Genomic DNA, 163,837 nt, shown 5'->3' with positions numbered 1-163,837 from the left:
TATTTGGGCGTAACTCTCCAAGGTCTCGAACATTCGGTCGCAAACACTGGAAAGGCCAATGATGAATATGGTCGAAGGGTATGAAAAGCGTCATTTGATCTTGCTGGGGCATCGACTCGGCCGTTGCGGCGTGCGCGATTCACTCCGCGGCGCGGACGGTGGCGGTTGACAACGCGCTGGCTCTGCGCCAGCTGCGCTGGCGATGCCGGCTCTGTGCTGGCGGTGCTGGCGGTGCTGGCGGTGCTGGCGTGCTGGCGTGCTGGCGGGCTGGCGGTGCTGGCGTGCTGGCGTGCCAGGGCTCGCGAAGGTCTCGGGAAACGGACTCGAACTGGCGGCGCCGAAGGACTTTCGGTATCGATGAAGGATGATGCCGGCGCCACCCGCTGCGTGACTGACGTATTGCTTTATGTGAAAACGAACCGGACGCCGAGGCTCTGAGCAGGGCGGATGGGGTCGGTCTGACTAATCTGAAACGAGTGGTTTGCCGGGCTGAAGGCCTGGCGATCAAGCCATCGGCGGCGTAGAAAGAAGGCGCGGGACCTGACGCCGAAGACCAGGATTCCGGGTTGAGCGGCAACGGGACTCGTGCACGGCCACCGGGAACCCACGCGCGATCAGCCACGGCAGGCACGTTGCGGCGGGACCTCAGCCGAAAGGCTTCAGGACTGCCGACAACGACCCAGGTGCACGCTTGATAGCCCGGTCCGGACGCGCAGCAGCCGGCGCCCCATGCGGGACGCCGGCTCTAACTTTGCCCAAGGCCGACCCACCCAAATCGCAGACGCCGCGAAGCAGGCTGCGGCGCAGGGCGCGGGGCAGGGCGCGGGGAGCAGAGCGGCTGGGGGTCTTGGGGCGGGACAGCCCGGTCGGGCGTGAGGAGAGTGGGGGTGCACTCAGCCGGGCGGAACCTCGGGGGCTCTGCCCGTGGCGTACGGGGGAAAGGGTTATGCGGGGTTTTGCGCGGCCTGGTGGCGCAGCCGGAGCTCGTGGTAGACGGCTCGGAACAGCGTCGGGCGTGAGTGGAAGTCGATGCCCTGGGCCCACAGCTCGGTGTTGACCGTCCGGCCGTCGCGACGCTCGAGCAAGACCGTCATGCCGCTCTCGATCTCCCACGGGCCCAGGCGGTGGGTGGCCTTGTGCAGGCGGACGTGGGCGACGTCCGGCCAGCGCATCGTGCGGGAGCGCAGCAGACCGTACAGACGCACGCCGTGGTCGGCGACGTAGGTGCCCATCTGCAGGATGCGGTACGCGCCGACCACCCAGAGAGCGGCCAGCCCGCAGGCGACGAGTGTGACGCCGTGGCCGGTCAGGCCGAACTGGCGGACCGTGGCCCAGGCCAGCATCGCCAGCGCCAAGGCCTCCCACGCGATCACCAGCCAGCGGCCGGTGCCGGGCTCGTAGAGCCGCTCCCAGGTCTCGTTCACCTGATGAAGTATTCCAGCGGCACCCGTGCTCGGGCGTGTCTTAGTCGGAGGAGTGACCGATCATACGACCGTGAGTATTTCGTCGCCGATCGTAGTGATCTGGTCCGCAGCCTCCGTGACGGCCGCCGCATAGTGACGCAGCCACGACCGTACGCCGTCGGGAGTGCCGGTCGCGTAGGCGTTCGCGGACCCCACATACTCCGGTTCGCGCAGCCGGTGCCCCACCTCGACGCCGACCAGCCCGCGCGGGTCGAAGCCGCGCCCGATCAACGTGAGCCGAGCCGCGGCACGCGCCACCAGGCCGGCCGGCCCCTCGAACGGGCGCAGCGTGATCAGCTCGGCGTGCACGATCGCGGCCAGCAGCAACGGTGGCGTCGTCTCGTTGCCGGCCACCAGCGCGGACAGCGCGTCGATCCGATCCGCCCCGCCGGTCAGCCGGCCCAGGTCACCGGCCGGGACCGTGCCCCGGGCGGCCAGCACATGCAGCTTGGCGAGCACCTGACGAGGAGCGCGCGGCCAGAGATCGACCAGACCGCCGACCCCCTCGGCGACCCGCAACGCGCCCTGCACAACCGGGTCGGTGATCGTTCCGCCTCGGACCTCGTCCAGCTCGTAGACGTGCCCCTCCAGCGCCGCGCTGGCGACGGCGGCGCGCAGGCTCACCTCGGCGGCCACCTGACCACCGTTGCGGCGCAGGGCTCGGTGGCGCATCGCGGCGTCGACCCGGTCACGCGCCTCCGCCAAGGCCGGGGCGACGTCGGCAAGATCGAGCAGCGGGGCTAGAGGGTCCATCAGACAACGGTACGGGATGCGTGAAGTGGCTCGTTACTGGCAAGATTCGCGCAGGGACGAACAGCCTTCGGTCATTAAGCGCGCCCGCCGGACCATCGGGCGCCCGGTGTTCCGCAAGCCTCGCCCACGTGCACCGCCTTCACTAATGTGCAATTGAGAAAAGCCCGGGTCAGCATAGGAGGAGCCGCCCTCATGAGTGAGACTTTGGAGAACCTGTCCTCGGAGACCCGGAAGTTCCCACCCCCGGAGGCGCTGGCGGCCGAGGCCAACGTGACGGCCGACGCGTACGCGCAGGCCGACGCCGATCGGCTGGCCTTCTGGGCGGTTCAGGCCGAGCGGCTGTCCTGGGCGAAGAAGTGGGATCAGGTCCTCGACTGGACGAACCCGCCGTTCGCGAAGTGGTTCCTGGGCGGCGAGCTGAACATCGCTTACAACTGTGTGGACCGCCATGTCGAGGCGGGCATCGGCGATCGCGTCGCCATCCACTGGGAGGGCGAGCCCGGCGACACCCGCACGATCACGTACGCGGAGCTGCTCAAGCTGGTGAGCCAAGCGGCCAACACGCTCACCGAGCTGGGCGTCGGCGCGGGTGACCGGGTGGCGATCTACCTGCCGATGATCCCGGAGGCCGCGGTCGCGATGCTGGCCTGCGCGCGGATCGGCGCGACACACAGCGTCGTCTTCGGCGGGTTCTCGGTGGACGCGCTCGCCACCCGCATCCAGGACGCCGACGCCAAACTGGTGATCACGGCCGATGGCGGCTATCGCCGGGGCAAGCCCTCCGCGCTCAAGCCCACTGTGGACGAGGCCGTCGCGCAATGCCCGAGCATCGAGCACGTCCTGGTCGTACGGCGTACGGGGCAAGATGTTGTGTGGGGTGAAAAGGATCTGTGGTGGCACGAGACGGTCGAGCAGGCCAGCCCGGAGCACACCGCGCAGCCGTTCGACAGTGAGCACCCGCTGTTCATCCTCTACACCTCGGGCACCACCGGAAAGCCGAAGGGCATCCTGCACACCACCGGCGGATACCTGACGCAGAGCTCGTACACGCACTGGTCGGTGTTCGACCTGAAGCCGGAGACGGACGTCTACTGGTGCACGGCCGACATCGGCTGGGTCACCGGCCACTCGTACATCGTGTACGGACCGCTGTCGAACGGCGCGACCCAGGTGATGTACGAGGGCACGCCGGACACCCCGGACCGCGGTCGCTTCTGGCAGCTCGTCGACAAGTACAAGGTGTCGATCCTCTACACCGCGCCCACCCTCATCCGCACGATGATGAAGTGGGGCGACGACATCCCGGCCGGCTACGACCTGTCCTCGCTGCGCGTTCTCGGCAGCGTCGGCGAGCCGATCAACCCGGAGGCCTGGATGTGGTACCGGGAGAACATCGGCCACAACCGCACGCCGATCGTCGACACCTGGTGGCAGACCGAGACGGGGTCCATGATGATCTCGCCGCTGCCTGGGGTGACCGCGACGAAGCCCGGTTCGGCCATGACTCCGCTGCCCGGCGTCACCGCCGACGTGGTCGACGACCAGGCGCGATCGGTGCCCGACGGCGGCGGCGGCTTCCTGGTGCTGCGCGAACCGTGGCCGTCGATGCTGCGCACGATCTGGGGTGACGACAAGCGGTTCATCGACACCTACTGGTCGCGTTTCGGGGCCGGCGCCGGCCAGGGTGACGACTGGATCTACTTCGCCGGCGACGGCGCCAAGCGCGACGAGGACGGCGCGTTGTGGCTGCTGGGCCGGGTCGACGACGTCATGCTGATCTCCGGCCACAACATCTCCACCACCGAGGTCGAGTCGGCGCTGGTGTCGCACCCGTCGGTGGCCGAGTCGGCGGTGGTGGGCGCGACCGACGCGACGACCGGGCAGGCGATCGTGGCGTTCGTGATCCCGCGCGGCAACGTGGACACCTCCGGCGACAAGGGCGAGCAGCTCAACGTCGACCTGCGCAACCACGTCGCCAAGGTGCTCGGCCCGATCGCCAAGCCCCGGCAGATCATGCTGGTGGCGGAGCTGCCGAAGACGCGTTCCGGAAAGATCATGCGGCGTCTGCTGAAGGACGTGGCGGAGAACCGGTCGCTCGGCGACGTCACCACGCTGCAGGACTCGGCCGTGATGGACCTGATCGCGGAAGGCATGAAGAGCGCCAAGTCGGAAGACTGAGACTCATCGAGGACAAAGGCCGGCCGACGCCGGCCTTTGTCCTTTTTGTCCACGGTCGATGTTATGCCAGGGTCATAACACGTAACCATCATCTATCAATTGTCTGAGTGATCACCGAACATCGTTAGTTGTGCATACGTTTATCTCCGGCCTCGATCCGAGGCTGTTTACGCCGGGGGCGTACCCCCTCCCCCGGCCGCATAAGCGGAGGTAACACGTGGTGCGCAAGGTGGTCGTGGGACTGCTCGGCGCCGCGATGGTCACCAGTGTCGGGGCGATGCTCCCGACCGTGGCCTCGGCGGCCCCACCGGCAGATCCGCAGCCGGCGGCGAAGTCCGGTAGCAGCAAGGCTCCGATCGACGATCTGCCCAACCCCCTCGAGGACAAGCGTCGTGCCCTGCGCACGCAGGCCGTGTCCGATGTGGTGAGTGGCAAGTCCAAGCCGGAAACCCGTAACGGGAGCAAGGTCGTCAAGGTCGGCAAGGACCGGTCAAAAGGCAAGAGCAAGGACCAGTACGTCGAATTGTCGCGGGAACGCACCGACCGGATCTTCGTGATCCTGGCCGAGTTCGGCAACCAGCGCTCGCCGCAGTACCCCGACGTCGACTCGGATCCGGACACTCCCGGCCCGACGACGTTCGACGGACCGCTGCACAACGCGATCCCGCAGCCGGACCGCAAGAAGGACAACTCCACGGTGTGGCAGGCGGACTACAACGCCGACCACTACCGTCAGCTGTACTTCGGCACGGGCAAGAACACCGAGTCGCTGAAGACCTACATGGAGAGCCAGTCGTCCGGCCGGTACACGGTCAACGGCGAGGTCACCGACTGGGTCAAGGTGCCCTACAACGAGGCCCGCTACGGCCGCGACACGTGCGGCAGCAACGTCTGCAGCAACACGTGGGCGCTGGTCCGCGACGCCGCCAACCAGTGGGTGGCCGACCAGAAGGCGGCCGGGCGCACCGACGCGCAGGTCGCCGAGGACATGAAGTCGTTCGACCAGTACGACCGGTACGACTTCGACGGTGACGGCAACTTCAACGAGCCGGACGGCTACATCGACCACTTCCAGATCGTGCACGCCGGCGGCGACCAGGCCGACGGCGACCCGCAGCAGGGTGAGGACGCGATCTGGAGCCACCGGTGGTACGCCTACCCGACCGACCAGGGTGTCACCGGCCCGTCCGGGAACCTGCTCGGCGGCACCCAGATCGGCAACACCGGCATCTGGGTCGGCGACTACACGATCCAGCCGGAGAACGGTGGCCTCAGCGTCTTCACGCACGAGTACACCCACGACCTCGGCCTGCCGGACGACTATGACACCACCGGCCTGGGCGACAACAGCAACGAGTACTGGACGCTGATGGCGCAGAGCCGGCTGAACGCGGCCGGTGAGGCGCTCGGCACCCGGCCCGGCGACATGGGCGCGTGGAACAAGCTCCAGCTCGGCTGGCTGAACTACAGCACGGTCAAGGCCGGCCAGAAGAAGGTCGTCAACCTGGGCCCGGAGGAGTTCAACACCAAGAAGCCGCAGGCCGTGGTGGTGCAATTGCCGGACAAGACGGTGACCACCTCGCTGGGCGCGCCGTTCGCCGGGACCAAGCAGTTCTTCTCCGGCAACGCCGACGATCTCGACAACTCGCTGTCGCACGACATCGACCTCACCGGGAAGACCAGCGCGAGCGTCACGCTCAAGGGCCGCTACAACATCGAACAGGACTTCGACTACCTGTACTTCGAGGCCTCGACCGACAACGGCGCCACCTGGAAGCGGCTCGACGGCACGCTCAACGGCGCGCCGATGCCCAAGGACGCCAGCGGCGCGTCGGCCCTGACCGGCTCGTCCGGCGGGAACTGGGCGGACGTCGCGATTCCGCTGAACGCGTACGCCGGTCAGAAGATCGCGTTCCGGCTGCACTACCTGACCGACGGCGGTGTCTCCGAGGGCGGCTTCTTCGGCGACGAGCTCACGATCACGGCGGACGGCGCGACCGTGCTGGCCGATGGCGCCGAGGGCACCTCGACCTGGGTTGCCAAGGGCTTCTCGATCGTCGGGGCCAACGTCACGAAGGATTACCCGAACTACTACATCGCGGGTAACCGCAGCTACACGTCGTACGACAAGTACCTGGAGACCGGGCCGTACAACTTCGGCTGGGCCACCACCAAGCCGGACTTCGTGGAGCACTACAACTACCAGACCGGCCTGCTGATCTCGTACTGGGACACCTCGCAGGCCGACAACAACACGAACGTGCACCCGGGTAGCGGCCGTAACCTCTACGTCGACGCCCACCCGAAGCCGTTCAAGGACGGTAACGGGGTGCCGTTCCGGGCCCGGATCCAGGTGTACGACGCGCCGTTCGGCCTCAAGCTGACCGACGGCATGCTCCTGCACGTGAACGGCAAGGCCTCGCCGGTGTGGCCGCAGCTGCCCAACCCGGTATTCAACGACAAGGCCAAGTACTTCTACGACGAGCTGCCCAACCAGGGTGTCAAGCTGCCCGCCGTGGGCGTCAAGATCGGGGTGCTCAGCCAGAACGGGACGTCGATGACCGTCGCCGTCTCCTGACCCTTCCCCTTCTCGGAACCGATCAGGCGCCTCGTGCGTCTGATCGGTTCCGGCCTTTCTGGGGGTCTCATGACTACAAAACGGGCGCTCTTTCTGGTGATGGTCGCGGGGTTGACGGCATGCGCCGCCCCGGCGCCCGCACAGGACGCCACCCCGCAGCCGACCATTTCGGTCGAACCGGACCGGCCGCCGCTCGACCCCACGGATCGGATCAAGGACACTTCGTGGGTCGTGGGCACGGTGACCGCGGACAGTTCCGGTCCCTGCTACCACCTGACGACCGACGACGGTACGCGGTATGCCCTGCACTCCACCGACGGAACGAAACTGGTCAAAGGCGTGCGGATGAGGATCCGGACGGAACACGCGAAAGTGCCCGCCGACTGCGGTGCCGGCAAGCTCGTTGAGATGGTCGCCGCCGAGCCGTTGCGCTGATCACTCGCGGCTTGATCAACAGCACGGCCTAGTCTGGATGCCATGGGTGGTGAGGTGGACGAGTCGCGCGTGCTCGACGATGGTCCCTGGACACATCGTTTCGTCGGCGCCAACGGCAGCCGCTTCCACGTCGTCGAGGCCGGCACCGGCCCGCTGGTGCTCTTCCTGCACGGCTTTCCCGAGTTCTGGTGGGCGTGGCACGACATACTGCCCCGGGTCGCGGACGCGGGCTTCCGAGCGGTCGCGATCGACCTGCGCGGGTACGGCGCGAGCGACAAGCCCCCGCGAGGCTACGACGGTTATACGATGGCGGCCGACGTCACCGGCCTGATCCGGGCCCTCGGCGAGCGCAACGCGATGGTCGTCGGTGCCGGCGCCGGCGGCATGATCGGGTGGGCCGCCGCGGCCTTCCACCCCAAACTGGTCAGCCGCCTGGTGGTGCTGGGCGCGGCGCATCCGTTGCGGTTGCGGGCTGCCCTGTTCGCCGATCCCCGCGGCCAGTTGTCCGCGTCGGCGACGATCCTACGCTTCCAGGTGCCGCGCTTCGAGCACGTCCTCACCCGCGACGACGCGGCCATGGTCGGCGAGCTGATGTCACGCTGGACCGGTCCGCAGTGGAGAGACACGCCCGAGTTCGCCGACTATGTGGCGCGCTGCCGCGAGGCCATCCAGATCCCGCAAGCGTCGTTCTGCGCGCTCGAGGCGTACCGCTGGGTGTTCCGCAGTGCTCTTCGGCTGCAGGGTTACCGTTTCGTCAAGCTGATGCAGAAGCCGCTGATCACGCCGACGCTGCAACTGCACGGCGAACTGGACACGGCGACGCTGCCCCGGACGGCTCAGGGCTCCGGACGCTACGTGGTCGCGCCGTACGAGTGGCGGCTCATCCCGGACGCCGGCCACTTCCTGCACCACGAGGCGACCGACGTGGTGACCGGCGAGATCCTGCGCTGGCTGAAGACGCCTTCTTAGATCCGTTGCTCGTAGAGGTCGCGGACCTCGTTGGCGGGCGCCCACGCCTGGTAGACGCCGAAGTCGAACTCTTCCAGGCCCAGCTGCCGGGCGACCGGCGCGCGGCCACCCGTGTACTCGAGGCGCAGCCACGCCTCGGACTCGGCGAGCACCAGGAACGGCGCCCCACGCCAGGTGCACGTGGTGCGGACGTAGACCATCTCGTCGTACTCGGCGGGAGTCAGCACCCGCACGAAGCGACCGGGCTTGGTCTCCTCGAAGCCGTCCGCCGGCTGATCCAGGTAGATCCGGACGTTGTCGCCGTCGGGGACCGCGTCGTACTCGTGCCCGCGCCAGGTCACCACGTAACCGTCACGCATCGTTACTCACCCACCCGGCGCCAGGTCGGGCCGTCGTTGTCGAAGATGGCGACCATCCGCTCGGAGCCGTCCGCGTCGATGCGCCAGAGCTGCGAGCCGTGCGGCAGCCGCACGCTGTCCACCTTGAACTCGGCGATCACATCGCGCCCCTCGCCCGGGGCGAAGCCGTTGCCGCGGAACGGCGCGCGCTCGATCACCCAGCCGTCCATCGCGCGCAACGCCTGCTCGTTCTGCCCACCGTACGGGATTCGGTACAGGCTCGGCCGGTAGGCCGGCCAGCGCAGCACGTACGCCTCCTTGGCGTCATGCTGGTGCGGCGAGGTGTCGTAGCTGAGCCCCAGCGCCGCGAACAGCTCGGCCGGCGTGCGAAGGTGTTCAACCTCGGTCGCCCGATGCACGAAACCGGCGACCCGGTCGTAGCCGCGTTCCAGGTAGAAGTCGACCTGGTCGGGCGGCAGCGTCTTCTGCATGACGGTGGCGTGCTGAGCGTCGTCGCTGGCCGGCTTCGGTGCCGGGACCGGTATGCCCGGCTCGGCCTGACCCTCGATGGGGTCGGCGCCCAGGCCGGCCTCGGCGGCCCAGCTCGCGAGCGCGATGACCTGCGGCCCGGGGTATTTCGCGCCGACCGGGCTGCCCGGGTTGACCGCGAACGACCAGGACGGGTCCGGCCAGTTGCGGATCAGCTCGTAGAACCGGACGCCCACCGTGCGGGTCGGCTCGGTGTAATGCTCGCCGAGCCGGTCCTTGCTGGTGAAGACGATGAGGAACTGCTCGCCGTCCATCTGGTCGGTGCGGAAGGCGAAGCCGGACTCACCGGGCGAACTGCCCGGGCGGGAGTGGTGCGCGACCGGGACGAGCACGGTCGCCAGCAGCAGGGTCGACAGGAAACCGTCGGTGCTGCCGCCGTGGGCCGCCTCGAAGAGCTCGCGCTCGACGTCGTTGGCCGGAGAGAAGGACGGCACCGGAACGGCGCGCCGGACCTCCAGCGGGGGCTGCGCACCGAGCCGGGCCGGGCGGTCGCTGCCCGCAGCACCGATCGCCGGTGGGCGGTCGGTGCCCGGGCCGCCCGGGACGACCGGCGGACGCGACACCGGGGCGGCCGGCGGGGCCTCGGCACGGCTGGCACCGCCCGTCTGGAACGCCGGGAACGACGAGGTGAGCGCCGACTGCTCGGACGCGGTGGCGGCCTGGCGGCGCGGCAGTGGCGAACCGAAGCCGGGGCCCTGTTGCACGGACGGCGCTGCCGGGCTGCGCTGGGCGGCCGCGGCCTGCGGCGACGCCGGGCCCTGCGGGAAGCCCGCGGCGACACCACCGGTACGGCGTGGGAGTTCCGGCTCCTGCTGAGCGTCGGCCCATCCCGGATCGAACGCCGGCTCGTCCGGCTCCTGCGGCGTGATGTGCTCGGGGACCGGCGGGGTCTGCGCCATGGGCGTGCGCACCGGGAGCGGACCCGTGGGGTTCTGCAGCGTTGCCCGCAGGTCGCCGGACGCGGTCGGCAAAGACGGCGGGCCCGGCACGGACGGGGTGCCCGGCATCGCCGGGGCCGCCGGCATCGCGGGCGGGCGGTATGCGGGTGGCACCTGCTCCGGGGGCGCGGACGTCGGGGACGCCGAGGCCGGGGAGCGGGCGGGCAGGCCGCTGGGCATGACGCCACCGGGCGTGCGGACCGGCAGCCCACCGGGGCCGATCTGCGGGGTCTGGCCACCACCGGGCGGCGACGACGCGGGCGCGGCCGGCGGCGACGAGGCCGGGGCCGGGGCGGGCGGCGCCGAGGCGGGCGCGGCGGCCCGCTGCACCGGGTAGGCGGCGGTGGGCGCCTGATGCGGATAGGTCGGGGGCGGGCCGGCCGGCGGCTGATGCCCGTAGGAAACCGGCGGAGCCGACGAAACGGGCCGGGCCGACGAAACGGGCGCGGCCGGCGGCTGCGCGGCCGGCATCTGCTGACCCCCATAAGGCGGGGGCGGCATCTGCTGCCCACCGTACGGCGGGGCCGACCGCGACTGCTGCCCACCGTAAGGCGGAGGCGACTCCGGCTGCTGCCCACCATAGGGCGCGACCGATGCCGCCTGCTGCCCACCGTAGGGTGCGGCCGACGCGGGTCGTTGAGCGCCGTAAGGCGGCGGCGACGACGGCTGCTGCTGCGCGCCGTAGGGCGGTGCCGACGCGGGCTGCGGTCCGGCCTGCGGCGACTGACCGACGGGCGGGGCGCTCACCGGGTACTGCGGGTATCCCCCGCCCCTGGTCGGGAGCGTCGTCTCCTGGCCGGTCGGGCCGCCGGGCACCGAGTCTTTCTGGGCCGCGGCCGCGTTGGCCGCCACCGCCGCGGCGTGCAGATCCTGAATCTTCGACGGCGAACCGCTCTGGTTGCGCCCCGGCCCGCGGGTCGGCAGCCTCAGGTCGCCACGCGACAGTTGCGCCACGAACCAGGCCGGAAGGTATCCCTCGATCGGCAGACCCGGGTTGACGGCCAGCCACCACTCGAGGTTGGGCCAGGAGTTCGCGAGCTCCGCGTACGGCACGCGGCGGGCCGAGCCCGTGTAGTCGGCCAGGCAGGCCTGCAGCGCAGCCGACGAGGTGAAGGCGAGCACATGCGTTCGCCCGCCGGTGCTCCACGTGCCCCAGCCGAGCGGCGCCAGACCGGCTAGCGCGTCGGCCGAGACCGGCAACAGCAGGTCAACACCGGACAGAATGCGGAAGTAGGACTCCTGATCGTCGGTGCGCAACGCATCGCGCATCGCCACCTCGGCGTCCGTAGCCGGCTCCCACTCGGACACGTCCACCTCTCCCCACCGCGCGACGAGGCCATCTCAACGCGTACAACCTACAAGGTCAGGCGGCGATCACAATGGGCGGCGGCACCCGGACTCATATGCCGGTTGAACGGCACCGTCGGCATAGGCCCGGAAGTAGTCCGGGACACCCGCAGCGGTCGCTTGTTGCGATCAATCAAACACCGATCGTAGCCGTACGGCCTTCACGAACCAGTACGCTATCGGGCGACTAAAAGCCTTGCAAGAACGGACCAAACGGAAACGGCCGTCCCAGTCGCGTACGACTGATCCGGCCGTTGACCGTCGTCACTGGAAGCGCGAGGTCGCCTGCTTCTCGGTGGCGATGTAGTCCTGGGTCGACTGATCGACGGCGGATTTGATGTTCTGCAGGATGTTCGTGAGGTCCTGGGACGCCGCGCGCCACTTCGCCTGACGAGCCGCGTACGCCTGCTGGGCCTCGCCCTCCCACGTCGCGACCAGCGGTGCCGCGTCCTGTTCGAGCTGGTCGAGCTGCGAATGCAGGGTGCTGACCGCCTTCTGGATGTCGGCGCCGGCCTGCTGAAGGGCGCCGAAGTTGACGAGCAGCATTCCGTCGTTAGCCATGTTCCCCTCCCCCGTCAGAGCGGCAGCGTGAAGGTGCCGCCGGCATTGGAGACCCGGCTGGCAGACTCGGTGTCGGTCGTGTCGTAGCCGATGCCGGACTGCCGAATCGAGCCGGCGGTCTCCGACAGCGCCTGGTTCAGCTTGCGCAGGTCCGCGGCGTACTGCTGCTTGACCTGCTCGAACGCGGTCGCGCCGAGGCCCTTCCACGTGGTGCTGAGCACGGACAGCTCGGACATGAGCGTGCTCAACATGTTCTGCAGCGAGTCGTTGACCTGTTCGAACTTCGCGGCGGTACTCGCCATCACCGCGGATTCGGCCTGCGTCTGGGCCACCCCGGACGTCACCCCGCTCTCTCGTCGGTCCGCCGCGCGTCAAGATCCCTTGTGGACGGGTCACGGTTGCGACCCTCAACGCATCGACGTCGGCCATCACGCTAGCCCCCGTGAACAAGGTTCGGTGATCAGCCGATTACTGATATGGACGTCGCTGACCGTAGCGGGTGGCCACAACCCTGGCAAAGTCCTAGATCGTCGCCTGTGGATAACTCGACGGGCGTTCACGCTCTACGATGGGCCGCGCACGGGGAAGGAGGTGGTGCGTGGTGACGGTGCAAGTGGCCGGTGAGCCGTTACTCAAGGTCAACAATCGGCCGATCCGCGATGGACGGATCACCGGTCAGGTGGTCGCTACCCAGGTCGCCGTGGTGGCCCTTCTGATCGGCGCGCTCAACGGTCCGGTGGCCCTTCTGGCGGGCCTCGTCGTCGCCGTCGCCCTCCTGGTGCCGGCCTGGCTGCGCGTGCGTGGCCGATGGGTCTTCGAGTGGCTCGGCGTCGCGATGCGCTACGGCGGCCGGCGGCACACCGCGGTCGCGTCCGGCCTGCTCGGCTTCGTCGCGCCGGGTGCCGAGGTCCGCCCGGCCGAACTGGCCGGCGAACCGGCCGCGGCGATCACCGACGGCGCGGGCCTGACCGCGGTCCTCGAGCTGGGCGACCCGACCGCCCTGCTCGCCGAGGAGTCGCCCGAGCTGCCGTCGCCCGCGGTATTGCTGCCCGCGCCCGCGACCGAGCTGCCACCGGTGCTGATCCAGCTGCTGCTCACCGGTGCCCCGGCCCCGGCGGTGCGCACCGGCGCGGGCTTGGCGGCCAGTTCGTATCGCCAGCTCACCGACGGCCGGCTGCTCGGGCACGGCCGGGCGCTGCTCACCGTGCGGGTGCTGCGGGCCGAGGGCTGGTCCGATGAGGAGCTGTACCGATCGCTGTCCGGCCTGGTCCGCAAGCTGGCGCGCCGGCTGTCCGCGGTCCCGGCGCGCCCGCTCGGTGCGGCGGCCGCGGCGCGCGCGATCGCCGAGGCCGGCCACGACGACGGGGCCGCGGGGTGCGTGGAGTCCTGGCCCGGCCTGCGTGTCGGCGGCCTGGTCCAGGCGACGTATCGACTGCGTCGCGCGGCCGACCTGCGGGTGGTGATGCCTCGGTTGCTCGCCCTGCCCGCGTCGGCGACGACGGTGTCGCTGACCGCCGGTCCGCATTCGGCGCAGGGGCCCGCCCCGATCGACATCACGGTCCGGCTGGCCGCGCCCGACCCGGCCACGCTGGCGGCCGCCGACGTGGCGCTCCGCAAGCTGGTCGCGGTGCGACGACTCGACGGCGAGCACCTGTCCGGCCTCGCCGCGACACTGCCGTTGAGCGGCAACCGGGCGAGCCAGGCCGCCGACCTGCCGGACGGCCCGCTCCCGCCGCTCGCTCCGGCCGGGCTGATGCTCGGCGTCAACCGGCACGGCCAACCGGTGATCGCCCGCCTGTTCCGGCCCGAGCAGACCCGCGCGCTGGTGGTCGGCGGTGCGCGGTGCGCCCAATTGCTCACACTGCGGGCGATGGCGCTCGGCGCTCGCGTGGTGGTGCAGACCGCGCGCCCCCAGGCGTGGGAGCAGTTCGTGCGTGGCGCCGCCGCGCACGGCGAGTCGATCACGATGCTCCCGCCCGGGCGGCCGCTCGAAACGGCGCCGCCGGGCACGGCAATGCGAGGGACGGCGCTTCCGGGGACGGCGCTTCCGGGGACGGCGCTGCATCCGCTGCTGGTGGTGGTCGACGTCGGCTCGGTCGGCGCGGATAAAAGCGCCGACGCCGGCTGGCAGGCCACGCTCGTCGTCCGCGACGAGTTCGCGGCCGCCGACGTCGACGCCGCCGCGCACGCCGACCTGCTCGTTCTCCAGCAGCTGCGGGCCGAGGAGGCGACTCTGCTCGACGGTGCGCTCGGACTGGGCGAGGTCGCTGGGTGGATGACCCGCATCCGGCCGGACATGGTCGGCGTGGTCCATCGCCGGGCGGTTCGCTGGGCGGTTCTGGCGCAGACCCCGATCGAGACGCAACTTCTGGGAAATCCCGGCCGGTAAAGATCGCCTTAGTGGCATGACCATGGCACTATCCCTGGCCATGGGCATCATCATTCGGCTGTTGATCACCGCGTTCTCGCTATGGATCGCGACCATCTTGATCGACGGCATCGAATTGACGACCGACTCGAACGCGAGCAAGGTGTTAACCCTGATCGTGGTCGCGGCGATCTTCGGCATCATCAACGCCGTGCTCCGGCCGATCATCAAGGTCGTCGGCTGCGGCCTCTACATCCTCACGCTGGGCCTGATCGCGCTCGTCGTGAACGGCGCGCTCTTCCTGCTCACCAGCTGGATCGCCGACCAGTTCGACCTGCCGTTCCACGTGGCGAATTTCTGGCCGAGCGCGGTGCTGGGCGCCCTGATCGTCTCGGTCGTCAGCTGGCTGCTGAACATGCTGGTCCCGGACGGCGGCGGGGACGACTGACCGGCGGACCGTGAGCTGAGCCATATGCAACGACCGATCGGCCACGTACGCCTTACGGTGTGCCTATGGGCGATGAGAGGCGTGGATATCTGTACGGCCTCACGGCGTACGTGATCTGGGGTTTCTTCCCGATCTACTTCAAACTTCTCCAACCGTCCACGCCGCTGGAAATCCTCGCGCACCGGGTCATCTGGTCCGTCGTCTTCATCAGCCTGCTGCTCGCCGTGATGCGTAACTGGCGGTTCCTGGCCCGGATCCTGCGCAACCCGCGACTGCTCAGCAAGATCGTTCTGGCCGCGCTGCTCATCGCGGTCAATTGGGGCACCTATATCTACGGCGTCAACTCGTCGCGCGTGCTGGAAACGGCGCTGGGCTACTTCATCACGCCGCTCGTGGTGGTGCTGCTGGGCGTGACGGTCCAGGGCGAACGCCTGCGCCGCTGGCAGTGGGCGGCGGTCGGCGTCGGTGCGCTCGCGGTGGTTGTGCTGACCGTGGACTACGGCCGGCTGCCCTACATCGCGCTGGCGCTGGCCGTGAGCTTCGGGTCGTACAGCCTGGTGAAGAAGCGTCTCGGGTTGCCGCCCGCCGAGGGGCTCTTCGTGGAGTCCTCGGTGCTGGCGTTGCCCGCTCTCGCGTACGTGGTCTGGCTGACGGCGGCCGGACACGCGCATTTCGGGCACGTCTCGGCCGGGCACACGTTCCTGATGATCTTCTCGGGACTGGCCACGGCCGTACCGCTGATGCTCTTCGCCGCGTCGGCCAACCGGGTGCCGATGGTCGGCATCGGCATTCTTCAGTACGTGGCGCCGATCCTGCAGCTCGCGTGCGGCCTGCTGATCTACCACGAGCCGATGCCGCCCGCGCGGCTGGCCGGATTCGCCCTGGTCTGGGTCGCCCTGATCATGTTTACCGCGGATGCGCTGCGCCGACGGACGGCGGCTGAACCGACGGCCGCCACCGTCGAACCAGCCGCCGCCCTGCCATCCCGCTGACCTGGAATCAGAAGATCAGGGGACGTCGTAGGCGAGCAGCGCCTTGCCGTCGTACCGCACCAGTTCCAGCCGGTCGAGGCTCCCGCCGGCGAAGTGGGTGACGGCCTTCATCGGGAACTCGGTGCCGGGCGCCGCCTGCCAGGACCCGAGCTGTTCCTGCTGGTCGTCCGGTCCGTACGCGATCAGGCGGAACGTCCACGGCCGAGGCGCCGATTCGCTGTACGTACACACCAATTCCACGCGTGTGCCGCCGGTCGCGCTGGTCAGACGGAGGTTGGCGGTGATCGGCGAGACGCCGTCGACGGGAGTCATCGCCATCGCCGGACCGGGCGGCGGTGTCGTCGGCTCGGCACTATCTCGGGTCCATGCGAAGCCCCCGATCGCGATCAGAGCGACCAGCACCACCGCCCCGACGCTGCTCAGCAGCCGCACCCGCCAGCCGTTGCGACGCGGCGCCGGCGACAACCGGGACGACGCCGGCGACAACCGGGACGACGCCGGCGACAACCGGGACGACGCCGGCGACAACCGGGACGGCGCCGGCGACAACCCGGGCGGCGGCGCCAACGGCTCGACCAGCTTGGCGAACTCCCGGGCATCCAGCCGGGAGAGCAGATCCGGCAGGGCCGACATGTCGGCGACCGCCTCGCGACAGAACGAGCAGGTCGCGAGGTGACGCTCGTACGCCGCGCGCTCCGCGGGGGAGAGGGCGCCCAACACGTACGCTCCGTCGTCGTGCTCATGCTCGCAGTGCACCCGGTCACCACCCTCCGCTGATCCCGCGCTTGCACACTGTCTTACGCAAGGGGGACCTGGTGGGTTCAACACCACGTCAGGCCGTAGCGGACTCTCCCGCGGAGAGGGCCTCGGCCACCGTACGGGCGGCGGAGGTCAGCTTGGCCCGCACGATTCGCGCGGAGGTGAGCATCTCGGCGGCCGGCAACGCGCACGCCAGCACCAGCCGGCGCTCGATGTCGCGGTCCGGCACGACGAGCACGGCGGCACACGCCAGCCCCTGCCGGAACTGGCCCATCTCCAGCTGCATCCCGCGACGCTCGCCCGCGGCCAGGTCGGCCTCGAGCGCCTCGGGTGTGCTCAGCGTGGCCGGCGTGAACTGCTTCATCCCGTAGTCGCGCAGGTATCGGGCACGTTGGTCGGGGGTCAGCGTGGCGAGCAGCGCCTTGCCGAGCGCGGTGGCGTGCCCGCCCTCGTCGAAGCCCGGCGCCATGTCCTCGATGAACGGCGAGCGTGGCCCCTCGGCGGACGCGGTCACCGCGATCCGGCCGCCGACGAAGCGGCCCAAGTAGTGGCTGTATCCGCTGTCCAGCGCGGCACGGCGCAACGCCTCCCCGACCGGGGGCGGTCCCCGGAACGCGGAGACCAGCTCCCGATAACGATCGGCGATCTCCAGCCCGACGATGTACGTGCCGTCCTCTCGGCGGATCACGTAGCCCTCGTAGGCCAGAGTGCGCACAAGGTGGTAGGTCGTCGCGACGGTCAACTCGCACCGTCGCGCTATCTGCTTCACGGTGAGTCCGCGCGGGGCCCGACCGACCGATTCGAGTACGCGCAAAGCGCGGGACACGCTCCGGATCAGATCGGACGGCTCCGCCAGGGGGTCGCGCACAGCTACCTCCGACGCCAGGGACTTACACCATATGAATAATCTTCCTCCGACGGAATGCCAAAACCGTGTTGATCACGATCGATTTACACGAGGCGTGTGGTCATTCGCACTCAACGCGCATGGATGCATTCTGCGGGCATAGTCTGAGATGGATGGCTTCGCGTGTGATATCCCTGGCGTCTCCGCGGGTCAGTCCGTGGCGCGCCGCGGTCGGAGCGCTGACCACCACCGTCGCCGTGTCGATCCCGGTTTTCCTGGTCGGCGGCCTGGCGGTGCAAATTAGTGACGAACTCGGCTTCTCCCCCGCCGGCCTGGGCCTGGCGGTCTCGGCCTACTTCGGCGTCAGCGCGATCGCGTCGGTCCCGGCCGGCGTGCTCGTCGAGCGGTACGGCGCGGTCCGCGTCTCCCGCGCCGGAATCGGGCTGGCGGCCGCCTCACTCATCGGCGTCGCCGCCTTCGCCACTGCACTGTGGAGTCTCATCGCGATCCTCGCTCTCGGTGCCGGCGCCAACGCGATGGGCCAGCTCGCCAGCAACACCAGCCTCTCGCGGCACGTCCCGGCCCGGCGGCAGGGTTTCTCCTTCGGCGTCAAGCAAGCCGCGATTCCCGTCAGTACGCTGCTGGCGGGCGCCGCGGTCCCGACGGTGGCCCTGACCCTCGGCTGGCGATGGGCGTTCGTCCTGGCCGGTCTCCTGGCCGCCACGGCGGTGCTGGCGGTGCCGGCCGATCCGGAGACGTCGCGCTCCGAGCGTTCACGTGACGCGAAGCAGGCCACCGCGGCGCTGCTCGTCATCGGACTGGCCGGGACGCTGGCCGCCGGGTCCGCCAACGCGCTCGGCACCTTCCTGGTCGACTCGGCCGTGGCCCGGGGCATCGCACCCGGACCGGCCGGCCTCGCGCTGACGCTGGGCAGCGCGGTCTGCGTGGCCGCCCGGCTCGCCGGCGGCTGGCAGGCGGACCGGCACCCGGGCCGGCAGATCGCGGTGATCTCCGGCATGCTGGCCTGCGGCGCGGCCGGTCTCGCGCTGCTGGCCGTCCCCGGCTCGGTGCCGCTGGTGATCGGGGTGGTGATGGGTTTCGGACTCGGCTGGTCATGGCCGGGCCTGGTGAACTTCGCGGTGGTGCGATTACATCCGCAGGCGCCGGCCGCAGCGACGTCGATCACACAGACCGGGATTTACGCCGGCGGGTGCGTCGGCCCGCTCGGCCTGGGCGCGCTGGCGACCGCGACCGGCTATCCCACCATGTGGCTGGTGGCCGCCGTGGCGATGGTCGCGGCCGGCGCGCTCATGCTGTTGGGCAGCCAGATGTTGCGTCACCACACAATCTGACGTCCAAGACCCCTGGCACCCAGACGCGGACTCGGTGTGGCATCGTGAAAGCGTGGTGAGCACGGGTGATTTGACGCTGACAGCGCTCGGCCTGGACATCGACCCCGCCGTCGATGCCTCGGTGACGGCGCTGCTGGCCGCCGTGGAGGAGGCGCTGCGGACGAATGTCGCCAGCGCCGACCCCTTGGTGGCCGAGGCCGCGCGCCATCTCGCCGATGCGGGGGGCAAGCGATTCCGGCCGATCCTGGTCGCATTGGGCGCGCAGTTCGGGGATCCCGAACTGCCGGAGATCATCGCGGCGGCGAACGTGGTGGAGCTGACGCATCTCGCGACGCTCTACCACGACGATGTGATGGACGAGGCGCTGGTCCGGCGGGGTTCGCCGAGCGCGAACTCGCGCTGGGGAAACTCGGTGGCGATCCTCGTCGGTGACTATCTGTTCGCGCGAGCCGCCGACATCGCGGCCTCGCTCGGGCCCGAGGCGGTGCACCTGCAGGCGCGCACGTTCGCGCGGCTGGTGCACGGGCAGATCGCCGAGACGGCCGGCCCGCGCGGCACCGATCCGATCGAGCACTACCTGCACGTCATCATGGAGAAGACGGGTTCGCTGATCGCCACGTCGGCGCACTTCGGCGGGTTGTTCTCGGGTGCCGAGGCCAAGGACGTCCAGGCGCTCGCCGCGTACGGGGAAACGATTGGCATCGCCTTCCAGCTCTCCGACGACCTGCTCGACATCTCGTCCGAATCGGTCGAGTCCGGCAAAACGCCGGGCACCGACCTGCGTGAGGGCGTGCCGACGCTGCCGGTGCTGTACGCGCTGGACGGCGACGACACCGACCCCCGGCTGCGCGAGCTGCTGTCGGCCGGGCCGCTCACCGACGACGAGCTGCACGCCGAGGCGCTGACGCTGCTGCGTGAGTCGGCCGCCATGAAGCGCGCGCGGGAGACCGTCCGGATGTATGCGGAGCAGGCCCGCGCGGAGCTCGCGCCGCTGCCCGACGGCGAGGCGAAGCGGGCCATGGACGCGCTATGCGATTTCATCGCCGACCGAACAAGCTGACTTATGGAAAAGGCCCCGGGCATTTCGCCCGGGGCCTTTCTTTTTGTGCCGCGCTAGCGGACGAAGGTCGACGCGTCCCGGGTCAGGTCGATCAGCGGTGCCGGGACAACGCCCAGCGCCAGGGTCGCGACCACGCCGATGGTCAGCGCGGCCGACGTCATGAAGCCGGGGATGGACACCGTCGGCGTCGACTCACCGGGCTGCGACAGCCACATCAGCACGACCACCCGCAGGTACGGGAACGCGATCAGCATGCTGCTGATCACGCCGAAGATGACCAGCCAGGTCTGACCGCCCTCGACGGCCGCCCCGAACACCGCGAACTTGGCGGTGAAGCCGCTGGTCAGCGGGATGCCGGCGAAGGCCAGCATGACGAACGTGAAGGCACCGGCGAACAGCGGGCTCTTGCGGCCCAGACCGGCCCACCGGGAGAGGTGGGTCGCCTCCCCGTCCGCGTCGCGGACCAGGGTGACGATGCCGAACGCGGCGAGAACCGAGAAGCCGTACGCCACGAGGTAGAACATCGTGCCGCTGAGCCCGTCCGAGTTGAGCGCCAGAACGCCCACCATCACGTAGCCGGCGTTCGCGATCGACGAGTAGGCGAGCAGGCGCTTCATGTCGGTCTGGGTGACCGCCAGGATGCCGCCGACCAGCATCGTCAGCACCGCGACCGCGCCGAGCACCGGCTGGAAGTCCCAGCGGACGCCCTCGAACGCCACGTACAGGATGCGCAGCAGCGCGCCGAACGCGGCGACCTTGGTGCAGGCCGCCATCAGCGCCGTGATCGGCGTGGGAGCGCCCTGGTAGACGTCCGGGGTCCAGACGTGGAACGGGGCCAGCGCGCTCTTGAAGAGCAGGCCGATCGCGATCAACGCCAGGCCGCCGTAGAGCAGCACCTGGCTGCGCTGCGGGTCGGCCACCGCGGCGTGCACGGCGTTCAGGCTGATGCTGCCGGAGAAGCCGTAGATCAGCGCGATGCCGAACAGGAAGAACGCCGAGGCGTACGAGCCCAGCAGGAAGTATTTGAGCGCGGCCTCCTGGCTGAGCAGGCGGCGGCGCCGGGCGAGCGCGCACAGCAGGTACAGCGGCAGCGAGAACACCTCGAGCGCGACGAACATGGTCAGCAGATCGTTCGCGGACACGAACAGCAGCATGCCGCCGAGCGCGAACAGCGTGAGCGGGTAGACCTCGGTGGCGCCGGGCTGGTCGCCCGCCTGGCGCAGGTCGCGCTCCGAGCCGACGGTGACCGCGGCCTGGGAGACGAACGCGCCGCCCTTCTCGATCGACCGCTCGCCGATCAGCATCAGCGAGACGGCGCCGAGCACCAGCAGCGAACCCTGGAGGAAGAGCGCCGGCCCGTCCACCGCGACCGCGCCACCGATGGTGATCTTCCGGGTGTCGTAGTTCACGAGCACCATGACGAACGCCGCGATGAGCGCGAGGAACGACAGTCCGAGCTGGATGCGGTGCCGCGACTGGCGGGGCGTGAGCGCCTCCACCAGGACGCCGGCACAGGCCGCCCCGAAAAGGATCAACATAGGCGCGAGCGCGCTGTAGTCGATCGCGGGTAGTTGCAGGTCTGGCATGGCTAGCGCGCCGCCCTTCCGTTCGCGACCGCCGTCGGACCCGGATCGGTCGTGCCGACGTCCTGCATGGTCGCCTGGACTGCCGGGTTGATCACATCGGTGACCGGCTTCGGGTAGAAGCCGAGCAGGAGGAGCAGGAGGATCAGCGGGGCCACCACGACCTTCTCCCGCAGGGTGATGTCCTTCTTCATAGCCGGCACCGCTTCGAGCGCCGGGTTCACCGTGCCCTGAGTGGTGCGCTGGAACATCCACAGCACGTACGCGGCGGCCAGGATGATGCCCGCCGTGGCGATGACCGCGTAGACCTTGTGGACCGTAAACGTTCCGATCAGGACCAGGAACTCGCTGATGAACGGCGCCGTTCCGGGCAGGGCCAGCGAGGCCAGGCCGGCGAAGAACAGGATTCCGGCCATCACCGGCATCGTCTTGCCCGCACCGCCGAAGTCGCTCACCAGGTTCGAGCCGCGCCGGGCCACGAACATGCCGACCACGATGAACAGCAGGCCGGTCGCCAGCCCGTGGTTGACCATGTAGAGCACCGAGCCGGTTCCGGCCTGGCTGGTGAAGGCGAAGATGCCGATGGCGATGAAGCCGAAGTGCGCGATCGACGTGTACGAGACGAGCCGCTTCAGGTCGTTCTGCCCGACCGCCAGCAGTGCCGCGTACAGGATGCCGATGACCCCGAGGACCAGGGCCGCCGGGGCGAACCAGCGCGACGCCTCCGGGAAGAGCACCAGGCAGTAGCGCAGGATGCCGAACGTGCCGACCTTGTCCATCACGCCGACGAGCAGCGCGGCAGCACCCGCCGGGGCGGCACCACCGGCGTCCGGCAGCCAGGTGTGGAACGGGAAGAACGGCGCCTTGATCGCGAAGGCGACGAAGAAGCCGAGGAACAGCCAGCGCGCCGTGCCCTGGTTGATCGCCTGCGCCGAGTCCATCAGGTGCGCGAAGTCGAACGTGTGCCCGGCCAGCGCCCACAGCCCGATCACCGAGGCCAGCATGAACAGGCCGCCGACCAGGCTGTAGAGGAAGAACTTCACCGCGGCGTATTGGCGGCGCTGGCCACCGAACGAGCCGATGATGAAGTACATCGGGATGAGCATGACCTCGAAGAACACGTAGAACAGGAAGACGTCGGCGGCCGCGAAGACGCCGATCATCGTGAACTCGAAGGCCAGCAGCAGCGCGAAGTACGTCGGCGCGGACCGCTTGCTCTGATCCACGTCGTGCCAGGACGCCAGGATCACCACGGGCATCAGGATCGCGATCAGCATCAGCATGACCAGCGCGATGCCGTCGGCCGCGAAGGTGAAGCGAGCGTCCCAGGACGGGATCCACGCGTACGACTCGTGGAACTGGAAGCGAGCGCCACCGGTCTTGAACGCGACCCACATGACGATGGTGAGCGCGAGCACCACCAGCGACCAGACAAACGCGACGATCTTGGCTAGCTCGGACCGCCGTTTAGGAATCGCTGCCACGACGACCGCGCCCACCAGCGGGAGCAGCGTCAGGATTCCCAGGAAGGGAAAGTCGTTCACTGAATCCACCCCAGCTGGATCGCGAGGAAGGCGCCGACCACGATCACGGCGCCGGTGAGCATCGAGAGGGCGTACGAGCGGACGAATCCGGTCTGCAGGCGCCGCAGGCGGCCGGAGCTGCCACCGACGCCGGCCGCGACGCCGTTGACCAGCCCGTCGATGCCCTTGTTGTCGAGGTAGACCAGCGCCCGGGTGAGGTAGATGCCGGGGCGCTCGAACACCCCCTCGTTGAAGGCGTCCGTGTAGAGGTTCTTGCGGGCGGCCGTGACGACCGCGCCGGCCGGCTGCGGCTCGAGGGCCGTGCCCTTGCGGAACAGCGCGATGGCGATCAGCGCGCCGACGACCGCGAAGACAACCCCGAGCGTGCTGATCAGCCAGGCGGCCATGACCGGGTCGTGCTCGACGCCCTCGCCGGTGACCGGCCGCAGCCAGTCCTGGAAGCCGCCGTAGTGCAGAAGTCCACCGGCCACGATCGAGCCGATCGCCAGCAGCACCAGCGGGATGTACATGACCGGTGGCGACTCGTGCGGATGCTTGATGTCGTCGGTGTAGCGCTCCGGCCCGTGGAACGTCAGCACGAACAGCCGCGTCATGTAGAAGGCGGTCAGACCGGCGCCGATCAGCGCGGCCCAGCCGAACAGCCACGAGGTCCAGTCGCCGCGCTCGAAGGCCGCCTCGATGATCGGGTCCTTGGAGAAGAAGCCGGACAGCGGCGGGATGCCGATGATCGCGAGCCAGCCCATCATGAAGGTGAGCCAGGTCCACTTCATGTATTTGCGCAGGCCGCCGAATCTCCGGATGTCCACCTGATCATGCATGCCGTGCATGACCGAGCCGGCGCCGAGGAACATGTTGGCCTTGAAGAAGCCGTGCGCGAGCAGGTGGATGATCGCCAGCGCGTACGCCCCGCCGCCGAGCCCGACGCCGAGGAACATGTACCCGATCTGGCTGACCGTCGACCAGGCCAGCACCCGCTTGATGTCGTCCTTCGCGGCGCCGATGATGCAGCCCATCAGCAGCGTGACCGCACCGACGCTGACCACGATCAGCTGCAGCGTGTGGTTGGCCGAGAAGATGGCGTTCGAGCGGGCGATCAGGTAGACGCCCGCGGTCACCATGGTCGCGGCGTGGATGAGGGCGGAGACCGGGGTCGGGCCCTCCATCGCGTCCGGCAACCAGGCCTGCAGCGGGAACTGACCGGACTTACCGGCGGCGCCCAGCAGCAGCAGGATGCCCATGATCAGGACAGTCGTGCTGGAGAGCGAACTCACGCCATTGAAGACGTCCGAATACTGCGTGCTGCCGAGCGTGGCGAACATCAGGAAGATGCCGACGGCCAGGCCGGCGTCGCCGACCCGGTTCATCAGGAACGCCTTCTTGCCGGCGGTCGCCGCGGATGGACGGTTGTACCAGAACGAGATAAGCAGGTAAGAGGCGAGTCCCACGCCCTCCCACCCGAAGTACAGCATCACGTAGTTGTTGCCGAGTACCAGCAGCAACATCGCGGCGACGAAGAGGTTGAAGTAACCGAAGAACTTCCGGCGCCCCGGGTCGTGCTGCATGTACCCGACCGCGTACAGGTGGATCAGCGAACCGACGCCCGTGATCAGTAGCACGAAGACGCCGGACAGCGGGTCGAACAGCAGGCCGAAGTCGACATGCAGCCCACCGACGGTGATGAAGTCCCACAGGCTCTGCTGGGCCGAGCGCGCGCCCGCGTCCAGTCCGCGCAGGCTGAAGAAGAAGATCAACCCGAGCACGAACGAGGCGGCCACCGCGAAGACACCGAGCCAGTGTCCCCACTTGTCGGCCCGCTTGCCGGAGAGCAGCAGGATCGCGGCGCTGGCGAGCGGAATGGCCACCAACAGCCAGATCCCGCTCAGCGCCCCCGTCGCGTGGGCATACTCCACTGTCTGTTCCACGTGAAGGCCCCTTTAGTACTTGAGGAGGTTCGCGTCGTCGACGCTCGCCGAGCGCCGAGTCCGGAAGATCGACATGATGATCGCCAGGCCCACCACGACCTCGGCGGCCGCCACGACCATCACGAAGAACGCGACGATCTGGCCGTCCAGGCTGCCGTTGATGCGGCTGAACGTGATGAACGCCAGGTTCGCGGCATTGAGCATGAGCTCGATGCACATGAACAGGACGATCGCGTTGCGGCGGATCAGCACACCGGCGGCGCCGATGGTGAACAGGATCGCCGAAAGCACGAGGTAGTAGTCGGGAGTCATTTCTCTGTTCCCTTCGGTGCCGCTTCCCGCTCGGTCAGCTCACGGACCGGAAGGATCGGCGAGATGCTCCGATCGGAGCCGTTGCCGTCCGGCAGCTTGGCCGGCGCCGCGACCGACATCGTGTTCGCGTAGACGCCGGGACCGGACTTGGCACCCGGGTACGCCCCGGGGCGGAAGCGCAGCTTCATGCGCGTGATCTGGTCGATGATCTCGCTCTTGGCCCGCTCCACGTGCGCCAGCACCATCGCGCCGACCGCCGCCGTGATGAGCAGCGCCGACGTGACCTCGAACGCGAACACGTATCGGGTGAACAGCAGCGCGGCCAGGCCCTGGACGTTGCCGTTCGCGTTCGCCGCCTGCAACCCCACCGCGGGGATGTCGGTCAGCGCGCGGGCCACGCCGGTGCCGACCAGCAGGGCGAAGCCGATGCCCAGAACGATCGCGGCGACCCGCTGTCCGCGTAGCGTCTCGATCAAGGAATCGGACGCGTCCCGGCCGACCAGCATGATCACGAAGAGGAACAGCATCATGATCGCGCCGGTGTAGACGATGATCTGCACCGCGCCGAGGAACGGCGCCGAGTTCACCACGTAGATGAAGCCCAGGCACAGCATCGTCAGGACCAGCCACAGCGCGGAGTGAATCGCGTTGCGGGCCAGGACCATACCGAGCGCACCGATCACCGCGATCGACCCGAGGATCCAGAAGGCGAAGGCCTCACCGGTGGAGACGTGGCTCATTGGACCGCCTCCTTGGCCGCTTCCCCGGTCCCGTCGGTGGCCTCGTTGGTCGACCAGGGTGCCCGCTCGGCGCCGGCCGAGGTGCCCGGGTTGCTGAGCGCGCCGACGTAGTAGTCCTTGTCGGTGTCGCCCAGGCGCATCGCGTGCGGCGGCTGCTCCATGCCCGGCAGCAGCGGCGCCAGCAGCTCCTTCTTGGTGAAGATCAGGTCCTGCCGGCTGTCGCGGGCCAGCTCGTACTCGTTGCTCATGGTCAGCGAACGGGTCGGGCAGGCCTCGATACACAGGCCGCAGAAGATGCAGCGCGCGTAGTTGATTTGGTAGATCTTCGCGTACCGCTCGCCCGGGGAGTAGCGCTCCTCGTCGGTGTTGTCGCCACCCTCGACGTAGATCGCGTCCGCCGGGCAGGCCCAGGCGCACAGCTCACAGCCGATGCACTTCTCCAGGCCGTCCGGGTGACGGTTCAGGATGTGCCGGCCGTGATAGCGCGGCGCCGGGGTCGGCGGCGAGAACGGATAGTCGGTAGTGACGACCTTGCGGAACATGTGCGCGAAGGTCACACCGAAGCCCTTGAAGGATCCCGTGAACGTGCCCACGTCACACCTCCTTGGTTTCGGATTCGCCGCCGACCGTGGCGGGGGCGCGTTCGGCCACCGCTCGGCGGGCCCGCGGGCTCGGGGGTACCTGAAGATCCATCGGCGGAACCGGGAAACTGCCCGGCGGCCGCGCTGCTAGCTGCTCCTCGATGGAGAGCTCTCGTGGTTTGCGAGCGCTCGGCCAGAGCATCGCGACCAGCAGGACGACCACCACGATGCCGGCGATCGTGAGCCACCTGGTCGTGTCCGAGAGGTGGTTGTTGGCGACCTTCACATAGCTGAGGAAGAGGATCCACACCAGGTTGACCGGGATGAGGACCTTCCACCCGAAGCGCATGAACTGGTCGTACTTGATCCGAGGCAGCGTAGCCCGCAGCCAGATGAACCCGAACAGCAGGATCAGCACCTTGGCGAAGAACCAGATCATCGAGAACCAGCCGGAGTTCGCGCCGTGCCAGAACGCCGTGATCGGCCAGGGCGCTCGCCACCCGCCGAGGAACAGCGTGGTACAGAACGCCGACACCGTGATCATGTTGATGTACTCGGCGAGGTAGAACAGCGCGAACTTGAACGACGAGTACTCGGTCTGGAAGCCGCCGACCAGCTCGGACTCCGCCTCGGGCAGGTCGAACGGCGCCCGGTTGGTCTCGCCGACCGCCGAGATGATGTAGATGACGAAGCTCGGCAGCAGCAGCACCGCGTACCAGCTCGGCGTCGTCGGGTGCCATCCGAAGATCGAGATCGAGCTCTCGTTGCCCTGCGCCTGCGCCGCGACGATCTGCGAGGTGCTCATGGTGCCGGCCGTCATGAAGACCGCGACGATCGACAGACCCATGGCGACCTCGTACGAGATCATCTGCGCGCTCGACCGCAGACCGCCCAGCAGCGGGTACGTCGAGCCGGAGGCCCAACCGGCCAGCACCACGCCGTACACGCTCATCGAGGAGCAGGCGAGCAGCACCAGCACGGAGACCGGGACGTCGGTGAGCTGCAGCGCGGTCTTGTGACCGAACATGCTGACCACGCCGCCGAACGGGATCACGGCGAAGGCGGTGAACGCCGTCGTCGCCGAGATCACCGGCGCGATGAAGTAGACGATCTTGTCGGCCGTCTTCGGGATGATCTCTTCCTTGAACGGCAGCTTCATGCCGTCCGTGAGGCTCTGCAGCCACCCCTTCGGACCAACCTGGTTGGGGCCGGGCCGGACCGCCATGCGGGCCACGACCTTGCGCTCATAGTTGATCGTGAAGAGGGTCAGCAGCAGCAGGATGACGAAGACCCCGAACAGCTTGATCAGGGTGACCCACCAGACCGTGTCTTCAAAGGTCTGGAGCGTCGGATCCTGGGCGTGTGCCGCCAGGATCGTCAACGGCGGATTCATACGGTTGCCCCCTCGGCGAGGATCGGGCCCGGAATTCCGGCGGTGAGCCGGACGATCGCGCCCGAGGTGACGCCGAGGCTGCGACGCAGCGTCGAGCCCGGCGAGTTGGTGGGAACCCACACCGTCTGCGGGGGCAGGTCGGTGATCGCGGCCGGGAGGGAGATCCCGCCTCGGTCCGTGCTGACCGTAACCACATCGCCCTCGGCCACGCCGAGAGTCTCGGCAACGTCCTTGCCGATCCGCACCTGCGGGAGGCGGGCGGTGCCCTTGAGCACGTCGTCGCCGTCCAGCAGCGAGCCCTGGTCGATCAGGTGGTGCCAGGTCGCCAGGACCGCCTCACCCGCGCCGGGCTTGGCGGGCGCGCCCGCCGCGACCATCGGGGCCACCGGGCGGGCCGAGTTGCTCGCCGGCATCGAACCCAGCTCGCGGCGGATCGCCATCACGTCGCCGGTCCCGAGGGTTACCTCCATCAGAGCGGCGACCGCCTCGAGCACCCGGCCGTCGGTCATCGACGTGCTCGGCAGGACCGTCTCGAAGGACCGCAGCCGGCCCTCCCAGTCCATGTAGGTGCCGGCCTTCTCCTGCGCCGGGGCGATCGGCAGGACCACGTCGGCGCGCCGGGTCACGGTGGTGGGCCGCATCTCCAGGCTGACCACGAAGTCCGCCGCGTCCAGCGCCTGCTCGGCCAGCCTCGGGTCGGACAGGTCGTTGGTGTCGACGCCACCGACCAGCAGGCCACCGAGCCGGCCCGCGGCCGCCGCGGCGATGATGCCGTCGGTGTCGCGGCCGGGCACGCTGGGCAGCGCGCCGGTCTCGACGCCCCAGCTCAGCGAGAGCTCCGCGCGGGCCGCCGGGTCGTTGACCGGACGGCCGCCGGGGAGCAGGTTGGGCAGCAGGCCGGCGTCGACCGCGCCGCGGTCGCCGGCCCGGCGCGGGATCCACGCGAGGCGGGCGCCGGTGCGCTCGGCGAGCGCGGCCGCCGCGGACAGACCGCCGGGCACGGTGGCCAGGCGCTCGCCGACCAGCAGCAGCGAGCCGGGCGCGCTGAGCGCCGCGGCCACCGCGGGGTCGTCGGCCAGCAGCCGGGCCTCGTCGCCGGGGACCGCCTGGACCAGCGTGGCGCCGATCTTGCTCAGGCCCCGGGACAGATACGGCGCGATGGCCGTGACCTGCAGCTTCTTCTTGTTGTGGCCCTTGCGCAGACGCAGGAAGAGAATCGGGCTCTCCTCCTCCGGCTCGAACGACACGATGACCGCGGACGACGCGTTCTCGACGTCCTCGTAGGTCACGTCGGTGACACCCGCGACCGAGGCGGCCAGGAAGTCGGCCTCCTCGCTGCTCAGCGGGCGGGACCGGAAGTCGATGTCGTTGGTGCCGAGAGCGACCCGGGCGAACTTCGCGTACGCGTACGCGTCCTCCACCGTGAGCCGGCCGCCGGTCAGCACGCCGACGCCCTTGCCCTTGGCGCCCTGCAGGCCGGTCGCGGCGGCGAGAAGCGCCTCGCTCCAGGAGGCCTCGCGCAGCTCACCGGTGGCGGCGTCGCGGACCAGCGGGTTCATGATCCGGTCGTTCGCGGTCGCGTACCGGAAGCCCCAGCGGCCCTTGTCGCAGTTCCACTCCTCGTTCACCGCGGCGTCGTCGCCGGCCAGGCGCCGCAGCACCTTGCCGCGGCGGTGGTCGGCCCGCATCGAGCAGCCGGACGCGCAGTGCTCGCACGCGGTCGGCGAGGAGACCAGGTCGAACGGGCGGGCGCGGAAGCGGTACTGCTCGCCGGTCAGCGCGCCGACCGGGCAGATCTGGATGGTGTTGCCGGAGAAGTACGAGTCGAAGGCGACGTCGCCCTCGCCCTCGCCGACCTGGCCGTCACCGGTGCCGGCGCCGCCGAAGAAGTCGTCGCGGTAGACGTTGATCTGCTCGCCGGAGGAGCGGTCCATCAGGTCGATGAACTTGTCGCCGGCGATCTCCTCGGAGAACCGGGTGCAGCGCTGGCAGAGGATGCAGCGCTCGCGGTCCAGCAGCACCTGGCTGGAGATGTGGATCGGCTTCTCGTACTCGCGCTTGTGCTCGTGGAACCGCGAGTCGACCCGGCCGTTGGACATCGCCTGGTTCTGCAGCGGGCACTCGCCGCCCTTGTCGCAGGTCGGGCAGTCCAGCGGATGGTTGGCCAGCAGCAGCTCCATCACGCCGTGCTGCGCCTTGTCGGCGACCGGCGAGGTGAGCTGGGTCTTGACCACCATGCCCTCGGCGACCGCCTGGGTGCACGAGGCGACCGGCTTGCGCTGTCCCTCGATCTCGACCAGACACTGCCGACAGGCGCCCGCCGGGTCCAGCAGCGGGTGGTCGCAGAAGCGCGGGATGGCGATACCCATCCGCTCGGCGACCCGGATGACCAGCTCGCCCTTCTCCGCGGTGACCTCGATGCCGTCGATGGTGAGCGTGACGGTGTCGGTCTTCTTCGCAAGGTCGGTCATATCAGTGCGCTCCAACCAGGGCCTTGCTGGACAGCCGCGGGGCGGTCCGGCCCTCGATGTAGTCCAGGTAGTCCTGGCGGAAGTAGTTCAGCGTCGACATGACCGGAGTCGCGGCGCCGTCGCCCAGACCGCAGAACGACCGGCCGAAGATGTTGTCGGCGGTGTCCATCAGGGTGTCCAGGTCCTGGTAGGTGCCCTCGCCGGAGAGGATCCGGCGGTACGTGCGGGTCATCCAGTAGTTGCCCTCGCGGCAGGGGGTGCATTTGCCGCACGACTCGTGGTGGTAGAACTCCAGCCACCGCCAGGTCGCGTAGACCGGACAGTCCTGGTCGCTGAAGATCTGCATGGCCGTGGTGCCCAGCAGGGACCCGGCCGCCGCGACGCCCTCGAAGTCCATCGGGGTGTCGATGTGCTCGGCGGTCAGCAGCGGCGTCGACGAGCCGCCCGGCGTCCAGAACTTCAGCTGGTGGCCGGGCTTCATGCCGCCGGCCAGCTCGATCAGCTCCCGCAGCGTGATGCCCAGCCCGCACTCGTACTGGCCGGGATTCGCGATCCGGCCGGACAGCGAGTAGATCATCGGGCCGGACGACTTCTCCGTGCCCATGCTCTTCCACCAGTCGGCGCCGCCCAGCACGATGTACGGCACGCTGGCGATGGTGCCCACGTTGTTCACCACGGTCGGGCTCGCGTACAGGCCGGCGATGGCCGGGAAGGGCGGGCGCAGCCGGGGCTGGCCGCGGAAGCCCTCCAGCGAGTCCAGCAGCGCGGTCTCCTCGCCACAGATGTACGCGCCGGCGCCGCTGTGGACCACCAGGTCCAGGTCGAAGCCGGAGCCCATGATGTTGCGCCCGAGGAAACCCTTGCGGTACGCCTCGTCGACCGCGGCCCGGAGCCGGCGGGCGGCGTGCACCGCCTCGCCGCGGATGTAGATGAAGGCCTGGTTCGCCCGGATCGCGTACGAGGCGATGATCGCGCCCTCGATCAGCGAGTGCGGGTCGTAGGTCATCAGCGGCAGGTCCTTGCAGGTGCCCGGCTCGCCCTCGTCGGCGTTGATCACCAGGTAGTGCGGCTTGCCGTCGCCCTGCGGGATGAACCCCCACTTGAGACCCGTCGGGAAGCCCGCACCGCCGCGACCGCGCAGACCCGAGTCCTTGACCAGCTGGATCAGGTCGTCGGGGTGCACGTCGAGCGCCTTGCGCAGGGCCGCGTAGCCGTCGAGTCGTTGGTAGACGTCGATCTTGTAGGCATCCGGCGAGAGCCAGCGCTTCGTCAGGACGGGAGTGAGCTTCTGGAGAACCTCGGAGCTGGGCTGCGTCACTTCTTCACCTCGTTACCGGTGTTGCCACCCTCGCGCGCCGGCTTCGTCTTGGCGATCGGCGTGTCCGGGTTGAAATTCGCGACGGCGACGCCGTGCTGCTGGGCCAGCGTCACACCACGCAGGGTGGGCGTGCCGGCCGGGCCGTCGGCGAGTGCGCCGTCCCGCTCGTCGCTGAAACCGGCGAGCTGGTGCTGCATCTCCTTGAGCGAGCCGAGGCGCGCGCCGCGGCTGGGCGCCGGGCGCTCGCCGTTGCGCAGCTTCTCCACCAGCGCGATCGCGGACTCGGGCGTCGCCTCGTCGATGGCGAAGTCGTAGTTGACCGTCACCACCGGTGCGTAGTCGCAGGCGGCCAGGCACTCGGCGTGCTCGAACGTGATCTTGCCGTCGGCGGTGGTCTCGTCGTGGCCGACGCCGAGGTGCTCGGAGAGCTCGTCGTAGACCCGCTGACCGCCCATCATGTTGCACAGCGTGTTGGTGCAGACACTCACCAGGTAGTCGCCGGTGGGCCGCCGCTTGTACATCGTGTAGAACGTGGCGACCGCGCCGACCTGGGCCTTGTTGATGCCCAGCACGTCGGCGCAGAACGCGACGCCGCTCGGGCTGACGTGGCCCTCCTGGGTCTGCACGAGGTGCAGCAGGGGAAGCAGCGCCGAGCGCTCGCGACCGGCGGGGTAGCGAGCGATGATCTCGAGCGCGGGGGCTAGCAGCTTCTCTACCAGCGGTGCTGCCGCTTCGGAGAAGTCGATATTTGTGTCGGTCATTTAGCGGTCACACCCACCCATCACGGGGTCCAGAGACGCGCCCCCGGCGATCACGTCGGCCAGCAGGGCGCCTTCGGCCATCGCGGGGATGGCCTGCAGGTTCACGAAGCTCGGGTCCCGCATGTGCACGCGGTAAGGATGGGTGCCACCGTCCGAGACGGCGTGGACCCCGAGCTCGCCGCGCGGGTGCTCGATACCGACGTAGACCTGGCCCGGCGGAACCCGGAAGCCCTCGGTCACGAGCTTGAAGTGGTGGATCAGCGACTCCATCGACTGACCCATGATCTTCGCGACGTGCTCGAGCGAGTTGCCCATGCCGTCCAGCCCGACCGCGAGCTGCGCGGGCCAGGCGATCTTCTTGTCCGAGACGAAGATCGGGCCGGGCCGGAGCTTGTCCAGAGCCTGCTCAACGATCTTGAGCGACTCCCGGATCTCGGCGATCCGGACCAGGTAGCGGCCCCAGACGTCCGAGGTGGTGGCGGTCGGCACGTCGAACTCGTAGTTCTCGTAGCCCGAGTACGGCATGGTCTTGCGCAGGTCCCAGGCCAGGCCCGCGGCGCGCAGCACCGGGCCGGTGACACCCAGCGCCAGGCAGCCGGTGACGTCGAGGACACCGACGCCCTGGGTCCGCTGGTGCCAGATCACCTGGCCGTTGAGCATGGCCTCGTACTCTTTGAGCTTCTTCGGCATGTAGACGAGGAAGTCGCGGATCTTCTTGATGGCCGAGTCGGGGATGTCCTGGGCGACGCCGCCGGGACGGAAGTACGCGTGGTTCATCCGCAGGCCGGAGGTCTCCTCGAAGACGTCGAGGATGTACTCACGCTCGCGGAAGCCGTACAGCATCATCGAGATCGCGCCCAGCTCCAGGCCCGTGGTGCCGAGCCAGACCAGGTGCGACGAGATCCGGTTGAGCTCCATGAAGAGCACCCGGATCGTCTTCGCCCGCTCGGTGATCTCGTCCTCGATGCCGAGCAGCTTCTCCACCGCGAGGACGTAACCGGCCTCGTTGAACAGCGGCGCCAGGTAGTCGGCCCGGGTCACGAACGTGGTGCCCTGCGTCCAGTTGCGGTACTCGAGGTTCTTCTCGATACCGGTGTGCAGGTACCCGATGACGGGGCGGACCTCGGTGACCTTCTCGCCCTCGAGCTCGAGCACGAGCCGGAGCACGCCGTGCGTCGACGGGTGCTGCGGACCCAGGTTGACAACGATCTTCTCGTTGCTCAGCGGGTCGATGTTATTGGTGATCGTGTCCCAGTCGCCGCCGGTGACGGTGAAGACGCGACCCTCGGTGGTCTCTCGTTCGGTTGCGTAACCCGGTGAAGTCACTGGTAGACCCTCCGCTGGTCAGGTGGCGGAATTTCGGCACCCTTGTACTCGACGGGCACGCCGCCGAGCGGATAGTCCTTGCGCTGGGGGTGGCCCTCCCAGTCGTCCGGCATGAGAATCCGGGTCAGGTTGGGGTGGCCGGTGAAGATGACCCCGTACATGTCGTACGTCTCCCGCTCGTGCCAGTCGGCGGTGGGGTAGACGCTCGTGACGCTCGGCACGGTGACGCCGTCCGCGACCGCGACCTCGAGCCGCACCCGGCGGCGGTAGGTCATCGAGGTCAGCTCGTAGACCACGTGGAACCGGCGCGGGTCGCTGTTCAGGTAGTCCACGGCCGACAGCGAGGAGCACAGCTCGAAGCGCAGCGACTCGTCGTCGCGCATGATCTGCGCGACCTCGGCGATCCGCTCGGCCTTGATGTGCAGCGTCAGCTGGCCACGGTCCACCACGACCTTCTCGATCGCGTCGGCGAATCCCGGGTACGCCTCCTCGAGCGCATCGGTGACCTCGTCGAAGTACCCGCCGTACGGCTTGGGGGTGCTCACCACCTCGGGCGCGCGCCGCACCAGGCCGCCGAAGCCGGACACGTCACCGGAGCCGGTGATGCCGAACATGCCCTTACGGGGGTTCGGCGGCACCTGGGCCGGGGCGTCGATGTCGGCCCCGACCGGCTCGGCGTTGACCGGCACGCCGCCGGTCGACTGTTCCGGGTTAGTCGGTTCGATGCTCACTTGCCCTCCCGCATGTGCGGCTGCAGCTTCATCCAGTTCTCGATGCGCAGCTGCTCCTCGCGGCCCTCGATGACCGCCTGCGTCCACTCGGCCCGGCGGGCCTTGTCCACGCGGTACGAGGAGGGCATCGCGCCCGGCGCGACGATCGGCATCTGGCCGGCGGCCTTGCGGGCCTCGAGCATCTTCTTGCCGTTCGGGCCCAGCGGTGCCGCCATGACCTTCTCGCGCATCTTGAGGATGGCGTCGATCAGCATCTCCGGCCGCGGCGGGCAGCCCGGCAGGTAGATGTCGACCGGGACGATGTGGTCCACACCCTGCACGATCGCGTAGTTGTTGAACATGCCGCCGGACGAAGCGCAAACACCCATGGAAATCACCGAACGCGGCTCGGGCATCTGGTCGTAGATCTGCCGCACGACCGGGGCCATCTTCTGGCTGACCCGGCCCGCGACGATCATCAGGTCCGCCTGCCGGGGCGAGGCGCGGAAGACCTCCATGCCCCATCGGCCCAGGTCGTAGTGCGGGCCGCCGGCGGCCATCATCTCGATGGCACAGCAGGCCAGCCCGAAGGTCGCACCCCAGAAGGACGACTTACGAGCCCAGTTGGACAGTTTCTCGACGGACGTCAGCAGGATGCCGGCGGGGAGCTTCTCTTCGATTCCCATGAAACATCAGTCCCAGTTGAGGCCGCCGCGCCGCCACACGTACGTGTAGGCGATGAAGACGGAGACGATGAAAAGAACCATCTCGACGAACCCGAAGACGCCGAGTGACCCGAAGGACACCGCCCACGGGTAGAGGAAGATGGTCTCGATGTCGAAGACGATGAAGAGCATCGCGGTCAGGTAGAACTTCACCGGGAAACGGCCGCCACCGATCGGCTGCGGGGCGGGTTCGATGCCGCACTCGTACGCATCGAGTTTGGCGCGGTTGTATCGGTGCGGGCCGACGATCGGCGCGATCGACACCGAGAACAACGCGAACAGCAACCCGAGGATCAGCAACCCGACGATCGGGACGTAGGGGTTGATCGTCATGTCGTCTCCTGCTCGACTTCTTGGTTTGTGGCCTGGCCTCGGACTTCCGCCGGGTAGGTGCTCAGCGGGTTCACACTATTAATCCGATTCGGCCTTGCGTCGACCGGGGTCACCCTGCTAGTCATACCGCCGGTGCCACCTTGGTCAGACCGTTGATGATGCGGTCCATGGCGTCGCCGCCACGGGGGTCCGTGAGGTTGGCCAGAAGCTTCAGCACGAACCGCATCAGCGTCGGATGCGGCAGCCCGTGCTTCGTGGCGATCCGCATGATCTGCGGATTTCCGATCAACTTCACGAATACCCCGCCGATCCGGTAGTAGCCGCCGAAACGCCGGCTCAACTCGGTCGGGTAGGCGCCCAGGGCCAGCTCGCGGTCGGGGCCGGCGGGCCGGGCGAGCGCCTGTACGGCAACCTCCGCGGCCAGCTCGCCGGACTCCATCGCGTACGCGATGCCCTCGCCGTTCATCGGGTTGACCATGCCGCCGGAGTCACCGACGAGCATCATGCCCCGCGTGTAGTGCGGTACCCGGTTGAAGCCCATCGGGAGCGCGGCGCCCAGGATCGGCCCGTCCGCGTTGGTCTCGTCGCGCATGCCCCAGTCGGCCGGCGTGGTGGCCAGCCAGTCGGTGAGCAGCGTGCGGTAGTTCGTCTTGCCGAAGGCGCTGGACGAGTTGAGGATGCCGAGGCCCACATTGACCAGCCCGTCACCGACCGGCCACAACCAGCCGTAGCCGGGGAGCAGCCGGTCCGGGTCCTTGGCGCTGCGCAGCTCCAGCCAGGACTCCAGGTAGTCGTCGTCGGCGCGGGCCGCGGAGCGGTAGTAGCGCCGGACCGCGACACCGATCGGCCGGTCGTCCCGCTTGGCCAGGCCCATCGCGAGCGGCAGCTTGCCGGAGACGCCGTCGGCCGCGATGACCAGGGCCGCGCGGTATTCGACCGGCTCCTTACCGGGGCCGACCCGCGCGGTGACGCCGATCGCGTTGCCGTCGGCGTCCAGCACCGGGCCGGTCACGTTCACGCCGGTACGCAGCAACGCGCCCGCCTCGACCGCGCGCTGAGCGAGCAGGTCGTCGAAGTCCAGCCGGGTGCGGGCGAGGCCGTAGTTGGGGAAACTCGCCAGGTCGGGCCAGTCCAGCTCGAGCCGGACGCCGCCACCGATCACCCGGAGCCCCCGGTTGTGCAGCCAGCCGGCCTTCTCCGAGGTGTCCACACCCATCCGGACCAGCTGCCGGACCGCCCGTGGGGTCAGCCCGTCACCGCACACCTTCTCGCGCGGGAACTGGGTCTTCTCCAGCAGCAGCACCCGAACACCGTGCCGCGCCAGGTGATAGGCCGCGGCCGATCCACCCGGCCCCGCGCCGACGACGATCACATCGGCTTCGTCGGCGATGGGCCCGGTCTCTGTTGGGTTGTCCACGGCGCACCTCCGTCTCGCGCACGCTCGTGAAACTGTTCACAAGCCCGCCCAGATCGGAGTCTAAGACGGCCATCGAAACCCGTTCGGGTTAGGGAACCCTAACTGGTTCGCGCCGGTACCGATCCGTTCTCTGACAACGCCCGCTCGGCCACCTCGCGGGCATCTCCGTCCAGGTATTCCCGAAACGTACCGCCCATCGCCCGGTCAAGCGCGACGATCAGCTCATCTACCAGGTCTTGGGCCAACTCCGGGTCTTCTGCCGCAACCAACCGGATCCTCGTGGCGAGCTCCATGCTGCGACGTTCCCCGGCTTCCTGATCGTCGATTGCGATGTCGATATCAGTGTCCTCAAGCTGCCCGAAGGTCGTCATGTGGTGAGCAAAACAGGAGATCCCTCGCACATGCGGCGTTTTGCCCGATTTATCCCCTGGTAGCGCGATGGAGGGCGACGATTCCACCCGTCAGGTTGCGCCAGCCGACCCGCGCCCACGGCCCCGCCCCGGTGATCAGCGCGGCCAGTCCGTGCTGGTCGGGCCAGGCGCGGATGGATTCGGCGAGATAGACGTACGCGTCGGGGTTGCTGGACACGCCGCGCGCCACGGCGGGCAGCGACCGCATCAGGTACTGCAGGTAAACCGTGCGAAATGCCACATTTACCGGGTGGCTGAACTCACAAACAACTAAACGGCCGCCCGGCCTGGTCACCCGGCCGAACTCGCGCAGCGCACCCTCGACGTCCACCACGTTCCGCAGGGCGAACGAGATGGTCACCGCGTCGAAGGTCGCGTCCGCGAACGGCAGTCGCAACGCGTCGCCGGCCAGTAACGGAACGTCCGGCCGGACTCGCCGGCCGGCGCTCAGCATCCCGATCGACAGGTCGGCCCCGACCGCGAACGCGCCGGAGCGGCCCAGCTCTTCGGTGGAGACCCCGGTGCCGGCGCCGACGTCCAGCACCCGCTCGCCCGGGCGCAGCGCGAGGGCGGCCCGGGTAGCCCGCCGCCAGCCCCGGTCCTGTCCGAAGGAGAGGACCGTGTTCGTCAAGTCATACCGCTCGGCCACACCGTCGAACATCTCGGCGACCTCATGCGGCTGCTTGCCCAGATCTGCGCGCGTCACACGAACCACTCTGCCATTGCGGAAACCAAACGGGCGAGATGGTCACCCATCTCGCCCGCTCTTTGTGCGTTATATAAACGACCGCAATCGGTCGGGTCCGCGACCGTCCCCGGAGGCTTGCGCCCCGGTTCCGCTCCAGGAAGTTCTCAGGCCTTACGAATGGCAACGTAACCAGCCACGACGGGGTGGTACAGAGGTTCACGCCGCTCGTTACGAAGGAGCAACCGGCCCTCGTCGGTTCAGCGCCCCGCACCTGCCCGAACGGTTGAGTTTGTTACTTGGCCGAGACCAACGGCAAGGACTTGGCGCCGCCGCCGGGCATCGCGATGGACGAGTAGTGCGAGACGACGCGCTCGTCGGTCGGGTCGTCGGCCGGGGTGCGGTGCACGGCCAGGTGCCGGTAGACCGTGTCGCGCTGGGCCGGGATCCGGTCCGCGGTCCGCATCATCCAGATGAGCTCGTGCAGGTTGGAGCGGTGCCGGGCGCCGGCCGAGGAGATCACGTTCTCCTCCAGCATGATCGAGCCGAGGTCGTCGACGCCCATGTGCAGCGCGAGCTGACCGACGTCCTTGCCGGTGGTCAGCCAGGACGCCTGCAGGTGGGCGACGTTGTCGAAGAACAGCCGGGACACCGCGATGAACCGCAGATACTCCAGAGTGGTGGCCTGCGTGCGGCCCTTCAGGTGGTTGTTCTCCGGCTGGTACGTCCACGGGATGAAGGACCGGAAGCCGCCCACCTCGTGGCCGGACTCGACGGCGTCGTCGGCGTACCCGTTGGCGACCGCGAGGTCCTGCACGTCGCGGATCATCCGGATGTGCTCGATGCGCTCGGCGTTCGTCTCGCCGGTGCCCATCATCATGGTCGCCGTCGAGGACAGGCCGTTGCGGTGCGCGACCGCCATGACCTCGAGCCAGCGGGCGCCGGTCTCCTTGAGCGGGGCGATCGCCTTACGCGGGCGGTCGGGCAGCATCTCCGCGCCGGCCCCGGCGATCGAGTCGAGCCCGGCGGCCTTGATCCGCAGGACCGCCTCCTCGATCGAGACGTCGGAGACCTTCGCCATGTGCAGGATCTCGCTCGGCCCGATCGAGTGAATGACCAGGTCGGGATACGTCTGCTTGACCGTGGAGAAGAGCTCCTCGTAATACTCGACGCCGTAGTCCGGGTGGTGGCCGCCCTGCAGCATCACCTGGGTGGCACCGAGGTCGATCGCCTCGCCGCACCGGCGCAGGATCTCCTCCATCGGGTGCGACCAGCCCTCGGAGTGCTTCGGCGCGCGATAGAAGGCGCAGAACTTGCACGCCGTCACGCAGACGTTCGTGTAGTTGATGTTGCGATCGATCAGGTAGGTGGCGATGCCGTCCGGATAGCGCCGTCGCCGGACCGCGTCCGCCGCCTCGCCGAGCCCGTGCAAGGGCGCCTCGGTGTAGAGAAGGAGGGCTTCCTCGGGCGTGATCCGCCCGCCGTCGGCTCCGCGCGCCAGAATGCTGTCGATCTCAGTGTTCGCCGCCACGCCGATCAGCCTACGTCCCGGCGACATCCACCGTCAGCGGTGAGGGTCACCGGCGATCTTCCTGAACATGGCTACTCTCGATGCGTCTTAACTGGGGGTGAGTGTGCTCGTCGTACACGGTGGCTGGTTGCCGGGCGCGGACCGGCCGGGGTCGCTCGCGCTCTGGGCCGAGCAGCCGTCCTTGCCACTCACCACCAGGTCACGGGCCCATCCGTTCGCGGGAACGACCGCGGAACTGCTCGCGGCGCTGCCCGGCATCGAGGCCACCCCGGCGACGCTCGATCTCCACCTGCCCGGCACCGCGCGTGGCCCGCTGCCGTCCCCCGATACGGGGATCGAAACGTCGCGCCGCTCGGTCAAGCTCACCACCTGGACCGTTCCGGCCCTGCTCGTGCCCGCCGGCGAGGCGCTCGCGACGCTGGGCGCGCTGGCCGAGCCGGACGGCTGGATCGCCGCCGCCTCGGTGCGCTACCTCGCGGTCCTCGCCGGGCACGCGTGCGACCTGGCCAAACGCGGCCGGATGCTGCCGCAGCTGGTCAGCGAGGACGGCGTCCCGGCCGCTCGCTGGCGCCCGGTGCTGACCGGTGCGGACGCCGCGACCTACCGCGACTTCGCCGCCGCCATGCCCCCGGTCGTGCGGGCCATCGGCGGAGATGTCTCGCGCACGCTGCACGACGCCCTCGACGCCCTGGTCGACGCGGCCGCCCGCACGGTGATGCCGGAACGCATCCTGCTCGGGCACCGCGCCGGACCGAAGGCGCCGCTGCCGGACAGGTGGATCACGGCGCTCACCGCGGATGACCCGGCACTGCCCGGCGCGCGGCCGGACGAGGTGCGTGAGCTGGGTCAGGCGCTCGGCGACTGGATGCGCGCGGCGTACGAGGCGAACGGGCCCAACCGGGTCAGTTTCCGCCTGACCGAGCCGCCACCGGACGCGGACGCCTGGGGGCTCGAGTTCGCCCTGCAATCGGCCGAGGACCCGTCGCTGTACCTGCCGGCCGGCGACGTCTGGGCGGGCGGCCGGTTCCCCGGGTTGCCGGCGCGACCGGACGAGACGCTGCTGGCCGGGCTGGGCCGCGCGGTCCGGCTGTTCCCGCTGCTGCACGTGGCCCTGCGCGACCAGCAACCCGCGGCGATGGATCTCGACACCGGGGAGGCGCACGAGTTCCTGCGGCAGGCGGCCCCGCTGCTGCAGGCGGCCGGTTTCGGGGTGCAGCTGCCCGCCTGGGCCGGCCGCAAGAGCGTCGGCCTGAAGCTCACCAGCAGATCGCGTAAAGGGGCGTCCCGGGCGGTCGGCAGCTCCGGCTTCGGCTTGGAGCAACTTGTCGACTTCCGTCTCGACCTGGTGATCGGTGACGGCGTGGTGACGCCCGAGGAACTGGCCGAGCTGGCCCGGCTCAAGGTGCCGCTGGTACGGGTACGCGGCCAGTGGGTCGAGCTGGACGACCGGCAGCTCCGCGCGGCCCTCAAGGCGGTCGACCGGCGCCGAACGGGCGAGTTGACCGCGGGCGACGTGTTACAGCAGGTCGTGGACGGCGGCGAGGAGGATCTGCCGATCGTCGAGGTGGACGCCGACGGCATGCTCGGCGATCTGCTCTCCGGTCAGGCCGCCGAACGGCTCGCGCCGGTGCCGACACCCGCGACCTTCCACGGGCTGCTCCGGCCGTACCAGGAACGCGGCTTGTCCTGGCTGCACTTCCTCGCGCGGCTCGGGCTGGGCGGCATCCTCGCCGACGACATGGGCCTGGGTAAGACGGCGCAGACCCTGTCGTTGCTGCTGGCCGAGCGAGCCGGTGCCGAGCCGGTCGCGCCGACGCTGCTGGTCTGCCCGATGTCGCTGGTCAGCAACTGGTTCAAGGAGGCCGGCCGGTTCGCGCCGAGCCTGCGGGTCTATGTCCACCACGGCGGCACCCGCAAGCGCGACGACGAGTTCCGGACGGCGGTCGCCGAGGCCGATCTGGTCGTGACCACGTACGGCACCGCCACCCGCGACCTGGAAACGCTGCGTGACATCGCCTGGGGCCGGGTCGTCTGCGACGAGGCGCAGGCCATCAAGAACAGCGGCACCCGGCAGTCGCAGGCGGTGCGCACCCTGCCGGCGCGCACCCGGCTGGCCCTGACCGGTACGCCCGTGGAGAACCACCTGGCCGAGCTCTGGTCCATCATGGACTTCTGCAACCCGGGCCTGCTCGGGCCGGCGAAACGGTTCCGCCGCCGGTTCCAGGAGCCGATCGAGGTCCGCCAGGACGAGGACGCGGCGGCCGCCCTGAAACGCGCGACCGGCCCGTTCGTGCTGCGCCGCCTCAAGACCGACAAGACGATCATCTCGGACCTGCCGGAGAAGAACGAGATGAAGGTCTGGTGCACGCTCACGCCCGAGCAGGGCACGCTCTACCAGGCGGTGGTCGAGGACATGATGTCCGAGATCGAGGGCAGCGAGGGCATCCAGCGCCGCGGCAACGTGCTCGCCGCGATGACCAAGCTCAAGCAGGTCTGCAATCACCCCGCGCACCTGCTCAAGGACGGTTCGCGCCTGCCCGCCCGGTCCGGCAAGCTGGCCCGCCTCGAGGAACTGGCCGAGGAGATCATCGAGGACGGCGACAAAGCCTTGATCTTCACCCAGTACGCCGAATGGGGCTCGCTGCTGCAGCCCTACCTCGAAGCGCGCGTCGACCGGCCGGTCCTGTGGCTCCACGGTGGACTGTCCAAGGCGAGGCGCGACGAGATGGTCGAGCGGTTCCAGAACGACGACGAGCCGATGCTGTTCCTGCTCTCGCTGAAGGCCGCGGGCACCGGTCTCAACCTGACCGCCGCGAACCACGTCGTCCACTTCGACCGGTGGTGGAACCCGGCCGTCGAAGACCAGGCCACCGACCGTGCCTATCGCATCGGGCAGTCCCGCGACGTGCAGGTCCGGAAATTCATCTGCACCGGCACGCTGGAGGAGAAGATCGACGCGATGATCGAGCGGAAGAAGGCCCTCGCCGCGTCGGTCGTCGGCACCGGCGAGGACTGGATCACCGACCTGAACACCGATCAGCTGCGCGAGCTGTTCTCCCTCGACCCCTCGGCGGTGCGTTGAGATGCCTTTCGACAGGAGTGGCACGTTCTTCGAGACGACCAAGGCGATCGAGGTCGACGGCGGCATCGCGGTCCGGGCCAAACGCGGCAACATCGGTGCGCAGTGGTGGTCGCGCCGCTTCGTCGACGTGCTCGAGCAGGTCTGCGACCCCGGCCGCCTGACGCGCGGCCGCGCCTACGCCCGCAAAGGCCAGGTCCTCGGCTTCTCCCTCTCGCCGGGCCGGGTCACGGCCCAGGTGCAAGGTTCCCGACCCGAGCCGTACGCCGTGACGATCGTGATCGACGCGTTCGACGAGGCACAGTGGACGTCGCTGACGGAGGCCCTGGGCGCGCGGGCGCTGTACCGGGCGGCGCTGCTGGCCGGCGAGATGCCGCAGGAGATCGTCGAGCTGTTCGACGAGCAGGGGCTGCCGCTCTTCCCCGGCAGCCTGGACATTCGCTGTACGTGCCCGGACTGGGGTGTCCCGTGCAAGCACGGCTCCGCGGTGCTCTATGTGCTGGCCGAGGCCTTCGACGACGACCCGTTCCTGGTGCTGGCCTGGCGCGGCCGGGCCCGGGAGGCGCTGCTGGACGCGCTGCGCGGCACCCCCGAGCCGCTCCCCGAGGTCGACCCGCTCGCCGTTGACGAGAGCCCGCTGGAGTCCCGGCTCGCCGACTATTACTCCCCCGGCATCAGCCTGAGCCGCCTGCGCGAGCGCCCGTCCCGGGTGACGACGCCACCCGAGTTGCTGCTGCGGGCACTCGACGCGCCGCCGGTCAAGGTGCGGCACATCCCGTTGACCGATCTGCTCCGATCCGCCTACCGGGACCTGGCCGATCACGAGGAGTAGGCGCGCGTAAGGTTCGAAAACATGAGCGACATGCGTTACCGCCGTCTGGGCAGAAGCGGCTTAGTGGTGTCCGTCGTCGGCATCGGCACCAACGACTTCGGCCGCAAGCTTGACCAGGGCGGAGTGAATGAGGTCGTGGACGCGGCCATCGACACCGGGATCACGTTGTTCGACACCGCCGACACGTACGGCGAGCCGCACGGCCGGTCCGAGGAACTGCTGGGCAACGCGCTGAAGGGCCGCCGCGAGGATGTGATCGTCGCGACGAAGGTCGGCTGGCCGGCGGGCCGGCTGAACGGCAACGACTTCGACGCGCGCGGCTCCCGCCGGTACATCACGCGCGCCGTGGAGTCGTCGTTACGCCGCCTGCAGACCGACTACATCGACCTTTACCAGTTCCACCGGCCCGACCCGGCGACTCCGATCGAGGAGACCCTGGCCGTGCTCGACGACCTGGTGCGCGCCGGCAAGGTGCGATACCTGGGCAACTCGAACTTCTCCGGCTGGCAGATCGCGGACGCCGACTGGACCGCCCGGACGGCGAACATGACGCCGTTCGTGAGCGCGCAGAACCACTACAGCCTGCTCTTCCGCGGCGCGGAGGAGGAAGTGCTGCCGGCGTGCGAGCGCTTCGGCCTGGGTCAGCTGCCGTTCCGCCCGCTCACGTCCGGCCTGCTCAGCGGCAAGTATCAGCGCGGCGAGCGCCCGGCCGCGCAGGACCGGATGTCCCGCCCGCAGTACACGCATTGGCTGGACAACGCCGACTGGGACACGATCGACCGGCTCACGGCGTTCGGCGAGCAGCGCGGCCACAGCCTGCTCGACGTGGCGATCGCCGGCCTGGCGTCCCGCCCCGCGGTGAGCAGCGTGATCGCGGGCGCCACCACGAAGGCCCAGGTCCAGGTCAACGCGGCCGCCGCCGCCTGGGAGTTCACCGCCGACGACTCGGCCGCCCTGGACGCGGCGCTCAACGGCTGACCGCGGGGCCCGCAACGGGGTAGCGGAAGGCGGCCGCTGCCCCGTCGCGTACGGGAGGAAGGGTTTAGACCTCGGCGAACAGCGGACCGTCCGCCGGGAGCGCGGGCACCTCGCCGCGGGCCGCTGCCCGGCGGGCGAACTCGCGCAACCCCTCGATCTGGCGGTCGCCCAGCGAGAAGTCGAGGACCCGGAAGTAGTTGGCCAGGGTCGGTGCGTCGAAGCTCTCCCAGCGCGCCGCCGCGGCCGCCGCCTCGTCGAGCTCGGTCAGGCAGAGATCGCGGGAGCGCTGGAACGCGTCGTGCACGTCCTTGACCGCTCCCGGGTGGTTCGCCGCGAAGTCCTTCCGGACCGCCCACACCGCGAACACCATCGGTAGACCGGTCCACTCCTTCCACGCCTCCCCGAGGTCGATGACCTGCAGGCCGCTGGTCGGCTCGTCGTGCATGGCCCGCAGCGCCGGGTCGCCGATCAGCACGCCGGCGTCGGCCTCCAGCAGCATCTGGTTGAGCTCGGGCGGGCACCGGAAGTAGGAGGGTTCGGCACCGTATTTTTCGGCAAGCAACATCTGGGCCAGAAGGACGCCGGTGCGCGAAGTTGAACCGAGTGCCACCGGGCGGCCGTCAAGCTCGTTGAGCGGACGAGTCGAGATTAAGTTGACCGAGAGGACCGGGCCGTCGCTGCCGACCGCGAGGTTCGGCAGCAGAAGTAGCTCGTCCGCGTGGCGTAGGTATTCGACGAGGCTGATCGGGCCGATATCAAGCTTGCCGGCGACCAGATCGTTGTTGAGTTTGTCCGGCGTGTCCTTGTACAGATCGACGTCGAGCAGAGCGCCGGAGCGCATCAGGCCCCAGTAGATCGGCAAACAGTTGAGGAACTGGATGTGCCCTACACGGGGCCGGATGTTGTCGCTCATGCTCCGACGCTATCCCCCACCAAGGTCCTCTCGTCGACCGGCGGACGCGAGAGTGTTTCATTTCGCAGACGCACGAGGGGGATGCAGGCGGCCGCGGCGATCAGCCCGGCGGCGCCCAGGGCAGCGATGAGGATGCGCGGGTCGACCACCTCGACGAGCGGGCCGGCGAGCAGAAGCCCGAACAGGCTGCCACCCTGCACCGCGGCACCGAAGACGGCGAACGCGCGTCCGTGCGCGACGGCGGGAGCGCGACTCGCGATGATCACCGTGATGAATACGCTGACGCCGCCGTTGCAGATGCCCCCGGCGACCCAGAGCGGAAGCATCCACCCGGCCCCGGGCACGGCCGCCGCGAGCAACACCGCCGTGCACGCCCCGGCGGCGAGCGCCAGCAGGCCCGGCACGGTGATCCGCTCGCGCCGCAGACGTCCGAAGCCGATGCTGCCGAGCACCATGCCGGCCATCCACGCGGCCGAGACCAGCCCGTACAGCGTGGTGGAGGCGTGCAGCGTGTCCCGGATGAAGAACACGTCGACCACGTTGATCGCGCCGACGCCGGCGACGACCGCGGTGATCGCCACGACCGCGGCGAACAGCGTGCGGCCGTCGCGCAGACGCCACGCGATCGGCGTCGCGCCCGCTTGGGCGGTGGCGCCGCGACGACGGGTCTTCACGCACAGGCCCGCGACGACCAGCGCCAGATAGCTCGCGGCGTCCACCAGCAGCGGCAGCCGCGCCCCGGTCTGCCCCACCAGAAGGCCGGCGAGCGCGGGCGCGACCAGCATGCCGATCATCCCGGCGGTCTGCACCAGGCCACTCGCCTTGGGCAGATCGTCCTGGCTGGCCATGCTCGGCAGCAGCGCGGACGTCGTCGGCTGGGTGAGCGCCAGCCCGCTCGCCAGCGCCGCGACCAGCGCGATGATCAGCACCGGGTTGCCGGTGAACGCGAGCCACGCGCAGATCGCGGCCTGCGCCAGGCCGGTGAGAACCAGGATCGTGCGGCTGTCAACCCGGTCGGCCAGCCGGCCGCCGATCGGGGCCAGCAGGGCCAGCGGCAGGCTCGCCGCGATCAGCAACCCGGAGACCGCCAGGCCGCCATGCCCCCGCTGCTGGAGCACGAGCGCCAGGGTCGTCGCCGCGAGGAAGTCACCTAGGACCGAGATGCCGCGCGCCCCCGCGATGAGGGAGACGTCGGCCCAGCGCGTCGTGCCAGATGTGAAGGACACACTTCGAAGTTATTCCTTCACATCTTCGGATGCAAGCCCCTCTATGCGTCCGGGAAGACCAGGTAGTGCATCAGCACCCGGCGGGCCCCCTCCGGCGCGCCGGCCTCGCGTTCACGTGCGCGATACGGTTCCAGAACGGCCATGACCTGCTTGTTCACCTCGGCGAGCTCCTCCGCGGTCAGCAACAGGTGCATGCGCGACAGCAGGCTCGCCTCGCGCCACGCCTCGGGTTCGTCGCCTTCGCGGGCCGCCCAGTCATGCATCTTCTGAAAATCATTGGTGAGGTACGCGTCCGCGAGTGTCCGCTCGGCCTCCTTCGCACCGGGCTGATCCGGTTCGGCCCGGAACCGCATGTTGCGGGCGGCGGCGCGCCAGACTCGCTCGCGCCCGTCGCCGCGGCTGGCCGCCTGCTCGACGAGCCCGTACTTGGCGAGTTCCCGCAGGTGGTAGCTGGTCGCACTGGGCGAGAGCCCGACCCGGCCGGCGCACTCGGTCGCGGTCACGCCCGCATCGTTGTTGTGGAGATAGTCCATGATCTCGATTCGAGCGGGGTGGGCCAGCGCACGCATGACCTGCGGATCGCTGACCCGAACCCCGGGCGACGAGAAAGGCCCGTCCGTCATGACTGGGCCTCCGAACGGCCGTCGGGAGGTGGGGCTGAGCGCCGCTCGCTGCAGTCGGTCATGAACCCATTGTTCAGCCCGGCCGCAGCCATGTCCTCACGCCACCTTGAGCTGCTCGTCCCCGAAATCGGCGATCAGCTTGAGCGTGCCGCCGAGAGCGGCGACATATCGTGCGAGTACGTCCTGGGTCGACACATCACCCGCCTCGATCTGCGAGACCCGGGCGACCGAGATCCCCATTCGCCTCGCGACCTGCTCCTGCGTCATCTCCCGTCGACGGCGGAGCTCGGCGAGCCGCCAGCCGCGCGCGTGGTCTAGCATCTCCCCGACACCGGCGTCGAACGCGTCCGCACCGCCTGCGCTCTCCACGGCCCGATCGAGGTGGTCGGTGTCCCGCCAGCGCTTAGTCCCGCTCATCTGCCACGTCCCCCAGCCGCTCTTTCAAGTAGAGCGCGTACAACTCCTCGGCTTCTGGAATCGCCTGCCTGTACCAACGGTTCCATTGGCCCGACTTGTCGCCCGCGACCAATAACACCGCGGATCGCCACGGATCGAAGACGAAGAGAATCCGTACCTCGGTCCGACCGGCGGAGGGTGGTCGCAGCTCCTTCATGTTGGAGAGCTGCGAGGCCGTGATGCTGTCAACAAGCGGCCTGCCTTCGCCCGGTCCGTTTCGTTCCAGAATGAGTATGGCTTGGTTTACCAGACTGTGGGTGCTGCGGTCAGCGCCGTAAAGCGCGTCCAGGAACTTTTCGACCTGCTCGGTCATCAAGATTTCCCACTCCATCACCCACCTCCAGGTTAAGAATATTCTTAAGTTGCTCGAGTGTCGAGAGGTGGTAATTCGGTGGGGTGGGGGGCTGGTGGGGCGTAACGTGGAGGGCTCGCTTGACGGCCGTGGTGAGCATGCACCGCAGCGGACGTCCCCGCGCCGAGGGCCGCCCAGCGCCCGACGGAAACGCGGAGCAGCCGTTTCGAGCCCGCGAGGATGACCCGTGCCCGCACCAGATCTCGACCGCGAACTGGCCGACGAACGCCACCACCTCAGCGAGTCCCGCGCCGCCCTCGCCCGGATGCGCGGCCGCGCCGAGGCTCTCTTCTCGTCCGGCTCCGAGGTGGCCGGCGACTCGTTCGCCGCCGAGTCGCTCGGACGGCAACTGTCCAAGCGGGTGGCCGAGCTCGCCGACGACCCGACGACGCCGCTGTTCTTCGGGCGGCTCGACATCGACGAAAGCGCCTACCACGTGGGCCGCCGGCACGTCACCGATGACGCCGGCGAGCCCATGGTGCTGGACTGGCGGGCGCCGCTGAGCCGCAGTTTCTACCGGGCCAGCGTGCGCGATCCGCAGGGCGTGGCCACCCGCCGCCGGTTCGGGTTCGTCCGGGGTGAGCTGACCAGCTTCGAGGACGAGCACCTGGACCGTGGCGAAGAGCTCGGCACCAAGAGCCGGATCCTGACCGCCGAGATCGAGCGGCCGCGCGTCGGCCCGATGCGGGACATCGTCGCCACCATCCAGCCGGAGCAGGACGAGCTGGTCCGCGCCGACCTGGAGGACTCGATCTGCGTGCAGGGCGCGCCCGGCACCGGTAAGACCGCGGTCGGCCTGCACCGGGCGGCCTTCCTGCTCTATCTGCACCGCGAGCGGCTGCGCCGGTCCGGCGTGCTGATCGTCGGGCCGAACACGGCCTTCCTGTCCTACATCTCCGCGGTGCTGCCCGCCCTCGGCGAGATCGAGGTGCAGCAGAGCACCGTCGACGAGCTGATCGCCCGGGTGCCGGTCCGGGCCACCGACGACGAGAAAGCCATCCTGGTCAAGCACGACGTGCGGATGGCCGAGGTGTTGCGCAAGGCGCTCTGGGACCGGCTGGTCAAGCCCACCGAGCCGATCATGGTGTCGGACGGCTCGTACCGGTGGCGCATCGATCCGGAACCGCTGCGCCGGATCGTGGACGAGGCCCGGCGCGAGAACCTGCCGTACGAGGTGGGCCGCGAGCGGGTCCGCGCCCGGGTGGTCGGCCTGCTGCAACGCCAGTCCGAGTACCGCACCGGCAACTCGCCGACCGATGCCTGGCTGCGCCGGATGAGCAAGGTGGCGCCGGTGACCTCGTTCCTCGACACGTGCTGGCCCGCGGTCACGGCGACGGCGCTGGTGGTGGACGTGCTGGTCGATCCGTCCGCGGCGGACGGGATCCTGACCGAGGACGAACGCGAGGCGATCCGCTGGCCGAAGCCGCCGCGCACGGTCAAGGCGGCGAAGTTCAGCGCCGCCGACCTGGTGCTGATCGACGAGGCGACCGGGCTGCTGCAGCGCGAGACGAGCTTCGGGCACGTGGTGGTCGACGAGGCGCAGGACATCTCACAGATGCAGGCGCGGGCCATCGCGCGGCGCAGCGAGCACGGCTCGATCACGCTGCTTGGTGACCTGGCGCAGGGCACGGCGCCGTGGGCCGCCTCGGATTGGCGGGTCACGCTCGCGCATCTGGGCAAGCCGGACGCTGCCGTCGTGCCGCTGACCGTCGGTTTCCGCGTACCGGAGGCCGTGCTGGCTCTGGCCAATCGCCTGCTGCCGGCGTTGGCGGTGGATGTACCGGAGGCGGTTTCGCTGCGTCGCGACGGTGACCTGGTGATCACCGAGGTGGGCGAACCGTCCGATCTGGACGCCGAGACGCTGGTCGAGGTCACCGCGGCGCTCGGGCACGAGGGCTCGGTCGCGGTGATCGCGGCGGACACCGCGGTGGACCGGCTGCGCGCGCATCTCGCGGCGGCCGGCATCGACAACGCGGTGCCGGACGACATCGACACCGACGCGCGCGTCACGGTGGTGCCGGCCACGCTGGTCAAGGGCTTGGAGTACGACCACGTGGTGGTGCACGAGCCGGCCGACATCGTCGCGGCGGAGGCACGCGGCTTGAACCGGCTGTACGTGGTGCTGACGCGCGCCGTCTCGCGGCTCACGGTCGTACACGCGAAACCGCTGCCGGACGCGATCGCATGAGCTGTCAACTTTATGGCACAAACCTCTTTGACTTTATGCCGTAAAGTTCTTTGCATGGCACTCACCGACGATGACTTACCCCTCGGCGACCCGGCGGAGTCGCTCGCTCTGATCCAGCGCGAGCGGGCAAATCTCGTCCGCGACATCACCCCCGACCCACGGCTGATGCTCTGGCCGTGGGGCTTCGCCTGGCTGATCGGCTTCGGCGCGCTGTTCCTGCGCTACGGGCCGAACGGCCACGTCACCGTCGACCTGCCGAGCTTCGTGCCGCTCAACCTGTTGCTGCTCCTGATCATCGCGGCCGGCGTCGTGACCGGCGTGGTGGGCACCCGGCACGCGCGCATCCTGAGCGGCCCGACCTCACGGCAGGGGTTGTATTACGGCCTGACCTGGGCGATCTCGTTCGCCTGCATGGTGACACTGTTCAGCCTGTTCGCCGACGACCTGCCGGAGGAGAGGTCGAGCCTGCTCTGGGCGGGCGGCATGGTGGCGCTGGCCGGCGCGCTGCACATGGCCGGCGGTGCACTGTGGAACAACCGCGACCTGTTCTACCTGGGCGCCTGGACCAGCGTGATCAACCTGGTCGGCATCGTGATCGGGCCGGGCTGGCACTCGTTGATCGTCGCGGTCCTCGGCGGCGGCGCCCTGCTGCTCACCGGCCTCATCGGCTGGCTGCGGCTGCGATGAGCGACGGCATCGACCCGCAGGTCACCGAGCTTGACCCGGTCATTCACGCTCAAGCGAGGCTTCGCGTGGTGTCCGCCCTGTCCGTCCTGCGGGAGGACGACCGGGTCACCTTCCCGAGGCTGCAGGACTCCCTTCGCATGACCGCCGGCAACCTCTCGGTGCATCTGCGCAAGCTCGAGGACGCCGGCTACGTCGAGGTCACCAAGACCCATCACGGCCGCACCCCCACCACGCTGGTCCGGCTCACCCGCCGCGGCCGGCTCGCCTTCGACGAGTACACCGCCGCCCTTCGTGCCCTGCTCAACCCCTTGGAGGAGTCATGATCCTGGCCCGCACGGTCGAGGTGACCCGCCGCTACGGCGACACCCTGGCCCTCGACCGCGTCTCGCTCGACGTCACGGCCGGTGAGCTGGTCGGCCTGCTCGGTCCGAACGGCGCCGGCAAGAGCACCCTGGTCAACCTGCTCATCGGCATCCGAAGACCGACCTCCGGGGTGGTCGAGCTGTGCGGCGGCGATCCTCGCCTGCCGGCCTCGCGCCGATTACTCGGGGTAACTCCACAAGAAACCGGTCTGCCCGCCTCGCTGCGCGTCGGTGAGGTCGTCGATTTCGTACGAGCGCACTATGCCGACCCGATGACGCGAGACGAGCTGCTGGACCGCTTCGGCCTGACCGATCTCGTACGCCGGCAGACCGGTGGACTCTCCGGCGGGCAGAAACGGCGAGTGGCCGTCGCGCTGGCGTTCCTCGGCAAGCCGCGCATCGTGTTCCTGGACGAGCCGACCACGGGACTGGACGTCGAGGCGCGGCGGTCCCTGTGGGAGGGCATCCGGTCGTTCCACACCGACGGCGGGACGGTGGTGCTGACCAGCCACTACCTGGAGGAGGTCGAGGCCTTGGCCCAGCGGGTGGTGGTGATCGGGGGCGGCCGGGTGCTCGCCGACGACACCGTGCCGGCGATCCGTGGCCTGGTCGCCATCCGCCGGGTCAGTCTCACCTCCGACGCGTCGTTGCCTCAGCTGGACGGTGTGATCAACGTCGAGCGGGACGGCGACCGGCTGCACCTCATCACACCGGACTCCGACCAGCTCGTCCGCGACCTGGTCCGGCACGACGTCGCGTTCACCGACCTGGAGGTGCGTCCCACCTCGCTGGAGGAGGCCTTCCTCACCCTCACCGAAGCGCCGGCCATGGAGACAGCCCGATGACCTCGCTCACCCTGACCCACGCCAAGTTCCAGATCCTCGAGACCTTCCGCATTCCGATCGCCGTCATCGGCAGCTCGTTCTGGCCGGCCGCGTCGATGCTCGCATTCGTGGTCCCGTTCGCCGGCGACGATCCGCAGGGCGCCACCTACGCCACCGCTTCGATGATTACCTTCGCGGTGATGAGCACAAACCTTTTCCAGTACGGCATAGGAGTCTCCGAAGACCGCGTGCAGCCCTGGGATCCGTACGTGCGTACGCTGCCGGTCGGTGCTTTTCCGCGGTTTGCCGGGCGCATCATTTCGGGCCTGTGCCTGATGGTGTTCGCGCTGCTTCCGGTGGTGCTGATCGCGGCATTCCTGACCGCCGCCACGGTGACGCCACTCGAATTCCTGGCCGCGGCCGGGGTGACCGCGTTGATCGCGGTGCCGTTCATCCTGATGGGACTCTCGATCGGCTATTCGCTCCCGTCGAAGGCGGCGATCGTGGTCGCCCAGGTGCTGTTCTTCCCGCTGGCCTTCGCGGGCGGGCTGATGACCGCGCCGGGCGGCGCCCCGGGATTCGTCGAGGATCTCGCGCCCTACCTCCCCACCGGCGGCGCGGTGCGACTGATGTGGGCCGCCGTCGGCGACTACCCCGTGAGCCTCGGCTCGGTGGCTTCGCTGATCGCGTGGACCGTCGTGCTCGCGGCAGTCGCGGCATGGGCCTATCGACGCGATGAGGGTCGTCGTTTCAGCTAGAACTTCGACACTTAAGCCTGTCCAAAGACGCGCGGTGCGACGATGCGCCGATGACCGCATCGGGTGCGCCCACGTGGGTGGACCTCGGGACCGCTGATCTCGAGGACGCGCGGCGCTTCTACACCACGCTGTTCGGCTGGACGGCGGAGATCTCCGGCGACGAGTACGGCGGGTACACGACGTTCCTGCTCAACGGGAATCCGGTCGCCGGGGCCGGTCCGCTCTACGGCGAGGGCCAGCCGACGGCGTGGAGCACGTACATCGGCACCGACAACGCGGACGACGTGGCTGCCCGGGTGGTGGCCGCGGGCGGTCAGGTGCTGGTGCCACCGTTCGACGTGACGGACCAGGGCCGGATGGCCGCGTTTCTGGACCGTACGGGCGCGCCGTTCAGCGTGTGGCAGCCGGGCACGATGCGCGGTGCCACGGTGTTCGATGTGCCGGGCGCGCTCACCTGGAACGAGCTGAACACGCGGGACCTGCAGGGTTCGATGGCGTTCTACGGCTCGGTGTTCGGCTGGGGATTTCGCAACAGCACGATGGACGGGCTGCCGTACGTGGTGGCGAAGGTCGCCGAGACACCGGTCTGCGGCATCCAGCCGATGATCGGCGACGAGTGGCCGGACGACATGAGCCCACATTGGATGGTCTATTTCGCGGTCCACGACTGCGACATCTCCGCCGGCACGGCGCTGCAACTGGGCGGTCACGTCCTGCAGCCGCCGACCAGCCTGCAGGTCGGGCGATACGCCGTACTGGAGGATCCGCAGGGCGGTTATTTCGCGATTCTCGCGGGCCATTCAAGGTGAGTGGCGGCGCGTATCCGCGCCGCCACTCATCGGCCACCACAGCCGAAATCAGATAGTGGTCGTCTCCAACGGGTCTCCCTTCACAAAAGTGGCGCCCGTGTGACTACCCGGGCGGCTGCCGCCCAGCTTATTGCGCATGTGGACGGTAAGCAGCCCATGGTTGAACGTAGTCTTGGCCCGTGTGGGATCAGCGCCACAAATATAGTTCCACGAGATTTTATTGCCGCGCCGAGCAATCAATTCGCGCAGGCAATTGGCGCACGGCAATCCGTGTTGTTCGTCGCCTTACTTGCCTGCGTCGCCCTGCTTGCCCGCGTCGACAGCGGCACCCTGCTTGTCGGCCTCGGGCTCGGCGTCGCGTTCCTCGGCGTCGGCCTCGGCATTGGCCTTCGCCTTGGGCTCGACGTCCGCTTTGTCCGCGTCAACCTCTAGCGCGTCGACCTCGAGCGCGTCGCGTTCGACCAGCTCGGGCTCGGCGACGGGGTCGGCCGCCCGGTCGCCGGTCGCGGCCGCCTGCTCGTCGCCGGCCAGGGCCGCGCGCAGGCGCTCCTTCTCCGCCGTGCGGCGGGAAGCGGCACCGGCCAGTTGCTCGCCCATCTTGTTGCGCCAGTCGGCCAGCAGGAAGTACGACAGCACCGCGGAGATCACCAGCGCCAGCATCGCCTTGACGAAGATGTTGAGCGGGATCGGCACGATGATCATCAGCAGGAGCAGCACGACGAACAGGCCGAGCCGGCCGAGCGTGTACTTGACGGCGGGACTCATCTTCTCTTCTCTCCTAGCCCGCCCGGTGGCCGAGCCACCGCAGGCCGTAGAACCAGACCAGGCAGTAGACGATCGTGCAGGTGGCGGCGCCGAGCATGCCGCTGAACAACGACGGGAAGCCGAACTGGCCGGACACGAAACCGGCGACGCTCAGTCCCAGCGCGACCCCGAAGCCGGCGGCCAGGGCGGCGGCGATGATGCGGTGCCCGCCCCAGCCCGCGGCCCGGAACTCCTCAGTGAACAGCCAGACCGGCAGGATGATCGCGATCCATCCGCTGGCGTCCCCGAAGTCCGAGATGTGCACGAGCGACAGCACGGCCTGGAAGACGAGCAGCACGACGCCACCCACCACCAGGCCGGCGAGGGCGGTGCCGAGAAGATCGCCGACGGTGGCCAGGCGTCCGTTCGCGTCGCGGCGCGGGCGTCGCGCACTCTTCGTGTCGGTCATGACAGTCCGAGAGTACGCCCAGGCACCGCGTCCCTTATGCCCAGACCTGCTGCGGCTCGGCCCGGCGGTCGGCCTGGGCCTGCGGCTTCGGGTATTCCCGGACCACCTCGTACTTCGTGTTGCGCTCGACCGGCTGGAAACCGGCGTCCCAGATCAGGTTGAGCAGGTCCTCACGATGCATGGTGGTGGGCGTCCCGTACGAGTCGGCGTCGTGGGTGATCTTGTATTCCACCACCGAGCCGTCCAGGTCGTCGGCGCCGAAGTTCAGCGAGAGCTGGGCCACCGACAGGCCGTGCATGACCCAGAAGCACTTGACGTGCGGCACGTTGTCGAGCATCAGGCGGGAGACGGCGAACGTCTTCAGCGACTCGGCCGGCGCCGCCATCGTGGTGCGCTCCTGCAGCCGGTTGCGGACCTTGCCGTCCTGCGAGTCGACGAAGTCGTGCTGGTACCGCAGCGGGATGAACACCGCGAAACCACCGGTCTCGTCCTGCAGCTCGCGCAGCCGCATGACGTGGTCGACCCGGTGCCGCCGCTCCTCGATGTGGCCGTACAGCATCGTGGCCGGTGTCTTCATGCCCTTCTGGTGGGCCAGCCGGTGGATGCGCGACCAGTCTTCCCAGTGGGTGTTGTGGTCGACGATGTGCTGCCGGACCTCCCAGTCGAAGATCTCGGCACCGCCGCCGGTCAGCGACTCGAGACCGGCGTCCATCAGCTCGTCGAGGATCTCGTCGGCGGGCAACCCGCTGATCTTCTCGAACCACTGCACCTCGGTCGCCGTGAAGCACTTGAGCTTGACGTCCGGCAACGCGGCCTTCAGCTCGCGCAGGACCTTCGGGTAATACCGCCAGGGCAGCGACGGGTGCAGGCCGTTGACGATGTGCAGCTCGGTGAGCTGCTCGTCCTCCATCTCCTTGGCCTTGGCGACGGCCTCGTCGATGCGCATGGTGTACGCATCCTTCTCGCCCGGTTTGCGCTGGAACGAGCAATATGCACAGCTGGCCGAACAGACGTTGGTGAGATTCAGATGCCGGTTGACGTTGAACATCACCCGATCACCGTTCATCTCGGTGCGCTTGTGGTGCGCGAGGCGCCCGAGCCAGGCGAGGTCATCGCTGTCGTACAGCGCCTCACCGTCCTCGCGAGTCAGCCGCTCACCGGCATAGACCTTCTGCTCCAGCTCGCGCTTCAGTCCGGCATCCATGGGCGCCCCTCTCCGTTCCTCGGGGTCGAGGGTACGACCACCCACCGACAAGATCACCCGGCCGGGTCGGCCGAGCGGCCGGGGTCACGATGATCGTTCGCACGATTCCCAGCGTTCTTTCACCTCCGATCAATCGACAGTCTCCGAGCGTTGCGGTAAGCATTTAGGGGGACGGCAAGCGGCGATACGTCCGACGTCAGAGACCGGGGAGTTCATGGCAACCGCACGATTCGCAGCTCGGCAGTCGCGCTCGGCGCGCCCTTGGTGGCGCCCGGTCGTCCTCACGGCCGCTGCCGCCGCGATCGCCGCACTGTTCACGCCGATGCCCGCGTTCGCCGGCGCCCCGGTCGCGCCGCGGTTAGCGCCGGCCCCGCCGGTGCCCGCCGTGCAGTCGGTGCCGGACACCGGCTCCCGGCCGATCGTCGCCGGCACGTTCGTGATGCCGGGCCAGCAGTCGCCGACCCCGGGCACACCGACGCCGACCCCGACGACCACCACGTCGTCCAGTCCCGTCGTGCAGAAAGCCGAGAAGGGCCGCGCCGAGATCGCCACCCTCGGCGATCAGCTGATCGCGCTCGGGCAAGAACGCGATCTTGCGAAGACCCAGAGCGAGGCCGCCCAGGCGAAACACGCCAAGACGCAGGAGACGCTGCGACAGGCACAGTCCGCCGCCAGCGATGCCGCGGCCGCCGCGATCCGCGAGGCCGCCGCGATGCCGCCGGGCTCCTTCGACCCCGGCCTGATGGGCCTCGACGACCTGGCCCGCATCCAGCGTGGCGACGACTCGGGTCAGGGCGCCGCCGCCCAGCAGCTCGCGAACGCTCAGCTCGACGAGCAGGTCGCCCTCGACGAGGCCTCGCTGGCCGAGAAGAAGTACGACGATCTCGTCACGCAGTACGACAAGCTCAACGCCGACATCGGCAAGAAGGAAGCCGCTCAGCAGGCCTACGAGAAGGCGCACGCCCCCGAGCTGAACGCCGCGCAGGCCGTCGAGAACGCGACCGACAACTCGCTCGCCAACAAGTATCTGTCCGGCTCGGAGGCCGGCCGCAGCGCCGATCCGCGCGCGGCCCAGGCCCTGCAGTACGCATTGCGCCAGATCGGCAAGCCGTACGAGTGGTCCGAGGAGGGCCCGGGTTCGTTCGACTGCTCCGGCCTGATGTGGGCGGCTTACCGCAGCGTCGGCGTCTACGACCTGCCCCGCGTCTCCCGCGACCAGTACTGGGCGACGCGCGACAAGGTCGTCGACCGCTACTCGCTGCTCCCCGGCGACTTGATCTTCTTCAGCTACAGCAACAGCTGGGAAGGCATTCACCACGTCGCCATGTACGCCGGCAACGGCATGATGGTCGAGGCCCCGCGCACCGGCTTGGATGTCCGGTTGACCAAGGTCCGCTGGTCGCAGATGTTCCAGGCGACCCGGGTTCTCGGCTCGGTCGAGGGCGTCACCCAAGGACCAGACCTCAGCCACATCACGCCGGACGACAGCAACACGGCCGGCGGCGGCTCCACGACGAGCCCGTCCACCAGGCCGCCGACGAGCCCGTCATCCAAGCCGCCGACCAGCCCGACGTCGAAGCCGCCCACGACGCCGACCTCGAAGCCCCCGACGAGCCCGTCCTCGAGGCCGCCGACCACGCCGACCTCGAAGCCGCCGACGTCGGATCCGACCACCAAGCCGCCGACGTCGGACCCCACCACCAAGCCGCCGGCCACCGAGGACCCGACGACCACGCCGACGCCCGACCCGACCACCGAGAGCCCGTCCGACGGCGGCTCGAGCTCGGGCGGCTCGGACCCGAGTTCGAGCTCGGCCGAGGCGACCGAGCACGCGACCTCGTCCGCCGCGTCGGAGGACAAGGAGTCGTCCGCTACGCCGTCCGGGTCCAAGTGACATCCTCCGGGCGGATAGGGTAAAACCGCCTTTCCGGTGGTCAGCGCCTGGTAGCGGGCGCAAACGGGTTGATGCCGGGTGTGCTCACGAGCGCGGATATGGCACGGTTAAGGGCAGCGCCCGGCGTCCGAGCCAGCGGCACCCGGCGGTCTGGAGGACGGATGGACGAGCGGCAGTCGACACCTAGCAGCGACGAAACGAAGCCGGCTGCAGCGGGGTCCGCCGCAAACGAGGACCAGGAGGGGTACGCCCCGCCGCCGCCCCCGGCTCCGGGAGCGCTCTGGGCCTCGTCGTCGCCGTCGGCCGCCCCGGTCAGTGGCCCCAGCGGCCGCGCGTCGGTGTCTGCGCCTCCCGAGCAGGACGACTGGTTCAGCAAGCCGCCCACTTCGAAGGCGTCCGGCTCCGCGTCCGTCCCGGTGTCCTCGGCGCCCGCTTCCGGCTCGGCCTCCGCCGCGCCGACCTCCGCGCCACCTTCGACCAGGGCATCCGCACCCGTTTCTGCCGCACCGGCCTCCACGCCGCCCTCAGCCAGGGCATCAGCCTCCGCGCCCGTCTCCGCCGCACCCGCCTCCACGCCACCCTCAGCCAGGGCATCAGCCTCGGCACCGGTTTCTGCCGCACCGGCGTCCGCGCCGCCCTCAGCCAGGGCGTCAGCCTCCGCGCCCGTCTCTGCCGCACCGTCCGTTTACGGCGCGCCGAGCTCCGCGCCGGCGTCCGGGGAGGGGCGCGTCACCGGGTCGGCCAAGCCGGTCAGCCCGGGCGCTCCGAAGTCGACTCCCACGTCCGCGCCGACGTCCGGCCCCGGACGGGTGACCGGGTCGGCGAGGCCGGTCAGCCCGGCCGCCGGGCGGGTGCCGGAGATGGTCGACGGCTCGTCCCGCAAGCTTTCCGCCGAGCCCGCGGCCGGCGCCGCCCGCGCCAGCGTGCCCCCGAACGGGGCCGGCCGGGGCGAGCCGATCAAGGCCACCGAGCCTCGGCCGGAGCCGTCCGAGCCCGAGCCTGGAAAGCCGGAACCTGATAAGCCCGAGCCGGGCCGTCCCGAGCCGGGCCGTCCCGAGCCCGGCCGCCCTGAGCCCACCCGCCCCGACGAGCCGCGGCCGGTTCCCGTGCCGGCGCCGCCGCGCCCCGAGCCGGGCAAGCCGGAACCGGGCACGCCCGAGCCGATCCGGCCGCCGGACCCGTTCCCGGTGCCGCCGTCGCCGAGCCCGGTCCCGGGCCCCCGGCCGGGCCCGTTCCAGCCGCCCACCCCGACACCCACGCCCGGACCGGCTCCGACGCCGCCGGGCCCCGGGCCGGTGCCCAATCCGGGCCCGCCCGGTCCCGTGCCGCCGGGCCCAGGTCCGTCGCCGGTCCCGCCCGGTCCGGGCCCCTCACCCGTTCCGCCCGGCCCGGGTCCGTTCCCGGTGCCGCCCGGTCCGGGTCCCAGCCCGGTGCCCAACCCGCCGGGGCCGAGCCCCGTCCCGGGCCCGCCGCAGCCGATCTTCCCGCCGCCCCCGTCGATCCCGGCGGCCGACCCGACAATGCCCATCGCGACCGGAGGTTCGGTGCCGGACCAGACTCAGCCCATCCGAGTGCAGAACCAGACGCGTGGCCGCGTGGTGACCGGCGGTGGCGCGCTGTCGGACGGCGGCAACGGCCTACCGGCGTACACGAAACCGCCGGTGACCGGCTCACGCACCCCGACCACCTCGTTCGGGGTCGGCGGTTCGGCTTCGAGCGGCTCGACGTTCGGTGCGACCTCGACCGCACGTCAGGCCGGCGTCGAGGATGATCCGAACGCCACGATCGCCGTCCCGCAGCAGCGCAATGTGCCGGGGGGCACGGTTTACGGCACCGGCGGGTACGACGTGATCGACATGACAGTGCCGGTTTCCACCAACGCGGCAGTGGAGAATTCGGGTTCGCTCACCGGCCACATCCTGGCGCAGGGCTGGGGTGACGAGATCGTCGACCGGCGCCGCAGCAATATGAAGGTCGCCATCGCGATGCTGGTGGTTCTGGGCCTGCTGGTCACCGTGAGCCTGGTATTCCTGCTCACCGCGGGCAGCGCCTTCACCGACATGATCTCCGGCATGTTCAGCTGAGTTTGTCGAAGTCCACCTCAGCCCCTAAGCTTGCGCAGTTGCGGCCGGGGGTGAGGGTGCCCACTGGCAGCGCGGAATGCGGTCGGCGCTCTCAACGTTGAGCCGTACACTTATGACAGTTACTGACGCGGCGTGCCTTCAAGAAGCACGCCACGGGCGTTCTTGCGGGCATTTCAGCGGTCGGCTCTCGGTAGCCGCGGCGCGCCTTTCGCGAGCATGCGCCCCCGTAGAGAGGTTCTCTTGACCACTTTCGCTGATCCCAGCACGTTTCCGTCCGTCTTCGAAACCCCTGATTCATCCGAAAGCACTCCCGCGGTGGAGGAAAGCGCTCCCGCAGCCGAGGAAACCCCTGCCAAGGTGGCCAGCTTCGCCGACCTGGGCGTGCCCGCCGAGTTGATCCGCGTCCTCAACCGTGAGGGCATCACCACCCCGTTCGAGATCCAGGCGGCGACCATGCCGGACGCGCTGGCCGGCCGGGACGTCCTGGGCCGCGGCCAGACCGGCTCCGGCAAGACGCTGGCGTTCGGCCTGCCGCTGCTGGCTCGCGTCGCGCAGGGCGGCCGCGCCCGCCCGCACTACCCGAAGGCGCTCATCCTGGTTCCCACGCGGGAGCTGGCGATGCAGGTGGCCGACTCGTTAATGCCGTTGGGCCGCGCGGTCGGTGTCTTCCTGAAGACCGCGGTCGGCGGCGTGCCGTACGACCGGCAGATGGACGCGCTGCGGCGCGGCGTCGAGGTGATGGTCGCCACCCCGGGCCGGCTCGCCGACCTGATCGAGCGGGGCGCCTGCAAGCTCGACGACATCGAGATCACCGTGCTGGACGAGGCCGATCAGATGGCCGACATGGGCTTCCTGCCCGAGGTCACCGAGCTGCTCGCGAAGACGCCGAACGGCGCCCAGCGGCTGCTCTTCTCGGCCACTCTGGACGGCGACGTCGATACCCTCGTCAAGCGCTTCATGCACGACCCGGTGACGCACTCGACCGCCCCGGCCGAGGCCAGCGTGTCCACGATGGATCACTACCTGCTGCTGATCCCGCCGCAGGAGAAGTTCCCGATCACGTCGTGGATCGCCAACCGGGAGGGCAAAACCATCGTCTTCGCCCGCACCCAGATGGGCGTCGACCGGCTGGCCGAGCAGCTGGCCGCGGTCGGTGTCCGGGCCGGCGCGCTGCACGGCGGCAAGACCCAGCGGGTCCGCACCCGCACCTTGGCCGAGTTCAAGGAGGGTCGCTCCAACGTTCTGGTGGCGACCGACGTGGCCGCGCGCGGCATTCACGTCGACGGCATCTCGCTCGTGGTGCACGTGGACCCGCCGAAGGACCCGAAGGACTACCTGCACCGGGCCGGTCGTACGGCTCGGGCCGGCGAGTCCGGCGCGGTGGTCACCCTGGTGCTGCCGAAGCAGCGTCGCAGCACGCAGCAGATGATGGCCAAGGCCGGCGTCCGGCCGGGCGAGGTCCGCGTACGCCTCGGCGACCCCAAGCTGTCCGAGGTCACCGGCGCCCGCGAGCCGAGCGGCGTGCCCGTGATCGAGGAGCCGGAGCCGCGTCGCGAGCCCCGGCGCGGTGGCGGCCGCTTCGGCGACCGTTCCCGTGGTTCGTGGGGTGACCGTCCGCGTGGCCCGCGCGGTGACCGTGGCGATCGCGGTGACCGTGGTGGTGACCGCCCGCAGCGTCCGTTCGAGGACGGTGCGCAGCGTTCCTTCGGGGACCGTCCGGCCGGTGACCGCGCCGAGCGTGGCGGTTTCGGCGACCGTCCGCGGGGCGACCGCAACTTCCCGCCCCGCAACGGTGAGCGCGCCGGTGGCTTCCGCCGCGACAACCAGCGCAACGACCGTCGCGACGGCACCCGGTTCAGCCCGCGTTCGGCCCGCACGTACTGATCCGAATCGGTCGTTAACGAAGGGCTCCGACACGCTACCCGCGTGCCGGGGCCCTTCGTGTGCGGTAGAAAGGGGCAATGCGGCCACTGCCCACCTCGGTGTTCTGGAAGCGCAAGGACACCCCAGGTTCCGAGCACGCCCTCGTCGACACCTCCGCGGGCCTCTACGCCCGGGGCACCGCTCTCGCGGTCGATCCGATCCCGTACACGTGTCATTACGAGCTGCAGACCGAGCCGTCCTGGGCGACCGCCCATCTCGACGTCAGCGCCGAGGGTGCGGGCTGGTCACGGAGCGTGCGGCTGGAGCTGGCGGCCGGACGCTGGCGCGCCACCACCGCCGAGCAGGGTGATCTCGACGCCGTGTTGTCGGCCGCCGGGCATGCCGGGGCCGCCTTGCCGGGCATCGAGGATCCCGATCTGCTGTACGGGGCGTTCGACGTGGACCTGGGCGGCTCGCCGCTGACGAACACGTTGCCGATCCGCCGGCTGAGCCTGCTGAAGGCCGAGGCCGGGGTGGCGCACCGGCTGAACGTGGCATGGGTCCTGCTGCCCAGCCTGGAGGTGGTGCAGGCGGACCAGATCTACACGCCGCTGGGCGACGGCCGGGTCCGCTACGCCAGCGAGACCTTCAGCGCCGACCTGGCCGTGGACGACGACGGCTTCGTGATCGACTATCCGGGCCTGGCCGAACGCGTCTCCTGACCGCGCAAATCAGCCCAGACCGGGCTGCGGCCGGTTCTCCCACTTCGTGGACAGCGCGATGGCCGTACGCGTGGAAGCAACCCCCGGGGTCCGATTGATTCGCACTATGAGTTGTTCCAGCTCCGCGATGGTTCCGACACGCACGATTAGCTGGTAAGACTCGACACCGGCCATGAAATAGCAGCTCTCGACCTCGGGCATGGCCCGCACAGCGGCCAGAACGTCGTCGGTGTCCGCGCCGGAGTCTTCGATGATTCCGATGAGCGCGGTAACACCGAGACCTAACGCTTCGTGGTCGACGTCGGCACGATAACCACGGATCGTGCCGGCTGCCTCAAGCTTTCCGACCCGCTCGTGCACGGCCGGGGCGGAGAGCCCGACCTTGCGCGCAAGCTCCGCATACGACGAGCGCGCATTCTCCCGTAGCAGGTCGATCAGCTGGAGGTCGATGGAGTCCATGGTGAGACCCTAATCGGGTGGCAGTTTGCTACTCACGTCCCCTAGCTGCATCTCGGCGGCAGGATAACGATCACTGTCGCAAATAGGGCTATTTCCGCATTCCAGGGACTCGGTTCCGGGGCAATGCTCTAATGGCTGTACGTCCCGATCGAGCACGCCGACACTCACCGTGATCACGGCCGCTCCAACAGACCGACGCGAGGAGGGGGTTGTGGACACTGGAGATCGTCTGCTGACACCGGGCGAGGTGGCCGCGTTATTCCGCGTCGACCCCAAGACGGTCACGCGATGGGCCGCCGCCGGACGCATCGGCAGTATCCGTACTCCGGGTGGCCACCGCCGATTCCGGGAATCCGAAGTACGCGCCTTGCTCGAAGGCGACGTCGTCGAGGAAATGCGCGAGGACGACGCCGCCAACCGGCCACGCAACCAAGGTCCGAGCAACCCGGGCATGGGTTACGGCCCGCCTAACGGGTTGCGCTGAGCGTTCAGCTCGCCCTGCCAGCGGATCAGCAACGTGTGCGGGACGCTCAGCGCGTCCAGCACCTTGCCGGCCACGAAGTCGACCAGTTGTTGCGCGGTCGCCTGAGCTCCGGCGCCGTAGAAGCCCGGGCTGGCCGGTAGCACCACCGCGCCCGCGTCGTGCAGCGCGATCAGGTGCTCGAGATGGCTGCGGGTAACCGGCGTCTCCCGGGGCACGACGACCGTGCGGCGCCGCTCCTTGAGGCTGACCTCGGCGGCCCGCTGCAGCAGGTCCTTGGACAGTCCGATGGCGATCCCGGCGCAGGCCGCCGTGCTCGCCGGGACCACCACCATGCCCTTCGCCTGGTACGAGCCGCTGCTCGGGCCGGCGGCCAGGTCGCCGACCGGCCAGTAGGTCAGGTCGCCGAGGTCGCGGGCCAGCCACGTGGCGACGTCGTCCTTCCAGTGCGCGTCCCGGATGGTCGCGCCGGTCTCGTCCAGCAGCGTGAGCCGGGCCGCCCGGGAGACGATCAGGTCGACCGACTCCCCCGCGTCCAGCAGCGCGGACAGCACGGCCCTGGCGTAGGGCGTGCCGGACGCCCCGGAAACACCGATGACCCACGGTTCACGCATGCAACAAGTGTGCCCTCTCGGCACCGCCGTGGGAGACCGGACTCCGGCAAGGCCTCCGATACGGGGAAGGACGAGGATCGAATTCGGTCGCCCGGGTTTACAAGAGGGCCAGGTCGAGCACCGTGAAGAGGAACAGCGCGATGCCGACGAAACCATTCGCCGTGAAGAACGCCCGGTTGACCTTGGACAGATCGGTCGGTGTGACGACCACGTGCTGGTAGGCGAACGCGATCGCGGTGATCAGCAGGCCCACCCACCACAGCCAGCTCAGGCCGACGAGCTGCCCGAACCACACAAACAGCGCGAAGGTCACCACGTGGGTCGCGGTCGAGATCCACAGCGCGGCCGGGATGCCGAAGCGGGCCGGCGTCGAGTGCACGCCGATCTTGCGGTCGATCTCCACGTCCTGGCAGGCGTAGATGATGTCGAAGCCGCCGATCCACAGGCCGACCGCGGCGCCGAGCACCCAGGCCGGGCCGGAGCCGTGGAACGTGCCGGTGATCGCCAGCCACGCCCCGACCGGCGCCACGAACTGGGCCAGCGCCAGCACGTAATGCGGGAAGCTGGTGAACCTCTTGGCGTACGGGTAGATCACCAGCGGGATCACGGCGAGCGGGAAGAGCGCCAGGCACAGCCAGTTCAGCAGGCCCGCGGCGACGGCCATGACGACCAGCGAAAGCAGCGCGCCGGTCCACGCCGTACGCAGGCTCACCGCGCCGGTGACCAGCTCCCGGCCCTGAGTCCGCGGGTTCAGCGCGTCGATCTTGCGGTCCAGGATGCGGTTGGCGGCCATCGCGAACGTGCGGCCGGACACCATCGCCACCGTGATCAACAGCAGGTCGATCCAGTGGATGCCGGTGTCCAGGCGGTCCAGGGCCACCAGCGCCGACAGGTACGCGAAGGGCAGCGCGAACACCGAATGCTCGATCTTGACGAGATCGAGGAACGACTTGACCCTGCCCGGCTTCTCCGGAACCGCGACGACCGCTGCTGTCATATTCCGTATTCCTTCCAGCGCTTGTCCACGAGCGCCACCACCTCGGCCGACATGGTCATCTCGTCCGGCCAGCCTCGGGTGTAGCCCTCCGACGGCAGCTTACGGGTGGCGTCGATGCCTGCTTTCCCGCCCCAGAACTGCTGATACGAAGCGTGGTCGAGATGGTCGACCGGACCCTGGGTGAGCAGCAGGTCACGGTCGTAGTCGACGTTGCCGAAGGCACGGAAGGCGACCTCACCGTAGTTGTGCACGTCACAGTCCTCGTCGACCACGACGATCAGCTTGGTGAGCGACATCAGGTGCGCGCCCCAGATCGCGTTCATGATCTTCTGAGCATGCTTCGGGTACCGCTTGCGGATCGAGACGATCACGCAGTTGTGGAAGACGCCGGCCTCCGGCATGTCGTAGTCGACGATGTCCGGGATCAGCATCCGCAGCAGCGGCAGGAAGATCCGCTCGGTGGCCTTGCCCAGGCCGTGGTCTTCCTGCGGAGGCTTGGACGTGATGATCGAGTGGTAGACGGGCTGTTTGCGCATCGTCATGGCCTCGACGTGCAGCACCGGGAACGGCTCGACCGGCGTGTAGAAGCCGGTGTGGTCGCCGAACGGGCCCTCGGGATGCCGCTCACCCGGCTCGAGATAGCCCTCCAGCACGATCTGGGCCTGGGCCGGCACCTGCAGCGGGACGGTCACGCAGTCGACCATCTCGACCCGCTCGCCGCGCAGGAAGCCGGCGAACAGGTATTCGTCGATGTCGCCGGGCAGCGGGGCGCTCGCCGCGTACGACACGACGGGGTCGCAGCCGATCGCGATGGCCACCGGCAGGCGTTCGCCGCGGCGCTCGGCGACCGCGTGGTGGGCCGTCGAGTCCTTGTGGATCTGCCAGTGCATGCCCAGCGTGTTGCGCGAGTGCTGCTGCAGGCGGTACAGCCCCAGGTTGCGCTTGCCGGTCTCGGGGTGCTTGGTGTGGGTCAGCCCGAAATTGTGGAAGATGCCGCCGTCCTCCGGCCAGACCTGCAGGCCGGGCAGCCGGTTCAGATCGACCTCGTCGCCGCGGAGCACGACCTCCTGCACCGGGGCGGACTTCACCTTCTTCGGCGGGACGGACTTGAGCTGCAGCACCTTGCCGATGCCCTCGCGGATGCCGGACCAGCCCACCGGGAGCTCGGGTTTGACCAGCGCGCCGATGCGCTCGCCGATCTCGTCCAGCGACTCGACGCCGAGGGCCATCGCCATCCGTTTCTCGGTGGCGAACAGGTTGATCGCGACCGGCATCTCGCCGCGCGTGGGCCGCTCGAACAGCAGGGCCGGGCCGCCCGCGCGAACCGTACGGGTGACCACCTCGCTGATCTCCAGCGTCGGATCGACCGGCACGGTGACCCGGCGCAGCTCGCCGGCCGCCTCGAGCGCGGCGAGGAAGCTCTGCAGATCTTCGAACGGGAATCCACGAGGCGCCATGGCCAACAGTCTTCCGCACCGGTACGACAGTTCCGAGGGCGGGCGATCACCGTCACTCCGGATGTCCGATTCGCGTTGAGTGGGCGATTGTTGGCTTACTGTCCGGAGCGAGGTGCGTGGTGCGAAAGGTGGCGCTGTTCAGCGCTCTGGCCGGGTTGGCCGCGCTGCTGGCGGGCACGGCCCCGGCGATCTCGGCCCCGGCCCGGCAGAAGCAACTGCCCGTCTGCCCCGCCGGCGGCGGCCCCTCGACCAAGGCCCCGACCGGCCGCGCGAGCTACCAGGCGGCCAACGCCTGCCGGGCATCCGGACGCATCCTCGAGTCGGGCGTCCGCCTGACCCGGCCCGGCGAGGCGTCCTTCACCCCGGCCGGCTACCACCACCTGGGCGCGAACACCGGCGGCGAGTGGTCCGGCGTCTCCGGCCGGATCTCGGTGGTGAACGGCTCGGTGCGGGCCGGCACGTACGACTTCGTGGCCGCCCGCTTCATGGTCAAGCGCAACCTGGGCAAGGGCAACATCGCCTGGCTGGAGGCGGGCTGGGCGGAGACCGGCTGGGCCACCCCCGGCCGGCAGCACATCTACACCTTCAACACCAACACCAAAAGCTGGCAGTTCTACGACCAGTACGCCGTACGGCCGGGTGATCGGGTGTGGCTGGACCTGCACAGCGAGGCAGACAGCGTGTGGACGGCGTGGCTGTGGTGGAACAACCGCTGGAACCTGCTGACCGCCCAGAAGCTGCCCATCGGCGGCAACGCGGTGGTCGAGCAGTACGTCGAGGTCCACGTGGACTCGGGACGGCCCGGCCGGGTCGACGTCCCGGCGGTGACCGTGGACAACGTGCAGTTGCGCCCGCCCGGCGGTGGGGCGTCCCGCTACTGGCGCGAGGACGTCCCGACGCTCACCGGTGACGACCCGATGCGCCAGCAGCGCCGGGGCGGGTTCTGCCTGGACTGGGTGAACCGCTACGACACGTGGAAGGCCGGCGACTGCTCGGACGGCGCGCTGAGTCACCCGGCCCCGCCGGTGGAGCCGACCCCGACCGGCGACGCCGAGGTGGTGGCCCCGAGTCCCAGTCCCAGCGCGTCCGCGACGACCTCGTTGCTGAGCGGGCTGCTGGGCTGATTACATCCCGCCCGCGTTGGCGTACGAGTGCAGGCCGCCGAAGAACAGGTTGACGCCGAACAGATTCATCAGCATCGTGCCGAAGCCCAGGATCGCGAGCCACGTCGCCACGTTGCGCTTGACGCTCGGCGTCGAGCGGGCGTGCAGGTAGGCCGCGTAGACGACCCAGGAGATGAACGCCCAGACCTCCTTCGGGTCCCAGTTCCAGTACCGGCCCCAGGACGCCTCGGCCCAGATCGGACCGGCGATCAACGCGCCGAAGGTGAACAGCGGGAACGCGAACGCGTGCAGCCGGAAGGTCAGCCGCTCCAGCGTGGCCGCGGAGCCGACGTGCCTGCCCAACGAGTACGGGAAGCTGCGCTTGCCCTCGTCCCAGCCGTTGCGGACGAGGAACATCGCGGCCGGCACGGCACCGATCAGGAAGATGCCGGAGGCCAGGATGATCGTCGAGACGTGGATGTAGAACCAGTACGAGTTCAAAGCCGGCACGAGCGGGCCCACCGGCGTGTACGCCACCATGCCGTCCAGGCCGAGCAGCAGCACCAGGCCGAGCGTCGCGAACAGGCCCAGATGCCGGACGGCGGGCCGGCGCAGCACCACGGCCATCCAGATCACCGAGGCCACGAAGGTCGCCGCGAGGATGTACTCGTACATGTTGCCCCACGGCGGGCGGCCCGCCGCGATGCTGCGGGTGAGCAGCGCGCCGAAGTGCAGGAGGAGCCCGACACCGTTGATGGCCACCGCGAGCCGGGCAATAATATTGCCCCATTTGTCTTCTTTGACCCGCGTGTCATCCGGAGGCGGCGGCAGCTCGGCGTCGACCGTGTCCGAAACCGGAGCTCCGGCGCCGACGAGCTGCTTTTTCACCGCCGGCCGCGCGGCAGCGCGCCCGACGTGGCTGCGCTTGCCGAACGCGTACTCCCCGGCGTAGCAGACCATCGCGAGCAGATAGGCGACGACGGTCAATGCCATCAGGTGGTTGGACAACTCCGCCATCAGGGTTTCCCTTCCTCGGCGGCCTTCACCAGTGCGTTGAACTCATCCCCGAAACCGGGATAGTCGGTGCGTGGCAGTCCACCGGCCACCAACAAGTTACCGCCGGTCTCATCGCCCGAACCTGGCAGGGCACGGAACCAGACGCGGCGTCGATGCAGGCCCAGCGACAACATCAACCCGAGCAATCCGGTGACCGCGCCGATCAGGACCAGCCGCTGCGCCGGGTCGTACCGGATGGCCAGCGTGGCGAACGGCCTGGTGCCGAGAAACTCCAGCTTGGTGCCGTCGTCCAGGGTCCAGGTCTGGCCCGGTTTGAGCTCGTGCGGCTGCGCACCGCTCACATTCTTCAGTGCCCCGCTCGCGATCTCGCTCTGATCGAGGGAGTAGACCGAGCCGGGAATGCCGACGTCGAGACCGAGATCACCACGGTACGCGGTGAGGAACAAAGCGGGCGCGTTCTCGCCCGGATACACCGAGGTCGCGCCGCCGGTCGAGCTGGCCGTCGGAAGGTATCGGCCCTCGAAGCCGATCTGCAGGTCCGGGTTCCGCTTGTTCGTCTTGGGATCGATGTTGACGTCCGGGAACTGAGCCGCGCCCTCGCTGGTCGCCATCACGTCGATCGGCAGGAAGGGCACGACCTTGGTCTGCGAGACGCCGTACCGGTCGGTGTAGCGCAGGATCGGCGCGAACCCGTGCCCGAGCAGGTGTACGTTCGCGTGCTTCAGTCGCAGCGGGTGGTTGACCGTGAAGTTGCGGGTCTGGGCCTTCCCGTTGTCCTGGGTGACCGAAACCGTGGCGTTGAACGTCTTCGCCTGGCCGTTGCTCTGGTAGGTCGCCTGGAACGAGTTCAGGTTCAGGCAGAAGTCGGGCAGATCGGAGGGCTGCACCCGGGACCCGAGCGAGGAGTCGTCGTACTGCGTGACGGAGTTGCAGAAGCCCTGGTCCTGGCCGCCGACCAGGATCCGGTTGCCGTGCCACCCGTACCAGTGCCCGAAACCGACCCCGACCAGCACCACCATCATGGAGATGTGGAACAGCAGGTTGCCGGCCTCCTTGAGGTACCCCTTCTCGCCGGAGACCGTCCAGCCGCCGTCCTCGCGCTCCCGGACCACCGTCCGGAAGCGGTGCCGCCGCATGATCCGCGCGATGTCGGCCGCCGTCGTCTGCGTCTCCGGCAGCTCGGCGTGCTGGGGCAGGCGCTCGAAGCGCCTCGGCGCGTCCGGCGGGGTCATCAGCAGCGAGCGAACGAGGTCGCGCAGCCGCGGCACCACGCACCCGATCAGCGAGGCGAACAGGCACAGGTAGATCGCGGCGAACCAGGGCGAGCCGTAGACGCCGAAAATGCCGAGCCGATCCAGCCAGGGCGCGAGATCCGGATGCGCGGTGTAGTACTGGCTGACCTTCTCCGGATCCACCGGGCGCTGCGGGAACACCGAGCCCGGGATGGCCGCGACGGCGAGCAGGAAGAGCAGCACCAACGCCGTACGCATGGAGGTCAGTTGCCGCCAGGAGTTACGCAGGAGCGCCAGCACCGGATTGGTACGCCGGGGCGGCGGTGCCGCGGCCGGGGCCGGGCGCTCCTCGACAATCGTCATAGCAGCGTCCCCGCGTCGAAGTTGAAGCTCACCTTCAGCCAGATGATGAAGTGGTCCCAGCCGCCGGTGATCAGCGCGATGCCGACCAGGATCAGCAGCACCCCGCCGATCCGGGTGACCCAGCGGCTGTTACGGCGGATCGCCCGGAACACACCGAGCAGCTTGCGGAAGAACAGGCCGAAGACGACGAACGGAATTCCCAGACCGAGGCTGTACGCGAGAGCGAGCACCACGGCACGATCGGTCTGCCCGCTGGCGATCGCCAGTCCGTTGATGGCGCCCAGGGTGGGGCCCACGCAGGGCACCCAGGAGAGCGCGAAGATCGCCCCGAACACGGGCGCCCCGAGCAGGCCGGCCGCGGGCAGTTTGTGGATCCGGATCTCCCGCTGCAGGCCCGGGATCAGCCCGAGGTAGCCCAGGCCGAGCACGACGATCAGCACGCCGATGACGACCTGCAGCATGCCCTGATGTCGGAGCAACCCGAACCCGAGGTTGGCGACCAGCGTGGTGAGCAGCGTGAAGACGACCGCGAAGCCGAGCACGAACAACGACGTACCGGCCAGCACTCGGCCTTTTGTCTGAATTGTCCGAGTTGGTGCCGCAACGGCTACTCCGCCGCCACCACCACCGTCCGCTGGACGAGGAGTCGGCGAGGCGTCCAGGTCCGAGCCGGCCAGCCCGGTCACGTACGACAGATAGCCCGGCACCAGCGGAAGCACACAGGGCGACAGGATGCTGACGATGCCCGCGATCGCCGCCACGGCGACGGCCAGCACCAGCGGGCCTGTGCCGACGATCGACGCGAAGTTCTGACCCATCAGTTCTTCTCCGATGCGATCTTCTCCACCAGGGGCTCGAGCTGGGTGAAGGTGGTCGCCTGCCGGATCGCCATCGCTATCCGGCCCTCCCGGTCGATGATCAACGTGGCCGGCGTGCTGGTCTGCGTCACGTCGAACTGCAGCGAGACCTTGCCGTCGAAGTCGTAGATGCTCGGATATGTCACACGGCCGCGCTCGAACTGGATCGCCGAGTCCCGGTCGTCACGCAGGTTGACTCCGAGGAACGTTACGCCCTGCGCCTTGGTCGCCTGGTAGGTCTTCTCCAGGTCGTCCGCCTCGGCCCGGCACGGCGGGCACCACGAGCCCCAGAAGTTGACCACCAGGACCTTGCCGCGGTCCTGCGCGGTGGAGTAATTGGCGCCGTCCAGCAGCTGGCCGGAGACATCGTCGATCTTCGTACGCTGGTCCGCCGAGCACTCCACGACGCCGGCGGTCGTGGTGCATTTGTCCGCCCAGTTCGTCCCGCCGCACCCGGCCAGCACGCCGGTCATGACCACGGCGGCGGCCGTCAGGGCGGCGAGTCGGCGCACGTCAGGCTCCCTTGGCGGTCTTTGCCGATGCGGACATGGCCACCAGGTGGGCGGCCGGCTCGGAGTAGTCGATCCCGACGACCTTCGAATCCTCGAAGCGGAACGAGGTGAGACTCGCCAGCCCGCACTGCCGCCGGCGCGGGTCGTGCCAGAGCCGCTTCTTCTCCACGTACCGGCGCAGCGTCCAGATCGGCAGCTGATGCGAGACGCAGACGGCCTCGTGTCCCTCGGCGGCGACCCGGGCGGCCTGGACCGCGGCGAACATCCGCTGCGCGATCGCCAGATACGCTTCGCCCCAGGACGGGGTGATCGGGTCGCGCAGCACCCACCAGTGCCGGGGGTTGGTCAGCGCGCCGTCGCCGACCCCGACCTTCTTGCCCTCGAAGTAGTTCGCGCTCTCGATCAGCCGGATGTCGGTGGCGGTCTCGAGGTCGAACTCGGCCGCGATCGGGGCGGCCGTCTCCTGCGCGCGTTCCAGCGGGCTGGCCACCACGTACGTCACGTCGCGGTCCTTGAGGGCCTCGGCCGCCGCCTTGGCCATCTGCTTGCCCAGCTCGGAGAGATGGAAGTCGGGCAGACGGCCATAGAGGACCTTGTTCGGGTTGAAGACCTCGCCGTGCCGTAACACGTGCACCGTCGTCTTGACCGGCTCGCTCAAGCTGAGCCTCCCGCTGCTCGTGCCGCGTGCGGCAAGGCCGCGGCGATCTGCTCCAGCGCCGCGTCGTCCAGCGCGGTCGACACGAACCATGACTCGAACGCGCTGGGCGGCAGGTAGACGCCGCGCGCGAGCATGGTGTGGAAGAAGGCCCGGAAGGCCTCGATGTCCTGGGTCCGGGCCGAGTCGTAGTCGACGACCTCGGCGTCGGTGAAGAAGATCGAGAACATGTTGCCCGCATAGGACAGCCGGTGCGGGACGCCGGCCGCGGTCAGCGCCTCAGCGGCGAGCGCGCCGACGGTCGCGGACAGGTCGTCGAGCCGCTTGTAGACGGCGTCGTCGGCGAGCCGCAGCGAGGCCAGGCCCGCCGCGGTGGCCAGCGGGTTACCGGAGAGCGTGCCGGCCTGGTAGACCGGGCCGGCCGGGGCGAGCCGCGCCATGATCTCGCGGCGTCCGCCGAACGCGGCGGCGGGCAGCCCGCCGCCCATCACCTTGCCGAAGGTGATCAGGTCGGCGTCGGCCGGGTCGAGACCCATCCAGCCGCCCGCGGACACCCGGAAGCCGGTCATCACCTCGTCCACGATGAGCAACGCGCCGTTCGCGTGCGCGATCTCGGCGAGCCGCTGGTTGAAGCCCTCGCGCGGGGCGATCACGCCCATGTTCCCGGCGGCGGCCTCGGTGATGATCGCGGCGATCTCGGCGCCGTCGGCGGCGAAGGTCGCCTCGAGGGCGGCGACGTCGTTGTACGGCAGGACGATGGTCTCGGACGCGGCCGCGCCGGTCACACCGGGCGAGTCGGGCAGGCCGAACGTCGCGACCCCGGACCCGGCCGCGGCCAGCAGCGCGTCCACGTGCCCGTGATAGCAGCCGGCGAACTTCACGATCTTGGCGCGGCCGGTGAACCCGCGGGCCAGCCGGATCGCCGACATGGTGGCCTCGGTGCCGGAGTTGACCAGCCGGACCTCGTCCACCGGCGTACGGCGCACGATCTCCTCGGCGAGGTCGACCTCGCCGGCCGTCGGCGTGCCGAAGCTGGTGCCCCGGGCGGCCGCGGACTGCACGGCCGCGACGATCTCGGGGTGGGCGTGGCCGTGGATCAGCGGACCCCACGACGAGACGAGGTCGACATACCGTCGGCCGTCCGCGTCGGTCAGCCAGGCGCCCGTGCCCTGCGCCATGAATCGGGGCGTGCCACCGACCGCTCGGAACGCACGCACGGGTGAATTGACCCCGCCGGGCACAACAGCCGAGGCGCGGTCGAACAGGGCCTGGGAAGCCGGGGCGTCCTCCGGGTACGGAAAGCCCTCGGCACGGTATGAGGTGGTCACAGCGGCTCCCATTGTGTCAGCGAGGTGGGACGTGAATGTCGAGAGGGTTGTTCACGTCGTCGGACGGTGTCCGGAACCACCCACCGCGAACGCGCCCAACGGGCCATTCCGGTGTTCGGGCGATAGGCTGAGCGGGTGGAGAGGCCGGAGCTGTCGATCGAGGTTCAGCGCGCCCCCGACGAGGTCATCGTCCACCTCGCCGGCGAGATCGACGTGCTCACCGTGACCCGGCTTTCATCGATCGTCAACGACACCCTGGCGGATCCGCCGCCGCGCATCGTGCTGGACATGGCGGGTGTCACCTTCTGCGACTCGCAGGGCCTGGGCACGCTCGTGGTGCTCAGCCGCAAGGCGCAGCACGCACGCTCGGTGCTGGCGCTGACCAACGTCGGCGAGTTCCTGATGCGGGTGCTCGACATCACCGGCCTGCGCAGCGCCCTCATGATCAGCACCGCCTCCTGACACTTGCCTTGACGTCGGCGTCAAGGCCTAGCGTCGGTCCACGACGAGGAGGCGCAGGAGTCGCCCCATCGAGAAACTTCATTCGTGGCGATGTTGACGGCAGCTATTCACTCAATGCATAGTTGCCGGCATGTCCACCGCACACGTCCTGCTCGGGCTACTCGCCGCGGGGCCGCGACACGGCTACGACCTGAAGCGGGCGCACGACGAGCAGCTACCGCGGGCCAAGCCGCTCGCGTTCGGGCAGGTCTACGCGACGCTCGGCCGGCTGGAGCGCGACGGTTTCGTGGTCGCGTCCAGCCCGGAACGTGACGGCGGCCCGGACCGGACGTCGTATGTGATCACTGAGGCCGGCCGCGCGCACCTCGCGGCGTGGCTGTCCTCGGTGGAGCCGCCGGCGGCCCATGTGACCGGCGAGATCTTCAGCAAGGTCGTCGTGGCGCTTCTCGCCGCCGACGACACGACCGCGCACGACTACCTGATCGCCCAGCGCGCCGCGCACATGCGGCGGATGCGTGAGCTGACCGCCGCCAAGACCGGCCCGAACGCCACCACCGCCGAGCTGATCGCGGTCGACTACGCCATCGGGCACCTCGACGCCGACCTGCAATGGCTGCAGACCACCCTGCGCCGGGTGGCCGGGCCGGACAAGGAGTGACGGCATGGAACCCCTACTCAACGGCACCGGAATCACGCGGAGTTTCGGCCCGACACCGGCCCTGCGGGGCGTCGACATCGACGTGGCCGAAGGCGAGATCGTCGCGGTCACCGGCCCGAGCGGCTGCGGCAAGTCCACCCTGTTGCACTGCCTCGCCGGCATTCTGCGCGCCGACAGCGGCACGGTGACGTACCGCGACCAGAACCTGGGTCTGCTGTCCGAGGCCGCCCGCTCGCGCCTGCGCCGCACCGAGTTCGGCGTGCTGTTCCAGTTCGGCCAGCTGGTGCCCGAGCTCACCGCGGTGGAGAACGCCGCGCTGCCACTGCTTCTCGCCGGTTCGGGGCGGCGAGAAGCACGGACGGTCGCGCTCGGCTGGCTCGACCGGCTCGGCGTCGCCGACCTCGCCGACCAGCGGCCCGGTGCCATGTCCGGCGGCCAGCAGCAGCGCTGCGCGACCGCCCGGGCGCTGGTCACCGGGCCGCGGGTGCTGTTCGCCGACGAGCCCACCGGCTCGCTCGACGCGCTCACCGGAGAACAGGTTCTCGGCGAGATCGTCCAGGTGGCGCGTGCGCAGAACACCGCGGTCGTCCTGGTCACCCACGAGGCCAAGGTGGCCGCCTATGCCGATCGCGAGGTCACCCTGCGCGACGGGGTCGTCGACGCGACCGGTCTCGGCTTGGGCATGCGGGCATGAGCCCCGGCACGCTGGCCCGGCTCGCGGTGGCCGGCAACCGCACCGACGTGCTTCGGCTGGTGCTCACCGCGGGCAGCACCGGGGTCGCGACGGTGGCCCTGCTCGCGGCGGCGACGGTCATCTCCGTCCAGGGGTACGCCGATCGGTACACGAGCGCGCTGCTGGCCGAGCCCGGGCTCCGGCCCGGCGTGTCGATCGCGCTCGTCCTCGTGTCGTTGCCGGTGCTGGCCCTCGCCGGGCAGTGCATCCGGCTCGGCGCTCCGGCCCGCGACCGCCGGCTGGCCGCGATGCGGCTCGCCGGCGCGACACCCGGCGAGTCGGTGCTCATCGCGACCGCGGAGACCGCGGTGGCGGGCTTCGTGGGGTCGTCGACGGGCCTGGTGGCGTACGCGCTGGGAAGGCAGTTGATCGCCGCGCGCGATCACTTCGGCCGGCTGCGGCTGCCCACCGACGTCCTGCCGCCGATACCGGTCATCGTGCTGGTGGTGCTCGCGATCCCGCTGCTGGCGGCGGTGATCGGGGCGGTGCTGATGCGGCGGGTGATCGTGACACCGCTCGGCGTCGTGCGCCGCACCCGCTCGCGCGGACCGCGTCCGTGGCCGGGGCTGCTGATCGCGGTCGGGCTGGTGCTCTTCGGGCTGCCGCTGAACTGGCCGGACGGCTGGCATCGCCCGGACTGGCACCTGCCGGCTCGGCTGTCCTACGGGGTGCTCGGCCTCGGCGTGGTCCTGGTGATGGCCGGCGTGGTGCTCGGCACCGGCTGGATCTCACACACCGTTGGGCGGCTGTTGCGGCGATACGGGCGGATGCCGTCGACACTGCTCGCCGGGCAGCGACTGATCACCGACCCGTGGCACGGCAGCCGGACACTCGCCGCACTGCTCGTCGCGGTGGTGGCGGGCGGGGCCACGCTGGGCTTCCGGGAGGCGCTCGCCACCGACATCCGCGCCCAGCGCTCCGGCGGCTCCGGTCTCGGCGCCGAACCGGAGTTCTACTTCAACGCGTACCGGCTGGTCCTGATCGTGGTGGGTCTGAGCGCGGTGGTCGCGGCGGCCGGGATGCTGGTGGCACTCGCCGAGAGCATCGTGGCCGGCCGCCGGTCGTACGCGGCTCTGACCGCAAGCGGTGTGCCGCGCCGGACGCTCGCCGCCTCGGTGCTCTGGCAGACGCTGACGCCGCTGGTCCCGGCCCTGCTGCTGGCGGTCGGGTCGGGCGTCGCGCTGGCACGGCTCTTCGACACCCACCCGCCTGCGCCGGTGCCGGTCCCGTTCCAGAGCCTCGGCCTGCTGGGTGCCGGAGCGCTGCTGGCGGTCGTCCTCGCGGCCGGCGCCGGACTGCTCGTACTGCGGTCCAGCACCGACCTCGAGGAGCTGCGCGTCTAGCCCTTGGCGATACCCAGCACGTCCAGGATCCAGGCCAGCACGAAGGCCTCCTCGCGCCACGCGTCATAGCGGCCGCTCGGGCCGCCGTGACCCGCGCCCATCTCGGTCTTGAGCAGGTACTCGCCCGCCGGGGCGACGGCCCGCAGCCGGGCGATCCACTTGGCCGGCTCGTGGTAGAGCACCCTCGTGTCGTTCAGGCCGGCCATCGCCAGGATCTTCGGGTACGCCACCGCCGCGACGTTCTCGTACGGGCTGTACGACTTCATGTACGCGTACACGTCGGGCGACTCGATCGGGTTGCCCCACTCCTCCCACTCCGTGACGGTCAGCGGGAGCGTCGGGTCCAGCATGGAGTTCAGCGGATCGACGAACGGCACCTCGGCCACGATCCCCGCGAACTGCTCCGGCGCGAGGTTGGCGATCGCGCCCATCAGCAGGCCACCGGCCGACCCGCCGCGGGCGACCAGCCGGCCGGGCGTGGTCCAGCCGTGCTTGACCAGGGTCTCGGCGGCCGCCACGAAGTCGGTGAACGTGTTTTTCTTGGCCAGGATCTTGCCGTTCTCATACCACCGCCGGCCCATCTCGCCGCCGCCACGCACGTGCGCGATGGCGTACACGACGCCGCGGTCGAGCAGCGACAGCCGCGGGATCGAGAAGTACGGGTCGATGCTGCTCTCGTACGACCCGTAGCCGTACAGCAGGGCGGGAGCGGTGCCGTCGCGCTGGACGCCCTTGCGCACCACGATCGAGACCGGCACCTCGGTGCCGTCCGGCGCGAGCGCCCACTCGCGGAACTGGTCGTAGTCGTCCGGGTGGTAGCCGCCCAGCACCGGGCGTTGTTTGCGCAGCGTCATGGCCCGGGTGACCAGATCGACGTCGTAGATCGAATCCGGCGTGACCATCGACGTGTACGCGATCCGGACCGTCGACGTGTCGTACTCCGGGTTGCCGGCCAGGCCGACGCTGTAGAGCGGCTCGGGGAACTCCATCTCGTACGACACGGTGCTGCCGTCGCCCATCACGCGCAGCCCGGTGAGCCCGTTGCGCCGCTGCGAGATGACCAGGTGCCGGGTGAACGCGTCGACCGACTCCAGCCGGGTGCCCGGCTCGTGCGCGATGAGCTCGACCCAGTCGCCCGGACTGTCCACCGACGTGTACGCCAGGGCGAAGTCCTCGGCGTCGCGGTTGTGCAGGATCAGGAACCGGTGGCCGTGGTGCTCGATCGAATACTCCACGCCGGGGACGCGGGCGGCGATGAGCATCGGCTCGGCCAGCGGGTCGTCGGAGGCGATGACGCGTACCTCGGAAGTGATCTTGCTCTGGGCGTCGATGACCACGAACTTCTCGCTGCGGGTCAGGTCGACGCCCACCCAGAAGCGCTCGTCGGGCTCCTCGAAGATCAGCACGTCGGCATCCGGCTTGCCGACCTCGTGCCGCCACACCTGGTACGGCCGCCAGGCCTCGTCGACCTTCAGATAGAACAGCACGCTGCCGTCCGCCGACCAGGCGCTGCCGTAGAAGACGTCGGGGATCTCGTCGGCCAGCGTCTCGCCGGTGCGCAGATCCTTGACCCGCAGCGTGAAGCGCTCGTCGCCGGAGAAATCCGTCGAGTAGGCCAGCAGGTTTCCGCCCGGGCTGACGTCGAACGTGCCGAGCTGGAAGAACTCCTTGCCCTCGGCCAGCACGTTGCCGTCGAGCAGCACCTCCTCGCCGGCCTGCGGCTGCTCCTCGGGCTTGGGCGGGTCGGTCTCGCCCGCCCGGACCGGCAGGCGGCAGGAGATACCGTACTGCTTGCCCTCGACCGTCCGCGTGTAATACCAGAACCCGCCCTTGCGGCTGGGCACGGTCAGGTCGGTTTCCTGGGTGCGGCTCTTGATCTCCTGGAAGAGTGTCTCGCGGAGCCCGGCCAGATGCTCGGTCGCGCGGTCCGTCCAGGAGTTCTCGGCTTCCAGGTAGGCGACCGTCTGCTCGTCCGCACGATCGGCGAGCCAGAAGTATTCGTCGGTGACGGTGTCGCCGTGGAAAGAGCGCTCGTGTGGGACCCGCCGCACGGACGGGGGGCTGTCGGGCTTGTCGGTCGTCACCAGCAATACGTTACCGGTCGGTCCCTGCTCGTCGACTTCTTTGCCCCACGTTGGACCCGTCTCATTCGAACAGGTGTACGATATGCCAGAGTGGACGATCTTCGTTGGGGGCAACAGCTTTATCAACGGCGGTAACAAGGAGCGGAACTTTGAGTGCGCCGAGTGACCACGTGCTGAACGCTCTTGTGGACATCTGCGGGCCCGACTACGCACGTCTCGGCCGATCGGTCGACACGGTCGCCGGTCACCGGGTCCCGTTCGTCGCGGTGCCGGCCACCACCACGATGGCCGCCGAGGTGCTGCGCCTCGCCCGGGAGCACGGCCTCATGACGCTCACCCGCGGCTCCGGCAGCAAGATCGACTGGGGCGCGCCGCGCAACGGGATCGACCTGCTGATCGACACGGGCCGCCTGTCCGGCCTGTGGAATCACCAGATCGAGGCGGCCACGGCCGAGATCGGCACCGGTACGCCCGTGCGGGCGCTCCAGTCCGCGCTGGCCCTGCACGGTCAGCGGCTCGCGGCCGACCCGCCGTCACGCACCGCCACGGTCGGCGGCATGCTGGCGGTCAACGAGGCCGGTCCGCTGCGCCACCGCTTCGGCACCCCCGCCGAGCACGTGCTCAAGGTGACCTACGTCGATCGCGCCGGCGTCGTGTCCGAGTCCGACGGCGAGGACGGCCGCCCCGGTCTCGCCGAGATCGACGGCGTGATCACCTCCGCCGTCGTGCGACTGGAGCCGCTGCCCGGGGCACGCCGCTGGGTCACCGTGGCGGTTCCCACGCCGCTGCAGATCATCAAGCTGAGCGAGACCGCGCGCGAGGTCGAGCCGAGCGCCCTCGAGATCGACCTCCCGGCCGACGGCTTGTCCGGCACGCTGGTCGCGCTGCTCGAGGGGCCGAACGAGACCGACGTGGTGGAGCGCTCCGACCGGCTGGCCGAGGCGTGGGGCGCGAGCGCGGGGGTCGCGCCGATCGCCCCGCCGTGGTGGGGCCGCTACCCGTTCGACCGCACCGAGGTGGCGCTGCGCCTCGCGGTGTCAGCAAGCGACCTGCCGGCGGCGCTGTACGCGTTAGGCGACGCGACCGGCGGCGCCGTGCCCGCGCGCGGCTCCGCCGGGGTGGCCAGCGTGTTCGCGGTGCTGCCGGGCTCACTCGGCCCGGAGCGGGCGGCGCGGATCGTGGAGAGCGTCCGGCATGTCTTGATGGCCCGCAACGGGCGGGTCGTGGTGGTGTCGGCGCCGGCCGAGACGGCCCGACGCATCGAGATGGCGGCCTATCGAGACCTGTTCTAGGCGTTGGGCAGGTTTGGGGCGGGCGCGGTCGGGCGCGGGCGCGGTCGGGCCCAGGCGCGGTCGAGCGCAGGCGCGGTCGAGCGCGGGCGCGGGCGCGGTCAAGCCCAGGCGCGGTCGGGCGCGGGCGCGAGTCCAGCGCGGGCGCGAGTCCAGCGCGGGCGCGAGCTAGTCGATTAAGTCCTAACCGCAGTTCGTGATGCTAGGCGATGAGTGACCTGGTCACGGCTAGGCTGATGGCGCCGTTGCACCCAGAGCTGACACGCTGTGGGAGTGATTCCGCGAGATAGGTGGTTATGGGCGTTTTACGACTTGCAACGGCGTGCGCCGCTGCTTGAGCGCGATCCTGGTAGCTGCGGTTGCGCGCTGCCGACCTGATAAGCGGTCGAGGGCCGCCGGCCAACCTTGCTGCCGCCACGCTGCTGGCGCCACCCCGCTGCCGCCACCTTGCCGCCGCCACCTTGCCGCCGCCACCTTGCCGCCGCCGACCTGGCTGCGGCTGCGGCTGCGGCTGCGGCTGCGGCTGCGGCTGCGGCTGCGGCTGCGGCTGCGGCTGCGAAGATCGTCCTGGATGCGCGGCGATCGCTCGCGGCCGGAGCGTCCACTATGTGGGATATCGCGCCCGCATCATGGACTTTGGTGGACCTTGGATAGTTGCGCCCACATACGGGCCATAACTCTCCAAGGTTCACATCTGGCCGGAAAAGGCTGCTGGGCGAAAGACTCATTACCGGACAAAAACTCTCTCCACAATGGAGCTTTGTCCCGCATTGTGGAAGCCGGGTCCAGGACCTGGGCGCGGATCTCAGCAGGCGGCCAACCATCCCACGGAATGGAAGCGCCGTGCGGCCGTGCGGCCGTGCGCGGCTCCTCAGTGGCCAGGCCGATCCGACCGATGCCTGGAAATATCGGATATGCGAGGAGCCGCGGTCGGCTGCGTGCCCCGCAACCACGCGATAGGCGCCGACCACGCGATAGACGCCGACTGCGTGAGCGGCGCCGACTGCACGCGACGGACACGGTTTCGCGACCGCCGCACTCCGGAACGACCCAGCACCGGACAACCGGCAGCGAGATCGCTGATCGCCTTCGGCCACCGACTCGGCTTAGGACTTACTCGTCTAGGCGCGGGCTGCGCGGCGGGCCAGGCACGTGCAGCGCGGCGAGTTAAGCGCGGGCAGCGCGGCGGGCTAAGCGCGGGCTGCGCCGGCCGGCTCGCGGACTGCGGCGCGGCCGGCGGCGGGCTCGCTGCCGACGGCGTACGTCAGGTAGGCGAAGCGGCCGACCTGGGCCACGCCGGTCAGGGCCAGCTGGCGGGCGGTGAGGTGGCGCGGCAGCAGCTGGGCGCCCTGGCCGAGCACGACCGGCGCGATGCCCAGGATGATCTCGTCGAGCAGGCCGCGGTCGGCGAACTGGCCGACCAGGTGGCCGCCGCCGGCCAGCCAGACGTTCTTGCCCTTCGCGGCCACCAGCATCGCCTCGGCCACGCGCTGCACGTCGCCGCTGACCATGAAGATGTTGGCGTCCGGCACGAGCGGCAGCTCGCGGTTGGTGAAGACCCAGCACGGCACGTCGCCGTACAGGTCGTGCCAGTTCTGCGGACGGTTCATCACGTCGTCGTTCTGCAGCACCCACTGGTAGGTGGTCGAGCCCATGGCGAACGCACCGACGCCGGCGAAGAAGCCGCCGAACGGGTTCTCGTAGCCGCCGTCGACATCGAAGAGCCACTCCAGCGAGTTGTTCTCATCGGCGATGTATCCGTCGATGCTCGTCGCCGTGTAGTACTGAGTTTTCGCCATGACCTTCACCATGCCACGACGAAGGGGGCGAAAGGGGCAAATCCGCAGACACTGCGGGCCGGCCCTCAGGCGTCGTTGCGCAGGACCAGGATCGCGATGTCGTCCCGGGGCTCCTCGACCGAGAAGTTGATCGTGGTGGAGCGCAACCGGGCCGCGATCACGTCGGCCGGATAGCCCGCCAGCGGCCCGGCCGCCTCGCGCAGCCGCGCCGTCCCGAACAACTCGCGCCCGCGGCGACGCTCGGTCACCCCGTCGGTGTAGAAGATCAGCGAGTCGCCGGCCGTCAGCCGTACCTCGGCCTCGGGCGACGAGATCGTCTCCAGCAGGCCCAGCGCGGTGCCGCCCTCGCCCACGAACGACGTCTTGCCGTCCGAGCGCACCAGCACCGCCCGGTCGTGCCCGGCCAGGTGCAGGCACACCGACAGCGTGCCGTCGGACTCGCGGGACACCGAGGCCATCGCCAGCGTGCAATACCGCCCGCCGCCGCGCTGGACCAGCGTGCGGTTGACCCGGCAGAGGATCTCGGACATCGGCTTGCCGTCGTCGACCAGGATGCGGATCACGTCCCGGACCAGGCCGGTCACGGTCGCCGCCTGCACGCCCTTGCCGGAGACGTCGCCGACCACCACCACCCAGCGGTCGGTGCCGGCCGGGACCACGTCGTAGAAATCGCCGCCGACCTCGGAACCCGTCGGCACGTACTCGGCGGCGAACCCGACCCCCTCCACGTGCGGCAATGCCGGCGGCAGGAGAGAGGCTTGCAGCGTACGGGCAACTTTGTATCGTTCGTCGTGGATTCTGGCGTTGTCGATGGCGAGCGCGGCGCGGCGGGCCACGTCCTCCAGCACCGCGACCTCGTCGGCGTCGTGCCGGTGCGTCAGGTGCCGGCCGACCGCCAGCGTGCCCAGCCTGGTCCCGCGCGCGACCAGCGGCACCGCGAAGCCCTCGAACGGCCCGCCGAACATCACCAGGCTCTCCAGCCGGGACGCCTCCTCCAGCCGGGCCAGGATCGAGTCGGGCGCGGTCTCGGCCAGCGCCGCGTGCAGCTCGGGCACCGCCGACTCGTCCGCGTGCGAGGCCGCCGCGAGCTGCAGCCGCCCCCACGCGTCGGTCGTGTGCACCGCGCTCCACTGACCCAGCCGGGGGACCACGAGCTGCGGGATCAGCGCCATCGTCAGGTTCACGTCGAGCGACTGGGCGAGCAGCTCACTCGCCTCGGCCAGGAAGGTCAGCCAGGTCTGCCGGCGCAGGTCGGTGCGGCGCAGCCGGTCGTTCTCCAGGTGCAGCGAGAACCGCTCGGCCACGATCGCGGCCAGCGGCTGCGCATAGCCCACCGGCGAGGCGTCCAATTCCAATTCCCCCGAGTACGGCCGTTGGACGCTCAGCGGCACACGGACCGTCGCGGCGTCGTCCCGGGGAGCGCGGCCGTAGCGCGCGACCTGCTGGCGCCCGCCGCCGTCGCCGCGGTCGAGGCGCACCACGCCGCCCGCCGCCCCGGTCAGCCGGGCGAGCCGGGAGAGCAGATCGGTGGCGAAGTCGGCCAGTCCCTCGTCGGTCTGACGTTCCGGGTTGATCTGCAGCAGCGCGGTCAGCGCGCCGACGCTGGGCGTGCCCGCGTCGTCCGGCACGTTCGCGGCCGGGACCAGCGCGGTTGTCTTGGGCGCGCCGAGCCGCTCCAGCCGGAACCAGACGCCCTTGCCACTACCCTCGTGAACAGTTCCCCAACGGCTGGCGAAATGATCGACAAGAAGCAGCCCGCGACCGCGTTCGGCCACCTCACCGATGTCGACGCTCTCGTTGCGGGGGCCCACGGCGAGCTGCTCGACCGGCCCCGGAGCAAAGTCGGTGACGGTGACGGTGAGACCGCTGTGGTCGGCTCGGACCTCGATGTCCAGTTCGGTGTTGGCGTGCACCACCGCGTTCGTGGAGAGCTCCGTGGTCAGCAGTAAAGCCTCGTTGAGCAGGGAATCCAGGCCCGCTTCCTCGAGCACCGACCGGACCAGGGCACGCGCGGCTGCCGGCGTCCGCCGATCATTCGGCAGGCGTACGCGGCGGACCAGCCCCTTCGCCGGGCTGTCGCCTAGAGCTCCGGCCTCCACTGACACGCATGCATCCTCCCCTGCCGGTGGGTGTATGCACAAAGTCGTCCCTCGCTTTGACCCGGTCGGGCGAGAGAGGATGAAGGGCCCCAGCCAGTCGGACAGCGAGTGAGGACAGCATGACCGCGGCCAAGCAAGCCAGCGTCGGCATGCCCGACGAGACCGCCCTGCTCGGCGAGCTAGCCGAAGCGTTGCGGCGGGTGCGACGGGGCGATCTGAAGGTGCGCCTGCCACGTCGCAGCGGCGTGGCCGGCGAGGTCGCCGACGCGTTCAACGAGGTCGTCTCGCTCCAGGAGCGGCAGAACCTCGATGTCCGCCGGATCAGCCGCATCGTCGGTCGTGACGGCCGCCTCACCGAGCGTCTGGACGACGAGGGCCTGGACGGCGCCTGGGCGGACAGCGTCCGGTCGGTGAACTCGTTGATCGACGACCTGGGCCGCCCGACGACCGAGATCTCCCGGGTCATTCTCGCCGTCGCGGACGGCGACCTGTCGCAGCACATGGCACTCGAGATGGACGGGCGACCCCTGCGGGGTGAATTCCTGCGCATCGGCCGCACGGTGAACACGATGGTCGACCAGTTGTCGTCGTTCGCCGACGAGGTCACCCGGGTGGCCCGCGAGGTGGGCACCGAGGGCGAGCTGGGCGGCCAGGCGGACGTGCGCGGCGTGGCCGGCACGTGGAAGGACCTGACCGACTCGGTCAACCTGATGGCCTCGAACCTGACCCACCAGGTGCGGTCGATCTCGCAGGTGGCGGGCGCGATGGCACGCGGCGACCTGTCGCAGAAGATCACCGTGTCGGCGCGCGGCGAGGTGGCCGAGCTGGCCGACACGATGAACGGGCTGACCGACACCCTCCGGCTGTTTGCCGAGCAGGTGACCCGGGTGGCCCGCGAGGTCGGCACCGAGGGCAAGCTCGGCGGCCAGGCGCAGGTGCCGAACGTGGCCGGCACCTGGAAGGACCTCACCGACTCGGTCAACTCGATGGCCTCGAACCTGACCAGCCAGGTGCGCAACATCGCCCAGGTCTCCACCGCTGTCGCGAAGGGCGACCTGTCGCAGAAGATCACGGTGGCCGCGCAGGGCGAGATCCTGGAGCTCAAGGACACCGTGAACACCATGGTCGACCAGCTCTCGTCGTTCGCCGACGAGGTCACCCGGGTGGCCCGCGAGGTCGGCACCGAGGGCCGGCTGGGCGGTCAGGCGCAGGTGCGCGGCGTGTCCGGGACGTGGCGCGAACTCACCGAGAACGTGAACCAGCTCGCCGCGAACCTGACCGGCCAGGTCCGCAACATCGCCCAGGTCTCCACCGCTGTCGCGAAGGGCGACCTGTCGCAGAAGATCACGGTCGACGCCCGCGGCGAGATCGCCGAGCTGAAGAACACCGTGAACACCATGGTCGACCAGCTTTCCAGCTTTGCCGACGAGGTGACGCGCGTGGCCCGCGAGGTGGGCTCGGAGGGCAAGCTCGGCGGCCAGGCCCAGGTCAAGGGCGTCTCTGGCACGTGGCGAGACCTGACCGACAACGTCAACTCGATGGCGTCGAACCTGACCAGCCAGGTGCGCAACATCGCGAGCGTCACCACCGCGGTCGCGAAGGGCGACCTGTCCCAGAAGATCACGGTCGACGCCCGCGGCGAGATCCTCGAGCTCAAGTCCACCGTCAACACCATGGTCGACCAGCTCTCGTCGTTCGCCGACGAGGTCACCCGCGTGGCCCGCGAGGTCGGCACCGAGGGCAAGCTCGGCGGCCAGGCCCAGGTGCGCGGCGTGGCCGGCACGTGGCGCGACCTCACCGACAACGTCAACTACATGGCCTCCAACCTGACCGCCCAGGTGCGCAACATCGCCCAGGTCTCCACCGCGGTCGCGAAGGGCGACCTGTCCCAGAAGATCACCGTGGACGCGCAGGGCGAGATCCTGGAACTGAAGAACACCGTGAACACGATGGTCGACCAGTTGTCGTCGTTCGCCGACGAGGTCACCCGGGTGGCCCGCGAGGTGGGCTCGGAGGGCAAGCTCGGCGGCCAGGCCCAGGTGCGCGGCGTCGCCGGCACGTGGCGCGACCTCACCGACAACGTCAACTACATGGCCTCCAACCTGACCGCCCAGGTGCGCAACATCGCCTCCGTCACCACCGCGGTCGCGAAGGGCGACCTGTCCCAGAAGATCACGGTCGACGCCCGCGGCGAGATCCTGGAGCTCAAGGACACCGTCAACACGATGGTCGACCAGCTGTCGTCGTTCGCGACCGAGGTCACCCGGGTCGGCCGGGAGGTCGGCATCGAGGGCAAGCTCGGCGGCCAGGCCCAGGTCAAGGGCGTCTCCGGGACGTGGCAGGACCTGACCGACAACGTGAACCAGCTCGCCTCGACGCTGACCACCCAGTTGCGCGCGATCGCCGAGGTGTCCACCGCGGTGACCCGCGGTGACCTGACGCAGAGCGTCGCGGTCGAGGCGCAGGGCGAGGTCGCCGAGCTCAAGGACAACATCAACCAGATGATCGTGACGCTCCGCGAGACCACCAAGGCCAACGCGGAGCAGGGCTGGCTCGACTCGAACCTGGCCCGCATCGGCGGCCTGCTGCAGGGCCAGCGCGATCTCGGCGAGGTCTGCCGCATGATCATGACCGAGGTGACGCCGCTGGTGGACGCGCAGCTCGGCGCGTTCTTCCTGGTCGACAACGAGCAGGCGGTGATGCGGCTGCGGCTGGCCGCGTCCTACGGCTACGTGGCGCGCAACCATGAGGTGACCTTCGGGCCCGGTGAGGGGCTGGTCGGGCAGGCCGCGGTCTCGCGCCGCACGATCCGGGTGCGGGCCACCCACGACGGCATCCTGACGATGCGGTCCGGGCTCATGTCGATGCCGCCGAACGACCTGGTGGTGCTGCCGGTGCTGTTCGAGGGCGAGATGCTCGGCGTGATCGAGTTCGCGTCGGTCGCCGCGTTCTCGGGGCTGCACCTCACCTTCCTGGAGCGCCTGGTGGCCACGATCGGGGTCGCTTTGAACACCATTCAGGCCAACCGGCGTACGGAGGAATTGCTCTCGCAGTCGCAGCGGCTCGCCCGCGAGATGCAGGATCAGTCGGCGGAGCTGCAGCGCACCAACGCCGAGCTGGAGGACAAGGCGCAGCTGCTCGGCGAGCAGAAGGCCAACATCGAGATGAAGAACCGGGAGATCGAGCTGGCCCGGCGCGGTCTCGAGGACAAGGCGCAGCAGCTGTCGCGGGCCAGCGCGTACAAGTCCGAGTTCCTCGCGAACATGAGCCACGAGCTGCGGACGCCGCTGAACTCGCTGTTGCTGCTGGCGCGTCTGCTGGCGGACAACACCGACGCGAACCTGAGCGAGAAGCAGATCGAGTTCGCGCGGACCATCCACAGTGCCGGGTCCGACCTGCTGTCGCTGATCGACGACATCCTGGACCTCGCCAAGATCGAGGCCGGCCGGATGGACGTCGAGCCGGACCAGGTCGACTTCGACGGCGTGCGCAGCTATGTCGAGCAGGCGTTCACCCCGCAGGCCGAGGAGAAGGGCCTGCAGTTCCGGGTCGACGTCGAGCACGACCTGCCGGAGTCGCTCGTCACCGACCCGCAGCGGCTGCAGCAGATCCTGCGCAACCTGTTGTCCAACGCGGTCAAGTTCACCGACTCCGGATCGGTGACGCTGACCATCTTCGCGGCGCCCCGGCAGACCGACTTCGACGTGCCGTCGCTCGCCGCGGCCGGCCAGGTGGTCGGCTTCTCGGTCAGCGACACCGGCATCGGCATCTCGGACGAGAAACTGGCGATCATCTTCGAGCCGTTCCAGCAGGCCGACGGCACCACCACCCGCAAGTACGGCGGGACCGGCCTGGGGCTGTCCATCAGCCGCGACCTGGCGGCGCTGCTCGGCGGCACGATCGTCGTGTCGTCGCGGCCCGGTCAGGGGTCCACGTTCACGCTCTACATGCCCGACTCGCTCAACCCCGAGGCGATCCCGACGCTGAACCTTCAGTCGGTGCCGCCGACGACGGTGGTCGTGCAACCGGTGCCCGCGCCGATCGACGTGCCGCTCATGGAACTGCCGATGATCTCGCAGCCGCCGGAGCTGGAGGGCCACGTGGTGACCCCGGCGAGCCGCCAGCTCGACGGCGCCACGGTGCTGATCGTGGACGACGACGTGCGCAACGTCTTCGCGTTGACCAGCGCCCTCGAGATGCACGGGCTGAACGTCCTGTACTCGGACAACGGGGTGGACGGCGTGCGTAAGCTGGCCGAGCACCCGGAGGTCGACATCGTGCTGATGGACGCGATGATGCCGGACCAGGACGGGTACGAGACGACCCGCGGAATCCGTCGCAATCAGCGCTTCCAGGATCTACCGGTAGTGTTTCTTACCGCGAAGGCCATGCCCGGCGACCGTGAATCGGCCCTCGCGGCGGGCGCCAGCGACTACATCACCAAGCCCGTCGATCTGGATGAGCTGATCGAGCTGATGGCTCGCTGGGTGAACGCCGACAAGACGACCGAACCGGAGCGCGGCTGATCGAGCCGCGCCGAGAGACAGGGAGCCGGTGTGGCGGAACGCGCCAAAGCACTGCTGGTCGACGACCGGAAGGACAATCTGCTCGCGCTGGAGGCGATCCTCCAGGGCCTGCCGGTGACCCCGGTCGCCGTGGAATCCGGTGAGGCGGCCCTCAAACAGCTGCTCACCGACGATTTCGCGGTGATCCTGCTGGACGCGCAGATGCCCAACATGGACGGGTTCGAGACGGCCAGCCATATCAAGCGCCGCGAGCGCACCCGGCACGTCCCGATCCTGTTCCTGACCGCCGCCGACCGCGACGCGCAGCTGGCCCTGCGGGGTTACGCGGTCGGCGCGGTCGACTATCTGACGAAGCCGTTCGACCCGTGGGTGTTGCGGGCGAAGGTGTCCATCTTCGTCGAGCTGTGGATGAAATCGCAGCAGCTCAAGGCCCAGGCCGACGCGACCCGTGAGCGGGACGCCCAGTGGCAGCGCCTCACCGAGACGGTCGACGAGGCGGCCCGGGTGCTGCGGGCCGGTGGCGACGACGCGGCCGCGCAGGCATTGTCCTTACTGGAGAAGGCGCGCTGGGGCGGCTGAGCGCCGCCGTCAGCGCACCAGGGTGGGCATCGCCTCGGTCAGCATCGCGCGCCAGCCGGGCAGCGGGGACACGCCGGTGCCGGACCACCGGTCGTGCGCCAGGACGCTGTACGACGGGCGGCGCGCCGGGCGGACGAAGCGGTCGCTCGTGGTCGGGCGTACCCGGGCCGGATCCCAGCCGGCCTCCTCGAAGACCGCGCGGGCCAGGCCGAACCACGTGGTGGAGCCGGCCGCCGTGCCGTGGTATGCCCCGGACGGTGCGTCGGATCGTGCCAGCGCGACCAGCTGACCCGCCAGGGCGTACGACCAGGTGGGTGGGCCTTGCTGGTCCTCCACCACGTCGAGGGTGTCCCGCTCGGCGCCCAGACGCAGCATCGTACGGACGAAATTGGGGCCGTGTTCGCCGTAGAGCCAGGCGGTGCGGACCACGTACCCGCCGTGGCTCAGGACCGCCTGTTCGCCGACCGCCTTGCCCCGGCCGTAGGCGTTGAGCGGGGCCGGCTCGGTGTCCTCGGCGATCGGCGTGGTCGCGGTCCCGTCGAAGACGTAGTCGGTGGAGACGTGGATGAGCCGCTTGCCGGCGGCCTCGGCCAGCGCACCGACGGCGTGCCCGTTGATCGCCGTCGCCTCGCGCTCGGCCTCTTCGGCGCCGTCGACATCCGTCCAGGCGGCCGCGTTCAGCACCACGTCGACGCCCTCGACCGCGCGGCGGACCGCGTCGGCGTCGGTGATGTCCAGGTCATGCCGGGTCGCGGCGACCACGTCCGTCTCGCCCCGCTCGGCCAGCACCCGTTGCAGGTCGCGGCCCAGCATCCCGCCGGCGCCGGTGACGAGCCAGCGCATCAGAGCGCGCTCCGCGCCTTGAGCGGCTCCCACCATGCACGGTTCTCGCGGTACCAGGCGACCGTGGCGGCCAGGCCGTCCTCGAGCGTCACCTGCGGTGCGTACCCCAGCTCTTCGGCGATTTTGGTGATGTCGAGTGAGTAGCGGCGGTCGTGGCCCTTGCGGTCGGTCACCGGGCGCACCATGTCCCAGCCCTTGCCGCACGCCTCGAGGAGTTGTCCGGTCAGCTCGCGGTTCGACAGCTCGGTGCCGCCGCCGATGTTGTAGACCTCGCCGGCCCGGCCCTTCTCGAGAACCAGTTGAATGCCGCGGCAGTGGTCGGACACGTGCAGCCAGTCGCGGATGTTCCCACCGTCGCCGTACAGCGGGACCTGCGCGCCGTCCAGCAGGTTCGTCACGAACAGCGGGATGACCTTCTCCGGGAACTGGTACTCGCCGTAGTTGTTCGAGCACCGGGTGACCACGACGTCCATGCCGTGGGTGCGGTGGGCGGCCAACGCCAGCATGTCGGAGGAGGCCTTCGACGCGGCGTACGGCGAGTTCGGCTGCAGCGGCCAGGTCTCGGTCCACGAGCCGTGCTCGATCGAGCCGTACACCTCGTCGGTGGAAACGTGCACGAACCGGCCGACTCCGGCGGTGCGTGCCTCGTCCAGCAGGATCTGCGTGCCGAGCACGTTGGTGGCGACGAACGGGATCGCGCTGTCGATGGAACGGTCCACATGGGACTCGGCCGCGAAATGGACGATCGCGTCATGTCCCGGCAGCAGCTCGCGAAGCAGGGCAGAGTCGGAAATGTCGCCCTGAATGAATTTAAGTCGGGGATGCGATGCCGGGAGGTTGGCTCGATTGCCCGAATAGGACAATATGTCCAACACCGTCACATCGGCTTGTTCCTCGGCCAAAACGGCCCGCACATAGGCCGAACCGATGAATCCGGCGCCGCCGGTCACAAAAATCCGCACGGCTGGGGAGTGTAACGTGACCGACCGGCCCGGATGGTCCTCGATGCCTCCGACCGGTAGCCTGCGCGGGTGCGCGGAATCCTGCTCGCCGGTGGCACCGGCTCACGCCTCTGGCCGATCACCATGGCGATGTCGAAACAGCTCATGCCGATCTTCGACAAGCCGATGATCTATTACCCCCTCACCACGCTGGTGTCCGCCGGGATCCGCGAGATCCTGGTGATCACCACCCCCGAGGATCAGCCACACTTCCAGCGTCTGCTGGGCGACGGCGGCCAGATGGGTCTTTCGCTCTCGTACGCCACGCAGCCACGGCCCGAGGGCATCGCGCAGGCGTTCCAGATCGGCGCGGACTTCATCGGCGGCGAGGCGGTCGCGTTGATCCTGGGCGACAACATCTTCCACGGCGTCGGGCTCGGCCGGCAGCTCGCGCAATACAGCCGGCCGGACGGGGGACGCGTCTTCGCGTACCCGGTCGCCGATCCGGAGCGGTACGGCGTCGTCGAGTTCGACGAGAGCGGGAGGGCGCTGTCCATCGAGGAAAAGCCGTCGAAGCCCAAGTCCACGTACGTCGTACCGGGGCTGTACTTCTACAACGCCGACGTGGTCGAGATCGCCGGCAAGCTCGCCCCGAGCGACCGCGGCGAGCTCGAGATCACCGCGGTCAACGAGGAATACCTGCGTCAGGGCCGGCTCGATGTCAGCGTCCTCGACCGGGGCACGGCCTGGCTCGACACCGGCACCTTCCAGTCGATGGTGCAGGCGTCGGAGTACGTCCGGGTCATCGAGGAACGGCAGGGCTTCAAAATCGGCTGCGTCGAGGAGGCCGCCTGGCGGCTCGGCTTCATCACCGACCACGACCTCCGCGAGCTGGCGCAGCCCCTTCTCAAGAGCGGGTACGGCGACTACCTCATGCGCCTGCTGGAGACCGGCCGGTACGGTGGTGCGCTGTGAAGATTCGACCGCTCGCCATCGAGGGCGCCTTCGAGGTAACGCCGGTCCAGTTCGGCGACGCGCGGGGCCACTTCATGGAGTGGTACCGCTTCGACGCGCTGACCGCGGCCGTCGGCCATCCGCTCGACCTCGCCCAGGCAAACCTCTCCACCTCGGCCCAGGACGTCGTCCGCGGCATCCACTTCGCCGACGTGCCGCCCGGGCAGGCCAAATACGTGACCTGTGTGGCCGGCGCGGTGCTGGACGTCGTCGTCGACATCCGGGTGGGCTCCCCCACGTTCGGGTCGTGGGAGGCGGTACGGCTCGACGACGAGGACCGCCGGGCGCTCTACATCGCCGAGGGCCTGGGCCACGCGTTCTGCGCGTTGACCCCGTCCGCGACCGTCACCTACCTGTGCTCGAGCACGTACAACCCCGGCCGCGAGCACGGCATCAACCCGCTCGACGCGGACCTCGGTATCGCCTGGCCCGCCGCCGTGCCGCTGCTGTCCACGAAGGACGCCGACGCTCCCGGCCTCGCCGAGGCGCAAGCCGCCGGCCTGCTGCCGAGCTACGACGAGTGCTCCGCGTACATCGCCTCCCGTCAGCAGGCCGGATAGCTCAGATCCACCGGCGCACCACGCGCCACCACGTACCGATCAGGCCGTTGACCAGGCCGGCGAGGGCCGGCACCGGGATGACCGCCGCGTCGATCTCGGTGGTGAGCCGGGACATCCACAGCCGATCGGGTGTCACGCGCTCGGCCTGCAGTTCCCTGCGGCGCCGGGCGACGTGGCCCCGGTTTGTCCACAGCCAGCGCCAGCCGCGAACCTTGGCGCCCAACCAGCCCTGCTTGAGGGCCAGCAGGATCATCCCCGCCTCCAGGAAGGCGAACGGCACGGCCAGCAGCACGAGGGCGCGGGTGCTCCAGAGCGTGCCCACCACCATGAGCCGGTTGCGCTCCAGCAGGTACATCTTGAAGTCATGCCGCGAGAATTCGTAGCGGTGCACGGCGACGGCGTCGGGCACGTACAGGACGCGAAGCCCCCGGCGCCACGTGCGTAGCGACAATTCGGCGTCCTCTTGATATGCGAAGTACTCCTGGTCGAACCCGCCGAGCGCATCCCAGTGCTGCTTCGGGATGACGACGCACGCACCGGACCCGCCCGCCGTCTCCATCGGCTCGGTGAGGGTCTCCGGCTCGCCCATCCGCCCCGACCACGACAATCCCAGCACGTGGATCGGATTGGCGCCGGCGTTGAGCAGAGCGGGGTTGTCCGCCAGCCGGATGCTCGCCGCGGCGATCCCGACGTCCGGCCGCGACGCCTCCTCGACCAGACGGGCAATCGTCGTCGGCTCCACCACCGCGTCACCGTTGACCAACGCCACGTAGTCGCCGGTGGCGGCCGCGGCTCCCAGGTTGCACCCTCCGGCGAAGCCGGTGTTGGTCCCCGGGCGCAGCACGGTGACGCCGTCAAGCCGCTCGAGGACGTCCACGTCGTCGGTCGTGCACCCGTTGTCGACGAGCACGACGTCGACGATCACCTTCTCCGAGGAAAGCAGTGCTTCGACCGAGCGCTGTAGCCAGGGCTCGCTCTTGTAGGCGAGCACTACTGCGCTAACCCGCACATCCCGCTCAGGGGCGCTGGACATCGCTGAACTCCGGGGTTTGACGAGGAACGGCTGATACGCGCCGCAGCGCGCGGAACAGAACGACACCGAGAACGCCGACCGTCGTCCCAGCGCTGACCAGCTGGGCGACCACCGCGTCGGTCACGGCGGAGAAAGGCAACGTGAAGGCGGCCGCGAAAGTCGCCGCCCCGACCGTCCAGCCGACCGCGACCCAGCGATGGTGGCGCAGGGCCAGAAGCGCAGGCTGCGCGATCTGAATCGCCATGCTCCCGACGGTGCCGACCATCAACGCGAAGATCAGCCCGTTGGAGCCGTCGAAAGCCGGCCCGAACGCGAGCTTGCCGAGCCAATGACCGAGAACGGCCGCGACCAGCAGTGCGAGGACGCCAGCGGCCAGGACCAGCAGGAGCGCCTGCTTGATGGCCCGTCGTAGCGGGGCCACGTCGCCGTCCATCTCGGCCCGCGCGGCGGCTCGAGCGAAGGACGGCAGCACGAGGGGTTGAGCGCCTTGGAAAACAAACAGCGGTATCCGCGCGAGCACGACCGCGGACGCGAACGTCGCGATCACTCCGGCGCTGCCGGGGTCGTTGGTCAGGATCGCGCTGACGACGACGGGTGCGCCGTTCGCGATCGCCATCGACAGGGCCATCGACACGGTGAGCAGGCCGACGCCACGAGCAAGCTTGCCCATCGGCTGTTTCACGACGGGCCGGCCCTTGAACGGCTCCAGCTCGGCGGCGAACCAGCGTGCCGTCACCAGCACCGCCATCAGCGGGGCCGCGCAGAACAGGAGACCGTAGGCGCCGGCCCCGTCATGTGACGAGGTGGCAACCACGCCGGCGAGCGCGAGCGCGGCCAGAACCAGGCAGACGGCCAGCCGGAAGACGCCCTCCACACCGATCGAGGTCGCGTACCTCCCGAACACCCGCTTGCCGCCGAAGACGCCGCGGGTGATCGACACGGTCGCGTAGGAGCCGCTCGCTACGAGTAGCCCGACCAGCAGCAGGCCGTAACCACGCAGGACGCCCGGCAGCAACACCGGCGCCAGCGCGAGCAGGACCACGACGACCGCGGCGAACAGCAGGCCGGAAATCAGCGCGAGCTGCCGGACGACGGGCCGCACGTCCTCTCCCCGGACGAGCCCGACCGACACGTTGCGGCTGGTTTCCTGTTCCAGGGCGCTGAACAACCCGGGCCCGATGATGTTCGCGATGAGGTAGACGGAGGTGAGAGCGGAGTACGCCGACTGGTCGAAGAGCCGGCTCGCGACGGCGAGGAAGAGGTACCCGGCACCCCCCACCAGCAGGTAGCCGATCCCCACCGAGGTGGCGCCACCGACCATGGGCCGGGAGCGCAGCGAGGGCTTGGGGCTCTGGCGCACCGTCACTTCGTGTCCCGCCGCCACACCGCCCAGAATCCCTTCTTGCTGCCACCGACGAAGTGGAAGCCGTACTTGGTGCCGTCGAAGTCCCGGTCCGCGCCCAGGCCCCAACAACCGATCACGACGTTGATGTCGGCCGGCGGCTCTTGGATCCCGGCCTTGTAGATGGAGAGATCGACCTCGGACCACGACACATCGTGATAGAAGCTGTAGTACGCGGGGTTGGGTAGCCGCGGAGCGAACGCGACGCGGTCGCCGGGACCCACACCGAGGCTGGCGAGGCTCTTCGCCGGGGTGGCCACCGCGCCGAGCGGGATCAGGATGTGCTTTCGCATCACCACCATGGTCACGCCGTTCGCCAGCACGATGACCGCCAGCAGCGAGATCGCCAGCTTGCGCGTCCGGGCGCCGACGAGGAGCACCAGGAGCCCGACCACCCCGATGGCGACGCCGACCAGCGGACGCATCCGGGTCCAGCCGGCCGTGATGGTCATCAGGTCCGGGCCGCCGAAGGCGCCGTACGCCAGATGGGTTCCGTGCCGGTTGGCATAGGACAACCGCAACGCGATCAACCCGCCGCCGACGGCCAGTACGAGCACCGGCAGCACGGCGTGCTTCAGGCTGGTACGGAGTTTGGCGTTCAGCAGCACGGCGAAGCCGAACACCAACCAGAACGGTACGAACATCTGCACGTACCGTGAGTAGATCGCGTCCGCGTTGGCGCTGGTCAGGCCCGCCAGGATCGCGGCCGCCCCGAGGGCCACGCCGACCGTGCTGAACAGGGCCAGCCCGGCCGTCCAGCGGAACGCGGCATCACGTGTCGGACGCCACATCTCGCGGGCGCTGACCGCCCAGCCGATCCCGGCCAGCCCGGCACTGACCACACACAGGTACCAGAGGCTGGTGCCGGTCGAGGTGAGCAGCACCTGGAGCCGGTGACCGCTGGTCAGCACTCCCGCGGTGGTGTCGGTGCCGATGCTGCCGATCAGGTGGACCTTGCCGCCGAGCAGGGTGATGACCAGCTGGTTGAAGGCGATCAACGCGATCAGCGGCACCGCCGACAGGGCCGCCATACGGGCGGTGACCCGGCGCCGGATGACCAGCAACACCAGGAACGCGAGGAAGAGCAGGACGAGGAGCGTGCCACGGATGTGCACCAGATAGATCAGTCCGGTGACCACGCCGGCGCTGACGGCCGCCCACTTGCGGCCGGGAGATCCGACCCACCAATGGATCGCGAGCAGCCAGCCGAGCACCAAGGGCGCCAGCACCGAGTCGGTCATCCCGATCAGGGACCAGAAAACCGCTGCCGGCAGGGTGCCCGCGGCGAACGCGACGGCGACCGCCGGCCACTTCTCCATGCGGAACATACGGCGGGCGAGCAGGTACGCCAGTGGCAGCGTAGCCGCGTTCACGATGGCGTTGAGAACCTGAACAATCCGGTACGACTCGGTGAAAGTCAGGCCGAACGCAAAAGCGGGCGAAACGAACAGCGGGTATCCGATGCGGCGGAACAGCGTGTTTTCCGAGCTGAACCCGCCCGGCCCGCCGGCGATGGCCCGCGCCGCGTTCATGTAGCTGTCTTCGTCGGTGTGCGCGACCGGATGTGTGACAGGGTGTCCCAGCCACACCCGCCACAGGACACCGGCCAGCCAGCCCAGCGCCAGCACGGCGACCAGGACCCACCACTTTGAACCGCGACCCGCTGCCACCGGTGCCTCTTCGGCCGGTGCCTCCGACCGGGCAGGCGACGTCACATCAGTCATGTCGGTTTTGTTTCCCTCTGCCGGAGCGCCGTCGGCCGCGTCGCCCGCGCGAATGATCGGCGACAACGTAACAGCTAACCCCGAGAGGACGCAGTCCGCTCGACCGTCTGCGGCTTCGACCGGTCCCGTAACTCAATGGTCTTGTGCGGTTCCCTTAGAATACGGCCGCGCTTCCCCTTGATCGCTAACCGTCTAGCTCCCGTATGGTCGGCACTCCTGAGCTACCGCTCGCCCGCCCACGGGGGCATTGAGGGAAAACCATGAGGCTTGTATTCGTGACGGCCGCTACCGGGGTCGTCATGTTCGCTGTTATCTTCGAGCTGCTCCGCCGGCGCCAGATGCGCGAGAAATACGGCGCGTTGTGGCTGGTCGTTGCGATCGGCATGCTTCCGCTCGCGCTGGTTCCGACGCTGCTCGACAGGTTCACCTCCCTGCTGGGCATCGCGTCCGGCCTGAGCCTGGTCCTCTTCCTCGCCGTTGTCTTCCTGGTCCTGGTCGCCGTGCATCTCTCCTGGGAATGCAGTCGGCTGGAGGAGGAGACCCGCGACCTCTCCGAAGAGATTTCGCTGCTTCGTAGCGATGTGGATGCTTTGCGGGAAAAGATCGATTTGGACGGATCGCGCGAGAAGGCGGCGACACGATGACCGCGACGGCCGAACGTGTGCTCACTATCATGCCCGCCTGGAACGAATCCGCGTCGATCACCAATGTGATCAAGGAAATCCAGCAGCAGGTTCCGGCCACCGACATCCTCGTCGTCGACGACTGCTCCGACGACGACACGGTCTCGGTGGCCCGGGCCGCCGGCGCGAAGGTTCTCCGGCTGCCCTACAACCTCGGTGTCGGCGGCGCCCGCCGGCTCGGCTATCGGTACGCCCTGGAAAACGACTACGACATCGCCGTCCAGATGGACGCCGACGGCCAGCACGATCCCCGCTACATCCACGACATGATGGCCGCGCTCAGTGAATCCGACCTGGTCATCGGCGCCCGGTTCGCCGGTGAGGGCCAATACAAGGTGCGCGGTCCGCGGCAGTGGGCGATGCGACTGCTTTCCTACGCTCTGTCCGCGATCGCCGGGACGAAACTGACCGACACCACCTCCGGCTACCGCGCCTGCAACCGGCAGCTCATCGCGTTCTACTCACGCCGCTACCCGGTGGAGTATCTCGGTGACACGGTCGACACGATCGTTCAGGCAAAACGGGCCGGCTTCGCGATCCGCCAGATTCCGGTCGCGATGCGACCCCGCCAGGGCGGCACGCCGAGCAACTCGCCGGGCAAGGCGTTGATCTATCTGCTGCGTTCCGGCCTCGCGCTGCTGCTGGCGCTGGTGCGCCGCTGAGCGCAGGCTCAGGACCGGCGGATGGCGACCACCGCGACGTCGTCCGCCTGCTGGCCGGTGCCGCCGAGCTGAACGAGCAGGCGGCGGCAGAACGCGTTCAGGTCGGCGTCGATGCTGCGGGCGGCGGCCGCGAGCGCGGTCAGACCGACGTCGATGTCGGTGTCGCGGCGCTCGACCAGCCCGTCGGTGTAGAGGACCAGCGTGCCGCCCGGCGGGAGCACGAACTCGAGGTCGTCCGGGCGGGACGCGTTGATGCCGAGCAACGGACCGCGGGTCTCGACGTAGCGCACGCCGTCGGCCGTGTGCAGCAGCGGCGGCAGGTGACCGGCGCTGGCCATCCGCACCGCGCCGGTGGCCGGGTCGAGCGTGAACAGGCAGACCGTCGCCGAGTCGGCCGGCAGCACGGTACGCATGAACCGGTTGACGAGCTGCAGCACGGCGCCCGGCGGATGACCTTCGACCGCGTACGCGCGTACGGCGTGCCTGATCTCGGCCATCACCGTGGCGGCGTGCAGCGAGTGGCCCGCGACGTCGCCGATCGCCACCAGCAACCGGCCGTCGAGCATGGTGAGTTCGTAGAAGTCGCCGCCCACCTCGGTCTGCGCGGCGGCCGGCTCGTAGCGTACGGCCAGGTCCAGACCCGGCACGCTGGGTAGCCGGGACTGCAGCAGGCTGCGCTGCAGGGTGACCGCGATCCGGTGCTCCTCGTCGTAGGAGCGCTGCGCCTCCACCGCGGCCGCGACCGCCTGGGAAAGCTGGCGCAGCACCGGAAAACCCGGGGTCTGCGAGCTGCTCGGCGCGGCCACGTAGACGGGCGGACGGTCGATGCGCAGCCGGGCAGCGGCGACGGCCACCGATTCGCCGTCCGGCCATTCGATCAGGTCCCAATCGGCGGGTTGATCGGTGCGGACCAGCGAACCCACCGCGACGTCACTTTCGGCAACCGACCAGGTACGCATCCCGCCCGGCGACACGGCGGCTCGGCTTTCGCCCTCGGCGCTCTCCGCGAGCACGACCACCGGAGCGCCGAAGATGCTCTCCGCCCCGGCCACCGCGGCCCGCAGCAACTCGTCCAGAGTGGACGCGGTGTTGATGGCGAGCGTGGTCTCGGCGAGGCGGACCATCCGGGCGGCGAGCAGTTCGGCACGCCGCCGCGCCGAGTAGTACCGCAGTACGGCCTGGGCGGTCGCCACCAGCTCGTCCGGTTCGATCGGCTCGACCAGGTACGCGTCGGCACCACGGTTCAGGCCCTGGGTCCGATCGGCGACGTCGACCGCGTGCGCGGACACGTGGATGACGGGGAGAGCCCCGTACGCGGGATCGCTCTTGATTTTCTCGCCGACCTCGAAACCGCTCATGTCCGGCAGCTTGACGTCGAGCACGACCAGATCGATGCCGGCGCCGGGCAGCATCCGCAACGCCTCGGCGCCGGTCTCGGCCTGCAACACCCGGAAGCCGGCCCGGCTCAGCCAGCTCACCAGCAGATACCGCTTGGGCGCGCTGTCGTCGACGACGAGGACGGTGGTCTGGCTCATGGCGCCGGCACCGTCATCGGAAGACGGAGCGTGAACCTGCTGCCGCGGCCGGGCTCCGACTCGAGCCGCAGCGCCCCGCCGAGGATGCCGGCCAGCCGCCGCGCGTAGGGCAGCCCGAGGCCGGTGCCCCGTCCGCTCAGCGCGCTGCTGCCGGGCACTTGGTAGAACTCCTCGAAGATACGTTCGTGCTGCTCGGGCGGGATGCCGGTGCCGGTGTCCGCGACCACGAACTCGGCGTCGCCGTCCACCCGGCGCACGCTGAGCCGCACCGATCCGGCCGCGGTGAACTTGAGCGCGTTGGTCAGCAGGTTGCGCAGCACCCGGCCGAGCAGCGTCTCGTCCGAGCGCAGCGACGCCACCGCCGGGTCGTCGATGCGGAAGTCCACCTCCGGACGGGTCGCCAGCGGGCGCAGCGTGCCGCGCAACTGCCCGAACATCGCCCTGAGATCGACGTCCGTCCACCTCGGCTCCACCCGGCCGGCCTCCGCCTTGGCCAGGTCCAGCAGATCATTGACCAGCGTCAACAGGTCGGTGGCGGAGCCCCGGATGAGGTCGACCTGGCGGTGCTGCTCCTCGGTGAGGCTGTCCGAGGCCTCGTCGGTGAGCAGCCGGCCCAGCCCGATGATCGCGGTGACCGGGGCGCGCAGCTCGTGGCTGACGTTGGCCAGGAACCGGCTCTTCGCCTCGCTGGCCCCGCGTAGCTGCAGCGAGCGCTCGTCCAGCTCGGCGTAGAGCGCGACCACGCCGCGGTTCGTCTCCTCCAGTTCGTCGGACAACTGGTGGTAGAGCGCCATCACGCCGCGGTTGGTCTCCTCCAGCTCGGCGTTCAGCCGGGCCAGGTCGTCACGTTGCGCGCGGACCTCGTCGAGGGCCGCGATCAGCTGCTCGTTTTGGACATGCAGCTCGTCCAGCGGAGTGCCCGGAACATGGTTGGCCAGCCGGGCGCGAATGTCGTCCATGCGTTGCGGGGTCAGCGGCGGCGCACTCGCCGGGATTCGCCGAGCCATGCGTACGACAGTGCCGTTTCCGGCATCACCGACCTCCAACGTGTCCACGAGACGACCCACCTGGGCGAGTTGTGTACCCAGTTCGGCCGCGCGGCTCCCACCGGAATTCTCCACAGTCACCCTCAGGGTGGTGGTTACCCCGTCGACGTCCGCGACGAACACCACGTCCGCGGTGGAGCCGTCGGCGAGCAGCACCCGGCCCACCTCGCTGAGGGCGGTGGCCAGCCGGGTCTGGTCCTGCTGTTCCATGCCGACCGCGCGGGCCACCTCGCGGCCCAGCTGGCGCACCGCGAAGACGTCCTGCGCGACGCGCAGCCGCTGCCGCATCAGCGGCTTCACCGGAGCCCGCCGACCAGCACGCCGGCGTCGTCGTGGCGGGTCCCCGCGTCGCGCAGCACGGTCGCGGCGATGACCAGGGGTGAATGGCCGAGCACGCCGGGATATGCTGCCGGATCCCACCGGTCCACCACACCGTCGCTGTGCAGCAGCACAACCGCCTCCGGTGGCAGCGGGTAGTCGTACTGGCGGATCTGGCGCCGCTGGTGTCCGGCGATGCCGGGGAGCGAGACCATGCCACGCCGATTGCTGGGGGCCAGCACGGTGCCGGAGATGTTGCCGAGCCCGGCGTAGCGCACCACGCCGGCGGATCCGTCCAGTTCGGCGACGGCGAGCGCGGCGCCGCGCGTGTGCGACAGCCGCCGGTGCAGGGTCTCCACCACGGCGGCCGGGGGTGCCAGCGGAGTCTCGGCGAACGCGCGTACCGCCTCGGCCGACGCCGCCGCGGCCAGACCGCCGTGGCCCAGACCGTCCACCATGAGAAGCTGCCGCCGGCCGTCGATCTCCTTGACCCCGTACGCGTCGCCGCTGACCGTTTCGCCGGTGAGCGGACGCGTGAGCCCGGCCGCCCAGGTAGCGGGCGCTTCGCCGGGCCAGACCCGCGCGGCCAGCACGGTTCCCTTACCGGGCACCGAGTGCAGGTCGTACCACCCGGCCTGGCGCACGATCGCGCCCAGACCGATACCCAGCGTGCCCGTCGTCGAGTGGCCGTCGCCGACCGAGTGGGCCAGGTCGGCCATGCCCGGACCGCGGTCGATCGCGATGATCTCGACACCGGCCTCGTCCAGCGTGCGCACCGGACGCACCAGCAGCACGCCCTCCCGGGCATGCTTCGCGAGGTTGCCGGCCGCCTCGGCCACCACGATCGACAGGGCGGAGGCGCGGCGTTCCGGCAGGACCAGCTCTTCCGCGAGACGTTCCGCGGCGCGACGTGCGGCGGACGCGCTCGCCGCCTCCTCCATCCGGAACCAGGCCCCCGTGTCGAGGAGTCCCGGCGGGATCATCGGCACCACTTGGTCACGGTGATGCTGGTACCCCGGCCGGGCGCGGTGTCGATCTCGAACTCGTCGACGAGCCGGCGCGCGCCGCTCAGCCCGAGGCCGAGCCCGGACCCGGTGGTGTATCCGTCGGTGAACGCCAGCTCCAGGTCGGCGATGCCCGGCCCCCGATCGGCGAAGACGATCCGGATGCCGTGCCGGACGTCGTTCGCGACCCGGACGACCTCGACCGTTCCGCCGCCGCCGTAGACCAGCGTGTTGCGGGCCAGTTCGCTGGCGGCGGTGACGAGCTTGGTCTGGTCGACCAGCGACAGCTTGGCCCCCACCGCGGTCGTACGGACAAGCTGCCGCACTCGGACGACGTCCTGGTCGGAACGGACCTCGATCACATCGGCCTCGTCGCTCACGGCTCGATGACCACGTCTTCCTGGTCCGGCTCGCCAAGGTGCTCGCGGTCCAGCAGTTCGATGCCCAGCTCGACGTTGAGCGCGGTCCGGATGCCCGGCAACTGCAGACCCAGCTCGACCAGCGTGATCGCCACCGCGGGGCGCATGCCCACCACCACGGTCTCGGCGTCCAGCACCCGGGAGATGGACGCGATGGTGGCCAGCGTGCGGCCGACGAACGAGTCGACGATGTCGAGGGCGCTGATGTCGATGACCACGCCGTGCGTCCCGGTGGCGACGATCCGGTCCGCCAGATCTTCCTGGAGCTGCAGGGCGACCTGGTCCTCCATGTCGATCTGGATAGAGACCAGCAGGATCTCGCCGATCTTGAGAATCGGGACGCGATCCACGGTCAGCGCCCGTTCGACTTGCTCAACACGTAGCGCAGCGCGTCGGCCAGCGAAGCCTTGGTCGCGATGTCGCCGAACTCGATGCCCAGCGCCACGATCGTCTGGGCGATCTGCGGCCGGATACCGGAGATGATGCAGTCGGCGCCCATCAACCGGGCCGCCACCACCGTTTTGAGGATGTGCTGGGCGACCTGGGTGTCGACGGCCGGTACCCCGGTGATGTCGATGATCGCGTACGGCGAGCTGGTGTCGACCAGGGTCTGCAGCAGGCGTTCCATCACGACCTGGGCGCGGGCCGAGTCGAGCGTGCCGACCAGCGGGACCGCGACCACGCCCTCCCACAGCTTGACCACCGGAGTGGACAGCTCCAGAAGCTGCTCGGCCTGGTCGGCGATCAGGCTCTCGCGGACCCGTACGTAACTGTCGAAGGTGAAGAGAGCGGCGTCGTCCACGAAAGAGGTGAAGGCCACGTAGTCGCGCAGGATGGCGTCACCACCGACCCGGTCCAGGATGCCGAACACCGCGTCCTTGAGCGCGAAGACGCTGACCGCCGTCTCGGTGGCCGAGAAGCCCTGCCGCGCGCGGCTGCTGGACAGCTCGCTGAGCTGGGCCCGCAACTCGGCGGACTGCTCGTCGGTGAGGAGCCGGCCGCCGCCGGAGAGCGCCGCGTGCAGGCCCTTGCCCAGCTCACCATGCTGACGCTCGAGCTCGGCGTGGCTCAGCCGGCCGCGCAGGGTGGCGGCCACCCGGTCGGTCCAGGAGGCGACCAACTCGTCCCGGTTCTCCTCGAGCAGGGTGGCGAAGCGACTCGCCTCGTCCGCGCTCAACGCCATCGCTGCCTCCCGACACTTGACACGCGCGGACTGTATCACCGGGAAGGCTGATAGTTGCTATGGGCCAACTAAAAGCGGGGGCCTCCGGTTCTGCGCATCGGGGCCCTCGTGGAGTACCGTTCTGCAATAACTGGAGGTCCTGAATGTCCCTGACGGTACACACGGAACAGCGCGCCGACATGGTCGTGGTGTCGGTCGCGGGCGAGCTCGACATGGCCACCGCGCCCCAGCTTCAGGACCAGATCAGTGATCTGCTGGAGAAGGGACGCACCAGGCTGGTCTTCGACCTGGCCGAGGTCTCGTTCTGCGACTCCACCGGGCTTTCGGTCTTCGTCCGCGCGAAGAACAGCACCGACGACGCCGGGGGCACGGTCCGGCTGGCCGCGCCGCAGCGTGGCGTGCTGCGGATCCTCGAGGTCAGCGGCCTGGTCGAGGTCCTGCGGACGTATCCGACGGTCGACGAGGCCGTCACCGCGCAGGAACACGCGCTCGACTAACCCGCCAAGGGTGCTCTTTTGGGGATCAACCGGTCGGCGTAGTTTGTCGCCGACCGGTGGTGACGCCTGCCGCCGGGATCATCCCCCTCGGCGTCCGCAGGAGTGTTCGTGAGCAAAATGGTCCAAGGCTTCAAAGACTTCATCATGCGCGGCAACGTCGTCGATCTTGCCGTCGGCATCGTGGTCGGCGCGGCGTTCACCGGTGTGGTGACCGGCTTCACCGACGGGTTCATCAAGCCGCTCATCCAGCTCATGGGCGGCAACACCTCGGTGCACGCGGGGACGTTCGACGTGCACGGGGCGAAGTTCGACTACGCGACGTTCTTCAACGCGATCATCACCTTCCTGATCACCGCCGCCGTTCTGTACTTCCTGGTCGTCTACCCGCTCAACGCGCTCGCCGAGCGCCGCCGCCGGGGCGAGGAGCCGCCGCCGAAGACGCCGAGCGAAGAGGTCGCGCTGCTCACCGAGATCCGCGACGCCCTCGTCCGCGGTCAGTCGCCGACGCCCACCCAGGCTCAGATGTTCGACCAGCGCTACGGACGGCACCAGGAACCGCCGCGATAAAACACACCGCGCCCCACCGGCGCCGTTCGAACAATTGTTCGATACGCTGCCGGTATGGAGCAACGTAAGCACTGGTGGAACGGCAAATGGGGCCGCGTCGCCCGGAAGGATGTTTACCTCCGGGTGAGCGGCGACCAGTGGTATGTCGAGCAGCGCGCGGGCGGTGCTGACGGCGTCTCACACTTCTTCGAGTACGAGAGCGAAGAGGCGGCGCTGGACACCGTGCGCGCGTTGCTGGCCGGCCCGGACGAGTGGCGTGAGCTGTCCGTGCGCCCTCGCCCGTGAGCGTTTTGCCGTTTTTGTCCCGCTGCGCGGCGGACCGCTTGGCGCACTACGCCGGCGTGTCGCTCTACGCGGCGTGTCGCTCTACGTGGCGTGTCGCTCTACGCGGCGTGTCGCTCTACGCGGCGTGTCGCTCTACGCGCGCTACGCGGCGTGTCGCTTGTCGTGTTCCGCGGTCATCGGGCCGCGGGGCACCAGGCGCAACCCGGGCCGGAGAGCCGGCGCCGCCTCCCCGGACGCCTCGTCGGCGAACCGTGCACGCCAGCCCGACCCGCCGCGGGCCCGGGCGCCCGGCGGCGACGCGAGCCGGTCCGGCATCCGGGACAAACCGACGATCAGCAGGTATCCCACGAGGACGAAGCAGTGGCTGACCAGCCGGGTCGAGTCGACGCGGCCGCCGGTGAGGTCGTTGACCGAGAGGAGCAGCAGCATCCCGACGAACGCGGTCAGCATCGGCACCAGCCCGGCCGGTTTGCTGCGGCGGAGCGCGATGAACAGATAGCCCGCGCCCAGCGCCACGTTCCAGGCGGCCGACTCGTGCCAGAGATGCCCCGGCGTCGCGTCCACGCCGGTGTGCACATGGGCGCCGGAGACCCCGCCGCCGATCTGCCCCAGGCCGAGGATGAGCTGCACCGCGCCGACCAGCCCGAGCGCCAGGTACAGCAGGGCGGGTAGCGACAGCCGCAAGCGCTGCCGCACCCGGGCGCGCGGGGCCGGCTCGGGCAGCGCGGCCAGGATCTTCGCGCTGAGATCGGGCGCGCTCGGCACACTGATCCGGGTCAGCCGGTTGACCGTGGCGGCCTGATCGAGCCACGCCCGGCACCCGGCACACTCGGCCAGGTGGGCGTCCACCGCTTCGCGGCCGGCCGGGTCGTCCTCGCCGTCCAGCTGCGCTGACAGCATCTCGCGCCATCGCTCACAAGACATGTACCGATAGTCGCGCGAGGAGCCCATAGAGTTCCCGGGGCGCGACGCGTCCGGCGGTTTCACAGCTGCGGGACGCCGCCGCTGCCGCCCATCAGGCGCTTACGCTCCCGGAACGCCCGCAGATTCGCCGTGTTTCCGCAGGTGCTGACGTCGTGCCAGACGCCGCTGTTGTTACGCGACGTGTCGAAGAAGGCGGCCCGGCACTCCGCGTTGTGACACAGCTTCAGCCGCGGCCAGACGCCCGCCTGCTGGGCGAGCAGCGCCTCGGCCCACAGCGCGGAGGCCAGCCAGCGCACGCCCCGCCCGGTCGGCACCATGCGCACCCAGCCGTCCGAGTCGGGGACCAGGCTCACCGGCACGTCGGCCGGCGGGAGCGCGCCGTTGAGCTCGGGTTTGCCGGCCGTGAGGATCACGTTCTCGAAGGTGTTGCGGAGCCGGCGCATCGCCCGCAGATCGGTGGAGGAAATCAGCAGCGTCGGCGACGGGAGGCCGGAAACCCGTGACCAGGTGGCCAGCGCCTCGGTCAACCATCGCTGAGCGTCATCGGCCGAGAGCAGGAGATCGCCACCGTACGCCATGGGCGCCCGCGTGTTCAGCAGCTCCTGAAGGAGCGCCAGCCCTGCGGGGGCTTCCCGGACGCCGTGCCGGGCGCTGGCCATCCATGACATAACTGAAGCCTACTTGACTCTTTTCCATGGCCACGTCCACCTCTCGTTCGATCCGCGGATGGAGATCGGCTCGCCGCCGTCGTTCGGTTCGCTTGTGACAGTGGGCCACAATGCGTACCTACACTCATAGACAGTGATCGACCTGGGCGGTGGTCGACTCTGCGGCGGGGAGGCGAGGATGCGACGAGCCGGGGCGCTGGCGGTGGCGGCCGCGATGGCGTTGACACTCGCGACAGGGTGCGATTCGGGCGGATCGTCGCAAACTGGTGCACAGCCCACGGGCGTACCAGAAAATGGCACGCAACCCCCAGGCACGCAGCCCACCGGCACGCCGCCCGCGGGTGCGCAGCCCACCGGCGTACCGGAGACGTCGCCAGCGCAACCATCGCCCAGCTCGACGCCGCCGACCAGCTCGACCCCGGCGCAGCCGGATAAGAAACCGGCGCCTCCGAAGCTGAAGTCGGGTGCCAAGGGCGCCGAGGTGGTCGCCCTGCAGGAACGCCTGACCGAGCTCGGCTACTGGAACGGCAAGGCGGACGGCAACTTCGGCTCGACCACCCAGCAGGCGGTCTTCGCGTTACAGAAAGCGGCCGGCATCGGCCGCGACGGCACCGTCGGCCCCAAGACCCGAAAGGCCTTGGACCAGGGGGTACGCCCGAAGGCGCGCTCGACCGACGGCCACGTGATCGAGATCAGCCTGAAACGGCAGTTACTCATGGTGGTCGACGACGGGAAGGTCAAGCAGATCTTCAACACCTCGACCGGGTCCAACGAGCACTACCAATACCAGGGCGAAACGTATTTGGCGGACACCCCGTCCGGGCGCTTCAAGGTCGGCCGGCAGATCGACGGCTGGCGGCACGGACCGCTCGGACCGCTGTGGCGGCCGAAATACTTCAACGGCGGCATCGCGGTGCATGGCGCGCCGAGCGTTCCGGCCTACCCGGCCTCGCACGGCTGCGCCCGCGTCTCCATCTCGGCGATGAACTGGATCTGGTCAAACAACGCGATCCCACTGAAAACGCGCGTCTGGGTTTATTAGCCGTCGATCCGGGTGATGTTCCGGATCTTGTTGGAGGCGTCCAGGGCCGCCACCTTGTACGCCTCGGCCAGCGTCGGATAGTTGAAGACCGCGTCCACCAGGTACTCCACCGTCCCGCCGCACCCGATCACCGCCTGCCCGATGTGGACGATCTCGGTGGCCCCGGTGCCGAAGACGTGCACGCCGAGCAACCGGCCGTCCTCGGGGGCGACGAGGAGCTTGAGCATCCCGTACGAGTCGCCGACGATCTGCCCGCGCGCCAGCTCGCGATACCGCGCGATGCCCACCTCGAACGGCGTGGAACTGTCGGTGAGCTGCTCCTCGGTCTTCCCGACGAAGCTGATCTCCGGAATCGTGTAGATGCCGATCGGCTGCAGCTCGTGCATCTGGCGCACGGTCTCGCCGCAGGCGTGGTGGGCGGCCAGCCGGCCCTGTTCCATCGAGGTGGACGCGAGCGCCGGGAAGCCGATCACGTCACCCACCGCGTAGATGTTGTCCACCGCGGTCTGGAAGTTCGCGTCGACCTCGATCCGGCCGCGGCGGTCCGCGCTGAGCCCGGCGGCCTCCAGATCGAGGTCGTCGGTCTGGCCCTGGCGGCCGGCCGAATACATGACCGTGTCGGCGACGATCTTCTTGCCGCTCTTGAGGATGCACAGCGCGGCCGTCTGGTGCCGCTCGACCGCGGCCACCTCCTCGCCGAACCGGAACGCGACGCTCAGGTCGCGCAGGTGATATTTCAGCGACTCGATGATCTCCTCGTCGCAGAAGTCGAGCATCTGGGCGCGGCGCTCGACCACGGTGACCTTCGTGCCCAGCGCTGCGAACAGCGACGCGTACTCCATGCCGATGACCCCGGCGCCGACCACCACCATGCTCCGCGGTACGGCCTGCAGGTTGATCACGCCGTCCGAGTCCACGATCGTCCGGTCGTCGAAGTCCACGCTGTCCGGACGTGCCGGCCGGGTCCCGGCGGCGATGATGATCTTCTCCGCGGTGACCTTGCTGTCCCGCCCGCTGCCGTCGTCGACCCAGATCGAGTGGGCGTCGGCGAAGCGCCCGGTGCCGGTCACCATCGCGACGTGGTTGCGGGCGAGCTGGTTGCGGATGACGTCGGTCTGGCGGCTGATCACGTGCTGGGTACGCGCGGCCAGATCGCTCACCGTGATCTCGTCCTTGACCCGGTAGCTGGATCCGTAGAGATCGCGCTGGCTGAGGCCGGTGAGGTAGAGGACCGCCTCGCGCAGCGTCTTGGACGGCACCGTCCCGGTGTTGATGCAGACCCCGCCGATCATGTCCCGGCGATCGACGATGGCGGCGCGACGCCCCAGCTTCGACGCGGCGATCGCGGCCTTTTGCCCGCTCGGCCCGGAGCCGAGCACCAACAGGTCATAGTCATACACATCGCTTAGCGTCGCACGCCGGGGCCCCCGGGCACACGATCCTGCGCATTCCGGTCGCATCTGATGATCTTCAAAAGCTCGTTTGCGCTGGTGGCATTGCCAAAGACGGCGTGCAAGCGTGACTATGGCCGGGAACGGGTAGCGGCCCTACCATCCATAGTGGAGGCCTAGATGATCTACGCGCCGCCTGCTTTGAACGTTCACGTGACCGGCCGCCGGGTGGTGGCCACGATTGTCGACGGAATCGTCCTCGGCGTCATCGGCACCCTGCTGCAGCTGGTGTTCGGCATCGACAGCTCGTCCGGGTTCAGCCTCACGCGGCTGTCGGTCGGCGGCAGCCTCTGGATGTTCCTGATCGTGTTGCTCTACTACACGCTGCTCGAGGGCTCGATCGGCAAGACCGTCGGCAAGATGGTCACCGGCATCCGGGTCATCGACGTGGAGGGGAACCCGCCGGGCTACGGAAAAGGGCTCATCCGCACGGTGCTGCGCATCATCGACGGCCTTTTCGCCTATTTGGTCGGGTTCATCGTCGTGCTCTCCAACGACCGCCGGCGCCGGCTCGGCGACATGGCGGCGAAGACGCAGGTCGTGCGCGGCTGACCGGGAAGGCGCGAGCATGCCCTCCCGGTCAGACTGCTCACTTGACGACGATGGTCTTCATGATCTTGTCGGCGATGGTCTGCTTCTTGGCGTCCCACAGCGGGAACAGGAAGCCGATGTAGCAGATGACGCCGTCGATGATGTGCGCGAGGTCGCGGACGAAGGCCATGCCGGCCCCGATCGGCTGGCCGGTTTGCTCGCTCACCAGACGCAGGCCGACCACCTTCTTGCCCCAGGTCTGACCGGTCCGGCCACCCAGGAACCAGCGGTTGTAGAGGGAGGTCCCGGCCCCGGCCAGGTAGATGAGCACGGCGAGGATGCTGGCGGCGCTGCTGTCGGAGATGGCGCCGATCACCGCGACGACGATGTAGAACGGCACGATGACCAGGTAGTCGAGGAGGTACGCGCCGACCCGCTGGATCCAGCTCGCGTACTGGACGGCCGGCGTGCCGTAGGGGTTGTCGTAGCCCGGGGCCGCGCCGTACGGGAGCGGCGGGGCACCGTAGGGCGGCGGGGGCGTCGGGGCACCGTACTGCGGTTGCGGGGCGCCGTACGGCTGCTGCGGGGGCGTCGGCGCGCCGTACGGATCGCCAGGCGGGGGATATGTCATCTTTTTTGGTCCTTTACCCAGGCTGGCCGATGCCGAGCCGATGGAGTTGAAAAAGCCAGCTCGCGATCGCGAGCAGACCGGCAAGCCATCCCATCCATCGCCGCCGATCGGGCGACCATGGACGCGGCAGTGGCACGACACCCATCGCGCGCAGAGCGACAAGGGGACCGACGGCCACGGCGAGCGCGGCCAGACCGAAGATCACGGGATTCGCGGCGACGGCATCGCCGAAATGACCCCGGGCCAGGGCGACCGCCGCGGTGGTCAGGCCGCAGCCGGGGCAGGGCACCCCGGTGAGCGTTCGCAGCGGACAGGGCAAACCCAGCCCGGTACCGCTCGTGACGGCCGGCCACACCGTGGCACCGGCCGCCACCAGGACACCGAATCCGCCGATGCGCTCCGGGACGGAGAACGCACGCATCCAACGACCCCCGTGATCTTGAGATGGCTCAAAGATCGTAGGGAGGTATTCAAGATTTGCATCTCCGCCGAAAGGCCGCTGGTCAGGAGTCCATCAGGTCCGCATAATCGGCCACCGTCAGCGGTCCGGTGGTCAGCGAGCCGTCCTGCCGGGGCACGCCGAGCGGCAGCCCCCGGCTGGTAAAGGTGATCGTGCCGATCTCGGGACGGCTGGCCAGCGTGCAGATGATCTGACCGAAGGCGAGGATCTCGTCGGTCCGCACGCCGTGCGCGGACCGGTCGCCGATCTCGATGACCGCCCGGCCTCCGCTGAGCGAGATCTTCACCATCGACGCGGTGCCCGGCAGCGTGTTGGACAGCCCGTCCGCGGCCTCGCTCGGCGTCGGCCCGTTGAGCAGCGCCTCGAGCTGCTCCTGCGAGCTCACCGGGGAGGGCACCCGGCGCAGGATCCGGGCCAGCCGGCCGTCCCGGACGAAACAGAGCCGCTCCAGCGCCGTGCCCTGATCCAGCACCAGCGGGCCGTGCGACGGCACTCCCGCGTCGGCGTTGTCGACGTTGCGGGGTTCGCTGTCCACCGGAACCCCGCATCCGGCTAACACCGCGACCAACGCGAGCACGACCAGGCCGCGTCTCATGGCAGGCATCCGGTCAGCGTCACGCGGAAACGAGCCCCGCCGCCGGGCCGGTCGAGCACGGTCGTGGTGCCGCCGTGCGCGGTCGCGTGCTGGGCGACCAGGGCGAGCCCGAGTCCGGTGCCGTAGCTGTTCGCGCGGGCGTGCGCGGCGCGGCCCCGGACAAACCGGTCGAAGATCACGACGCGGTCGTCCGGGCTGACCCCCGGCCCGTCGTCGTCCACCTCGATCACGCCGTCGCACCCCTGGATCGCGAACCGCACGGCGATCGGCCCTCCCCCGTACGCGTCCGCGTTGTCCAGCAGATTGACCAGCAACTGTTCGACGCGCCGCCGGTCGATGAGCCACACGCGCGGACCCTCGACCGAGATCACCTCCTCGGACAGCTCCCGGGCGCGGCAGACCTGCCCGGCCAGCTCCCGCACGTCGACCGCGCCGCGTTCGGCGGGCCGCTCGCCCCGGGACAGGCTCAGCAGATCCTCCACCAGCGCCTGGAACCTCTCCACCTCGTCGGCCACCAGACCGGCGGCGGTTGCCGTACGCGTGTCCAGCCGTTCCTTCCCGCGCGTCAGCACGCTGGCCGCCGCCGCCAGCGTCTGCAGCGGCGAGCGCAACTCGTGACTGACGTCGGCGGCGAACCGGCGGTCCTTCTCCAGGCGCGCCGCAAGCTGGTCGACCATGTCGTTGAACGAGCGGGTGAGCTGCGCGAGATCCGGTTCCGTGGCCGGGTCGAGCCGGGCCTGGACCTGGCCGGCGGCGATGTCCCGGGCGGCCTGGGTGACGCGAGCGACCGGCCGCATCACGTACCGGCCGGCGTACCAGCCCAGGGCCGCGCCGATCAGCGCCGTCCCGATCGCCACCAGCGTGAGGATCAGCGAGACCAGCTGTAGCGTACGGTCCAGCTCCTGAAGTGAGTCGACCTCGTAGTAGGTGGTGGTGTCGGCGACCGGGACGGCCACCACCAGCGTGGGTTCGCCGGCCAGCCGGATCCGCTGGATGGCGGTGTGCCCTTCGCCGGCGCGCTGCTGCAGATCAACCGGCACCGCGCTGGTGATGCCCGGATCCGCCGTACGCCCGTACCACCGGCCGTTGTAATGCAGCACCACCCGCCGGTTCTCGCCGGTGTCGATGCTGCTGAGAATCTCCGCGATGTCCGGCTGCGTGGTGCGGATGCCGGCCCGCACGATCGCCGCGTCGTAGGAGGCGGCCCGCACCGCGGTGTCCTCCCGTTCGCGCAGCAGCGAGTGCCGGGTGATCTGGTACGAGAGCACCGCCATGATCATCGCGAGGCACAGCGCACCGGCCGCGAAGCCCGCGGTGATGCGTGCGCGCAGTCCCGGCTGTCTCACGGCTGCAACTTGTACCCCAGGCCACGCACCGTCACGAGGTGCCGCGGCGTGGACGAATCGGATTCGATCTTGTGGCGGAGGCGGCCCACGTGCACGTCGACCAGGCGCTCGTCGCCACCGTCGTACTGCCAGACGCGCTGCAGCAGCTGCGTCCGCGAAAGCACCTGCCCGGGATGCTCGGCGAGCTCGCACAGCAACTGGAACTCGGTGCGGGTGACCGCGACCGGGTTCCCGGACAGGCGTACCTCGCCCGCCTCCGGACGCACCTCGAGCTCGCCGAACCGCAGGCTGCGTACGGCCTCGGTGGTCAGCGCCCGGGCCCGGCGCCGCAGGGCCCGCAGCCGGGCCGACAACTCTTTCACCTTCACCGGCTTGACCAGGTAGTCGTCGGCGCCCGCCTCCAGCGCGGCCACGATGTCGTGGGTGTCCTCCCGAGCGCTGATCACCACGATCGGCACGTCGTCGGAACGGCGGAGCTGGCGGATGCACTCGAAGCCGTCGATCCCGGGCAGCATCAGGTCGACCAGAACCGTGTCGGCCGGTTCCCGGCGCTGCGCGATCAGCCCTTCCTCACCGGTGGCGGCGGCGCGCACCGCGTACCCCTCCTCCTCCAGCGCGAGCACCAGGGAGGTCCGGATCCGGTCGTCGTCTTCGATCACCAGCACAGCGGGCACGCCTGCATCATCCCCAGTACCCCGGCCGGTGACCAGCACCACCGGGCATGACAACGACTTGTCACGCAACCGTCATATCGCCGGACAGCGCGTGAGAAATACAGCGCCCATCCTGGTCTCCCTGGTTCCAAGCGGAGGCCCACCCATGACTTCGGTAACCCGTGGCGACTCGCTGGTCGTGGTCACCGAACCACTGACCGGCGCGATGTTGCCGGGTTGGCAGGCGATGCTCGGCCGGGTGCTGGACGCCCGGCCGGCCCGCCTGATCATCGACCTGGCCCGTACGCCGAGCATCGACGCCGACGGGATCACCGCTCTGCTGGAAATCCATCGCCGCCTGCTCTCCGACGGCGGCCAGATGATCGTGCGCGCGCCCAACGCCCGGATCCGCCGGCTGTTCGAGCTGGCCCGGGTCAACGGCGTACTGACCCTGGAGACGGAGGCGCGCCCATGACGGCCGCCATCACCACGTCGACGAGCGCCGACGGCGACATCACGGTGGTCCGCGTCGAGGCCGACCTGACCGAGGCCCTGCGCGACGTCCTGGCGCTGGCCGGGACGAGCCGGCACCTGGTGCTGGACCTGACCGGCGTGCCGACGCTCGACCCGGAAGGCCTGGGCCTGCTGGTGCGGGCCCGGCAGCAGCTGCGCCAGGACGGCCGCGGCTGGTTGTGCCTGGCCGCCCCGTCGCGTTTCGTGCTGACGGTGCTGCACATCATGCGTCTGGAGACGGCGTTCCCGGTGTTCGCCGACCGCTTCGCCGCGGTGACCTGGCTGCGCAGTGGCACCGACGTACCGACCCCGTTCTGGGCCGGCTGAGTTTCGCCGGGCCCGACGTCCGACGGTCGTCCAAGGGGGCAGTTGGCGACCCGGACGCCGGGCGTGGCCAAGAGCGTGATTGCCCGAGTTGGCGGCTCTCGCACAACATCATGACGGTTGTGTGACGTTGCGCGCGTCGTGGAGGCTGCAAGGAGGTTGCTACCTCACACGACAAGAAGAGGAGGTGCCCGGCATGGAGTCGGCACCCACGGAATCCTCGGTCCTGGACACGGTGCGCCAAGCGGTCGACGACGGCGGCGGCGCCGGACGCGTCTTCGGCACCCCGATCACCCAGGACGGCGTCACCATGCTGCCGGTCGCCCGCATCACCGGGGGCGGCGGCGGAGGCGGTGGCGGTGGCCCCGCGCCGGGCAGCAACGGTGCCCGGCAGGAGGGATCGGGCGGCGGATTCGGCACGACCGCCCGTGGCATCGGCGTCTTCGTGCTGAAGGACGGCGAGGTCAGCTGGCGACCGGCGATCGACGTCAACCGCGTCATCCTGGGCGGCCAGATCGTCGCGGTGGTCGCTCTGCTGGTTGCTCGCAGCGTGCTGCGCCGCCGGTTGCGCAAGCACATCGACTAATCCGCTTGGTCAGAAGTCATGTCGGCTACCGGACGTTAGCCGCGGGCAGGCGTGTGGCGGGACGGATGCTGGCGATGTCATCGCCGTTCGCCCGCCAGAACGACCTGCCGAAACGCGGATCAGAGGTGTCCGATGACGTCCGACATCCGGATACGTATGAACGGTCGCGAACAGTCGTTCGCCGCGGACCGCGAGGTGCTCGTGGGTCGCGATCCGCGGCGCAACGATCTGCTCAGCGACAACCCGCTCGTGTCCCGCAGCCACGCCCGGCTGCACGCCGTCGACGGCGGCTGGGCGGTCACCGACCTCGGTAGCACGCACGGCACGTTCGCCAACGGGGAACGCGTCGACGAGTTCCGGGTCGCCGGTCCGGTCACATTGTGGCTCGGGCCGCCCGGTCGCGGCGAGATGTTGCAGGTGGATGCCGCCGACGATCGGGTACGCCCGCCGAAGCGCTGGGCGGCGTTCATCAGTTACCGCCGGTCCGACTGCGCCGGGTACGCCACGTTGCTGCACACCGCGCTGGAGCAGCAGTTCGGCGTCGGCCACGTGTTCCGCGACATCGACACGCTGATGCCGGGCACCATCTACGCCACCCGGATCCAGAACGCCATCGGCTCGTGTTCCGTGGTGATCGCGCTGATCGGGCGTGAGTGGGCCGGCCGGCTTCCCAACGGTGGCCGGCGGATCGACGACCCGTCGGACATGCTGCGCCAGGAGATCACGGCGGCCTTCCAGCACCGCGTACGCGTCATCCCCGTCCTCGTCCAGGACGCCGAGATGCCACCGTCCGAGGAGCTGCCCGAGCCGTTACGCCCGCTCGCCGAGCGGCATGCACTGCGCATCGACGACAACGGCTACGCGCATCAGGTGCCGCAGCTCATCGAGGCGATCGAACAGGCCGTCGGCCGCCCGGAGACGCCGGCGCCTCCACCGGTCGACGAACCGGCCCCGCCACCGTCACCTGCGCCGCCCGCCGACCGGGTGGCGCCGGCCTGGTGGCTGTTGCCGGTGCTGTTCGGCCTGATCGGTGGGGTCATCGCCTTCTTTGCCGTACGCCGGCGGGAACGCTCCCTCGCCAATTGGATGCTCGGCGCCGGAGTGATCCAGAGCCTGCTGCTGTGCGCGCTGTTACGGGGTGGAGCATGACGGCCGCCCCCGGCGCGGTCCCGTACCGACTGTGGATCGGCGTCACCGGCCACCGGCACCTCGCCGACGTCGAGCACGTCACGCGGGTGCTCGACGACCTGGTCGACCGGATCCCGGCGACCGTGCCGGTGTCGGATCGCACCTCGCTGCAACTCGGGGTGGTCTCGCCGCTGGCCGAGGGCGCGGACCGGCTCGTCGCCAAGGCGGTGCTGCGGCATCCGGGGGCGACGCTGGAGGTCGCTCTCCCGTTACCGCCCGAGGAGTACAAAAGGGACTTTGCCACCGAGGAGTCGCGGCAGGAGTTCGACGAGTTACTCCGGCGTGCCCAGCTCGTCACGGTGCTGCCGCAGGCGGGGAACCGGCAGGACGCGTACCAGAGGGTCGGGCATTATGTGGTCAACCGCAGCGACGTGATCATCGCGGTCTGGGATCGGGAGCCGTCGCGCGGCAAGGGTGGCACCGCCGAGATCGTCGCGCACGCCCGCGACCGAGGGACGCCGCTGTTCCTGGTGGCGCCGCAAGGCGAACCGGAGGTCGAGGAGGAGCCGGGGCACGGCTTCCCGATCAACGACTATCGCGAGATCGACGACTTCAACGACGACGAGATCCCGTCGGCCGAGTTCTCCGGCGAGATCTCCCGCCAGACCGACCGGCTGCTCACCGACAGCCGGGCGGCGGGACTGGCGGATCAGGCGGTCAAGCCCTACCTCGCCTGGTCGGTGCCGCATCTCGTCCGCGCCGATCACCTGGCGTTGCGCTATCAGCGCTTCTACCAGCGGCTGGGGAACCTGCTGTTCGGCGGCACCTTCCTGGCGGTCGCGGCGGCCGCCACGCAGGCCCTGCTCACCAGCACGTCGTGGCTGCTGGCGCTGCTCGAAGGCCTGCTCATGACGGTGCTGCTGGTGGCGGTCGTCTACGCCCGGCGACGCCGCGTGCACGCGCACTGGATCTCGTACCGCCGGCTGGCCGAACGCTACCGGATCGCCTTGTTCCAGGGCATCGCCGCGCTGGGCATCAGCCGCCTGGTCGGCTGGGACCGCATCGACATCGACCCGCCCCGCGACTGGGTGCGCCGGCTGTTCGAAGAGGTGTGGATCAGCCGGCCCACCGGGACGCTGGCCGGCTCCAATCCCGTCCAGCTGCGCGACTTCCTGCTCCGCGCGTGGCTCGACGACCAGTTCGCCTACCACGTGCGTACGGTGCGTAAATACGAACGCCGCGACCGGTTTCTCAGCCGGTCGGTGGGCATCCTGGTCGGGGTCGCCCTGGTGGTCGCGCTGGCCCGCGGCATCCCGGGCGCCGGCGACGGCGGCACGAAGGACGTGCTGATCCTGCTCGCCACCGTCGCGCCCGCGCTGGCGACCGCGCTCTCCGGCATCCGGGCGCAGCGCGAGTACCTGCGCAACGCGGAGAACTCCCGGCAGATGGCCAACCATCTCAAGGTGCTGCGCCGGCGCATGGGGATGGCCGAGGACCTGGCCACCATCCAGAACCTCACGCACACCATGGGCCTGCTCATGCTCGACGAGAACCAGGACTGGTACGCGACGATGCAGCCGCACGACCTGGAGATGCCGGTATGAGCTCAGACCTCGATGACCGCCTGCACCGGACCGAAGTCGACGGTCGTGCCGGCCGCGAGCGTGCAGCTGCGCCCGGGCGGGACGGCGAACGACGACCCGGCCCCGGTGTCGGCGCGCCAGTGCCGGTTCGCGTCGAGATTGCGCAGCCCGGTGACCCCGGGCCGGGACGGATGCCGGACCACCTCGGCGAGCGGCCGGGCGAAATCGCGGCGGGTCTCGCCGATGTGGTGCGGGTAGAGCTTGGTGTCGTGGTTGAGCAGCACCACGCCGCGCCGGGTCACCAGCCGCGGCGGCGGCGCGATCGTCGTGCCGCACCGCCAGCAGCGGGTGCCGGCCGGGTCGGCGCGGTCCCAGAAGTTCTCGTTGCCACAGCCGGGGCAGTAGTGGATGACGTCGCGCAGGTCGAGCGCGAGGTCACGCCACTGCGTCTCGCGCACCCGGCCGTTCTGCGGATCGCGCAGCCCCGCGGTGAACGCCTGAGTGAACAGGTCGCGCAGCGCCTTGGGGTACAGACCCCAGTAGACGATCGCGTTGCGGTGCACGTCCGGGTCGGGGCGATTGGTGTCGTCGGCCGGATCCCAGATGAAGACGGGCTGGTCGCCGTACAACTGCTTGTCGGCGTGCGGGTCGGTGATCTGCCCGCCGGTCTCGCGCCGGCCGAGCAGCGGATGGCTGACCATGAACAGCAGGAACAGCAGCACCGACAGCGAGTAGAGGTCGGTGGTGCTGGTCGGCAGCGCCTCACCGCGGACCACCTCGGGGGCCATGAAGCCGGTGGTGCCGAGCACCCCGGCGGCCGCTTCCCCGTCGATGCCGACGTTGTCGTTGTCGCAGATCAGCACGTTCCCGGTGGCCTCGTCCAGGAAGACGTTGCCGAAGCTGATGTCGCGATAGCAGAGGCCGATCGAGTGCAGCCGGTGGAAGCCGTCAGCGAGCTGGTACGCGGCCGTCGCCAGCGCCCGGAAGCTTGGCGTGATCGACTGATGCATCAGCTCGACCAGGCCCTTGAACTCGGGGCCGCGCAGCGGCATCAGATATCCGAAGCCGCCGGCCTCGGACACCGCGATGTCCTCCGGCCAGAGGAACTGTTTGGACGGCGGGTCCAGCCGGATCAGCTCCTGCAGGCTGTCCCATTGCGACCGGGTGGCCCAGGCCGGGAAATACCACTTCAGCGCGTGCCGGCGCAGATCGCCGGCGGCGCCCGTGACGACCTCGTAGACCTCGCCTTGGCCGCCCTCGCCGAGCCGCCGCTCGACGACGCAGGTCGTGCGGTGTGCCTGCAGATTGATCGAAGCACCCGGACGAAGGATTTCCGTCGTCATCTCGCCGCTCCCCCCAAGGTGCTTCATTCTCGCAAGATTTTCGCCCGAAACGAAGGTGCGCAGAGAGGACCGCGACCATGGACCGACCGGGTGGACCGCTGTCCAGCCGTCCGCTGCACTTCTTCTGGATCACCGACTGCTCGGGCTCTATGGCGAGCGGCGGCAAGATCCAGTCGTTGAACAGCGCGATCCGCGAGGCCCTCCCGCACATGCGGCGGGTCGCGCACGAGAACCCCAACGCGCAGGTGCTGGTACGGGTGCTGACGTTCGCCACCAACGCGCGCTGGCTCACCGCCGCGCCGGTGCCGATCGAGCAGTTCACCTGGACGGACCTGCAGGCCGGCGGCGTTACCGACCTCGGGCGGGCGCTGACGATGGTGGCCGACGCCCTCAAGGTGCCGCCGATGTCCGCGCGGGCCCTGCAACCGGTCCTGGCGGTCGTCTCGGACGGCCGGCCCACCGACCGCTTCGAGGAGGGGCTCGCCGAACTGCTGCGGCAGCCGTGGGGCGCGCGATCGATCCGGATCGCCATCGCGATCGGCGGCGACGCCGACCATCACGTGCTCAACCGTTTCATCGGTGATCCGCAGCGGCAGCCGCTGACCGCGAACAACTCCGCCGAGCTCGTCGAGCTCATCCGGTGGGTCTCCACCGCGCCGGTCAAGCTGGCCAGCTCCGCGGCCGTGGCCGCCACGGCGGCCGACCTGTCCGGCCCGCCCTACATCCCGACGGCGGTCCCGGCGACCGACGACATCGCCGCGACCGCCTGGTAGCACCGGAGGTGCACCGTGACGGGTACGAAGCTGTCCGCGCAGGTGTTCGGGCGCTCGGTGCGGGGCGCCTCGCACGTTCGTACGGACATGACCAACCAGGACGCGATGACCTGGTCGCCGGCGTCCGGCCGGGGCCAGGCCCTGGTCGTCGCGGTGGCCGACGGGCACGGTAGCCCGAAGAGCCTGCGCAGCGACCGGGGTTCCCGGATGGCGGCCGGGATCGCCGTCGCCGTCCTCGAGTCGATGCTGCCCGCACTCCGCGAAGACCAGCTGGACCGGGCAGCCCGGGCGATCACCGCCCGGTGGGTCCACGACGTGCGCGCCGACCTGGCGCGAAAGCCGCTGACCGAGGCCGATCTGTCCGATCTCGACGGACGCGAGCGCCGCGATCTCGCCGCCAACCCCCTGCTCGCGTACGGGACCACACTGCTGGCCGCCGTCGTCACGCCTACCGGGGTTCTCTACCTGCAACTGGGCGACGGCGACATCGTTTTCGTGGCCCGCGACGGGGGTGCCTGGCTGCCGCTGCCGGCGGATCATCGCAACGCGGGCAACGAGACGCTCTCGTTGTGCCTGCCCGGTGCCGAGCGCGCGTTCCGTACCGGGGTCGCGGCGCTGGACCGAGCCCCGCAGATGATCCTGCTGTCCACCGACGGCTTCGCGAACTCGTATCAGAACGAGGACGCGTTCCTGGCCTTCGGCACCGACCTCCTCGGCATGATCAGGGCCAGCGGGGTGCCGGCCGTGGAGGACAGCCTCGAGGGATGGCTCCAGGAGACGACCGAGCACGGCTCCGGGGACGACGTCACGCTCGCGGTCGTGGTGCTGGCCCTGCCCGCCGGGGTGGGTATCGCGTCGGCGCCGGTCGCCGCCACACCGGTGACCGCGCGCATCCCGGTGCCTACCCGACCGGCGCGGAAGGTCGTCGGTACGGCGCCCGCACCGGTCCCGTCCTACCGGCCCGCCGTGACGCCGGACGCGGGACGCCATCGGGAACGGGCACGCCTGGTCGCGCTCTCCGTGGTCCTGGGCGCTGCCGCGGTGGTGTCCTCGCTGGTGCTGGCGGTGACCCTGCTCCGGGGCGGCGACGAGCCCGGGGACGAACCGACGACCACACCGCCGCCGGTCGCCGCGGCACCGGCCACGCCGGCGCCGCTACCGACCGCGTTGCTCGCGACGACGCAGCGTGGCGCGACGAGCTTCGGGCTCGATGACGACGGCTACCTCTGGCTCCAATCGCCCGGCTCGACCTGGCAGCGCCAGGACAAGTACGGCAACGGGTGGGGGAACTTCTGGTCGGAGAGCGACGGCGTCCACGTGCGCGGCGAAAAGGGCGAATTGATCCTCAGTCTCACCGCCGACATCGCACCCCCCGAAAAACCCGTGCCGACCATCGGGAGGACGACATGAATCCACAGGTCAGACAGCAACTCATGGAGCTCGTCCGGGGCGGCGACACGATCGTGCTGCGGGACGCGAGCCGGGTCCGCGCGATCCTCGCCGACGCCGCGCCGGACTCGACGAAGGAGATCGCGGCCCTCGCGGCGGCGGTGGAGGAGAGCGTGCCGCCGAGCATCACCGGCTCGACCGGCTCACTCTCAGTCGAGGGCAGCATCGACCGGCTGGCCCGGACCCTCGCGGACCGGCGAGCGCTGTCGCTGGGCGCGGCGACCTGGGCCGTTCGGTCCTGGGCGTGGGTCCTCGAGAAGGGCCCGCCCCCGGACGACGCCATCGTCGACGACGGCGACCCGGCCGCGCCGCCGATGCGGGCCGGCCCACGGCAGACCCTGCGGGAAATCCTGGCCACGTACGGGCCGGGAGTGCAACGGGACGTGAGCCGGCTGCGCGCGCTGCTCGCCGACCTGGCGCCCGGGTTCCGGCGCGAGCAGGCCGCGCTGTCGGCGGCCGCCGAGGAGCGGATCCCGGACCGCATCGAGGCGCGCTCCCAGCCGGACGGCCCGCTGCTGGTGGCCCCGCTCGCGGACCGGTTGGTGGCCCGGCAGGCGTTGAGCACGGACGCCGCGACCTGGGCGGTCGCGTCGTGGGCTTGGGTGCTCGGCGCCGGCCCCGAGCCGGCCGACAGCGCGGCGGACGCGCGGTCGCAGGGATCGGCGCCGCCGCCGTTCACGCAGTCGCCGCCGCCGCAGCCCGCCCCGGCCCCGGCGGCGTGGCAGGCCGACGGTCCTGTCGCCGAGGAACCGCCTACGCCACCGCCGTGGAGCGCTGCCGGTGCCGAGCCGCCGCCGGAACGCCCGCGCAAACGCCGGCGCCGCCGCCAGGTCCTCCTCGTCGCGGGCATCCTCCTGGTGCTGTCCGGCGGCTCCGCGGCCATCGCCGCCGCCAGCCAGGACAACGGCTACACGTACACACCGACCTACCCGGCGCCGGCCACCGACAGCACCACCACGCCGTACGACCCGACGCCGACGACGCCGGCCCCGACCACCACGACCGCGTCGACCTGGCCCGAGTTCATCCAGAACACGTTCTACGCGCCGTCCAGCTCCTGCCAGCCGGTCACCACGAACATCGACGGCGTCGAGTACGCCATGATGTGCGAGCTCACCGACGACCGGAGCGGCAGCACGGTCAGCGATTCGGTGGTCGTCCGCTACATGGGCTGGTCGTCGAAGTCCGAGATGGACGCCTTCCTCGACGAGGACAAAACGGCCGACTCCTACGACGAGTCGACCTGGTCGTTCACCACGAACAACTCCGTCACGCAGGGCCGGCTGATCAAATTCATCAACGACGGGGAGAGCGCGATCGATTGGAGCTACGAAACCAAACTGCTCACCGGCGAGGCGCAGTCCACCATCTCACAGTCCGAGCTGGCCGACTGGTGGACCAGCGCCACCGTGGAATAGCGGCCGCGATGAGTGACCTTTGTCATGGTGATTCACCCGCCTTACACGGGTTTCACGATCCCTAAAGGTAACCTGCCCGCCGTGGCTTTCCGGTTCCGACGACGCGATCACAATGTCTTTACGAACGCGACCTCACTGCTGATCTGTGGGTTGCTGGCCGGGGTGGTGCTGGCGGCCGCGGCCTTCCCCGCCGCCGCTTTGTCCGGCCTCTCCGTCAAGGCGGGTGACAAGGCGTTCGCCGCGCTGCCCAGCCAGCTCAACGCTTTCAGCTCGCCGCAGATCACCAGGGTGTACGCGTCCGATAACAAGACGCAGATCGCGGTGATGTACGACGAGTTCCGCAGTGACGTCCCACTGTCACAGATCTCGGTCAACGTGCAGAACGCGATCGTCGCCGCCGAGGACCGCGACTTCTACCACAACAACGGCGTGGACATCAAAGGCACGATCCGCGCGTTCGTGAACAACTCGAACGGCGGCGACAAACAGGGTGCGTCCACCCTGACCATGCAGTACGTGCGGATGGCGCTGACCTACTCGGCGACCGATCCGCAAGAGGTCGTCGCGGCCACCGAGGACACTCCGAAGCGCAAGATCACCGAGATGAAGTATGCGATGCAGGTCGAGAAAGAGATGACCAAGCAGCAGATTCTCGAGAAGTACCTGAACATTGCGCCGTTCGGTAACCGTGCGTATGGCATCTACGCCGCGAGCGAGATCTATTTCGGCAAGAACCCGAAGGATCTGGACGTCGCGCAGGCCGCGTTGCTGGCCGGCATGGTCAAGGCGCCGACCAGCTTCAACCCGACGACATCGACGGGCTACCCGCAGGCCGTGGCACGCCGCAAGTACGTGCTCGACGGCATGGTGACCACCGGTGCCATCACGCCGGCGCAGGAACAGGCCGCGCTGAAGGAGCCGATTCCGCGCAGGGTCAAGACGGTCGGCAACGGCTGCGTCTCGGTCGACAAGAACGAGTGGGGCTTCTTCTGCGACTACTTCGACCGGTGGTGGCTGAGCCAGCAGGCGTTCGGCGCGACGACGTACGACCGGGAGCAGCGGCTCATCGACGGCGGGTACCGGATCGTCACGACCATGGACGTCAAGGCCACCGAGGCCGCGCACAAGCGGATCACCCAGCAGATCGGGAACAACAACAAGGACGCGCTGATGCTGGCCGCGGTCGAACCGGGCACCGGCGCGGTGCTGGCGCTCGCCGCGAACCGCAGCTACAAGCTGGACGACTCGAAGAACCATCTGTCGTCGGACCCGGTCAAGCGGGAACACGGTGTCAAGGGCACCTACCCCAACACCACCAACCCGATCATCAGCGGCGGCGGCGACGTCGACGGCTATCAGGCGGGCTCGACGTTCAAGCTGTTCACCATGGTGGCCGCGTTGAAGGCCGGCATCCCGCTGACCAAGACGATCGACGCGCAGGTCCAGGCGAAGACCCACTACATCGTGGAGCCGGGCAGCCCGGCCGCCTGCGCCGGCACGAGCTTCTACTGCCCCGGCAACGCCGGTGAGAGCGAAGCGGGCACGTACAACATGTGGGGCGCCTTCGGGCACTCGGTGAACACGTACTTCGTGCCGCTCGAGGAGGAGGTCGGCGCGCAGAACGTCGTCAAGACGGCGCAGGACATGGGCATCCAGTTCCGTGCCTCCAACGACGCGAAGCTGGCCGAGCCCGGCAACGCCGAGCAGTGGGGCGCCTTCACGCTGGGCGTCTCCGAGTCCACCCCGCTCGACCTCGCCAACGCATACGCCACCCTGGCCGGCGACGGCAAGTACTGCACGCCGACCCCAGTGCGGGAGATCGTCGACCGGAACAACCAGAAGATCGACGTCGGCAGCCCGAACTGCAAGCAGGTCTTCTCGCCGGACGTGGCCCGGATGGCGCTCGACGCCGCCCGCTGCCCGGTCGGCGACTCGGCCCAGCTCGGCACCTGCGGCGGGTCCGGCACGGCGCCCCAGGCGCACGGCATCGTCGACCACCCGGTGTTCGGCAAGACCGGTACCACCGACAGCGAGAAGACCGCCGCGCTGATCCTCGGCACCTCCTCGATCGTGGTGGGCGGCTATCTCGCCGACACCGACTGGCCACAGACGAACCAGCACATGTCCCACAACGTCGTCAACCCGGCGGTGTGGAACACGGTGGCCGACTACATGAAGGGCAAACCGAGCGTCCAGTTCAAGACGCCCGGCGAACGTTAGGCCGACAGCGCCTCGGTGGGGTTGAGCCGCGCGGCGCGCATCGCTGGGTAGACACCGGCCACGACGCCGACCAGCAGCGCGCCGCCGACCCCCGCGCCCACCGCCCAGCCCGGGACGGCCGGGGGCCAGCGCTGCCAGGTGGCGTAACCGAGGGTGGCGGCCGTCCCGATCACGGTGCCGGCCGCGCCCCCGAGCAGGGCGAGCGCCACCGACTCCGCCAGGAACTGGATGCGGATCTGACCTCGGTGGGCGCCGAGCGCGCGGCGCAGGCCGATCTCGCGCCGGCGTTCGAGCACCGAGATGACCATGGTGTTGGCCACGCCGATGCCGCCGACCAGCAGCGACACCCCGGCGAGGCCGAGCAGCAGCGCGCCGAAGGTGCTCTCGGTGGCCCGCTTGGCGATCAGCGCGTCGGACGGCCGGCTGACCTGCACCAGCCCGGGCAGCTGCGGGTTGACGGTGGCCGGCAGCACCGCCCGCACCTGTTCCAGCGCGCGTTCGTCGCAGCGGACGTAGAGGACCGTCGGGTGGCCGTCGAAGCCGAGCTGGGTGACCGCGGCGTCCCAGCCGACCAGCACGGACTGGTCCAGGTCGGGGGCCAGCGGGATCGGGGCCAGGATCCCGATCACGGTGAACCAGCGGTTGCCGATGCTCACCTGGGGTGCCGGCTCGCCCGGCGACACCCGGTCGTATCCGAGCCGGCTCGCCGCCTGGGCGCCGAGCACGACGGTCGGGAAATGCTCGGTGGTGGCGTTCAGGAAGGCACCGGAGAGCAGGTGCCCGTTCACCGCGGGCAGCAGGTCGGTTCGGCTGGCGAGCACGCTCAGGCCGGAGCCGTCGTACGGGTCGACCAGGTCGGAGCGGCGCACCACGGAGTGCACGTTGGCGACCGCGCTGACCCGGTTGACCGGGGCGATCCGGGCGGTCATCGCGACCGACGTCGTCGGGAGCGGGACGGGTTGGTCGCCCTGCGACTCCGGCTCGACGCGCAGCAGGTTGGTGCCGAGGGCGGCCAGTCGCTCGTTGAGGGCCCGCTGGCTGGACGCCGGGATGCCGGTCACGATGATCATGGTGGCGATGCCGATGGCGATGCCCAGCGCGGACAGGGCGGCCCGCAGCCGCCGGGTGCGGATGCCGAGCAGGCCGAGGCGTACGACGTCACCGGGGGGAAGTCTCATTGCGGTACCTCGCTGACGATCCGGCCGTCCCGCATCGCCACGCGCCGCGGCAGCCGGGCCGCGATGTCACGGTCGTGGGTGATGACGGCGATCGTGGCGCCGTCGGCGTTGAGCGTTTCGAACAGTTCGAGGACGGATTCGCCGGTCGCCGTGTCGAGGGCGCCGGTGGGTTCGTCCGCGAGCACCAGCGTGGGCCGGTTGACCACCGCGCGGGCGATCGCGACGCGCTGTTTCTCGCCGCCGGAGAGCTGGTGCGGGCGGTGCTGCAGGCGGTGCGACAGGCCGACCCGGTCGAGCGCCTCGGCGGCCAGCGGACGGCGCTTGCGGCGCGGCACCCCGGCGTAGAGCAGTCCGGTGGCGACGTTCTCCACCGCGCTCAGCCCGTCGGTGAGGTGGAACTGCTGGAACACGAAGCCGATCCGCTGCCCGCGGAGTTCGGACAGGCGCCGGTCGGAGAGCTCGGTGACGTCCTGCCCGTCGATCCGGACCGTGCCGCTGGTCGGCCGGTCCAGGGTTCCCATGACGTTGAGCAGGGTGGACTTGCCGGAACCGGACGGGCCGACGATGGCCAGCAGGTCGCCCTGGCGCACGGTCAGCGAGACCATGTCGAGCGCGGTGACCCCGCCCGGGTAGGCCCGGGTGACCGCCTCGACCGCGAGGAGGGCCGTCACGGGGTCGTCACCACGGTCATGCCCTCGGTGATGTCCGGGCCGCTGACCTCCACCATCCCGCTCGCGAAGAGGCCGGTCCCGGCCGCGACCAGCGAGCCGTCGGGACGCTGCATGGCGTACCCGCCCTCCCGCAGCGCGACCAGTGCGCCGACCGGGACCGCGAGCACGCCCTTGCGGGTGATGGTCGTGAAACGCACCTGCACGGGTGCCGTGTCGAATCCGGTGACCGCCTTGGACGGTGTGACGAAGACGGTCATTTTCGGTTGGTCGTCGTCGCTGCTCACCACCTGACCGATCGCGGTGATCTTGCCGGGCACGGACTTGCCGTCCGGCAGCGTGATCGTCGCCGCGAGCCCGGTGTGCAGGGCGGACGCGTCCGTCGGGCTCATCGGCACCGACACCACCTTGGTGGTCGAGCTGACCGAGAGCACCGGCCCGTCCGCCGGGTCGCCGAGCTGGGCGGTCACCGCGCTGACCCGGCCGGGCGCGGCGAGCACCACGGCCTGACCGGGTTGTAGCACGCCCGGACCGGGCAGGTCCAGATCCTTCTGCCAGCGTTTCAGCGCGGCCAGCAGCGACGCATCGGAGACGTTGCCGTCGTGCGCCGCGGTCGAGTGGTAGCCGAGCGCGGTCAGGTTGTGCCGTAGCTCGAGCACGTCGCCGCCGGTCAGCCCGGGTTTGTCGATCGGCCGGAACAGCGGGGTGTCGCCGTACAGCACGACCACCGGCTGGTCGTTCACCCGGAACAGGGCCTTGCCGCGGGCGGTCTTGGTGCCGACCGCCGGGAGTTTCGTCAGCACCCCGGCGCCGGTGCCCTTGACCGGCTGGGCCGAGCCGAAGCCGAGTGTCCCGGCGACCATCCGAGTGTCGCTGAGATCAACCTTCCGGACCTGGGTCGTGGTGAGTGTGGGGTTCGCCGCGGCACCGGTCGGCGCCGGATGCGGCCGCAGCGTGACCAGCGCGACCGCGCCACCGATCAGCGCGAGCGTCGCCACCGCCGCGAGGATCGCCTTGGTCATTTGCCGCCGCCGAACGCCTCGAGCAGGCAGGACTTCTCGATGTCGGCCTCGTTGTCCGGAACCACGGTGTCCGACGAGTCCCAGGTCCACTCGCCCGGCTTCGTGACGTGCACCATCATGCCGTGCGCGCGCAGGCACTCGACGTTGTCGTTCCACTGGGCCGCGTAGTTGGGGTTCCGGTCCGCGTCCAGTTCCGGCGGCTGCTGCGGCAGCTTGCCGGCACAGGCCACGTACGCCGACTTGGGCTCGCCGGACTGGTCCAGTCGCCGGCCGGGACCGTTGCCAACCGCGCCGGGCTGATCCACCGGGTTGACCTTCACACCGTGCGCGACCAGGCAGTCGTCGTAAGCGGTGAAGAGCCGGTCACGCTCGGCATCACTGGTGTCGAGGCGCAGCTGGGGCCGATTTGTCGCGGTCGTAGCGGCGGACGACGACGGTGTGGCGCCGCTGCCCAACGTCGCCACCTGTGGATCGGAGGGCGAACCGCAGGCGGCGACGGTGAGGGCGGCGAGGAGGACGGCGGTCCGCCGAATCAGAATCATGCCCGCACATTTGCCGTGACTTGTCAGAATCCTGTTGTGCTCCGGTAGTCCTCCGGTGCTGAGCCGATCAGCTGGGCGCGGTCCGGCCTAGACTCGCCGCCGTGTGTGCGTACGTGCTGGTCGCCGAGGACGATCCGAAGCAGGCCGAGCTGGTGCGGCGCTATCTGGAACACGAGGGGCACGCGGTCGCGGTGGTCGGCGACGGCCGGGCCGCGCTGGAAGAGGTGCGGCGCAGCGCCCCCGACCTGATGGTGCTGGACGTGATGATGCCCCGGGTCGACGGCCTCGACGTCTGCCGCATCCTGCGCACCGAGTCGGACCTTCCGGTGCTCATGCTGACCGCCCGCACCAGCGAGGACGACCTGCTGCTGGGCCTCGATCTGGGCGCCGACGACTACCTGACCAAGCCGTACAGTCCGCGCGAGCTGGCCGCCCGGGTCCGCACGCTGCTGCGCCGGACGAAACCGCCGGCCAAGACCCACGATCCGGTCCTGCGGGTGGGCAACCTCCAGATCGATCCCGTACGCCACGAGGTGCGCGCCGACGGCACCGAGGTCATCTGCACGCCGGGCGAGTTCCACCTGCTCGAGGCGCTGGCCGCCGAACCGGGCCGGGTCTTCAGCCGCGACCAGCTGCTCCGCCACCTGCACGGCTTCGACTCGTACGTGACGGTCCGAACCGTCGACGTGCACGTGATGAACCTGCGCCGCAAGATCGAGCGAGACCCCCGGCATCCCGTACGCCTGATGACCGTCTACGGCATCGGCTACAAGCTGGCCGATGCCTGAGCCCCGCAGCCTGCTGGTCAAGCTGCTCGTCGTCTCGGCCGTCGTCTCGCTGCTCTCCGTCGCGGCCACCGCCTGGCTGGCGGTCCGGACCACGGCCCGCGCGATCCAGCAGGAACAGGGCCAGGCATTGTCCGACGACGCCCGGATCTACGACGCGCTGCTCGGCTACGCCGCCACCCACCCGGACTGGTCCGGCGTCGGCACGCTGCTCGGCACGCTGTCGCGGGAGACCGGCCACCGGGTCACGCTCACCGACCGGGCCGGCACCCCGATCGCCGGGCCCACCGGCGCGCTGCCCGGCCGGGCCTCCGCGACGGTCGACCCGCTCAGTGTGGACGCGCACCTGAGGCCGGCCGCGTCGGACGACCGGATCGATCCCCGCGCGGTGGGCCCGTTCCGGCTGCCCACCGCCGAGCGGACCCGGCTGCACGAGGTCGCCGGCCGGGTGGTGCGGTGCCTGCGCGCACCACCGGCCGCCACGGCGCCGGCCGCGGCACCGGCGGTTGCGGCACCGGCCGCACCGTTGTCCGAGGGACGCAACGCGGAGGTCGTCGACGAGCCGAGCGGCCGGCCACGGATCGAGACACCGGGCAGCGATCTGAGCACCGACGTCGCGTGCGCCGGCCCCCGGGCCAACCTGGCCGCGCCGACCGCCACCGAGAAGCGGGCTCTCGACCAGCTGGACAAACTGGTGAACGGCTGCCTCGCGCGGCGGGACGTCCCGGCCGTGCTCGTCGGGCTGGAACACTCCTGGGTCTGGGCGGATCCGGCGTCGGTGCGGGCCGGCGCGAGCCGTAACCAGATCGTCGCGGACTGCGTGGCCGCGTCCCGGCGCGAACAGCTGGCACCGTTCGTCGCGTCGGCCGCGCTGCTGTTCGTGACCACACCGGGGCCACCCGCGCCGAGCGGTTTCGACCTGTCGCCGGTCAACCGCGCCCGGATCATCGCGGTCACCGCTGCGGTCCTGCTGGTCGCCGTCGGGGTGACCACGCTGGTCGGGGTGCGCCTGGTGCGCCCGTTGCGGGCGCTGACCACGGCGGCCGGGCGGATGCGCGACGGCGACGGCACGGCCCGGGTCGCGGTCACCGGACGCGACGAGATCGCCCGGCTGGGGGCCGCTTTCAACGACATGGCCGAGCGCCGGCGCCAGGTCGAGGAGCTGCGGCGGGCCATGGTGGGCGACGTGGCGCACGAGATGCGTACCCCGGTGACCAACATCCGGGGCTGGCTGGAGGCGGCCGAGGACGGTGTGGTGCCGCTCGACCGGGAGTTGATGTCGTCGCTGCTCGAGGAGGCGCTGCTGCTCCAGCATGTGATCGACGATCTGCAGGACCTCTCCGCCGCGGACGCGGGTGAGCTGCGCCTGCACCCGCAGCTGGTGAACCTCGCCGAGTTGCTGCCCGCGGTCGTCGACGCGTTCGCCGGGGCGGCCGGGCGGGCCGGGGTCGCGCTCGTTGTGCACGCGCCCGCGGCGCTGGTCACCGCCGATCCGATCCGGCTACGCCAGGCCGTGGGCAACCTCGTCACCAACGCCATCCGGCACACGCCAGCCGGGGGGCGGGTCACGGTGTCGACGCGTACCGAGGAAGGAGCGCAAGTGATCGATGTGGCCGACACCGGACCGGGGTTGTCGGACGCGGAGCGGACGCTGGTCTTCGAACGTTTCTGGCGTGCCGAGAAGTCGCGCAGCCGGCAGACCGGCGGCAGCGGGCTGGGCCTGTCGATCGTCCGGAAGCTGATCGAGGCGCACGGCGGCACCGCGACCGTGACCAGCGAACCGGGCGCCGGCGCGACGTTCACGCTGCGGCTGCCGCGCTGACGGAAACGCCTACGGTTTGCGCGCCACAGCGGCGGTGTCCACACACGACCGTTACGGCTTGATGTTGTGGTTTATCCGGAACATGTTGGCCGGGTCGTAGCGCCGTTTGATGGCGGCCAGCCGGTCGTAGCGTTCCGGTCCGTAGACCAGCCGCAGCCGTTCCGGCGTGGTGGCGTCGTCCTTGCCCAGCGTGTTCACCAGGCGGCGGTCGTCGAACACCCACGGCGCGAAGGTCTGTTCCATCCGGCCCAGCCAGTCACGCAGGAGTGCGGCGCGGTCCGGGCCGCCGGCGCCGATGGCCAGCATCAGGAAGGGGATGCCGCGGGAGGGCACCGCGTTCGGGACCGCGGGCTCGCGGTCCAGCGCTCCACCGAGCGCCCGGATCTCGACATTGAGAAGGGGATTGTCGGATCCGGGGCCGGCGAACGCGACGAGCGCGTCGAGGACCTCCGCGGAGAACTCGCGGAGGGTGGTGGTGCCCTCGTAATAGGGGACGGGTGACGGGGGATCCAGGTGGATCACGGGGCTTTCGGTGTACGGGCGGCTCTGCACCGAGTCGAGCACCGGCGCGGTGACCGCGCGGATGGGTGCGAGCAGCAGTTCGCCGTCCTCCTCGGTCCCGAGGTAGGAGAAACGGACGTGCAGCAGGAACTTGCCGCGCATGGCCGGCGGCAGGTCCGGCAGATCGGGCAGTCGCAGCACGGCGAACGAGGTGCTGGCCTCCTCCGGCAGGGTGGGCGCCCACTCGCGCCAGACCCGCAGGACCTTCTCCATCTGCTCGCCGGGGAAGTGCAGGCCTCCGCCGTAGAACTCGGTGAGCTCGAACAGCTCGAACTCGATCGCGGTCACCACGCCGAAGTTGCCTTTGCCGCCGAGCAGTGCCCAGAACAGGTCCGGTTCGCTGTCCGGGGCGACGTGCCGCAGCTCGCCGTCGGCGGTGACGACCTCGATGCGAACGACGTGGTCGGCGGCGTAGCCCTGGGCGCGGCCGAACACCGGGCTCTGCCCGCCGCCGAGGGTGTAGCCGACCACGCTGACGTCCGGGGCGGAACCGCTCATCGGGGCCAGCCCGTACTTGGCGGTGGCGGCCACCACCGCGGCCCACTGGACCCCCGCCTCGGCTCGCGCGGTGCGGCGGGCGGGGTCGACGCGTACGCCGTCCATGCGTGTCGTGTTGATCAGAATCGCACCGTGCGCGTTCTTGACTGCCTGGTGCCCGGTGGCCAGCACGGCCACCGGCAGGTGATGGCGGGCGGCGAAGCGCACGACCGCCTGCACGTCTCCGGCGCCGGTAACCCCCACCGCGACGGCCGGCACTACCGGGTTGCTCAGGTTGAACGTGGCCACCTCGTCGGCGTATCCCTCGTCGCCCGGCAGCAGCACCGGTCCGGCGACCGATCCGTGCAGCTCAGCGACGTCGAACTTGCCGATACCCGAATCCACAGCAGTTCCCCCCATTCGCGCGATGTCCGACGTCAAGGCTGCCGATGAGCCGGTACCCGCTGCCGCCTCCTTCCGGCCACGAAGCACTCGAATCCGGACCGAGCGGCGCCCACCCGGATTGCACCGCTCTCGACCGTTTAATGAGTTAATGCCCGCTAACCTGTGACATGAGGCGGCTGGGCGCAGACGGCGGACCAGCAGCGCCACCCACGTCATCGAGGAGCGCTGAATGCCATGGCCAGACGGACGTTCGGCAAAAAGGTCGCGTTGGGCTTCGGCCTCACCATCGCCCTCACGGTCATCATGGGCGCCACCTCGGTGACGGCCCTGACGATCGTCAGCAACGCCAAGGACGACGCCATCAGTCTCGCGGCCGACGACCTCGTCACCGCCGAGGCCTTGAACACCAAAGCCGAGATCCGCATCAGTGACTACCGCCTCTTTCTCATCAACGGTGATCAGGCGTACCTGGACCTGACCAACGCCGACCGGCGCGATTTCCTCGCCCTGACGACCCGCCTGCATGCCACCCTCAAAAACCCGGTCTCCCGTACGCTGCTGGGCAACGTCCTGGCGGCGGAGGCCAGCCACGCGCGATCACTTGAACCGGTCATCGCGCGGCGGCTGTCGAACCCGGACCTGCGTGCCCTCGGCGCGTTCAACGAGGCCACGGTCGCCACCGCCCGCACCGCCCTGCGAGATGCGATAGCCGGGCTGACCAGCCAGGTCCGCGCCGACGTGGAGAAAAGCCGGACCGCCTCGTCGATCCGCGCGACCCAGGCCATCCTGCTGATCATCTGCGTCGGCCTGGTCGCCATCGCGTTCGGCGCCGGCATCGCGTGGCGCCTCAACCAGCACGTGCGGCGGCAGATCGGCGCGGCCGTCGGCCACATTCAGAACTCGTCGGCGGAACTCGAAGCCGCCGCCGCCGAACTGGCGTCCGGCGGCCGGGATCAAGCCAGCTCGATGAATCAGATCAACATGACGATCAGCGAATTGCTGATCACCGCCCGGCAGATCGCGGACGGCGCGAAGCGGGTCTCGAAGATCGCCGAGGACACGTCCGACGCCGCCCGGCGCGGCGACGCCACGATCAACCAGACCCGGACGTCGATCACCGCCATCCGTACCCAGGTCGATCAGATCGTGCAGCACATGCTGGCGCTCGGCAAGAAGTCCCAGCAGATCGGCGGCATCGCCGACCTGGCCGCCGAACTCGCCGAGCAGACCAACATCCTGGCCATCAACGCGACCATCGAGGCCAGCGGCGCCGGCGAGTGGGGACGCCGCTTCGCCGTGGTCGCCGAGGAGATCCGCAAGCTGGCCGACCGGACCGCCGACTCCGCCAAGGAGATCCGTACGCTCATCGACGACGTGCGCGGCGCGGTCAACATGACCGTCACCGCCACCGAGACCGGCGCCCAGAGCGTCGACGCGGGCGCGCGACAGTTCGACGACGCCACCAGCTCATTCCGGCGCATCGCCGAGCTGGTGGCCACCACCAACGACGCGACCCGGGAGATCGAGCTGTCCACCAAGCAGCAGACCACCGCGGTCGAGCAGGTCAACGTGGCCGCCGCGGACACCGCCCGGGTCACCCGGCAGACCGAGACGAACGCGACACAGACCAAACAGACGGCCGCGCACCTGTCCCAGCTCTCCAGCGACCTGCTCGAGCTGGTCGGAACCGGCCGCCGCTGACCCGCACCCGGCCGCCGCTGACCCGCGCCCGGTCAGGCGTCGAACATCGCGAACAGACTGGTGAGACCCTCGGCGAACAGCGGATGCGTGAAGATCGCGTCGGCCATGTCGGTGTAGGTGAGCTTGCCCAGCATCGCCACCTGGATCATCGTCATGATCTCGCCGCCTTCACTGGCCAGAACGGCGCATCCCAGGATCTGCCCGGTGTCCGCGTCGACGACGGCCTTCATGAAGCCGCGCGTCTCCCCGGTCTCCAGCGCCCGGATGACGGCGTTCATCGGCAGCTTCGCCACCCGGATCGCGCGTCCCTGGGCCCGGGCCTCGCGCTCGGTCAGGCCGGCGCGACCCAGCTGCGGATCCATGAACACCGTGTACGGGACGATCCGGTCGCGCGTACTCGCCGGGCCCTGGTCGAGCAGGTTGGCGCGCAGGATGCGGTAGTCGTCGTAGGAGAGATGGGTGAAGGCCGGACCGCCCTTGATGTCGCCCATCGCGTACACGCCGGAGGCACTGGTTTCCAGGTGTTCGTCGACCTTGATGAAGCCGCGGTCGTCCAGCCGGATGCCGGCCGCCTCCAGAGTGAGCGCTTCGGTGTTGGGGACCCGGCCGATCGCCGACAGCAGGTGCGAGCCGTCGAGCTGCCGTTCGCCGTCCTCGGTACGAACAACCAGCCGTACGCCTCCCCCGGCCGGCTCGACCCGCACCGGGGTGGACGAGGTCAGGATCGTGATGCCGTCGTCGCGCAGGATGGCGGCGACCTCGTCGGAGACGTCCTCGTCCTCGATCATCATCACCCGCTCACGCGTCTGGACGATCGTGACCGCGCTGCCGTAGCGCCGGAACATCTGCGCGAACTCCAGCGCGATGTACCCGCCGCCGAGAATGATCAGGTGCTCCGGCAGGGCGTCCAGCTCCATGATCGAAGTGGAGTAGAGCACCGGCACGTCGTCGGCCCCCGGAATCGCCAGCGGCCGCGCACGAGTCCCCGCGTCGATCACGACCGCGTCCGCACTGATCTGCCGCGTCCCGCCGTCCGCCAGCGCGATCCCGACCGTCTTCGGCCCGGTGAAGCGCGCCTCGCCTTCGAACAGGTCGAGCCCGTCCTGCGCGAGGCGACTGGCATAGTTCGCCCGGGCGCCCGCGACCATGAACCGTTTCCGCTCCCGCACCGCGGCCAGATCCACCGACACCGCCCCGGTACGCACCCCGAACTCGGCGCCGCGCCGTGCCTGGTAGGCGATGCGCGCACTGGCGACCATCGTCTTGGTCGGGGTACACCCCGTGTTGACGCAGACGCCGCCGAGCTGGTCACGCTCGATCAGCGCCACCCGGCGCCCCGCTTTCGCGAGGTCGACGGGCAGGAACCGCCCGCCCTGACTGGTCCCAATCACGATCACGTCGTACCGCTCATCAGACATGGCGTCTCCCCAGGCCCGGGATGAGCCTCTATCTGTCCTGGTAGACCTCGGTCGACACGGCCGTCAAGTACACGTGTCGCCACTCACAGCGGTAATGACAGACCCTCTCGGGCCACCTCAGGCCTGCGCCGACCCGCCACACTGGAGGCGTCGCATCGCTTCGATGTAGGCGGCATGGCCGACTTGTCGTTAGAGTTCGTCCCAGTCCAGAAGTCCGTTTTCCAAGACGTGGCTACGGAAGCCGCCTCGGCCAAAGGGCAAGTAATACTTACTTTCGAGGAGATCGTCTGCCAACGCCTCGACCATGACTGTGGTGAGCTGCTTTGTGCGAATAGCCTCGCATAGCAGCGGTACGGTTGCGGTAACCCGAATACACTTCTCCGCCGCGATGGTCCTCGGCTCGGCGTCGTCCAGGACTACCTCACACTTGTAGATCTGCCCCATCGCGAGAACGCCGCATTCGCCTCTATTCTTGCGGCCGACAACAAGTCGGTTCTCCAAGTGGGCGAATGCTTCAATGTAGTCAAGGTCGGTCGATCGGTGCCTATTGATCCATTCGGCATCGAGCACCGCACGTGTAGCTGACACGTATTCCGTAGCTTCGTTTAGTTCGCTCTCCACGCTGTCTGGAATGTAGACCGGACGCTGTCCGGCAACGAACCGGAGTACTCCCAGCCACCCTTTGTTGGAGAAGTGCCGCAACGGACCGGTGTCGAACACCAAAGCGCTCTCGGGGACGGTCACGACACGAAGGTCCAGATCTCATCGGGACGGCGTGGGCGAATCGACGGAAGATCCAATTCATCAAAGGTACCTTGTAGCAGGTCCAGTGCACGCTCTCGACTAATCCGCTCGTCGCGCACAAGCCTTAGTACCGCGAGTGCCAAAAGTCGTGGAACCGTCGTCCCGGCTAGCTCTTCGAGCGGGACGTACAGGTTCATTTCCACGAGATCTGCGCGAGTGGTTCGGTAATCACGAACAGCAGCGACAGTCCCGCTGTCGGCTAGAGCCAGCTCTCTGAGCCTGGTCGCAAGAGTCGCCATGTCAACTCGGAATTTGCTCGCCAAGATGATCGCCGTACTGCGCTCCCCAAGTCGGTCCACATCCTCCTGCCATTGCTGCTTAACCGCAGCTTCTGGCAGGAGTAGAGCGCGAGCGAAACGGTCAAGACGAGATTCCATCGGCACGGCGTGATCAGGATTTTCGGCCACTCGCCAGTCGACCGTGTAGGCGTCAGAAATCAGGTAGTGGCCGACCTCATGTGCCAATGCGAGTCGCCGACGGCCGACCTTCATGTGGCTGTTGACGAGACTAACAGCCCCTCGCCGCAACAGGATCGTGCCAGCGTCGGCGGTGTCTTTGCCAACATCCCGGGAAAAAGCCAGGAGGCCGATTTTGCCGACGCTGTCTGACAGCTGAAGAATCGGCTCTTGCGAAGAAAGGCCCATGAGGCCACGAGCCGTCAAGGCAAGAGCCTCCGCCTCGGCATTTGTCGAAGGGTGGCTGGCGGCCGCTCGTGAAACCTCGCTGGCTGCGTCTAGCCCCAGTTCGTCCACGCCAAGCGCGGCAACGAACTCAACTTCATCGGCGAATCTAGCGAGCAGCGCGTCGATCTGCGAGTCTGCGGTATCCAGCCCTTGGCTAGACCTGTGCTCGACGAGGGCCGGCACGGGCTCCTCGAAGAAGGTGAACATCCGCACGCCAAGCGCAGCGCCGATCTCGGACAGTTCGAGCGCGGTAACCTTGCGGGTACCGTTCTCGATCTTGTTAATGGCAGTACGGTCCAAACCGACAGACTGTCCCAGATCTTCCTGACTCAGGTCAGCACGCTTACGGGCATCTCGGATGCGGCCACCCAGCGTCTGCGCGTCGAGGCTCGTCACATGTGCGATTATCGCACACCAGGAGCCGCAGGTCGTGCAGGACGACTGTGACGCTGCAGATTCGGCCCACCGAGCCCGGACCAAAGCGGCGCGTGCGGCCACCATCCAAAGCGAGCTGGACCTGATGTTCGACACCAGCGCGGAGCGGTGAGCGCAGATGCCGCAGATCGAGGCGGGGTGGGCCGCCAGCGACGCCAAGCGGCGGCCCGCCCTGACCGTCGAGCACCACATGGTCCAGCCGGGCGAGGCGGTCAGATTCGATTCGAACTGGTCGAGATGAGCGTGGTCAACCGAGGCGTACGTGAGGCCGGGATCGCGTTGCGGGCCGACGGGACGATCGTCGCGGCGGTGCCGATCGCGGTTGCCGAACGAATCAGCGCATACTGACACGCCCGCGGCGATCTGGTGCCCGGCGACACGGTGTGGTTAGTGACCAAGACGCTCGGCTGCCAGACGATCTGCTGGACACAGGCCAGAGCGCGAGTCATCCGCACCGACCAGACCCGCACATACGTCATCGTCGCCGTCGGCCAGGACGAGCACCGTATCCACATCGACTATGTCCAGCGCACCGATCCTGGAGCGACCCGCAAGCAGCGTGCAAAGAACGCCACGACGCGGAAGTCGATGCCGGACGGGCTTAGCGACCAGACCCTGTAATAGCCAGGAGCATCAAGTTGCCGAAAGTACGTGGAGCCAAGATTCCCCTCTCGGCGGCTATGCCCGTGCCAACTCAATGCAGGAGACGCCGAGAGCGGATCTTGGCGGCTGCATCGTTGGTCCCGGTTTGTGGTGACATTAGACCTTAAGCGCGGCGAAAAGTGCTACTACCGTGATCGGTGTTACGAATCGGTCGCCGAAATGCGACGACGTTGCCGCCATGCTGCGGAGCCGGCGCCGACTGCGGTTCCATTGGTAATTCGTCGGGTGCCGCATGCTCATCAAGTACTTGGAGAGCCAGCTCTTGCGACCAAGCGGCATCCTTGGCTAGGCCCTCGACGTTGGGTCCGGCACCGTAGCCAATCTCAGCTAGCTTTCGAAATGCTCGCGGCTTTTCGCGTGGAACATATCCCGGCTCTGACTTGTTCCACCCACGAGCGCTTACCTGCTTATAAAGGCTTGTCGCCCGATCCTGGTCGACAAATCCTAGCTCGCGCGCTCGTCGAATAAGGCTTTTGATGGAAACGCCCCATTGAGTCTTGAGCATTGTCAAGCTGTTGAGTGTAATAACGGTTGGCATTGCGTCGGCGATCGCTACTTGTGGAGTGAGTAGCTCGGCAGCGAATTCATCGGCTTCAGCTTCGATGTCTTTGCCTCTGTCGCCTCTCTGATGCAACACCAAGTGTCCTAGCTCATGCGCGACGCTCCAGCGGAGTCGATCACCTGGAACGCCAGTCAGAAGCGCTATGACTGGGATCTCGCCGTACCATGCACAGAAGGCATCGAGTGCCTGGGCAGAGTAGGGAAGCCCCAGAGTGACAACGCCGAGCCGCTCAATAGCAAGTATCAGATAGGGAAGCGGTAAATCGCGACTGAATCCGAGCAATAGGCGTACGGCAGCCGCAGCATCTCTTGGTGGAACCGAAGGAAATCGCTCTAGACGCACAGGAATTGGTTTGCCGAAGCCCTGAAGCCGAGTGTATTCCTCAAGAACTAGTCTCGCCCACTGCATCGCAGACGATTTGACACCCTGAGTGAGTCGGCTACTCCTAGCGCGAAGCTGCGGTGACATTGCCTCAAAATCATGTGACGGACGACGCTCAAAGAATTCGACCGTAACGCCGAGCGATCCAGCAATCATGGCGATCATTTCGGCGTTAGGTACAGTCGCCCCAGATTCGATCCGAGAAAGCTGGTATTGAGTCAATTCAGGAATCATAGAGGCGAGCGCAGACTGAGTAAGGTGCTGGAGTTCCCGCACCTGTTTCACGCGCTCGCCGTAAATCATCCCGCTTCCTCTTCTCCAAACTGTTCATACGTGTAATCTGGCTCAAGTTCGTTCAGGTCTGCGGCCCGCATGTCCGCCATACGTCGATAGAGCTTGCCACTCCAACGCAGAGTCAGGCTGTCGCGACGGTGATTGCCACCTCGGGGACTGACAAGAAACATTGGATCGATCAGCGTGCCGGCGTTGTCCTGCCAGAGCAGCAGCAGGTTCCGGCTGTTGAGCATCCCGTCGAACGGTTGCTGCGCCCAGAACGCCTGCTTTGCTTCTGACTTGCCAGGGATCGGGATCGTGGGTTCGACGCCAGTAGCCCCTCCCTCTGCATGCAGCACGCGGACAACGTACCCGCCAAAGATCACGAGAACACCCGAGAGAGGCAAGGCAAACCGTGAACCGTCTAACGTCGCTTGCAGGCCCATGTCACGCAACTCCTGGCAGGCGACCCGGCGCACGGTGTGCAGGTAGTACCACGGATCGTCGATCCGAAGGAACTTCGCCTTGGCGTGTTGGTCCGCGGCAGTGACGAGCCCGCGCTCCATCGATGTGAACACCGACTTGATGATGGGTTGGAGACTGCTCACGGCCTCCCCGAAGGTACTCATGTGCATAAGATGCCATTGAAGTTCACACCCCCCAACCCAACACGCCGAACGGCCTGACGCCCTGACAAACTATCGAACATCCGTTCTAACATCAACGACTACGATCCATGCTTCCCTGGGCCGCAGGTGGCTGCCCCAAAGCCGCTCGCTGCACAGGTCCACGTCCGCCAGCAGTGCAGCAACGAATTACCACAACGAACCCGACCTGAGAGGAGGTCAGCCGACCCTGAAACGAAGGATGTCCTGCCCGCAAGGCTTGACCCAACCGCGTCGCGGTTAGTCCATAGGCTCGGGGTTCGAGTCCCCGGCGGCCCACGAGCTGGGGCACACCCGTATCCGCGGGATGCGCGGACCGCGGCGCTCGTCATTTCTGCTCCGGGGGCCGAGCCCGTGTAAACCCCACGTTGCGGTGGTTGCCGTGGGCGAGAATGTGCGCTTGATGGGCGGGTCCTCACCGGTAACGACAGGCCCTCTCTGTCCGGGCGGCCGCGGACGTAGCGTCGGTGCATGGAAATCCGCAAGAAGCAGCCCTCCGTTCCCGGAGCGACCGAGACCTTCACCGGCCACGTCTGGTACGACGTCATCGCGCAGGGCAATCCGCCGTCGCGGCTGCGGGTCAACGCCGTGCACTTCGCCCCCGGCGCCCACAGCGCCTGGCACCGGCACGCCAACGGCCAGACCCTGCACGTGGTCGAGGGGTTCGGGCTGGTGCAGTCGCGCGGTGAAAAGGTCGTCGAGATCCGCCCGGGCGACACCATCGTCACCCCGGCCGGCGAATGGCACTGGCACGGCGCCACCCCGGACAACTTCATGACCCATCTGGCCATGTGGGAAGGCCTCGCCGAGGGCCAACAGGGCCCGGAAACCGAGTGGGGCGAGCACGTGACCGACGAATACCCCGGCCGCTGAGCCGCACCCGTCACCCACGCAGGAGTTCGCGGACCTCGCTCTCGTCGCCGTTCGCCACCACGTGGCCCCTTTCGTACTCGTCGAGCACGCGGGGGTCCACGTAGGCGGCGCGCGCCACCGCCGGCGTGTTGCCCAGCGTCTCGGCCACCTCTTTCATGGCCCGCGCGACGGCCTTCTTCCGCTTCGCCTTCGTCGGCTGCGGACCGATCTCCGCCAGTTCGACCGCCGCGGTGACCGTGCCGTGCCATGTCCGGAAGTCCTTCGCGGTCATCTGCTCGCCGCTGATCTCGCGGAGATACTCGTTGATCGACTCGGCCCGGACCTCCTGCCAGACCCGGGCCGACGCGTCCCAGTGGGCGAACAGCCGGTCCTCGCCCCGCCGCCGGCGGCGCAGGTCACGCAACACCTGGCACACCTCGCCGTCGTCCACGGTCACCGCATGGCGCACGCCCGACTTACCCGGAAAATCCACCATCGCACGACCTTCCCTCGTACGCACGTGGTCCGGTCTCAAGGTGGAAAGCCCGAACGACGGGTCCTCCTCGCGGGCCGCGTATTGCTCGCCGCCGACCCGGAACATGCCCAGGTCGAGCAGCCGGACAATGGCGGCGAGCACCCGCGAGCGCGTCAGCCCGCGCCCGGCCAGATGCGCACGCAACCGGTCCCGCACCTCGGGCAGCCTTTCAGCGACGCGCAGCGTGTGATCGAACTTCTTCTCGTCGCGCGCGGTCCGCCATGCCGGGTGATAGAGGTACTGCTTGCGCCCGGCCGCGTCGACGCCGGTCGCCTGGATGTGCCCACGCTCATCCGGCGAGATCCAGACGTGCTCCCAGGCCGGCTGGATCACCAGGCTTTTGATCCGCTCAAGCTCGCGGACCGGCTCACCGTCCGGCCCGAGATAGCGAAATCCCTTGCCGGAGCGCCGCCGGGTGATGCCAGGTTTACCGAGGTCACTGCGCCGCAGTCGCACGGCGGCTCCTTCGATCGGGGGGTGGACCCACGAGATGCCCCGGCCGCGGTCCGGCAAACAACTGACCGCCGCTGTGACGACGACGCGGGGAGGCTCGCGCCCCGGGCAGTGCGGAGCCTAGGCTCTAACACCGAGGTGGTCATCGACATGAAGCGGCCGTACCGCGAGGGCAGAGTCCCGCGCGCATGAAGGGTTGGCGGAAGCGGCACCCCCCGGGGGCCACAGAGCAGGTCGCGCGATGGACGCTCGACCAGCCACCTCAGTTGCGGACGCTGCGCACGGCGTTGCAAACCGCGGTCCGGTCCCGGGCGCTGCCGGCCACAGTGGACGTCACCGACCTTCTCGAGCGACTACTGATCGTGGCGACCGAGCTCGCGGGCAACGCGCTGCGTCACGGGCAGCCGCCGGCGGTGGTGGCGCTGCTGCAGGTCGACGGGCAGCTGATCGTCGACGTCGCGGACCGCGACCCGGTGGGCGAGCCGGGCGTCGATGAGCAGCGGCCGGCCGGCGCCGGGGGTCTGGGCCTGCCGCTGGCTCAGCGCCTGGCACAGGATGTGGGCTGGTACGCGACCGAGGACGGCAAACACGTGTGGGCCGCGATCGCCGTCGTCGCGGCGTGACTCGTTCAGGCGTACGTGATGTATAGCAGTGCCGTGTCGTCGCTGTGCCGGCCGTTGTCCTTCTGCACCGCCGCGAGCAGGCTGTCAAGGTATTCGACCGGGTCCGGGATCGTGGCCAGCCGCCCGGCGAGCTCGACGAAACGGTCCTCGCCGAGGCGGGTGCCGTCGGCGGAGAAGCCCTCGTACGCGCCGTCGGTGTAGAGCAGCAATCCCGCGCCGGCCGGCAGCGAGAGGACCGATTCCTGCCACGTCCCCCGGCCGGGAAACATGCCCAGGCCCAGACCGTGGTGGACGTCGGCGGGACGCGCGCCGCCGGGCGTGACGATCAGCGGCGGTGGATGGCCGGCGCTGGTGAGCACCACGCTTGACCGGTCGGGCTCGATGCGGGCCCCGCACACGGTGGCGAACATGCCGTCGTGCGGGCGTTCGGCGACCAGCACATCCTCGAGCAGCCGCATCCGCCGCGTCTTGGGCACCCCGGCCAGCGTCAGCGTCCGCCAGCCGACCCGCAACGCGACACCCATGGCCGCCTCGTCCGGTCCGCTGCCGCTCACATCGCCGATGACCGCGTGCACAGCGCCGTCGCCGGTCTGCACGACGTCGTAGAAGTCGCCGCCGAGAAGCGCCCGTTGCCGCCCGGGGACGTACCGGCTGACCAGCCGCACCGCGGGATCGGCGAGGATCGGCTTGGGCAGCAGACCGCGCTGCATGCGGGCGTTCTCACTGGCCTGCAACTCACTGTCGCGAAGGCTGCGCTCGGCGACCTGGGCCCGCTTGCGGTGGATCGCGTACCGGATCGTGCGGCGCAGGACCTCGCCGTCGATCTGCCCCTTGACCAGGTAGTCCTGGGCGCCGGCCGCGACCGCGGTGGTGGCCGTCGTGGCGTCGTTGAGGCCGGTCAGCACGAGCACCGCCGCCTGCGGCCACCGGGTGAGAACCTGGTGCAACGCGTCCAGCCCGTCGCCGTCCGGCAGGTGCAGATCGAGCAGCACGGCGTCGGGGTCGTGACCGGATCGGACCGCGTCGGTCAGCGTGCCGATCACCTCGAGACGGGCGGCGACGTCGCTGTCGGCGAGAAACTCCCGCACCAGCAGCGCATCACCCGGGTCGTCCTCGACGACGAGCAGCATGTAGCCCGCCGAGAGATCGTCCGAACCGTCCGGGTGCGCGTGCGCCCCGTCGTGGCGCCACGGCCGCGTGCCCGCCCTGCTGTCAACGCCCGCCATCGGCACTCCAGTCGCGAATCAGCTGCCGAGCGTCCGGGCGGCATGCACCATCGCCACCCGACCGAGCCAGTATGCCCCAGCAGAAGGGCGGCCATCGAGGCCGCCTCTTTCGTGGCCCCGGGGCCGGCCCTGCGCGGGCCGGCCCCGGGTTCTGACTCAGGCGATCTTGCGCCGATAAACCGCCATGGCGCAGACGTACGCGACGACGAGGATACCGACGCACCAGCCGAGCGCGGCCCAGATCTCGTTACCGACCGGCTGCTGGTCGAGCAGCGCCCGGATCGTGTTGACGATCGCGGTGACCGGCTGGTTCTCGGCGAATGCCCGCACCGGCCCGGGCATCGACTCGGTCGGGACGAACGCCGAGCTCACGAAGGGCAGGAAGATCAGTGGGTAGGCGAAGGCGGACGCTCCGTCCGGGGTGGACGCGGTCAGCCCGGGGATCACCGCGAGCCACGTCAGCGCGAGCGTGAACAGCCCGAGGATGCCGGCCACCGCGAGCCACGCCAGCACCCCCGCCGAGGACCGGAAGCCCATGACCAGCCCGACCAGGATGATGACCACCACCGAGATGGCGTTGGACACCAGCGAGGTCAGCACGTGTCCCCAGAGCACCGACGAACGCGCGATCGGCATCGAGTGGAACCGCTCGAAGATGCCGCCCTGCAGGTCGTTGAACAACCGGAACGCCGTGTACGAGATACCGCTGGCGATCGCGATGAGGAGAATGCCGGGCATCAGATAGTTGGTGTAGTTGCCGCCGCCCGTCTGGATGGCGCCGCCGAGGACGTAGCGGAACAGCAGGAAAAGCGCGATCGGGGTGATCGTGACCGTGACGATCGTGTCCAGGCTGCGGGTGATGTGCCGCATGGAGCGCCCGAGCATCACACTCGTGTCGTTGAGGACGTGGGTTGTCATCGCTTGGCCTCGCTTCCGACGATCGCCAGGAAGATCTCTTCCAGGGTGGGCTGGCGTTCCACGTACTCGACCTTCGCGGACGGGAGCAGCTTCCTGAGCTCCGCCAAGGTGCCGGACGCGATGATCGTTCCGCCGTGCAGGATCGCGATCCGGTCCGCGAGCTTTTCGGCCTCGTCCAGGTACTGGGTGGTTAGCAGCACGGTCGTACCGCTGTCGGCAAGGTTTTGGATCACCTGCCACACCTCGATGCGCGCCTCGGGGTCGAGGCCGGTGGTGGGCTCGTCGAGGAAGATCACCGGAGGGTCGCCGATGAGGCTCATCGCGATGTCGAGCCGGCGGCGCATGCCTCCCGAGTACGCGGACACCTTCCGGCCCGCGGCATCGGTCAGGCTGAATCGTTCGAGCAGGTCGTCGGCGACCCGGCGGGGGTTGTCCACCCGGCGTAACTTGCCGATCATGACCAGGTTCTCGCGGCCGGTGAGGATCTCGTCGACGGCGGCGAACTGCCCGGTCAGGCTGATCGACTCGCGCACCTGCGCCGCCTGGGACACGACGTCGAATCCGTTGACGCTGGCCGTACCGGAGTCGGGTTTGAGCAACGTGGCGAGCATCCGCACGATCGTGGTCTTGCCGGCGCCGTTGGAGCCGAGCAGCGCGAAGATGCTGCCGCGGGCCACCTCGAAGTCGACACCCTTGAGCACTTGCAGTTCCTGATAGGACTTGTGCAATCCGTGCACCCGGATCGCCGCGTTGCTGGTCATGGCTTCCTTTCCGAGGGGGAGGAGCGGGGTTCAGGAGCGGTGGATGATGATGTCGCCATACGAGGTACGGCCGCGCACCTCGACGGTCTGCTCGGCCTGGTCCGGTGCGGTGGCGTTGGTCAGCTGGTTGCGCACGTGCCCGAATCCGGTGTTGACCTCGAGCCAGGCGGCGGTTCCCTCGGCGATGCCGATGTCCAGGTTGCCGACCGCGGTCCCGAGGACAACCGAGCCGCGGGCGACCTCGCCGACCCGGATGGCGCCGTTGGAGGATTTCGCGTCGACGCCGGCGCCGGCCCGCTCGATGTCGATGGCACCGTTGGCGTTGCGCACCCGCACGTCGCCGGTGGCCGTGCCGATCGTGCTGTCGCCATTGGAGTTCTTGACGTCGACGGTGCCGTCGACCTCGCCGATCTGGACCTTGCCGGAGGCGGTGGAGATCTCGGCGTTACCGGCGACGACACCGGCGGTGACATCACCGAACCCGGTGTGCAGGTGCAGCGCGCCGGTTCGTTCCACCGCGACGATGCCGGTGGTCCGCAGCCGGCACTCGCCCAGCCGGCCGGCCCCGCGGATGTCGCCCATCTGCAGGTGCGCGGCGAGCCGCGAATCGCTGGGCAGTTCGATCGACACGTCGACCGAGCGGGTCTTCTTGGAGAAGTCGAAAGTACGTTTCGGCCCGGTGATCCGCAGCGTGCCGCCGGTGTGGTCGACGCGGACCTGGGCGGCGGCCTGCACGTCGGACTCGTCGTTCTCGTCGGTCGGACGGACCTCGACGACGGTGTCGGTGCGGTCACTCGCGGCGATCCGCAGGAAGCCGACGGCGAGCTCGACATCGACGGCGATCGGTTCGGGCGTCTCGAAAATAGGCATGGTTGTCCCCGCATCATGAGTAGGTGAGCCGTTTCCGCAGCTCAGAGAGGTGTGGAGCTAGCGAACCCAGCCGGTGAAGCCCTGCTTGGCCCGTTTGGCGCTGTTCTGTGGCGCGGGACGCTGCTCACGCTCGGAGCGCTGCAGCCCGGCCGCGGCCGCGCGGACCAGCCAGGCGTTGACCGAGCGCCCCTCCTTGGCGGCGGCCTGCTCGATCGAGGCCTTGAGCGGCTCGGGGAGGCGCACGTTGATGCGCGCCGCCGGGCCGTCCTCGGCGATCGCCAGGTCGCTGTCGTCCGGTGCCGGCGCCTCCGCGACCGCGACCGGCTCGGCGGCCGGGAGGGTCACGACAAAGCTCGGGTCGCGACCGCGGAGCCGCAACTCCACCGACCCGGGAGCCAGGTCCCGGGTGATCTCGTCGGCGGCGGCCGAGAGAGCGTCCAGCAGCGTCATCCGGATCGCCGACTCGAGCGACCCGGTCAGGCGCTCGACCAGAGCCCGGGCGTCCGCACCGCCGGCTTCGGCCAGTGTCGCGAACTCGCGGCCGAGGTTGCCCACATACGTCGTCAGGTCCATGGCACCACTATGGCACCTCGATGGCACCAGTGCAAGCCATGTTGGCTCAGCTATGGCATCAGATTCATGGAAACCGATCAGTCAAATCCCCATATCTACGCCTTTGCCAGGACTAATCTCAGGCCATGGGTGCGACAGAGACGGTTCGGGCCGCCGTCGTGGTCGGCGCCCTCGGCGTCGTGTTCGGCGATATCGGCACCAGCCCGATCTACACGCTGCAGACGGTGTTCAACCCGGACGACCCGCATCCGGTCCCGCTCACCAACGCCAACGTGTACGGCGTCGTCTCGCTGATCTTCTGGTCCGTGATGATCATCGTGACGCTGACCTACGTGAGCCTGGTGATGCGCGTCAACAACGACGGCGAGGGCGGCATCATGGCCCTGATCGCGATGCTGCGCCGGTGGGGCGGCGCGTCGATGACGCGGGTCGCGGGGCTGCTCGCGCTGGCCGGGCTCTTCGGCGCGGCATTGTTCTTCGGCGACAGCATGATCACCCCGGCGATCTCGGTGCTGTCCGCGGTCGAGGGCGTCAAGGTCGTCGAGCCCGCGTTTAAGGATTTCGTGGTGCCGGTGACCGCCGTGATCATCGTGGTGCTCTTCGCGTTCCAGAAGAAGGGCACCGCCGCCGTCGGGCGCTTGTTCGGCCCGGTGATGATCGGCTGGTTCCTCGCGATCGGCGCCTGTGGTGCCGCCGGCGTCGCCCGAAACCCCGAGATTCTCAAGGCCCTGTCTCCCTCGTACGCGGCGGGGTTCCTGGCCGGGCGTTTCGAGGTCGCCTTCTTCTCACTCGCCGCGATCGTGCTGGCGGTGACCGGTGCCGAGGCGCTGTACGCCGACATGGGCCACTTCGGACGGCGGGCCATCACCCGCGGCTGGCTGGGCCTGGTGCTGCCCGCGTGCGTGCTCAGCTACCTGGGGCAGGGCGCGCTGATCCTCCGCGACCAGAGCACCGTGAGCAGCCCGTTCTTCCTGCTCACGCCCGGCTGGGGACGGCTGCCGATGGTGCTGCTGGCCACCGCCGCCACGGTCATCGCCGCCCAGGCCGTGATCACCGGTGCCTACTCGGTGGCGTCGCAGGCCGCCCAGCTCGGCTACCTCCCGCGCCTGCGGATCGCGCACACCTCCGCGTCGACGATCGGCCAGATCTACGTCCCATGGGTCAACTGGCTTCTCATGGTCTCGGTGCTGACCCTGGTCCTCGCGTTCCGCAGCTCGGCCGCGTTGGCGTACGCGTACGGCATGGCAGTGATCGCCACCATCACGATCACCACGTCGCTGTTCTTCTACATCGCCCGGGTTCGCTGGCGCATCCCGATGTGGCTGGCGGTGGTGGGCGCCGGCGGCCTGCTGGCGATCGACCTGCTGTTCCTGTCGGCGAACCTCACCAAGCTCGCCCATGGCGGCTGGCTCCCGCTGCTCATCGGCCTGACCGCGTTCACCGTGATGGCCACCTGGCAGCGCGGCCGGCAGGTGGTCACCCGCGAACGGGAACGCGCCGAAGGACCGCTGCGCGCGTTCCTCGACCGGGTGCGCGGCAACGCGTATCCGCATGCCCGGGTGCCGGGCACCGCGGTCTTCCTCAACCGCGGCAAACAGACCGCGCCGCTGGCATTGCGCGCCAACGTCGAACACAACCGCGTGCTGCACGAGCAGATCCTGATCGTCTCGATCGAGACGCTGCCGGTGCCGCACCTCGCCGAGACGGGCCGGATCCAGGTCGACGATCTCGGCTACGTCGGTGACGGGATCATCCACGTGAGCGCCCGCTTCGGCTACATGGATACGCCCGACGTCCCCGCGACGCTGCGGCTGCTCAGCCCGGAACAGACCGAAGGGCCGGTCAAGCTGGACCAAGCCTCCTACTTCGTCTCCAAGATCGAGCTGACCAAGGGATCGGCCCGCACGCTGGCCCCCTGGCGCAAACAGCTCTTCATCGCGACGTCGTACATCACCGCCGATGCCGCCGAATTCCTCGGCCTTCCCCGCGACCGTACGGTGATCATGGGGTCTCGAATCGAGGTGTGAAATCACCGAACCGGACCCGGGCGGCTTCCCGCACTCGCATAGTGAAGGTCGGCACGTGCGGGAAAAATCGCCTATTTCGGTCCGGAAGAGGACGTCATGAGCTCGGTAACCATGACCGGTACCAGTGCGGCACCCGGGCACGCGAACCGGCGGGTCTCCTTCGCCGACCTCGGGGTCAGCGTCAAGGTGCTCGCGGCGGTCGCGACCGCGGCCCTGGTGGCGCTGATCGTGGGCATCGTCGGGCTGGTCTCGCTTGGCCGTGCCAGCGCCTCGGCACAGCTCATCTACAACTCCAACGTCGCCAGTATCAAGGCGGTGGGCCAGCTCAAGAGCGTGGTGACGCAGGCACGGGTGGATGCCTCGAATCAGGCGCTGTCCACGGATGCGGCCCACACCAAGAAGTTCACCGACGACTTCACCGCCGATCTGCAGGCCTTCACGACCGCGATGGCGGCGTACCGCGACAGCATGCCGGCGGCCGCCTCGCAGCTGATCGACGAACTGCAGACCAACTGGGACGCCTACGCCGAAATCGCGACCACCAAGATGATTCCGGCAGGCAATCGCAACGCGCTGACCGAATGGGCCGCCGTACGCGACAACGAAGCACTGCCGGTGATCACCAAGGTCTACGACAACCTCACCGCCCTGGACAGCGCCGAGACCGCCGACGCGGCCCGGAACGCGAGCGCGGCGAAGGCCGGCTACGAGTCCAGCCGGACCACCGCGATCATCACCTTGGTGGTCGGCCTGATAGTCGCCCTGGCACTGGGGTTGATGGTGGCGCGGAAGATCGTGGGGTCGCTGACCAAGGTCACCTACGTGTGCGACGGGCTCGCCGACGGCGACCTCACCCGAAACACCGGTCTCGACACCAACGACGAACCCGGCCGGATGGGACGTTCCCTGGATGTGGCGATGACCCGGCTACGGGCCACCATCTCCACCATCGAGGGATCCGCCGCCTCGCTGGCCGGCGCCTCCGAGCAGATGACCGGCACCGCGGCCAACATCGCCGCGTCGGCCGAACAGACCTCGGTGCAGGCGCTGGCCGTCTCCACCGCCGCCGAGGAGGTGTCGCGCAGCGTCGAGACCGTCGCGTCCGGCAGCGAGCAGATGGGCGCGTCGATCCGCGAGATCTCGGAGAACGCCGCGGAGGCCGCCCGGGTCGCCAGCGAGGCGGTCACCGCCACCGCGACGACGTCGGCCACGATGAACAAGCTCGGCGACTCCTCCGCCGAGATCGGCAACGTGATCAAGGTGATCACCTCGATCGCCGAGCAGACCAACCTGCTGGCGCTGAACGCGACGATCGAGGCCGCCCGGGCCGGCGAGATGGGCAAGGGCTTCGCGGTGGTCGCCAGCGAGGTCAAGGATCTCGCTCAAGAAACCGCCCGCGCCACCGAGGACATCTCCCGCCGGGTCGAGGCGATCCAGGCGGACACCAGCGGCGCGATCACCGCGATCGAACAGATCTCGCTCGTCATCGAGCGGATCAGTGAATTCCAGACGACCATCGCGTCGGCGGTGGAAGAACAGACCGCTACGACCGCCGAGATGAACCGCAGCGTCGCCGAGGCCTCCGGCGGCACCGGCGAGATCGCCCAGAACATCAACGGGGTCGCCGACGCCGCCCGGATGACGAGTCAGGGCGTCGCCGAGACCCAGCAGGCCACCGCCGAGCTGGCCCGCATGTCGACCGAACTGAGCAGCCTCGTCTCCACCTTCCGCCTGTAGCGCTGACGACCTAGACGCCGACGAGTTTGTCCGGATTGAGGACTCTGCGGTACGCGGTGATCAGACCGTCGGTGATCTCGACGGTGTCGACGGTGCAGATCCGGCCGTCCCGGCGGGACACGAGGGCGAGCTCGCCGCCCACTTCGGCGAGGTCGAGACGATCGAGGTGCAGCTGCCGCGCCACCCGCAGCATGACCTCGGCGACGCGCTCGCCACCCTGGATCACCTTGCGTGCCGCGGAGACCTCGCCGCCGCCGTCGGTGACGTAGACGACGTCCGGGTGCAGCAGCCGGACCAGGCCGGCCATGTCCCCCGCCTCGTAGGCGGCCCGGAAGACGGTGAGGACATGTTCACGCTCGGCCTTCGACGCCTGCGGCGTGGACTGCCTCGCCTTGGCCACCCGCCGCCGGGCCCGCGAGGCGAGCTGGCGGGCGTCCGGCCCGGAGACGTCCAGCACCTCGGCGATCCGGGCGAACGCGAGCCCGAAGACGTCGTGCAGCACGAAGGCGACCCGCTCCGGCGGGCTCAGCTCCTCCATGATCAGCAGCATCGCGGTGCTGACGGACTCGTCCACGAGGACCGCATGCGATGCGTCCGGCCCGGTCAGCAGCGGTTCCGGCAGCCAGGGCCCGACGTAGGTCTCGTGGCGGTACCGGGCACTCTTGAGAATGTCGTACGACCGCCGCGCGGCCACCGTCACCAGCCAGGCCCGCAGATCGTCGACGTGCCGCAGATCGGCGCGGGACGCCCGCAGCCAGACCTCCTGCGTCACATCCTCGGCGTCGGCGACGCTGCCGAGCATCCGGTACGCCGCCCCGAAAACCGCCGGCCGATGCTTCTCCCATTCGGCGGCGAGTAGGTCGGCCTGCTGTTCCGGCCGCCCGGGCCCGTCATCCATAAACCTCTCCTGCCGTGCGCGTCCAGCGTAGCCATCCGGGCGCGGGAGCCCCCGTCACACCCGGCGCGGCTACCTCGTCTCCCTGGCGAAAAGCTCTCCCCGGCGAAAAGCCGATCGACAAACAGGATGCGTGCCATGATCTTCGACGATTCGTCCCTGCCGCCGGTGTTGCCGGCCGATGTCGCGGTGCTCCGGGCCGCGGTGGCGGGCGAGGTTCTGCTGCCGGGTGACGCGGGTTACGACGCCGAACGTGCCGTCTTCAACCTGAATCACGACCTGCTGCCCGCGGTGATCGTGGTGGTGCGGAACACGGCCGACGTCCGGGCCGCCCTCGGTTTCGCCGCCGCGCAGCACCGACCGGTCCTGGTGAAGACCACCGGTCACCAGATGGTCGGCACGGCGGACGGCGCCGTCGTGATCGCAACCCACCGGATGAACGACGTGGCCATCGATGTGGCCCGGCGCACCGCCCGGGTCGGCGCCGGGGCACTGTGGTCCGAGGTCGTCGCGAAGGCGGCCAAGTCCGGGCTGGCTCCCCTGAACGGATCCAATCCCACGGTGGGAGTCTCCGGTTACACGCTGGGCGGCGGTCTGAGCCCGACCCTGGGGCGCTCGTACGGCTACGCCGCCGACCATGTGCGCTCGCTCGAGGTGGTGACCGCCGCCGGCGACCTGCTGCACGTCGACGCGGAGTCCGAACCCGACCTGTTCTGGGCACTGCGTGGCGGCAAAGGCAACTTCGCGGTGGTCACCGCCCTGGAGTTCGACCTGTTCCCGGTGTCCCGTCTCTACGGCGGCGCCATCTACTTCCCCGGCGAGCGGATGGCCGATGTGCTGCGAGCCTGGACGGCCTGGCATCCCGGCACTCCGGAGACCATGGTCTCGTCGTTCGCCGTGCTCCGCCTGCCCCCACTGCCCGAGATCCCGGAACCGCTGCGCGGGCGTTTCCTGGTGACGGTGCGGATCGCCTACAACGGCACGCCGGAAGACGGCGAGCGGCTGACAGCGCCGTTGCGCGCGATCGCCCCCGCGGTCCTGGACACCGTCACCGACATGCCGTACGCCGACGTCGCGTCGATCCACAACGAGCCGACCGACCCGCTGCCCTACTACGAGCGCGGCATCATGCTGCGCGAGTTCCCCGCGCAGGCGCAGCAACGCCTGATCGACCTGATCGGCCCCGACGCCAAGACCGGCCTGTGGATCGCCGAACTGCGCGCCCTCGGCGGCGCATGGGACCGCGAGCCCGCGATCCCGAACGCGGTGGCGACGAGGGGCATCCCGTACAGCCTGCTGGGCGTCTCGGTCGGCCCGCTTCCGCAGGAGCACGAGCTCAAGCACTCGGTCGCCACGTTGCTCGACGGCATGGCCCCGTGGCAGTCCACCCGCCGGCTGGTGAACAACTTGGCCCCCGACGAGGCGTCCGACGCCTTCGAAATCTACGGCCCGGCCCGCTACACCCGCCTGAGCACCATCAAGCAGACCTACGACCCAACCAACACGTTCCGCCTAAACCACAACGTGCCCCCAGCCGCCACCGTGGATGGTCGATAGGCGCACACGCCAAGCAGGCTTGAGGGCGGAGGTCGAAGGGTTGAGGGTTGAAGCGCAACGGACTCGCCCACCGCAACCACCGCAACGTGGGGTTTCCGGGGGCTCGGCCCCCGGAGCAGAAATGACGAGCGCCAAGGTCCGCACTTCCCGCGGACACAGTGCGCCCCAGCTCGTGGGCCGCCGGGGACTCGAACCCCGAACCTAAGGATTAAAAGTCCTCAGCTCTGCCATTGAGCTAGCGGCCCGCGATCACAGAGTACCTGTGGTCACCCCGGTTGCCTCCCGGGTATCGCCCGACACCGTGTTTCCGCTGGTCACACCCCTATTACAAACTTTTTGGGGAAGGCTGTCGAAAACGGCCGCGTCCGGTCGACGCGTTAGTAAAGGGATCAGCCGAGGGAGACCGAGATGCGCTTCATGCTCATGCACAAGTTCGACGACAAGGACCCGGCCGCCTGGTCGCCGACGCCCGATTTCATGGCGCGGATGGGCGCCTTCGTGGCGGAGGCGGCCAAGGCCGGTGTGCTGCTCGTCGGTGAGGGTCTGCGGCCGACCGCGGAGGGCGCCGCGCGGATCACCGTGACGGACGGGAAGACCACCGTGGTCGACGGCCCGTTCGCGGAGGCGAAGGAGGTCATCGCCGGGTTCGCCATCCTCGACGTGCGCGATCAGGCCGAGGCGGTCGAGTGGGCGGTGCGCTTCGGCGAAATGTTCGACAACGTGGCGATGGACGTCCGCAGAGTCGCTGAGTGAGACGGGGGCAGGTCATGGGAAAGATCGTTTCGAATTTCTTCATCTCGCTGGACAACGTCGTGGAGGCGCCCGACAAGTGGCACTTCGGGTACTTCGACGACGAGATGGGTGCGATCGTCGGGCGGGGTGTCGCGGACACCAAGGCGTTCCTGATGGGCCGCAAGCTGTACGACGAGTGGTCGCAGTACTGGCCGGGGCACACCGAGGACTTCGGAGCCTTCATCAACTCGGTGCCGAAGTACGTCCTGTCGAACTCGCTGACCGAGGCGACCTGGCAGAACACCACGATCCTCGCCGGTGACGACGACACGGTCGCGGGCCGGCTCCGGCAGGTCAAGGATCAGTATGACGGCGACATCTCGCTGTCCGGTTCGGCCACGACCGTACGGTGGCTGCTCGCCAACGGCCTGCTCGACGAGCTTCGCCTGCTGGTGCATCCGGTCGCCGTCGGGCATGGGCAGCGGTTGTTCGAGGACACGCCGACCCAGCCGCTGCGTCTGCTCAACCACGAGGTGCTCAAGTCCGGCGTGTTGAATCTGACGTATGCACCGGAGTACGAACGCTAATCGGGCGATCGAGACCGTCTGGCGGATCGAGGCGGCGCGGGTCATCGCCGCCGTCGCGCGGCTCGTCGGAGACGTCGGACTCGCCGAGGAACTGGCGCAGGACGCCCTCGTGGCGGCACTCGAGCAGTGGCCGTCCGAGGGCGTTCCGCGCAATCCCGGCGCGTGGCTGACGACCACCGCGAAACGACGCGCGATCGATCACCTGCGCCGGCGCGAGCGCTTCGAGCGCAGCATGCCCGATCTGGTCACACCCGAGTCCGTCGAGTTCGCGGACTTCGAGGAGGAGCCCATCGAGGACGACCTGCTGCGGCTCATCTTCACGGCGTGCCACCCCGTTCTCCCGTACGAGGCAAGGGTTGCTCTCACCTTGCGATTGATCGGGGGCCTGACCACCGACGAGATCGCCCGTGCCTACCTGGTGCCGTCCGCCACCGTGGGACAGCGGATCAGCCGGGCGAAGAAGGCGCTCGCGGGGATGCCGTTCGAACTTCCGTCCGGCCCCGATCGGACCGCCCGGCTCGCCGCGGTTCTCGAGGTCATCTACCTGATCTTCAACGAGGGATATTCGGCGACCGCCGGTGACGACTGGATGCGTCCCGCGTTGTGCAACGAGGCGATGCGTCTGGGCCGCATCCTGACCGGTCTCATGCCCGCCGAGCCGGAGGCGCACGGCCTCATCGCGCTGTTGGAGATCCAGGCGTCGCGCATTCCGGCTCGCACCGGTCCGTCCGGCGAGCCGATCACCCTGCCGGAGCAGGATCGAGGACGCTGGGACCGGTTGCTGATCACCCGTGGTCTGGCCGCGCTGACGAAGGCGGAATCGCTCGGCGGTGGCGTCTACACGCTGCAGGCAGCCATCGCTGCCTGCCACGCCCGGGCGATGACGGCGGCGGAGACCGATTGGTCGCGCATGTCTTCCCTGTACGCCCAACTCGCCGCCCTCGCCCCATCGCCGGTGATCGAGCTGAACCGCGCGGTGGCAGTGTCCATGGCGGACGGTCCCGAGGCGGGCCTTGCCGTGCTGGATCCGCTGCTCGCCGAGCCCACGATGCGGCAGTATCACCTGCTGCCCGCGGTACGCGCCGACTTTCTCGTGAAGCTGGGCCGTACCGCCGAGGCGAAAGCGGAATTCGAGCGCGCCGCCGCGTTGACGAAGAACGAACGAGAGCGAGCGTTGCTTGTGGAGCGTGCCGCAGCGTGCTGACACCGCGAGCCTGATCGAACGCCTAACCGAAAGGATGATCAACGGCTACCCGAAAAGCAATCAAGTTATTGCCTTCCGGCTGTCGATCTTCCAGGTTACTAGGGCGTGTTGCGTCGCGGGTATTGCCGGAATCGCGTGCTTTCCTGTTCCTACGCAAAAACACCCCTCCTTTCGAAAGTCATACAAGAAAGGGACGGCGATGAATAAGATCACGCGAGTTCTCACGATGTCCGGCATCGGCCTCGTCGCGGCCGTGATGATGGCGGGCCCGGCACAGGCGTCCACCGCCTCCGCGCAGCCGGTCACCAAGTCGGTGGCGAGCCAGACCGACAAGGCCCAGCAGCACCGCGACCGTGTGGTCGTCGCCGGCTACTTCAGCTCGCGGTGGGACTGCCAGCGCGAAGGCCGCAAGGGCAAGTGGATCGGCCGCTGGAACCACTACGACTGCGACTTCCTGCGGCTGGGCCTGCGCGGCGGCACGTGGCGGCTCCTGGTCGAGCGCGACTGGCGCAACAACGGCTTCAGCATCGGCAACCGTGGACACGACGACCGGGACGGCCACAAGGGCCAGCACCACAGCAAGCACAAGAATGGCGGCAAGAAGGGTCGTCACTGACGACCCGCCGGTAAAAGGTAAAGCACCGAAACGCTGAATTCCTGAATTCACTCCGCACAAGGTCCCGATGTTGCCGGGCACGCCCCAGGGCCCGGCGACATCGCCTTTTGCGTGACGACAGCTCGGCGCGGCTTCGCAGCCATGCAGCCGGCCCGTGAGCGGGGTACAACGAGCCGGACCGGCCGCGTTGTCGCACCTCAGCGCGACCGGCCCCGCTCGTGATCCGTGGCGGCGGACCTCAGTTCGTGACGCTGGCGATGTTGACCATGTCGTCGCGTTCCGGCTTGTCGGTCTTCTGGGTGTTAGCGGCCGTCCATGACAGAACGAAGCGGCCTGCCGGACGCCAGTCACCGCCAGTGACCTTCATCTGGTTCGCGAAGTTCTTCGCGCCGGTCTCATCGGAGAACTCGTAGACACTTACCGTGTCCGTCACGATCAGCTTGACACAACCGAGAGCGTTGGCGCCGTCTTTCGCCTTGCAGGCGCTCGTCTCGTCCTTCGGATTCGGAACCGGCCATTTCGCAGCGATCGCGTCGACGACCTGCTGCGCCCCCGGCTGCGCCGGCCCCTGGTTGGAAGCCTCCGCGCTGCTGGTGCCACACCCAGCCAACGCGAACAATGCAGTGGCTACCACTAAGACCTGACGTGCCCTCACCCTTACCGCCTCTTTCCTCTGTGGATCATCACAGATGGGCACCTTACGGCTTCCGAGAGCTATCGGGCAGAAAAATTTTGGCAACAAAGCATTCGGCGGCTTTTATCCCGATTTTTTTCGAGCCGTTCGGCTCTTGCGGAGCGCACGTCCGGCCCCGGTACGCGTCGGCGAACCACCCCGGCCGCATCGCGTCCCCGGGGCGCGCCTCGATGCGTTCCGGCCACCGACCACCTGTAGGAGATCGCCGCCTGCGCGCACCGGTAGCGCGGAACGTTACGTGATAACCGCGGCGCGCGCTGCCCCTTCACGAGAACGGCAAGCCGGCGCCGAGGCTCACTGTCCGTTCACATTGCTGCAGATTGCATACGCCATAGCCCACGCACCGCTTGATGACAGACAGCGACCGCCGGGGGGTCACAAACTCATGGCCGTCCAGCCGTCACACCCTCCGGGGCTACCTCGTCTCCCTGTCGAAACGCGCCCGCAAGCCTGCCCGGCTCGACAATAGGAACGACACATGACCGCCACGGCCAATACGCCGACCGCCACCTCGGCGATCGAGGCTACGCAACAAGATCGACTTCCACTGAAAGCCCTGATCGGCCTGTTCTTCGCCGGCTTCGTCGGCCTCCTCACCGAGGCTCTCCCGGCCGGTCTGCTGCCGGAGATCTCCGGCACGCTGCACCGCAGCGTCGCGGCGACCGGCCAGACGGTCACGATCTACGCGGCCGCCACCGCGCTCGCGGTGATTCCGCTCAACCGGCTGACCTCGAGCTGGTCGCGCAAAACCGTCCTTCAGGTGGCGCTGCTCACCGTCGCCATCACCAGCGTGCTCACCGGACTGTCCGGCAACTACTGGCTGACCCTCGCGATCCGGGTCCTCGCCGGGCTGAGCACCGCGCTGGTCTGGCCGCTGCTCGCCGGTTACGCCGCCCGGCTCGCCCCCGACGGCAAGCAGGGCCGCGCCATCGCGATCGCCATGGCCGGCATCCCGGTGTCGCTGGCCCTGGGTGTCCCGTTCGGCACCGCGGTCACGTCCTTCACTGGCTGGCAGGTCGCGTTCTACGGTTCCGCGGCACTGACCCTGCTGGTGATGCTGTGGATGTTCGTCACCCTGCCGAGCCTGCCCGGCCTGCCGATGGGCCGGCGTCACACGATTGCGCAGGTGCTCGTCATGCCGGGCGTCCGCGTGATCCTGTTCGCCCTGGCCGGGTTCATCATCGCGCACAACATCATGTACACGTACGTCACCGACTACCTGAACTTCGTCGGGATGAACGGTCAGGCGGGCTGGGTGCTGTTCGTCTTCGGTGTCACGTCGGTGCTGAGCGTCGTCGTCGTCGGTAAGTACAGCGACCGCCACCACCGGCAGCTCGTCGTGGCCAGCACCGTGCTCTTCGCGGTGAGCGTCCTCGTCATGGCCGTGCTCACCAGCCTTCCGGTGGTCATCTACATCGCCGCCGCGGCCTGGGGTCTCGCCTACGGCAGCTCGGCCGGCCTGTTCATGGGCGCCATGATCAACGCTTCCGGACCGGCGGCCGACGTCGGCCAGTCGATGGTCACCCTGGTGTTCTCCATCGCCATCGCGCTCGGTGGCCTCGTCGGTGGCCTGCTCATCGACGCGCTGGGCACCGGGTCGATCACCTGGACGGCGCTCGCTCTGCTGGTCGCCGCCGCGTTCCTGGTGATCGGCGGCAAGAAGCACGCCTTCCCCGCCGGGAAGTAGACACCCGCACCGGCCACATCGGACGAACAGACACACAGGTTCTGTTCAGCCTGTGTCCACCCGTACGCCAGCTTCGTCGGAGAAGGTCGGCGCCATGCGTCGCACCGCAGGCATCGTCGCCCTGGTCGCTCTCTCCACCGTCGTCGCCGCGCCGGCGCAGGCGGGCGCCCGGCGCGCGGACGACGTCCAGGAGATCACGGCGCGGGCGGAAACCACGGCGCTGTTCGACGACGAGGCCGGCGGTGACGCCGACGCCGACGATCCGGCCATCTGGATCAACCAGGCCGACCGGTCCAAGAGCCGGGTCATCGGCACCGCGAAGAACGGCGGCCTGCGCGTCTACGACCTGGCCGGTCGTGAGGTCCAGTCGATCACGCCGCCCGAGGGCGGCCGTTTCAACAACGTCGACCTCATGAAGGCGTTCGGCCGCGACCTGGCGGTGGTCACCGACCGCGGGCTCGACCAGCTGCGCATCTACCGGATCGACCCGAACGGGCGGCTCACCGACGTCACCTCGGCCGACGCGCCGCTGCTGTTCTCCCGCGATCAGGCCGAGGTGCAGACCCAGGCGACCGGCTACGGTCTGGCCACCTACGGCCGGTACGCGGTGGTCAGTCGCCGGCACACGACGCGGCTCGGCTTGTTCCGGCTCGAGGAGCGCGGCGGCCGCGTCGGATACCGGGTGACCGACGTTCTCGACCTGCCGAAGCAGTTCCGCCTCCCGAACGGCGACGTCTGGACGCCCTGCCTCGAACCGGGTGAGGACCCCCAGGTCGAGGGCATGGTGGTGGACGCCGAGGCGGGCGTGCTCTACGCCGCGCAGGAGGACGTCGCGCTCTGGCGGATCAAACTGGACGGTGACCGCTTCGTCGGCGTCCCGCGAGTCGTCGAACGCGTCGCCGAGTACGGCGTGCCGGCCACCTACGACGCGGCGACCGAGGAGTGCACGCCCGGCACGGATCCCGGCTACGGCGGCCGGATCCACGCCGACGTCGAGGGCGCCACGATCTACCCGACCGGCCCGCGCGACGGCTACCTGATCGTCTCCAGCCAGGGCGACAGCCGCTTCTTCGTCTACGACCGCCGCACCAACAAGCCGCTGCGCACCTTCCAGGTGGTGGACGGCCGCAACACCGACGGCGTGCAGCACTCGGACGGCGCCGCGGTCACCCCGGTGGCGCTGCCCGGCTACCCGGACGGCCTGCTGGTGCTGCACGACGGCGAGAACACGCCGGATGGCGGCCGGGTCAGCACGAACTTCAAGTACGTGAACTGGCGCTCGCTGAAGCTGTAGGCGTCACATCCGCGACACCGACATCGTGGACACGCCCGAGGTCGCGTCGATGTCGTAGCGGTCGGTCGCGGCGGCCCAGTCGTCCGGCTGCCACACCGAGCCGCCGGAGACCCCGGAGTGGTTCTGGCCGTCGATGGTCACGCTTGCTGCCCCACCCCCAGCCCGTACGCGCACCGGGGCGTCCCCACCCAACCGGACCGTGACCTCGCTGGCCCCACCGGCGACGACGACTCGCTGGGTTCCGCGTGCGGCCGGCAACGCCACCGACGCGCGCGAGGTGCCGGCGCTGAAGTCGACGTCGCCGCCCTTGCCCGCGCTGAGGTCCACCGACGAGTCCGTGGAGCCGCCGGCCAGCCGGATCTGCCAGCGCACGTCGTCGTCGAGCAGCACGCTCACCACCGCGGGTCCGGTGCCGGTGCCGTCGCGTACGCCGGCAAGGATCTCGCCATCGCGCACCGTGACCGTCGGCAGCACCTTGGAGCCGGACGGGGTGGTGATGTCGTAGCGGTCGGCGCCCAGATCGGTGACCCGGACGCGTACGACATCCGCGCCGTTGATCATCGCGAACCGCGTCGCCTGCGCGTTCCCGTGCAAGCCGCCGTCTTTGACATATCCCGGACGATTCTCTGGATTTCGGTCACGCCCATCGCCGCCCGTACCGGTGCAACCCGCGATGAGCAGCAAGGATCCGACCAACGCACCAAATCGGACGACCATGGCGGGAGGGTACCCGGAACCGGGAGGGCCTAAGCAGGCCGCCTGATCGTCGATCGACGTTTGAGCTACGGACATCGGCACCGATCATCGTGACTGCATGCGAGTAGCGCTGGTCACAGAGACCTTCCTGCCGGACGTCAACGGCGTCGCGCACTCGGTGGTGCGGGCGGCCGAACATCTCCTCCGCCGCGGGCACTCGCCGCTGGTGATCGCGCCGCAGCCGCCGCCGTCGGTCCGGGACGTCCCGGTCAACGTCCCGTACCCGGTGGTGCGGATCCCGTCCTTCCCGATGCCCGGCTACCCGCAGATCCGGCTGGGCCTGCCCACCCCCGCGATGACCGCGACGCTGCGCGCCCACGGCACCGACCTGGTTCACCTGGCCAGCCCGTACGTGCTCGGCGCCTGGGGGTTGGCGGCCGCGCGCAGCCTCAAACTCCCCACGGTCGCGGTCTATCAAACCGATGTCGCCGCGTACGCCCGTGCGTACCGCGTGAAGATGACCGTCGGCACGGCATGGCGCTGGATCCGGACCGTCCACAACGCGGCCGACCGCACCCTGGTCCCGTCGACGAAGTCGGCGGCCGCGCTGCACGCACACGGGGTCGAGCGGATCTATCTGTGGCGGCGCGGAGTCGACGACGTGCAGTTCCATCCGAGCCGGCGCAGCGCCGCGATCCGCCGCGCGCTAGCCCCCAACGGCGAAATCCTGGTCGGTTTCGTCGGCCGTCTCGCCGTCGAGAAGCAGATCGACCTCCTTGCCGACGTGAGCCGTCTCCCCGGCGTACGGCTGGTGATCGTCGGCGACGGCCCGGCCGCCCCCGCCCTGCGCAAGGCCCTCCCCGACGCGGTCTTCCTGGGCGTACGGCGGGGACTCCAGCTGGCCCGGATCTACGCGAGCCTCGACATCTTCGCGCACACCGGCCCGTACGAGACCTTCGGCCAGGCCGTACAAGAGGCCATGGCGAGCGGCCTGCCGGTGGTGGCGCCGAACGCGGGCGGCCCGGTCGACCTGGTCGACGACGGACGAACCGGTTATCTTGTACGCCCGTTCGAGTCGGACGGTTTCACGTCGGCCGTACGCGAGCTCGCCGCCTCGTCATTGTTGCGGGCGCAGTTCGGAGCGGCCGGCCGCGTGGCGATCGAGGGACGGAGCTGGCAGGCGGTGGGTGACGAGTTGATCGGCCACTACGAGGCGGTGGCGTCCGGCGTGCGGGCGGAGGCGTTGGCCGCGTGAGGATCGTCCGGGTGGCGAACTTCGTCACGCCCCGCTCCGGCGGCCTGAAAACCGCGTTGCGCAACCTGGGCATGGGTTACCGCACGGCCGGCCACGACCCGGTCCTGGTCATCCCCGGCCCCGCCGAATCGGTCGAGGAGACCGAACAGGGCCGCATCATCACGCTCCCCGGCCCGATGGTCCCCCGGATGGGCGGCTACCGCCTGCTGCTCAACCGCTCCCGGGTCGCGGCGACGCTACGTGCCCTGCGCCCCGACCGCATCGAGGTCTCCGACCGCACCACGCTGCGCTGGCTGGGCCGCTGGGCGTCCCGCCACGACATCTACTCCGCGATGGTTTCGCACGAGAGCCTGGACGGCCTGCTGCGCCTGTTCGGCCCCGGCTCGAGCCGCCGCCTGTCGGACGTCCTGAACGCCCGAACCGCCGCCGACCACAACCGCATCATCTGCACCACCCAGTGGGCCGCGCGAGAATTCGACCGGATCGGCGTCCGCAACGTGGTGCGGGTGCCGTTGGGCGTCGACCTGGAGCGTTTCTCCCCCGCCAACCGCAGCTCGGAGATGCGCCACCGTTGGGCCACCGACGACGACGTCCTGTTGCTGCATTGCGGCCGCCTGTCCCCGGAGAAGAAACCCCGCCGCTCCCTGGCCGCCCTGGCCGAGCTGCGCCGCCGCGGCGTCCCCGCGGTCTTGGTGGTGGCCGGCGCCGGCCCGCTCCGCGCAGCGTTGCAGTCCGAGGCTGCGGAGCGGGGTCTTCCGGTCCGCTTCCTGGGCCACGTGACAGACCGCGCCGAGCTGGCAGCGTTGCTGGCCACGGTGGACGTGGCAATCGCCCCGGGCCCGGTCGAGACGTTCGGCCTGGCTGCTTTGGAGGCGCTGGCAAGCGGCACCCCCGTGGTGGTGAGCTCGGAGAGCGCCCTACCCGAGGTGATCGGCGAAGCGGGTTTGGCGGCCCCCGGCGAGGGCAGGGCTTACGCAGACGCGATCGAGACGCTGCTGTCCCGCCCGCTGGCTGCGCGCCAGTCCGCGGCGCGCACGCAGGCGGAGCGCTTCCCCTGGGCAGCCTCGGCTGCGGGGTTCCTGGAGGCCTTGAACGCGCCGTCCCCCAGCGCATCCCCGCATCCGCAGTCCCGGTAGCGGCCGCGCACCCGGCGGGCGCCGGCCGGAGCTGTGGCTTGCTCGGCGACCGCGGTGGCGGGAGTTCGGTGAAGGCGAAGTGCCGCCGCTTGCGCTGCGAGGTGTGGCGCGCTGGGGGGCGGCCATGGCGGCGCGGTTGCGGCGGGCGCGAGCTGCCGCCGCTTGCGCTGCAAGGTGTGGCGCGCTGGGCGGCCATGGCGGCGCGGGCGTGGCGGGCGCAAGGTGCCGCCGCTTGCGCTCGGACCTGTGGCGCGCTGGGTGGCCATGGCGGCGCGGGCGCGGCGGGCGCAAGGTGCCGCCGCTTGCGCTCGGAGCTGCGGCGCGCTGGGTGGCCATGGCGGCGCGGGCGCGGCGAGCACCAAGTGCCGCCAGTTGCGCCGCCAGGTTGGCGCGCTGGGTGGCCACGCGGCGCGGGTGCGGCGAACGCGAGGTGCCGCCGCTTGAGCTCGGAGCTGCGGCGCGCTCAGCGACCATGGCGGCGGGAGCGAGGCGAATGCACCGTGCCGCCGCTTGCGCTGCAGGGTGTGGCTCGCCCGGCGATCATGGTGGCGGGAGCGCGCGAAAGGTGGGAGCGGCCCCGCCGGTTGCGCTATTCGCTTGCCGCGGCACGCGGACGGGGCATCTCCTTGATTCGCTTGCCGTGCAATCCCGCGATGTGGACGATGGCGCCATATCCTGGGACTTTCGTGAACCTTGGAGAGTTGCGCCCATATTTGAACCACAACTCTCCAAGGTTCGCTTCACACCGGGAAAACGGCGTCGACAAAAGCTGTTTTGCTTGGACAAATCGGTTGGCCACAATGGACGGATATCCCACAGTGCGGACTCGAGTTCACGATGTGGTCGCCGTTCCCAGCAGGCGGGCCGCCGTCCCGGGTAATGGATGCCCTGCGTCGCTTGACGCCCCCGCCCACCTGGCAAAGTTGCACCGTCGCCGGAAATATCGGATACGCGCGAGTGGCGCGACCGCCGGCAACCGGAGTGACAGGTAACTGCTGCGCCTGGGCACGGTCGTGCGCCGGCGTATGGCGGGTTGAAGCCCGGCGAAGCCGGCCGGCAAAAAAGGATGCAGAAATGACGGTAGGCCCACCCCGCATAG

Annotated in this window: 155 protein-coding genes, 1 tRNA gene and 1 pseudogene; 68 read left to right on the top strand and 89 right to left on the bottom strand. The window is 69.3% G+C overall.

The window, feature by feature from the left end; all coding sequences use genetic code 11:
* Window positions 1–213 precede the first annotated feature (213 nt).
* Window positions 214–438 (top strand): hypothetical protein, encoded by a 225-nt coding sequence (locus HH310_RS24845; protein ID WP_169178032.1) that lies wholly within the window; start codon window positions 214–216, stop codon window positions 436–438.
* Window positions 439–944: 506 nt separating this feature from the next.
* On the opposite strand, the gene HH310_RS24840 is transcribed toward HH310_RS24845, so the two are convergent.
* Both HH310_RS24840 and HH310_RS24835 read right to left on the bottom strand, forming a co-directional pair.
* Window positions 945–1,424 (bottom strand): PH domain-containing protein, encoded by a 480-nt coding sequence (locus HH310_RS24840; RefSeq protein WP_169178031.1) that lies wholly within the window; start codon window positions 1,422–1,424, stop codon window positions 945–947.
* A gap of 60 nt (window positions 1,425–1,484) precedes the next feature.
* A complete protein-coding gene (locus tag HH310_RS24835) occupies window positions 1,485–2,216 on the bottom strand; it encodes an oxidoreductase (RefSeq protein WP_169178030.1) in 732 nt (243 codons plus the stop codon).
* Between the two features lie 192 nt (window positions 2,217–2,408).
* On the opposite strand from HH310_RS24835, the gene acs reads away from it, so the two are divergent.
* The 4 genes from acs to HH310_RS24815 all read left to right on the top strand — a co-directional run bounded on the left by acs (window position 2,409) and on the right by HH310_RS24815 (window position 8,376).
* Window positions 2,409–4,394, top strand: coding sequence for an acetate--CoA ligase (gene acs, locus HH310_RS24830; protein WP_169178029.1), 1,986 nt, complete (start codon window positions 2,409–2,411; stop codon window positions 4,392–4,394).
* A gap of 220 nt (window positions 4,395–4,614) precedes the next feature.
* Complete coding sequence (locus HH310_RS24825) at window positions 4,615–6,972, top strand: immune inhibitor A domain-containing protein (protein WP_169178053.1); 2,358 nt, start codon at window positions 4,615–4,617, stop codon at window positions 6,970–6,972.
* Window positions 6,973–7,041: 69 nt separating this feature from the next.
* Window positions 7,042–7,407 (top strand): hypothetical protein, encoded by a 366-nt coding sequence (locus HH310_RS24820; protein WP_169178028.1) that lies wholly within the window; start codon window positions 7,042–7,044, stop codon window positions 7,405–7,407.
* A gap of 42 nt (window positions 7,408–7,449) precedes the next feature.
* Entirely contained in the window at window positions 7,450–8,376 is a 927-nt protein-coding gene (locus HH310_RS24815; RefSeq protein WP_169178027.1) for an alpha/beta fold hydrolase, read from the top strand.
* Here the strand turns inward: HH310_RS24815 and HH310_RS24810 are convergent.
* The 4 genes from HH310_RS24810 to HH310_RS24790 form a co-directional block, all read right to left on the bottom strand.
* Entirely contained in the window at window positions 8,373–8,735 is a 363-nt protein-coding gene (locus HH310_RS24810) for a hypothetical protein (protein WP_169178026.1), read from the bottom strand. The two genes, HH310_RS24815 and HH310_RS24810, sit on opposite strands and share 4 nt — an antisense overlap.
* Before the next feature lie 2 nt (window positions 8,736–8,737).
* The gene (locus HH310_RS24805; protein WP_312034298.1) at window positions 8,738–11,509 is read right to left on the bottom strand and encodes an SseB family protein; all 2,772 of its coding nucleotides are present in this window, start codon (window positions 11,507–11,509) and stop codon (window positions 8,738–8,740) included.
* Window positions 11,510–11,812: 303 nt separating this feature from the next.
* Window positions 11,813–12,109 (bottom strand): WXG100 family type VII secretion target, encoded by a 297-nt coding sequence (locus tag HH310_RS24795; protein WP_169178025.1) that lies wholly within the window; start codon window positions 12,107–12,109, stop codon window positions 11,813–11,815.
* Between the two features lie 14 nt (window positions 12,110–12,123).
* Entirely contained in the window at window positions 12,124–12,453 is a 330-nt protein-coding gene (locus HH310_RS24790) for a WXG100 family type VII secretion target (RefSeq protein ID WP_396027538.1), read from the bottom strand.
* Window positions 12,454–12,707: 254 nt separating this feature from the next.
* Between HH310_RS24790 and eccE the strand changes: the two genes are divergently transcribed.
* The 3 genes from eccE to rarD all read left to right on the top strand — a co-directional run bounded on the left by eccE (window position 12,708) and on the right by rarD (window position 15,917).
* The gene (gene eccE, locus HH310_RS24785; RefSeq protein ID WP_312034297.1) at window positions 12,708–14,498 is read left to right on the top strand and encodes a type VII secretion protein EccE; all 1,791 of its coding nucleotides are present in this window, start codon (window positions 12,708–12,710) and stop codon (window positions 14,496–14,498) included.
* 40 nt (window positions 14,499–14,538) lie between these two features.
* Window positions 14,539–14,925, top strand: coding sequence for a phage holin family protein (locus HH310_RS24780; RefSeq protein WP_169178023.1), 387 nt, complete (start codon window positions 14,539–14,541; stop codon window positions 14,923–14,925).
* Between the two features lie 65 nt (window positions 14,926–14,990).
* The gene (rarD, locus tag HH310_RS24775) at window positions 14,991–15,917 is read left to right on the top strand and encodes an EamA family transporter RarD (protein ID WP_169178022.1); all 927 of its coding nucleotides are present in this window, start codon (window positions 14,991–14,993) and stop codon (window positions 15,915–15,917) included.
* A gap of 15 nt (window positions 15,918–15,932) precedes the next feature.
* Here rarD and HH310_RS24770 read toward each other — a convergent pair whose 3' ends face one another.
* Together HH310_RS24770 and HH310_RS24765 are read right to left on the bottom strand one after the other, a co-directional pair.
* Complete coding sequence (locus HH310_RS24770; protein WP_169178021.1) at window positions 15,933–16,673, bottom strand: zf-HC2 domain-containing protein; 741 nt, start codon at window positions 16,671–16,673, stop codon at window positions 15,933–15,935.
* Between the two features lie 76 nt (window positions 16,674–16,749).
* Window positions 16,750–17,544, bottom strand: coding sequence for an IclR family transcriptional regulator C-terminal domain-containing protein (locus HH310_RS24765; protein WP_169178020.1), 795 nt, complete (start codon window positions 17,542–17,544; stop codon window positions 16,750–16,752).
* Between the two features lie 152 nt (window positions 17,545–17,696).
* Here HH310_RS24765 and HH310_RS24760 point away from each other — a divergent pair, with 152 nt between their 5' ends.
* Window positions 17,697–18,875, top strand: a complete 1,179-nt coding sequence (locus tag HH310_RS24760; protein ID WP_169178019.1) for an MFS transporter — start codon at window positions 17,697–17,699, stop codon at window positions 18,873–18,875.
* Between the two features lie 55 nt (window positions 18,876–18,930).
* Window positions 18,931–19,935, top strand: coding sequence for a polyprenyl synthetase family protein (locus HH310_RS24755; RefSeq protein ID WP_169178050.1), 1,005 nt, complete (start codon window positions 18,931–18,933; stop codon window positions 19,933–19,935).
* Window positions 19,936–19,988: 53 nt separating this feature from the next.
* On the opposite strand, the gene nuoN is transcribed toward HH310_RS24755, so the two are convergent.
* From nuoN to mqnC, 18 genes and pseudogenes are all read right to left on the bottom strand, one after another.
* Window positions 19,989–21,521, bottom strand: coding sequence for an NADH-quinone oxidoreductase subunit NuoN (gene nuoN / locus HH310_RS24750; protein WP_169178018.1), 1,533 nt, complete (start codon window positions 21,519–21,521; stop codon window positions 19,989–19,991).
* Between the two features lie 2 nt (window positions 21,522–21,523).
* Window positions 21,524–23,062, bottom strand: coding sequence for an NADH-quinone oxidoreductase subunit M (locus HH310_RS24745; protein WP_169178017.1), 1,539 nt, complete (start codon window positions 23,060–23,062; stop codon window positions 21,524–21,526).
* Window positions 23,059–24,984: an NADH-quinone oxidoreductase subunit L gene (nuoL, locus tag HH310_RS24740; RefSeq protein ID WP_169178016.1), complete on the bottom strand. Its 1,926-nt coding sequence runs from the start codon at window positions 24,982–24,984 to the stop codon at window positions 23,059–23,061. The genes HH310_RS24745 and nuoL overlap by 4 nt, the downstream gene beginning before the upstream one ends.
* 12 nt (window positions 24,985–24,996) lie before the next feature.
* Window positions 24,997–25,296, bottom strand: coding sequence for an NADH-quinone oxidoreductase subunit NuoK (gene nuoK, locus HH310_RS24735; protein ID WP_169178015.1), 300 nt, complete (start codon window positions 25,294–25,296; stop codon window positions 24,997–24,999).
* Window positions 25,293–26,036 (bottom strand): NADH-quinone oxidoreductase subunit J, encoded by a 744-nt coding sequence (locus HH310_RS24730; protein ID WP_169178014.1) that lies wholly within the window; start codon window positions 26,034–26,036, stop codon window positions 25,293–25,295. The genes nuoK and HH310_RS24730 overlap by 4 nt, the downstream gene beginning before the upstream one ends.
* A complete protein-coding gene (gene nuoI / locus HH310_RS24725; RefSeq protein ID WP_169178013.1) occupies window positions 26,033–26,629 on the bottom strand; it encodes an NADH-quinone oxidoreductase subunit NuoI in 597 nt (198 codons plus the stop codon). The genes HH310_RS24730 and nuoI overlap by 4 nt, the downstream gene beginning before the upstream one ends.
* Before the next feature lies 1 nt (window position 26,630).
* Complete coding sequence (gene nuoH, locus HH310_RS24720) at window positions 26,631–28,010, bottom strand: NADH-quinone oxidoreductase subunit NuoH (protein WP_169178012.1); 1,380 nt, start codon at window positions 28,008–28,010, stop codon at window positions 26,631–26,633.
* Complete coding sequence (locus HH310_RS24715; RefSeq protein ID WP_169178011.1) at window positions 28,007–30,481, bottom strand: NADH-quinone oxidoreductase subunit G; 2,475 nt, start codon at window positions 30,479–30,481, stop codon at window positions 28,007–28,009. Before HH310_RS24715 ends, nuoH begins: the two co-directional genes overlap by 4 nt.
* 1 nt (window position 30,482) lies before the next feature.
* Window positions 30,483–31,799, bottom strand: coding sequence for an NADH-quinone oxidoreductase subunit NuoF (gene nuoF, locus HH310_RS24710; RefSeq protein ID WP_169178010.1), 1,317 nt, complete (start codon window positions 31,797–31,799; stop codon window positions 30,483–30,485).
* 53 nt (window positions 31,800–31,852) lie between these two features.
* Window positions 31,853–32,560: pseudogene (gene nuoE, locus HH310_RS24705) on the bottom strand (NADH-quinone oxidoreductase subunit NuoE); the annotation flags it as partial.
* Window positions 32,561–33,886 (bottom strand): NADH-quinone oxidoreductase subunit D, encoded by a 1,326-nt coding sequence (locus HH310_RS24700; protein WP_169178008.1) that lies wholly within the window; start codon window positions 33,884–33,886, stop codon window positions 32,561–32,563. It lies immediately after the preceding pseudogene.
* Window positions 33,883–34,611 (bottom strand): NADH-quinone oxidoreductase subunit C, encoded by a 729-nt coding sequence (locus HH310_RS24695; RefSeq protein WP_169178049.1) that lies wholly within the window; start codon window positions 34,609–34,611, stop codon window positions 33,883–33,885. The genes HH310_RS24700 and HH310_RS24695 overlap by 4 nt, the downstream gene beginning before the upstream one ends.
* A gap of 2 nt (window positions 34,612–34,613) precedes the next feature.
* A complete protein-coding gene (locus tag HH310_RS24690) occupies window positions 34,614–35,282 on the bottom strand; it encodes an NADH-quinone oxidoreductase subunit B family protein (RefSeq protein WP_169178007.1) in 669 nt (222 codons plus the stop codon).
* Window positions 35,283–35,288: 6 nt separating this feature from the next.
* Window positions 35,289–35,654, bottom strand: a complete 366-nt coding sequence (locus tag HH310_RS24685) for an NADH-quinone oxidoreductase subunit A (protein ID WP_211192568.1) — start codon at window positions 35,652–35,654, stop codon at window positions 35,289–35,291.
* Window positions 35,655–35,775: 121 nt separating this feature from the next.
* Window positions 35,776–37,071 carry a geranylgeranyl reductase family protein gene (locus tag HH310_RS24680; protein WP_312034296.1) on the bottom strand — a complete coding sequence of 432 codons (1,296 nt, stop codon included), beginning with the start codon at window positions 37,069–37,071 and terminating at the stop codon, window positions 35,776–35,778.
* Between the two features lie 98 nt (window positions 37,072–37,169).
* Complete coding sequence (locus HH310_RS24675) at window positions 37,170–37,442, bottom strand: hypothetical protein (protein WP_169178006.1); 273 nt, start codon at window positions 37,440–37,442, stop codon at window positions 37,170–37,172.
* A gap of 49 nt (window positions 37,443–37,491) precedes the next feature.
* On the bottom strand, window positions 37,492–38,187 hold the full coding sequence (locus HH310_RS24670) for a demethylmenaquinone methyltransferase (protein WP_169178005.1): 696 nt from the start codon (window positions 38,185–38,187) through the stop codon (window positions 37,492–37,494).
* Window positions 38,188–38,461: 274 nt separating this feature from the next.
* Window positions 38,462–39,697, bottom strand: coding sequence for a cyclic dehypoxanthinyl futalosine synthase (gene mqnC / locus HH310_RS24665; RefSeq protein ID WP_169178004.1), 1,236 nt, complete (start codon window positions 39,695–39,697; stop codon window positions 38,462–38,464).
* A gap of 103 nt (window positions 39,698–39,800) precedes the next feature.
* Between mqnC and HH310_RS24660 the strand changes: the two genes are divergently transcribed.
* From HH310_RS24660 to HH310_RS24650, 3 genes are read left to right on the top strand one after another with little or no spacing between them, the layout of a single operon-like run.
* Entirely contained in the window at window positions 39,801–42,779 is a 2,979-nt protein-coding gene (locus HH310_RS24660; protein ID WP_169178003.1) for a DEAD/DEAH box helicase, read from the top strand.
* A gap of 1 nt (window position 42,780) precedes the next feature.
* The gene (locus HH310_RS24655; protein ID WP_169178002.1) at window positions 42,781–43,608 is read left to right on the top strand and encodes an SWIM zinc finger family protein; all 828 of its coding nucleotides are present in this window, start codon (window positions 42,781–42,783) and stop codon (window positions 43,606–43,608) included.
* Window positions 43,609–43,629: 21 nt separating this feature from the next.
* On the top strand, window positions 43,630–44,586 hold the full coding sequence (locus HH310_RS24650; protein ID WP_211192566.1) for an aldo/keto reductase: 957 nt from the start codon (window positions 43,630–43,632) through the stop codon (window positions 44,584–44,586).
* A gap of 64 nt (window positions 44,587–44,650) precedes the next feature.
* On the opposite strand, the gene HH310_RS24645 is transcribed toward HH310_RS24650, so the two are convergent.
* The 5 genes from HH310_RS24645 to HH310_RS24625 form a co-directional block, all read right to left on the bottom strand.
* A complete protein-coding gene (locus HH310_RS24645; RefSeq protein ID WP_169178001.1) occupies window positions 44,651–45,499 on the bottom strand; it encodes a menaquinone biosynthetic enzyme MqnA/MqnD family protein in 849 nt (282 codons plus the stop codon).
* Window positions 45,496–46,725: an MFS transporter gene (locus HH310_RS24640; RefSeq protein ID WP_169178000.1), complete on the bottom strand. Its 1,230-nt coding sequence runs from the start codon at window positions 46,723–46,725 to the stop codon at window positions 45,496–45,498. The genes HH310_RS24645 and HH310_RS24640 overlap by 4 nt, the downstream gene beginning before the upstream one ends.
* A 41-nt stretch (window positions 46,726–46,766) precedes the next feature.
* A complete protein-coding gene (locus tag HH310_RS24635) occupies window positions 46,767–47,348 on the bottom strand; it encodes a helix-turn-helix transcriptional regulator (protein WP_169177999.1) in 582 nt (193 codons plus the stop codon).
* Window positions 47,349–47,444: 96 nt separating this feature from the next.
* On the bottom strand, window positions 47,445–47,765 hold the full coding sequence (locus tag HH310_RS24630) for a helix-turn-helix transcriptional regulator (protein ID WP_169177998.1): 321 nt from the start codon (window positions 47,763–47,765) through the stop codon (window positions 47,445–47,447).
* Window positions 47,752–48,135 carry a type II toxin-antitoxin system RelE/ParE family toxin gene (locus HH310_RS24625; protein ID WP_169178045.1) on the bottom strand — a complete coding sequence of 128 codons (384 nt, stop codon included), beginning with the start codon at window positions 48,133–48,135 and terminating at the stop codon, window positions 47,752–47,754. The genes HH310_RS24630 and HH310_RS24625 overlap by 14 nt, the downstream gene beginning before the upstream one ends.
* Window positions 48,136–48,343: 208 nt before the next feature.
* Between HH310_RS24625 and HH310_RS24620 the strand changes: the two genes are divergently transcribed.
* Genes HH310_RS24620 through HH310_RS24595 form a run of 6 tightly spaced genes read left to right on the top strand, consistent with a single transcriptional unit; the run spans window position 48,344 to window position 53,784 of the window.
* Complete coding sequence (locus HH310_RS24620; protein ID WP_169177997.1) at window positions 48,344–50,344, top strand: AAA family ATPase; 2,001 nt, start codon at window positions 48,344–48,346, stop codon at window positions 50,342–50,344.
* A 54-nt stretch (window positions 50,345–50,398) separates the two neighbouring features.
* Window positions 50,399–51,031, top strand: a complete 633-nt coding sequence (locus HH310_RS24615; RefSeq protein WP_169177996.1) for a transporter — start codon at window positions 50,399–50,401, stop codon at window positions 51,029–51,031.
* Window positions 51,028–51,354, top strand: a complete 327-nt coding sequence (locus HH310_RS24610; protein ID WP_169177995.1) for a transcriptional regulator — start codon at window positions 51,028–51,030, stop codon at window positions 51,352–51,354. The genes HH310_RS24615 and HH310_RS24610 overlap by 4 nt, the downstream gene beginning before the upstream one ends.
* Complete coding sequence (locus HH310_RS24605; protein WP_169177994.1) at window positions 51,351–52,238, top strand: ABC transporter ATP-binding protein; 888 nt, start codon at window positions 51,351–51,353, stop codon at window positions 52,236–52,238. The genes HH310_RS24610 and HH310_RS24605 overlap by 4 nt, the downstream gene beginning before the upstream one ends.
* On the top strand, window positions 52,235–52,975 hold the full coding sequence (locus HH310_RS24600; protein ID WP_169177993.1) for an ABC transporter permease: 741 nt from the start codon (window positions 52,235–52,237) through the stop codon (window positions 52,973–52,975). Before HH310_RS24605 ends, HH310_RS24600 begins: the two co-directional genes overlap by 4 nt.
* A gap of 50 nt (window positions 52,976–53,025) precedes the next feature.
* Window positions 53,026–53,784 (top strand): VOC family protein, encoded by a 759-nt coding sequence (locus tag HH310_RS24595; protein ID WP_169177992.1) that lies wholly within the window; start codon window positions 53,026–53,028, stop codon window positions 53,782–53,784.
* Window positions 53,785–54,069: 285 nt separating this feature from the next.
* Here HH310_RS24595 and HH310_RS44070 read toward each other — a convergent pair whose 3' ends face one another.
* Genes HH310_RS44070 through mqnE form a run of 3 tightly spaced genes read right to left on the bottom strand, consistent with a single transcriptional unit; the run spans window position 54,070 to window position 56,201 of the window.
* Window positions 54,070–54,549 (bottom strand): DUF4229 domain-containing protein, encoded by a 480-nt coding sequence (locus HH310_RS44070; protein WP_248294369.1) that lies wholly within the window; start codon window positions 54,547–54,549, stop codon window positions 54,070–54,072.
* 13 nt (window positions 54,550–54,562) lie between these two features.
* Window positions 54,563–54,997, bottom strand: a complete 435-nt coding sequence (locus HH310_RS24585; protein WP_169177991.1) for a hypothetical protein — start codon at window positions 54,995–54,997, stop codon at window positions 54,563–54,565.
* A gap of 34 nt (window positions 54,998–55,031) precedes the next feature.
* Window positions 55,032–56,201: an aminofutalosine synthase MqnE gene (gene mqnE, locus HH310_RS24580; protein ID WP_169177990.1), complete on the bottom strand. Its 1,170-nt coding sequence runs from the start codon at window positions 56,199–56,201 to the stop codon at window positions 55,032–55,034.
* Window positions 56,202–56,415: 214 nt separating this feature from the next.
* Here mqnE and HH310_RS24575 point away from each other — a divergent pair, with 214 nt between their 5' ends.
* The gene (locus HH310_RS24575) at window positions 56,416–58,095 is read left to right on the top strand and encodes a C40 family peptidase (RefSeq protein ID WP_169177989.1); all 1,680 of its coding nucleotides are present in this window, start codon (window positions 56,416–56,418) and stop codon (window positions 58,093–58,095) included.
* 40 nt (window positions 58,096–58,135) lie between these two features.
* On the opposite strand, the gene HH310_RS24570 is transcribed toward HH310_RS24575, so the two are convergent.
* Together HH310_RS24570 and HH310_RS44910 are read right to left on the bottom strand one after the other, a co-directional pair.
* Window positions 58,136–58,669 carry a hypothetical protein gene (locus HH310_RS24570; protein ID WP_169177988.1) on the bottom strand — a complete coding sequence of 178 codons (534 nt, stop codon included), beginning with the start codon at window positions 58,667–58,669 and terminating at the stop codon, window positions 58,136–58,138.
* Window positions 58,670–58,780: 111 nt separating this feature from the next.
* A complete protein-coding gene (locus tag HH310_RS44910) occupies window positions 58,781–59,353 on the bottom strand; it encodes a hypothetical protein (protein WP_169177987.1) in 573 nt (190 codons plus the stop codon).
* Between the two features lie 286 nt (window positions 59,354–59,639).
* Between HH310_RS44910 and HH310_RS24560 the strand changes: the two genes are divergently transcribed.
* The 3 genes from HH310_RS24560 (at window position 59,640) to HH310_RS24550 (ending at window position 62,764) form a co-directional block, all read left to right on the top strand.
* Window positions 59,640–60,179: a hypothetical protein gene (locus HH310_RS24560; protein ID WP_169177986.1), complete on the top strand. Its 540-nt coding sequence runs from the start codon at window positions 59,640–59,642 to the stop codon at window positions 60,177–60,179.
* Between the two features lie 240 nt (window positions 60,180–60,419).
* Entirely contained in the window at window positions 60,420–62,063 is a 1,644-nt protein-coding gene (locus HH310_RS24555; RefSeq protein ID WP_169177985.1) for a DEAD/DEAH box helicase, read from the top strand.
* Between the two features lie 77 nt (window positions 62,064–62,140).
* Window positions 62,141–62,764 carry a putative glycolipid-binding domain-containing protein gene (locus tag HH310_RS24550; protein WP_211192565.1) on the top strand — a complete coding sequence of 208 codons (624 nt, stop codon included), beginning with the start codon at window positions 62,141–62,143 and terminating at the stop codon, window positions 62,762–62,764.
* Window positions 62,765–62,773: 9 nt separating this feature from the next.
* Here the strand turns inward: HH310_RS24550 and HH310_RS24545 are convergent, their stop codons facing one another.
* Window positions 62,774–63,223 carry an Lrp/AsnC family transcriptional regulator gene (locus HH310_RS24545; protein ID WP_169177984.1) on the bottom strand — a complete coding sequence of 150 codons (450 nt, stop codon included), beginning with the start codon at window positions 63,221–63,223 and terminating at the stop codon, window positions 62,774–62,776.
* 211 nt (window positions 63,224–63,434) lie between these two features.
* Between HH310_RS24545 and HH310_RS24540 the strand changes: the two genes are divergently transcribed.
* Window positions 63,435–63,707, top strand: a complete 273-nt coding sequence (locus HH310_RS24540) for a BldC family transcriptional regulator (RefSeq protein WP_169177983.1) — start codon at window positions 63,435–63,437, stop codon at window positions 63,705–63,707.
* On the opposite strand, the gene HH310_RS24535 is transcribed toward HH310_RS24540, so the two are convergent.
* From HH310_RS24535 to HH310_RS24525, 3 genes are all read right to left on the bottom strand, one after another.
* Complete coding sequence (locus HH310_RS24535) at window positions 63,680–64,318, bottom strand: UbiX family flavin prenyltransferase (RefSeq protein WP_169177982.1); 639 nt, start codon at window positions 64,316–64,318, stop codon at window positions 63,680–63,682. The two genes, HH310_RS24540 and HH310_RS24535, sit on opposite strands and share 28 nt — an antisense overlap.
* Window positions 64,319–64,415: 97 nt before the next feature.
* Window positions 64,416–65,315: a menaquinone biosynthesis prenyltransferase MqnP gene (gene mqnP / locus HH310_RS24530; protein WP_169177981.1), complete on the bottom strand. Its 900-nt coding sequence runs from the start codon at window positions 65,313–65,315 to the stop codon at window positions 64,416–64,418.
* A complete protein-coding gene (locus HH310_RS24525; RefSeq protein WP_169177980.1) occupies window positions 65,312–66,772 on the bottom strand; it encodes a menaquinone biosynthesis decarboxylase in 1,461 nt (486 codons plus the stop codon). Before HH310_RS24525 ends, mqnP begins: the two co-directional genes overlap by 4 nt.
* A 116-nt stretch (window positions 66,773–66,888) precedes the next feature.
* On the opposite strand from HH310_RS24525, the gene HH310_RS24520 reads away from it, so the two are divergent.
* Complete coding sequence (locus HH310_RS24520) at window positions 66,889–67,896, top strand: hypothetical protein (RefSeq protein ID WP_312034295.1); 1,008 nt, start codon at window positions 66,889–66,891, stop codon at window positions 67,894–67,896.
* Here HH310_RS24520 and ccsB read toward each other — a convergent pair whose 3' ends face one another.
* From ccsB to hemL, 6 genes are read right to left on the bottom strand one after another with little or no spacing between them, the layout of a single operon-like run.
* Window positions 67,897–68,892, bottom strand: a complete 996-nt coding sequence (ccsB, locus tag HH310_RS24515; RefSeq protein WP_169177979.1) for a c-type cytochrome biogenesis protein CcsB — start codon at window positions 68,890–68,892, stop codon at window positions 67,897–67,899.
* Window positions 68,892–70,487 carry a cytochrome c biogenesis protein ResB gene (locus tag HH310_RS24510; protein WP_169177978.1) on the bottom strand — a complete coding sequence of 532 codons (1,596 nt, stop codon included), beginning with the start codon at window positions 70,485–70,487 and terminating at the stop codon, window positions 68,892–68,894. The genes ccsB and HH310_RS24510 overlap by 1 nt, the downstream gene beginning before the upstream one ends.
* Window positions 70,484–71,305 (bottom strand): cytochrome c biogenesis CcdA family protein, encoded by an 822-nt coding sequence (locus HH310_RS24505; protein ID WP_169177977.1) that lies wholly within the window; start codon window positions 71,303–71,305, stop codon window positions 70,484–70,486. The genes HH310_RS24510 and HH310_RS24505 overlap by 4 nt, the downstream gene beginning before the upstream one ends.
* Window positions 71,305–71,856, bottom strand: a complete 552-nt coding sequence (locus HH310_RS24500; protein WP_312034294.1) for a TlpA disulfide reductase family protein — start codon at window positions 71,854–71,856, stop codon at window positions 71,305–71,307. Before HH310_RS24500 ends, HH310_RS24505 begins: the two co-directional genes overlap by 1 nt.
* Before the next feature lies 1 nt (window position 71,857).
* The gene (locus HH310_RS24495; RefSeq protein ID WP_248294367.1) at window positions 71,858–72,514 is read right to left on the bottom strand and encodes a histidine phosphatase family protein; all 657 of its coding nucleotides are present in this window, start codon (window positions 72,512–72,514) and stop codon (window positions 71,858–71,860) included.
* A complete protein-coding gene (hemL, locus tag HH310_RS24490; RefSeq protein WP_169177975.1) occupies window positions 72,511–73,851 on the bottom strand; it encodes a glutamate-1-semialdehyde 2,1-aminomutase in 1,341 nt (446 codons plus the stop codon). The genes HH310_RS24495 and hemL overlap by 4 nt, the downstream gene beginning before the upstream one ends.
* A gap of 123 nt (window positions 73,852–73,974) precedes the next feature.
* On the opposite strand from hemL, the gene HH310_RS24485 reads away from it, so the two are divergent.
* The 4 genes from HH310_RS24485 to HH310_RS24470 all read left to right on the top strand — a co-directional run bounded on the left by HH310_RS24485 (window position 73,975) and on the right by HH310_RS24470 (window position 77,035).
* Window positions 73,975–74,301 (top strand): STAS domain-containing protein, encoded by a 327-nt coding sequence (locus tag HH310_RS24485; RefSeq protein ID WP_169177974.1) that lies wholly within the window; start codon window positions 73,975–73,977, stop codon window positions 74,299–74,301.
* 130 nt (window positions 74,302–74,431) lie between these two features.
* On the top strand, window positions 74,432–74,959 hold the full coding sequence (locus tag HH310_RS24480) for a PadR family transcriptional regulator (protein WP_169177973.1): 528 nt from the start codon (window positions 74,432–74,434) through the stop codon (window positions 74,957–74,959).
* Between the two features lie 4 nt (window positions 74,960–74,963).
* Window positions 74,964–75,653, top strand: coding sequence for an ABC transporter ATP-binding protein (locus HH310_RS24475; RefSeq protein ID WP_169177972.1), 690 nt, complete (start codon window positions 74,964–74,966; stop codon window positions 75,651–75,653).
* On the top strand, window positions 75,650–77,035 hold the full coding sequence (locus HH310_RS24470) for an FtsX-like permease family protein (RefSeq protein WP_169177971.1): 1,386 nt from the start codon (window positions 75,650–75,652) through the stop codon (window positions 77,033–77,035). The genes HH310_RS24475 and HH310_RS24470 overlap by 4 nt, the downstream gene beginning before the upstream one ends.
* On the opposite strand, the gene HH310_RS24465 is transcribed toward HH310_RS24470, so the two are convergent.
* Window positions 77,032–79,119, bottom strand: coding sequence for a S9 family peptidase (locus tag HH310_RS24465; RefSeq protein WP_169177970.1), 2,088 nt, complete (start codon window positions 79,117–79,119; stop codon window positions 77,032–77,034). The two genes, HH310_RS24470 and HH310_RS24465, sit on opposite strands and share 4 nt — an antisense overlap.
* A gap of 149 nt (window positions 79,120–79,268) precedes the next feature.
* On the opposite strand from HH310_RS24465, the gene HH310_RS24460 reads away from it, so the two are divergent.
* Complete coding sequence (locus tag HH310_RS24460) at window positions 79,269–80,411, top strand: FAD-binding oxidoreductase (protein WP_211192564.1); 1,143 nt, start codon at window positions 79,269–79,271, stop codon at window positions 80,409–80,411.
* A 1,187-nt stretch (window positions 80,412–81,598) separates the two neighbouring features.
* Here the strand turns inward: HH310_RS24460 and HH310_RS24450 are convergent.
* The gene (locus HH310_RS24450; protein ID WP_169177969.1) at window positions 81,599–82,207 is read right to left on the bottom strand and encodes a dihydrofolate reductase family protein; all 609 of its coding nucleotides are present in this window, start codon (window positions 82,205–82,207) and stop codon (window positions 81,599–81,601) included.
* 65 nt (window positions 82,208–82,272) lie between these two features.
* Window positions 82,273–84,312 carry a SpoIIE family protein phosphatase gene (locus HH310_RS24445; RefSeq protein WP_312034293.1) on the bottom strand — a complete coding sequence of 680 codons (2,040 nt, stop codon included), beginning with the start codon at window positions 84,310–84,312 and terminating at the stop codon, window positions 82,273–82,275.
* Window positions 84,313–84,425: 113 nt separating this feature from the next.
* Here HH310_RS24445 and HH310_RS24440 point away from each other — a divergent pair, with 113 nt between their 5' ends.
* The gene (locus HH310_RS24440) at window positions 84,426–88,832 is read left to right on the top strand and encodes a HAMP domain-containing protein (RefSeq protein ID WP_169177968.1); all 4,407 of its coding nucleotides are present in this window, start codon (window positions 84,426–84,428) and stop codon (window positions 88,830–88,832) included.
* A 30-nt stretch (window positions 88,833–88,862) separates the two neighbouring features.
* Entirely contained in the window at window positions 88,863–89,411 is a 549-nt protein-coding gene (locus HH310_RS24435; protein ID WP_169177967.1) for a two-component system response regulator, read from the top strand.
* Window positions 89,412–89,420: 9 nt separating this feature from the next.
* Here the strand turns inward: HH310_RS24435 and rfbD are convergent, their stop codons facing one another.
* Window positions 89,421–90,254 carry a dTDP-4-dehydrorhamnose reductase gene (gene rfbD / locus HH310_RS24430; protein WP_211192562.1) on the bottom strand — a complete coding sequence of 278 codons (834 nt, stop codon included), beginning with the start codon at window positions 90,252–90,254 and terminating at the stop codon, window positions 89,421–89,423.
* Window positions 90,254–91,216, bottom strand: a complete 963-nt coding sequence (gene rfbB, locus HH310_RS24425; protein WP_169177966.1) for a dTDP-glucose 4,6-dehydratase — start codon at window positions 91,214–91,216, stop codon at window positions 90,254–90,256. Before rfbB ends, rfbD begins: the two co-directional genes overlap by 1 nt.
* 69 nt (window positions 91,217–91,285) lie before the next feature.
* On the opposite strand from rfbB, the gene rfbA reads away from it, so the two are divergent.
* Window positions 91,286–92,170, top strand: coding sequence for a glucose-1-phosphate thymidylyltransferase RfbA (gene rfbA / locus HH310_RS24420; protein ID WP_169177965.1), 885 nt, complete (start codon window positions 91,286–91,288; stop codon window positions 92,168–92,170).
* Window positions 92,167–92,769 carry a dTDP-4-dehydrorhamnose 3,5-epimerase gene (gene rfbC, locus HH310_RS24415; RefSeq protein WP_169177964.1) on the top strand — a complete coding sequence of 201 codons (603 nt, stop codon included), beginning with the start codon at window positions 92,167–92,169 and terminating at the stop codon, window positions 92,767–92,769. Before rfbA ends, rfbC begins: the two co-directional genes overlap by 4 nt.
* Window position 92,770: 1 nt before the next feature.
* On the opposite strand, the gene HH310_RS24410 is transcribed toward rfbC, so the two are convergent.
* Genes HH310_RS24410 through HH310_RS24400 form a run of 3 tightly spaced genes read right to left on the bottom strand, consistent with a single transcriptional unit; the run spans window position 92,771 to window position 96,874 of the window.
* Window positions 92,771–93,760 (bottom strand): glycosyltransferase family 2 protein, encoded by a 990-nt coding sequence (locus tag HH310_RS24410; RefSeq protein ID WP_211192561.1) that lies wholly within the window; start codon window positions 93,758–93,760, stop codon window positions 92,771–92,773.
* Window positions 93,761–93,785: 25 nt separating this feature from the next.
* Window positions 93,786–95,168: a hypothetical protein gene (locus HH310_RS24405; protein ID WP_169177962.1), complete on the bottom strand. Its 1,383-nt coding sequence runs from the start codon at window positions 95,166–95,168 to the stop codon at window positions 93,786–93,788.
* The gene (locus HH310_RS24400; protein WP_169177961.1) at window positions 95,165–96,874 is read right to left on the bottom strand and encodes a hypothetical protein; all 1,710 of its coding nucleotides are present in this window, start codon (window positions 96,872–96,874) and stop codon (window positions 95,165–95,167) included. Before HH310_RS24400 ends, HH310_RS24405 begins: the two co-directional genes overlap by 4 nt.
* A 329-nt stretch (window positions 96,875–97,203) precedes the next feature.
* Between HH310_RS24400 and HH310_RS24395 the strand changes: the two genes are divergently transcribed.
* On the top strand, window positions 97,204–97,572 hold the full coding sequence (locus tag HH310_RS24395; protein ID WP_312034292.1) for a DUF2304 domain-containing protein: 369 nt from the start codon (window positions 97,204–97,206) through the stop codon (window positions 97,570–97,572).
* 29 nt (window positions 97,573–97,601) lie between these two features.
* Entirely contained in the window at window positions 97,602–98,273 is a 672-nt protein-coding gene (locus HH310_RS24390; RefSeq protein ID WP_248294366.1) for a glycosyltransferase family 2 protein, read from the top strand.
* An 8-nt stretch (window positions 98,274–98,281) separates the two neighbouring features.
* On the opposite strand, the gene HH310_RS24385 is transcribed toward HH310_RS24390, so the two are convergent.
* The 6 genes from HH310_RS24385 to HH310_RS24360 are packed head-to-tail and all read right to left on the bottom strand — an operon-like array spanning window position 98,282 to window position 103,778.
* Window positions 98,282–99,808: a fused response regulator/phosphatase gene (locus HH310_RS24385; RefSeq protein ID WP_169177958.1), complete on the bottom strand. Its 1,527-nt coding sequence runs from the start codon at window positions 99,806–99,808 to the stop codon at window positions 98,282–98,284.
* Window positions 99,805–101,142, bottom strand: coding sequence for a sensor histidine kinase (locus tag HH310_RS24380; protein WP_169177957.1), 1,338 nt, complete (start codon window positions 101,140–101,142; stop codon window positions 99,805–99,807). Before HH310_RS24380 ends, HH310_RS24385 begins: the two co-directional genes overlap by 4 nt.
* A gap of 8 nt (window positions 101,143–101,150) precedes the next feature.
* Entirely contained in the window at window positions 101,151–102,155 is a 1,005-nt protein-coding gene (locus HH310_RS24375) for a SpoIIE family protein phosphatase (RefSeq protein ID WP_169178038.1), read from the bottom strand.
* Window positions 102,152–102,556 carry an anti-sigma regulatory factor gene (locus HH310_RS24370; protein WP_169177956.1) on the bottom strand — a complete coding sequence of 135 codons (405 nt, stop codon included), beginning with the start codon at window positions 102,554–102,556 and terminating at the stop codon, window positions 102,152–102,154. Before HH310_RS24370 ends, HH310_RS24375 begins: the two co-directional genes overlap by 4 nt.
* On the bottom strand, window positions 102,553–102,945 hold the full coding sequence (locus HH310_RS24365; protein WP_169177955.1) for an STAS domain-containing protein: 393 nt from the start codon (window positions 102,943–102,945) through the stop codon (window positions 102,553–102,555). Before HH310_RS24365 ends, HH310_RS24370 begins: the two co-directional genes overlap by 4 nt.
* 2 nt (window positions 102,946–102,947) lie before the next feature.
* A complete protein-coding gene (locus HH310_RS24360) occupies window positions 102,948–103,778 on the bottom strand; it encodes an STAS domain-containing protein (RefSeq protein WP_169177954.1) in 831 nt (276 codons plus the stop codon).
* A 143-nt stretch (window positions 103,779–103,921) separates the two neighbouring features.
* Here HH310_RS24360 and HH310_RS24355 point away from each other — a divergent pair, with 143 nt between their 5' ends.
* From HH310_RS24355 to HH310_RS24345, 3 genes are all read left to right on the top strand, one after another.
* The gene (locus tag HH310_RS24355) at window positions 103,922–104,275 is read left to right on the top strand and encodes an STAS domain-containing protein (RefSeq protein ID WP_169177953.1); all 354 of its coding nucleotides are present in this window, start codon (window positions 103,922–103,924) and stop codon (window positions 104,273–104,275) included.
* Between the two features lie 117 nt (window positions 104,276–104,392).
* Entirely contained in the window at window positions 104,393–104,842 is a 450-nt protein-coding gene (mscL, locus tag HH310_RS24350) for a large conductance mechanosensitive channel protein MscL (RefSeq protein WP_169178037.1), read from the top strand.
* Between the two features lie 54 nt (window positions 104,843–104,896).
* Entirely contained in the window at window positions 104,897–105,127 is a 231-nt protein-coding gene (locus tag HH310_RS24345) for a hypothetical protein (protein ID WP_169177952.1), read from the top strand.
* Between the two features lie 141 nt (window positions 105,128–105,268).
* Here HH310_RS24345 and HH310_RS24340 read toward each other — a convergent pair whose 3' ends face one another.
* The gene (locus tag HH310_RS24340) at window positions 105,269–106,051 is read right to left on the bottom strand and encodes a zf-HC2 domain-containing protein (protein WP_169177951.1); all 783 of its coding nucleotides are present in this window, start codon (window positions 106,049–106,051) and stop codon (window positions 105,269–105,271) included.
* A 59-nt stretch (window positions 106,052–106,110) separates the two neighbouring features.
* Complete coding sequence (locus HH310_RS24335) at window positions 106,111–106,719, bottom strand: CGNR zinc finger domain-containing protein (RefSeq protein WP_169177950.1); 609 nt, start codon at window positions 106,717–106,719, stop codon at window positions 106,111–106,113.
* A gap of 178 nt (window positions 106,720–106,897) precedes the next feature.
* Here HH310_RS24335 and HH310_RS24330 point away from each other — a divergent pair, with 178 nt between their 5' ends.
* Window positions 106,898–107,761, top strand: a complete 864-nt coding sequence (locus tag HH310_RS24330; RefSeq protein WP_169177949.1) for a L,D-transpeptidase family protein — start codon at window positions 106,898–106,900, stop codon at window positions 107,759–107,761.
* On the opposite strand, the gene sthA is transcribed toward HH310_RS24330, so the two are convergent.
* Window positions 107,758–109,161 (bottom strand): Si-specific NAD(P)(+) transhydrogenase, encoded by a 1,404-nt coding sequence (gene sthA / locus HH310_RS24325; RefSeq protein ID WP_169177948.1) that lies wholly within the window; start codon window positions 109,159–109,161, stop codon window positions 107,758–107,760. The genes HH310_RS24330 and sthA overlap by 4 nt on opposite strands.
* 171 nt (window positions 109,162–109,332) lie before the next feature.
* On the opposite strand from sthA, the gene HH310_RS24320 reads away from it, so the two are divergent.
* Complete coding sequence (locus HH310_RS24320) at window positions 109,333–109,764, top strand: RDD family protein (protein WP_169177947.1); 432 nt, start codon at window positions 109,333–109,335, stop codon at window positions 109,762–109,764.
* 37 nt (window positions 109,765–109,801) lie between these two features.
* Here HH310_RS24320 and HH310_RS24315 read toward each other — a convergent pair whose 3' ends face one another.
* The 5 genes from HH310_RS24315 to HH310_RS24295 form a co-directional block, all read right to left on the bottom strand.
* A complete protein-coding gene (locus tag HH310_RS24315) occupies window positions 109,802–110,374 on the bottom strand; it encodes an RDD family protein (protein ID WP_169177946.1) in 573 nt (190 codons plus the stop codon).
* Window positions 110,375–110,387: 13 nt separating this feature from the next.
* Complete coding sequence (locus HH310_RS24310; RefSeq protein WP_169177945.1) at window positions 110,388–110,795, bottom strand: DUF2752 domain-containing protein; 408 nt, start codon at window positions 110,793–110,795, stop codon at window positions 110,388–110,390.
* 82 nt (window positions 110,796–110,877) lie between these two features.
* Window positions 110,878–111,438: a GerMN domain-containing protein gene (locus tag HH310_RS24305; RefSeq protein ID WP_169177944.1), complete on the bottom strand. Its 561-nt coding sequence runs from the start codon at window positions 111,436–111,438 to the stop codon at window positions 110,878–110,880.
* A complete protein-coding gene (locus tag HH310_RS24300) occupies window positions 111,426–112,775 on the bottom strand; it encodes a cell wall metabolism sensor histidine kinase WalK (RefSeq protein WP_169177943.1) in 1,350 nt (449 codons plus the stop codon). The genes HH310_RS24305 and HH310_RS24300 overlap by 13 nt, the downstream gene beginning before the upstream one ends.
* Window positions 112,772–113,449 carry a response regulator transcription factor gene (locus tag HH310_RS24295; protein ID WP_169177942.1) on the bottom strand — a complete coding sequence of 226 codons (678 nt, stop codon included), beginning with the start codon at window positions 113,447–113,449 and terminating at the stop codon, window positions 112,772–112,774. The genes HH310_RS24300 and HH310_RS24295 overlap by 4 nt, the downstream gene beginning before the upstream one ends.
* 145 nt (window positions 113,450–113,594) lie before the next feature.
* On the opposite strand from HH310_RS24295, the gene HH310_RS24290 reads away from it, so the two are divergent.
* From HH310_RS24290 to HH310_RS24270, 5 genes are all read left to right on the top strand, one after another.
* Window positions 113,595–113,903 (top strand): STAS domain-containing protein, encoded by a 309-nt coding sequence (locus HH310_RS24290; RefSeq protein ID WP_169177941.1) that lies wholly within the window; start codon window positions 113,595–113,597, stop codon window positions 113,901–113,903.
* The gene (locus HH310_RS24285) at window positions 113,900–114,268 is read left to right on the top strand and encodes an STAS domain-containing protein (protein WP_169177940.1); all 369 of its coding nucleotides are present in this window, start codon (window positions 113,900–113,902) and stop codon (window positions 114,266–114,268) included. The genes HH310_RS24290 and HH310_RS24285 overlap by 4 nt, the downstream gene beginning before the upstream one ends.
* Before the next feature lie 193 nt (window positions 114,269–114,461).
* Entirely contained in the window at window positions 114,462–114,851 is a 390-nt protein-coding gene (locus HH310_RS24280; RefSeq protein WP_248294364.1) for a sporulation protein, read from the top strand.
* 132 nt (window positions 114,852–114,983) lie between these two features.
* On the top strand, window positions 114,984–116,000 hold the full coding sequence (locus tag HH310_RS24275) for an FHA domain-containing protein (RefSeq protein WP_169177939.1): 1,017 nt from the start codon (window positions 114,984–114,986) through the stop codon (window positions 115,998–116,000).
* On the top strand, window positions 115,997–117,583 hold the full coding sequence (locus HH310_RS24270) for a hypothetical protein (RefSeq protein WP_169177938.1): 1,587 nt from the start codon (window positions 115,997–115,999) through the stop codon (window positions 117,581–117,583). The genes HH310_RS24275 and HH310_RS24270 overlap by 4 nt, the downstream gene beginning before the upstream one ends.
* Window positions 117,584–117,585: 2 nt before the next feature.
* On the opposite strand, the gene HH310_RS24265 is transcribed toward HH310_RS24270, so the two are convergent.
* Window positions 117,586–118,905 carry a protein kinase domain-containing protein gene (locus HH310_RS24265; RefSeq protein WP_169177937.1) on the bottom strand — a complete coding sequence of 440 codons (1,320 nt, stop codon included), beginning with the start codon at window positions 118,903–118,905 and terminating at the stop codon, window positions 117,586–117,588.
* Window positions 118,906–118,982: 77 nt separating this feature from the next.
* Between HH310_RS24265 and HH310_RS24260 the strand changes: the two genes are divergently transcribed.
* The 4 genes from HH310_RS24260 (at window position 118,983) to HH310_RS24245 (ending at window position 124,765) form a co-directional block, all read left to right on the top strand.
* Window positions 118,983–119,678, top strand: a complete 696-nt coding sequence (locus tag HH310_RS24260; protein ID WP_169177936.1) for a VWA domain-containing protein — start codon at window positions 118,983–118,985, stop codon at window positions 119,676–119,678.
* 15 nt (window positions 119,679–119,693) lie between these two features.
* The gene (locus HH310_RS24255; RefSeq protein WP_169177935.1) at window positions 119,694–121,088 is read left to right on the top strand and encodes a PP2C family serine/threonine-protein phosphatase; all 1,395 of its coding nucleotides are present in this window, start codon (window positions 119,694–119,696) and stop codon (window positions 121,086–121,088) included.
* A 23-nt stretch (window positions 121,089–121,111) separates the two neighbouring features.
* A complete protein-coding gene (locus tag HH310_RS24250) occupies window positions 121,112–122,545 on the top strand; it encodes a hypothetical protein (protein WP_169177934.1) in 1,434 nt (477 codons plus the stop codon).
* Between the two features lie 72 nt (window positions 122,546–122,617).
* Window positions 122,618–124,765 (top strand): transglycosylase domain-containing protein, encoded by a 2,148-nt coding sequence (locus HH310_RS24245; protein WP_396027539.1) that lies wholly within the window; start codon window positions 122,618–122,620, stop codon window positions 124,763–124,765.
* On the opposite strand, the gene HH310_RS24240 is transcribed toward HH310_RS24245, so the two are convergent.
* The 4 genes from HH310_RS24240 to HH310_RS24225 all read right to left on the bottom strand — a co-directional run bounded on the left by HH310_RS24240 (window position 124,762) and on the right by HH310_RS24225 (window position 128,175).
* Window positions 124,762–125,943 carry an ABC transporter permease gene (locus HH310_RS24240; protein WP_169177932.1) on the bottom strand — a complete coding sequence of 394 codons (1,182 nt, stop codon included), beginning with the start codon at window positions 125,941–125,943 and terminating at the stop codon, window positions 124,762–124,764. The two genes, HH310_RS24245 and HH310_RS24240, sit on opposite strands and share 4 nt — an antisense overlap.
* Window positions 125,940–126,548 (bottom strand): ABC transporter ATP-binding protein, encoded by a 609-nt coding sequence (locus HH310_RS24235; RefSeq protein WP_169178035.1) that lies wholly within the window; start codon window positions 126,546–126,548, stop codon window positions 125,940–125,942. Before HH310_RS24235 ends, HH310_RS24240 begins: the two co-directional genes overlap by 4 nt.
* Window positions 126,549–126,610: 62 nt before the next feature.
* Window positions 126,611–127,633: an HlyD family efflux transporter periplasmic adaptor subunit gene (locus HH310_RS24230; protein ID WP_169177931.1), complete on the bottom strand. Its 1,023-nt coding sequence runs from the start codon at window positions 127,631–127,633 to the stop codon at window positions 126,611–126,613.
* Window positions 127,630–128,175, bottom strand: coding sequence for a hypothetical protein (locus HH310_RS24225; protein ID WP_169177930.1), 546 nt, complete (start codon window positions 128,173–128,175; stop codon window positions 127,630–127,632). Before HH310_RS24225 ends, HH310_RS24230 begins: the two co-directional genes overlap by 4 nt.
* A 101-nt stretch (window positions 128,176–128,276) precedes the next feature.
* Here HH310_RS24225 and HH310_RS24220 point away from each other — a divergent pair, with 101 nt between their 5' ends.
* Window positions 128,277–128,963, top strand: a complete 687-nt coding sequence (locus HH310_RS24220; protein WP_169177929.1) for a response regulator transcription factor — start codon at window positions 128,277–128,279, stop codon at window positions 128,961–128,963.
* Window positions 128,956–130,782, top strand: a complete 1,827-nt coding sequence (locus tag HH310_RS24215) for a cell wall metabolism sensor histidine kinase WalK (RefSeq protein WP_169177928.1) — start codon at window positions 128,956–128,958, stop codon at window positions 130,780–130,782. The genes HH310_RS24220 and HH310_RS24215 overlap by 8 nt, the downstream gene beginning before the upstream one ends.
* Before the next feature lie 51 nt (window positions 130,783–130,833).
* Here the strand turns inward: HH310_RS24215 and HH310_RS24210 are convergent, their stop codons facing one another.
* On the bottom strand, window positions 130,834–132,225 hold the full coding sequence (locus tag HH310_RS24210) for an FAD-binding oxidoreductase (RefSeq protein ID WP_211192559.1): 1,392 nt from the start codon (window positions 132,223–132,225) through the stop codon (window positions 130,834–130,836).
* Between the two features lie 234 nt (window positions 132,226–132,459).
* Between HH310_RS24210 and HH310_RS24205 the strand changes: the two genes are divergently transcribed.
* Window positions 132,460–133,926, top strand: a complete 1,467-nt coding sequence (locus tag HH310_RS24205; RefSeq protein ID WP_169177926.1) for a methyl-accepting chemotaxis protein — start codon at window positions 132,460–132,462, stop codon at window positions 133,924–133,926.
* Between the two features lie 32 nt (window positions 133,927–133,958).
* Here HH310_RS24205 and HH310_RS24200 read toward each other — a convergent pair whose 3' ends face one another.
* From HH310_RS24200 to HH310_RS24190, 3 genes are all read right to left on the bottom strand, one after another.
* Complete coding sequence (locus tag HH310_RS24200) at window positions 133,959–135,344, bottom strand: mercuric reductase (RefSeq protein WP_169177925.1); 1,386 nt, start codon at window positions 135,342–135,344, stop codon at window positions 133,959–133,961.
* Between the two features lie 189 nt (window positions 135,345–135,533).
* The gene (locus HH310_RS24195; RefSeq protein ID WP_169177924.1) at window positions 135,534–136,088 is read right to left on the bottom strand and encodes a nucleotide-binding protein; all 555 of its coding nucleotides are present in this window, start codon (window positions 136,086–136,088) and stop codon (window positions 135,534–135,536) included.
* Complete coding sequence (locus HH310_RS24190) at window positions 136,085–137,227, bottom strand: XRE family transcriptional regulator (protein WP_312034289.1); 1,143 nt, start codon at window positions 137,225–137,227, stop codon at window positions 136,085–136,087. The genes HH310_RS24195 and HH310_RS24190 overlap by 4 nt, the downstream gene beginning before the upstream one ends.
* Before the next feature lie 157 nt (window positions 137,228–137,384).
* Here HH310_RS24190 and HH310_RS44905 point away from each other — a divergent pair, with 157 nt between their 5' ends.
* Complete coding sequence (locus HH310_RS44905) at window positions 137,385–137,507, top strand: hypothetical protein (protein WP_282438523.1); 123 nt, start codon at window positions 137,385–137,387, stop codon at window positions 137,505–137,507.
* Between the two features lie 149 nt (window positions 137,508–137,656).
* The gene (locus HH310_RS24185) at window positions 137,657–137,887 is read left to right on the top strand and encodes a hypothetical protein (protein WP_169177923.1); all 231 of its coding nucleotides are present in this window, start codon (window positions 137,657–137,659) and stop codon (window positions 137,885–137,887) included.
* 145 nt (window positions 137,888–138,032) lie between these two features.
* Here the strand turns inward: HH310_RS24185 and HH310_RS24180 are convergent, their stop codons facing one another.
* Window positions 138,033–139,175 (bottom strand): ImmA/IrrE family metallo-endopeptidase, encoded by a 1,143-nt coding sequence (locus tag HH310_RS24180; RefSeq protein WP_169177922.1) that lies wholly within the window; start codon window positions 139,173–139,175, stop codon window positions 138,033–138,035.
* Window positions 139,172–139,774 (bottom strand): hypothetical protein, encoded by a 603-nt coding sequence (locus HH310_RS24175; RefSeq protein ID WP_169177921.1) that lies wholly within the window; start codon window positions 139,772–139,774, stop codon window positions 139,172–139,174. The genes HH310_RS24180 and HH310_RS24175 overlap by 4 nt, the downstream gene beginning before the upstream one ends.
* 507 nt (window positions 139,775–140,281) lie before the next feature.
* Between HH310_RS24175 and HH310_RS24170 the strand changes: the two genes are divergently transcribed.
* Entirely contained in the window at window positions 140,282–140,683 is a 402-nt protein-coding gene (locus tag HH310_RS24170) for a cupin domain-containing protein (protein ID WP_169177920.1), read from the top strand.
* A gap of 10 nt (window positions 140,684–140,693) precedes the next feature.
* Here the strand turns inward: HH310_RS24170 and HH310_RS24165 are convergent, their stop codons facing one another.
* Window positions 140,694–141,653, bottom strand: coding sequence for a DNA topoisomerase IB (locus HH310_RS24165; protein ID WP_169177919.1), 960 nt, complete (start codon window positions 141,651–141,653; stop codon window positions 140,694–140,696).
* Between the two features lie 185 nt (window positions 141,654–141,838).
* Here HH310_RS24165 and HH310_RS24160 point away from each other — a divergent pair, with 185 nt between their 5' ends.
* Window positions 141,839–142,273, top strand: a complete 435-nt coding sequence (locus HH310_RS24160) for an ATP-binding protein (RefSeq protein ID WP_169177918.1) — start codon at window positions 141,839–141,841, stop codon at window positions 142,271–142,273.
* Between the two features lie 5 nt (window positions 142,274–142,278).
* Here the strand turns inward: HH310_RS24160 and HH310_RS24155 are convergent, their stop codons facing one another.
* The 5 genes from HH310_RS24155 to HH310_RS24135 all read right to left on the bottom strand — a co-directional run bounded on the left by HH310_RS24155 (window position 142,279) and on the right by HH310_RS24135 (window position 146,621).
* Entirely contained in the window at window positions 142,279–143,499 is a 1,221-nt protein-coding gene (locus tag HH310_RS24155; protein WP_169177917.1) for a PP2C family protein-serine/threonine phosphatase, read from the bottom strand.
* A gap of 156 nt (window positions 143,500–143,655) precedes the next feature.
* Window positions 143,656–144,417 (bottom strand): ABC transporter permease, encoded by a 762-nt coding sequence (locus HH310_RS24150; protein ID WP_169177916.1) that lies wholly within the window; start codon window positions 144,415–144,417, stop codon window positions 143,656–143,658.
* Entirely contained in the window at window positions 144,414–145,178 is a 765-nt protein-coding gene (locus HH310_RS24145) for an ABC transporter ATP-binding protein (RefSeq protein WP_169177915.1), read from the bottom strand. Before HH310_RS24145 ends, HH310_RS24150 begins: the two co-directional genes overlap by 4 nt.
* Window positions 145,179–145,208: 30 nt before the next feature.
* Window positions 145,209–146,048, bottom strand: coding sequence for a DUF4097 family beta strand repeat-containing protein (locus HH310_RS24140; RefSeq protein WP_169177914.1), 840 nt, complete (start codon window positions 146,046–146,048; stop codon window positions 145,209–145,211).
* Window positions 146,049–146,105: 57 nt separating this feature from the next.
* Window positions 146,106–146,621, bottom strand: coding sequence for a ribbon-helix-helix protein, CopG family (locus HH310_RS24135; RefSeq protein ID WP_169177913.1), 516 nt, complete (start codon window positions 146,619–146,621; stop codon window positions 146,106–146,108).
* A gap of 125 nt (window positions 146,622–146,746) precedes the next feature.
* Between HH310_RS24135 and HH310_RS24130 the strand changes: the two genes are divergently transcribed.
* Both HH310_RS24130 and HH310_RS24125 read left to right on the top strand, forming a co-directional pair.
* Window positions 146,747–148,648, top strand: a complete 1,902-nt coding sequence (locus tag HH310_RS24130) for a potassium transporter Kup (protein WP_169177912.1) — start codon at window positions 146,747–146,749, stop codon at window positions 148,646–148,648.
* A 96-nt stretch (window positions 148,649–148,744) separates the two neighbouring features.
* Window positions 148,745–150,385 (top strand): methyl-accepting chemotaxis protein, encoded by a 1,641-nt coding sequence (locus tag HH310_RS24125; RefSeq protein ID WP_248294362.1) that lies wholly within the window; start codon window positions 148,745–148,747, stop codon window positions 150,383–150,385.
* 10 nt (window positions 150,386–150,395) lie between these two features.
* Here HH310_RS24125 and sigJ read toward each other — a convergent pair whose 3' ends face one another.
* Window positions 150,396–151,283 carry an RNA polymerase sigma factor SigJ gene (gene sigJ / locus HH310_RS24120; RefSeq protein ID WP_169177911.1) on the bottom strand — a complete coding sequence of 296 codons (888 nt, stop codon included), beginning with the start codon at window positions 151,281–151,283 and terminating at the stop codon, window positions 150,396–150,398.
* 135 nt (window positions 151,284–151,418) lie between these two features.
* Between sigJ and HH310_RS24115 the strand changes: the two genes are divergently transcribed.
* Complete coding sequence (locus tag HH310_RS24115; RefSeq protein ID WP_169177910.1) at window positions 151,419–152,837, top strand: FAD-binding oxidoreductase; 1,419 nt, start codon at window positions 151,419–151,421, stop codon at window positions 152,835–152,837.
* A gap of 173 nt (window positions 152,838–153,010) precedes the next feature.
* Here HH310_RS24115 and HH310_RS24110 read toward each other — a convergent pair.
* Window positions 153,011–153,082: transfer RNA gene (locus HH310_RS24110), tRNA-Lys, on the bottom strand.
* A gap of 163 nt (window positions 153,083–153,245) precedes the next feature.
* On the opposite strand from HH310_RS24110, the gene HH310_RS24105 reads away from it, so the two are divergent.
* From HH310_RS24105 to HH310_RS24090, 4 genes are read left to right on the top strand one after another with little or no spacing between them, the layout of a single operon-like run.
* Window positions 153,246–153,590, top strand: a complete 345-nt coding sequence (locus HH310_RS24105; protein WP_169177909.1) for a YciI family protein — start codon at window positions 153,246–153,248, stop codon at window positions 153,588–153,590.
* A gap of 14 nt (window positions 153,591–153,604) precedes the next feature.
* Window positions 153,605–154,156: a dihydrofolate reductase family protein gene (locus HH310_RS24100; RefSeq protein ID WP_169177908.1), complete on the top strand. Its 552-nt coding sequence runs from the start codon at window positions 153,605–153,607 to the stop codon at window positions 154,154–154,156.
* Complete coding sequence (locus tag HH310_RS24095; RefSeq protein WP_169177907.1) at window positions 154,134–155,360, top strand: RNA polymerase sigma factor; 1,227 nt, start codon at window positions 154,134–154,136, stop codon at window positions 155,358–155,360. Before HH310_RS24100 ends, HH310_RS24095 begins: the two co-directional genes overlap by 23 nt.
* Entirely contained in the window at window positions 155,344–155,976 is a 633-nt protein-coding gene (locus HH310_RS24090) for a hypothetical protein (protein ID WP_169177906.1), read from the top strand. Before HH310_RS24095 ends, HH310_RS24090 begins: the two co-directional genes overlap by 17 nt.
* A gap of 238 nt (window positions 155,977–156,214) precedes the next feature.
* Here HH310_RS24090 and HH310_RS24085 read toward each other — a convergent pair whose 3' ends face one another.
* A complete protein-coding gene (locus HH310_RS24085) occupies window positions 156,215–156,631 on the bottom strand; it encodes a hypothetical protein (RefSeq protein ID WP_169177905.1) in 417 nt (138 codons plus the stop codon).
* 517 nt (window positions 156,632–157,148) lie between these two features.
* Between HH310_RS24085 and HH310_RS24080 the strand changes: the two genes are divergently transcribed.
* Window positions 157,149–158,357 (top strand): MFS transporter, encoded by a 1,209-nt coding sequence (locus tag HH310_RS24080; protein ID WP_169177904.1) that lies wholly within the window; start codon window positions 157,149–157,151, stop codon window positions 158,355–158,357.
* Between the two features lie 94 nt (window positions 158,358–158,451).
* Entirely contained in the window at window positions 158,452–159,651 is a 1,200-nt protein-coding gene (locus HH310_RS24075; protein WP_169177903.1) for a phytase, read from the top strand.
* Window positions 159,652–159,654: 3 nt separating this feature from the next.
* On the opposite strand, the gene HH310_RS24070 is transcribed toward HH310_RS24075, so the two are convergent.
* The gene (locus tag HH310_RS24070) at window positions 159,655–160,245 is read right to left on the bottom strand and encodes a hypothetical protein (protein ID WP_169177902.1); all 591 of its coding nucleotides are present in this window, start codon (window positions 160,243–160,245) and stop codon (window positions 159,655–159,657) included.
* 220 nt (window positions 160,246–160,465) lie between these two features.
* Here HH310_RS24070 and HH310_RS24065 point away from each other — a divergent pair, with 220 nt between their 5' ends.
* Both HH310_RS24065 and HH310_RS24060 read left to right on the top strand, forming a co-directional pair.
* Entirely contained in the window at window positions 160,466–161,602 is a 1,137-nt protein-coding gene (locus HH310_RS24065) for a glycosyltransferase family 1 protein (RefSeq protein ID WP_169177901.1), read from the top strand.
* An 11-nt stretch (window positions 161,603–161,613) separates the two neighbouring features.
* A complete protein-coding gene (locus HH310_RS24060) occupies window positions 161,614–162,738 on the top strand; it encodes a glycosyltransferase (RefSeq protein ID WP_312034288.1) in 1,125 nt (374 codons plus the stop codon).
* The last annotated feature ends 1,099 nt before the right edge of the window (window positions 162,739–163,837 follow it).

The sequence above is a fragment of the Actinoplanes sp. TBRC 11911 genome (assembly GCF_012933445.1).
Taxonomy (GTDB): Bacteria; Actinomycetota; Actinomycetes; order Mycobacteriales; family Micromonosporaceae; genus Actinoplanes.
The sequence above is the reverse complement of the archived record's forward strand: the minus strand, read 5'-3'. Positions and strand labels throughout refer to the sequence as shown.

Bases quoted from the DNA above. Each gene is read 5' to 3' on its own strand.
- HH310_RS24820 (WP_169178028.1), top strand. From the start codon at position 7,042: ATGACTACAAAACGGGCGCTCTTTCTGGTGATGGTCGCGGGGTTGACG.
- HH310_RS24235 (WP_169178035.1), bottom strand. From the start codon at position 126,548: ATGGTCTCGCTGACCGTGCGCCAGGGCGACCTGCTGGCCATCGTCGGC.
- HH310_RS24390 (WP_248294366.1), top strand. From the start codon at position 97,602: ATGCCCGCCTGGAACGAATCCGCGTCGATCACCAATGTGATCAAGGAA.
- HH310_RS24170 (WP_169177920.1), top strand. From the start codon at position 140,282: ATGGAAATCCGCAAGAAGCAGCCCTCCGTTCCCGGAGCGACCGAGACC.
- mqnP (WP_169177981.1), bottom strand. From the start codon at position 65,315: ATGACAGCAGCGGTCGTCGCGGTTCCGGAGAAGCCGGGCAGGGTCAAG.
- HH310_RS24650 (WP_211192566.1), top strand. From the start codon at position 43,630: ATGAGCGACATGCGTTACCGCCGTCTGGGCAGAAGCGGCTTAGTGGTG.
- HH310_RS24535 (WP_169177982.1), bottom strand. From the start codon at position 64,318: ATGCGTGAACCGTGGGTCATCGGTGTTTCCGGGGCGTCCGGCACGCCC.
- HH310_RS24270 (WP_169177938.1), top strand. From the start codon at position 115,997: ATGACGGCCGCCCCCGGCGCGGTCCCGTACCGACTGTGGATCGGCGTC.
- HH310_RS24355 (WP_169177953.1), top strand. From the start codon at position 103,922: ATGTCCCTGACGGTACACACGGAACAGCGCGCCGACATGGTCGTGGTG.
- HH310_RS24145 (WP_169177915.1), bottom strand. From the start codon at position 145,178: ATGACCAGCAACGCGGCGATCCGGGTGCACGGATTGCACAAGTCCTAT.
- HH310_RS24780 (WP_169178023.1), top strand. From the start codon at position 14,539: ATGGGCATCATCATTCGGCTGTTGATCACCGCGTTCTCGCTATGGATC.
- HH310_RS24615 (WP_169177996.1), top strand. From the start codon at position 50,399: ATGGCACTCACCGACGATGACTTACCCCTCGGCGACCCGGCGGAGTCG.
- HH310_RS24125 (WP_248294362.1), top strand. From the start codon at position 148,745: ATGAGCTCGGTAACCATGACCGGTACCAGTGCGGCACCCGGGCACGCG.
- HH310_RS24475 (WP_169177972.1), top strand. From the start codon at position 74,964: ATGGAACCCCTACTCAACGGCACCGGAATCACGCGGAGTTTCGGCCCG.
- HH310_RS24230 (WP_169177931.1), bottom strand. From the start codon at position 127,633: ATGACCAAGGCGATCCTCGCGGCGGTGGCGACGCTCGCGCTGATCGGT.
- HH310_RS24250 (WP_169177934.1), top strand. From the start codon at position 121,112: ATGGAGCTCGTCCGGGGCGGCGACACGATCGTGCTGCGGGACGCGAGC.
- rarD (WP_169178022.1), top strand. From the start codon at position 14,991: ATGGGCGATGAGAGGCGTGGATATCTGTACGGCCTCACGGCGTACGTG.
- HH310_RS24630 (WP_169177998.1), bottom strand. From the start codon at position 47,765: ATGAGCGGGACTAAGCGCTGGCGGGACACCGACCACCTCGATCGGGCC.
- HH310_RS24175 (WP_169177921.1), bottom strand. From the start codon at position 139,774: ATGAGTACCTTCGGGGAGGCCGTGAGCAGTCTCCAACCCATCATCAAG.
- HH310_RS24715 (WP_169178011.1), bottom strand. From the start codon at position 30,481: ATGACCGACCTTGCGAAGAAGACCGACACCGTCACGCTCACCATCGAC.
- HH310_RS24645 (WP_169178001.1), bottom strand. From the start codon at position 45,499: ATGAGCGACAACATCCGGCCCCGTGTAGGGCACATCCAGTTCCTCAAC.
- HH310_RS24290 (WP_169177941.1), top strand. From the start codon at position 113,595: ATGACTTCGGTAACCCGTGGCGACTCGCTGGTCGTGGTCACCGAACCA.
- HH310_RS24320 (WP_169177947.1), top strand. From the start codon at position 109,333: ATGATCTACGCGCCGCCTGCTTTGAACGTTCACGTGACCGGCCGCCGG.
- HH310_RS24605 (WP_169177994.1), top strand. From the start codon at position 51,351: ATGATCCTGGCCCGCACGGTCGAGGTGACCCGCCGCTACGGCGACACC.
- HH310_RS24215 (WP_169177928.1), top strand. From the start codon at position 128,956: ATGCCTGAGCCCCGCAGCCTGCTGGTCAAGCTGCTCGTCGTCTCGGCC.
- HH310_RS24585 (WP_169177991.1), bottom strand. From the start codon at position 54,997: ATGACCGACACGAAGAGTGCGCGACGCCCGCGCCGCGACGCGAACGGA.
- HH310_RS24760 (WP_169178019.1), top strand. From the start codon at position 17,697: ATGGCTTCGCGTGTGATATCCCTGGCGTCTCCGCGGGTCAGTCCGTGG.
- HH310_RS24140 (WP_169177914.1), bottom strand. From the start codon at position 146,048: ATGCCTATTTTCGAGACGCCCGAACCGATCGCCGTCGATGTCGAGCTC.
- HH310_RS24240 (WP_169177932.1), bottom strand. From the start codon at position 125,943: ATGAGACTTCCCCCCGGTGACGTCGTACGCCTCGGCCTGCTCGGCATC.
- HH310_RS24440 (WP_169177968.1), top strand. From the start codon at position 84,426: ATGACCGCGGCCAAGCAAGCCAGCGTCGGCATGCCCGACGAGACCGCC.
- HH310_RS24385 (WP_169177958.1), bottom strand. From the start codon at position 99,808: ATGAGCCAGACCACCGTCCTCGTCGTCGACGACAGCGCGCCCAAGCGG.
- HH310_RS24345 (WP_169177952.1), top strand. From the start codon at position 104,897: ATGGAGCAACGTAAGCACTGGTGGAACGGCAAATGGGGCCGCGTCGCC.
- acs (WP_169178029.1), top strand. From the start codon at position 2,409: ATGAGTGAGACTTTGGAGAACCTGTCCTCGGAGACCCGGAAGTTCCCA.
- HH310_RS24815 (WP_169178027.1), top strand. From the start codon at position 7,450: ATGGGTGGTGAGGTGGACGAGTCGCGCGTGCTCGACGATGGTCCCTGG.
- sigJ (WP_169177911.1), bottom strand. From the start codon at position 151,283: ATGGATGACGGGCCCGGGCGGCCGGAACAGCAGGCCGACCTACTCGCC.
- HH310_RS44070 (WP_248294369.1), bottom strand. From the start codon at position 54,549: ATGAGTCCCGCCGTCAAGTACACGCTCGGCCGGCTCGGCCTGTTCGTC.
- HH310_RS24510 (WP_169177978.1), bottom strand. From the start codon at position 70,487: ATGACGATTGTCGAGGAGCGCCCGGCCCCGGCCGCGGCACCGCCGCCC.
- HH310_RS24470 (WP_169177971.1), top strand. From the start codon at position 75,650: ATGAGCCCCGGCACGCTGGCCCGGCTCGCGGTGGCCGGCAACCGCACC.
- HH310_RS24375 (WP_169178038.1), bottom strand. From the start codon at position 102,155: ATGATCCCGCCGGGACTCCTCGACACGGGGGCCTGGTTCCGGATGGAG.
- HH310_RS24550 (WP_211192565.1), top strand. From the start codon at position 62,141: ATGCGGCCACTGCCCACCTCGGTGTTCTGGAAGCGCAAGGACACCCCA.
- HH310_RS24655 (WP_169178002.1), top strand. From the start codon at position 42,781: ATGCCTTTCGACAGGAGTGGCACGTTCTTCGAGACGACCAAGGCGATC.
- HH310_RS24305 (WP_169177944.1), bottom strand. From the start codon at position 111,438: ATGCCTGCCATGAGACGCGGCCTGGTCGTGCTCGCGTTGGTCGCGGTG.
- HH310_RS24160 (WP_169177918.1), top strand. From the start codon at position 141,839: ATGAAGGGTTGGCGGAAGCGGCACCCCCCGGGGGCCACAGAGCAGGTC.
- HH310_RS24135 (WP_169177913.1), bottom strand. From the start codon at position 146,621: ATGGACCTGACGACGTATGTGGGCAACCTCGGCCGCGAGTTCGCGACA.
- HH310_RS24105 (WP_169177909.1), top strand. From the start codon at position 153,246: ATGCGCTTCATGCTCATGCACAAGTTCGACGACAAGGACCCGGCCGCC.
- HH310_RS24310 (WP_169177945.1), bottom strand. From the start codon at position 110,795: ATGCGTGCGTTCTCCGTCCCGGAGCGCATCGGCGGATTCGGTGTCCTG.
- HH310_RS24545 (WP_169177984.1), bottom strand. From the start codon at position 63,223: ATGGACTCCATCGACCTCCAGCTGATCGACCTGCTACGGGAGAATGCG.
- HH310_RS24155 (WP_169177917.1), bottom strand. From the start codon at position 143,499: ATGGCGGGCGTTGACAGCAGGGCGGGCACGCGGCCGTGGCGCCACGAC.
- HH310_RS24480 (WP_169177973.1), top strand. From the start codon at position 74,432: ATGTCCACCGCACACGTCCTGCTCGGGCTACTCGCCGCGGGGCCGCGA.
- HH310_RS24505 (WP_169177977.1), bottom strand. From the start codon at position 71,305: ATGGGTCAGAACTTCGCGTCGATCGTCGGCACAGGCCCGCTGGTGCTG.
- HH310_RS24080 (WP_169177904.1), top strand. From the start codon at position 157,149: ATGACCGCCACGGCCAATACGCCGACCGCCACCTCGGCGATCGAGGCT.
- HH310_RS24330 (WP_169177949.1), top strand. From the start codon at position 106,898: ATGCGACGAGCCGGGGCGCTGGCGGTGGCGGCCGCGATGGCGTTGACA.
- HH310_RS24575 (WP_169177989.1), top strand. From the start codon at position 56,416: ATGGCAACCGCACGATTCGCAGCTCGGCAGTCGCGCTCGGCGCGCCCT.
- nuoK (WP_169178015.1), bottom strand. From the start codon at position 25,296: ATGACTCCCGACTACTACCTCGTGCTTTCGGCGATCCTGTTCACCATC.
- nuoN (WP_169178018.1), bottom strand. From the start codon at position 21,521: ATGCCAGACCTGCAACTACCCGCGATCGACTACAGCGCGCTCGCGCCT.
- HH310_RS24315 (WP_169177946.1), bottom strand. From the start codon at position 110,374: ATGACATATCCCCCGCCTGGCGATCCGTACGGCGCGCCGACGCCCCCG.
- hemL (WP_169177975.1), bottom strand. From the start codon at position 73,851: ATGGGAGCCGCTGTGACCACCTCATACCGTGCCGAGGGCTTTCCGTAC.
- rfbD (WP_211192562.1), bottom strand. From the start codon at position 90,254: ATGCGCTGGCTCGTCACCGGCGCCGGCGGGATGCTGGGCCGCGACCTG.
- HH310_RS24335 (WP_169177950.1), bottom strand. From the start codon at position 106,719: ATGTCATGGATGGCCAGCGCCCGGCACGGCGTCCGGGAAGCCCCCGCA.
- nuoH (WP_169178012.1), bottom strand. From the start codon at position 28,010: ATGAATCCGCCGTTGACGATCCTGGCGGCACACGCCCAGGATCCGACG.
- HH310_RS24360 (WP_169177954.1), bottom strand. From the start codon at position 103,778: ATGGCGTTGAGCGCGGACGAGGCGAGTCGCTTCGCCACCCTGCTCGAG.
- HH310_RS24075 (WP_169177903.1), top strand. From the start codon at position 158,452: ATGCGTCGCACCGCAGGCATCGTCGCCCTGGTCGCTCTCTCCACCGTC.
- HH310_RS24260 (WP_169177936.1), top strand. From the start codon at position 118,983: ATGGACCGACCGGGTGGACCGCTGTCCAGCCGTCCGCTGCACTTCTTC.
- HH310_RS24525 (WP_169177980.1), bottom strand. From the start codon at position 66,772: ATGGCGCCTCGTGGATTCCCGTTCGAAGATCTGCAGAGCTTCCTCGCC.
- HH310_RS24150 (WP_169177916.1), bottom strand. From the start codon at position 144,417: ATGACAACCCACGTCCTCAACGACACGAGTGTGATGCTCGGGCGCTCC.
- HH310_RS24380 (WP_169177957.1), bottom strand. From the start codon at position 101,142: ATGCGGCAGCGGCTGCGCGTCGCGCAGGACGTCTTCGCGGTGCGCCAG.
- HH310_RS24625 (WP_169178045.1), bottom strand. From the start codon at position 48,135: ATGGAGTGGGAAATCTTGATGACCGAGCAGGTCGAAAAGTTCCTGGAC.
- HH310_RS24205 (WP_169177926.1), top strand. From the start codon at position 132,460: ATGGCCAGACGGACGTTCGGCAAAAAGGTCGCGTTGGGCTTCGGCCTC.
- HH310_RS44905 (WP_282438523.1), top strand. From the start codon at position 137,385: ATGCCGCAGATCGAGGCGGGGTGGGCCGCCAGCGACGCCAAGCGGCGG.
- HH310_RS24130 (WP_169177912.1), top strand. From the start codon at position 146,747: ATGGGTGCGACAGAGACGGTTCGGGCCGCCGTCGTGGTCGGCGCCCTC.
- HH310_RS24835 (WP_169178030.1), bottom strand. From the start codon at position 2,216: ATGGACCCTCTAGCCCCGCTGCTCGATCTTGCCGACGTCGCCCCGGCC.
- HH310_RS24280 (WP_248294364.1), top strand. From the start codon at position 114,462: ATGGAGTCGGCACCCACGGAATCCTCGGTCCTGGACACGGTGCGCCAA.
- HH310_RS24285 (WP_169177940.1), top strand. From the start codon at position 113,900: ATGACGGCCGCCATCACCACGTCGACGAGCGCCGACGGCGACATCACG.
- HH310_RS24065 (WP_169177901.1), top strand. From the start codon at position 160,466: ATGCGAGTAGCGCTGGTCACAGAGACCTTCCTGCCGGACGTCAACGGC.
- HH310_RS24610 (WP_169177995.1), top strand. From the start codon at position 51,028: ATGAGCGACGGCATCGACCCGCAGGTCACCGAGCTTGACCCGGTCATT.
- HH310_RS24095 (WP_169177907.1), top strand. From the start codon at position 154,134: ATGCACCGGAGTACGAACGCTAATCGGGCGATCGAGACCGTCTGGCGG.
- HH310_RS24225 (WP_169177930.1), bottom strand. From the start codon at position 128,175: ATGATTCTGATTCGGCGGACCGCCGTCCTCCTCGCCGCCCTCACCGTC.
- HH310_RS24690 (WP_169178007.1), bottom strand. From the start codon at position 35,282: ATGGGAATCGAAGAGAAGCTCCCCGCCGGCATCCTGCTGACGTCCGTC.
- HH310_RS24600 (WP_169177993.1), top strand. From the start codon at position 52,235: ATGACCTCGCTCACCCTGACCCACGCCAAGTTCCAGATCCTCGAGACC.
- ccsB (WP_169177979.1), bottom strand. From the start codon at position 68,892: ATGGCGGAGTTGTCCAACCACCTGATGGCATTGACCGTCGTCGCCTAT.
- HH310_RS24340 (WP_169177951.1), bottom strand. From the start codon at position 106,051: ATGTCTTGTGAGCGATGGCGCGAGATGCTGTCAGCGCAGCTGGACGGC.
- mqnE (WP_169177990.1), bottom strand. From the start codon at position 56,201: ATGGATGCCGGACTGAAGCGCGAGCTGGAGCAGAAGGTCTATGCCGGT.
- HH310_RS24115 (WP_169177910.1), top strand. From the start codon at position 151,419: ATGATCTTCGACGATTCGTCCCTGCCGCCGGTGTTGCCGGCCGATGTC.
- HH310_RS24450 (WP_169177969.1), bottom strand. From the start codon at position 82,207: ATGGCGAAAACTCAGTACTACACGGCGACGAGCATCGACGGATACATC.
- HH310_RS24810 (WP_169178026.1), bottom strand. From the start codon at position 8,735: ATGCGTGACGGTTACGTGGTGACCTGGCGCGGGCACGAGTACGACGCG.
- HH310_RS24275 (WP_169177939.1), top strand. From the start codon at position 114,984: ATGACGTCCGACATCCGGATACGTATGAACGGTCGCGAACAGTCGTTC.
- HH310_RS24675 (WP_169178006.1), bottom strand. From the start codon at position 37,442: ATGACGACCTTCGGGCAGCTTGAGGACACTGATATCGACATCGCAATC.
- HH310_RS24685 (WP_211192568.1), bottom strand. From the start codon at position 35,654: ATGACGATCAACCCCTACGTCCCGATCGTCGGGTTGCTGATCCTCGGG.
- HH310_RS24595 (WP_169177992.1), top strand. From the start codon at position 53,026: ATGACCGCATCGGGTGCGCCCACGTGGGTGGACCTCGGGACCGCTGAT.
- mscL (WP_169178037.1), top strand. From the start codon at position 104,393: ATGGTCCAAGGCTTCAAAGACTTCATCATGCGCGGCAACGTCGTCGAT.
- HH310_RS24180 (WP_169177922.1), bottom strand. From the start codon at position 139,175: ATGATTTACGGCGAGCGCGTGAAACAGGTGCGGGAACTCCAGCACCTT.
- HH310_RS24265 (WP_169177937.1), bottom strand. From the start codon at position 118,905: ATGACGACGGAAATCCTTCGTCCGGGTGCTTCGATCAATCTGCAGGCA.
- HH310_RS24200 (WP_169177925.1), bottom strand. From the start codon at position 135,344: ATGTCTGATGAGCGGTACGACGTGATCGTGATTGGGACCAGTCAGGGC.
- HH310_RS24795 (WP_169178025.1), bottom strand. From the start codon at position 12,109: ATGGCTAACGACGGAATGCTGCTCGTCAACTTCGGCGCCCTTCAGCAG.
- HH310_RS24100 (WP_169177908.1), top strand. From the start codon at position 153,605: ATGGGAAAGATCGTTTCGAATTTCTTCATCTCGCTGGACAACGTCGTG.
- HH310_RS24730 (WP_169178014.1), bottom strand. From the start codon at position 26,036: ATGAGCCACGTCTCCACCGGTGAGGCCTTCGCCTTCTGGATCCTCGGG.
- HH310_RS24635 (WP_169177999.1), bottom strand. From the start codon at position 47,348: ATGACGGACGGGCCTTTCTCGTCGCCCGGGGTTCGGGTCAGCGATCCG.